Genomic DNA, 224763 nt, shown 5'->3' on the forward strand with positions numbered 1-224763 from the left:
ATCCGGAGGACCTGCGGGCGTCGATCACGGAGATCATCGCCCGCTACCGCAACCACCGTTCGGTGCTCTACGCCGTGATCGAGATGGCGGCCTACGACTCCGAGGTCGACGAGCTCTACCGCGGCATCATGGATGGCCTCGTCGACGCCATCGCGGCGATCATCGAACGCGGTCAGGCCGCCGGCACGATCGCCCCGATGCCCGTGCGCGCCACGGCTTCCGCGCTCACGTGGATGGTCGAGCGCACGTGCCACCAGACGCTGCGCTTCACCCCGGAGTCCGAGGACGACACGCTTGCCGATTCCATGACCGAGGTCATCTGGCGCACCCTGTACCTGGAGCCGGCGCCGCGTCCGTGACGCGCCTCAGCGTTTGCGCTTCACCGGCCGCGCACCGACCGTGCGCAGCGCGAGGTCCACGTACCGCTCGGCGAGCTCTTCGGGCTTCAGCGGGCCACCGGGCTGGTACCAGCGCGCGATCGACTGGCACATGCCCAGCACGGCCCGCACCGTCTCCTCGGCGTGGGCCACCGTGAACACACCCTCGCGCGCGCCGTCCTCGATGATGCCGGTCAGGACGGTCTCGATCTCCTTGCGGCGCGCGGCGTACCGCTTGCGCGAGTCCGGCGAGAGGTGCCGCAGCTCGAGGTCAAGCGCCGCCAGGCGCGTGCGGTGCGTCATGTGCAGCACCACGGCTTCGACGACGTTGACCAGCTGCTCGCGCGGGCCGGCCGCGTCGGCCGCCGCGGCGTTGACCCGGCTGACGGCTTCGCCGGTGCCCAGGTCGAGCAACGCGGCGAACGCGCCTTCCTTGCTGTCGTGGTGGTAGTACAGCGAAGGCACGGTCTGCCCGACCCGGCGGACGATGTCGCGCACCGAGGTGCCGTGAAAACCGTGCTCGTAGAACGCGTCGAGCGCGGCGGCGAGCAGGGGCGTCAGCTCCAGCTCGTCGTAGTGCCGCCAGCCGGCCCCCGGCTCGACCTCGATCGAGACCGAAGCCGACGCCACCGCCTCCCGCGCACGCACCATGTTCCACCCATCGAGTCCGGAAGCTTCCCCGCCGAGTCTAGGCTCAGCGCGGGGCCATGCGGATGGCGCCGTCGAGCCGGATGGTCTCGCCGTTGAGCATCGGGTTCTCCACGATATGGCAGGCCAGCGCCGCGTACTCCGCCGGATCACCCAGCCGGGACGGGTGCGGCACCTGCGCGCCGAGCGACTCGACGGCCTCGTCGGGCAGCGTCGCGAACAGCGGCGTGCGGAACAGCCCCGGCGCGATGGTCATCACGCGGATCTTGAGGCTCGCCAGGTCGCGCGCGACCGGCAGCGTCATGCCGACGATCCCGCCCTTCGACGCCGAGTACGCCGCCTGCCCGACCTGACCGTCGAACGCCGCCACGGACGCGGTGTTCACGATGACCCCGCGTTCGTCGGCCACCGGCTCCACGCCCGCGATGCGCTCGGCCGCCAGCCGGAGCACGTTGAACGTGCCGATCAGGTTGACCGACACGACCTTCGTGAACGCGTCCAGTGGGAACGCGCCCTTCTTCCCGACGGTCTTCACCGCGTTGCCGATGCCCGCGCAGTTCACGACCACCCGCAGGTCGCCCAGCGACGCGGCGGTGTCGACGGCAGCCTGCACGTCGGCCTCGCTCGTCACGTCGGCCGGGGCGAACACGCCGTCCAGCTCCGCGGCGACCGTGGCACCGTCCGAAGTGGGCAAATCGACCACCACCACCTTCGCGCCGCGCTTGTGCAGCTCCTTCGCGGTGGCCAGGCCCAGCCCCGACGCCCCGCCGGTCACGAGCGCGACCGTGTTCGCGATGTCCATCCGTGTCCTCCTCAGGCCAGCACGCCGGCCAGGCGGCCGGCGATGATCTCGTGTGCCTCGGCGACGACGCGGGAAACCAGCTCCGCCACCGTCGGCACGTCGTGGACGAGTCCCTGCACCACTCCCGCGGACCAGATGCCGAGGTCGACGTCGCCGGTCTCGTACACCTTGCGGCCGCGGCTGCCCGCCACCAGGTCGCGCACGTCGTCGAAGCCACCGCCGCCGGCGAGGATGCCGACCACCTCTCGGCTCGTGGCGTTGGACGCCACCCGGGCGGTGTTGCGCAGCGACCGGAAGATCAGCTCCGTGTCGCGCTCGGTCGCCTCGACGAGGCGCTGCTTCACGTTGTCGTGCACCGGCGCCTCGGCCGTGGCGAGGAACCGGGTGCCCATGTTGACGCCGTCGGCGCCGAGCGCGAGCGCGGCGACGAGGCCGCGGCCGTCGGCGAACCCGCCGGAGGCGATCATCGGGATGATGACCTGCTCGGCCGCGGCGGGGATCAGCACCAGGCCCGGGACATCGTCCTCGCCGGGGTGCCCGGCGCACTCGAACCCGTCGATGGAAACGCCGTCCACACCGAGGGCCTGCGCCTTCACCGCGTGGCGGACGCTGGTGCACTTGTGCAGCACCTTCACCCCGGCCGCGCGGAACGCGGGCAGGTGCTCGGCGGGGTTGAACCCGGCGGTCTCGACGACAGGCACGCCGGAACTGGTGATCACGTCGCGGTACTCGGCGTACGGCGGCGGGTTGATCGACGGCAGGATCGTGAGGTTCACCCCGAAGGGTTTGTCCGTGAGCTCCCGGCAGCGGACGATCTCCTTCGCCAGATCCTCCGGCGTCGGCTGCGTGAGCGCGGTGAGGAAACCGAGCGCGCCCGCGTTGGCCACAGCGGCCACGAGCTCCGCGCGGCCCACCCACTGCATGCCGCCTTGGACGATGGGGTGCGCCACCCCGAAAACCTCACAGAAGCGCGTGCGCAGCATCCGGACTCCTTCGTTCGGCCTACGTTCGGTTCGGGACTCTGTTTCGCCACCGAAGGTAACTTAGCGATCGTTAGATATACAGTGACCCGTGTCTCTTGACAGCGGCGGGCGCGTTTAACGATCGTTAGATAACTTTCGACGACGCAGGGGGCACCGTGCAGCGCCAGCTCTTCACCGCCGACCACGAGGCCTACCGCGAACTGGTCCGGGAGTTCACCGCACGCGAAGTCGTGCCGAACCTCGACCGGTGGGACGCCGACCGGCTGATCGACCGCGAGGTCTGGCGCGCTGCCGGCAAGCAGGGCGTGATCGGGCTGGCCGTACCCGAGGAGCACGGCGGCGCCGGGCAGCCGGACTACCGCTACCGCGTGGTCGTGGCCGAGGAACTGGCGCGGGTCGGGGCGGCCTCGCTGCACTCGAGTTTCGGGCTGCAGGACGACATTGTCATTCCGTACGTGCAGGACCTCGGCACCGACGAGCAGCGGCGGAAGTGGCTGCCGGGCATGGCTTCGGGCGAGCTGATCGGCGCCATCGCGATGACCGAGCCCGGCGCGGGCAGCGATCTGCAGGGTGTGCGCACCACGGCCGTGCGCGACGGTGGCGAATGGGTCCTCAATGGACAGAAGACGTTCATCACCAGCGGCATCAACGCCGATTTCGTGATCGTGGTGGCGCGCACGGACCCGGCGGCGGGTTCGCGCGGGTTCAGCCTGATCGTGGTCGAGGACGGCACCCCCGGCTTCACGCGCGGACGCAAGCTCGACAAGGTCGGCCTGCACGCCCAGGACACCGCGGAGCTGTTCTTCGAACAGGTACGCGTGCCGGTGGCGAACCTGCTCGGCACCGAGGGCCGCGGGTTCGCGCACCTGATGGAACGGCTGCCGCGCGAGCGCATGTCGATCGCCGTCGGCAGCCTCGCGAGCGTCGACGCGGTGTTCGCCGAGACGCGCGAGTACTGCTTCAGCCGCAAGGCGTTCGGCAAGGCGATCGGCGACTTCCAGAACACCCGCTTCGTGCTCGCGGAGATCGCCACCGAACGCGATGTGACGGCCGCGTACCTCGACGCGTGCGTGCACGAGCTCAACGCCGGCACCCTCACCGCGGTCGACGCGGCGAAGGCGAAGTGGTGGGCCAGCGAGCTGCAGAAGCGCGTGGTCGACCGCTGCTTGCAGCTGCACGGCGGCTACGGCTACATGCTGGAGTACCCCGTCGCGAGGGCCTTTGTGGACTCCCGCATCCAGACGATCTACGGCGGCACCACCGAGATCATGAAAGAGATCATCGGCCGGGACTTGGCCGTCCGGGACTAGCCGCCGCCAACTGACCACCCTCTCTCACGAAAAGGCAGGCGTTACATGGGTTTGCGCACGGCGAAGGAGTACCGGGACGGGCTGCGCGACGGCCGTCGCGTGTTCTACCGCGGGCAGCGGGTGACGAGCGTGGGCGACCACCCGGAGCTGACGCTCGCGGTGGACCACTCCGCGCACTGCTTCGACATCGCGCAGTCGCACCCCGAGCTGGCCGTGGCCGAGGGGTACTCGGCGTTCTACCGGGTGCCGCGTTCGGCCGAACAGCTGCGGGCACGCGGTGAGCTGATCGAGACCGTCTCCCGGCTGGGCGGCGGGATCATCGTGCTCAAGGAGGTGGGCAGCGACGCGATGTTCGCGCTGCTGCGCACGCTCGAAGGTGAGGAGCTGGAGCGCGCGAAGGCGTTCCACGAGCGCGTGTGCCGCGACGACCTGGCGCTGGCCGTGGCGCAGACGGACGTGAAGGGCGACCGTTCGCTCGCGCCGCACCAGCAGGCCGACCCGGACCTGTACGTGCGGATCGTCGACGAGGACGCCGACTCGATCACCGTGCGCGGCGCGAAGTGCCACACGTCGTACTCGGCCAACGCCGACGAGCTGATCGTGCTGCCGACGCGCGCGATGGGACCCGAGGACGCGGACTACGCGGTGTCGTTCGCGATCCCGGTCGACACGCCGGGCCTGGACATCTACGTGTCGCCCTACCTCGCCGGTGAGCGCAACGAGTTCGAGTTCCCGTTGTCGTCGAAGCACAAGATGCTCGAGAGCCTCACGGTGTTCAACGATGTGCGGGTACCGAAGGAGCGCGTGTTCCTGAACCGGCGCCCGGAGCTCGCGGGGCCGCTGGCGATCGCGTTCGTGGACTATCACCGGTTCACCGCGATCAACTACAAGCTGCCGCTGCTCGACCTGCTCGTGGGCTCGGCGTCGCTGATCGCGGAGTACAACGGCATCGCGCGCGCCGGGCATGTGAAGGACAAGATCACGCAGCTCATCGCGTACGCCGAGACGGTGCGCGGGCTCGCGGAGCTGGCCGCGCTGCGGTCGCGGCCCGGGCAGGACGGCATCCAGCAGCCCGACCCCGTCGCGGTGAACACGGCGAAGTACACCTTCGCGCACGGCTTCCACGACGCGGCGGCGAAGCTCATGGACCTCGCCGGTGGCCTGCTCGCCACCGGCCCGGGCGGTGAGGACTGGGCGAACCCGGAGATCCGCGCGGTGCTGGAGAAGTACTACGCGGCCGCCGTGCCGGCCGAGCCCCGGCTGCGGTTGCTGAACCTCATCGCCGACCTCACCGCCCGCGACTACGGTGGCTACCAGGCCGTGCTCGCCACGCACGCGGAAGGTTCGCTGGAGGCGGAGAAACTGCAGATCGCCCGCACCTACGACCCGACGCGCGCCCGGGCGTACGTCAGCCGCCACGCCGGACTCGCCTGAAAGGGGCCTTCCTTGACCGCGCCAGTTGATGTGCCAGTGAAGATCGAGCAGGACGGTGCCGCGCTGCGCATCGAGTTCGACCGGCCCGACCGGCTCAACGCCGTGACGACCGCGATGCTCGTACGCGCCGGCGACGCCGTGGAGGAAGCGCTGGCCGACGCGAGCGTGCGGGTGGTCGTGCTGACCGGAGCCGGGCGCGCCTTCTGCGCCGGCGCCGATCTCGCCGGCAGCGACATCGAAGCCGACCCGGACACGGGCACGATCGACGCCGCCAACCGGCTCACGCGCCTGTTCCGCGACATCCCGAAGCCGGTGGTGGCCGCGGTGAACGGCCCGGCCGTGGGCGTGGGCTGCTCGTTCGCGCTGGCCGCGGACCTGTGCGTGGCGCGGGAGTCGGCGTACTTCCTGCTGGCGTTCGCCAACGTCGGTCTCATGCCCGACGGCGGCTCCACCGCTTTGGTGCCCGCCGCCATCGGCCGCGCCCGGGCGGCGCGGATGGCGATGCTGGCCGAGCGTGTGCCGGCTCCGCAGGCCCTGGAGTGGGGCATGATCTCCCACGTCGTGCCGGACGCCGACTTCGACGCGGAGGTCGCCCGCCTCACCCAGCAGCTCGCCGAAGGCCCCACAGCTTCGTTCGCGCAGACGAAGCGGGCGTTGGCCGCTTCGTCGCTGGCCCAGCTCGACGGCGCGTTCGAGCTGGAGCGGACCGGTCAGTCGTCGTTGTTCGCCACCAAGGACTTCGCCGAAGGCCTGGCCGCCTTTCGCGCCAAGCGTCGCCCCGAGTTCCGCGGCGAGTGAGGTCTACTGCCGCTCGTAGGGCAGCTTCTCCCCCGCCTCCACGGCGAACGGGAGCCGGTTGCCCTCGGGCGGCAGCGGGCACGTCGCGAAGTCGGTGAACGCGCAGGGCAGGTTGCGGGCCCTCGTGAAGTCCACCGTGACGCGGCCGTGCTCGTCCGGCTTGTCCACCGACAGCGACCGGTTGGCCGCGTAGGTGGTGACGCCGCTGGTGGCGTCGGTGAAAAGGATCGTGAACCCGCCTTCGCGCCCGTTGAAGGCGGTGAGCGTGTACTCGGCACCATCGTGGGTGAACCGGACCTTGCCGGGCGCGGTGTACACGTGCGACAGCCCCTCGACCACGGCCCCCACCGTGACCGGCCGCGGCTCCTCGAACGCCTCGAACCGCGCTTCGACGGCCCAGCTCTCATCCGGTTCATACGCCGGCACACCCCGGAACCCGGCGAGCACCGGCGCCTCGGGATCGTGCACCCGAATCAGGTACCCCGACCGCCTCGCGATCTCCACCTCGACGGCCCCGGCCCTCACCCGCGTCCCGGCGCCGCTGTTCACCAGCTCGATCCGCTTGACACCGGTGACCTTCTCGCCCTCGTGCTCGAGGTCGGCACCGTCCGGATCGACGTACGCGGCTTCCTCGTCCTGCCACCACTTCCCTGGCAGGTTCCCGTAGCTGCGCGGCTCGTCCTCCAGCCAGTCGAGGGACACGAGCGCCAGCCAGCCGTAGGGGTCGGCCAGCTCCTTCTCGCGCTGGAGCTTCCAGTCCTGCCAGGCTTGGGTGAAGTCCCTGGTGCTCGCCGTCATGCTTGCCCCTTCCGTCGACCCGTGCCGGGGACAACGCCTCGCTGCGGGCGTTGTTCCGCGTCCCATCATGCGGGCGCCGATATCTTCGGGTGGGGTGCCGACGGCGACAGGAGCACAGGGCATGGCGGACGACACCGGAAGCGGGGCCGAGCCCCCGCTGGGGACGCGTTACGAGGTCCCGGGCGGAGCGATGCTGCTGCACCGGTCCGGCACCGGTGGGCCACCCGTGGTCTTCCTGGCCGGCGGCGGGATGTTCGGCCTCTACTACTGGAACGTGCACGACCTCGTCGCGGAGTTCACCACCAGCGTGCTCTACGACCGGCTCGGCACGGGCTGGAGCGACGTGGTGGATCTCCCCCGCAGCGGCACGCAGGTGACCGACGACCTCCACGAGCTGTTGCGCACCGCGGCTGTGTCCGGCCCGTATGTACTGGTCGGGCATTCACTCGGCGGCCTGTACGCCCGGCTCTACGCGAAGCGGTTCCCCGGCGAGGTCGCGGGCTTGGTCCTGCTCGACCCGACGCACGAGGACATCGTCGGTTACCTGCCGGAGGAAAAGGCTCAGCTGCTGCGGAACTCGAGCACCGAGGACCTGTTCCCGCCCGAGCAGCTGGACGCGATGCGGACCGCGTACCGGGCCATCTTCGGCCGGGCGCTCGCCGGCTGGCCCGCCGAGATCCGCGAACCTCTGCTGGGCCAGGGTTTCAGCCGCGAGCGCTACCGGCAGTCCCTGCGGGAGCCGATGAACCTGCCGCAGCTGTTCGGCGAGGTCCGCGACGCTGGGCCTGATCCCGACGTGCCGCTGATCTTCGTGTCCGCCATGGGAATCGACCGGTTCGCCGAGGAGCTGGTGCCGCCCGAGGCGCGCGCCTCGCTGGTCGAGTCCAATCGAGCCAAGCACCGGCTGTACACCGATCTGGCCGCCGCACTCCCCCGAGCCGAAGTCCGCCGCCTGGACGATGCCGGGCACTCGGGCCTCGCCTGGCTCCGGCCGGACGCCGTGGTCCAGGCAATCCGTGACGTGTCGCCGCGCTGACCCGGCCCCGCCGAGTCTCGGGTCGGAAACGTGGGCCCTGTCGATCTCGGAACGGCGTTACGATCCGCCTTCCGGGTGAGGGGGAGCCATGGGGGAAACCGCTTCGGAGACAGCCACGAAGACCAGGGTGCCGTTCGCGGCGGGCGGGGTCGGGGTCGTGGTGCTGGTGCAGGCCGCGGTGCTCACGGTGTTGTCCGGCGGGTACGGCTTCCACCGCGACGAGTTCTACTACGTCGCCGCCGGGAACAGGCTGGCGTGGGGGTACGTGGACCAGCCGCCGTTGACGCCGGCGTTGGCGAGGCTCGCGACGAGCCTGTTCGGGGACACGCCGCCCGGGCTGAGGGTGGTCGCGACGCTCGCCGGGGTGGCGACCGTGATCGTCCTGGCGTTGGTCGCGCGGGAGTTCGGGGCCGGATACGCGGGTCAGGTGATCACCGCCGTGGTCACGGCCCTGTCCGGCTACGTCCTCGTCGTCTCGCACATGCTGTCCACCACCACGATCGACATGCTCGTCTGGTCGGCGCTGGGGCTGTTCACCGTCAAGCTGCTCAAGACCGGCGACGGCCGCTGGTGGCTCGCGATCGGCGCGGCGACGGGCGTCGGGCTGCTCAACAAGTGGCTCGTGCCCCTGCTGCTCGTCGCGCTGGCGGTCAGCGTGTTCGTCACGGGGCCCCGCAAGGTGTTCCGGACGTGGTGGCTGGCGGCCGGCGCGGCCATCGCGCTCGCGGCGGTCGCGCCCGTGCTCGTCTGGGAGGCGCGCAACGGCTGGCCCATGGTCACGTTCGCCGGCGGCATCAGCGAGAACGACGGCGCCGAGAACCGCCTGATGTTCGTCCCGCTGCAGATCGCGTACCTGTCGCCCGCGCTGGTGCCCGTGTGGATCGCCGGGATCGTGCGGCTGTGGAAGATGCCTCGGCTGCGCTCGCTCTCGCTGGCCTATCCGATTCTCTGCGTCATCCTGCTCGCGCTCGGCGGCAAGCCGTACTACTCGCTGCCGCTGCTGATGCTGCTCACCGCCGCCGGCGTGCAACCCGCACTGGAGTGGTTCGCGCGCCGCCGGGCGAGGCGGTGGTGGCTGGTCGCCGCGGCGCTCGGGGCGGCCGTCTCCCTCGCCATCGGGCTGCCGATCGTGCCGGCGCAAGCCCTCGGTCCGGTGCTCGCGCTGAACAAGGAGCAGGGCGAGCAGATCGGCTGGCCGGGGTTCGTCACGACTGTCGCCGACGTCTGGCGGCAGATTCCTGAGAAGGCCGACGCCGTCGTCTTCACCAGCAACTACGGCGAAGCCGGCGCGATCGAGCGCTACGGCCCGGCGCACGACTTGCCCACGCCGTACTCGGGCCACATGTCCTACGCCGACTGGGGCCCGCCGCCCGACCGGATGGACGGGGCCGTGGTGCTCGTCGGCACGTTCGACCGCCCGGCCCGCGCGTTCACCGGCTGCCGCCAGGTCGCCGTGCAGGACGCCGGGATCGACAACGACGAGCAGGGCACCCCGGTCGCCCTGTGCACCGGAACCACGGCCGCGTGGTCGGCACTCTGGCCGAGCCTCCGCCACTTCGCCTGACGCGCTCGGTAGGGTCGCTGCGTGAGCGAAGAGGCCGTGGAGATCTACACCGACGGAGCGTGCAGCGGCAACCCCGGCCCGGGCGGCTGGGGCGCCTTCCTGCGCTACGGCCGCCACGAGCGCGAGCTCTACGGCGGCGAGGACACCGTGACCACCAACAACCGCATGGAGCTGATGGCGCCGATCCGCGCCCTGGAAAGCCTCACGCGACCCTCGGTCGTGCGGATCTACACCGACAGCACCTACGTCCGCAACGGCGTGATGCAGTGGATGCCGCGCTGGAAGAAGAACGGCTGGCAGACCGCGGCGAAGCAGCCCGTGAAAAACGCCGACCTGTGGCAGCGCCTCGACGCCGCGGGCGAGCGCCACGAGGTCGAGTGGCTGTGGGTCAAGGGCCACGCCGGCCTGCCCGAGAACGAGCGCGCCGACCGGCTGGCCGTGAAGGGCGCGCAGGAATCCGCCCAGGCCGGGGTCAAGCGTGCCCGCGGCTGACCCACGCTGTCCCTGCGGCCTGCTTCAGCCCTACGCCGAGTGCTGCGGCCGCTTCCACGACGGCCGCCAGACCGCGCCGACCGCCGAGCTGCTCATGCGCTCGCGCTACAGCGCGTTCGCCGTCGCCGATGCCGCGTACCTGCTGGCGACCTGGCACCCGGACACCCGTCCGAAGCGGCTGCGCCTCGACGACGGCCAGGAGTGGACCGGCCTCGACATCCTCGGCGGCACAGGCGGCGGGCTGCTGCAGAACGAGGGCACCGTCGAGTTCCGCGCGCACTACCGCTTCCGCGGCAACGAAGACGCACTGCACGAGAACAGCCGCTTCGTCCGCGAAGCCGGCCAATGGTTCTACGTCAGTGCCCTCTGAAACTGCCCTCTGAAACTGCGCTCTGACCCGGTCTCAGAGGGAATCCCACAGCCGGCGCTGCTCGGCGTCCGGATCGGACACGGTCGTGCTCACGTCGTCGAACAGCCGCGTGATCCGTGCGCCAGGCTCGTACGGCCCCCAGCCCGGGTCGCCCGTCGCAACGAAGCGGACCCACACGTCGAACATCTGCGTCGCCATCGCCTGCAGCCGAGCCGGATCCGGTTTCGCCAGCGCGAACAGGAAGCGCCAGTTCTTGTTGCCGATGTCGTCGAACATCAGCGGCAGGTCGAGCCCGTGCACGGCGCCGAGCCCCTTGCCGCGCGGCGCGATCCGCCAGTCGAGCCGGTACATCCACGCGGTGCCGCCGGCGGCGTGCTGCGCCTCCGCCAGCCGGATGGCGGGCAGCCACCAGTCGCCGGCCGTCCGCACGCGGTTGCGCAGCTGATCCTCGGGCCAGTCCGGCAGCAGCTCGCGGTAGGCGGCGACGCCCTTGGCGATCGTCTCGTCGTCGAGCATCGTCGAGCCGGTGCCGAGCAGCTTCGCGCGGCCGGTCTGCAGCCAGGAGAACAGGTCCTGCTCGTCGGCCGTCGTGCCGGTGAGAACCCGAACGTCGCGCGCGGCCCCGTCGGCCACGGCCTCACCCGGAAACCGGGGCAGCAGATCTCCGTCCACGATCACGCGGTAGGTCACGAGCTTCCCCGAAGCGGCCGCGACCCGTTGCTGCGCCTCGAGGATCCGCGTCACCGGCAGCGTGGCGAGCTCGCCCGCGGGCACGCCGAGGTCGGCCAGCAGCGCCGCCGCCACGGCCTCGCCCTCGGCCGGCGTGTGCACGACCGAGCCGACGCCCGTGCCGCTCTGCACGATCGCCTGGTGGAAAAGCCCCCGCGTCCGCGGCACCGCCAGCAACGTGCCGACCGTGCGCCCGCCGTTCGACTGTCCGGCGAGCGTGATCCGGTCCGGGTCGCCGCCGAACGCGGCCACGTTGTCGCGCGCCCATTCCAGCGCGAGCACCTGGTCGTGCAGTGAAAGATTGCCCTCGGACACGCCGGGCAGCCGCAGCATGCCCAGCACCCCGAGGCGATAGCCGACGGTCACCACGACCACGCCGCGGCGCGCGTAGGCCGACGCGTCGAACTGGTGCGGCGAGCCCATCACCCCGCCACCGCCGTGGATCCACACCAGCACCGGGTACGGCCCGGGTGAGGCCGGCGCGTAGACGTTGACGTGGAGGCAGTCCTCCTCGCCGGTGAACCCGCGCCCGGTCACCTCCGGCTGCGGAGCCCGCGCGGCGAACCGCCTCGCGTCGCGGACGCCGGTCCAGCTGCCGACCGGCCGCGGCGGCCGGAACCGTAGCGGACCCACGGGCGGCTCGGCATAGGGCACACCCAGGAAATACCCCACCCCGTCGCGCACTTCGCCACGCACCGCACCGGCTCGCGTCTCCACCGTCGTCACGTGGACCAGCCTAGTGACCACGGTGGGCACCCGGGCCGGTGGCGAGTTCCGTGTCCCGCGAGCACCCGCGACCGTGCGCGGGTCATGATTACCCCCGTGCACATCGCGGCGGAATTGGTGGCGCTGGTCGTGACGGTCCTCGTCGTCACGGTCATCGCGAGGCGTCTGGACTGGTCGGCGCCCCTGTGTCTGGTCGCGGTGGGGGTCGCGGCGTCGTTCATCCCGAGCTTGCCCGACTACCAGCTCGACCCCGAGGTCGTGCTGATCGGGCTCCTGCCCCCACTGCTGTACTCGGCGTCGATCCAGACGTCGCTGGTCGCGTTCAACAAGCTGCGCGGGCCGATCCTCGTGCTGTCGGTGGGCCTCGTCGTGTTCACCGCGTTCGGCGTCGGTGTGGTCGCCTGGGCCGTGGTGCCGGGCCTGCCGCTCGCCGCGGGGATCGCGCTCGGCGCGGTGGTCGCGCCGCCCGACGCGGTGGCGGCGAGTGTGGTCGCGCGCCGGGTCGGCATGCCGCGCAAGCTCGTGCGGCTGCTGGAGGGCGAGAGCCTGTTCAACGACGCGGCCGCGCTGGTCACCCTGCGCACCGCGATCGCGGCCATCGCCGGGTCGATCAGCCTGTGGCAGGTCGGGCTCGACTTCCTGCTCGCCGCGTTCGGCGGGATCGTGGTCGGCCTCCTGGTCGGCCTGGTCGCGACCCAGCTGCGCAAGCGCCTGGAGGAACCGGTCACGGACACGGCGCTTTCCTTCGCCGTGCCGTTCGTCGCCTACCTGCTGGCCGAGGTCGCGCACGGCTCCGGGGTGCTCGCGGTGGTCGTCTGCGGCCTGATGCTCGGCCACGAGTCGCCGCGCATCCTCTCCGGCTCCACGCGGCTCGCGTCGCGGCTCAACTGGCAGACGGTGCAGTTCCTGCTGGAGAACATGGTCTTCCTGCTGATCGGCCTGCAGCTGCGCGGGATCCTCATCGAGGTCTCCAAAACGGGCCTGTCGGTGTGGGAGCTCGTCGGCATCTGCACCGCGGTGCTCGGCACGGTGATCCTCACGCGCGTGCTGTGGCTGGTCGGCATCGGCGTGCAGAAGCGCCTCACCGTCCGCTTCGTCAAGAAGCCGAAGATCTGGCCCTGGCGCTACTCCGCGGTGATCGCGTGGGCCGGCATGCGCGGTGTCGTCACGCTCGCCGCGGCGTTCGTGCTCCCGGCCGACACCCCGCAGCGCGCCGTGCTGGTGCTGGCCGCGTTCGTGGTCGTGGCGGGCACGCTCGTGGTACAGGGCATGACGTTGCCGACGCTGATCCGGCGCCTGCGCCTGCCGCGGCCCGACCCGGCCGAGGACGCACTGCAGGAAGCCGCCGTGGTCAACGACATGACCCGCGCCTCGCTCGCGAAGCTCGAGGAGATCAGCACCCCGGACGACCCGCCGGACATCATCGAACGGCTGCGCGACCGCCTCCAGTACCGCGCAGACTCGGCGTGGGAGCAGCTCGGCCGCCAGAGCGCGCTCGCCGAGACCCCGAGCGACGCCTACCGGCGGCTGCGCCTGCAGCTTTTGGAGGTCGACCGCGAGCAATTCCTGCTGGCGCGCGACAACGGCACGGCAGACGACACCGTGCTGCGCCGCGTGCTCGCCCGGCTCGACATCGAGGAGTCGCTGCTCGACCGCGTCGAAGAAGAAGCGCCGGTCGTCGCACGCGAGCTGAGCACTCCGGCCGTCACGGCGCGCTCCTGCAAACACTTGGCCCACCCGTGGCGCGACATGGACCCGAGCTCCCCCGACGTCTGCGCCGCGTGCATCGCGGAAGGCACGACCTGGGTGCACCTGCGCATGTGCCTCAAGTGCGGCAACGTCGCGTGCTGCGACTCCTCGCCGCGCAAGCACGCGACGCTGCACTTCCACGACAGCCGCCACCCGGTGATGCGCAGCTTCGAACCGGGCGAGACGTGGCGGTGGTGTTTCGTGGACAAACAGCTGGGCTGAGGACCCCGGCTCGCAACCCGGCCCGGCTAGGGTCGGGGCCATGAGCACGCCCGAGCAGGAAGTCGAATACCGCCAGCACCGGTTCAGCCCCCAGCCGGGAGCGACCGAGATCTTCTTGGTGCGCCACGGAGAATCCGCGCCCGCGCGGATCAACGCGCCGTTCGACCTCGTCGACGGCCAGGCCGACCCCGACCTCGCACCCGAAGGCCGCGACCACGCCCTCCGCATCGGCGAACGGCTCGTCGGCGAGCGCATCGAAGCGCTCTACGTCACCACGCTGCGGCGCACGGTGCAGACCGCTGCGCCGCTCGCCGAGAAGCTGGGCCTCACGCTCGAGGTCGTGCCAGAGCTGCGCGAAATCCACCTGGGCGACTGGGAAAACGGGCTCTTCCGCCAGTACACGACCGAAGGCCACCCGATCGTCGACCGGCTCTGGACCGAGCAGCGCTGGGCGGTGATCCCGGGCGCGGAATCCGACGAGGCGTTCGGACGGCGCATCCGCCGGGCGCTCATGCGGATCGCCGCGGCCAACCCCGACCGCCGCGTCGCGGTGTTCACCCACGGCGGCGTGATCGGCGAAGTCTTCGCGCAGGCGAGCCGCGCAGTCGACCGCTTCGCGTTCCTGGGCGCGGACAACGGGTCCATCTCCCACCTCGTGGTGCAGGGCGACCGCTGGCTCGTGCGGCGCTTCAACGACACCGCTCACCTGGCGGCCCCGCTCGGCTGACGCCGCGGCACCCACGCGAAGGTCCACCGGCGGCGCACCGGCTCGTCGCGGCGGATGAACCCCGCCGCGACGAGCTGCACCGTCGTCAGCACGGCCACGGCCTCCGCGGCCAGCAGCCCGATCAGCACGAGCGCCTGCGCGATACCCGCCTGGATCGGGCCCGCACCCCCGAGCAGCAGACCGACGTACGCACCCGGCAGCGTCACCAGCCCGACCGTGCGCGTCTGGTCGAGCGCCGGGATCAGCGCCTGCCCGGCCGAGGGACGGCAGATCTCCAGCGCGGCCAGCCGGGGCAGGAAACCCAGTGCCAGCGCGGCTTCGTACTCGCCGTGGCGCTGGGCGAGCTCGTCGAGCGCGCGGCGTGCCGACTGCGACGTCGCGGTCATCGTCCCGCCGATCACGATGCCGGCGATCGGCACGACCGTGATCGGTTCCGGCGGCACGACTCCCGAAGCGAGTACCAGGGCCAGCACGGGCGCGACGCCCGAGGCCAGTGCCAGCGCCACCCAGCCGATCCGGCGTGGCACGCCGATGCGGGAAGCCGACGTGACCGCCGCGATCGAGAACATCAGCAGCACGAACAGGCCGGTGAGCCAGCCCGACCGCAGGATCAGTGTGATCACCAGGGACACGAGCGCGAGCTGCGCGACCGCGCGGACCGCCGCCAGCAGCACCGCCCGGCCCTGACCCAGCCCGCCGAAGCGCACCACCCCGGCCCCCGCCAGCGTGAGCAACGCCAGGACGATCACCAAGGCGGGCCCGAACCCGATCGCACCGTTCACGCCTGTGATCCTGCCCCAGGAACGGCCTACCTGAGGCGCACGCCGTGGTTCACGCGGTGCAGCTGAGCTGCGCGCCCTCCTCCGACACGGACTTCTCGGCGACGACGGCGCCGTCCACGGTGATGCGGCAGGTCAGCCCGCCCGGCCCGGCGCTCTGCGCGGCGAGGCTCGCGAACTCGGCTTCGCCGGCCGGCGCGGTGCGCGTGACGGTGACCGACCACGGCGTGGTGACCTCGGTCTGCTGCTCGAGGCCCGCGTCGGCCGCGACGTAGGTGAGGTTGCGGGCGCCGCCTTCGCCCTCGATCGAGTAGACGATGGTGCGGGTGACGTTCCGGACGGCCACGGGCTCGGCCTGCGCGACCTCGGTCGGGGACACCTGGCCGGGTTCACCGGCCGTCGGCGCCGCTTTGGGCGTGACGTACGAGGCCACAGCGATCGCGACGGCGATGACGCCGACCACGACGACCACGCTGCCGAGCGGCTTGAGCCGGCCCGGACCACCCGCACCCGGCGGCGATGCCGGAGGGGTCGCGGCAGGAACACTCATGGAGAGGTCTTCTCTCGTTCGAGCGCACTTCTGACGAGTACGACGTCTGGTTCTCGTCCGAGCGTCACTCGGCGTTAGCCAACCGCGCAAAGTTGGTGAAACTTCACCCTTACGGGTGCCCCCGTGGACCAGTCACCGGTGTGGTCACCACGGACGATGCCGATAACACCGTCGTAATAACCGGTCACGGAGAGTCAGTCCACGACCCCCTGCTCGGCCAGCATCCGCAGGACGCGCTGCCCAGCGGGCGGACACGCTGCGGCGTCGGCGAAGCCCAGCCACGCCGCCTCGGCAATCTCGGCCGACGGCGCCGGCTCGCCCGTGTTCGGCCGTGTAGCAGGTCATGCGCACGCGGCGGCCGTCGGCGAACCCGTCGGCCTGCTCGTCGAGCAGCGCGAAGAAGCGGAAGGTCAGCGGGTCGAGCTCCACCCCCAGCTCTTCGCGGATCTCGCGGCACAGCCCCGCGACGTCGCCCTCGCCCGGCTCGCGTTTGCCGCCCGGCAGGTAGAACTTCGCCTTGCCCCGCGTACGCACCGACAGCAGCCGCCGGTCGCGGACATGGACCCAGGCCAGCGCGTCGATCGGGGTCATGGGTCGCATTCTGTCGTACCCGGAGGGGATGATCGGGGGGTGTACTCGGAGACGCTCGCGCCCGAGCCGCTGCGCGCCGTGGTCCGCTGCCTGTGGCGGTCGGTCCCGGCGGGCCCGGAGCGGATCGTGCCCGACGGCTGCGTCGACCTCGTCGCCGGCGACGGCGAGGTCTTCATCGCGGGCCCGGACACCGAGGCGTGGTCGTCGGTCACCTCGCCCGGCGCCCGGCTACACGGCCTGCGCTTCCACCCCGGCGCTGCGCCCGCCGTGCTCGGCGTCGCGGCCGACGAGCTGCGCGACCGCCGGCTCCCGCTGGCCGAGGTGTGGGGCCGCCGCGGGGAACTGCTGACCGACGCGGTGCTCAGCGGCGCGCGTTGCCTCACCGACGTCGTGGCCGGCCGGGAAGCCGACCCCGACCCGGCCGTGGCCGCGGTGCTGTCGCACCTGCACACCGCACCGGCCCGCGTGGGCACCCCGGCGACGGCCGTGGGTGAACGGCAGCTGCGGCGCCGCTTCACCGTCGCCGTCGGCTACGGACCCGCGACCTACCTGCGCGTGCTGCGGTTGCAACGCGCCATCGCCCTCGCGCCGCGCGCGCCCGGGCTGGCCGACCTCGCCGCCGGCGCCGGGTACGCCGACCAGGCCCACCTGTCGCGGGAGTGCCGGGCGCTGACCGGCCTCACGCCGAGCGCCTACTTCTCCGCAGCCTGAGCCGCGCGTTCCTGTTGCGCGGCAATGAAGTGCGCGATGTCGACCGTCGCGGGGTACAGGGCGCGGTAGCGGGCGTAGAACTCGTCGTAGACGTCGGCGCGCGCGGGATCAGGCCGCACGACGGTGGCGACCGGGTTCCACGCGTCGATGTCGGGCTCGAGCCCCACGGCGAACGCGGCCAGCAACGCGTCCCCGAAAGCCGCGCCGATCGTTTCGGTGGGCACGTGTTGCTCGGCGCGCGTCACGTCGCTCACGATCTGCGTCCACACGCGACCCTGCGTGCCGCCGCCGACCGCGACGAGGCGGCGGCCTTCGGCGGAGCCCATCGTCTCGAGGTTGTGCCGCACGCCGTACGCGGTGCCTTCCAGTGCGGCGCGGTAGAGGTCGGCCTTGGTGTGCGACAGCGTCAGCCCGGCGAGCACCCCGCGCGCGGCCGGGTCCGGCACCGGGGTGCGTTCGCCGGCGAAGTACGGCAGCATCAGCAGTCCGCGGCTCCCGGCGGGCACGTCGCCCGCCTCGGCGACCAGGTCGGCGAACTCACCGCCGACGAGGTCGCGCAGCCAGTCGGTGATCGCACCGGACGTGGCCATGCCGGCGGCCAGCGAGTACGTGTCTTCGAACGCGCCGCGCGTGGCCCACAGGCCCGGCACCGGTCGCGGCTCGGCGGCGGTCTGCACGAGGAACATCGTGGTGCCGTACATGAGCATCGTGTCGCCGGGCGCCCGCACGCCGGCGCTCGCCGCCTCGGCCCACGCGTCAACCGTGCCGCACGTGACGGGCAGGCCCGCGGGCAGCCCGGTCGCCGCGGCCGCCGAGGCGGAAACCGTGCCGGCCACTTCCGTCGGCCACGCCAACCGCGGCAGCCGCACGCCGGGCGCGACCAGCCGGGCCCAGTCCTCGGCCCACGCACCGGCGCGCAGGTCGTACATCGGGTCGCACTGGCTAGCCGAGTGGTGGTCGAGCACGTACTCGCCGGTCAGCCGCAGCACGAGGTAGGAGCTCGCCATGAGGAACAGTTCGGCGCGCTCCGTGACCTCGGGCTCGTGCCGGAACAGCCAGCGCCACTTGGGTCCCACGGCCTGACTGGACAGTGCGCTGCCACCACGCTCCACAATGGACTCTTCACCCAGCTCCGCCGTGAGCTCGGCGATCTCCGTGCCCGCGCGCGTGTCGACGCCGTAGAGGATCGCCGGGCGCAGGGGCCGGCCGTCGGCGTCGGCGGGCAGCAGCACCGGCCCGATGCCGCTCACGGCCAGCCCGGCGAGCGGCCGGTCGCCCGCCGCCGCGGTGAGCTCGTGCGCCAGCGCGATGAAGTCGGCCCACCACACCGTTTCCGCGTCGTGCTCGAACCACCCTGGCCGTGGGCGGGAGGTGGTGTGCGCGCGGCCGGCGCGCGCCAGTATTGTCCCGTCGGCACCGACGAGGACGCCCTTCGAGCTGGACGTGCCGATGTCGATGCCGAGCAGCAGGCCCGGATCCACCGCGACTCCCCGTATGCGGACGGTAAACGATTACCCGGGACGCTATTCTTCGGGGGACGAGGGTGTCAAGGACGGCCGGAGGAGGTCACGGTGGCCACGATCAGCGACGTCGCCGCGCGCGCCGGCGTCTCCACCGCCACGGTGTCCCGGGCCCTCAACGGCAAGTCCACAGTGGACCCGGAGCTCGCCGCGCGGGTGCTCGTGGCGGCCGAGGAGCTCGGCTACCACCCCAACGGCCTGGCCCGGAACCTGCGCCGCCAGGAGACGGCCGTGCTGGCGCTGATCATCTCCGACGTCGAGAACCCGTTCTTCACGGCGATCGCGCGCGGCGTCGAGGACCTCGCACAGATGTCGGGCTACTCCGTGGTGCTGTGCAACTCCGACGAGAACGAGGACAAGGAGCGCCGCTACATCGACGTCGCGCTCCAGGAACGCGTCGCCGGCGTCGTGCTCTCCCCCACAGGCCGCTCCACCAACGTCGACCGCCTGCGCCGCCAGGGCACGCCCGTGGTCGCGGTCGACCGGCCGCTCACCGGCCCGGACGGCGACCAGGTTCTCGTGGACACCCGCCGCGCCGCGCGCGACGCGACCCGCCACCTCGTGGCCGGCGGCTACCGCCGCATCGCGTGCCTGACCGGTCCCGCCGGCGTCCGCACGGCCGACGACCGCCTCGCCGGCTACCTCGACGCCGTCGGCGAGGAGAACGCGCTCTTCCGCCGCGCCGAGTACCGCGCCGAGGGCGCGCGCGTGGCCGCCACTGAGCTGCTCGAACTGCCCGAACCCCCGGACGCGCTACTGGTGGCCAACAGCACCATGACGATCGGCGTCCTGGAAACCCTCGCGAGCCGCGGCGTGCGCCCCGGCCGCGACGTCGGCATCGTCTCCTTCGACGACGCCCCCTGGACGACCCTGATCGACCCGCCGCTGACGGTCGTCGCGCAGCCCGCCTACGAAGTCGGCCGGGTCGCCGCGCAGCTCCTGCTCGCCCGCATCACCGACAGCACCCGCCGCCCCACCACGACGACACTGGAAGCGCGGCTCATCGAACGGCAGAGCTCCCGTCGCTGACGCGCGGAATTCACGTCGCGCGATTCGCTCCCACGGCCCCGAATTGCGTCCACGCCGGCGCGAAACTGCGCGGAAAACCCCCAAAAGACGACGTGCCTGGTGGACCGGCCAGTACCGGTCCACCAGGCACGTCCCACCCCCTGTCCCCCCAGCACCGGCGGCCGAAACCACCGGAGCCCGCAACAGCACGAGGCGGGAAATCGATTACCAACCGAACGTAAAGGGGCCGCGGCGGAGTGTCAAGGGCACGAAAGCCTGGACAGCACCGGCACCGGCAGGGCAGACTGACGCGAAATCGCCTACACCCCGTGTTGGGTTCTGTGCACTGCGTGTCGATCTCTGGTGAATTCACCCACAAATCCGGTGACGAACCGCACGAACCCGCACATGCGAGCTAGTCTGAGCGCATGTCAGTCGCGCTCGAGAACGTCCTCGCCAAGGCGGGGCTCAAGGCCGACGCCACGGAGTTCCTCACGCTCGTCGAGGACGCGGCACGCAGGCTGTCGCCGCCGAACCCGGACCCGTCGCACTACTTCTCGCCCGACCAGCAGGCCGCGCTGGCGGACGTGGGGCTCGACCTCACGCCCCACGGCGACGACGAGCCCGACTTCCGCGCGCGCACCGTGGCCGCCCACGCCGTGCTCGCCGACTCGGCGCTCACCGTCACCCAGGCCGCGAAGGCGCTGAAGATCGACGACAGCCGCATCCGCCACCGCCTCAAGGAAGGCCGGCTCACGGGGTGGAAGGACCAGGGCTGGCGGCTGCCGTCGTGGCAGTTCAACGGCCCAGGCGTGCTGCCCGGCCTCGAGGTGGTGCTGCACGCGATCCCCGAGGACCAGCCCGCGCTCGTCGTCGCCGCGTTCATGAACACCCCGCAGGACGACCTGGTGATCAGCGACCGGCCCGCGACCCCGCGCCAATGGCTCCTCTCGGGTGGAGATCCCGAGCAGGTCGCGCGCCTCGTCGCCACGCTCGGCTCGCCGTTCTAGGCTGACCCGACGCCCGAGATCACCGACACAGGACGGACGACCCCCGACGCATGGCCCGGCTCCCCTTGCCGCCCGCGCGATCCGTGCTGGTCAAGGAGCTGGACCGCGCCCACGACGTGGTGGCTGTGCAGCCCGAGACCAGGCTGGTCCGCATCTTCACCGCGCACGGCAACCACCCGCAGCAGTGGAACTCGTTCCGCTACACCGGCCCGCTCCCGCACGGCCGGTTCGACCAGCAGCCGCCCGGCCGCGGCGGCCAGCCTGTGACCGACCCGGGCAACGGCGTGCTGTACTTCGGCCTGACCGTGCGCACGAGCGTCGCCGAGGTGTTCCAGACGAGCTCGACGGTCGACCGCAAGACGCGCGGGCCGCGGCTCGTGGTCGTGCGCCCGATGCGCCCGTTGCGGCTGCTCGACCTCACCGGGCTGTGGCCCACGCGCGTGGGCGCGTCGCAGGAGATCTCCAGCGGACCGAAGAAGATCACCCAGGCCTGGGCGCGCGCGATCCGCAGCGCGCTGCCCGACCTCGACGGTCTCTGGTACCGCTCGTCGATGGACTCCGGCGACCCGGCCGTGTGCCTGTGGGACCCGCCGGCGGGCGCCGCGCTGCCGATCGCCCCGGATGTCCTGCTGCCGCTGGACCACCCGGGGCTCGACGTCCCGCTCGGCCGGGTCTGCGAAGAGCTGAACTACACGCTCCTCAACTGAGCACTCAGCCCAGGTGGCGCGACCACCACTCGAGCACCGCGTCGAAGCGCTGCACGCGGTGGCGAGGGCGCCCCGCGCGCGACAGCTCGTGGCCTTCGCCCGGGAACAGCAGGAACTCCGCGTCGGCGCCCGCGCGGCGCAGCGCCACGAACATGCGCTGCGCCTGCTCCAGCGGGCAGCGCCAGTCCTGCTCGGAGTGCACGACCGCGAACGGGATGGTGATGTCGGCCGCGTAGGTCAGCGGGCTGCGGTCGCGCAGCACCTCCGGGTCGGTGCCGATGTAGGAGTCGACGAAGAAGTAGCCGATGTCGGAGCTGCCGACCATCGAGTCCCACGCGTTCACCGCGCGCTCGCTCCACGCCGCCTTGAACCGCTCCGGGTGGTGCGAGGCGACCCAGCTGGTCATGAACCCGCCGTACGAACCGCCCATGATGCCGACGCGTGAGGAGTCGAGGTCGGGTCGTTCGAGCGCCTTGTCCAGCAGCGCGAGCACGTCGTCGACGTCGACCGTGCCGAACCCGAAAGTGATCGCGCGGCCGTGGCTCTGCCCGTAGCCCGCCGAACCGCGCGGGTTGCCGAGCACCACGGCGTAGCCGGCCGCGGCGTAGACCTGGGCCTCGTCGAACACGGCCCAGTCCTGCTGCGCGAACGGCCCGCCGTGCACGACCCGCAGCACCGGGTGCGGGCCCTCGCCCTCGGGCAGCACGAGCCAGCCGTGCACGGGGTGGCCGTCGGGCGAGGTCGTGGTGAGCTCCTCGACGGGGCGCAACCCCTTGTCCCGCAACGGCTTCGAGTAGTCGGTGAGCACGCGCGGGCCGCCGGCGTCGAGCACGACCACGTCGCCCGAGGACTCCGGCGTGGCGACCACGGCGACGATCGTGTCGCCATCGGCCGCGAACCCGCGGACCACCACGTGGCCGTCGTGCAGCACGCGCAGGTCGGCCAGCACGGCCGCGTCGGCGGAAGCCGGGACCGCGCGCAGCTCCACGGCGCCGCGGTTGCGCACGGCCACGAGCACCTCGCCGTTCACGGGAATGGCGGGGCCGGAGCCGCTCTCCACGTCGACGGTTTCGATGTCGGTCAGCCGCCGCGCCTTCGCGGGACCGCCGGTGTCGATCGTGGCGGCGTACAGGCCGGCGTTGCAGGCCTCGCGGTGGCCGTCCTCGTAGGACGAACCGTAGAAGAACAGGGTGCCGTCGGGACCGAACACGGGCTGCTCCGCGTAGCCGTGGCACGCCACGAGCAGCTCGGGCTCCCCGCCGCCGGCCGGGAACGCGACCAGGTCGCGGTAGTCGGTCTCCACGCGGTCCCAGTCCTGCGGCACCGCGACGACCACGCGCTCGCCGTCGGGCGTCCACACGGGATCGTCGACGTCGTAGGTCACCGGCGAGATCGGCTCGAGCGCGGCGAGTTCGGCTGCGTCCAGCGCAGCGACGGCGTCGAGCACGAACAGCCGCTTCATCCGGTCGCGCAGGAAACCGACGTCGTCGATGCGGTAGTCGAAGCGCGTGATCCGGCGCGGCGCTTCGGCGGGCGGCTCCGGCTTCTCGCCGTCGGCGTCCTCGGTGCCGTAGCGGCCCGCGTCCGGCACGCGCGCCGTGAACGCGACCCGCCGCGAGTCCGGCGCCCACACCGGCGCGTCGGCGCCCAGGTGCAGCGCCGTCAGCCGCTTGGCCTCGCCGCCCGCCGCCGGCATCACGTGCACCTGCGCACTGCCTTCGGCACCTTCACCGTCGCCGGCCCGCAGGAACGCGACCCAGCGCCCGTCGGGCGAGATCGCCGGGGCCGCGTCGTGCGGACCCTGCGTCCACGAGGTGTCCCCTCCCCCGAGTCCCACCCGCCGCAGCGCACTGTGGTTGGCGTTGGACTCGAGGTCGGGGTGCTTGACCGCGGTCAGGAGCAGGTCACCCCGGAGTGCGGGGCGGCCGGGAACGACGAGGGCTTCGATGTCGGCTGGTCGCATGCCGACGACCGTACCGGATCATTAGCTAAGCGAAAGACTTATTCCGCCGGTACGCGCGCCCGCTCGTCCTTTTTCGCCTTGGCGAGGCTCGCCACGGTGGTGATCGCCAGCACGACCACGATCACGCCGAGGGACACCCAGTTGTTGATGTCCAGCCAGTCGGGCGCCACGTGGTACTCGTGCAGCGCGTGCACCACCAGCTTCGCGCCGATGAACGCGAGGATCACCGCGAGGCCGTAGGACAGGTACACCAGCTTCTCGACGAGCCCGCCGAGCAGGAAGTACAGCTGGCGCAGGCCCATCAGCGCGAACGCGTTGGCGGTGAACACCAGGAAGGCCTCCTGGGTGATCCCGAAGATGGCCGGGATCGAGTCCACCGCGAACAGCAGGTCGGCCGAGCCGATGGCGACGATCACCACGAGCATCGGCGTGATCATCCGCTTGCCGTCGACCTTGACCGTGTACTTGTGGCCGTGGAAGTCGTCGGTCACCGGGGCGATCTTGCGGACCCAGCGGGTCACGGCGTTCTCGTGGTACTCCTCTTCCTCGTCCTTCTTGCGCAGCATGCTGATCGCGGTCCAGATCAGCACCGCGCCGAAGAGGAAGAACACCCACACGAACTGCGCGATCAGCGCCGCGCCCACCGCGATGAACACACTGCGCATCGCGAGCGCGAGCAGGATGCCCACGAGCAGCACGCGGTGCTGGTGGATGGCCGGCACCTTGAACGACGCCATGATGATCATGAAGATGAACAGGTTGTCGACGCTCAGCGAGTACTCGGTGATGTACCCGGTGAAGAATTCGACGCCCGGGTCGTGCCCGGCGAAGACCCAGATCCCGATGCCGAACACGACGGCGCAGGCGATGTAGAAGATCACCCACCGCGCGGCCTCGGCCGGTTTGATCGCGTGGGGCTTGTGGTCGACGATCACCAGATCGAGTGCGATCAGGGCCAGCAGGCCACCGACCGTCGCGATCCATAACCACAAGGGAACAGTCATCACAGCACATACCTCCGGATAGCGCGTAGCAGCTACTAACCGGAGGTCTCTTCCGCCGGTTCCTTTCTACCGGCCGACGGTGCCGGGGGCCACGCCACCGTGCTGACGACACCGCCGCGAAGGAATACTCCCCTCACAGCGCGTCCAGTTTGCCGGTTACGGCGCGCGAACGCCAGCGGAGGTTGCCCTCGTCACCGAACCGGCGGTGTTACCTCCGTCACCGGGACCGAAGATCACCGGTGCTCGCGTGAAAAAGATGTCTGATCCGTGTGAGCCCCGCGCGCGGCTCTCAGCGAAGCTCAAATAACGTCAGCACGTGCCCCGAATCCCGTTGCCGCGCACGCGCGGTGCCCGGCTGACCGCGCTGGCCGCGGTCGTGGTGGTCGTCGCCGCCGTCGTGGCCGTCTGGACCACGAGCGGCTCGCAGCCCTCGCCCGTCCGGACCCAGGACGCCTTCCTGCAGATGCCGGCAGCGCCCGGCTCGGCCGAGCAGGTCCGCATCGACACCACCACCTACTACCCCGAGAAGACCCCCGCCCCCGCCGTGCTGCTGGCCCACGGTTTCGGCGGCGACAAGTCCAGCGTGGACCCCCAGGCCCGTGAGCTGGCCGAGCGCGGGTTCGTCGTGCTGACCTGGTCGGCGCGCGGTTTCGGCCGCAGTACCGGCAAGATCGGCCTCAACGACCCCGACGCGGAGGTCGCCGACGCGAGCCGGCTCATCGACCACCTCGTCGCGAGCCACGACGTCGCCACCCGCGCGGGCGGCGCGCCGGAGATCGCCGTCACCGGCGCGTCTTACGGCGGCGCGCTGTCGCTGCTGCTCGCCGGCACCGACAAGCGCGTGGCCGCCGTCGCCCCGGTGATCACCTACAACGACCTGGCCCAGGGCCTGATCCCCAACGCCGGCGCCACCGCGCCGCCCGCGGCGAAGACCCCGGCGGCGGGCGAGTTCGCGCCCGACGGCGTGTTCAAGAAGAGCTGGGCGGGCATCTTCTTCTCCTCCGGTTCGGGCGCGCCGAGTGCGGGTGCGTCCTCTTCGGCCGAGGCTCCCGAGGCCGGGCAGGAGACCGACGGCAACGGCGGCTCGGTCGGCGGCACCGGAGGCACCGGCAGCGGCATCGATCCGCAGGCGGCCACCACCCCGGTCGCCGGACAGGCCCAGCCGCGTCAGGCGCCGGCCGCGGACCCGTGCGGCCGCTTCACCGCCCAGGTCTGCCAGGCGTACACGGAGCTGGCGACCACCGGGAAGGTGAGCGCGCAGACCGTCGCGCTGCTGCACCGCGTCTCGCCCGTGTCCGTGACGGACAAGATCACCGTGCCGACGCTGCTCGTGCAGGGTGAGAGCGACACGCTGTTCGGTCTGGACCAGTCCGACGCCACCGCGCGGCAGATCGCCGCGGCGGGCGGCAAGGTCCGCACCATCTGGTACACCGGCGGCCACGACGGCGGCGTCCCCGGCCCGCAGCTGCGGGCGAAGATCGGCGACTTCCTGTGGTCGGCGCTGACCGGCGACGGCGACGCGGGCACCGGCTTCAGCTACGACGTGCAGGGCACGCTGCGGGCCAACGGCGCGCCGTCCGTGCGGACGGTCAGCACCGACGCGTACCCGGGCCTCGCGGGCGCGGGCACCGAACGCCGCCAGGTCGCGCTCGCCGGTCCGCCGCAGCCCGCCGTGCGGCCCGCGGGCGCCAACCCCGCGGCCGTGAGCGGCATCCCCGGCCTCAACGGGCTGGCTGCGGGTTCGTCGCGGCTCGCGCCGTTGTTCAGCACCGACCCGCCGGGCCAGGCCGCGCAGTTCCGCAGCGCGCCGTTCGACAGCCAGGTCCTGATCGCGGGTTCCAGCACCGTGCGGCTGCAGGTCGCGACCGACCCGGCGCACCCGCTGCCGGAGGCGGTGCTGTTCGCCAAGCTCTACGACGTCGGCCCCGACGGCACCCGCGTGCTGCCGGCCAACGCCGTCGCGCCGTTCCGCGTGGCGAACCTGCCCACGAACGGCACCCCGGTGGACGTGACGGTGACCCTGCCGGGCATCGTGCGCCCGATCGAGGCCGGGCACTCGCTGCGGCTCGTGGTCGGCACCACGGACCAGTCGTTCTCGACGCCGACCGCGCCGGGCGTGTTCCGCATCGCGCTGGCGTCGGGTTCGTCGCTCGCCGTGCCGGTCGTGCCCGGGACGTCGGTGGGCACGCCGGCGCCGAAGGGCCAGCTGATCGGCATCGGCGTGACACTGCTCGTCGGCATCGTCGCGCTGCTGTTCGCCGCGATCCGCCGCCGGCGCGCGCACGACGTCGACCCGGACCTGGCGGGCACGCCGCTCGTGATCAAGGGGCTGCGCAAGCAGTACGCGGGCGGGTTCGTGGCTGTGAAGGACCTGTCCTTCCGCGTCGAGCCGGGCCAGGTGCTCGGCCTGCTCGGCCCGAACGGCGCCGGCAAGACGACGACGCTGCGCATGCTGATGGGTCTGATCACGCCGACCGAGGGAGAGATCCGCGTGTTCGGCCACAAGATCTCCCCCGGCGCGCCCGTGCTGTCGCGAATCGGGTCCTTCGTGGAGGGATCCGGGTTCCTGCCGCACCTGTCGGGCAAGGCGAACCTCGAGTTGTACTGGGCGGCGACCGGGCGACCCGCCGAGAAGGCCCACTTCTCGGAAGCGCTCGAGATCGCGGGCCTGGGCGACGCGGTGAACCGCCGCGTGAAGAACTACAGCCAGGGCATGCGCCAGCGCCTCGCCATCGCGCAGGCGATGCTCGGCCTGCCGGAGCTCATGGTGCTCGACGAACCCACCAACGGGCTCGACCCGCCCCAGATCCACCAGATGCGCGAGGTCCTGCAGCGCTACGCCGCGACCGGGCGCACGGTCGTCGTCTCGAGCCACCTGCTGGCCGAGGTCGAACAGACGTGTTCGCACGTGGTCGTGATGCACCGCGGGACGCTCGTGGCCTCGGGCGAGGTCGGCGAACTGGCGGCCGCGAGCGGCGAGGCGACGTTCCGCGTCGGCGACCCGGCGGCGGCCTCGGCGGCGCTCAAGGGCATCGGCGGCGTCACGGACATCGACGTCGAGGGTGACCTCGTGCACGCGAACCTCGACGGGCTCGCGCGCGCCGACGCGGTGGCGGCACTCGTGCGCGCGGGTGTCGCGGTGGAGCAGGCCGGGCCTCGGCGCCGGCTGGAAGACGCGTTCCTGCAGCTGGTCGGAGACAACTCATGAGCAACACCAACGGTTCGGGCGGGGTCCACACCGACCCCGCCGCCCTGCGGGAGCTGAGCGAGCTGGCGACGGCCGAGCAGGCGGAGGTCGGCCCGGACGGCGCCGTCGCCGGCTACCGCGCCGAGCGCACGCTGCGCCTCGGCGTGGAGCTGAAGCGGCAGTTCAAGCGGCGGCGCACCCAGCTGGTGCTGGGGTTCGTGGCGATCCTGCCGTTCATCCTCGTGATCGCGTTCGAGGTCGGGCAGTCGAACCCGAACCGCCGCTCGGGCGGGTTCGTGGACCTCGCGACGGCGAGCGCGCCGAACTTCGTGGTGCTCGCGCTGTTCGTGTCCGGCACGTTCCTGCTGCCGATGATCGTGGCGCTGTTCTTCGGCGACACGATCGCGAGCGAGTCGTCGTGGTCGAGCCTGAAGTACCTGCTGGCGATCCCGGTGCCGCGGCACCGTCTGCTGCGACAGAAGGCGATCGTGTCGGGCCTGCTGTCCGCCGCGGCGCTGGTGCTGCTGCCGCTGGTGTCGCTGCTGGTGGGCGTGATCTGGTACGGCGCGGGTGACGCGATCAGCCCCACGGGCGACGCGGTCACCTTCGGCGACAGCATGATCGCGCTCGTGCTGTCCACTGTGTACATCATCGTGCAGCTGGCGTGGGTGGCCGGGCTGGCGCTCCTGCTGAGCGTCTCCACCGACGCCCCGCTGGGCGCGGTGGGCGGCACGGTGCTGGTGGCGATCCTGTCGCAGATCCTCGACCAGATCACCGCGCTCGAGGGGCTGCGCAATTACCTGCCCACGCACTTCTCGTTCGCCTGGATCGACCTGATCTCGACCGACATCGACTGGTCGGACATGGCGAGCGGCGTGCTGTCGTCGCTCATCTACACCACGATCTTCCTGCTGCTGGCCGGTCGCCGGTTCGCGACGAGGGACATCACGAGCTGACGGGCGAGTCCGGCCGCCCCGCGCGGGCGGCCGGACGCCGGTAACGTCTCCTCGCGTGACCATCCACCTCGCAGTCGAAGACGGCGTCGCCGTGCTCACGCTCGAGCACGGCCGCGGCAACACCCTCGACACCGCCACCTGCCGGGAGCTCGTGCTCAAGCTCGAGGAAGCGGCCGACGGCGCGAAGGCCACGGTGCTGACCGGATCGGGCGACATGTTCTCCGCGGGCGTCGACCTGCTCAGCATCGACGCCGGCGGCGCGAGCTACGTCGGCGAGTTCCTGCCCGCGCTCTCCGACGCGCTGCTGGCGGTCTTCGGCTTCCCCCACCCGCTCGTGGCCGCGGTCAACGGCCACGCGATCGCGGGCGGGATGGTGCTGGCCGCGGGGTGCGACCACCGTGTCGCCGCCACCGGCCCCGGGCGCATCGGCGTGACCGAACTGCTCGTGGGCGTGCCCTTCCCGCTGGCCGCGACGGAGATCCTGCGCTGCGCGTACGGCACGAACCCGCTCGCCGCGCTCATGTACAGCGGCGCCACGCTGACCATCGACGACGCCCTCGCCCGCGGCCTGGTCGACGAGGTCGCGGCGCCGGAAGAGGTGCTCGGCCGCGCGCGTGAGCTCGCCGCCCGCCTCGGCGAGCTGCCGGCCGACGCGTTCGCCCACACCAAGGCGCAGCTGCGCCAGCCCTACCACGAGCGGATCGCGGAGAACCGGGCCGCCGACGACGCGCACGTGGACCGGATGTGGCGGTCGGAGCGGTCACTGGCGAACGTCAAGTCCTATGTGGACCGTGTGCTGAAGCGCTAGTTCCGACCCTACGGAAGTCGGCGCCCGACCGGATGGTGCGCCTTGCCGGGCACGGCCGGGTCTGTGAGGATCCGGAAGTTGATCTCGGGGCCGTCGAGGGGGAACCACGTGCGCAGGCTGCTCACCGTCTTGTCCACCGCTGTGCTGGCTGCCGTGGGGCTCACGCCGGTCGCGAGCGCGGCCGGCGAGGAGGACATCACGGCCGCCCTCGCCACGATCCCGGGCCTCACGGTGGTCAAGGAGGATCCGGCGCCGGCGGGCTACCGATTCTTCGAGCTGACGTTCACGCAGCCGGCCGACCACCGCCACCCGGACGGGCCGAAGTTCGAGCAGCGGTACACGCTGCTGCACCGCGACTTCTCCGCGCCGACAGTCGCATTCACCAGCGGGTACAACGTGTCCCTTGCCCCGAACCGCTCCGAGCCGACGCGGATCGTCGACGGCAACCAGCTTTCGATGGAGTACCGCTACTTCACGCCTTCGCGGCCGCAGCCGGCGAACTGGTCGCATGACCTCACGATCTGGCAGGCCGCGGCCGACGAGCACGCCGCTGTGCAGGCGTTCAAGAAGATCTACCCGGGCAAGTGGCTCGCGACGGGCGGGAGCAAGGGCGGGATGACCGCCACGTACTTCCGGCGGTTCTTCCCGGACGACGTGAACGGCACGATCCCCTACGTCGCGCCCAACGACGTGATCGACCCGATCGACAAGTACAACCGCTTCCTCGCGAACGTCGGCGACCCCGCGTGCCGCGCTTCGCTCAAGGCGATCCAGCGAGACGCGCTGAAGCGGCGCGACGAGCTCGGCGAGCTGGCGAAGGCCGACGCCGCGAGCAAGGGCTACACGTTCACCACGGTGGGCTCGATCGACGAGTCGCTGGAGATCTCGGTGATCGACTCGTACTTCGCGTTCTGGCAGTACCAGCCGGCGTCGGCGTGCGCGTCGATCCCGAAGCCGGGCGCGCCGGCGGCCGACGTGTGGGCGTGGTTCGAGCAGGTCGAGAGTCTCAACACGTACTCCGACCAGGAGCTCGAGCCGTTCGTGCCGTACTACTACCAGGCCGCGGTGCAGCTCGGCTCACCCGAGGCGTACGACAGCTACCTGCGCGACCTGCTGCGCTACCCGGGCACCGACGTGCCGTCGACGTTCGTGCCCGCGTCGGTGAAGCTGCCGCGCTTCGACTACCTGGCGATGCCGGATGTCGACTTCTGGGTGAAGGCGCACGGGCGGCAGCTGCTGTTCGTGTACGGCTCGAACGACCCGTGGGGCGCCGAGCCGTTCGAGCTCGGGTACGGCTCGCGCGATTCCTACCGCTACTTCGTGCCGGGCGGCAACCACGGCTCGACGATCGCGCAGCTGCCGGCCGCACAGTCCGCGGAGGCGACCGCGACGATCCGCCGCTGGGCTGGTCTGCCGGCTGCTTCTTCGCGGTCACTGGCGTCGGTTGCGGCTCCGGCAGGGTTCCCGGACTTCGACGCGAACCAGGTCATGGCGGACCGCCCGCGCTTGTGAGGCTGGTGCGGTGAGTCCTTTGTGGATCTTGGCGGGATCGCTGCTCAGGTGACGGCGGGCGGGGGCGCGAGGGCGTAGTCTCGGGCGCGCCCTGTCGGCCCGGTCTGAGGAGGCAGCCATGCCCCGGCCCGTCCACTTCGAAATCCACGCCGGCGACCCGCAGCGCGCGGTCGCCTTCTACACCGCCGTGTTCGGCTGGAAGATCGAACAGTGGGGCGAGGTCCCGTACTGGGTCGTCTCGACCGGCGACGGCGAAGGCATCGACGGCGGCCTCCTCCCCCGCCGCGGCCCCGCCCCCGCCGAGGACGCCCCGGTCTCCGGCTTCATCAACACGATCGAGGTCACCGACGTCGACGCCACCATCGACGCCGTGGCAAAAGCCGGCGGCACGATGGCGCTGGCGAAGGACCCCGTCCCGGGCGTCGGCTGGCTCGCGTACTGCAAGGACACCGAGGGCAACATCTTCGGCGTGCTCCAGCCGGACGAGAACGCCCCCGCCCCGTCCCGCCCCTGACCGCCCCCGTGACCGCCCGTCGTGACCGCTCAGTCCTGACCACTCAGGGCCGGCGCGCTTTGGGCAGCTTCGCCCGCACAGCCGCGTAGGAAGCGTCGAGCAGCTCGTTCAGCTCCTCGCCGGGCACCGCGGCGGTTCGGCTCGCGCCCAGATCCACGCGGTTCCACCCGTAGCGACCGAGGTAGTCCAGCACGGCCACCGACTCCGGGTAACGCTCCCGCAGCTCGGCCGCCTCCTCACGCGTGCCACCACACTTGAGCCCCACCGAGCCCGGCCGCTCCAGCCCGATGAACGCGAAGGCCTTGCCCGCGACCTTCACCACGAGCACGTGCTCCCCGAACGGGTAAGTCTCCACGGCCCCAGGCTTGCCCAGGCAATGCTCGATCACCTCGTCGAGCCACACCGCCGCTCACCTCCGTCGAGCAACCGGCAGCCCCGGCTCGAGCAGCCGCGCCCACCGCTCCTGGGGCCGGATCCGCCAGGCCGAACCGCCCGCGGCCCCGGCGCACCCGGAGGGCAGCGGGCCGCGGGAGGGCGTCAGCGGATGCCGGCCGCGTCCATGCCGCGCAGTTCCTTCTTCAGGTCGGACACCTCGTCGCGCAGGCGGGCGGCGAGCTCGAACTGCAGGTCGCGGGCGGCTTGCATCATCTGGTCGGTCATCTGCTGGATGAGGTCGGCCAGCTCGGCGCGCGGCATGCCCGACACGTCCTTGTCCACGAGCATGCCGGAGCTGCGCACGCGGTCGCCCTGTTCGGGTTTCTTGCCGCGCGAGGTGTTGCGGCCCGAGCCGCCGACGGCGACCGTCTGGTCGGAGTCGTCGGCTTCGCTGTAGACGCGGTCGAGGATGTCGGCGATCTTCTTGCGCAGCGGCTGCGGGTCGACGCCGCGTTCCTCGTTGTAGGCGACCTGCTTCGCGCGGCGGCGGTCCGTCTCGTCGATGGCGTGCTGCATCGAGTCGGTGATCTTGTCCGCGTACATGTGGACCTCACCGGACACGTTTCGCGCCGCGCGGCCGATCGTCTGGATCAGCGACGTGCCGCTGCGCAGGAAGCCTTCCTTGTCCGCGTCGAGGATCGCCACCAGCGACACCTCGGGCAGGTCGAGGCCCTCGCGCAGCAGGTTGATGCCGACCAGCACGTCGAAGTCGCCCGAGCGCAGCTGGCGCAGCAGCTCGACTCGGCGCAGCGTGTCGACCTCCGAGTGCAGGTAGCGCACGCGGATGCCGAGCTCCAGCAGGTAGTCGGTGAGGTCCTCGGCCATCTTCTTGGTGAGCGTGGTGACCAGCACCCGCTCGTCCTTCTCGGCGCGCTCACGGATCTCGTGCACCAGGTCGTCGATCTGGCCCTCGGTGGGCTTCACGACCACCTTCGGGTCGACCAAGCCGGTCGGCCGGATGACCTGCTCGACGAACTCGCCGCTCGTCTGCCCCATCTCGTACGGACCCGGCGTGGCCGACAGGTACACCGTCTGCCCGATCCGGTCGGAGAACTCCTCCCACGTCAGCGGCCGGTTGTCGACCGCGCTCGGCAGCCGGAACCCGAAGTCGACGAGGTTGCGCTTGCGCGACATGTCGCCCTCGAACATGCCGCCGATCTGCGGCACGGTCTGGTGCGACTCGTCGATCACGAGCAGGAAGTCGTCCGGGAAGTAGTCGATCAGCGTCGCGGGCGCGGACCCGGCCTCGCGGCCGTCGATGTGGCGCGAGTAGTTCTCGATGCCGGAGCAGAACCCGACCTGCCGCATCATCTCGATGTCGTAGGCCGTGCGCATGCGCAGCCGCTGCGCCTCCAGCAGCTTGCCCTGCTTCTCCAGCTCCGCCAGGCGCTGCTCGAGCTCCTCCTCGATGGTCTTGATCGCCTTCTCCATGCGCTCCGGCCCCGCGACGTAGTGCGTGGCCGGGAAGATCCGCACCTCGTCGACCTCACGCACGATGTCGCCGGTCAGCGGGTGCAGGTAGTACAGCTTTTCGATCTCGTCGCCGAAGAACTCGACGCGGATCGCCAGCTCCTCGTACGCCGGGATGATCTCCACCGTGTCGCCCCGCGCGCGGAACGTGCCGCGGGCGAACGCGATGTCGTTGCGCGTGTACTGGACGTCGACCAGCGCGCGCAGGAACACGTCACGGTCGAGCCGCTCGCCGACCTTCAGCATCGAAGACCGGTCGAGGTAGGACTGCGGGGTGCCGAGGCCGTAGATGCAGGACACACTGGCCACCACGATCACGTCGCGGCGCGAGAGCAGGTTCATCGTGGCCGAGTGGCGCAGCCGCTCGACGTCGTCGTTGATCGACGAGTCCTTCTCGATGTAGGTGTCCGTCTGCGCGATGTACGCCTCGGGCTGGTAGTAGTCGTAGTAGCTGACGAAGTACTCGACCGCGTTGTTCGGGAAGAGTTCCCGCAGCTCGTTGGCCAGCTGCGCCGCCAGCGTCTTGTTCGGCGCCATGACCAGCGTGGGCCGCTGCACGCGCTCGATCAGCCACGCGGTGGTGGCCGACTTGCCCGTGCCCGTGGCGCCCAGCAGCACGACGTCCTTCTCGCCCGCCCTGACCCGGCGTTCGAGCTCGTCGATGGCCGCCGGCTGGTCGCCGGCGGGCGTGTACTCGCTGATCACTTCGAACCGGCCGCCGGAACGGGGGACGTCGGAAACCGGCCGGAAGTCGGACTGCGCGAGGACGGGGTGTTCGGTTGCGAAAGCCACGTCCACCAGAGTAGGCCGACCCCCCGACAGTTTTCAGCCGAGGCGCCACCACAGGCCTGCTGACCTGGGCCGGAACCCTGTTCAGCAGCCGTCACAGCAGGCGCAGAGCAGCACGCACGGGTCGCAATCGCAGTGGTTCTGCCGCACCTTCCCGGTCCAGGGGCCCGGAAACGGATCGCGGCAGCAGAACTGGCAGCTGCAGCACATGTACGTCGCCACCGCGCAACCCGCGAAGAACCCACGCGGTCGTGACGGCACGGCGAACTTCGGCACCCAGCACCCACCGCCGTCACCGTCCTCGGGCCCGTCCCCGGGCTTGCGCTTCTTCTTCGGCGGCTTCGGCGGAGGCGGGGGCTGAGGCGGCGAAGCGGGCGGCCCTCACCCGGGCTGACCACCGGCCCAGGCACCTCCCGGCGCGGGCGGCACCCCGGGCGGCAGCGGTCCCGGTCCGAGCCACCCGGGCGGCGGCTCCTGCCGGTGCCCGAACGCCCGGGTCACGGCCTGGCGCAGCTCGTGCACCAGGAGCATGTGGACCAACGCCGGCTGCGCGAACGCCGCCTCCCGCACCGCGAGCCCGACCCCGAGCACCGCGTCCTCGGCGAGCCGCCGCGCCTCGGCGAGCCCGGTGCCGGTGACCGTCAGCGGGTTCCAGCTGCCCGCCGCGTCGTCCGCGGGCTGGTCCTCCACCGCGTCGAGCAGGTGCGCGACCCGCCCGAAGAGCCGCCCGGCCTCGGCGAGCGGCGCGACGTTGCCGGGCCGTCCCGCCAGCACGGCCGTCTGCGCGAACGCCGCCGACGCGGCCACCTCGGCCGGCTCGGTGACCAGCAGCAGCGAGTCCCCCGCGGTCACCTCGTGCTCCAGCGTGCCTTGCCGCGTCACCGCATCCACCAGCACCGCCGTGTCGAAGCCGATGCGCGCGCCCTGTGCGGCCCACCGGGCCGCGAGCTTCTTCGCCGGTGTTCGCAGCGCCGCCCGGCCGAGCGCACCATCGCCGTCGGCGACGTGGTCACCGACCTTGGCCGGCGCGAGCACCAGCGACACAGCCGCGGTGAGCTGCGCCCCGTCCCCTCGCGCGACGGACGCCGAACGCATCCCGCGCAACGCGCACGGCCCCGGGTTCCGGCGCCGGCCCGCGGCCTGTGCCTCCACGAGAGCGGAGATCACCAGCGAGTCGTAGTTCGTCACGACCCGCGCGAGGTGTCCGTGCTCGTCGCGCAACGCGAGGCACAGCCCGCACAGGTGCGCGAGCCAGTCGGCGTGCAGCCGCGCGGACAGCCGGTGCCGGCACGGCCGGATGATCCCGAACATGATCCCTCCCCAGGTCCGGGCCAACCTAACCGGCGAACAGGACATCCGGTGCGGAAGTGGCCGAGCCGTGACCACCCCGGCAACCGGGTGGATTTCGCGGACACCCGGCCGCACGGACCGCTCCGGACGCCCCGCGCCCGGCAGGATGGGCGGATGACCGACGTGCACCCGCCGAAGGTGGAGAGCTTCGACCCGGCCGCCGGCGTCAACGTGGACCCCAAGGGCATCGAACGCGAGGTCGAGGAGTTCCGGACCGAGCCGTTCGGGCTGTACCTCGCGCGCCCGACGCCGGGGCGTGAGCAGTTCCGCTACCTCGAATCGTGGCTGCTGCCGGGCCTCGGCCTGCGCATCACCGACTTCTGGTTCAACCCCGGCCACGAACGAGACCAGACCTTCTATCTCGATGTGGTGCGCGTGCGCCGCGAAGGCACCCGGTGGTTCTCCACGGACCTCTACCTCGACCTCGTGCTCAAGGACAAGGTCTCCGTGCGGGTGATCGACTCCGACGAGCTGCTCGCCGCCGTCTCGGCGGGCCTGCTGCCTCAGGCCGAAGGCGAGTACGCGCTCGAAACCGCCTACGCCACCGTGGAAGGGCTGGCCGCGCACGGCTACGACCTCGCGGCCTGGCTGTCCACAAAGGACATCACCGCCGCCTGGCGCCGGCACCCCTAGGGGACCCGGGTCCACCGATCGGTGGATGCCCGCCGCCTGGCGGTGGATGCCGGTTGTGGCCGTTCCGGCGATCCGCCGCACCCCTTCCCCACGGGACTCTTCTTCAGCACAGACGAAGAGTTCGAGAGGGGACGGCGGACATGCCGGTGATCGAGGTCCAGCACCTCCACAAGACCTACGGGGACAAGGTGGCGGTGGACGACGTGTCGTTCACCGTCGAGCGGGGCGAGATCTTCGGGATCCTCGGCCCGAACGGCGCGGGCAAGACCACCACGGTCGAATGCCTGGAAGGCCTGCGCACGCCCGCCGGCGGCACGCTGTCGGTGCTCGGGCTCGACCCGCGGCGCGACCGGCACGAGCTGCGCCAGCGCCTGGGCGTGCAGCTTCAGGAGAGCCGGCTGCCCGACCGGTTGCGGGTGGACGAGGCGCTGGAGCTTTACTCGTCCTTCTACCGCAAGCCGGCGGACACCGAGCGGCTGCTCGGCCTGCTCGGGCTCACGCACCAGCGCGACACCGCCTACAAGAAGCTTTCGGGCGGGCAGCAGCAGCGCCTGTCGATCGCGCTCGCGCTCGTCGGCAGCCCCGAGATCGCGGTGCTCGACGAGCTCACCACGGGCCTCGACCCGCAGGCCCGCCGCGACACGTGGGACCTGGTCGAGGCGGTGCGCGACGAGGGCGTGACCGTCGTGCTCGTCACCCACTTCATGGAGGAGGCCGAGCGCCTCTGCGACCGCATCGCCGTGATCGACTCGGGCCGCGTCGTCGCCATCGACACGCCCGCCGGGCTGGTCCGCCAGGTCGGCGACGAGCAGCGCATCCGGTTCCGCCCGTCGGCGCCGGTCGACCTCGCACAGCTCGAAGCGCTGCCCGACGTGCTCGAGGTCGAACGCCACGGCTCGCAGCTCGTGGTCACGGGGCGCGCCACCGCGCTGCAGACCGTGACGTCGTTCCTCGCCCGCAACCAGGTGCTCGCGGGCGACCTGCGCGTGGACCAGGCGAACCTCGACGACGCCTTCGTCGCGCTGACCGGCCGGAAACTGGACTGAGGGGAAGAGGAGAAATGCTCACGAAGATGACCGCCGTCGAGGCGAAGCTGTTCCTGCGCGACCCGGGGGCACCCGTCACCGTGGTCGGCATCCCGCTGGCGCTGCTGCTCGTGTTCGGCCTGATGCCGGGTTCGAGCAAGCCCAGCGCCGAGTTCGGCGGCCACGCGCCTCTGCCGACCCTGATCGCGCCGATGGCCGTGGCGATCCTCATCGCGATGCTCGCGGTGATGATGTTCCCGGCCGCCGTGGCCACCTACCGCGAGAAGGGCGTGCTCAAGCGCCTTTCGGCCAGCCCCGTGCCACCCGGACGGCTGCTCGCCGCACAGCTGCTCGTGAACCTCGCCGCCGCCGCGGTCGCGATCCTGCTCGTCCTGGGGGTGGGCAGGATCGCGCTCGGCATGGCGCTGCCGGAGAACCTCGGCGGGTTCCTGCTCGTGATGGTGCTCGGCGCACTGGCGCTGTTCTCCGTCGGCACGCTGATCGCGGCGCTCGCGCCCACCAACCGCGCGGCCAGCGGCATCGGCGCCGCGGCGTTCTTCCCGATGCTCGCGCTCGGCGGCGTCTGGGTGCCGAAGGAGCAGCTCCCGCCGGTGCTGCAGCACGTGGCCGACGTCCTGCCGCTGGGCGCGACCATCAACGGCCTGCGCGAAGCGGCCGCCGGGAACTCGCCCGAGCTGCTGCAGCTCGGTTCGCTCGTCGCCTTCGCCGTGGTCTGCTCGGCGATCGCGGCCCGCACCTTCCGGTGGGAGTGAGCATGTCCGTGACGACGCTGCCGGCCGCCCGGCGCGTGGCCGCCCCGTTCGCCCGTGTCCCGGTGTTCGTGCTTGCCGGCCTGCTCGGCGCGGCGCTGCTGCTCACCGCCGGCCGCTACGGCTACATGGGCGACGAGCTCTACTCCCTCGCCGCCGGCAGGCACCTGGCCTGGGGCTACGTGGACCAGCCGCCGATGCTGCCCCTGCTGGCGCGGGCCATGGACACGATCGCGTCCGGCTCGGTCTTCGTGCTGCGGCTCCCGGCGATGCTCGCGATGGTCGCGTCGGTGGTGTTCGCCGCCCTGATCGCCCGCGAGCTCGGCGGTCGCGCGAAGGCCCAGACCCTGACCGCGGCCACGTGTGCGGTCAGCACGCAGTTCATCGCGTCGGGCCACTACCTGGCCACCTCGACGCTGGACCCGTTCCTGTGGACCGTGGTGATCTGGCTGCTGGTCCGCTGGATCCGCACCCGCAGCGACAACCTGCTGCTCTGGGCCGGGGTGGTCACGGCCGTGGCGCTGTACGTGAAGTTCCTGATCGGCGGCTTCTGGGCCGTCGCGATCATCGCGCTGCTGGTCTTCGGGCCTCGGGAGCTGCTGCGCCGCCCGAAGCTGTGGATCGGCGCGGCCATCGCGGTGGCCGCGCTCGTCCCGACGTTGATCTGGCAGGCGACGCACGGCTGGCCGCAGCTCGGCATGGGCGAGGCGATCTCGGCCGAGGTGGACCAGACGTGGGGCGGGCGCCTGCTGTGGCTGCCTTCGGCGCTGCTCACCGCCGGGTTCCCGATCGGGATCGTGCTCCTCTGCTACGGCCTGTGGCGCCTGCTGCGCTCGCAGCAGCTGATGCCGTACCGCTTCCTGGCGTGGACCACGCTCGGCCTGGCCCTGGTGTTCGTGGTGGTCAACGGCCGGTCGTACTACATCGCCGGCATGTTCGCGCCGTGCTGGGCGGCGGCCGCCGTCGAGCTGGAGACGGGCCGGGCCTCGCGCTGGTGGCGCTGGCTCGCGACCTGGCCGGTGTACGTCGTCGCGGTGCTACTGGCCCTGCCGATCTCGCTGCCGGTGTGGCCGAAGCCGTGGCTCGCCGCGAACCCCGCGCTGCCGTCGCCGACGTTCGCGTTCGCCGAGATCGGCTGGCCGCAGGCCGCGCGCTCAGTGGCGGACCAGTTCGCGAAGCTGCCCGACCCGGCGCACACGGCCCTGGTCGGCGAGTCCTACTGGTCAGCGAGCGCGCTCGAGGAGTACGGCCGCCCGCTGGGCCTGCCCGAGCCCGCGAGCCCGAACCGCGGCTACGCGACGCTGGTCGTGCCGCCGGACTTCGACACCAGCGTGCTCTACGTCGGCGCCGACCCGCGGCCGCTGCTCGGCCACTTCACCGACCTGCGCCAGATCGGAAAGGTCGACACCGGCACGGCCCTGCCGAGCGTCGCCGACGACACGCCGCTGTGGCTCGCCACCGGGCGCCGGCAGCCGTGGCAGCAGATCTGGCCGCACTTGGTGAACACGCACAGCTGACCCCGGTGTGCCCGGCGCCACACACCAGCCGGTGGCGCCGGGCCACGGCCCGTAGGGTGCCGCGCAGCGGGCCCGGACAGCAGCAGGGAGCACGATGGACGCCGTGACCACGGCAGGCACACCGACCAGGCACGACACGGCCGTCACCGAGTTCGCCCGGCGTCCGGTCGCGCTGCTCGCGGCCGGGACCGCGGCGATCCTGCTGGCCACGGCCGGCCGGTACGGCTACTTCGGCGACGAGCTGTACTTCCTCGCCGCCGGCAAGCACCTGTCATTCGGGTACGCCGATCAGCCCCCGGTGCTGCCGCTGCTCGCCGCGCTGATGGACGCGATCGCGCCGGGCTCGCTGGTGGTGTTCCGGCTGCCGGCGATCCTCGCTACCGCCGCCGGGGTCGTGGTGACCGCGCTGATCGCGCGTGAGCTCGGCGGCGGCCGGAAGGCTCAGACGCGAGCAGCCGCCGCGTACGCGATGTGCGGCCAGTTCGTGGGCAGCGGCCACTACCTCGCCACGTCGACGGTCGACCCGCTGCTGTGGACGCTGGTTCTCTGGCTTCTCGTCCGCTGGCTGCGCACCCGCGACGACAATCTCCTGCTGTGGCTGGGCCTGGTCACCGCCGTGGCACTCAACGTGAAGTTCCTGATCGGCGCGTTCTGGGCCATCACCGCCGTGACGGCGCTCGTCTTCGGCCCGCGCGAGCTGCTGCGCCGCCCGAAGCTCTGGGCCGGCGCGGGGATCGCCGCGCTCGCGTGCGTGCCGACTCTGCTGTGGCAGTCGCTCAACGGCTGGCCCCAGCTGGGCATGGGCGACGCGGTTTCGCACGAGGTCGCCGAAGCAGGCGGGCGCGCGGAGTTCCTGCCGGGTCTGCTCGCCGGCGCCGGACTCGTGATCGGCGCGCTCGGCGTCTGCTACGGCCTCGGTGTGCTGCTCGCCGCGCGAAGCCTGCGGCCGTACCGGTTCCTCGGCTGGACGGCGATCGGCGTGGTCGCGGTGTTCCTCGTCGCAGGCGGCCGCTTCTACTACGCCGCCGGCATGTTCCCGATCCTGTGGGCCGCCGCGGCCGTGCACCTGCAGGACCGCCGGCCCGCCCTGTGGTGGCGGTGGGTGCCGACGTGGCCGGTCTTTGTGCTGTCAGCGCTCTACAGCCTCCCGTACGCGTTGCCGGTGTGGCCGGCGCAGTGGCTCGTGGAGCACCCCGACGCGCCGCATCCCGCGTACGCGACCGAAGAGGTCGGCTGGCCGGACCTCGCGACCTCCGTCGCGGACGTGTACCGGCTGCTGCCACCCGAGCAGCGCTCGCACACCGCGCTCGTGACCGCGGGCTACTGGCAGGCGGGCGCGCTCGACCGTTACGGCCCGGAGGCCGGTCTCCCGGAGGCCTACAGCGGCAGCCGCGGCTTCTGGTACTTCGGAAGACCGGCCGACGACGCCGACACTGTGCTGTTCGTGGGCGCCGACCCCGCGAAGCTCGCGCCGCACTTCCGCGACGCCCGCGTCGTCGGCTCGGTGCGGAACCGCCTGGGCGTGCCCAACGCCAGCGAGCACCTCCCGATCTGGCTGCTCACCGGTCGCACGGAAAGCTGGCCGGTGGTCTGGCCCCAGGTGAAAGATCTGAAGGCATGAGTTCGGAAGACGCGCGGGACGTGAAGCTCGATTGGCGGGGCTCACTCCTGGCGCCCCTGTCACCGCGTGAAGGGGATCCTCCGCTGCGGTGGCACTCGTGGTTCAACCGCGCCGAGACGACCGCCCCGTTCGTGCTGCTGGCGATCCCCACCGTGCTGAGCCTGCTGCGGCTCGACCAGACGGGCGCCCACCGGCTCACCACGCTCGCGATCGCCGCCGGCGCCGCGGTGTGGCTCCTGCTGACCCACAAGCTGCCCAGCGACCGGGTGCGCGAGAACGCCGCCTTCGCGGCGCTGAGCTTCGTCGGCGTCGTCAGTTTCGGCTCGGTACTCGAAGCGCGCGAGACGTACTTCTTGATCTTCATGGTGCACGGCTTCTTCGCGGCCATGCGGTTGCGGCCGCTGGTGATGTCGATCCTCGGCGTGGCCGTCACGTCGCTGCTCATCAACACCGTCGCCAACGGCGGCCCGATCGAGGCGCTGGCCACGGCCCCGGCGATCTGGGTGACGCTGGTGATCGTGCAGACGGCCGCGATCGGCGGAGGCGGCGCAGTGTTCGCGGCCGTCGGCAGGCAGAGCGCCGAACGCAAACGGGCGCTCGACAAGCTCGCCGCCGCCGAGGCCGAAAACCGGGGCCTGCAACGGCAACTGCTCACCCAGGCGCGCGAAGCCGGCGTGCTCGACGAGCGGCAGCGGCTGAGCCAGGAGATCCACGACACGCTTGCCCAGGGCTTCACCGGGATCATCACGCAGCTCGAAGCCGCCGCCCAGGCCCGGGAAAACCCCGCCGAGTGGCAGCGGCACCTCGACACCGCGAAGGCGCTCGCGCGCGAGAACCTGACGGCGGCGCGGCGGTCCGTGCACGCGTTGCGGCCGGAGCCGCTGGAGTCGGCGACGCTGCCCGACGCGCTCGCCGAGGTGGCGCGGCTGTGGAGCGAGCGCACCACCGTGCCCGCCGCGTTCTCGACCACGGGCACGGCCGAGGCGCTGCACCCCGAGATCGAGGCGACGCTGCTGCGGATCACGCAGGAAGCACTGTCCAATGTGGCCAGACACGCCCGGGCCGGCCGCGTGGGGCTCACGTTGTCGTACATGGGCGACGAGGTCACGCTCGACGTTGTCGACGACGGCGTCGGCTTCGATCCCGAAAACCCGCCCCCGAGCGAAGGCGGCTTCGGGCTGCCCGGCATGCGAAGCCGCGTGCAACGGCTCGCGGGCACGCTGCACGTGGAGTCGGAACCCGCTGGCGGCACGGCGATCTCGGTGAACCTGCCCGCCGTGCCGGCTGCCACACTGGGCGGGCTGAAGGACGGCGGGATCGACCACGAGGGGGCGTCAGCATGACCGTCACGCTGCTCATCGCCGACGACCACCCGATCGTCCGCGACGGCCTGCGCGGCATCTTCACCGGCGAGCACGGGTTCGAGGTACTCGGCGAAGCCGCGAACGGCGCCGAGGCCGTGACCCTCGCGGTGTCGCTCAAGCCCGACGTGGTGCTGATGGACCTGCGCATGCCGGGCACCGACGGCGTCTCCGCCATCACCGAACTCGCCCGCCTCGGCAACCCGGCGCGCGTGCTGGTGCTGACCACGTACGACACCGACTCCGACGTCCTGCCCGCCATCGAGGCCGGCGCCACGGGCTACCTGCTCAAGGACGCACCGCGCGAGGAGCTGTTCCGCGCCGTGCGCGCGGCGGCCCGCGGCGAGGCCGTGCTCTCCCCCGCCGTCGCGAGCCGGCTCATGGGCCAGATGCGCGCGCCGGCGAAGGAGCCGTTGTCGCAGCGCGAGATCGAGGTGCTCACGCTCGTCGCGCGCGGCTCCACGAACAAGGACGCGGCGAAGAAGCTCTTCATCAGCGAGGCGACGGTGAAGACGCACCTGATCCACGCGTACGCGAAGCTCGGCGTGAAAGACCGGGCCGCCGCGGTGGCGGTGGCGTTCGAACGAGGCCTGCTCGGCGGCTGATTCCTGTGGTTGGCTGAGCGCATGTTCCCCGAGACGCCCGCCACCGCGGCCGCGCTGACCGTGGCCACGCGGTTCTGCTCGGCCGCGCTGCTCAACCACTCCGTCCGCTCGTACCTCTGGGGCGCGCACTACGCGGCCGCCCAGGGGATCGCCTTCGACGACGAGCTGTACTACGTGTCGGCCCTGCTGCACGACCTCGCGCTCACGGCCGAATTCGACAACCACGGTCTCCCGTTCGAGACCGCCGGCGGCCACCTGGCCTGGGTGTTCGGGGCCGCGGCGGGGTGGCCGGCCGAGCGCGCCGCGCACGTCGAGGAGATCATCCTTCTGCACATGCGCGACGACGTCGCCGCGACCGCCGATCCCGAATCCCATCTGCTGCAGGTCGCGACGAGCTGGGACGTCTCCGGCCGGCGCCCGGAGGAGTTCCCGCCCGACGTGCGGACGCCGATCCTCACGCACTACCCGCGGCTCGGCTTCGGCGCGGAGTTCCTGGCGTGCTTCGAGGACCAGGCGGCGCGCAAGCCCGACAGCGCGGCGGGCGGGGCCGTCGCGAGCGGGATCGCGGCCCGGATCGCCGCGAACCCGCTCGGCTGACGAGTCAGAGCCACAGCACCGCGCCGCGGGCGGCGACTCGTTCGGCGACCGCGGCCACGAAGTCCGCCGCCGGTAACGGATCCAGGCGCCGGGCGTCGCGCAGCCGGGGTGCGACGAGGTCCGCCTCGGCCTCCCGGTTGCCAATCACCGCCTGGTACGGCACGAGCCGGTGGTCCCGGATCCGCGCGCCCAAGCTCCCCTGGTCGGGCGAGGAGAGCTCCACCCGCAGACCGGCTTCCTGACCGCGGCGCACGAGCGCGCAAGCCCCCGGCAGCTCAGCCTCCGAGACCGGCAGCACCACCACCTGCACCGGGGCGAGCCACGGCGGCAAGGCCCCGCCGTGCTCTTCGAGCAGCTGCGCCATCGCGCGTTCCAGGCTGCCCAGAAGGCTGTGGTGCACCAGCACCGGCCGGTGGACGGCGCCGTCAGGGCCGACGTACCCGAGGTCGAACCGCTCGGGCTGGTGGAAGTCCACCTGGACGGTGGAGAGGGTGGCCGAACGCCCGGCGCTGTCGGTGACCTGGACGTCGACCTTCGGGCCGTAGAACGCCGCTTCGCCCGGCGCCACGTCGTAGTCGAAGCCCTGCAGCGCCTCGACGAGCAGGGCTTCGGCGCGCGCCCAGTGCTCGGCGGAGCCCACGTAGTCCCCCGAGCCGCCGGCGAGCGAGAGCCGGTAGCGCGCCGGGCGCAGCCCGAGGTCCGCGTGGACGCGGCGGATGCGCTCCAGCGCACCGCGGGCCTCGTCGGCGACCTGGTCGAGGCGGCAGAACAGGTGGGCGTCGTTGAGCTGGATCGCGCGCACCCGGCCGAGCCCGCCGAGTACCCCGGACAGCTCCGCGCGGTACATCCCGCCCAGCTCGGCGATCCGCAGCGGCAGCTCGCGGTAGCTGCGCGCTCGGGAGCGGTAGATCAGCGCGTGGTGCGGGCACAGGCTGGGCCGCAGCACGAGCTGCTCGCCGCCGACGTCCAGCGGCGGGAACATGTCGTCGCGGTAGTGCGCCCAGTGCCCCGAAATCTCGTACAGCTCGCGTTTGCCGAGCACCGGTGAGTACACGTGGCGGTAGCCCGCGCGGCGCTCGACATCGCGGACGTACTCCTCCAGCTCGTGCCGGATCACGGCCCCGTCGGGCAGCAGGTAAGGCAGGCCTGCGCCGAGCAGCGGGTCAGTGCCGAACAGGCCGAGCTCACGGCCGATCCTGCGGTGGTCGGGCATCGGGGTCTCCTCGTGGACGGCCGAGGCGGAAACCCGTGGGACACGACGAAGCCCCGGGGTGACCACCCCGGGGCTTGGTTCGCTCAGGTTTCAGCGCGCCGGGACGGTGTCCGGCGTCGTCGTGCTGGCCGAGCGCTGCATGCCGGCGACGCTAGCAGCGCCACCGCCGGCCGCGCACCCGGATTTCACGGCTGCCACGACGTCTGCTCGGCCCAGATCCCGGCGCGGGTGAACGCGTCGTTGACCCAGCCCTGCTTGGCGTCGGCGTAGTCCGCGACGGTGCCGTCGGCCGAGTGCTCGCGCGCGAGCTGCTCCTTCACCGCCGCGTACGCGTCGCGCTCGGCCGGGTTCGCGCGGATCCAGTCGCGGAACAGCAGCGCGAGGCGCCACGCCGGGGTCTCGGGCGTACGGACGTGCAGATTCACCGGGCGCTTCGGGTCGGCACCCACGTGGAGGCGCTTCGGCCACGGCGCGGCGGAGCCGTCCTGCGGGTCGTCCCACCAGTCGCCCTCCAGCCGGGGGAAGCCGGCGTCGGCCAGCGGTTCGGCGAGCGCGTCGGCGTCGGCCGGCGTGGGAACGGTCAGCTGCAGGTCGAGGACGTCCTTGGCGGGCAGGCCGGGCACGGCGGTGGACCCGATGTGGTCGGCGCGCAGCAGCCGCTCCCCCGCGATCTGCCGCAGGCGCGCGAGCCGGCGTTCGGCCTGCAACGGCCACGTCGGGTCGGAGGGCACGATCACGGGCGACATCGGCGGGCGCGGCTTGCGCAGCCGCAGGTTGGCCTCGAACGGCACCAGCCGGTCGGCCCACAGCGCGTCGACCTCGGCGAGCACGCCGTCCTGCGGGCCGCCGTTGTCGAGCCAGACGTCGGCGATCGCGCGGCGCTGCTCGTCGCTGGCCTGCGCGCGGATCCGCGCCCGCGCGTCGGCCTCCGCCATGCCACGCGCCTCCACGAGCCGGCGCACGCGGACCTCCACGGGCGCGTCGACGATCACCACGAGGTGGTACGCCGGCGCCAGGTTGCCCTCCACGAGCAGCGGGATGTCGTGGACGATCACCGCGTCGTCGGCTGCCTCGGCCATCAGCTCGGCCGTGCGCGCCCCGACGAGCGGGTGCACGATCCCGTTGAGGCGCTTGCGCGACGCGTCGTCGGCGAACGCCTTCGCGGCCAGCGCCGGACGGTCGAGCGACCCGTCAGCGGACAGGATGTCCTCGCCGAACGCCTCGACCAAGGCCGCCAGCCCAGGCGTGCCCGGCTCCACGACCTCACGCGCGATCCGGTCGGAGTCCACCAGCACGGCACCGTGCTCCGCGAACCGGTTCGCCACCGTCGATTTCCCCGCGCCGATCCCGCCCGTCAGACCCACTCGCAGCATGACCTCACCCTAGCCAGACCCGTGCGCCACCCGATCAGGGGACGTCAGAGCCCTGCACGTGCACTCGCACGGGTAGAGGCACACCCCAAGTCGAAAATCAAGGACATTGTCCGGAACTGGCTGACTGATCCGGGTGACACGCCGGGCGGCTCCCCGGATTTACCGGCGCGATTGCGTACCGTGCGCGGCGGAAGGGTCGCCCACACGGAGGAACGATGGCGGAAAAGCACGTCGGCAAGCACCGGCTCGGAACGCCGGGACTGGTGCACTGCGTCGGCTACCGCCCCGTGGCGGAAGCCCTCGCCGAATACCGGCGCACGTGGCTCAGTGCCCTCCTCGTACCCGCCCAGCACAGCTTCGCCGGCCTCCGCCGCCGCGCCCGTGCCGCGGCGCTGGAACGCATCTGGGTTCCGGTCGTCTCGACCTCCTAGCTTCGCCGCGCGCACGCCGTCACGTGACCCGGTCACCGCGGCGAGAACTTGGACCCGCACGTCGCGTGACTTCAGCTGTCCCAGGACCTTGCGCTGTGCTAGCGGCCCGCACCGGCCAACGCCGGTGTGCCCGTGGTCCGGAAGCGGGCCCGGTAGGCGCTCGGCGGCACCCCCAGCTCCCGCGTGAACACCCGGCGCAGCGTCTCCGCCGAGCCGAACCCCGTGCGGCGCGCGACCACGTCGAGCGGGTCCGTGCCCGTCTCCAGCAGCTGCCGCGCGGCCTCCAGGCGCGTGCTCTCCACGAACCGGGCGACCGAGGTGCCCATCTGATCGCGGAACAGCCGCGTGAGGTGGCGGACGCTGACGCCCGCGTCGTCGGCGAGCAAAGACAGGCTGTGGTCGGCCGACGGGTCGGCCGTGATGCGGTCCATGATCCCGCGCAGCAGATCGTTGCGCGCGGGCTGGGCCGCCAGGCGCACGCTGAACTGCGACTGCCCGCCGGGCCGCTGCAGGAACACCACGAGGTGCTTCGCGACGAGCCGCGCGGCCTCGGAGCCGAGGTCCTCCTCCACGAGGGCCAGCGACAGGTCGATGCCGGAGGTGACGCCGGCCGAGGAGATCACCGAACCGTCGCGCACGAAGATCGCTTCGCAGTCCACCTCGACGCCGGGGTAACGGCGCGCGAGCTGGTCGGCGAGCTCCCAGTGCGTGGCCGCGCGGCGGCCCTCCAGCAGCCCGGCGGCGGCGAGCGTGAAGGCGCCCGCGCACACCGACGCCGTGCGCCGCGCCTGGCGGGAAAGGCGGCGGACCTCGTCGAGCAGGTGCTCGTCGGTCACGGTGATCTGCCAGTTCGGGCTGCCCGGCACCACGAGCGTGCCGCCCTCGACGTCGACGTCCTCTAGCGCCACGTCGGCACCCAGGCGCGTACCGGTGGTGGTGCGCACGTCGGTGCCGCCCGGCGACGCGGTGAGCAGCTCGTAGTGCGCGCCGTGCTCGTTGGCCATCCCGAACACCTCGAGCGGCCCGGTCACGTCCAGGAGCCGCACCGCGTCGTAGACGACCACGACAACCCGCTCGCTTCGCTCCATGGCGCGCACCCCGTTTCCTCAGACCAGCTTGGTCTGGACGTCGATCTCGTGCTCCAGCGTGCGGTGCACGGGGCACTTGTCCGCGATCTCCAGCAACCGCGTGCGCTGCTCTTCGTCGAGGTCACCCTCGAGTTCGATCTCGCGGCTGATGCGGCTGACCATGCCCACCTCGGTCTCGCAGCGCTCGCAGTCGCGCGCGTGGATGCGGTCGTGGCGCAGCCGGACGGTCACGTTCGCCAGCGGGATGTTCTTGCGGTCCGCGTACATCCGCAGCGTGATCGCCGTGCAGGAACCCAGCGCGCCGAGCAACAGGTCGTACGGAGTCGGGCCGCTGCCGTCGCCGCCGACCGACTTGGGCTCGTCCACGACGAGCTCGAAACCGCCCGCGGTCACGTGCTGAGTGAAGCGGCCTTCGCCTGCTTCACTGACGACAACAGTGCCCGGTTCCGGCTCAGTCATCCGGTTCGCCTCCTGGTCGGGGTTCTCGACGGTGCCGCTGCACCACTGCAGCTAACCGAACGTCGCTTGTGGACGAAGTGGTGCCACGCCGTGGCGAGGTCCACAGGACGAAGATCCCACAGATCCGGCCGCATGGCGAAGTTCCCAAGCGAGCGCGAATATCGTATCTTCGGCAGGCGAGACGCGGACCTGTCCTGCGCGCACGGGCGAAGGGGGTAACGGTCGTGGCCACCCGCCATCTGTCGACGCAACCTGCCGACCAGCACAACCGGAGCCGCTTCCTCGACGCCGCCCTCAACGTGCTCACCGACCGCGGCGTCGCCGGCCTCACCGTGCGCGGCGTGGCCGAGGCGGCCGGGGCGTCCACCATCACCGTCTACACGCGCTTCGGCGGCCGCACCGGCCTGCTCGACGCGCTGTACGAGCGCGCGTTCGACCTCCTGCGCGACGAGCTGCTCGACGTGCCACCGGAGACCGACGACGGCGTCGCGGACCTGCTCGAGGTCGCGCTGGCCTACCGCCGCTTCGCGCTGGAAAGCCCGGCCCGCTACGCGATGATGTTCGAACGCTCGGTCCACGGCTACGACCCGGACCCGGAGCTGCGCACGGCGGTGCTGCGCACGACGTTCGCGATGTTCGTCGGCAAGATCCGCCGCATCGGCGATCCCGGCAGGGACTCGCGCGACTACGGCTATCTGCTGTGGACGTCGATGCACGGTCTGGTCAGTGTCGAGCTCACGATTCGCTCGCAGACGCCGCTGAGCGACTGGTTCATCGAGCCGACCGACGAAGCCAACGAGGTCATGTACCGCACCGGAGTGCTGTCGATGATCACCGGGCTCGGCCTCCACAACTGACACCGCCCCACGCCACCGCGCCGGCCGGGTTCTGTCGACCTTCCTCCACCCCGACCTCGGGATCGTCCACTTCGAACACCTTGAGCGCAGACGAAAAACACCGCGGCCCCGGTCCGAACTGGACCGGGGCCGCGGTGTCAGAGCTCAGTGGTGCTCAGCGTCAGGCGTGACTCAGCCCTGGCCGCCCGACAGCTTCTCGCGCAGAGCCGCGAGCTGCTCGTCGCTGGCCAGCGTGCCGCCGCTCTTGGCCTCGGCCGGAGCGGAGGTGTACGTCTGGTCGCCGCCCCCGCTGCCACCCTCGATGCCGGTGGCGGCGTCGGCAGCGGCTTCGGCGTCGGCCTCGGCAGCCTTCTTGACCTGCGCCATGTGGGCCTCGTAGCGCGTGAGGGCCTCGGCGTACTGCCGCTCCCACTCCTCGCGCTGCTTGTCGAAGCCGTCCTGCCACTCCTGGGTGTCCGGGTCGAAGCCTTCGGGGTAGATGTAGTTGCCCTCGGGGTCGTACTCGGCGGCCATCCCGTACTGGGTCGGGTCGAACTCGGTCTCGGCCGTGACGCCCTCGTTGGCCTGCTTCAGCGACAGCGAGATGCGACGGCGCTCAAGGTCGATGTCGATGACCTTGACCATGACGTCGCCGTTGACCTGGACGACCTGCTCCGGGATCTCCACGTGGCGCTCGGCCAGCTCGGAGATGTGCACCAGGCCCTCGATGCCCTCCTCGACGCGCACGAACGCACCGAACGGGACGAGCTTGGTGACCTTGCCCGGCACGATCTGGCCGATCGCGTGGGTGCGGGCGAACTGGCGCCACGGGTCTTCCTGGGTCGCCTTCAGCGACAGCGAGACGCGCTCGCGGTCCATGTCGACGTCCAGAACCTCGACCGTGACCTCCTGGCCGACCTCGACGACCTCGGACGGGTGGTCGATGTGCTTCCAGGACAGCTCGGAGACGTGCACCAGGCCGTCGACGCCACCCAGGTCCACGAAGGCACCGAAGTTGACGATGGAGGACACGACGCCCTTGCGGACCTGGCCCTTGGCGAGGTTGTTGAGGAACTCGCTGCGGACCTCGGACTGCGTCTGCTCGAGGTAGGCGCGGCGGGACAGGACCACGTTGTTGCGGTTCTTGTCCAGCTCGATGATCTTCGCCTCGAGCTCGCGGCCGACGTACGGCTGCAAGTCGCGCACACGGCGCATCTCGACCAGCGAGGCGGGAAGGAAGCCGCGGAGGCCGATGTCCAGGATGAGACCACCCTTGACGACCTCGATGACGGTGCCCTTGACGGGCTCGTCCTTCTCCTTGAGCTCTTCGATCGTGCCCCAGGCGCGCTCGTACTGAGCGCGCTTCTTGGACAGGATCAGGCGGCCTTCCTTGTCCTCCTTCTGGAGAACGAGAGCTTCGACCTCATCGCCGACGGAGACAACCTCAGCCGGGTCGACATCGTGCTTGATGGAAAGCTCGCGCGAGGGGATGACACCCTCGGTCTTGTAGCCGATGTCGAGCAGGACCTCGTCGCGGTCGACCTTGACGATCGTGCCTTCAACGATGTCGCCATCGTTGAAGTACTTGATGGTCTTGTCGATAGCCGCGAGGAAGTCTTCCTCCGACCCGATGTCGTTGATGGCGACCTGCGGGGCCCTGGTGGGGGCGGTCGGGGCGGTGGCGGTGTCGGTGGTCATTAGGCGGGTTGCTCCGGTGGATGGGATCGTAGGGTGTTTGGTTGGCAGCGCGTCCGGGCGCGAATACGGGACATGCGACGACCTCACGAGCAACGTCCACCAGTGAACGACCGCGGCATGACCCGCAAACAGTGCGCTCCCCCGGCAAGTGAAGACCCAGGCAGCGCGAACCCACTGCGCTAACACGTATCGTACGCGGGCCCCGGTAGGGCACACAATCAGGGTCCCCACAGCTCCCGGTACCCTTCCGGCAACGATTCGGCCGGCGCCGGCATTCCCCGTCATTCCCGGAAGGACCCAGCATGTCCGACCACTCGGCAGCCCCCGCATCGGACACAGCCGACACAGCCGACCGCCACGCCCACGCCGAGCTGCAGCTCGGCACGGCCGGCGTCGCGTACCGCACGGTCGCCGGCGGCGAGGCGGCCGCGGCGAACCTCGCCTGGTGGGACGCCGACGCCGACGACTACCAGGCCACCCACGGCGAGTTCCTGGGCGACGCCGACTTCGTCTGGTGCCCGGAGGGCGTGCGCGAGGAGGACGTGCGGCTGCTCGGCGACGTCCGCGGCCGGCGGGTGCTGGAGGTCGGCTGCGGCCAGGCAGCGTGCTCGCGCTGGCTCTCCTCGGCGGGAGCCGACGCCGTGGCGACCGACCTGTCCGGCGGGATGCTGCGCCACGCGCACGAGGGCAACGAGCGCACCGGCGTCACGGTGCCCCTGGTCCAGGCCAACGCCGAGTACCTGCCGTTCGCCTCGGGCAGCTTCGACGCCGCGTGCTCCGCGTTCGGCGCGCTGCCGTTCGTGCCCTCGCTCGCGACGGTGTTCGCCGAGGTGCACCGCGTGCTGCGCCCGGGTTCGCCGTGGGTGTTCTCGGTGACCCACCCGATGCGGTGGATCTTCCCCGACGACCCGGGCCCGCTGGGGCTCACCGTCACGCAGCCGTACTTCGACCGCACGCCGTACGTGGAGGTCGACGACGACGGCGAGGCCACCTACGTCGAGTACCACCGCACGCTCGGCGACTACGTGCGCGCGCTGGCCGCCGGCGGCTTCGCGCTCGAGGACCTGCTGGAGCCCGAGTGGCCCGAGGGCCACACGCGCACGTGGGGCCAGTGGAGCCCGCTGCGCGGCAAGCTCTTCCCCGGCACGGCGATCTTCCGCACGCGCCGCTCCTGAGCGGCTACGCTGCGCTTTCGTGGCCACCACCGAACCCGCGGCGCGGTTCGCCGCGCTCGACCCGCTGCTGCCGCCGCCCGCGCCGTCGATCAGCGACGCCGCCGGCGAGCGGGTCGGCGCGGTGACGGGGGCGGGCGCGCGCGTGTCCGGGGTCGTGCAGCGCCACCGCCACGGCCCCGGCGACACTCCCCTGCTGTGGTCGGCCGCGCAGGTGTGGCAGCTGTTCCCCGACCCGGACACCGCCGGCACCGAGGGGTTCGACCTCCTGCTGGGCGAGCTGCGGTCCCTCGTGGACACCGAGCCGGCCGAAGCCGACTCCGCGTGCGTCGTGAACTGGCCGAGCCGCGACGCGGAGGCGATCCGGGCGTTCCTCGACCACGGGCTCGCCCCGATGTCCGCGCTCGCCGTGCGGACGGACCCGCCGCCGGCCGCGCCGGATGCCGCCGGCACCGACGGGATCGCCGTGCGCCCGGCCGGGCCGGCCGACTTCGACACCGTGCTCCGGCTGTGCGCGGCCACGTTCGACTACACCGGGCTGGTGGCGCACCGCCGTCGCGACCAGACGGCGGAATTGCTGGCGCCCGCGCTGCGCCGCGCGCTCGACGAACCGGCCACCTGGCTCGCGGAAGCCGGCGGCCGTCCGGTGGCGCTCGCCCAGTGCGCGTGGGTGGACTCGGCTCCCGGCACCGAGGCTGCCGAGCTCCTGCCGCCGGGGCTGTGGGCGTACGTGAACAACGTCGTGACCGCGCCCGGCCACCGCGGCGGCGGGATCGGGCGCGTCCTCATGGACCGAGTGCACCGCGAGCTGCTGCGTTCCGGCACGGTCGGCGCGTACCTCTACTACAACCCGATGAACCCCCTGTCCTCGGTGTTCTGGCACCGGCAGGGCTATCGTCCACTGTGGACGTCGTGGGAAGCCCACCCGGCGACCGCGCTGCGCTGACCAGGACCGCTCACCGGGACACCGCCACCCCGGTCGTGTGACGTGCGGCCACCCGCCTTGCCGCCCGTTGATCATGTGCGCTAGGTTTTTGCACTGACCGGTCAGTTCAAAAGTCCGGTCAGTGGAGAAATTGGAGTGTCCCCGTGCAGGTACGAGCCGACCGGGTGTCCCTGGAGGGCCCCCACGGCACACTGTTGCCACCCACCTCGCTGACCGTCGAGGACGGCTACGTGACGCTGGTCCACGGCGAGCCCGGCGTCGGGATCACCGCGCTCGGCCTCGCGCTGGCCGGCCGCGTCAAGCCGAGCACCGGCACGGTCACCGCCGACGTCCCCGGCCTGCTGCGCGACCTCGTCGCCGTGGTCGACGCCCCGGGCGTGAGCGAGCCCGACGAGGCGCTGCCGCTGCGCGTGGTCGCCGGCGAGGAGCTCGCCCTGGCGCACCGGCCCGCAGGCAAGGAGGACGTGGCGCGCTGGCTCACCGAGCACGACGCCGCCCCCTTCGCCGGCACCCGCTTCGAGAACCTCGAGCCCGCGCTGCGCACCCGGCTGCTCGCCGAGCTGGCCGCGGAGCGCACCGGCGTGCGCGTGCTCGTGCTCGACACCCCCGACCGGCACACGAGCCTCGTCGAGACGTGGACCGCGGTCGCCGAGGAGCACGCGAAGCGCGGCCTCGCCGTCGCCGTGCTCACCGCGACGACACCCGCGTCCGCCCTCCCGTACCCCCCGGCGCGCATCGGGTCGACCGACCAGCCCGGGCCGGTGCGCCTGCTCCCCCGCATCGAGGAGCCCACCGGCGAAAAGCCCGCTGCCGAAGAGCCCGTCGTCGAAAAGCCCGCCGCTGCAAACGTCAGCGCTGAAGGAGAACCGGCATGACCGCCCCCGACAAGCGCGCCGGCGGCCTGAACGCCTTCCGCATCGCCCTCAACGAACTGCGCCGGCTCTCGGCCGGCACGCTGCCGAAGCTGGCGATGGCCGCGCTCGTGCTGGTTCCGCTGCTCTACGCGTCCTTCTACCTGTACGCGAACTACGACCCGTACGGCCGCCTCGACAAGCTGCCCGCCGCCGTGTTCACCAGCGACGCCGGTGCGAAGGACTCGACGGGTGCCACGCGCAACGTCGGGCGTGAGGTGACCGACGAACTCGCGAAGTCCGGCACCTTCCAGTGGCACGAAGTGTCCGAAAAGGACGCCCGCGACGGCGTGCGCGACGACAAGTACTCCTTCGCCATCGGCATCCCGCGCGACTTCTCCACCGCGCTGCTGTCGTCGGGCAACTTCACGCCCCAGCAGGCCACGATCACGCTGACCACCAACGACGCCAACAACTACCTCGCGGGCACCATCGCGAAGCAGGTGGCCGACCAGGTGCGCAAGACCATCGCCGAGAAGGTGGGCGGCGAGGCGGCCGACCGGTTCCTCGTGGGCTTCTCCACGATCTACGGCAAGATCTCCGACGCCGCCAACGGCGCGAAGCAGCTCGCCGACGGCGCCGCGCAGCTGCAGACCGGCCAGCACCAGCTCGCCGACGGGGCGAGCCAGCTCGCCACCGGCTCCGGCACGCTCGCGACCGGGCTGAACACGCTGAAGACGAGTACCGCGCAGCTGCCGAGCCAGACCCAGCAGCTCGCGACCGGTGCCGGCCAGGTCGCCGACGGCAACCAGCAGGTGGCCGACGCCGCCTCGCTCGCCGCGTCCGCGTCGGCCGACATCCAGGGCAAGCTCGACGGCTACCGGACCCGGCTCGACACCGACCTGCACAACGCGGGCCTGTCCGACACCCAGGTCAACGGCATCCTGGCTCAGCTCGACCAGCTGCGCTCGCCCGTCGACCAGGCGAACACCAAGATCCAGTCGGCCAACGGCGACCTCGCCAAGCTGGCGAGCGGTGCCCGTCAAGTGTCGGACGGCGCGCACCAGCTCGCCTCGGCCACGCCGCAGCTGACCAGCGGGATCGCGCAGGCGTCCGACGGCGCCAACCAGCTACGGGACGGCGCGGCGAAGCTCGACGACGGGGAGAAGACCGCCGTCACGGGCACCGACCAGCTCGCGAGCGGCGCGAACCAGCTGCGCGACGGGCTGTCCTCGGGCCTGTCGCAGATCCCGAACCCGGACGACCCGACGCGCACCGCCACGGCGAACACCATCGCCGACCCGGTCGCGGTCACGGCCAACGGCGTCGCCTCCGCGGGCACGTACGGCGCGGGCTTGGCCCCGTTCTTCATCTCGCTGGCCACGTGGATCGGCGCGTTCGTGCTGTTCCTGCTCATCCGCCCGCTGTCCACGCGGGCGCTCACCGCGGGCGCCGCGCCGCTGCGGGTGGCGCTCGGCGGCTGGCTGTCGTCGGCCGTGCTCGGCATCGCGCAGGTGATCGTGCTGTTCGCCGCGGTGACGTGGCTGGTCGGCATCCACATCGCGCACCCGTTGGGCGCGATCGGGTTCGCGATCCTCGTCTCGCTGGCGTTCACGTCGGTGGTGCACGCGCTCAACGCGTTCTTCGGCGCCGTCGGCAAGTTCCTCGGGCTGGTGCTGCTGGTGCTGCAACTGGTGAGCGCGGGCGGCACGTTCCCGTGGCAGACGATCCCCGACGCGCTCTACCCGCTGCACGTCGTGCTGCCGATGGGCTACGCCATCGACGGCTTCAGGCACCTGCTCTACTCCGGCGCGTCGCTGCAGATCCTCGGTGACGTCGGGGTGCTGCTGGCCTACCTCGTCGGCGGGATCGTGCTGTCGACGCTGGCGGCCCGCAAGCACCGGGTCTGGACGGTGTCGGCGCTCAAACCCGAGCTCAGCCTGTGAGGGAGACGACCAAGCGGAAGCTCTTCGAGGCGACCCTGCGGCTTTCGGCCAGCAGGGGCCTCGTGGGGCTGACGGTGGACGAGATCGCGACCGAGGCCGGCGTCGCCAAGGGCACGGTGTACTACAACTTCGGGTCCAAGGACGGGCTGGTCGACAGCCTGCTCCGTTTCGGCGTCGACCTGCTGGCCGGGCGCCTGCGCGCGGCTGTGACCGACGGCGAGCCGCTCGACGTCATCGAAGCGCAGGTCGACACGACGCTGCAGTTCATCGCCGAGTACCCGGGGTTCTCGCAGATCGTGGTGAGCGAGCTGTGGCGCACGCCGGGCCAGTGGCACGACACGCTGGCGCTGCTGCGCGAAGAGATCATCTCGATCGTGAAGGGGCAGCTGCACCGCCTCGACGAGGCCGGCCGGCTGCCCGCGGGCGTCGCCATCGAGACCGCGGCGGCTGGCCTGTTCGGGACGATGCTGGTCGTCGCGCTCGACTGGCAGGTCTTCCAGCCCGCCCGCACCCGGGCCGACGTGCGCGACTCGGTGATGGTGCTGATCCGGGGCCTCGGCCGCGGCTGAGACCCCGGACTGTTCTTTCGCGCGCCGGGTCAGCCGCAGTTGGCGCAGCAGCCGCAGCCCTTGCCGGTGCACGCGGCGCAGCAGCCGTGGCGCATGACGAACTTGAAGAGCCGCTTGATCATCTCTCGGTCCTCCGCTATCGATCGACACCTGCGCATGTCACGCTAAGTGAGGCGGCCGTGACGCGGGTACCGCTGACCGGGCGGGTGACCCGGGTGAATCACCTCACGGAGGCGGCCGGCGCGCCCGCTAAGCTCGCCCGCGTGAAACTCCACGTCGGCTGCGCGATGTGGACGCACGCGCCCTGGCAGCGCCGGCTCCTGCCGCACCCCCTGGCACCCCGCGAGCGCCTCCGCGCGTACGCGACGTGGTGCAACGCGGTCGAGGGCAACACGACGTTCTACGCCACGCCGTCCCGCACCACGGTCGAGACCTGGGCCGAGCAGACGTCCGCCGATTTCCGCTTCGTGCTCAAGCTGCCGAAGCCGATCACGCACGAACGCGGTCTCGGCGACGTCGACGCGGTACTGGCCACGTTCCTCGCGGCGATCGAGCCACTGGGCGAGCGCGCCCACACGCTGTGGATCCAGCTCCCGCCGTCGTTCTCGCCGGAGGCCCTCGGCGCCCTCGCGGGTTTCCTGCGGCGCTTGCCCCGCGAGTACCGCTACGCCGTCGAGGTCCGCGACCGCGCCTTCTTCGAAGACGCGCGCGCCGCCCAGGCCCTGGAACGCGTCCTCGCCGGCGCCGGCGCCGAGTGGATCACCTTCGACACCACTGTGTTGTTCTCCCAGCCGCCGACATCCGAAGCCGAGCAGGAGGCGTGGCTCAAGAAGCCCCGCATGCCCCGGCGGATCCGCGCCCTGACCGCCGACCCCGTCGTCCGCTACATCGGCCGCGACGACCCCGATGAGACGGCCGCCGGCTGGCGCCCCTGGGCCGACGCCGTGGTGCACTGGCTGCGCGAAGGCCGCTCACCCACGGTCTTCCTCCACACCCCGGACAACGCCGACGCGCTGCTTCTGGCCCGCCGCTTCCACGACGAGGTGCGGGCGCGCGTTCCCGAACTGGCGCCCCTCGCCGAGCCGATGCCGGTGGGACCACCGACGCTGTTCTGAGCCGGACTGTCCACACAGGATCTGCGGCCTCACGCACGCCGGCGCCATTTGAGCTTGATCTCGAGCTGCATTTCCACGCCGGTCTTAGCGAGCCCGTCGTCCAAGCCCGGCGAACCCGATGCGGCCCGCTGCGGGAAAGCGGACCACCCCGGACCAGCGCACTCACCCGTTCGGCGCCGTCGGCAACACTTCCTCCGCCGTCAGTGGTCCGGACCTTCCCCGGCCTTCGGCGACGGACCGGAGCTCGCGGGCGAGGCGTTCCGCGGCGGGGCCGAAGAAAGCGCTGTCGAACGCGGTTGCGATGGCCGCGGCGTCGGCTGCCAGGTCGCGGCCCGAGCGGGTGAGGGAGACGCGGACGGCGCGGGCGTCGCGTTCGTGGGCGGTGCGGGTGAGCAGGCCGCGGACTTCCAGCGCCCGCAGGACTTTCGACGTCATCATGCGGTCGGCACCGGCGTGTTCGGCGACCTCCTGCTGGGTGGCCGGGCCGGCGGTGCGCTCGAGGCGGGCGGCCACGGACAGCAGGAGGAACTGCGTGGGCGTGAGGCCCAGCGGGCGCAGGCGGACGTCGAGCGCGGCGCGCCAGGCCAGGGCCGCCTGGTGGAGCCAGAAGCCGGCACCGGAAGCGGCGCCGTTCTCCGTGAGATCGGAGATCTCGTACATCACGTCTCCCCGTCCGCGTGCCGCGGCCGCCGGATGTGCGGCCGCGGCGCGCGGGTCGTCAGCGGACGCCCACGGGCAGGTCGAACCGGCCGAACACCCAGGTGCCCGGGGCGTCGGCGTTGTCGCCGGCCCAGAACTCCAGCCAGTGCTCGGTGAACTCGTCGGCCGTGAGGTAGCCGTCGCCGTTGAGGTCCAGCACCGGGAAGACCGTGTCGGTGTCGGTGGCCGTGCCGTTCCAGGTCTCGATGAGCCGGCGGTACTCCTCGCGCGAGATGCGCTCGTCGCCGTTCTCGTCGATGGCCTCGAACATCGCGGCCGCCGTGCCGCTCACCGAGTCGGGCATGTCCCCCAACTGGTCCACCACGAGCAGGACCTCGTCGAGCGTCACCTTCTCGTCGCGGTCGATGTCGGACGCGGCAAGCAGCGTGGTCCACCAGCCCATCATGATCTCGCTCAGGCGCGCCGCCTGGGGCGAGCCGGGAGCGAGGCCGCGCGCCTTCGTCCAACGGTCGGTGAGCGCCTGGAAGTCGGCCTCGGTGAGGAATCCGTCGCCGTCGACGTCCATCGCCCCGAACACCGTGGAGATCTTGCGTCTCTGCAGTTCACTCGCCATCGTTCGCCGTCCTTTCTCCGATCCCCCTTGGCCGGGGACCCCGTGGGCGAAGCTCAGCGTTGTCGCGACTCAAGATCACCTGCACCGGCACCCGGGTTCTCCCCCTGCCCGACCCGGTGATTTCGTTAGTGACGCGAAGTAACCGAAAAGGCTCCTTCCCCGCGGGGAAGGAGCCTTTCTGGTCCGTTCGGAGTTCTAGTGCGCCGCTTCGTTCCACGAACGGCCGTAGCCCACCGAAACCTCCAGCGGCACGGCCAGGTGGGAGGCCGACCCCATGCCCTCGCGCACGAGCTTTTCGACTTCGGCGCGCTCGCCCTCGGCGACCTCCAGCACGAGCTCGTCGTGCACCTGCAACAGCACGCGGCTGCGCAGCTTCGCCTTGACCAGCTCGCGGTGCACGTTGAGCATCGCGACCTTGATGATGTCGGCCGCGCTGCCCTGGATCGGCGCGTTGAGCGCCATGCGCTCAGCCATCTCGCGGCGCTGGCGGTTGTCGCTCGTGAGGTCGGGCAGGTAGCGGCGGCGCCCGAAGATCGTCTCGGTGTAGCCGGTCTTCCCGGCTTCGCCGACCACGGACTGCAGGTAGTCGCGCACGCCGCCGAAGCGGTTGAAGTACGCCTCCATCTGCGACTTCGCGTCCTCGGTCGAAATGCGCAGCTGCTGCGAAAGCCCGTAAGCCGACAACCCGTAGGCCAGACCGTAGGACATCGCCTTGACGCGGTAGCGCTGCTCCGCCGTGATCTCCTCGGCGGGCACGGAGAACGCGCGCGACGCGACGAACGTGTGCAGGTCCTCGCCGCTGTTGAAGGCCTCGATCAGGCCCTCGTCCTTCGACAGGTGCGCCATGATCCGCATCTCGATCTGGCTGTAGTCGGCGGTCATCAGCTCGACGTAACCCTCGCCGACCACGAACGCGTCGCGGATGCGCCGGCCTTCTTCCGTGCGCACCGGGATGTTCTGCAGGTTCGGGTCGACCGACGACAGCCGCCCGGTCGCGGCGATGGTCTGCTGCAGCGTGGTGTGGATGCGCCCGTCGTCGGCGACCGACTTGATCAGACCCTCGACGGTGGTGCGCAGCCGCGTGGCGTCGCGGTGTTCCAGCATGTGCTGCAGGAACGGGTGCTCGGTCTTCTCGAACAGGCTCTGCAGCGCCTCGGCGTCGGTGGTGTAGCCGGTCTTGGTGCGCTTGGTCTTCGGCATGCCGAGCTCTTCGAACAGCACGACCTGCAGCTGCTTCGGCGAACCGAGGTTGATCTGCTTGCCGATCACCTTGTACGCCTCTTCGGCGGCCTGCGTGACACGGCTGAGGTAGTGGGCCTCCAGCTCGGTGAGCTGTTCCACGTCCACGGCGATGCCCGCGGCCTCCAGCTCGGTGATGACCTCGAGCAGCGGCAGCTCCAGCTCGGCGAGCAGCTTCGCCCCGCCGAGGTCTTCCAGCTCCTTGCCGAGCGCGCCGGCGAGCTCGAAGATCGCGCGGGCCTTCACCAGCTCGTCGGAGATCTCCTTCTGCTCCAAGCCTTCGGCGCCGCCGTCGAGCAACGACAGCTGGCCGTCGCCCTCGGCGGCCTCCGAGCGCAGCTCGCGGTGCAGGTAGCGCAGCGCCAGGTCGTCGAGCTCGAAAGTCCGCTGGCCGGGCCGCACGAGGTAGGCCGCGAGCGCGGTGTCGAGCACCAGCCCCGCGAGCGTCCAGCCGCGAGCGCGCACCGCGTGCAGCGCCACCTTGAGGTCGTGGCCGATCTTGCGGATCTTCTCGTCGGCCAGCCACGCGGCAAGCGCGATGTCGTCAGCCTCGTCCATCGCCGTGACGTCGACGTACGCGCCTTCGCCGTCGGCGCACGCGAACGCCAGCGCTCGCAGGTCGGAGCGGATCGACGTGCCCGTGGCACGGAACGCGAGCGCCACCGGCTCGCCCTCGCCGGCGTGCGCGGCGAGCCAGGCGCCGAGCGCGCCGGGCGCGAGCGCATCGCCCGAGACGTCGAAGCCCTCCTCGGCCTCCGGCTCGGTGCTGCTGAGCGTGGCGAAGAGCCGGTCGCGCAGCACGCGGAACTCCAGCTCGTCGAACAGGCGGTGCACCGCGTCGCGGTCCCACGGCCGCAGCTCCAGCTGGTCGGGCACCAGGTCGAGCTGCACGTCGCGCACCAGCTCGGTGAGCTGGCGGTTGAGGGTGACCGACGTCAGGTTCTCGCGCAGCGAGTCGCCGACCTTGCCCTTGACCTCGTCGACACGGTCGATCAGGTCGGCCAGCGTGCCGAACTGCCGGATCCACTTCGCCGCCGTCTTCTCCCCCACCCCGGGAATGCCCGGCAGGTTGTCCGACGGGTCGCCCCGCAGCGCCGCGAAGTCGGGGTACTGGGTCGGCGTGAGGCCGTACTTCTCCTCCACCGCGTCGGGCGTGAAGCGGACCAGGTCCGACACGCCGCGCTTCGGGTAGAGCACGGTGACGTGCTCGTTGACCAGCTGCAGCGCGTCGCGGTCGCCGGTACAGATCAGCACGTCGAAATTCTCCGCGCCGGCCTGCGTGGTGAGCGTCGCGATGATGTCGTCGGCCTCGAAGTTCTCCTTGACCAGCGACGGGATGCCCAGCACGTCGAGCACCTCCTTGACCAGGTCGACCTGGCCGCGGAACTCGTCGGGCGTGGTGCTGCGGTTGGCCTTGTAGTCGGCGAACGTCTCGGACCGGAAGGTCTTGCGCGAGAGGTCGAACGCCACCGCGAGGTGCGTGGGCTCCTCGTCGCGCAGCAGGTTGATGAGCATCGAGGTGAACCCGAACACCGCGTTGGTGACCTGGCCGGTCTTCGTCTTGAAGTTCTCAGCGGGCAACGCGAAGAAGGCGCGGTAGGCCATCGAATGACCGTCGATGAGCAGCAGGCGGGGCCGCTCGGCCGTGGTCGTGGCTGCTGTGGCGTTCGCTACGGTTCGGTTCTCACTCGGGCTCACGGGAGCGAGTCTAAGGTGAGGGTCCGACACTCTTACGTGTCGCATAGGTTGAGGAGCATTGCGTGACCGAGCAGGCCGGCGACTTGGCGCTGGAAACTCGCGCGGGGATCGACCCCGCCGCCGCCGACCAGCAGCTGAACGACAAGATCGGGCTGAAGATCCTCGAGGCCACGCCCGAGCGCGTGGTCGGCACGATCCCCGTCGAGGGCAACCTGCAGCCCTACGGCCTGCTGCACGGCGGAGCCAACGCCACCGTCGCCGAGGCGCTCGGCTCGTACGTCGCCGCGCTCAACGCGGGCACCGACCGCGCCGCGATGGGCCTCGAGCTGTCCTGCACTCACCACCGCGCCGTCCGCTCCGGCACGGTCACCGGCGTCGCCACCCCGCTGCACGTCGGGCGCGGCACGATCACCGCGGAGATCGTGCTCACCGACGACCAGGGCCGGCGCACCTGCACCGCCCGCCTCACCTGCGTCGTGCGCGACCGCCCGCCGGGCGCTTGACCCGCCCGCTGCCATGACAACGGCCCCTCACCCACCAGGGCGAGGGGCCGTCGCACAGGGCCTCCTACCTCACCCGACGCCGAGGTAGGCCTCCTTGATGCTGGTGTCGGCCAGCAGTTCCTTCCCGGTGCCGGACTTGGTGATGCGCCCGGTCTCCAGCACGTACGCGCGGTGCGCTCGCGAAAGGGCCTGCTGCGCGTTCTGCTCCACCAGCAGCACCGTGGTGCCCTGGCGGTTGATCTCCGTGATGATCCGGAAGATCTGCTGGATGAACTGCGGCGCGAGCCCCATCGACGGCTCGTCCAGCAGCAGCAGCCGCGGCTTCGCCATCAGGGCTCGCCCGATGGCCAGCATCTGCTGCTCGCCGCCGGACATCGTGCCGCCGACCTGGGTCTTGCGTTCCGCGAGCCGCGGGAACAGCTCGAAGACGCGGTCGAAGTCCGGCTGCAGGTTCTTCCGGTCCTTGCGCGCATACGCGCCCATGTCGAGGTTCTCGAGCACCGTCATGCCGGGGAAGATCCCCCGGCCTTCGGGCGACTGCGAGATCCCGCGGACCACGCGCAGGTCACCGCGCAGCCGCGAAATGTCCTCGCCGTCGAAGCGGATCGTGCCGCCCGAGATCGCCCGGATCCCGGAGATGGCCCGCATCGTGGTGGACTTGCCCGCGCCGTTGGCCCCGATCAGCGTGACGATCTCGCCCTCGTCGACCCTGATGGACAGGTCCGACACGGCCTGGATCCGGCCGTAGTGGACGGACACCTCGGACAGCTCAAGCAACGTCATCGTCGGGCACCCCCAGGTAGGCGGCGATCACGGCGGGGTTCGCCCGGATCTCGGCGGGCACCCCTTCCGCGATCTTCTTGCCGAACTCCAGCACCACGATCCGGTCGGTCACGCCCATGACCAGCTTCATGTCGTGTTCGATCAGCAGGACGGTGTAGCCGTCGTCGCGGATCGTCCGGATCAGCCCCATGAGCTCTTCCTTCTCCGTCGGGTTGAACCCGGCGGCCGGCTCGTCGAGGCACAGCAGTTTCGGCTCGGTCGCGAGCGCCCGCGCGATCTCCAGGCGCCGCTGGTAGCCGTACGGCAGGTTCTTCGCGCGGTCGGCCGCCCGGTCGGCGATGCCGACGAACTCCAGCAGCGCCATGCCCTTCTCGATCGCCTGCTTCTCCTCGCGGTGGTGGCGAGGCGTGCGGAGCAGGGCGCCGATGAGGCTGGTCTTGTGGCGGGCGTCGGTGCCGACCACCACGTTCTCCAGCGCCGTCATCTCGGAGAAGAGCCGGATGTTCTGGAACGTGCGCGCGATGCCGAGCTGCGTGATGGCGTGGCGCGAGGCCTTGCCGAGCGGCTTGTCCTCCAGCAGCACCTGGCCTGAGGTCGGCCGGTACACACCGGTCATCGCGTTGAAGCACGTGGTCTTGCCCGCGCCGTTGGGCCCGATCAGGCCCAGGATCTCGCCGCGGCGGATGTCGAACGACACCGCGTCGAGCGCCACGAGACCGCCGAACCGCACGGTGACGTCGTCGACCTTCAGCAGCGTCTGCCCGACCGCGACGTCGATCTCACGGTCCGCTGCGACGACCTCGGCGACCTCCGCCTCGTGCTCGGCGAGCTGCTCCGCGTTCATCTGGGCGACCTCCGCCACGAGGCCGCCCTCGGCCGGGACTTCCGGGCCGTTGCCAGGGCCGGTCATGCCTTCTCTCCCGGGGTCTCGGGGGCCAGTGAGCCGTCACTCGAGATCTGCTCGCCGCGACCGAGCAGCCGCTGGTACGCCTGCCTGCCGTACGTGAGCAGCCGCTGCCGCGCACCGAGCAGGCCCTGCGGGCGAAAGATCATCAGGATGATCAGCGCGAGGCCGAAGATCAGGTACTTGTACTCGGCGATCGCCTGGAACCGCAGCGGCACGTACGCCACCACGATGGCACCCAGCAGCACGCCGACCTTGTTGCCCGCCCCACCGAGGATCACCGCGGCGAGGAACAACATCGACGTGACGACGTCGAACTTCTGGTTGTTCACGAAGCCCAGCTGCCCGGCGTAGAGCGCGCCGGACAGGCCACCGACGGCCGCGCCGGAGACGAACGCGAAGATCTTGAACTTGTACGTCGGCAGGCCCATGATCTCGGCCGCGTCCTCGTCGTCCCGGATCGCGACCCACGCGCGGCCGACCCGGCTGCGCTCGAGGTTCCCGACCAGGAACAGCACGATGATGATGACCGTGACGCACAGCCAGTACCACGGCGTGCCGTCGGAGTTGTTGAACAACGCGCTGCCGTCGGCGTTGGTGCCCGGTGGGTGCCCCACCGCCTGGAACCCGCTGTTGCCGCGCAACGGGTCGACGTTGTCCGCCAGCAGGCGCACGATTTCGCCGAACCCGAGCGTCACGATGGCGAGATAGTCCCCGCGTAATCGCAGCGTCGGTGTCCCGAGGATCACGCCGAAGATCATCGTGACCACCATGGCGATCGGGAGCACGATGAGGAACGGCAGCTTGTGCAACGTCGAGTCGGGGCTCGTGAACAGCGCCATCACGTACGCGCCGACCGCGAAGAAGCCCACGTACCCGAGGTCGAGCAGGCCGGCCTGGCCCACCACGATGTTGAGCCCGATGGCGACCAGCGCGTAGCGGGACACCTCGAACATCGCGATCGGGAAGTTGTACCCCGGCTGCGTGGAGAGGATCGGCGGGTTCAGCACGGGCAGCAGGTAGATCAGCACCACCAGCGGCACGAGCACGAGCCACTGCTGCACGCGCGGCAGGTTGTTCCACCACTCCGAGATGGGCCGCCTGCGCTTGGCCGCGGCAGGCGCGGTAGGCGTCGAGGTCACTGTCATACCCGTGCCTTTCCGAGCGACTCGCCGAGGATACCGGTCGGGCGAACCATCAGGACCAGCACGAGGAGCACGAAGGCGACGACGTCACGCCAGCCTCCGCCGAAGAGCGACTGGCCGTAGTTCTCGGCGACCCCGAGCAGCAGACCGCCGAGCAGCGCGCCACGCAGGTTGCCGATACCGCCCAGCACCGCGGCGGTGAACGCCTTGATGCCGAGGATGAACCCGCCCTGGTAGGACGCGCCCTGCGGCACCTTCATCATGTAGAACAGGGCCGCCGCACCGGCCAGCAGGCCACCGATGAGGAACGTGAGCGTGATGACGCGCTCCTTGTTCACACCCATCAGCGTCGCGGTGTCCGGGTCCTGCGCCACGGCGCGGATGCCGCGGCCGAACTTGGTGCGGTTCACGAACATGTTGGTGGCGAGCATCAGCACGACCGACGCGATGATCGTGATGATCGTGACGTTGGTGACGTCGGCGCCGAAGAGCTTGAACACCGGTTCGTTGCGCATCAGGCGGATGCCCTGCTCGGCGTTGCCGCCGCGCCAGATGAAGAGGATCTGCTGCAGGACGAAGGAAGCGCCGATCGCGGTGATCAGGAAGACCAGCTTCGGCGCGCCGCGTTTCCTCAGTGGACGGTAGGCCACGCGTTCGAGGAGCACCGCCGTACCGCCGGACACGGCCATCGCCGCGAGCAAGGCGAGGAGCAAGAACCCGATCAGCTCGAAGACCGGCAGCTCAGGCGTGTCGCCGGGCCGGAAACCGAGGCCGAACAAGGTGAACCACACCGCGTAGGCGCCGTAGATGAACACCTCGGAGTGGGCGAAGTTGATCAGCTTCAGGACGCCGTAGACGAGGGTGTAGCCCAGCGCCACGAGCGCGTAGATGCTGCCGTAGGCAAGACCGTCGATCGTGTTGGCCCAGAACTGGTCAAGGAAGCCTTTCACGTCGAAGGTGATCCAGCTGTCGCCCTGCGCGAGGACGAGCGAGCTCAGGTCATGGGTCATCGACACACTAGTTCTCCATGTGGGTCCGGGGTGCGGGTCCGGCGGGATCGAGCCGCCGGACACGCACCCCGGTAACTGGAACGGAAGCCGGAACTACTTGATCTCGGTGTTGCGGACGATCTTCCCGTTCTCGACCTTGTAGGTCCACACGGTGGTCGACGACAGCTCACCCTTGTCGTTCCACTTGAAGTGCTTCGTGATGCCCTGGCCGTCGTAGGTCTTGACGAAGTCGAGCAGCGCAGGACGCGTGGTCTTGCCCGAGTCGATGCCCTTCAGCAGGATCGTCGCGAGGTCGTAGGCCTCGGGCGAGTACGTGCCCGGGTCCTTGCCTGTGGCGGCCTTGTACGCGTCGGTGAACTTGGTGAACTGGTCCGCCGGCACACACGGGCAGGTGAAGTACGCGTTGGCAGCGGCTTCGCCGGCGCCCTTCACGAACTCGTCGTCCTTCACGCCGTCCGGGCCCACGAACTTCGCGGTGACGCCGGCGTCATTCAGCTGCTGCGCGAACGGAGCGGCTTCCTGGTAGTAGCCGGAGTAGAAGACCGCGTCGGGCGCGTTGGCCTTGATCTTGTTGACCACGGCCGAGAAGTCGGTCTGCTTCGTCTTGACCTTGTCCTGGCACGACAGTGCCGGGCCGAGGGCCTTGATCGTCGAGGCGGCGAGGCCGGTGCCGTAGTCGGAGTCGTCCTCGATGACGCAGACCTTCTTGGCTGCGAGGTCACCGGTCATGAACTTCGCGGCGGCGGGGCCCTGCGTGTTGTCGTTGCCGAGACCGCGGAAGAAGGTCTTCCAGCCGTTCTCGCTCAGCGTCGGGTTCGTGGCCGACGGGGTGACCGTGACGAGACCGGCGGTGTTGAAGATGTTGCCGGCCGCCTTGGACTCACCCGAGAAGGGGAGGCCCACCACGCCGATGATCCCCGGCGTGTTCACGATCTGGGTCACGATGCCGGGCGCCTTGTCGGGCGTGCCCTCCGTGTCGTACTGCTCCAGCTTGACCTGGCAGCCCGGGTTCGCCTTGTTGTGCTGGTCGACCGCGAGCTTGGCACCGTTCAGGATGTTGATGCCGAGGGCCGCGTTGGCGCCGTTGATGGTGCCGGCGTAGGCGATGGAGGTCGGCGAACACTGCGCCTTGCCGTCGCCCGCGGGGTCGGCGGCGTCCGCGGCGGCCGAAGGCGCTGCCGCCTGCGGGGCTCCGCTGTCGTTTCCGCCAGAACCGCTGTCGGTACGCGCCGCGCACGCGCTCAGGGAGATGGCCCCCGCAGCCGCCAGCACGATGATCTTCGTGAGTCGTGCTCTCTGCACTCTTCCTCCAAATGCCAACCAACCGTTCGAAGCGAACGGCTCGTCCCTATGTGGGAACTGACTGGCCGCTGAAAGTAGCCGCCCCGTGAGGTGTTGCACAGAGTTACCCACGGTCTTGTATCCACATCGTGACGGTCGTCACCGGCAGTAATGGACGTTATCCACCCGATTGTCGCAATATGACAACCGGGTGATGACACTGAGTACTCGGATGGCACCTCGATCGGAGCACTTGACGTGCGGCCAGATCGATGTTGGCAGTCTAGGGACTCCACTCGGCTGATGAAGGGGCGGCAAGCCATGATCAGACTCGAAGGTAGCAAACTTGCCCTCTTGCACCGCGCAGAGCGACGGAAGACCACACCAAAACGGGCGCGACCCCCTGGTCACGCCCGTTTTGCCACTCGGATGGGTGAGGCCTAGCCGATGCTCTCCACCACGGCCTCGGCGACCGCCTTCATCGTCGTGCGGCGGTCCATCGCGGTGCGCTGTATCCACCGGAACGCGTCCGGCTCCGTGAGGCCTTGACGGCTCATCAGCAGGCCCTTCGCGCGGTCGATGACCTTGCGGGTCTCGAGCCGGTCGGTGAGGCCCGCGACTTCCGCCTCCAGCGCCTGCAGCTCGGAGAAGCGGCTCACGGCCAGCTCGATGGCCGGCACGAGGTCACGCTTCGCGAACGGCTTGACCAGGTACGCCATCGTGCCCGCGTCGCGGGCCCGCTCGACGAGGTCGCGCTGGCTGAACGCGGTGAGGATGACGACCGGCGCGATGCGGTCGCTCGTGATCTTGGCGGCCGCCTCGATGCCGTCGAGTTTCGGCATCTTGACGTCGAGGATGACGAGGTCGGGCTTGAGGTCGGTGGCCAGGTTGATGGCTTCTTCACCATCGCCTGCCTCGCCGACCACCTCGTAGCCCTCCTCACGCAGCATCTCGACCAGGTCGAGCCTGATGAGCGCCTCGTCCTCGGCGACGAGCACCCGACGCTGCGGCACGGTGGCGGCACCGTTGGCCTCGGTAGCCTGTTCGGTCACCGGGGTCCTCCTGAAGGCTCGGCGGGACGGTTGACTCGCGGTGACCCGCGAAAGGTCAGCCTACCGGGAACGATCCAGTTCCCAAGATGGCGTTCACCACGAAGTGGCGGGCGCGACACCCCGCCCCGCCACACGCGCGTCACCGGTGATCGCGTAAAGTTCGTCGCGCTCGCCCCCGTAGCCCAACTGGCAGAGGCAACGGATTCAAAACCCGTCCAGTGAGAGTTCGAATCTCTCCGGGGGCACCCCTTTCCACCAGCACAAACCGGCCCCTGACCAGGCGCAACTCGGTCGGGGGCCGATCTTGTGTCAACCAGTGGCGCGCGACGGCGACCGGCCGGCCCCTCGACGGCGTCACGGCCACGCTGGTCATCACCATCGGCTCGGCCGTGCTCGGCGCCGGCGTGAAGACCAACGACCCCGACCTACGTTCACCCCTCTCGCATGGGGACTGGCGGATGGCAAGACTGGCGGACCCCGGACCGCGATAATGGCCAGGTGACCGCACACGTCGAACTGCGTGAAATCACCGACGACAACCGCGACGAGGTATGCGCCGTGCGTGTCCGGCCGGACCAGAAGAAGTTCGTCGCATCGGTGAAGAAGTCACTGAAGGAGGCACGCAAGAAACCACAGCTGTCGCCCTGGTATCGCGCTGTGTACGCGGACGACGTGCCCGTCGGTTTCGTCATGCTGAACTGGGCGGTGTCCCCAGGCACGCGCGGCGTGGCCGGCTCGTACGTCTTGTGGCGACTGCTCGTCGGAGCGCAGTTCCAACGCCGCGGCTACGGGCGCGCCGCGCTGGCCAAAGTCATCGAACTGGTCAGGGCGGACGGTGGCACCGAACTATTCACCAGTTACCAACCAGGAAAGGGCGAACCATGGCCGTTCTACCGGGGCTTCGGCTTCCAGCCGACCGGTGAGATCGACGACGGCGAGATCGTCCTGCGGTGCGCGCTGACCTGATCGGCCAACCGCGACGACCGAAGGGGCGGTCCGTGGTCCGTTACTGGCGGTGGAAGACGGCCCTACAATCCGCCACCGCGGCCTAAGGACCGTCTCGTCGAGCAGATCGAACGCCAAAGTGAACGGGTTCGCGGAATCTGGTGTGCGCTGACACGGGAACCCGTCGCTCGGTCGGCGTCCAAGACCGGTTACTCGGGACGATCGTCGACGACGCGTTCCGTGAGCCAGGCAGTGACTAGCTCTGCGGTGACGGCGTCGAGGTACACGGTGTGCACGTACTCGCCGCGGCGGACCCGGATGACCTGCCGGGTGAGCTCGAGGTCGTCCAGCCACCGGCGCAAACCGGCCCCGCGACCAGCGAAAACTGGCGTGGGGCCCTTCTCGTTCTGTCCGGCTGTGTCCGAGCAGAACCGGCGACCTCGACCGCTACCCAGTGCCCAGCCCACTCGGCGCATTGCGCGGCGGGCGCCGTGCTTGAAGGATCGATGTCAGCGAGGGCGGCGAAGGCACGACGCGGACCTCTCCCCTGCCAGGCTGCTTGAGCTGTCAAGGACGGGATGCGGCGGAACAGCCGCCGGAACACTTCTGTCGGCTCTACTCGGGCCAGGTTCTGGCCGAGGCACTGGTGCACGCCGAAGCCGAACGCCGGGTGACCCGGGCCGCCGGTCCGCCGGTCCGCCTCCGGGTCAAGTCGGCCCCACAGGTCTTCACCGTTTACGGCCAGCCGCCCGGGTGACCATGTGAACGGCCAATTCGGGTTTGGTCTTACCGATTTCCCTTGCCCCGCATGGAATACACTAGCAGTTGATCATTTTTCAATACAGTCAAAAAATACAACCATACGCAGCGATCTTCCCGGCGCGCCACTGGTCGTGCGTCAACCTTCGGACGTCATGCGAACCTATGGTGAAGCGGATAGCGTGGGCCAGAACCGTTTGCGTACTGTTTCAGCACGGCCTTGGCCAAGGCGACGAGCGCGGTGCGAAGCTCAGGTGGTGACACCACCTCGATATCGCTGCCATACCCGATCAGCTGTACCGCGCCTTTCGCTGCCGATTCGATCGGCAGTTCCGCCAGTACCCAGCCCTGCTCGTCGCGAGAGCCGTGGCGGAGGGCGTCGGCGAGGCTGCTGTCGCTGAGGTCCGGCAGTTGTGCGACGAGTTCGGGAGCGACCCGGATGTGCGCTGTCGCGGTGAGGCGCCGGCGATCGAAGTCGGTCAGGTGGTGCTGCCAGAACTCGGCGAGGTCGAATGGGGTGACCCGCTCGAATGTCACGTCCTCGGTGCGGAGTTCCAGGATGTTGCTCACCCGGTAGGTCCGCAGTGGTGACGTGGTGCCGCGGGTGCGGTCGGCGGCGACGAGGTACCAGACGCCGTTCTTGACGACGAGGCCGTGCGGATCGAGGGTCCGGCGCACTTCGCGTGGTTCGGCCCAGCGCCAGTAGCTCACGTGCACCCGCCGGTTCGTCAGCAGCGCGTCGGCGAGCGCGGGCAGAGCCGCGGGGGTGGTCGCGTAGCTGTACCAGGCGGGCAGGTCGAGCAGAAAGCGATCGCGTAGCCGGTTCGCTCGCTCTTCGTGACGGGGTCCGAGGGCGGCGAGCAGCTTCGCCTCGGCCGAGCGGGCCTGTTCGGTCAGTCCGAGTGAGGCCGCCGGCGCCGGGAGTCCGATGAGGAACAGTGCCAGAGATTCCTGCGAGGTCAGGCCGGTGAGCGTGGTGCGGTACCCATCCACCAGCCGGTAGCCGCCGCCGCGACCGTTCTCGGCGTAGAGGGGGACGCCCATCTGGGACAGCACCTCAACGTCGCGGTACACGGTGCGCATCGAGACGCCGAGGTGGGCGGCGAGTTCGCGGGCGGTGGCGGTGCGGCGCGCCTGCAACAGCAGCAGGATCGAGAGCAGGCGCCCGGAACGGACGCCGGACTGGTTCATCGAACTAAAGCTGCCATACGGTGTCAGCGTTGGCCAGCAGACTTGCTCGCATGACGCAGACAGAGCGGCGCCCCGCCTACGACTTCGACTTCTTCACCGGAACCTGGCAGGTGCGGCACCGGCGGCTGAGCTCACCGCTCGACAGCACTTCGGACTGGATCGAATTCGAGGGCATCACGAACGCGCACACCCATCACGGTGGAGCGATCCACGTCGACGAGGTGTCCCTCGCCGAGCCAGGCCACTACGGCTTCACCATCCGCACGTACGACCAGGAGCGGAAGGACTGGACGATCCACTGGGTGAACAACCGGGTCGGACGGCTCGAGCCACCGGTGCGAGGGCGGTTCACCGACGGCGTCGGGACGTTCTACGGCACCGACGAGGTGGACGGCCGGCCGGTGCGAGTGCGGTTCGTGTGGTCCGAGATCTCGGACACGACCGCGCGTTGGCGGCAGGCTTTCAGCGTCGACGGCGGCACGACGTGGGTGGACAACTGGGAGATGCGCTTCACCCGGGAAGCCAAGTGACGGGCATCCCGCGCTCCGAAGTGGTCGACCTGCGGCAGTACACGCTCCGGCCCGGTCGCCGCGACACCTTGATCGATCTGTTCGACAGCTATTTCGTCGACGGCCAGGAAGACGTCGGCATCCACGTCGTCGGACAGTTCCGCGATCTCGACGACCCGGACCGGTTCGTGTGGTTGCGCGGCTTCGACTCGATGGCCGCCCGCGGTGCGAGCCTGCCGGCCTTCTACGGCGGGCCGGTGTGGCAGGCGCATCGGGACCGGGCGAACGCCACCATGGTCGACTCGGACAACGCGTTGCTGCTGAACCCGCTTCGGCTGGCCGACGGGTATCCGCGGTTCGGTACAGCTCGCGATTCCGCCACACAGCCACGCTCGGTGGTCGGCGTTACCGTCGTCCATCGCGGCCGGCCGATCGATGAACCGTTCCGCGCGTTCGTCCTCGACTCTGTCCTCCCCGAACTCGTGGCGGCCGGCGGCGTGCCCATCGCGGTGTTCGTCACCGATCCGTCCGTCAACAACTTCCCGGCGCTGCCCCTGCGAGAGGAGAACGTCGTCGTGTGGATCAACTGCTTCGACGATGATGCGGCCTACCGCGCCCACCACACCCGCCTCGCCGCGTCGGCCGGATGGTGTGAGCACGTGCTGCCAGTTCTCGAGCACAGCGCCGGGTTGCCCATGCAACAGCTGCGGTTACGTCCCACGGCAGGGTCACATCTGCGCTGACCCTTGGCGAAGCCCCGGCGCAAGACGCCGGAGAACGTCGTCGCTGCTTCAAAGGGTCCCCGAGCTCGCGGGTCGCAAAATCCTGAGTCAGCGGATACGTTCGCCGGTCTGAGCGCAGGAGTAGCCGCCGAGCCCCTCGACGCGTGTTCGGAAGCCCGGGTCCGCGAGCAGTGTCCACAGGGGAGCCAGCAGGTCGTGCGACACGTCCGCGGCGCGCATCACGAGATCGTAGGGTTCCTGCGCGACAGGCACGAAGTCGAGGCCGAAGGCTCGGGCCGCGGCGAGGATGCCCAGCCCCGTGTCGGCGCGGCCGGCGGAGACCGCGGCGGCGACCGCGAGGTGCGTGTGTTCCTCCCGGGCATAACCGGGGATGGCGGCGGGATCGATGCCGCGGCGGCCCAGTTCGTGGTCGAGCAGGGCGCGGGTGCCGGCGCCGCGCTGGCGGTTGACGTAGCGCACGCCGGGACGCGTGAGGTCGTCGACGTCCTTGAGGCCCAGCGGGTTTCCGGGCGCCACGAGAAGGCCTTGGTCGCGGTGGACGAGCCGGATCACCGCGGCGTCGTCGCCGAGCAACCGCTCCACATAGGGCAGGGTGTACTCGCCGGTGGCCGGGTCGAGCAGGTGCGAGCCGGCGAGGTGGCAGAGCCCGTCGCGCAGGGCGACCAGGCCGCCGAGCGAGCCGACGTTCGAGGACGCGAGCGTCACCAGCGGGTCGGTGGCGCGCAACGCCGAGGCCGCGAGGTCGAGGACGAGGTCGTGCGAGCCGATCGCGACGATGGTGCGGTCGATCTCGGCGAGCCCGCGCAGCAGTTCCACCCGGACCTCGGTGCCGGCGTGGTGTCCTTCGACGCCGGCCGGGACGACGAGCAGCCCGTCCGCGCGGACGAGGGAGGTGAGCACACCGGCACCGCGCGGGAGCGGGGTCGCGACGACGTGGTCCCGTACGCGGCCGAGGCGCACGCGCACCCAGTCGTCCATCCCGACCACCGACGGCAGTTTCCGGGCGAGCCGCGCGGTCGTCGAGGGCCGCTCGCGCGGTGCGGCACCTTCGAGCTCGGCCAGCAGGGGCGCGGCGAAGATGTCGAAGGTGAGAGCCGCGGAGACGGGATAGCCGGGGACACCGAGAATCGGCGTGCCCTTCTCGCCCGTCACCGTCCCGAGCACCACGGGATGCCCGGGCCGCACCGCGACTCCGTGCACGGCAACGGTTCCGGCTTCGGCGACGACGCGGGCGGTGTAGTCGTCGCGGCCCGCGCTGGATCCCGCGATGAGCATGACCAGGTCGGCTGCGCACGCGGCTGTGCGCACGGCGGCGGTGATGGCGGCCGGGTCGTCGGCGACGATGGCGGTGACCCGCGCGTCGCAGCCGGCCTCGCGGGCCTGCGCGGCCAACATGACCGAGTTGGTGTCGGCGATCTCGCCCGGCCGCAGCTCGGTCCCGATCGGCCGGATCTCGTCGCCGGTCGGGATGATCACCACGATCGGCGCCCGCCGCACGGACAGCTCGATGACGCCTGCGGCGGCACTGGCGGCGACGTCTACCGGGCGCAGCCGGTGGCCCTCCGGCAACAACAACTCGGCGGCGCTGATGTCCTCGCCGATGGAGCGCACGTGCTGGTACGGCGGCACCGCCGTGCGCAGTTCGGCACCGTCGAGTGTGTGGTGGACGTGTTCGCGCATGACCACCGCGTCGTACCCGGGCGGCAGCGGGTCGCCGGTGTCGACGACCTCGAAGTCCGTCACCACCACCGGCGTCGTCTCCGACGCCCCGACCGTGTCGGCCGCTCGCACGGCGATGCCGTCCATCCCGGACGAGTCGAACGCCGGCGAAGACCGTTGCGCCCACACCGGTTCCGCCGTGACCCGGCCCACCGCGGCACCGACGGGGACCCGGATCGCCTCGACCCGGGCCGGGCACCCGGCGGCGGCCCGCGCTTCCCGCCAGGCGTCGTGGGCCTGGGCGGCGGGGACGTCGGAGATGAACGGGCTGTTCATGCGTACAGCGTGACATCGACGTCCAGGCCGCCGTCCAGCCCGGTCGCCGGCTCCGGAATGACCACGTACCCGTCCGCCCGGGTCAGCACCGACAGCAGCGCCGACGGCCCGAACAGCGGCTCGGCGACGCCGTCACGTACGCGCACCTGCACCACGTCCAGCCGCCCGGCGGCCGAGGCCAGGTCTCGCGACAGCCGCGCCCGCGTCGACGGCCGGGCCGGCGGGATCTCGCAGCCGCTGAGCCGCCACAGCAGGGGAATCCCGATCTGCCCGAACACCACCAGCGCGGACAGCGGGTTGCCCGGCAGGCCGATCACCGGAACCCCGGCGCACTCGGCCAGCAGCGTGGGCTTCCCGGGCTTGATCGCCAGCCCGTGACACCACACCTCGCCGACCGCGGCGACGGCGCCCGCGGTCTCGTCCCGGGCCCCGACCGACGACCCGGCCGACACGACCACGAGATCCGCCCCGGGCAGGACCGAGGTCAGCTTGTCCTTCAACGCTCCGGGTTCGTCCGACACGATGCCGCCGGGCACGGGTTCACCACCGGCGTCGAGCACCAAGCCGGCCAACGCGGACGCCGTGGCATCACGCACCTGGCCCGCGCTCAGCGACGAGGTCTGCGGCGGAACCACTTCGTCGCCGGTGGAGATGATCACGACCCGCGGCCGTGCGTGCACCGACACGGTCACCACGCCGGCGGCGGCCAGCAGGCCCAGGTCCGGGGCACGCAGCGGCCGGCCACCCGGAACGAGCGACCCGCCGGCGGCCACGTCGTCGTCGGCGCGCACGAGCCCGCCGCCCGGCGCGACCGGCCGGGTGACCTCGATCGTGCCCGGCATGGTTTCGGCGGTGAACTCGACCATCACCACCGCGTCCGCCCCCTCGGGAAGCACGCCGCCGGTCGGAATCGCCACGCAGCCGCCCGGGTGCACGGGCACCGTGGGCGCCGCACCCATCCGCACCGCGCCGAGCAGGTCGAGGTAGGACGGCAGGCCGTCGGAGGCGCCGTAGGTGTCCGCCGCCCGGACCGCAAATCCGTCCACTGTGGACTTGACGAAGCCGGGCAGGGCGTGCGGCGACGGGATGTCCCCGGCCGGCACCCGGTGCAGTGCCGCCGCCAACGCAACCGTCTCGACCGCGGTGCGGTGCGAAGGGCGGAACCCCGCGAGGGCCTCGGCGACGGTGCGGGTGGTGAAGAACTCGCGTCCGCTCACCGATCCGGCTGGTCCTTCGCGCCTTCGGGCTTCGGGTGCGGACGGGCCGCGGCGCCGCCCTTGGCCAAGCCCAGCACGGACACCACGGGCCCGAGCGCGACCTGGCCGAGCCCGCAGATCGAGGTCTTGCGCATGGCCTCTTCGAGCTGCAGGACCTTCCCCCGTCCGGCGTCGTCCAGCTCGGAGCCCGAATCGAGCACACCACTCAGCAGCGTGTGCGCCTTGGTGGACCCGACCCGGCAGGGCACACACTTGCCGCACGACTCGTTGCGGAAGAACCGCAGCACGTTCGTCGACGCGGCCAGCAGGTCGGTGCCCTCCGCCAGCACCACCAGCGCGCCAGAACCGAGCATCGTGCCGGCCTCGGCCAGCGACGCGAAGTCCAGCCGCAGGTCGAGCCGGTCGGGACCGATGAAGTTGGACGACGCCCCGCCCGGCTGGACCGCGCCCACGGCCGCGCCGTCGAGCACGCCACCGGCGGTGTCGATCAGCTCCCGCACGGTGGTGCCCATCGGCACGCAATAGACACCCGGGCTGGTCACGTGCCCCGAAACGGCGAAGAACTTCCAGCCCGTCGAGTCGCCGACGCCCTGCGACTGCCACCAGTCCGCGCCCCGCTGCAGAATCACCGGCACGTCGGCGAAGGTTTCCACGGAGTTGATCAGCGTCGGGCGGCCGTGCAGGCCGTAGTTGCCCGGGAACGGCGGCTTGTTGCGGGGCTCGCCGCGGTGGCCCTCCATGCACTCGAGCAGCGCTGTCTCCTCGCCGAGGATGTAGCCGCCGGGCGAGACGAAGATGTCCAGCTCCAACCGGCGCCCGCTGCCGCACGCGTCCGGGCCGATCACCCCGGCCTCGCGCAGCGCATCGATCTCCTCGCGCAGCACGTGTTCCTCGGGGCCGTACTCGTGCCGGATGAACACCCAGCCCTGCTCGGCGCCGACCACCGCCATGCCCAGGAGCAGCCCTTCCAGCACCAGGTGCGGCTGCTCGGCGAGGATCTGCCGGTCCTTGAAGGTGCCCGGCTCGGACTCGTCGGCGTTACAGATCGCATACTTCACCGTGCCCGGCTGGGCACCCGCGACCAGGCTCCACTTCTGCCCGGTCGGGAACCCGGCGCCGCCCATGCCGCGCAGCCCGGAGTCTTTCAGCGTCGCCACCACGGCCTCGGGACTGATCTCACCGGCCAGCAACGCACGCAACGAGCGATAGCGATCGCCCACACCGGAGCCGCCCGGGTACGGGTCGTTCGGCCACGGTTCCTCGCGCCGCGCCGCCGACGCGTGCCCGACGCCCCCGCCGCGCGCGGCGGTGACCAAAGTGTCCACTTCGGACACCGGCGCCGGGTGCTCGTTCACCGCGGCCGCGGGCGCGGCGTCGCAGCGGCCCAGGCACGAGACCTCGACCAGCTCGACGTCGGTGTCTTCGCCGTACTGGCGCTTGATCGCCGCGATCCTGTCCTCGCCCGAGCGCAGCCAGCACGACAGGTCGTGACAGACGCTGATCTGCACCTTTTTCGGCGGCGTGGTGCGGAAGTGCGGGTAGAACGAGATCAGGCCCTCGATCTCGTAAAGGGGCCGGCGTACATCGCGCGCCAGCTCCTCCAGCTCCTCGCGCGGCAGCCAGCCCAGCCGCGCCTGGATCGCGTTCAGCGCGGGGATCAGCGACGGGCCGGGGAACTTGCCCGCCCGCGCCTCGACACCGGGTACCCGCTCGGGAATCAAGGTCATTCCGCGACTCCCACTGCCGTGACGGATTCCGTGTGCGCCGCGCCCAGGGCCTCGACCTGGATCGCGCAGAACTTGAACTCGGGGATCTTGCCGTACGGGTCGATCTCGTCGATGGTCAGCAGGTTCGCCGCCGCTTCCCGGAAGTGGAACGGGATGAAGCAGTTCCCGAGCTGTTCGCGGTGCGAGATCCGCACCTGCAGCTCGATCACCCCGCGCCGCGACCGCACGCGGGCCCGTTCACCGTGGGCCAAGCCGCGGTCGGCGGCGTCCTTCGGGTGCATGTACACCTCCGCAATCGGAGCGATCGAGTCCAGCGCGAACGAGCGCCGGGTCATCGACCCGGTGTGCCAGTGCTCCAGCAGCCGGCCGGTGTTGAGCACCAACGGGTACTCCGCGTCCGGGAGTTCCTTGGCGGGCAGCCAGTGCGCGGCGACGAGGTGGGCCAGGCCGTCGTCGGTGTTGAACCGCTCGTCGAACAGCACCACGGTGCCGTCGGAGTGCTCCGGATCGGCGTTGGGGTAGAGCTTGCCGGACAGGCCGAGGTTGTCGTGGCGCAGGTTCTTGTACGAGGGCATCAGCGCGACCATCTCGTCGAAGATCTCGCCGGGCGCCGAGTAGGTCCAGTCCAGGCCGATCCGCCGGGCGATGTCCTGCACGATCTCCCAGTCGACCCTCGCCTGCCCGGGTGGGTCCATGACCTTGCGGCCCAGTTGCACCCGCCGGTCGGTGTTGGTGTAGCTGCCGTCCTTTTCCAGGTACGACGACGCGGGCAGGATCACGTCGGCGAACTCGGCGGTCTCGGTGAGGAAGATGTCCTGCACGACCAGGAAGTCCAGCGCTGCCAACGCTTTGCGGACCTTGTTGATGTTCGGGTCGGACAGGAACGGGTTCTCCCCGAGCATGTACATCCCGCGCACGCCACCGGGTTTGAGCACGGAACCGATGATCTCGGTGACGGTCAGCCCGCGCTTCGGATCCAGCTCCGTGCCCCACGCCTGCTCGAACCGCTTCCGGGTGCCGTCGAGGTCCACACCCTGGTAGTCCGGGTAGAACATCGGGATCAGGCCCGCATCGGAGGCGCCCTGCACGTTGTTCTGGCCGCGCAACGGGTGCAGGCCGGCGCCGGGCCGCCCGACGTTGCCGGTGATCGAGCACAAGGCGATCAGGCAACGAGCGTTGTCGGTGCCGGTGGTGTGCTGGGAAATGCCCATGCCCCAGTAGATGACGCCCGCGCCCGCCTCGCCCCACTCGCGGGCGACCTCGCGGATCAGGTCCGCGTCCACGCCGGTGATCTGCGCGGCGCGCTCCGGCGGGTACTCGGCGACCGTGCGCGCGAGCTCTTCGTAGCCGGACACTCGCTCGGCGATGAACTCGCGGTCGATCAGGCCGAGGCGGATCACCTCGTACATGATCGAGTTGTAGAACGCAACGTCGGTGCCGGGCTTGACCTGGCAGTAGTAGTCGGCGTGCTCGGCCACCGTGCTGGCGCGCGGGTCCACGTACACGATCTTGGTGCCGCGGCGGCGGGCCTGCTTGAAGAACGAGCTGGCGACCGGGTGGTTCGCCGTCGGGTTGGACCCGGTGATGATCACGATGTCCGCGTTGGCCACGTCGCCGTAGGTCGTGGACACCGCGCCCGAGCCGACGCCCTCGAACAGCGCCGCGACCGACGACGCGTGACACAGCCGCGTGCAGTGGTCGACGTTGTTCGTGCCGAAACCGGCCCGGATCAGCTTCTGGAAGAGATAAGCCTCCTCGTTGGAGCACTTCGCTGAGCCGAACCCGGCGATCGCGCCCGGCCCGCCGGTCGCGTGGATCTCCTTGAGCCGCCGCGCGACCAGGTCGAGTGCCTCGTCCCAGGTCGCCTCGCGGAAGTGCGGCATGACCTCGTCGTAGTCGACGAGCCCGCCCGGCTTGCGCCGGCCGTCGCGCCCGCGTTTCTGGCTCCGGCCGCCACCGCTGCGGTTTCCACCGCCTCCACCGCGCCCGCGGTCGTTCTCGGCGTCACCCCGCACGTCCGCGGACAGCGGGCCCTTCGGGTACGACGAGTCGATGCGGATGAGCGGCGTGGTGAGCCGCTGTGGTGAGGCGGCGTAGTCCCAGCCGTAGCGGCCCTTCACGCACAGCCGGCTCTTCGACCCGGGCTGGTCCCGGCCTTCGGCGAAGGAGATCGCCCCACGGTCGCGGTCGACGTAGTAGGTCAGCGCGCAGCCGACCCCGCAGTAGGGGCAGACGCTGTCGACGGCGTCGAGCTGCTCGCGGGGCTGGATCGGGATGAGGTTGATCGCCTTGTTGGTCAGCGCACCGGTCGGGCAGGCCTGCACGCATTCACCGCACGTGACGCACGAGCTGGCGCCCATGGGGTCGTCGAGGTCGAAGGCGATCTTCGTCGAGTAGCCCTTGCCGGAGCGGCCGATCACGTCGTTGCCCTGGATGTCGTCGCAGGCCCGCACGCACCGGTCGCACAGGATGCAAGCGTCGTGATCGACGCTGATGACCGGGTTGGACAGGTCCGTGCCGCGCCCGGATCCGCACGGCAGGTCGGTGGTTTCCTTGGCGACGTCGAACCGGTCGGCCAGCTCGAGCAACAGGTTGTCGCCGGTCGTGGTCTGCTTGGGGTCCTCGGCGCGATCCGGCTGGTCCGACAGCAGCAGCTCGGTCAAGGTCGCGCGGTTGCGTTCGAGCTCGGGCGTACTGGTCTTGACTTCCATGCCGTCCTCGCACGGGCGCACGCACGCGGCGGCGAAGACCCGGCCGCCGGTGTCGACCACGCACATCCGACAGACGCCGACGGGGTCGTAGCGTTCGTTGTGGCACAGCACGGGAATGTCCACGCCGGCCTGCTGCGCCGCGTTGTAGATGCTGGTTCCCTCGGGCACCGTCACGGAGTGGCCGTCGATCGTCGTGGTCACCGTGCGCACCGCCGTGGCGGGCTCGTCGACTGTCGTCATCACTGACCTCCGTCGCAGGCGAGCGGATGCTGCATACAACATACCCTCGTAAGTCAGGCGTCGAGGAGAAGATCGGGAAGGTCGCTCGCGCGCACCCGGCCTTCCTCATCGAGCCCACGGGCAACGTAATAACTGTCGACCATGGCCTGCAACCGCTGAGCGGTCAACGTCGCGGAGCGGCCGGAAGGCAGTTCCAGCGGCGTTTCCAGCAGGCGGGGCGGCAGGGTGTCGTCCTTCGCGGTTGCCCCTTCGCGCTGGTTGAACGCCCGCTTCGCGCGCACGATCCGCGCGGCCGTGGTACGCAGCTCGGCTGAGTCCACCGGCCACCCGGTGACCAGGGACAACAGCGTGGCCCACTCGGTGAACGGATCCTCGAACACCCCGCGCAGGAACTTGCACAGGATCATCGAGTCCATCACCGCGGCCCGGTCCTCCGTGCCGATCGCCGCGCCGACGTGGGCCTCGCCGCCGCGGAACCGGTTCACCTCGCCCGAAAGGTCGGCTTCGTAGGCGCCGGACCGGTTGTGGTCGGCGCCGCGCGAGTTCACCGCCAGGCCCAGAGCCATCGACTGCAGGCTGCGCGGCTCGTAACCCGGCAGCTCCAGGCCCTTCACCTGCGGGGCGAAGCCGATCGAGCCGTGCCCGACGATCCCCGCGGCGCGCCGCGACCCCTGGGCCAGCAGCTCGCCCAGCCCTTCCTCACGGGTACCGATCGCCTCGAGTGCCCGCAGCAGGGCCGCGCCGTCGCCGAACTTCAGCCACGGCTCGTCGATCAGGCCGCGCTCGACGCACTCCATGGCCCACGCGATGGTGCCGCCGGCCGAGATCGTGTCCAGGCCCAGCTCGTCGCACTTCGCGCTGGCGGCGAACACGTCGTCAGGGTCGGAGACCCCGCACAGCGGGCCGAGGGCGAACACGTTCTCGTACTCCATCCGCTGGCTGCCGCCGCCCTTGCGGGAGTAGATGTGCTCGCACCCGATCGAGCAGGACGCGCAGCTGTTGCGGGCCACCCCGCGCAGCTCGTGCAGCTCCTCGGCGGCCAGCCTCGGCGCACCGTCGAAGGTCGCCGCGGTGAAGTTGCGGGTCGGCAGCGTGCTGACCGCGTTGAACGCCAGCAGGTTCGCCAGCGTGCCCAGTTCCCGGTACTTCGCCGTCGCCGGGCCGAAACTGCGCCGCCGCAGATCCTTCGCCGCGGCCAGCACCCCGGCCTGGTCCGCCACCGCCACCTTGGTCGCCGACCGCACGAGGACCGCCTTGATGTTCTTGGCTCCCAGCACCGCGCCGAGCCCACCTCGTCCGGCATGGCGGCCGTCGTGGCTGATCGTCGCGTAGCGGACCTGACGCTCCCCGGCCGGCCCGATCGCCGCCGTGCGCCAGCCGCGCCCGAACCGCTGCCGGGCCTGCGTTTCGGCGTCCGCCGCGGACAACCCGGCCAGCTCCGGCGCCGGTTCGAGCCGCACCCCGGCACCGTCGACGAGCAGCACCGACAATCGCGCCGCGCGGCCCCGGATGACGATCGCATCGTGCCCGGTCAGCTTCCCGGCGATCGCGAACTGGCTCGACGCCAGCGCGTCGGTCAGCAAGCCGGTCAACGGGGACTTGGCGACCACGGCGAACTTCGCGCTGGTGGTGAGCGGGGTGCCCACGAGAGACGAGAACACGAACGCCAACGGCGCTTCCGGCGCGAGCGGATCCACGCGTGGCGGCGCGAGCCGGTGCATCAGCCACGTACCCAGCCCGACACCGCCGAGGTACGCGCGCAGCACCCGCTCGTCCAGCTCGCACGTCTCACCGGTCGCCGTGTCGTCGCCGACGTTGACGACCAGTGCCCGTCCGAAAAAGCCTCCCGGCGTCATGCCCTGACTGTAGGCCCGTTCGGGCGGTTGTGGCGCGGTCAGCCGCCGGCGTCCGCCGACAGAAACGCCACCGAATCCCCTGTCACGAGTGGCATCAACGGATCCCGTGTGACCTGCTCACCGTTCACCGCGGCGACCACGTGCCGGTCCAGCGCCAGCCCGGCCAGCGCGGCCGCCGCACCCAACGTCGCCGCCCGGCCCGTACGCGGCCGATGCCCGTCCTTGCCCGCCAGCGCCCCGAACCGCTCGACCGTCACCTCCGGCGCCGGGCGACTCCGCACCTCGGCGTAGTCCTCCGGCGTGTTCACGTTGACCGCCGACTCCAGCCGCGGATCGAGCCGCGCCAAGTTACGGTCGTCGAGCAGCTGCGCGTCGTCGAGCTGGATGACGTCGCAGTGCTTGAACAACATCCCCGGCCTCAGGTTCCCCTCTCCGATCAGCCCGGTGATCAGCCCGGCCAGCGACGTCCGGTACCCGGCCGCCAGCGGCTGCCGGAATCCCCGAGCGAACGGCATGACCATGTCCGCGCCCGTCTCCGCCAGCCCGCGCAGCACCCGCCGCACCCACGCGGGATGCAGCAACGGCATGTCGGTAGAGCACACGAACGCGACCTCGGCCCGCTCCGCCACCGCTGCCAGCCCCGCCGCCACGCCCTGCATCGGCCCGAGGCCCTCGACCGGATCCTCGACTACCGCGACCCCCGCCGGCAGGTCGGGCAGCTCCTGCCCGGCAGCCGCGACGACCACGACCGGGCCGTCGATCGTCCGGCCCAGCACCGCGCACGTCCGGTACAGCAACGTCGAGCCGTGCCATTCCAAGCCCGCCTTGGGCCGGCCCATCCGCGATGAACGCCCTCCCGCCAGGACCACCCCCGCCTCGCTCTGCATCTGACGGAGGATAGCCGCGAGTCACGGACAGTGGCGAGAAACAACGGCCCGGCTGCGAGTGCCAGTCGGGTAGCCGCTCGCGCCGGCGGGCGATTCAAGAGTTACCCAGGCGGCCGACCTCGGCCGCCGTACACCGTGAGCATCACGGCGGTCCCGCGCTCCCGCCGTCACCGGCCGTCGCGAGCGGGTGCCGGTTGCCGGGGATCGCGGCGAGGAGTTCGCGGGTGTATTCGTGGCCCGGGTTGGTGAACAGGTCCTCGGTGGTGCCGGTTTCCACGATCCGCCCCTGACGCATCACAGCGACGTCATGGGCGATCTGGCGGACGACGGCGAGGTCGTGGGAGATGAACAGGTACGCGACACCGGTGTCGGCTTGGAGTTCGGCCAGCAGGTCGAGCACCTGGGCCTGCACGGAGACGTCGAGCGCCGACACGGGTTCGTCGCACACCACCAGGTCCGGGGACAGCGCGAGCGCCCGCGCGATGGCGACGCGCCGGCGTTGCCCGCCGGACAGTTCGGCCGGGCGGCGGGCGAGCATGGCCGCGGGGAGAGCGACGCGGTCGAGGAGATCGCGGGCGCGGGCGAGGCGGGAGCCACGATCACCGACGCCGAAGGCGCGCAACGGTTCGGTGATCACTTCGCCGATCGAGAACCGCGGATCCAGCGAGGCGTAGGGATTCTGGTAGATCAGCTGCGCCCGGCGGCGCAGCTGCCGCACCTCGGCTCCGCGCGCGGTGGTGACGTCGGCTCCGGCGAAACGGATCTCGCCGGCGGTCGCGTCGGTCAGGCGCAGCACCAGCCGGGCGGTGGTCGACTTGCCGGAGCCGGACTCGCCGACGAGAGCGAGCGTCCGGCCGCGGTGGAGGGTGAAGCTGACGTCGTCGACGGCCCGCAGTGTCCGCGCCCGACCCGAGACGCGCGGCAGCCGGAACTCCTTGACGGCGTTACGGACCTCGACCAGCGGAGCGGCATCGGCCGGCGCCGGTGCCGAGACGCGGGGATGGGCCGTGGTCAGGCTGGGCGCGCTGGCCAGCAACTGGCGCGTGTACTCGTGCCGTGGGTCGGCCAGCAGGCCGGCCGCGGGGCCGGTCTCGACCACCCGGCCCTCGGACATCACCACGATCCGGTCCGCGGCGACCCCGAGGTCGTGGGTGACCAGCAGCACCGCGGTCCCCGACTCCTCGGTCAGCCGCTGCAGGTGGTCGAGGATGACCCGTTGCACGGTCACGTCGAGCTCCCTGCTGGACACCGGCACCGCCGACTTCCACGGCGTTCCGGCTCACGGTCGCGCCGATCCTGCCCGTCACCGTGCCCGGCGCGCAACCGCGCGTACCGGTCCTCGTCGCCGCGATGGGGCCGGAAGCGCTGCGGGTCACCGGCGAACTGGCCGACGGCACGCTCCCCTACCTGGCCGCGCCACGCGTGCTCGGCGAGCACATCGTCCCCGCCATCACCAAGGCGGCCGATGAAGCCGGCCGCCCCGCACCGCGGATCGTCGCCTTCGTGGCCGGCACGGTGACCGGCGAACGCCGAGGAAGTCCGGGCGAAAGCGTTGCGGGACATGGCTTTCTACGATCAGGTCCCCTCCTACCAGCGGGTGGTGTCGCTGGCCGGCGCGCGGCACGCGGGTGAGCTCGCCGTCATCGGGGACGAATCCGCCGCCGCTGCGGTGCGCCGGTACTTCGACGCCGGGGCAACCGCAGTGGTGTTCACGCAGACCGATCTCGGCGGTCCCGAAGACCAGTCCCGGACCTTCGAAGTCCTCGGCGGCCTGGCCTGACCGCGGATGCCACTGCGGACAGTCACTCCGGCGCGGAGTAGTCCTGCACGATCCGCCGGAACGTCTCGCGCTCACGGCGTGACAGCGGCACGCTCGGCACATCGGCCGCCGCCGGGCGGGGCGCGGGCACGACGAATCCGAAGTCGAGCGGCGCGGACGGGGGTGCGAGCACCCAGCCGCAGCCGGTGACCGCTCGTGCCACTGCCCGGATCGCTCGCTTCATCGTCATCAGCCTCCCGCACCAGACCGGCCCTTCATTCTCGTCGCGGACGCGGCCGTGTCCAGCCCCGTCCACCCGGCGGGAGAACAAAACCGCCCACGGACGCGCCGCGTGGCTGGTCGGCGCGACCGCCCTGCCCGAGGCGCTGGCGACCGTCGGCCGGCCGCCGCTCGGGTCCGACGCGCTGAGGCGGGAAGTGACCGATGTCGTCGAGGTCGTCCGGCGGCTGTGGGACTCGTGGGAGGACGACGCGGTCATCAAGGACGTCGCGACCGGCCGCTACCTCGATCCCGGCAAAGTGCACCAAGTCGACTTCGACGGCGAGACCTTCTCGGTCAAAGGACCGCTGATCACCCCGCGCCCGCCCCAGGGCAGTCTCGTCGTGCTCGCACCCGACACCCTCGCCGACGCGGCCCGCCCCGATGCCGAGCGGTTACGGCGGCCGCCTTCATGAGCGGGGTTCGCCCGCCCGCCTGGTTGCTGGGGTGTGGGGTGCGGGCGTGTTCCGGACGGCGGGCGGTCCGGTTCGAGACGAAAGCCACCAGGCAGTTCGCGCGAGGAGATCGCGGGTGGCGAGAAGACCCTTCGCGTCCCGTCAGCCGGGGAGTGTGGCGGCGGTGACGACCGTGATCCGCGCGGATCCTCGGCGCAGCACCAGCCATCCGTCGGCCGCGCGCTCGATGTCGTAGCCCTCGGCGAGGTAGGAGTCCAGCTCGCGGGCCAGCTCGTTCCCGTCGGCGACGCGGTGGACCGGCTGGTACGCGTGCGCAGCCATGTGTTCTCCTCCACTGTGGACTTCCTGCTCCCGGGTACGAAGTGGACAGCAGCTCACCCGAGGTCGAACCGGAGCACCCCCGGAGTGGTGGGCCGGGGTGATCCCGTCGCGGGTTCGGTGGTGACGGCGATGTGGTCGACGTCGGCGGGCAGTGCGCTGACCAGCGCGCCGGCGTCCGGGCGGAGCAGGCCGGCCGACTGCGGGCCGCGCGGGCCGATCAGCCAGACCTGGTAGGCGTGCGCGGGGTCGAGCGCCGCGACGCCGTCGAGCGAGACCGCGACCTGTGCAACGCCGCGGGAGGCCTCGGCGGTACCGGTCCCACCGGTGGCCGCGTGCGCAGTGACGGTGACCGCGTCGGGTGCGGCGAGGATCCGCCCGTCGGCGGTCACGACCGTCGAGCCGCGGTCGCCGCCCGGGCCGCCGCCCAGCGTGATGCCCCCGACGACACCGGCGGCCACTGCCGCGACGGCGGCGACCGTGATCGCCGCCCGCGTTCGCCACCGACGAGGGACGCCGGTCGCGGGATGTGGTTCGTGGACGAGCGGTGGAGCCTGGCGCGTCGCCGCGATCCGCGCGAGCACGGCCGCGCGCACCCGGGCCGGCGGCTCGAGGTCGGCGGCTCGAGGTCGGCGGCTCGAGGTCGGCGGCTCGAGGTCGGCGGCGACGCCGAGCAGAGCCGCCACGGCCCGCAGCTCGCACACCTCCGGGGCGCAGACCTCGCAGTCGCGCAGGTGCCGTTCGAACTGCGCCCGCTCGAAGTCGCCGATGGCGTCGAGCACGTAGGCGCCGGTGAGGGCGTGGGTTTCGGCGACGGTCATGCTCGCGCTCCCAGGGCGTGCCGGAGGCGGAGGAGTCCGTCGCGCAGGCGTGACTTGACGGTGCTGACGGGGACGTCGAGGAGGTCGCCGACCTCGCGACAGGTGTACCCGTCGTAGTACGCGAGCTCGATCGAACGGCGCTGCAGGTCGGTGAGCGTGGCGAGCGCGGCCCGGACGTCGTCGCGTTCCAGGCGCAGCATCGTCTGCTCGGCGACCTCGTCGAAGTCCCGGCGCGGGTCCAGGCGGCCGGAGCGGGCCTCCCGGTCGGAGCCGGACTGCTCGGAACGCACGCGGTCGATCGCCCGCCGGTGCGCGATCGTCAGCGCCCACGACCGCACGTTCCCCCGTCCGGCCGTGAAAGTCGCGGCCTTGCGCCAGATCTCGAGCAACGTCACCTGCGCGACCTCCTCGGACTGCGCCCGGTCCCGCAGCACCCGCACCGCCATGCCCAGCACGGGGCCCGCGAGCTCGTCGTACAGCGCGGCGAACGCCGCCTCGTCCCCGAGCGCCACCCTCGCGAGCAGGGATTCGGGCGTCACCGGTTCCTCCACTGTGGATAGTGGCGGCGGTGTCCTCGTCAACGTCCCGGCGTGACCGGCCATGTCAGATCCCTCCCGGCCGAAGCGCCGAGAAAGCCGCCGGCACTCGGCCGGCGGGTCACCGGGTATTCGCCACCGGTTGCGCGGTGTATGACTGCCGATCGGAAACTCACCCGAGCAGATGCCCATCCGGAAGCCGCGCGGGGCCGAATGACCGGTATGGCCACCACCGAAGCCCCCGCCGTGCCGAGCGCCGCGCCCCCACGGCTACGCATCCCCTCCGCGGCGCTCTGCGGCGTGCTGGCTCTGTTCGCGGCGCTGGCGGCCGGGCACCTCGTCGCCGGGTTCATCAGCGTCAACGCCTCGCCCTACCTGGCCGTCGGCAACGGCGCGATCGACCTGACGCCGGTGGAGCTGAAGGACTTCGCGGTGCAGATGTTCGGCACCTACGACAAAGTCGTGCTGCTCGGCGGCATGGCCGCGGTGATGGTGGCCGCGGCCGCGGTCGCCGGGGTGCTGTCGCTGCGCTCGCCCCGGCCGGGTGTGGTCATCGTCGCCTTGTTCGGGCTGCTCGGCGGGTTCGCGGTGCACCAGCGGCCGGACCTGACCGCCGTGGCGCTGCTGGCGCCGGCGACGAGCCTGGTGGTGGGCGTGGCCGTTTTCCTGCTGCTGCACCGGATCGCGCCCCGCAAGAACCCGCCGGCCGAGCGGTCCGGGGGTACGTCGCGGCGGTCCTTTCTCCTCGGCGGGGCGGGTGCTCTCGTCGGGGCCGGGGTACTCGGCGGGGCCGGCCAGCTGGTCAGCGGCACCCGGGACGCGACGGCGTCGCGGGCGGCGATCGGTGCCCTCGTGCCCGCGAAATCCGCGCCCGCGATCCCGGCCGACGCCGACTTCGCCAAGCTGGGGACACCGACGTTCCTGACGCCCAACCCCAAGTTCTACAGGGTGGACACGGCGCTGTCAGTACCGCAGCTGCGCGCGGAGGACTGGAGCCTGCGCATCCACGGCATGGTGGAGCGCGAACTGCGTTACGGCTACTCCGACATCCGCAACCGCCCGCTGGTCGAACGCACGATCACCATGACCTGTGTGTCCAACGAGGTCGGTGGCGACTACGTGTCGACGTCCGACTTCATCGGGGTCGACCTGGCCGACCTGCTGGCCGAAGCCGGGGTGCGGCCGGGAGCGGAACAGCTGTTCTGCACGAGTGTCGACGGCTGGACCTCCGGCACCCCCGTGGCGGCGGCCCTGGATCGCGGCCGCGGCGCGATGCTCGCGATCGGGATGAACCGGGAACCGCTTCCGCTGGAACACGGATTTCCCGCACGGCTGGTCACGCCGGGGCTCTACGGCTACGTGTCGGCGACCAAGTGGGTCGTGGACATCGAGGTGACCACCTGGAAGGCCCGGCAGGCGTACTGGCTCAAACGCGGCTGGGGCGAGCAGGCACCGATCAAGACCGAATCACGCATCGACACCCCGAAGGGCTTCGACACCGTGCCGGCGGGCGCGGTGCGGCTGGCCGGTGTCGCGTGGTCGCAGCACAACGGCATCGCCGACGTCGAGATCAAAGTGGACAACAACCCGTGGCAACGGACCACCCTCTCGACCGAGGTCAACGTGAACACCTGGCGCATGTGGTGGACCCAGATCGCCGTGAAACCCGGCACCCACCAGGTGTTCGTCCGCGCCACCGACAAAACCGGCTACACCCAGACCGACGCGCGCGCCGGCACCGTCCCCGACGGCGCCACCGGCTGGCACTCCACCACGTTCATCGCGACCTGACCGGCTCACTCGAAAGAGTTGCCATCCGCACCAATCCTTTCCCCGACCGGCACCGAATCCCTCATGAGAAACACCCGCCGACCCCACTGCGGCCGGTCCTGGCACATCTGTCCACTGTGAACGGAGTTATCCCGTGAAATCCCTTCGTATCGCCGCAATCGGCGTCACCGCTGTCGCCGCCCTCGCCCTCGCCGCCTGTGGCAGCAGCACCGGCAGCGGCTCGTCCGGTGGCAGCGCCCCGGCACCCTCGTCGTCGGCTCCGATGTCGTCGAGCAACGACTCCGGCGCCTCCAACGGCATGACCACCAACGCCGACGTCTTCGGCCCGGCGTGTTCCCAGCTGCCGCAGGGCAACTCCCCCGGCTCGCTCGACTCCATGGGCCCACAGCCGGTCGCGTCGGCCGCGTCGACCAACCCGCTGCTGACCAAGCTGGTCGCCGCGGTCAAGGCCACCAACCTCGTCGACACGCTCAACAGCCAGCAGGCCATCACCGTCTTCGCCCCGGCCGACCCGGCGTTCAACGCCCTCGGCGACGCGAAGTTCACCGAACTGGCCCAGAACCCCGACCAGCTCGCGCCGATCCTGCAGTACCACGTCGTCGGCAAGCGCTACGACGCCAAGGGCCTCGCTGCCGCGGGCTCCGTCACCTCGCTCAACACCGCGGGCGGCCCGCTCAAGATCGAAGGCACCGGCGACGACATGACCGTCAACGGCGCCAAGATCCTCTGCGGCAACATCCCGACGAAGAACGCCACCGTCTTCGTCATCGACAAGGTCCTCACCCCGGGCACCAACAAGAACTGACCCCGAGGTCCCACGAGGACCCCTCCGGACGACGAGCCCGGCGTGCTTGCCCACAGGCCACGCCGGGCTCGTTGCGGTCTCCAAGTCCCCTGCCTCGCCTGGCCGGCCACAGTGGACGGCGTCAGCGGCGCACCTTGAATCCGAGGTGCAGCACCCCGTCGCCCTGGATGACGACGTGGGGATCCTCCAGCAGGTACTGGCCGTCGATGCCGCCGAAGTAGCGTTTGCCCGACCCGAAGACCACCGGCACCACGTCCATCGCCACTTCGTCCACGAGGCCGGCCGCGAGGATCTGGCCGCCCACGTCGCCGGCGTTCACCGCGACGGTCCGCTCGCCGGCGAGCTCCTGGGCCTTGTCGATCGCGGCCGCCACACCGCCGACGAAGTGGTACGACGCCTCGGGGTGCCAGCCCTCGGGCTTGGGCCGGTGCGACACGACGACCACGTGGTCGCCCGCGGGCGGCTTGCCCTCCCAGCCGTTCACGAGGTCGAACAGGTGGCGGCCCATCACGATCACGCCGATCTTCTCCCACATCGACCGGACGTAGTCCGCTGAAGCGCTGGAGACCTTGAAGGCGTTTCCGGCTCCGGAATGGTCGAAGTCCTGCTCACCCTGCCGGCCGGGGCGTTCGATGATCGGGTTGTCCCCGTTGAAGTACCATTCGTGGAGTGGGCCGACGTCGTCCTTGTCGTCGGCGATGAAGCCGTCCACCGACGCCACGTTGTGCATGATCACCGTGCCCACCAGTACTCCTCGGATCTCCTCGCGCGGATGCCCCGATCCTGCCGTCCCCGGTGGGCGACGGGCTTGTAAAAATTCACTCGGCGGGCATCGGGCCGCTGTCCGGCGGGAACCCTTCCTCGGCCGGCAATCGGCGCCGCAGGGTCAGGTATCCGGTCGGCGTGTGCCCGGTGAAGTCCTTGAACTCCTTGCTGAAGTGGGCCTGGTCGAAGTAGCCCGCCCGGTGCGCGAGGTCCGGCCAGTCGACCGGCCCCCGCGCGTCGACAGACAGGATCAGCCGCGCGAAGCGGTAGATCCGCGCCACCCGCTTCGGGGTGAGCCCGACATGGGACTTGAACTGCGCGGCCAGGTGATTGCCGCTGACGCCGGCGGCATCGCTGAGCGCACCGACCGGGATCGTGCCGTGGGCGGTCTCCAGCCACCTGCCGGTGTGCTGGACCAGGTCGAGACCGCGCGGGGCGGTCTCGGCCAGCCGCGCACGCAGCTCCGCCTCCACGACCCGCAGCGCCTCCGCGGCCGAAGTGAGGTCGCCGAGCCGGTTGCGCAGCCGACCCGCGGACCGCGGCCACACGGCGTCGGCCGGCACCCAGCGGTCCCGCAGCTCGGTCGCCGCCACGTCGACGAACGGCGAAATCCCCCACGGCTTGAAGTGCACCCCGACCAGCCGCACCCAGCCGGGGTACTCGACGACGAACCGCCTCGTCCGCACTCCCGTGAACAGCCCACCGGCCACCAGCACAGGCGGCGCGTCGGAATCGCGCACCACGAACGGTCCGCCCAAGTTGACGAACAAATGCGCCGACGGCATCGGGGGCACGGTCATCCGGCGATGGCGCGGCACCCCGGTCAGGCAGTAGATGTCGTCGATGAACCGGTCCAGCGGCGGCGCGGGCACCCGGCCGACGTAGTCCATCGGCTCAGTGTGGCCGAGGAGGGTTCAGATGGCGAGGAGTGTCGACGCCGACGCTGACCGGCCGGTCGTCAGCGGTCCTGGCCGGCCTGGAGTACGCCGAGAAGCGCGAGGCGGTCGGCCGTGTCCGTGCCGGGTACGGGCACGAAGAGCGCCAGGATCTGCGACCGGTTCTCCTCCAGGAGCGCTTGGCAGTCGAGCTCCAGGACGCCGGTTTCGGGGTGCAGGATGCGTTTGCGGCGGCTGCGCAGCACCGCGACGTCGTGCGCGGACCACAGCTCGGCGAACTCCGTGCTGTCCCGCAGCAGCTGGTCGACCAGTGCCCGTGCTCGTGCGTCGCCTCGGCGCACGAGTGCGGCGCGCAGGTCCGCGGCCAGCAGCCGGGACTCCTGGGCCCGGTCTTCGAGCGGGTACGCGGCCCGGGCGTCCTCCGACGTGAACCACCGGTACACGAGGCTGCGGTCCGGCCCGTCGCGCCGGGTGTGGTCGCCGAAGACGGCGGTGGCGAGCGCGTTCTGCGCCAGGACCTCGCCGAGGTCGGTCATCACCTGTGCCGGCATGTCGTGCAGGCGATCCAGCAGGCCGAGGAGCACGGGGGAAACGTGGTCGTCGGTCGAAAGCCGGTCGGGCGCGGTGTGCCCGGCGAGCCGGAACAGGTGGTCCCGCTCGTCCAGCGTCAGGCGCAGCGCGCGGGTCAGGCCGCGCAGTACCGACGACGTCGGTTTCGGGGCGCGGGCCTGTTCCAAGCGGGTGTAGTAGTCGGTGGAGATGCCCGCGCGCGAGGCCACCTCCTCCCGGCGCAGGCCGGGCGTGCGGCGCCGCGTCGAGGACGTGACCCCCACCTCGCCCGGGGTGAGCGCCTCGCGTCGCACCCGCAGGAAGTGGGAGAGCTGTGCGGAGTCCATCGGCCCAGTGTCGCTGCGGAAGCCCCGGTCAGCCAGGGACTGCCTGTCCCTGGGAAGAGCTCGCTCTGCCTACGTGGCCGCCCGCGCCGGAATGTGGTGGGTGAGGGGCCGGAACCACCGGCTTCCCACGACAGAGGAGCACGTGATGACCGAACAAGGCCCGAAGACCTGGTTTCTGACCGGGGCGTCGCGGGGGCTTGGCGCTTCGTGGGCGCGGGCCGCGCTGGGGCGCGGCGACCGGCTCGCGGCGACGGCCCGGGATGCCGCGTCGCTGAAGCCGCTCGTCGACGCCTACGGCGACCAGGTGCTTCCGCTGGGGTTCGATGTCGCGGACGCGACGGCCGTCCGTGAAGCCGTGGCCGCGGCCGAGGCGCACTTCGGTGGCATCGACGTGCTGGTGAACAACGCCGGGCACATGCTCGTCGGCGCCGTGGAGGAAGCGACGGACGAGCAGGTCCGCGAGCAGATGGAGACGAACTACTTCGGTGCGATGTGGACCACCCGCGCCGTCCTGCCGGGCATGCGTGCCCGCGGCGGAGGCCGGATCCTCCAGGTTTCCTCGCTCGGCGGAGTTGTCGCCTACCCGGCGCTCGGTCTCTACCACGCGTCGAAGTGGGCGCTGGAGGCGGTGAGCCAGTCGCTCGCGGCGGAGGTCGCCCCCTACAACATCAAGGTGACGCTCATCGAGCCGATCGTCTTCCAGACCGGCTTGGCCGCCAACTCCCCGCAGACCCAGCCCGACGACGCCTACGCCCACATTCGCGAAGCGCACGACGACAGGGCCACGCATTTCGTCCCCGGCGACATCGAAGCCACCGGCCAGGCCGTGCTCGAACTCGCCGACGCCGAGGAACCGCCCTTGCGGGTGCTGTTCGGCACGGGCGGCCTGGACCTGGTCCGCGCGGAGTACGCGCGCCGCCTCGAGGGCTGGGAGAAGTGGGACGGTCTCTCGCGTGCCGCTCACGGCTCAGCAGCCGGCTCTTGACCGGTACTGCGGCGCCAGGCTTTCCCACCGGGACCTGGGATCGGCACCGCTCTGGTACCGCCGGATTCCCGCGGCCTCGTTCGACGTCGCTGATGTCCTTGCAGAACAACGACCCGTGTTCGGTGGCGAGCGTCTGAACGGCGAGTCCTCGGTCCGGGTGTGTCGCTTGTGGACCTGCTCTGCCGAACACCGGCCGGCCGGCTACGACAGGGCCATGCCGGGCACCCGCGCGCGGATGGCGTCGAGCTCGGCCTCGTCGGAGATGCCCTGCCAGTCGTGGCGGGGGGTGTAGGGGGTGATGAGCGAGCGAACCTCGTCGTCGGTGAGGACGACGTCCAGGGAGGCCACTGCGTCGTCGATCTGCTGCACCGACCCGGCACCGACGAGCGGGGCGGTCACCACCGGCTGGCGGTGCAGCCAGGCCAGGGCGATCTGCGCGCGGCTCACGCCGTGTGCGGCGGCCACCTTGCCGACGGCGTCCGCGATCGCGCGGTTCGACGCCTCTTCGGCGGGCGAGTAGAGCAGGTCGGCGAAGTCGCCGTCGGTCGCGGCCCGGGCGGTTGCCTTCGCGTCGTCCCAGGCGCGGGCGAGGCGGCCTCGCGCCAGTGGGCTCCAGATGATCGTGCCGACACCTTCGTCCAGGCACAGCGGGATCATCTCGCGCTCCTCCTCGCGCTGCAGCAGGTTGTAGTGGTCCTGCATCGACACGAACCGCGCCCACCCGTGCTCGCGCTGCAGGTGCAGGGCCTTCGCGAATTCCCAGGCGTGCATGGAGGACGCGCCGAGGTAGCGCACCTTGCCCAGCTTCACGAGGTCGCCGAGGGCCTCGAGGGTCTCCTCCAGCGGCGTCGCGTGGTCGTTGCGGTGCACTTGGTACAGGTCGATGTAGTCGGTGCCGAGCCGCCGCAGCGAGTGGTCGACCTCGGACATGATCGCCTTGCGCGAGAGCCCCCTGCCGTTGGGACCGGGACGCATCGGGTGGCGCAGCTTGGTGGCGATGACGACGTCGTCACGATCCGCGAAGTCCTTCAGCGCGCGTCCGAGGATCTCTTCGCTGGACCCGTTCGAGTACATGTTGGCGGTGTCGAAGAAGTTGATGCCCGCCTCGAGCGCGTGCTTGATCAGCGGGCGGGCGTCCTGCTCGCCCAGGGACCAGACGGGATGGCCGCGGTCCGGCTCGCCGTAGGTCATCGCGCCGATCGCGATGGGCGAGACGTCGAGGCCGGTGGTGCCGAGCTTCACATAACGCATGGGGAGTGTCTCCTGTCGAGGAAAACTCGCGGAGGATCCTCCGCAAGTACCTCCGAAACTAGCGGAGGATTCTCCGCGAGTCAAAGGTGGGGCATGATCGCAGACATGACCGACGGGACGCCGAGCACCTACGGCACACAGCGCAAAGCGGCCGCGCGCAACCGGGTCGCGATCATCGAAGCCGCGCACGAGCTGTTCGCGCAGAACCCCCTCGTGCCGCTGAGCGAGGTCGCCAAGCGCGCCGGCGTCGGCGCCGGGACGCTCTACCGCCACTTCCCCACCCGCGAGGACCTGATCCTGGCGGCCTACCAGCACGACATCGACCGCCTCACCACCACCGCCGACGAGGTGCTGGCCCGCCAGCCGTCGGCGAAGGCCGCCTTCATCGAGTGGTTCGAGACGCTCGCCGCGTACATCCGCATCAAGCACGGCCTCGGCGACGCGCTGCACAGCGCCGCCGCCCAGGACCTGATCACCGCCTCCTGGGCCCCGGCCACCGCGGCGGTGACCAAGCTCGTCGACGCGTGCGTCGCGGAGGGCACCATCGCCCCGGGTCACGACCCGGCGGACATCATCCTGCTGATGAGCTTCCTCTGGCGGGTCCCGAACAACGACGCCGGTGCGGCCCAGGGGCGGCGGCTTGTGGCGGCGGTTTTCTCGGGGTTGCAGGCGCCGCCGCAGGCGGTTTGAGGCGGCGATTTCCGGGCGCGCAGCCGCGCTGGTCGGACGGCAGCGTCGAAGAGCGATTCGCCAAGGTATTTCGCCACGGGACCGGTCGACGCCGGGAAGTACGAAGGAGTAGCCGCCGCCGAAGGGCCGTTCCAGGTCTGCGCCGCCGACGCTCAACAAGCCCGGGGTCACGATGCAGGAAATGGTCAAGACTGCGCCGCCAGAAAACGCTTTCTCCAAGGGTTCGAGCACGAGCACGCCGCTCGCCTCCGAGGTGAGGGAAAACCTTGCGGTCGCCCAGCCGGGCCAGGAGCGTTTTTCCCGCGGGCAAACGAAGGTGATCACCAAAAACCCGCCGAAGTCGTTTCAGGGCAACGGCGTGACGGTCACCTCAAGGCCGGGATGATCTCCTTCGCGATCACGTCCGCGTGCCGGGCCTGGTCGTACAGCGGGGTGAACAGGATGAGCTCGGCGCCGGCGTCGATCACCTCGCGGAGGGCGCGGACGCAGTCGTCCGGGGTGCCGGCGATCGCGGCCGCTTCGATGGCGGGCGGGAGGGCGCCGTAGAGCGCGGTGAGCTCGGCGTTGACGCGTTCCCGGGCGCGTGCGGCGTCGGCTTCGACCGCGAGGTAGACGCGTTTGGCGATCTCGAAGTCCGGGCGATCGCCTTGCGCCCGGACGAATCGCACCTGCTCGGCGAAGTCGGCCGTCGGGGTCGAGCCCGCGCCGAAGAATCCCGTGCCCAGGTCGAGGGCGCGCCTCAGCGCCTTCGGCCCGCTGCCGCCGAACCACAGCGGCGGGTGCGGCTTCTGAACCGGGCGGGGTGTGATCGTCGCGCCGGACAGCTGCCAGAACTCGCCGTCGTGGTCGACGCTGTCCTGTGTCCACAGCTGTTTGAGGAGCTCGACGCCTTCGGTGAACCGGGCCAGGTAGCGCTCGGGCCGCATGCCGAACGCCGGGAACGGCCGGTTCTTGCCGCCGGAGCCGACGCCGACCTCGAGCCGGCCCCGCGACAGCTGGTCGAGGCTGCTGGTGCTCTTCGCCAGCTGCGCGGGGATGTGCAGCGTGGACACGAACACCGTGCAGCCCAGGCGCAGGGTGTCGGTGCACGCGGCGGCGAACGTCATCGCCTCCATCGGGCTCAGCTGCGGGCGCCTGCCGAACACGGCCTCCTGCGTCCACGCGCTGTGGAAGCCCGCCTCCTGCGCGCGCACCAGGTAGTCCCGGAACGCACCAGGATCGAACGAGCCGTCGGAGTAGTACTGCGGAATCGCGATCGCGTACCTCATGATCACCGATCCTACGGCCACCGAGCGCCCCAGGTGCCCGAACGCAGCGTCTCGACCGGTTCCATGCGCGCCGCCCGCATCGCCGGGTACAGGCCGGCGAGCAGCCCGACCAGCGCACCCGTCACCGGTGCGCCCGCGGCGAGGGACAGGTCCAGCACCGGGGTCCAGCCGTTCACCGCGGAGACGACCACCACGGCGATGATCCCCGCGCTGCTGCCGAGCAGCCCCACGGTCACCGATACCACGAGGAACTGGGCCGCGATGTGCCGGCGGCGCGCGCCGAGCGAGCGGCGGAGGCCGATCTCGCCGACGCGTTCCAGCACGGTCACCAGGGTGACGTCGGCGATGCCGATCGCGCCGACCACCAGGGAGACCAGCCCGAGCACCACGAACAGGCCGTTGATGTCGTGCTCGACGCCGCCCCGCAGACTCGCCGGGTCCGGCGGCGCCAGGACCTGCAGCGAGTCGTGTCCGTTGGGGCTCAACGCGATCGGCGCCTGGCGGGCGATCAGGCTCGCCGCGCCGAGGTCCGTGCGGATGAGGACCTTCGTCGGCGCGCCGGCCGCCAGCCGGTCGGCCGCCGTGGTGTACGGGAGCACGACGGAGGTGTCCAGCGCGCGATCCAGGTCCAGTCGCCCGTTGCCCGTTGCACGCTTCAGCCGGCTCGACGTCGTCGGCAACAACACCGGATACGGGCTCTTCGGCGCCATCGAGGAGGTCGGCGAGGAACGGGCCCGCGCGCAGATCAAGACCAACCTGTTCGGCGCTGTGAATCACCCAGGCCGTGGTACCGATCCTGCGATGACCAAGCCCGGCGACACCAGGCGTGCCGAGCTGACGGAGTACGCGTCGGCGCTGCCCGCGCGGTGACCGTTTCTCGCTCGGCACCGGCCCCACGGTCGCCCCGAGACGCACCTCGGGTCAGGGCTCCAGCGGCAACAGCAGGGTGAAGAGGGCCGGCCGCGGGCGCGTCAGGCGCAGCCGCCCGCCTTCGGCCTCGGCCAGGCGGCGCGCGAGGGCGAGGCCGATCCCGGTGCCGCGGGCGCCGGGTGAGCGGCGGTGGAACACGTCCGTGCCCGGGGTGATCCCGTCGCCTTCGTCGGCGACGTCGACCGCGAGCACTCCGCCGGCGTCGCGGGCGGTGATCGTGACGGTGCCGGCGCCGTGGCGCAGCGCGTTGTCCAAGAGCACGGTCATGATCTGCCGCAGCACCGGACCGGACAGCCGCGCGCCCGCGACGACGGGTTCCACGGCCAGCACGAGCTCGCGTCCGGGCCCGGCCAGCGCGGGCGCCCACTCCAGCTCGAGGGCGGCGAGCTCGTCGGCCGCAGCGGTGGCGTCGCGCACCGGCGGAGTGTCGCGGGCGAGGGCGAGCAGGTCGGTGACGGTCCGGTCGAGCCGCCCGGTCGTCGCGACGCCGGCCTCGACCACGTCGCGCAGGTTCGCGCGAGGGTTCTCCAGCGCGGCCTCCAGCTGCAGGCGAAGGCCGGCGAGCGGGGTGCGCAGCTGGTGCGACGCGTCGGCGGAGAAGGCACGTTCACGGGCGAGCAGGTCGTCGAGCCGCACGGCGGTGGAGTCGAGGGACTCGCCCACCGAGTCGATCTCGGGAATCCCGGCCCGGCCCGCGCGGATGCTGAAGTCGCCGTCGCCGAGGTCGCGCGCGGTCGCCGACAGCTGTTCGAGCGGGCGGGCCAGCCGACGCGCCTGGCTGCGGGCCACCAGGTACGCCGACAGCAACGCGACGACGGCCAGGCCGGCCATGCCGAGCCAGGTCAGGCCGGTGTGCCAGTAGACCTCGGTGCGCGAGGTGGCCGCGCGGACCTGCGCGACGACCGTTCCGTCGTCGTCGAGCGGGACGATCACCACGAGGTCGTCGTCGGTGTCCGCGGTGACGACGCCGTCCGTTTCCCCGGCCGGGGCGAGCGCGGGCGGGCCGACGCCGGCGAGCAACGCGCCTTGGGGGCTGTAGACCGCGACGGAGGTGGGATCTTCGGTCTCAGGAGTGCGATCCGGCGTGCGGTGGCGCAGGAGGTCGCCCGAGACGTCGAGCGCGTAGGCGTCGGCGGCGCGTTCGAGCTCGGCACGCTCGGCCGTGACGAAGTAGCGCGCCACGGCGACGGCGAGCGGGACGCCGAACAGCCCGATCGCGACCAACGCGGCGAGCACCGTCGTCAGGACGATGCGGCGGCGCACGGGCTCACCCTTCCGGTTCCTCGAGCCGGTAGCCGTGCCGGCGCAGCGTGGCGATCTCCGGCATCGGGCCCACACCGCCGGCCTCGGCGAGTTTGCGCCGCAGCGTGGCGATGTGGACGTCGAGCGTTTTGGTCGAGCCGAACCAGTGCGCGTCCCAGACGTCGGCCATCAGCGTTTCCCGGCTCACGGCGTTGCCCGGTTCCTGTGCCAGCCGCAGCAGAAGCTCGAACTCCTTGGCCCGCAAAGGAAACTCGGTGCCGTCCACAGTGACCCGCCGCGCCGCCGGGTCGATCCGCAGCCGGCCGAGGGTGATCTCGCCCTGGCTCCGGTCGGTCGAATGGCGGCGCAGGTGCGCCCGAAGGCGGGCGTGCAGCTCGCCGAGCGGCACGGGCTTGACCAGGTAGTCGTCGGCGCCCGCTTCGAGGCCGACGACCACGTCCATCTCGTCGGCGCGCGCGGTGAGCATCACGATCACGCAGGCGGGCAGCGCGCCGCGCAGCTCGCGGCAGACCTCGGTGCCGTCGAGGTCGGGCAGGCCGAGGTCGAGCAGCACCAGGTCGCACGGCTGATTCGCGGCGTCGTGCAGGGCGGTGCGCCCGTGGGTGTGCCACGCGACTTCGTGCCCGTGCTGGGCCAGGCTCGCGTGCAGGACCTCACCGATGGTGCGGTCGTCTTCGACGAGGAGAACTCGGGCCATGCGCCGAGAATATCCGCGTTTACGGGTTTCGGTGCGGGCGGCGATCATTTTGCCTTCCGCTAACCTGACTGGAACCATTTCTTACCTCCGGCCCGGGTGAAATGCGTTCCCGTTCACCGTCGAATGCGTTTTTCCCGGTCGCTAACCCGCGGCTTTCCGGGCGTGCACCAGGCCCGGAATAGCTTGCGGACATGTCCGCTGATCAGCCCTTCCCGCGCCCGGTTCCGTCCCCGCAGGCACCCCTGGGCCCACGGCCGAAGCGCCGTCGGCGCCGGCTCGCGCTCCTGGTGATCGCGGCCCTGCTGGCCTACCCCGCCGGCACCTACGGCTACGCGCTCACCTATCCCGGCGACGCGAGCGTCGCCGTCCGGACCGTGGATTGGCTGCGTGACCTCGGTCTCGGCGGTGTGGTCAACGCCGTCGAGAACTGGTGGTTCACGCGGCACCCGCCCTCGAGCGCACCGCCGCCGCCCCGCGACCTGCCCTCCACGGGAGGTATCGCGGCCGGCGGGGCGGGTCCACGCCCGCGAAACCTGCCCGTCGGTCCGGGCGCGGCCGCCGGCGCGGGCGAATGGCTCCCGGGCGCGCGCAGCGGCGGCCAGGTAGCCGAATACACGACGTTCCTCCAGCCCGATCCCGCCCACGCGAGTGTCGTCGCCGGAGTCGCTTGGCTGAACCAGTCACTGGTGCGCACACAATTGTTCTCCGGCACGAAAGACCCCGGCGGTCCCGGCCCGGCCGCGATTCCCGCCGAACTGCGCGGCACCCTCGTCGCCGCGTTCAACTCCGGTTTCAAGCTGAAGGACTGCAACGGCGGCTACTACCTCGACGGCACCACCGTCGCGCCCCTGCACGACGGCATGGCATCGGTCGTGATCGACGACACCGGACGCGTCTCCGTCGCCCAATGGGGCCGTGACGCCACCATGAACCCGCACCTCACCGCTGTGCGCCAGAACCTCGACGTCGTGATCGACCACGGCGCCCCCGTGCCCGGCCTCGACCTCAACCCGGCCGGCCATTGGGGCAGCGCGTCGAACCAGTTCCAGTACACGTGGCGCTCGGGCCTCGGCACCGACCGCGCCGGCAACCTCCTCTACGTCGGCGGCACCGGGCTCACCCTGCACACCCTCGCCGACGCCATGGTCCAAGCCGGCATCCAGCAGGGCATGGAGCTCGACATCCACTCCCCGATGGTCACCTTCACCAGCTACCGCCCCGACGCGCCGGGCCTTGCGCCGGACAAGCTCCTGCCGACGATGCCCGGCAACCTCACCCGTTACCTGCAGGCCGACCAGCGTGACTTCTTCGCCACGTCGCTCCGGTTCCGGCCGCCGACGGCACCGTGAACTACGACACCAGTGTAGATTCAGGCCATGCGCAGGGGACCTGGTGAGCTCGAGGCCGAAGTGCTGGCCGTGCTCTGGCAGCACGGCGCGGCCTCCGCGGCGGACGTGCGGCAACGGCTCGGCGACGACACGCTCGCCTACACCACCGTGGTGACGATCCTGTCCCGCCTCTACGAGAAAGACGTCGTCACGCGGGAGAAGCGGGGCCGCATGTTCGTCTACAGCCCGGCGGAAGACGCCCCGGGCCTGGCGGCGCGGCGGATGCGCGCGGTACTCGACGGAGAGGCCAACCGCGAGAGCGTGCTGGCCCGGTTCGTGTCGAACCTGTCGGCCGACGACGAGCAGGCGCTGCTCAACCTCCTTCAGCACGACCGAAAAGGCGAGTGAGACCGTGGGCGCCGGCCTGCTCGTTCCGCTCGTCCTGCCGGCAGCGTCGTGGCCGGTGGCCCGCTGGCTCGCGCCGCGGCTGTCACCGCGGGCCGCGACGCGGCTGCTGACGTTCCTGGCACTGGTGTTCGCGGCGGGCAGCGGCGGGGCTTTGGCCGTGGGTGCTCTCGCCGGGCTGTCGCTGGTGCCCGTGGTCGCCGAGCTCGGGCACTTCACTCCCGCGACGTTCACCGCCGGCATGCCGATCCCGGTGGCGATCGTCTGCTGCGCGCTTCTGATCGCCGCGGCGCTCTCGGCTGTGCACGCGTGCCACCGCCACTGGCGTTGGTACCGGCGGGTGCACGCGGAGCTGGACGAGCATTCCCGCGAAGGCGGCGTGGTGGTCCTGCCGGGAGCGGAGCCCGTGGCGTTCGCCATCGCCGGGCGCGGCGGCCGCATCGCCGTGTCCACGGGGATGCTCGCCGCGCTCGAACCCGGTGAGCGGGCCGCCCTCCTGCAGCACGAGCGGGCGCACCTGCGGTTGCGTCATCCGAGCTATGCCGCGGTCGGCGTTCTCGCCACGGCGCTGAACCCGCTCGTTCGCCCGCTGACGGCGGCGGCCCGGTTCGCGATGGAACGCTGGGCCGACGAAGCCGCCGCGTCCGGCGTCGGCGACCGGCGCGTGGTCGCGACGGCGGTGGCCAAGGCCGCGCTGGCGGACCGCGGGCACGGCTCGTACGCGCTCGCCGCCGGCGGCGGCCCGGTGCCGCAGCGGGTACGCGCACTGCTCGACGCCCCCGTGTCACCGCCGCGCCGTCGCGGCGTGCTGACCGCCTTCGCGGTTGCCGTGGTGCTCGGCTGCTGCGGCTGGTCCGCCGGCGCCGGCGCGCAGGCCGCGATCGCGTTGCACGCCGACATCGAGGCCGCCCAGCTGGCCTCGTGCGTTTCCGGCTCCGTGGTCGCACAGCGGCCCCACCGCGAGGCCGCGGTCCGCGCAGCCGGCCAGGATCGCCGGGAGTGCGCCGAGCGCTGAGCGCCACGAACCGACGGTCGAGGAAGCGACGTCGGAGTCGTGCAACAGGATCGTGCCACCGGGGCGAAGTCCCTTGTGGACTGTCGCGGCCACCGACGCCGGGGTCGCGCGGGCGGACCAGTCGAACCCCCAGGTCGTCCACAGCACGGGCCGCAGGCCCAGCTTTCGCGCGGTGATCAGGGAGCTCGTCGAAAACACCCCGTAGGGCGCCCGCAGCCACCGCGGCCGGACGCCGGCGACGTCGGTGATCAGCTCGGCCGTGCGCGCGAGGTCGTCGTGCAGGCCCGAGGGCGAACGGCGCAGGAAACAGCGGTGGTTCCAGCCGTGCACCGCGACCTCGTGCCCGGCAGCGACGATCTCGCGCCCGAGCTCCGGGCAACGGGCGAGCTCACGGCCGAGCACGAAAAACGTCGCTCGCGTCCCGGTTTTCGCCAGCAGCGCAAGGAAACGCGGCGTCGAGCGGGGATGCGGCCCGTCGTCGAACGTAAGCGCGACATGGCCGGGGTTGCCCACTCCCGCCAGCGCGGCGGAGCGCAGGGCCGGCAAGAACAACGCGGCCGGAGCGGCGTGGCCGGCGAGCGCGGCCAGAGCCGCCGCGCGGATCACCCGGCCACCTCGACCGGCATGGCCGGCACGGTTTCCCCGGCCAGCGCGGCACGCACGGCCGGGCCGAGCGCGTCCGGCGTCCGCACCCACGGCACCGTGCCCTCCTGGTCCAGCACAGCGGCGTTGGCGCGGCCGTGGCCAGGCAGGCAGCGGTAGGTCAGCACCGGCAGCCCCGTCGCAAGGGCTTCGGAAGTCGTGAGCCCGCCCGCGTTCTGGACCACGACGTCGCACGCGCGCATCAGGTCGGCCATCGTGTCCACCCAGCCGAACACGTGCCGGAGGCCGGCGCTGCGCAGGCGTTCGCGCAACGCGTCGTTGCGGCCGCAGACGACCACGGGCTCGGCCGAGCCGTCGGCGCGCAGATCGGCCACCGTCCGCTCGACCTCGCCGACGCCCCAGGACCCGGAGACGACCAGGGCCAGCGCGCGATCCGCGGGCAGGCCGTACGCGAACCGCAGCCGCGTCCGCTCGGCCGTGCCGGCGACCGGCCGGAACGCGGGCGCGACCAGTGGCGGCGCGACCAGCACGCGGCCCGCGCCCCAGGCTCGCGCCTGCCGTGCCGCGGTCTCATTGGGTGCCACCGTCAGGTCGGCCTGCGCGCTCACGCACAGCCGGTGCACCGAGGGATCCGTCAGGTACGCCACCAGCCCCGGCGCGAGCCGTCCGCGCGCCCGCAGGTGCGCCGCCGCGTGCGTCGCGAGCGGGTAGGTCGACACTACCAGCCGGGCGTCGTCGCCCACCACCTCGGCCAGTCCGGCGGACGCAAGTGCCGCGAGCCGCCGGGCAGTCGCCGCGAGCGCCGGTGAACCGAGCGCCCCCAGCAGCCAGTCCCAGCTGCGCGGGGCGACCTGCAGCTGCCGGTGGTAGGCACCGCACAGCGTCTGCCCGAGCCGGCCCGGCAGCAGGTCGAGGAAGTCGACGCGGTCGGCGCGCACTCCCCGCTCGGCCAGCCATCGGGCGAGCTCCCGCGCCGCACCGTCGTGCCCGGCGCCGACCCGCGCGGACACGATCACCACTCGATCGCCTTCGTAAATTTCTACAGGCATGTAGTAAATCTACATTCATGTAGTCATTCGAGGCTTCCGGGTGCGCCCGAGCCTGTTTCGTCCAGTCTCCGGCGCCCGCACGAGCGGTGCGGGCGCCGGCCCCACTACCGGCCGAGTTCCGGCAGCACGCGGGTGCCTTCCGCGCGCACCGCCGCGAGCGACCGCGGGTCGAGGCGCAGCAGCCGCAGGATCGTCGGCGCGATCTGCGTGGTCTCCACCGCGGCGCCGACGCTCAGCCCGCGGCCGGTGCCGCCGACGACCAGGGGAACGGACCGATCGTCGGCGGCGGCGCCGCCGTGTTCGGCGATCTTCGACTGCCCGCCGGTGAACACCACACCGGGCACGGTGAGGCCGACGAGGTCGGGCACCCGGTCGTCGCCGGGGCGCACGCCGAAGTAGCGGGCGGCGTCGGCTCCCGCGTGGGCGGTCGTCAGTCCGGAGTGGACGAACGGCTTCGGCGCGCCGGTGACCCCGTTGCCGGTGCCGGACCGCGCGAGGAGGTAGTTCTTCGCGAACGTCGTGGCCGCGGCCGAGCGGTCGGTGAGCCACAACAGCAGCGCGTCGTCGTCGGTCGACTGGGCCACGAGGTCGGCCGCGCCCGGGTGGGCCGCGCGCCACGCCGCGTTGAGACCGTCGAGCAGGGCGCCGTCGTCGATGCGGGTCAGCGCGTTCGGGTCGATCGGCGACTGACCGTGCTTGGCGGACAACACGATGGTCGTGCTGCGGTCGAGGTGGCGACGCTCGAGTTCCGCCGTGAAAGCACCGAGCTGTCGGTCCACGAAGTCCAGCGCCGAGCGCACGACCGGGCCGGGCGCGCCGCCCGCCAGGTACCCACCGGCCTGACCGCCGGAGACGGGGAGCTTCTGCGCGGTCGACACCGACTGGAAGTTCAGCCCGAACACCGCCGGCGTGCCGACCTTCGCGGTGCCGCTGTGGTCGTAGCCGTCGATCTCGTTGAGCACCGCACGGGCCTTGTACGAGTCGTAGCGCTGGGTCGCGGCGTTGTCCGTGGTCCAGTCCGCTCCGGACCCGCCGCCGGGCACCTGGCTGTTGATCTCCGGCGTGAACAGGTCCTGCACGCCGGTGCCGGACGGTCCGTTCAGCAGTTCGTAAGCGGGGTGCTTGTCCGACCACGCGGTGCGCAACCCGGCCTGGCGAGCCACCTCGAAGACCGTGTTCACCTGAAGGTACTGGTGCGGGTAAACGGGTTCGCACGTGCGCGGGTCGACCGGCAGCTTCGCCGGGTCGATGAGCGTGCGCGGGTTCCCGGTCATCTTCAGCACGCTGTCGGGCAGACCGGCGAGACCCTGTCCGGCGTCGACGGAACTCTTGTCGCGGTCGAGATCCTCGGTGTAGTCCACGACCGCGCCCGGCTTCACGCCGGCGCAGTTCGTGGTGCCCGCGGGCAGCAGCGCCCGGTTGTAGGTGGCGTCGTAGTACACGCCGGTCGTCGCGGGGTTGCCGCCGGTGACCTGGGCGACGAGGCCGGGGAACGAGTCCGAGGGCACGGGCGTGTTCGCGTGCGTGTACTGCGTGCCGTGCGCCACCAGGCTCGCGAGCGCCGAGTGCGGGTGGGCCGCGGTGTACCAGGCGAGGTCCGACTGGTGCATGCCGTCGACCGAGACGAGCAGCACGTGCCGCTGCTCGGGCTGCGCCGCGGCGGCCGGCAATGCCGTGGCGAACAATCCCGCTGCGGCGAGAAGAGCGAACAAAGGGGTACGCGACACGGATCTTCCTCCTGTCATCCGGCGCCCGCCGGCTGCGGCGCCCGGGGTATTCCAAGCCCCGGAAGAGGACTCCAGGAAACGCCGGAGAGAACAAAGCGTGAAATGACTTTCCGGATACAGCAGCGAAAACCGGCGACAAGATACCGTCCTGAAGGTTAGCGGAAGGTTTTCCGGAAGCAATTTTTCCGCAAGCGGTAAACCGGCAAAACAATCATCAAGAACATCGAAGGAACAATCATTCCGGTGTCGGGAAGAAACTCGGCACCTGGGAGGATTTCCCCATGACGACAGCGGAACTGAGCGGCGGCGGTCCTCGTGCCGGGCACCGCACCGCGAGCAAGGTCCCGGAAGTCACCGCCCTGTTCTGGGTGATCAAAGTGCTCACGACCGGCGTCGGCGAGACGACAAGTGATTTCTTCGCCCACACCGTGGATCCCGTGATCGCGGTGGCCGGGGCGGGCCTCGTGCTCGCCGGCGCGCTCACCGCGCAGTTCCGGTCCCGCGCGTACCGCCCGTGGCTGTACTGGATGACCGTGGTGCTGGTGAGCGTGTTCGGCACGATGGCCGCCGACGCCGCCCACGTCGGCTTCGGCGTGCCCTACGCGGTGTCGGCGGGCGTGTTCGCGGTCGCGCTTGCCATCGTTTTCCTGCTGTGGCACCGCTTCGAACACACTCTGTCCATTCACGACATCACCACGCCGCGGCGCGAGGCGTGCTACTGGCTCGCCGTCGGCACGACCTTCGCGCTCGGCACCGCGCTCGGCGACCTCACCGCCACGACCCTGCACCTCGGCTACCTCGGCTCGGGACTGGTGTTCGCGGTCGTCATCACCGTCCCGCCACTGGCCCGGCGGTTCGCGGGCCTCGGGTCCGTCGCGACGTTCTGGGCCGCCTACGTCCTGACCCGGCCGCTGGGCGCCTCGTTCGCCGACTGGCTCGGCGTCGGGCCTGAGCGAGGCGGCGTCGGAGCGGGCACCGGCCCCGTGAGTCTCGCTCTGCTGCTGGTGATCGCGGCGCTCGTGGGCGCGTCGCGGGCTGCCGGGCGACGGACCCGGTGACGCGGTGCGCATCGCGTTCGTGACCGAGACGTGGCTGCCGTCCACCGACGGGATCGTGACCAGGCTCGTCGCCACCGTGCGCGAACTGCACGCGCGGGGCCACGACGTGCTGATGATCGCCCCGGAAGCCGGCGGCCCGAGCGGCCTCGCCGGCGCGCGGGTTCGCACCGTCCCGACCGTCGGTGCGAAGTTCCTCTACGGCGGCAAACGATGGGGCCTGCCGCTCCCCCGCGTCGCCGACCACCTGCGCGAGTTCGACCCCGACGTGGTGCACCTGGTCAACCCGGTGCTGCTCGGCGTCGCGGGGCTACTCGCCGCGCGGAAACAGGACCGGCGGATCGTCGCTTCGTACCACACGGACGTCGCCAGCTACGCGCGTCACTACCGGCTCGGCGCAGCCGTGCCGCTGATCTGGACACTGCTTCGAGCCCTACACCGGCGCGCGCACCTCAACCTCGCGACGTCGAGCGCGTCGGTCGAAGACCTGGCGCGCCACGGCATCGAGCGGGTCCACCTGTGGCCGCGCGGCGTCGACCTCGAGCGCTTCCGCCCCGCGTCGAGCCGGCACACCGACGGGCGCCCGGTCGCGCTCTACGTCGGCAGGCTGGCCTCGGAGAAGGGCCTGCACCGGCTCGCGCCACTGGCCGAGGGCTTCCGCCTGGTGCTCGTCGGCGACGGCCCGGCCCGCGCCCACCTCGAACGCACGCTGCCGGCGGGCACGGTCTTCACCGGCATGCTCCACGGAGACGCGCTCGCCGAGGCCTACCGCACGGCGGACCTGTTCGTCTTCCCGTCCACAACGGACACTCTCGGCCTCGTGCTGCTGGAGGCCCTCGCCAGCGGCCTGCCTGTGCTCGCCGCCGAAAGCCCCGCAGCGCGCTCGACGCTCTCCGGCACCACGGCCGCCGAGTTCTTCCCCGTCGACCGGCCGGCCGACCTGCCCGCCCACGCCCGCGCGCTGCTGAGCGCCGACCACCGCGCCGAGGCACGCCGCCACGCCGCCGGGTCCGGGTGGGACACGGCCACGGAACAACTGCTGGCGCTGTACGCCGAGACGTTCGGCTTGGGCCGCCGCCGACACACTCCGGCCCGCCGGATCCGCGCTTCCTGACCCCCACGCCGGCCCGGCGCGGCTCAGGCCGACAGCACGCCCGAGGTCAGCGCGGCCAGCAGCGCGACCCCCACCACGAGCCGGTAGATCACGAACGCCGTGAACGTGTGCGCCGCGACGAACTTCAGCAGCCACGCGATCGTGGCGTAGGCCACGACGAACGACACGACCGTCCCGACCACGAGCGGCAGCACGTCCAGGCCGCCGCCGAGCGCGTCCTTCAGCTCGTAGAGCCCGGCGCCGGTCAGCGCCGGGATCGACAGGAAAAACGACAACCGCGTGGCCGCGACCCGGTCCAGGCCCCGCAGCAGACCGGTCGAGATCGTCGCGCCGGAACGGGAAAACCCGGGGAACAGCAGCGCGAGGATCTGCGACGAGCCGACCAGCATCGCGTCGGCGAACGTGGACTCGGCCTCACCGCGTTTGCCCGTCCCGAACCGGTCCGCCGCCCACATGATCCCGCTGCCCGCGATGAGCGAGATCGCGACGACCCACAACGACGCGAGCGGCCCCTTCACCAGCGACTGGAACAGCAGGCCGGCGACGACGATCGGGATCGTGGCGAGGATGACCCACCAGGCGAACTTGTAGTCGTGCTCCTGGCGCGCCCGCGAGTTGACCAGCCCGCGACCCCACGCGGCGGCGAACCGCACGATGTCGCGGAAGAAATACACCAGCACCGCGGCGATGGCACCGACCTGGATCACTGCGGTGAACCCGACCACGGACTGCTCGTCGACGGGGATGCCGAGCAGTCCTTCGGCGATCTTGAGGTGGCCCGTGGAGGACACGGGCAGGAATTCGGTCAGGCCTTCCACGATCCCGAGGATCACGGACTGGCCGAGGTCGATCGCGCTCACTTCGTTTTTCCTTTGTCGTGCGACGAGAACATCAGGACCCGGCGTCGCGGCGCTGCTTGCGGCTCCGGAGAACCTCGAGCGCCAGCGGGATCAGCGAAACGATCACCACGAGCGCGATGATCGGCAGCAGGTACTGGTCGATCCCTGGGACGCTCGCCCCGAGAAGATACCCGGCGACCGTGACCCCGACCGACCACAACAGCCCGCCCAGGACCTGCCACAGCGTGAACGTCCGCGCGGGCACGTCGAGAACGCCCGCGAGCGGGTTCAGCACAGTCCGCACGACCGGGATGAACCGGGCCAGGACGATCGCCTTCGCATGGCCGTAACGCGTGAACAACTCCTCGGCCCGGCTCATCCCCCGATGCAGATGCGCGTTGCCCGTCCGCGCCAGCAACGCCCGGCCCCCGCGCCGGCCCAGCACGAACCCGGTCTGCGCCCCCAGCAGCGCACCGGCGACCGCGGCCACCAGCACCAGCGGCAAAGACAGGTGGACGGTCGCCGTGGCGCTGGTGGTGCAGAACAGCCCCGCGGTGAACAGCAACGAGTCACCGGGCAGGAAGAACCCGACCAGCAAACCGGTTTCGGCGAACAGCGCGAGGAACACCCCCGCTGCGCCGAGGCTCGAGAGCCACGACGTCGCGCTCAACGGATTCATGCAGCAGACCGCCTTCCCCGGAAGCCCAGATCTTCGACAACGATGTAGTATTTCTACACCACTGTCGTTTTAACGGCGATCAGCCCCACCCCGGAGAGAGGCTCGTGCGTCACCCGGCCTGCGCGCCCAGCTGCGGCCGCTGAGGCGCTCAGTCGAGATGGCTGAGTCCCGGCCACAGCTGCGCCCAGGTGCCATGGGGTTGGCGGCACAGGTAGATCGCCGCGTGGTTCGTGGTTTCTTCGTTCGCGACGCCGCCGGGGGTGGTGATGGGCGCGATCTCGCGGACGTCGGACCAGAAGCGGCGCAGGTAGTCCGGGCCCCACTCCCCCACGCACAGCACGGTGTCCGGGGTGCCTGCGGGCGAGCCCCACAGGAGGTAACCGTTGTGGGCGCTGGAAACCGGCAGCTGCAGGCCCGCGTCGGGGCCGAGGAGGGTCAGGGCGCCGGCTTCGCCGTAGTTGCTGGTGAAAACGCTGGAGCCGGGCGGCAGGGTGTCGGCCACGGCCGTGACCTGGCGAACGACATCGGGCCAGCCGTAAGTCTCCACCAGCTGCGGGTTGACCGAGGCGAACACGCGTTCCGCACTCACCGGCAACACGGGCAGTCCGATCAGCACCGCGAACACCCCCGAGAGCACGATCGCGATCCGCCATCGCCGTGGGGTGACCGCGTACCGGGTTTCGGCCCACACCCCACCCGCGGCGAACAGGCCGATCAAGGCCGGCGCCGCGTAGTAGCTCTTGCCGCCGCCCGCGGTGAAGACGACCACGGCGGTCACCGCGACGACGAGCACCCACCGGTGATCACGGTTCCCGGCCAGCCACCGCACCCCGAAGATCCACAGGGCGATCAGCGGCGGGCCGGCGAGCACCAGCAGCAGCAGCGGCACGTTCGGCAGCGCCCCGAGCGGCCCGCCCTGCTCGGCCGAGAGCACGCCGGCCATGCGGAACTGCGCCCAGCTGTGCTGCGCGTTCCACACCACGTTGGGCGCGACCAGCACCGCGGCCAGCGCACCGGCCAGCCACGGCCCGGGTGTCCGCAGCACAGTGCGCCGGAACAGGGCCAACCCCACGACAACACCGAGCAGCAGCACTCCGACGGTGTACTTGTTCTCCAGCCCGATCCCGGTCACCGCGCCGGCCAGGAGCCACGCGCGGACGGTGCCCGACCGCAGCGCCCTCGCCACCGCGACGAACACCGCGGCCCAGGCCAGCTGGTCCGTGACCGTCGTGCCGAACAACATCGAGCCGGCGACGAACACGGGACACGCCGCGATCGCCGCGGCCGTGATGGTCTGAGCACGAGAGCGGCCGCCGAACTCCGCCGCGAGCTTGGCGGCCAGCAGGACACAGCCCAGCTGCGCGGCGATCGCGAGCAGCCGCAGGGGCAGGACACCACCCGGCAGGTCGGCGGCCAGCCGCGCCAGCAACGGCGTCAGCGGCGGTTGGTCGGGGTAGCCCCAAGCGAGGTGCCGGCCGGAGACCACGTAGTAGAACTCGTCGCGGTGCCAGCCGAAGCGCGCCGCCACCGCCAGGTGCACGACTCCGGCCACGGCGACCACCGCCAGTACCGGGCGCCACGCCAGCCGCTCGGCTCGGGCGACCGGCCTGTCGGTTTCGATCTTTCCCGTGTCATGCATGGCTTCTCGCCTTCCGGTCAGGACGGGGACGGGGCACGAACACTGCAGGCATGGACGGCCGGTCTGTCCCTCGCGGACTTTCGCTTGTCGCGAAGGACATCTCGACCTTCACGTCAGGACGAGGGACGGGGTACGAACGCGGCCAGCACCAGATGGCGGACCGTGGCCCGGCAGGCGTCGTCGTCGAGGCGGGCGGAGTCGGGGTCGCCGAGGCGGTGCCAGGCGAACCACGCGATGGTCTCGACGATGAAGCGCGCCGCGGCCGGCACGTCGGGGACGGCGCCCAGCGCGCCGGAGCGGATCCGCCGGGTGAGGTAGTCGGCGAGGGTGTCGAGCATGCCGCGGCGCCGCTGCACGAAGTAGTACTGCGCGAGCTCGGGCAGGTCGGCCGCGCATCGTTCGACGAGGGCGAGCAGGTGGCGGTTGCGTTCGATGAAGCCGTAGAGCTCGTCGACGATCGCGCCGAGCTCGTCGGCAACGGGTCGCTGCCTCCGGCCGGCGGACGCGGCCAGCGCGGGGAGGCCGCTGTCGTCGGCGGCCCAGCCGTCGATCAGCGCCACGATCTCCTCCGGCGTCGGCGTGGGCACCGGAGTGGCCAGCGTGTCCACCGCGTCCGGCCGGATCAGGCGCAGCAAAGCCAGGTACAGCAACGCTTCCTTGCTCTTGGCATAGGTGTAGACCGCGCCGTGGCTCAGCCCGAGGGCCGCGGATACGTCGGACACGCCGGCCGCCTGGTAGCCCTTGGCCATGAACACCCGGGCCGCAGCCTCGGCGATCTCCCCCACCGGCCGCGCCGGCACTCTCCCTCGCACGGGCCCAGTATTGATTGACTGACCGAGTCAGTCAACAGTCGGCGCATTACAAGGGGGCGAGAACGAAGGGAGCCGTCACGTGACGACGAAGAGCCCGGTGGCGCTGGTGACCGGCGCGGCCGGGGGCATCGGCGCCGCCGTGTGCCGCGCGCTGGCCAGGCAGGGGCACCGCGTCGTGGTGCACGATTTCGGCAAACCCGAGGCGGGCGACGCGCTCGTCGCGGAGCTTCCGGACGCCGTGTACGTGGACGGCGACATCTCTGACCCCGGGGTGGCGCCGAAGCTGGTGGCCGCTGCCGTCGAGCGGTGGGGCCGGCTCGACGTGGTCGTGAACAACGCCGGCATCGCGCGGCAGATCCCGCACCGGGACCTCGACGCCGTGCCGGACGAATGGTGGGACCAGGTCCTCGGCGTCAACCTGCTCGGTCCCTGGCACCTTTCGCGCGCCGCGGCGCCCGCGTTGCGAGCGACGCGCGGCGCGATCGTCAACGTGGCGTCGGTGGCCGGGCTCACCGTGAGCGGCAGTTCGATCCCGTACGCGGTCAGCAAAGCCGGGCTGATCCACCTGACCAAGCTGCTCGCGGTCGCGCTGGCGCCCGAGATCCGCGTCAACGCGATCGCCCCCGGCTACATCGACACCCCGCTCACCCACGACTGGACGGACCTGCGCGACACCGTCGGCGAGCGGGCGCCACTGAGCCGACTGGGCGCGCCCGAAGACGCGGCGGCCGCCGTGCTGAGCCTGCTGAACAGCCCGTACACGACCGGCGCCGTGCTGACCGTCGACGGTGGCCTGAACTTGATCTGACGGCTCAGCTCTGCCAGGTGATCAGCTGGTCCAGCGACAGCTTCTGACGCTTTCCCGCACTGCCGCTCGGCGGCGCGCCCGGGTCTTCGGCCGAGTAGCCGAGCGTCAGGACGCCCGTCAGCGACACGTCTTCGGGGAAGCCGGTGAGGGCGTGGACCGCCTCGAACTGGGCCCGCTCGCCGGGGCCGAAGAAGCCCGTGGCGAGGCCCTCGTCGGTGGCGGCGAGCTGCAGCAGCGACAGCAGCGCGCCGCTGTCGAACCACCAGTACGGGACGGTCCACTCCCCTTCCGCGCCGTCGTCGTCGGTTTTGTCGGCTTCCTGGTAGCGCTCGTGGTAGGACGCCTCCCGGATCCCGACCGCGATGTGCACGGGCGCCTCGGAGATCCACGCCGGGAGGCCGAGGTCGAGGTACGGCTTCTCGGCGATCTCGGCGATGCGGGCGCGGACGTCGGGCGCCGTGATCACCGCGAGCCGGTGCCCCTGGCTGAAACCCGCACTCGGCGCGCGGCGGACCACCCGCACCACGCGGCGCAGGACGTCTTCGGGCACGGGTTCGGGCCGGTAGGCCCGGACCATCCGGCGGTGGCGCAGAACCTCGGAGAACTCCATGTGATCAGCATGGCGCAAGATCCACCACGCCCGCCTGCGTTCCGCCGAACCGAGACACCCGAGCGCATCGGAGTCGAAAACTAGTGCCGATTGGCGAACTGTGTGCGAAGTGGGAAAGTTTTCTCCGAGACCGGTTCCGCGTCGAACAGGCAACTCGTCGAGCAGATTTCGTTGGGGCAAAGCCAAGATCTACTCACCAACTGGCCACCATCTGACATGACACATTGTTGCCCCGCCACTACGCGCGTTGATGATCTGTGTCGCTTCCCACGGAGTCTGTACACATGTCGTTGCTTGTTCTTAACCTTCTCGTGCTTTCGCGGTGACCTGCGATCCACCCCCGAGGATCAGCGGCCGGAAGCCACCGCGAGACTCCGGCAGACGTGGCCCTCCCCTGGCCGCGGAGCCGGGTGCGCGGTGTGAAAACGAAGGAGCCCACCCCCGTGGGGCGACACAGCAAACCCAGCCACACCAAAACCGTCCTGAAACGCACCGGCGCGACCGCGGCTCTCGCGAGCGCCGCGCTCGGCGGCATCGGCCTCGTCAGCGCCGGCACGGCCAACGCCTTCCCCGGGCAGGCCGGACTGGTCAAGTGCGAGAGCTCCGGCAACCCGACCGCGGTCAACAACACCGCGGCCGGCCAGCGCGCCGGACGCCCGGCCGGTCTGTTCCAGATCGTGACCGGAACCTGGCTCGCCAACGGTGGCGGCCAGTTCGCCCCGACCGCGGACAAGGCCTCCCCCGCCCAGCAGCAGGTCGTCGCGGACCGGATCTACGCCAGGTCGGGTTCGGCGCCGTGGGAGTGCAGCACCGGCTCCGGCCCGGCCGGCTTCGGCTCGTTCTCGGGCCAGCTGAGCACCGGGTCCGCCGACAGTGGCGCCGCCACCGGCCGCAGCAAGGCCAAGGCGGCCAAGCCCCAGGCGAAGACCCAGCTCAAGGCCAAGGCGAAGCCGCAGGTCAAGCAGCAGGCGAAACCGCAGGTCAAGAGCACGCCCGCGGCCGGCGCGACGCGGTCGAACCCCAACGGCGACTACACCGTCGTCGCGGGCGACACCCTGTCGGGCATCGCCGCGCGCACCGGCATCGCCGGTGGCTGGCAGCACCTGCAGCAGCTGAACTCGGCGTACGTCCCCGATGCCGACCTGATCCTGGTCGGGCAGAAGATCGCCACGAAGTGACCCCCGTCCGCGTCCGCGCCGCTTTCCCCCGGGCGCCGCGGACGCGGACGGCGAGCCACCGCGGGTCCCCCGCCGCGGGTGCGCTCGGGCACCTTCGGCGAGTTCGCGGCGGAAGGCGCGCGGGGTAAGCGGGCTCTCGTTGTGGGAACACCGGCCCGCCTACCCCGCTCGTCCCCGCCGGCACGCACCAGTCGTCGCCTTTACTCACCAAACAGACGTCAGGTAGTTTCGCCCCAGCCGACAGAAGCGGGGTGGGGCGGTGCAGCGCGCGGTGTACGACGCCGAACACGAGGCGTACCGGGACAGCGTCCGGCGGTTCGTGGCGACCGAGGTGGTTCCGCACCGTGAACGCTGGGAAGCCGCCGGCCGCGTCGACCGCGAGCTGTTCCGCGCCGCCGGGAAAGTCGGGCTGCTCGGCATCTCCGCACCCGAGGAGCACGGCGGAGGCGGCAGTGCGGACTTCCGCTTCAACGCCATCCTCAACGAGGAACTGGCCGCCGCGGACGTGTTGGGCGCGGGGCTCGGGTTGTCGCTGCAGGCGGACATCGCGTTGCCCTACCTCGTGGACCACTGCGCGGCGGACCAGGCCGCCCGCTGGCTGCCCGGCGTGGTCGCCGGCGAGACCATCCTCGCGCTGGCGATGACCGAACCCGGCGCGGGTTCCGACGTCGCGGCGATCACCACGCGAGCCGTGCGCGACGGCGAGCACTACGTCGTCAACGGCACCAAGACCTTCATCACCAACGCCCTCAACGCCGACCTCGTCATCACCGCGGTGAAAACCGACCCCGCGGCGGGCCGCAAGGGCATCTCGCTGCTGGTCGTCGAGGCCGACCGCGCGGGGTTCCGCCGCGGCGCGAAGCTGGCCAAGGTCGGGCAGCACGCCGCCGACACCGCCGAGCTGTTCTTCGACGACGTCCGCGTGCCGGCGGCCAACCTCCTCGGAGACGAGGGCCGCGGCTTTTACCTGATGATGAACCACCTCAGCCAGGAGCGCCTCGCCGTCGCCGTGCAGGCCACCGCGCAGGCGCGCCGGGCCTACGAGCTGTGCGTGGAGTACGCGAAGAGCCGCGAGGCGTTCGGCAGCCCCATCGGTTCGTTCCAGCACAACCGGTTCGTGCTGGCCGAGATGAAAACCGAGACCGAGATCGCGCAGTCCTACGTCGACCGGCTGCTGCTCGCCCACAGCCGCGGCGAGCTGGACGCCGTCGAGGCGGCGCAGGCGAAGTGGTGGACCACCGAGCTGTGCCAGCGGGTCGTCGACCGCGGGGTGCAGCTACACGGCGGCTACGGCTACATGGCCGAGTACCCCATCGCCCGGGCCTGGACCGACAGCCGGATCCAGACCATCTACGCGGGCACCACCGAAGTCATGAAAGAGATCATCGGCCGCTCGCTGGGCTTTTGACCCGAGCGGGCGCCGCGTCCGTCTTGGATGTGGCCCGGGCCACTGCTAAGCTCGGCCACCAAACGACCGGTAGATTCGAGTGAGGCAACGATGCCCGACCTGACGATGCGCGACGGCACCCGGCTGCACGTCCGGGACGAAGGAGCCGGCCCCATCCTGCTGCTCCTGCCCGGCTGGGGCGTCTCCACGTGGTGGTTCCGCAAGCAGTTCGAGACGCTCACCGCCTCGTTCCGGGTCGTGTCCTACGACCCGCGCGGGCAGGGCGAGTCGGACAAGACCACCCGCGGTCAGCGGACCGCACGGCTCGCGGCGGATCTCGCCGAGGTCGTGGCGTGGACGGGCGACGAGCCGGTGCACCTGGTGGCCTGGTCCGGCGGCGGGTCCACGGCTCTGCAGTACGTCGAGCTGTTCGGGACGGATCGCCTGCGCACGCTGACGCTGGTCGGCGCGAGCCCGAAGCTGCTGAAGTCCGAGGGCTGGGACCTGGGCTTCGCGGACCTCGAAGGCCTGCTGGGCTGGGTCGGGCTGGTCGGCAGCGACTTCGGCGCCGCGGCGGAAAGCCTGCTGCCGGCGTTCTTCGCCGCCCCGCTTTCGCCTGAGGACCGTGAAGCCACGCTGGCCGAGATGCGCCGCTGCGATCAGGCGGCGATGGCGCTGGCGTCGTGGGACTTCATCATCCAGGACTACCGCGACGTGCTGGAGCTCATCAAGGTCCCGACGCTGGTCATCACGGGCGCGGACGACGTCGCGGTGCCGGCGGGCAACGCGCCTTACCTGCACGAGCACATCGCCGGATCCCGGCTGGAGATCATCGAGAAGGCCGCGCACTGCCCGTTCCTGGAGCAGCCCGAGCGGTTCGACGCCGCGCTGCGGAAATTCCTCGACGCCTGACACTCACCGCTGCGGGCCGGGACCACCCGGCTCGCGGCGAGTCAGCTTTCCGACGCCGTGGTTTCCTTGCCCCGCTTGGGTTTGGCGGGCTTTTCGGACGGCAGCACGCCGTCAGCCGCGAGACTGTGGACGATCAGGTCGGCGAAGTGCTCGCCGATCTGCTTCGGCGTGAACTCTCCCCCGGGCCGGAACCAGCGGTACACCCAGTTCACCGACCCGAGGATCGACAGGCTCGCCAGCTTGGGGTCGATGTCCGCGCGCACCAGGCCTTCGGCCTTGCCCTTCTGGACCAGGCCGAGGAACACCGAGCGGTACGCGTGCTCGCCGCCGAGGATCTCGGCCTGCCGTTCCTCCGGCAGCGCCGCCATCTCGTGCAGGAACACGGTGGTCCCCGTGAGGTTGCTGCACATGTGGTCGACGTGCCCGATCACCACGTTGCGCAGGCGCTGCAACGGGTCACCCGGCCGGCTCGCCAGTTCGACGATGTTGGCGAGGCCCTGGCGGTGGACCTCGCTCATGACCTCGAAGAGCAGGTCTTCCTTCGAGTGGATGTAGTAGTAGAGACTCCCCTTGAGCAGCCCGAGCCGGTCGGCGATGTGCTGCAGCGAAGCGCCTTCGTAGCCCTTTTCGTAGAAGACCTCGGTGGCGACGGCGAACAGCTCCGCCCACCGTTCCTCACGGGGTTTGCGCGAACCACCGCCGCGTCGCTCCGCCCTGCCCGCCGGCTGCCGCACCCGGACCACCCTCATTCGTGAGCTTCGCCGCCGGGCGCACTGGGCACGAGCGGACCTTTCGAAACCATCAATCTACCAAACGACCGATTAGTCAACCACCGGCCGTGGTCCCGGCGGGTGGCGATCACGCTACCGTCGGCGAGCGACCGGCACTCAGACGGCGAGCCCCGTGTCCGCGCCGGCGTTGATCGCGCGCACGAAATCCGCCGGGGTTTCGGCGTCACCGAGGATGCGGACGTCGACGCCGTCGGCCGCGAGCTCCGCGGCGACCTGCGGGCCGGTCGCGCGCCAGCCGATGGCCAGCGCGACGAGATCGGCCTCGACGATCTCGTCGGCCGCGGTGTCGACTGTGTCCTCGGCGGCCGGGCGCCAGCGCACGGAGCCCGGCTCGATCCCGACGACCACGGCCTTGGTGAGGACACGGACACCGTCGTGGCGCAGCTGTTTCACCAGCTGCCGCCGCGTGATCGCCTCGATGCCGCGGCCGATGCTCCCGCGCATCTCGACGATCGTCACCTCGGCGCCCCGGGCCCGCATCAGCTCCGCGGTCTCGCACCCGGTGGCGCTGCCGCCGACGACCACCAGCCGGGTCCCTGGCACCACCTCGATCTCCCCGCGTAGCAGCCGTTGCGCGTCGTACACGTCCGGCCCGTCGATGCCGGGCACGGGCGGCACCAACGGAACCGCGCCTGTCGCGACGACCACGACGTCCGGCCGCTCCTCGGCCACCGTCCCCGCGGAGACTCGTGCCGACGTGCGGATCTCGACCCCCAGCTCGACCAGCCGGCGAGCCTGGAAATCCCGGAACCGCAACACTTCCCGCTTGCTCGGCGCCGCCCCCGCCACGGACAGCTTGCCGCCGAGCGCGTCGTCGGCCTCCCACACGGACACGCGGTGCCCGCGCAGCCGGGCGATCCGCGCGGCCTCCAGCCCCGACGGCCCGGAGCCGACCACCATCACGTTTCGCGGTGCCGCGGCGGGCTCGACGGACCACGTGAGCTCGCGGCCCACCTCCGGGTTCACCGAGCATCGCGCCCGCTCGCCGCGGCCGACCAGGTCCACGCACGCGTTGCACGCGATGCACGGACGCACCTCGCCCAGCCGGCCTGCGCGCACGAGGTCCGGCCAGTCCGGTTCGGCGATCAATCCGCGGCCGAGCAGCACCAGGTCCGCGTCGCCGGAAGCCACGATCTCGGCGGCCAGCGCCGGGTCGTCCAGCCGGCCGACGGCCATCACCGGTACCGACACGGCCTGGCGCACGGCCTGGACGAGCGGGCGCATGTGGCCGCGCCGCACCGCCATCGGCGCCAGCGTCTCGTGCAGGGTCAGCCAGGTGCCCGAGGACACGGAGATCGACGCGACGCCCGCGGCCTCCAGCATTTTCGCCACCGCGACGGCCGAGTCCAGGTCGAACCCGCCAGGCTCGGCGTCGGTCCCGTTGAGCCGCCAGACGAGCGGGAGGTCCACGGCCGCGACGATCGCGCGCGCCACTTCGAGCGAGAACCGGGCACGGTTTTCGAGGCTCCCGCCGTAGCCGTCGGTGCGCAGGTTGTGCCGGGGCGACAGGAAGTTCGAGGGCAGGTACCCGTGCGCACCGTGCACCTCCAGGTAGTCGAACCCCGCCTCGGCCGCGAACCGGGCCGCCTGCGCGTAGTCGGCGACGATCCGCTCGATCTCGGGCGCGGTCAGCTCGTGCGGGGTGGGCGCGGCCGAGTTCAGCGCGACCGGCGACGGCGCCACGGACGGGCCGGCGACCACCTGGCGGCCCGGGTGCATGAGCTGCACGCCCACCACGGATCCGTGCGGGCGCACCGCCTCGACGATCCGCCGCAACCCCGGCACGAACTGCGGCGCGCACAGGCGCGGCTCTGGCCCGACCGTGTCCGCGGAAACCAGGCAGCCCTCGACGGTGATCGCGCCGACGCCACCCTCGGCGCGGCGCCGGTAGTAGGCCACGGTGTCGTCGGTGATGTAGCCGCCCTGGTCCAGGCACGTGCCCATGGGTGCCATCACGAGCCGGTTGCCGAACGTCAGCCGGCCTACCCGCACCGGCGTGAACAGGACGTCCAGCGCGCTCACGGCAGGATCCGCAGCGCCGCGACCGGGCACGCCTCGACGCCCATCTCGGCGGTGTCCTCCTCCCCCGGCGGCACCTCCTGTTCCGCGGCGACACCGGAGAAGCCGTCGTCGTTGAGGGGGAACAGCTCCGGGTCGATGATGTAGCACTGCGCGTGGCCCTGGCAGACGTCGGGCACCTGGCCGATCTTCACGAGATCCTCCCGGCGCCGTGCGTGACGGGGAGCGTCTCCATGGCCCGCGACGCCAGGCTCGCCTTCCACTGTGGATCGCGGGCGAGCGCGAGTTCGGGCATGCGGGCGAGGATCCGGCCCACCGCGATCCGCGTCTCCATCCGCGCGAGCTGCGCGCCGATGCAGGCGTGGATGCCTTTGCCGAACGCCAGGTGCGGGTTGGGGGCGCGGCCGAGGTCCAGCGCGTCGGGGTCGGTGAACTTCGCCGGGTCGCGGTTGGCGGCGGCCAGCACGAGGTGCACGCGTTCGCCGGGCGCGATCGTCCGTCCCCCGACCTCGGTCTCCGCGACGACCCAGCGGATCAGGACCTTGATCGGCCCGTCGAACCGCAGCAGCTCCTCGACCGCGGGACCGATCAGCGCCGGATCCTGGCGCAGCCGGTCGAGCTGGTCCGGCCGTCGCAGCAGGGCCAGCAAGGAGTTGGCGATGGAGTTGGTCGTGGTTTCGTGGCCGGCGAACAGCAGCAGGGCGCACATGGCCACGAGCTCGTCGTCGGAGAGGTGGTCGGCGTCGCCGTCGTGCGCCATGAGCGCGGACAGCATGTCCTCGCCCGGGTCGGTGCGGCGCTTCGCGATGAGCTCGCGGACGTAGGAGTCCATCTCCCGCAGGCCGCGCAACGCCCGTTCGTGCCGTTCGGCCCGCGCGGTGCCGCCGGCGCCGAACGCGACCAGCGCGAGCTCGTCGGACCACTCGCGGAAGCGATCGCGGTCCTCGGGCGCCGCGCCGAGCATCGTGGCGATCACGGTGGTGGGCAAGGGATACGCGATGTGCTCGATCAGGTCCTGCGGGCCGGAGCCGCGGAGGAAGCCGTCGATGTGCTCGTCGACGATCCGGGTGATCATGCCGTCCATCCGCGCGATCCCCTGGCCCTTGAACGCTCCCGCGGCGAGCTTGCGCAGCCGGGTGTGCGCCGGCGGGTCGGACACGACCATCCAGCTCGCCATCAGCGCGAGCACCGCGGTCGTCGCCTCCGGCTGGTCGGGCCGCTCGGCGCGCGCGGCGAGCAGCGGCCGGACGCGGTCGCTCGAGAACGCCTTGTTCTGGAACGCCGCCGAGACGTCTTCGTAGCGCGTGAGCAGCCACGCGCGGTGCTTCTCGCTCCAGTGCACCGGGTCCGCGGCGCGCAGCTCGCGGAGGACGGGGTAGGGGTCGGCGCTCGCCGACGGCTCGAGCAGGTCGTCGGGGACGGCGGGGTTTTCGGTGGCAGACATGGGTGTCCTCTCAGGAGCCGGCGGTGGCCGGCTGCGCGAGACCGCGGGCCAGCCCGAGCCGGTCGCGGACGATCCAGCCGCCGATCCGGCCGCCCTCGACGGAGACCAGACCGACGAGGTGCAGGGTCGCGGGCGTGCCGACGGCCGCTTCACCGCCGTCGGGGCCGAGCCCGCCGGCGTAGGCGCCCGTGGCGGTGATCCGGAAAGCGACGTGCTCGCCCGCGGAGAACAGCTCGTCGATCCTCGATGTGACGTCGGTGAGCAACGCGGGCCCGGCGTCGCCGTCGTCGAAGCGGACCGCGGCCGGGGGGTCCTGCGGCTGCACGGCCCCACCGGACGCGATCCAGTGCCGGACGAGGGATTCCGCGGCGGGGTTCGCCGGTTCGGCTTCGGTGTCCCACGGCGCCGGTGCGGGCGGGTCGACCGGAGACGGGTTCCCGGAGCTCAGCTGACGGCGGCGGGACAGGTAGTCCTGCTCCACGAAGTTCGTCTCCAGCCGGCGGCCGTTCCAGCGGTACAGCCCGATGCCCGTCCACACGGCGACCTGTCCGTCGCGGGCGCGCCGGCCGTGTTCGGAGAACCGCAGAGCCAGTTTCCGGCCGTCGGTGACGATCGAGTGGACCGTCAGGCACAGCCCGGGATACTGCTCGAACTGCCGCTGCGCCGCCGGGATGTACGCGTCGTCGCGCCCGGCGACCTCGTGCGGGCCCATGCGCAGGACGTAGCCGGGCTCCATGATCTCCGCGCACACGGAGACATCGTGGCGGTTGGTGTAGTCGTTGACGTAGCGGCGCATCAGCGCCACGAACGGGTCGGGGCGGGCGGTCATCAGCGGCCCTCGAACTTGGGCGGCCGTTTGCCGAGGAAGGCGGCGATGCCCTCCGCGGCGTCCGCGGTGGCGTGCAGGGTGGTGAGCGCGGCGGTCGAGTGGTCGAACTCGCCGCGGTCGACGCCGCGGTTGACCAGGTTCTTGCCGCTGGCCACGGCGAGCGGGGCCATCGACGCGAACCGCCCGGCGAGCTCGCGTGCGGTGCTCATCAGCTCGGCGGCGGGAACCACCTTCTGCGCAAGGCCGATCCGCAGCGCCGTGGGCGCGTCGACCCGCTCGCCGCCGAACATCATGAGCTTCGTCCAGTGCCGCCCGATCACCGAGGGCGCGCGCAGCACCCCGAACCCCGGGACCAACCCGACACCGCACTCCGGCATCCCGAACGTCGCCGTCTCGGCGGCCACCACCACGTCACACGCCAGGGCCAGCTCGCACCCGCCGCCGAGGGCGAACCCGTTCACGGCCGCGACGATCGGCAGTGGCGACTCCTCCACCGCGGCGAAGGTGCGCATGCAGTCCTGCTGGAACTCCCGCTTGGCGACGACGTCGGTGAGGTCGGCGAAACTCGCGATGTCGCCGCCGGCCGAGAACGCCTTGTCACCCGCGCCGGTGATGATCACGGCTCGCGTGCGGCCGTCGGAGGCCAAGTGGGCCAACGCTTCCCGCAACTCCGGCCAGAATTCGCGGCCCATCGCGTTGAGCTTGCCCGGGGTGTCCATGGTGAGCACCGCGACCGCGCCCTCGCCGTCGCCGGTGTCGTCGACCTCGACCCGCAAGGTGCGGGCCGCAGCGGGATTCCAGGTGCTCACGCAAGTCCTCCCGAGGCGATCTCGATGCTCGTCGCGATGACGTCCCGCGTGCGGGCGGGCTCGATGACGTCGTCCAGCGACAGGTGCGCGGCGGCCTCCCACGGCTCGGCCTCGCTGATCCACTCCTCGGTCAGCTCGGCGACGAGCGCCGCGTGCGCCTCGGGGCCTTCCTCGGCCAGCACGCGTTCCAGCCGGCGCCGGTGGATCGTGCGGATGCCGGTCTCGGGCGCCATGAACCCCAGCTCGGCACTCGGCCACGCGTAGAGGAAGTCCGGTTTGGTCGGGCGCCCGCCCATCGCGAAGTGCCCGCCACCGTAGGCCTTGCGCAGCACCACCCCGACCTTCGGCACGGTCGCCTCGGCGATCGCGGACACGAGCCCTTCGTAGCCGTGCAGGATGCCGCCGCGCTCGGCCTGGGTGCCGATCATGAGACCGGGCACGTCGTGCAGGAACACCAGTGGCAGGCCGAACGTGTCGCACAGCTTCACGAACGTCCGCTCCTTCGCCAGCGTCGGCGGCTCCAGCGCCCCGGCGCGCACGATCGGCTGGTTGCCGATGAGCCCGACCGGCCGCCCTTCGATCCGGGCGAGGGCGCACAGGAGGCTCGGCCCCCAGCCGTCGGCCCAGGGCAGCACGCTCTCCTCGTCGGCGATGCACGCGAACACGTCGCGCATGTCGTAACCGGAGCGCGGGCCGAGCGGGACGATCGACTCGAGCTCACGCGGGTCCCGGGCCGGCGGGCGCGGCGGAGCGAGCGGCGGCTTCAGCGTCGAGTTCTGCGGCAGGTAGGACAGGAACGCGGCGATGGCGTCCATCGCGTCGGCCTCGGTCTCCACGACGAGGTGCGCGTTGCCCGCTTCGGTCGCCGCGGCCGGGCCGCCGAGCTCGGTGTCGGTGACCTTCTCGCCGATCGCCGGCTCCACGACCGACGGACCCGAGAGCGCGATCGACCCGCTGCGCACCATCACCACGAAGTGGGCGGTCGAGGCGTGCAGGGCGGAGTCGCCGTAGCTCGGACCGAGCACGGCCGCGGCTCTCGGCACCACCGGCTGACCGGGCGGCGGCTTGAGGAACGTGGTGAAGTCCAAGGGAAGACCGGAAAAGCGCCAGCCGGAGACGTCCGGCATCCGGCCGCCGTCGGCGTCGCACAGCAGGACGAGGGGGAAACCGTGGCGTTGCGCGTGCTCGATGAGCCGGCCCTGCTTGCGCATGCTGATGGGGGCGGTCGTGCCGGCCACCACGGAGGAGTCGATGCCGATCACGCCGATGCGCCGGCCGTCGAGCAGGCCGAACCCGGTCACCACGGCGTCGCCGGGGATCGGCTTTTCCCGGCGCAGCTCCGGCAGCGCGAGCGCGCCGATCTCGAACCACGAGCCGGAGTCGACGAGCAGCTCGATCCGCTCCCGCACGGGCAGCCGGCCGGATTCCCGGTGCCGGCGCAGGCCTTCCGGCCCACCGCTGGCGTGGGCGGCCGCCTGCTTCTCGCGGAGGACGGCGAGCCGGTCGGCCATCGTGACCTCGGCCGGTTCGGCGGTGTCGCCACCCGAGTCGTCGCGCACGGTGCTCCTCGTCGTCACGGGACCTCCCCTGGCCGGGATCGGGTGGTCCGTCCCCGGAGCCGACCCTAGACTATCAGACGACTGGTTGGTAGACAGTTCTCCACGGGGTGCTCGTCGTCCGCGACGGAACCCCCAAGACGGGTGTGCAGCGACACCACGGACGTGAGGGAAACCGACATGCCAGAGGCGACCGTCCTGGTGGCGAACCGCGGCGAGATCGCCGTTCGCATCATCCGCGCGTGCCACGAACTCGGTCTGCGAGCCGCCGCCGTCCACAGCGACGCGGACGCCGGCGCGCTGCACGTCCGGCTGGCCGACGAAGCTCACCGGATCGGACCGCCGCCCGCGCGAGCGTCCTACCTGGACGTCGACGCGGTGCTGGGTGCGGCGAAGGCGGCCGGTGCGAGCCTCGTGCACCCGGGTTACGGCCTGCTGAGCGAGGACGCCGGGTTCGCCGAGGCAGTCACCGCGGCCGGGCTGACGTTCGTCGGGCCGTCCGCCGAGGTCATCGCGCGGATGGGCGACAAAGTCGCGGCGCGCGCGGTGGCCCGGAAGTGCGGCGTGCCGGTGCCGCCCGGCACCGCGGATCTCACGGCCGAGCAGGCGGCGGCCGAGGCGGACCGGATCGGCTTTCCCTTGGTGGTCAAGGCTTCGTTCGGCGGGGGCGGGCGGGGCATGCGCGTCGTGACGTCCGCCGGCGGGCTCGCCGAGGCGATGGCCGCGGCCGGGCGGGAAGCGGGCGCCGCGTTCGGACGGCCGGAGGTGCACCTCGAGCGCTACCTCCAGCCGGTGCGGCACGTCGAAGTGCAGGTGTTCGGCGACGCGCACGGCACGGTCGTCCACCTCGCCGACCGGGACTGCTCGGTGCAGCGCCGGCACCAGAAGCTCATCGAGGAGGCGCCGGCGTTCGGCCTGCCGGATCGGGTGCGCGCCGCGCTGCGGGAGGCGGCCGTGACCCTGGCGCGCGAGGTCGGTTACGTCGGCGCGGGCACGGTCGAGTTCCTCGTGCTGCCGGAGACCGGCGAGTTCTTCTTCCTGGAGATGAACACCCGGCTGCAGGTCGAGCACGGCGTGACCGAGCTGGTCACCGGCCTCGACCTCGTCGCGGCGCAGCTGCGGGTCGCGCTCGGTGAGCCGCTGCCGTTCACGCAGGACGACGTGGTGGTGCGCGGACACGCGATCCAGGCCCGCATCGCGGCCGAGGATCCGTCGGCGGGTTTCCGGCCGGCGCCGGGCACCGTGACCGGCCTGACGCTGCCGCTGGGTCCGGGGATCCGCAACGACTTCGGTGTCGAGACCGGCGACGCGGTGCCGGCGATGTACGACTCGCTCTTCGGCAAGGTCCTCGCCCACGGCGCCGACCGCGACACCGCGCGACGCCGGCTCGTGGGCGCGTTGGGCGAACTGCGGGTCGCGGGTCCGCCGACGACCGCGCCGTACCTGCGCACGATCCTCGAATCGGCGTCGTTCACGGAAGGCAGGCACGACACGGGATCCGTCGAACGGGAGTGGGTGCCGGAACCGGCCACGGCTCCTGCCGCTCCCCCCGCCCCGCACACCTCGGGCACGAACGCCGTGCCCGCCCGGCTGGTCCGGATCGCCACGGACCGCGGGCCCGTCGAGATCGCGGTTTACGGACGCGCTCAGCGGCCCGGGGTGGTTGCCGCGCCGTCGGAACGCCCCTCACGCGACAGCGGATCAGGAAGCACCGCAGGCGCGGCAGCCGGCGGACCGCCCACCGCGCCGATGGACGCCACCGTGGTCGCGGTCCGGGTCGAGCCCGGGCAGGAGGTCGCCGCGGGTGACGTCGTCGCGGTGCTGGAGGCGATGAAGATGGAGATGCAGGTGCGCACGGAGGTCGGCGGTGTCGTCGGGACCGTCCTCGTCTCCCCCGGCACCTCCGTCGCCGCCGGGGCTCCGCTGATCACGCTCGGCTGAGCCCGGCGGTCCCGGCTGTCACGCCTTCGGGACGGCGACGATCGGGACGTCCGGCCCGCCACCGTCGACGAGGATGCGTTGCGCCGTCAGGTAATCGGCGTCGGCAGAGGCGAGGAACGCCACGACACCGGCCACGTCCTCGGGCCGCGCCACGCGGCCGAAGGGGTAGCGCGCGTCGAGGTCGGCGATCATCGGCGCGCCGGACGCCGCGACGAGGCGCTCGCCCATGTCGGTCGCCACCAGGCCGGGCGCGACGATGTTGACCCGCACGCCGTGCGGCCGTTCCTCGTGCGCCAGGGTCCGCGCGGCGGTCTCCATCGCGGCCTTCGCCATCGTGTACGCGGCGCCACCCGCCGGCGTGGTCTCCACGATCGCGCTCGACACCACGATCACGTCGCCCCGGGCCGCGGCGCGCATCCCCGGCAGCAGCGCGCGGATCAACGCGAGCGGCCCCAGCGTGTGGACGCGCAGCAGCCGCAGGTATTCCTGCTCGTCGGTGTCCGCGATCGGCGTGCCGCGGCTCGCCGTTCCGGCGTTGCTCACGAGCAGGTCGACGGGGCCGAGGTCGGCCCGGATCCGCTGCACCATGGCGGCGACGGCGGCCTCGTCGTCCACGGACGCGCGGTAGGCGACCGCGGTCCCGCCCTCGGCCGCGATCCCCGCCACGACCTCCTCGGCCGCGCCGGCGTCACGCCGGTAGTTGACCGCGACGGCGGCACCGTCGGCCGCGAGCCGCGTCGCGATCGCACGGCCCACACCGCGCGAGCCGCCGGTCACCAGCGCGATGCGGCCCGCCAGCGGCGTGGGGTCGGGGGACATCGGAAACTCCTCGTCGTCGGTGGTCGCGTCAGAGGCGGGTCGCGGCGTCGAGCCGGACCACCTCGCCGTTGAGCAGCTCGTTTTCCATGAAGCTCGCCACGAGCCGGGCGAAGTCTTCCGGGCGGCCCAGGCGTTTCGGGAACACGTGCAGGTCCATCAGCGCGGCGCGGCGCTTCTCGTCGGCCCCGGCCAGCATGCCCGTGTCCATGATCCCCGGGCACACCGTCATCACGCGAATCCCCCAGATCGCGAGATCCCGCGCGAGCGGCAGCGTCAGTGCGACCAGCCCGCCCTTCGACGCCGAATACGCCGCCTGCCCGGCCTGCCCTTCCAGCGCGGCGGCCGACGAGACGTTGACGATCAGCCCGCGCTCGCCGTCCGGGCCCGGCTCGTTGCGCGCCATCACGGCGACGGCGTGGCGCAGCACATCGAACGCGCCCACGAGGTTGATCTCCACAGTGCGCCGGAAGAGATCGAGCGGGTGCAGCTCGCCCTTGCGCGACAGCACCCGCGCGGCCGGGCTGATCCCGGCCGCGTTGACGCACACGTCGAGCCGCCCGAACCGCTCGGCGACCGCGCCGACGGCCTTCTCGACCGCCGCCTCGTCCGACACATCGGTGGGCACGAACAGCGCGCCTTCGCCCAGCTCGGCCGCGAGCTCGGCGCCGGCCGAGCTCGCCAGGTCGAGGATGCCCACCCGGCCACCGCCCGCGACCAGCCGCCGCGCGGTGCCGGCGCCGAGCCCCGACGCACCGCCGGTGACCAGGCCGACGGAACCCTCGATCCTCATTTGATCGTGGCCCCCGCGTCGACGGGCAGCGCGACCCCGGTCACGTACCGCGCCTCGTCGCTGGAGAGGAACAGCACGGCGTTGGCGATGTCGATCGGGTCGACCCACGGCACCTGGAGCGCGTTGAGCGACAGGAAGCCCGGCATAGCCGCCTCCCTCGTCGGCGCCGGGTCGTCCGGGGCGAACATCCCCCACGTGCCGGGGTTCTGGATCATGTGGGTGTCCACATTGGTCGGATGCACGGTGTTGACACGGATGCGGTGCCCGGCGAGCTCGTTGGCCATCGTGCGCATCAGCCCGACCATCCCGTGCTTGGCGGCCACGTAGTGCCCGACCTGCATGATGCCCTTCAGCCCGCCGATCGAGCTGGTGAACACCATCGACCCGCCGCCGCGGCGCATCAGGTGCGGCACCGCGGCCTTCGCGGTGTGCCAGACCCCGGTGAGGTTGACGTCGAGCATGTCCTGCCACATGTCCTCGGTGAGCTCCCAGGACATGCCGTAGGTGGCGATGCCGGCGTTCGCCACGACGATATCCAGCCCGCCGAACCGCTCGACTCCCTCGTCGAGAGCGGCCTGCAGGCCTTTGGCGTCCCGGACGTCGGCCTTGCTCGCCACGATCTGCCCACCGGCCTTCTCGACCAGCGCGGTGGTCTCGGCCAGGTCCTCCTCGGTGGCCGGCGGGTACTTGTCCACCGTCTCGACCGCCGCGCACGCGTCGATCGCGATGATGTCGGCGCCCTCCTCCGCGAGCCGCACCGCGTGTGCGCGGCCTTGCCCACGTGCCGCGCCCGTGATGAACGCGACCTTTCCCGCGACCCGTCCCGTCATGTCCGCCTCCTCTGCTGGAAGAAACTTGTTGCCGTTCAAAGACTTCCGGTCAGTAGCGCAGCGTCCCGGCGAACGCGTCGAGCCGCTTGCCCAGCACGGCCTCGGCCGCCGTGATGCCCGAGCGCGCGGCCTTGTCGATCCCGATGCCGCGGGCGCGCGTCGTGTCGCCGGTCAGCCACAAGCCCTCGATCCCGCGGACCTTCGTGTCAGGCCGGACCGGGCCGACCAGGCCCGGTTTGGTGATCACGCCGTAGCTGGTGACGACGTGCGGCTTCGTCCACAGTGCCCCGCGCGCCGCCGGCAGCATCTCCTCGATGTCCTCCCACAGCTCGGCGAACTTCCGGTCGAGCCAAGCCCGGTCGCCGTAGTGGGTGGTCGCGTCGAACGAGGCCCCGACGCACGTCAGGTACTCCCCTGCGGGCGAGACCCCGCCGTCGTAGCCGGTGAAGTTGAGGGTGAAGCCGGGCAGGCCGCAGCGGGGTGTGGACAGGAACGACGCCATCTCCCGCTCGGTCATCGCGATCACCGGCTCCTTCGCGGCGATCCAGTAACCGATCCAGCAGGCCCGGTTGCGGTTGGCCGCCAGCATGCGGATGCGCGCCGCGAGGTCCCACGGCAGCACGTCGTCGTCGAACAGCCGCAGCAGGTCCCACACCGGCGCCGACACGACCACCTGTGGGGCCGCGATCTCCTCGCCGTCGCGCAGCGTCACGCCGCGCACGGCGCTATCGCGCACGTCGACCCGGCGGACCGGCGCCGACAGCCGGAGCTCACCACCGTGGGCCTCGAACGCCGCCATCATGTTGTGCCACAACGCATCCCAGCCGCCCATGGGCCAGAACGAGTATCCGGCGGTGCGCCGCGTCGAGTAGTGCAGCTTGCGCGTGTACAGGTTCTCCGAGGCCGAGTGTTCCCACGGCCGCAAGGTGATCTGCTCCAGCACCGAGATGGCTTCCCACACCGTGTACACGCCCTCGTCGGAGGTGTACTGCGCCATCCACTCCCGCAGCGAAGCGTGGTTCCAGTTCTCCAGCTCCTCGTACGACGTCGCGTTCAACGCCTGGATGCACCGCTTGAGGCCCTGCTTCGCGCTGCCCGCGTACTGCTCCTGGATCGGCGCCCAGCCCCGGCCGTTGGTCCAGAACGGCATGGAGTCGCTGCGTTCGGAGTGCACGAGGTCGAGCCCCATGAGCGCGCACACCCTCGTCAGCGAGTCGCCGGGATCCTCGACGAGGTGGCTGCCGAGGCCGAGCTGGTGCCCCTTGTACCGGTACTCGCGCGCCCGCCCGCCGAGGTACGCGTGCTTTTCCAGCAGCAGCACGCGTTGGCCCTGTTCGGCCAGCACTGACGCCGTGACCAGGCCGGACACGCCGGCACCGAGCACGATCACGTCGTAGGACAAGAAACCTCCTCCTGCCGGGTACTCACGGGGCGACCACGTCGGCGACCGCCCGCAACGGCGCGTCGAGCAGTTCGAGCACGGTCCCGTCCGGGTCGCGCAGGTACACCACCCGTACCGGCCCCCACTGTTTCGGCCGGTTCCACAGCCGCTGCCCGCCGGCGGCCTCGGCCCGGGCCAACGCGGAGTCGACGTCGGCGACCCGGATGCCGAGGTGCGGCAGCCGGGCGGCCGGCTCCTGCGCGGCACACCACTCCGGCGCCGGCTCGCCGAACTCGAACAGCTCGATCCCGCTGCCGTCCGGGAACCCGAGCAGGGCGACGCGCACCTCGCGCTCGGTGTTCATCGCCAGCGCGGCCGCACCGGGATCGAGCGTGAATGGCGGCGCGAGCGGTTCGGCGCCGAGCTCGCGGTAGAAGGCCACGGCCCGGTCCAGCTCCGCCACGCGCACGCCGAGGTGGTGCAGTCCCGCCGTCACACGGACCGGCCGCGGTCCGCCCAGTACGCGCGGCGCAGGTCGCGCTTGAGGATCTTCCCGGTGGGCGCCTTGGGCAGGGCGTCGACGAACTCGACGGACCGGGGCTTCTGGTAGGAGGCGAGGTGCTGCTTGGCCGTGGCGATGATGTCGGCCTCCGTCGCCGTCGTCTCGGGCTTGAGCACCACGAACGCCTTCACCGCTTCGCCCCACTCGTCGTCGGGCACGCCGATCACCGCGCACTCCAGCACCGACGGGTGTTTGTTCACCGCCTCCTCGACCTGGATCGAGTAGATGTTCTCGCCACCGGAGATGATCATGTCCTTGGCGCGGTCGACGATGAACACGTACGACTCGGCGTCCCAGGTGGCGATGTCGCCGGTCCACATCCAGCCGTCGCGGATCGTGTTCTCGGTGAGGTCGGGGCGGTTGAGGTAACCGAGCATGTTGGCCTCGGACCGCACGATGATCTCGCCCGCGGTCCGGCCGTCCTTGGGCACCTCGCGCCCGTCCGGGTCGACGACGCGGACCTGCGTGACGAAACCCTCGCGCCCGCAGGACATCAGCCGTTCCGGGTGGATGCCGCGCACGGCGTCGAGGTGGTCTTCCTGCGACAGGAAGCACATCGTGGTGCCCTCGGTCTGCCCGTAACCCTGGATCAGCGTGCAGGGGAACTGGTCCAGCGCCGCCTTGACCACCGACGAGGGCATGGGCCCGCCGCCGTACTGGATGTTGCGCAGGGCCGAGATGTCGTAGGAGGAGAAGCCCGGCACGGCCATCATCCAGTTCAGCATCGTGGTGATGCCGAGGAACGCCGAGACGCGCTCCTCCTGGATGAGCTCCAGCGCCGTGCGCGCCTCGAAGTTCATCAGCACCAGCGGGCAGCCGTGGCGGTGGTAGTTCATCGAGAGCACCACCGGGATGTGGTACATCTGCCCGGTCAGCATGTAGACGTCGGTCGCGACGATGCGCTCGGCGACGGTCTGGTTGAGCATCCCGAACGACACGCTCGTGTGGCTGTGCAGCGCGCCCTTCGACTCTCCGGTGGTGCCGCCGGTGTAGAGGATGAAAAACGGATCGGCGTCACCGACCGACGACGACTGCACCGGCTCGTCGGTGCTGCTGCGCGCCAGCAGGTCCTCGTAGCTTCCGTCGCCCGATTCGCCGTACTGCAGCCAGTTGGGCACGTCCACCGCGGCCTGCAGCTGCTTCGCGGTATCGAGCCACTCGTCGGACGCGATCACCGCTTTCGGCGCCGCGTCGGCGACGATCCGGGTCAGCTCGCCCGCTCCGAGCCGCCAGTTCAGCGGCTGCGTAACGAGCCCGGCGCGCCCGGCGGCGTAGTACAGCTCCTGGTACTCGATGGAGTTCTTCGCCAGGATCGCGACCCGGTCCCCTTGGGACAGACCGAGGCCGCCCTCGCCCGCCAGCCCGTTGGCGAGCCTGCGGACGCGTTCGTCGAGGGTTCTCCAGTCCATCCGCCGGCCGCTCGGGGCGTCGACGATCGCGTCCCGGGTGGGCGTGAGCGCCGCCCACTTCTCCGGGATCCGTCCGATGTTGACCATGGGTGTCCTCTGGTAGGTGCCGGTGCGGGGATCAGTAGGGCAGGTCGAGGTAGATGTGCCGGGTCGCGATCAGCCAGCGGTCCCCCTGCTTCACCAGCTCGTCGCGGTACCAGCCGCTGGAGAGCACCCGCACCGCGCCGTTCTCGATCGAGAGCAGCGTGAGGTTCGCGGTCGTCGCCGCGCTGTCCGGGGTTTCCTTGGTGAGCACCAGGTTCGAGAGGTTGTGCCGGCGCTGGTCGGTCTGCGCGACGAGCGAATCTGCGTGCAGCTTGCGGATCGCCTCGCGACCCTCGAACGGCCCGATCGTGTCACCTTCGCGGCCGATCTGCATGGTCATCGTGGCCGTCTCGGTGAACTGATCGGCGATCAGGCCGACGTCGTTCTCGTCGTAGCCCCAAGAAGCCTTGCCCAGGACGTTTTCGATCTCGGCGCGTGCGGTCATGCGGGTGCCTCCTCAGGCGGGCGTGAAGGTCAGGGGCAGCGAAGTGGGGGCGCGGGTGAACACGCCGTGCTCCGGCGGCGCATCGCCGTCGAAGCGGATGTCCCGCATGGCGTCGAGCAGGTGCGCGATGCCGGTGTCGAGCTCGGTCTTGGCCAGCATCGCGCCGACGCAGAAATGGCGTCCCAGGCAGAACGCCGTGTGGTTGGCGCCGGCGGTGTAGGCCCGGCCGAGGTCGAGGTCGGCGCGCAGGAGGTTGAACGAGTCGGGATCGGCGTACTTGGCCGGGTCGCGGTTCGCCGCGCCGATCAGGCAGGTCACGGTCTTGCCCGCTTCGACGACCCCGCCCGAGAGCTCCACGTCCTCGGCGGGCTGGCGCATGATCATGTGCACCGGCGGCGAGAACCGCAGGGTCTCCGCGAACGCGGCCGCGATCAGCGAGTGGTCGGCGCGCACCGCTTCGAGCTGGTCGAGGTTCGCGACGAGGTTGCGCATCAGGCTGGCGATGGCCTTGTCGGTGGTCTCCCCGCCCGCGGTCAGCAGCAGGCTGCAGAAGGCCTTGATCTCCTCGTCGCTCATCCGCACGCCGTCGATCTCGGCGGAGCACAGCGTGGAAAGCAGGTCCTCGCCCGGGTTTTCGCGGCGCTCGCGAATGATCGGCAGCAGGTAGGCCTCGAACTCCTCCTTGGTACGGATCCCTTCGGCCATGACCTGCTCGTCACCGGAGAGGTTCGACAGGAAGGCCATGATCGAGCTGTACCAGCGGTGGAAGTGCTCGTGGTCGGACTTGGGCAGGCCGAGCATGTCCACGATCACGTTGATCGGGAACCGCGTCGCGTACTGGTCGACGAGGTCGACGCGCCCGTCGCGGCGAAACGCGTCGACGAGGTCGCGCGAGTTCTGTTCGATGACGGGCAGAAACTTGGTCATCAGGTCCCGGCCGCGGAAGGCCGGCGCGACCAGGTTCCGGTGCGTGGAGTGCTCGCGCCCGTCCATCTGCAGGATGGTCCGGCCGTGCACGGGCTCGAGCTGCCAGTCGTAGTTGTGGCTGGTGAACACCGGGTCCTTGAAGGCACGCTCGACGTCCGCGTACCGGCTGATCACATAGCTCTGCGTGGCTTCGTGCCAGATGAGCGGGTGCTGCTCGCGCATCACCCGGTACGCGCGGTAGGGATCCGCAGCGAACTCCTCGGACAGGATGTCGGGTCCAGCGGTGGCGGCTACGGACATCGGCGTCCTCCATGACGTCATCGTCACTGACTAACGGCCGTTTGGTAGCGGTGAGATTAGCACCACACCGGTGCCCCAACAAGGGTCTGTCAACCAACCGTTTGACAGTGAAGATCGGGCTTGTCATGCTGCGGACAGGACTCGCGCAGGGAGGCTCCAGTGCACGACGACGGCAGGCCGCGAAGCTTCCCCCGAACGGCCCGGGCCTGATGGGCCGCGCGCTGGTCGTCGGTGGCACGGGCCCGACCGGTCCCCCGATCGTGGCGGGGCTGCTCGCCCGCGGGCACGAGGTGACGGTGTTCCACACCGGCCGCCACGAGGTCGCCCAGCTGCCGGACGTCCCGCACGTGCACGGCAGCCCGTTCGAGGCGGACGACATCGCGCGCGCCGTGGGCGAGGGCGGGTGGGACGTGGTCGTCGCGACCTACGGCCGGGTCCGGCTCATCGCCGACGGAGTGGCGAACCGCTGCGCGCACCTGGTCGTGGTCGGCGGTGTGCCGGTTTACCAGGGTTACGTCAACCCCGGTTCGCGGTTCCCGTACGGCGTGCAGCTGCCCGTGCGCGAGGACTCGCACCCGCTCGTCGCGCCGGACGAACCCCGCTTCGCCGGCTACAGCACCGGCCCGATCCGGCGCACCGAAGACCACGTGTTCTCGTTGGGCGCCAAGGGTTCCTTCGCCGCCACCTACCTGCGCTACCCCACCGTCTACGGGCCGCGCAACCCGTACGCCTGGGAGTGGAACGTGGTGCGCCGCGTGCTGGACGGGCGCCCGTGGCTGGTCCTCGCCGACGGCGGGCACGGCGTCCACTCCCGCGCCGCCGCGCGCAACGCGGCGGAGGCCGTGCTGCTGGCCGTCGACCGGCCCGCGATCGCGGCGGGCAAGGCCTACAACGTCGCCGACGACGAGCTCCTCACCGTGCGGCAGTGGGCGCAGCTCGTCGCCCGCGCCGCGGGCAGCGACCTGGAAATCCGGTCGCTGCCCCGGGAACTGCCCAATCCCGGCCTCGCGGTGTCGGCGTTCGGCGGCCAGGAGTCTCCCACGTGCATTGTGGACACGACCCGGCTGCGCGAGGACCTCGGCTACCGCGACGTGGTCTCGGTAACCGACGGGATCGCCGAGACCGTCGAGTGGATGCTCGCGAACGAACCGGTCCTGCGCGCGTCAGGCACCACGGATCCCTTCGACTACCCGGCCGAAGACGCGTTGGTGGCGGCCTACGAGCGGGCATTGGCGAGCCTTGCCCCGCAGGCCGCGCCGTTCGGCGCGGGCATCGAGCGGATGGACATGGTGCAGACCGCGAAAGGCCGCGCCCTATGACGCGAGCACCTGGCGGCGCACGTCGCGGGTGTCGTACCAGGTGGCGACTTTCGCGATCCGGCCCTCGCGCAGGTCGAACACGTCGAGGGCGCTGAACCCGATCGGACGGCCGTCGCGCAGACGGCCCGTGAAGCCGATCTCCGTCACCACGGCCTCGGCGGCTTCGATCCAGCGCGTCACGCGGTCTTCGTGCTCGGCGTAGCCCGCGAGGAGCTTCGCGAAGTGCGCGATCGCCGCATCCCGGCCGACGACCGGGGCCGCGCCGACGGTGTGGATCTCCACCTCCTCGGTGAAAACCCCGGCCAGGTCGGCGAACCGCTCGGCGTTGATCGCGGAGAAATACGCCTCCACCGCCGCCCGGCTCACGACCCGACCAGCTTCTTCAGCTCCGTCATCGCCTGGAACGACCACCTCGCCAGCGACGGGTCGCCGAACGCGGTGATGTTCCACATGACGAGGTGGCGCAGCCCGGCCTCGCGGTACTCCGCCAGCTGCTCGGCCACCTGGGCCGGGGTGCCGCAGAACGCGTAGTGCCGCACGACTTTCGGCGGGATCGCGTCGATGATCCTCAGCGACTCGGCACGCGACACGGCCGTGGGGATGAAGTCGTGGAAGCCGGATCCGCCCGGCCCGCCGTCCAGCGGCGGTTCGACGCCGAGGTCGCGGAAGACCTGTGCGGGCAGCAAAACACACAGCGCGCGCACGAGCGGTGCCTCGGTGAGCCGCCGGACCGTCTCCTCGTCGGGACCCATGAGCAGGTACCCGAGCATGCCGGGGGTGATCGCCTCGGGATCGCGGCGCGCGTCCTGCGCCGACTGCCGGATCGTGGTGAGCGACTTGGCGTACTCGGCCGGCGACATCTTGGTGGGCAGCCACCCGTCGGCCTTGGCCCCGGTGAGCTCCAGCATCCGCGGGCCGTGCGCGGCCGTCCAGATCTCGGGCGCTTTCCCTTGGTAGGGTTGCAATCCCAGGACGGCGTTCTCCAGCGTGTGGAACTTCCCGGCGTAGTCGACGGGTCCGTCGGCCTCCCACAGCAGCCGCATCACGTCGATGCCTTCGCCCAGCTTCGCGACGGGCTTGTCGAACGACATCCCGTACGGCGTGATGTTGAGCCGTTCCCCCGAGCCGAGCCCGATGATCGCGCGGCCCTTCGTGACGTGGTCCAGTGTCAGCGCGCTCGCCGCGGCCATCGCCGGGTTGCGCCGGATCAGGTCGGTGACGACGACGCCGACCTTGATCCGCTCGGTCTGCGCGCCGACGACACCCATCATGATCAGCGGGTCGAAGTAGGCGTGCGGGTTGGGCTGCACCGCGGCGAGCGGCGTCAGGTCCTCGGTCCACATGGTGTCGGCGTGCCAGCCCATGAGGTGGTCAGGCCACCACACGGCGTCGAAGCCCTCGGCTTCGCTGCGGCGCGCGAACTTCACCGCGGCGTCCGCGGGCGGCATGATCTGACCGGGCACACCGAGCTGCAGACGCTCCACTCAGTACCTCCATCCATCGCCGAACGTCGGGATCCGCGCACCGAGGTAGTCCTCGACGCACGTGAGGGCGGCGCGGGCCGCGCGGTCGGTGCCGACGCCACGGCTGCGGAAGGTCTCGCTGGCGAACCAGAGCCCCTCGACGTTGGGCGCGCGCCAGTGCGGCCGGTACTTCCCGACCAGCCCGGGCATCTGGATCACGCCGAAGCTCGGCTCGAACACCAGGTGCCGGCGCCGCCAGACCGGGTTCGCCAGGCCGGGCCACATCGTCTCGACGTCGCGTTCGAAGGCCTGCATCGTGGCGCGGCACCACTCGCGGTCGCGGCCCTTCGCGCCCGGGATGATCGCGCCCAGCACGTGCAGGTGCGTGCCTTCGGGCGAGCACGACGGGTCCATCGCCGACTGGTCGAACATGAACCCGGAGCAGTCCGTCGACGGCGTCGCGGTCCACGTCGAGAGCTCACGCGGGTCGAACTGCGTGACCGGCTCCTCGGTGGCGAGGTAGAGCCCGAGCCAGGCGATGCGGAACTTGTCCTGCGCCAGGAACTCGATCTGCGAGGCGTACCACTCCGGGAGCACGCTGCGCGGCACCACGTTCAGCACGTGCCACACCGGCAGCGTGGAGATCACCGCGGGGGCCTCGAGGATCTCCTCCTCGAAGAACTCGTTGGGCAGTACCCGGGGTTCGCGGGCGACCGCGACGCCTTGCACCGCACCGTTTTCGACGATCACGCGCTCGACCGTGGTCCCCAGGCGCAGCTCGCCGCCGTGCCCGGTGATCGCGTCGGCGAGGTCGCGCCACAGCCCGTCCCAGCCCTGGCCGGGCCAGCACGAGTAGGCGGCGGTGTTGCGCTCCTCGTAGTGCATCTTGCGCACGTAGAGGTTGTCGCTGGCGGAGTGGTCGTACCAGTTGTCGGTCATGCACTCCAGCACGGAGATGAACTCGAACAGGTCCACCACGCCCTGGTCGGACGTGTGCTGGTGGATCCATTCACGCAGCGACCGATCGTCCCAGTCGTCGAGCTCGGAGTACGGGGTGTCGGCGAGTGCCTTGATGACCTTCTTCAGTTCCGCGCGGTCGGTGTAGCGGTCGCGGATCGAGCCCCAGCCCGACCCGTTTTCCCAGATCGGCATCTCCTTGCTGACCTCGCCGTGGATCAGCTCCTTGCCGACGTGCTCGAACACCTTGGTGAGGCCTGATCCGCCGTCTTCGATCAGGTGCCCGCCGAGGTTGACGGTGAAGCCCTCGTCCGGCACGGCCATGGCGCGCCCGCCCAGGTACGGGCTGCGGTCGAGCACGACGACCCGCTTGCCTTCGCGCGCGAGCAGCGCTCCCGCGCACAGGCCGGCCGCGCCCGCCCCGATCACCACCACGTCGTAACTCGACACGGCATCACCTTTCTTCGCCGCAGTCGCGGTCAACGCATTGTCGCGGCTGGGTTTTCCGGCTTGTCCACCATCAAGTACCCACGCTAGTTTGTCAAACGGTCGGTAGATAGAGCGGGGAGTGGCCGATGACGAGCAGATCCGCCGGTTCCGTCCGGCCCGTGGCCGCCACCACGCTCGGCGATCTGGTGCGCCGTCGAGGGCTGGCGCATCCCGATCGCGAAGCCCTCGTCTTCCCTGCCGAACGGGCCACTTACGGCGCGCTCGCCGACCGCGTCCGGGAGCTCACTCTCGCGCTGGTGGGGCTGGGAGTTCAGCCGGGCGACCGGGTCGGGATCCTGCTGCCCGCGTCGGTCGATCTCCTCGCGATGCTGGTGGCCGCCACCGAGGCCGGCGCGATCGCGGTGCCGGTCAACGCGCGGTTCAAGTCGGTGGAGCTCGAAGGCATCGTCACGCACTCGGGGATGCGGGTGCTCGTGACCGCTCCCCCGCGGGCCGGCGAGCCGGACTTCGCCGAGCTGCTGCACCGGACGTTTCCGGGGCTCGCCGAGGGCGCTGCTGCCGAGCTGGAGCACGTCGTGCACCTGGGCGGTCCTGGTGGCGGCGGGCTGATGTCCTCCGCGGAGTTCTTCGCGAGTGCGTGTCCTGCCGCCGAGGCCGACCGGGCGGCGGCGAGCGTGCGGGTCCGCGACACCGCGTTGCTGGTCTACACGTCGGGGACCACGGCCGCGCCCAAAGGCGCGATGCTCAGCCACGAAGCCCTCACCCGGCTGGCCGACGGGATCGCCCGCGAGCGGATGCCGCTGACCGCGGACGACCGGGTGTGGACGGCGATCCCGCTGTTCCACGGTGGCGGGATCACCTTCGCCCTCACCTGCCTCACGGCGGGCGCCACCTTTGTGCACCCGCGGTTCTTCGACCCCGCCACGACGTTGGAAATCCTGGTCCGCGAGCGCGTGACGGTCGCGCTCGCGGCCTTCGAGACGATCTGGCTGCCCGTGCTCGACCGGCCGGACTTCGCCTCGTACGACCTGTCGCGGATCCGGGTCGTGATGGTGGTCGGCGTACCCGAACGGCTCCGCACCATGGCGGCGCGGCTCCCCGACGCGGTGCACGTGTCGTGCGTGGCGATGACGGAGTCCGCCGCGTTCCTCACGCTCAACCGGCTCGACGACCCACCGGACAAACGCGTGGAAACCGGCGGGCATCCGATGCCCGGGATGCAATGCCGGGTCGTTGATCCGTCAGGTGACGACGTGTCCCCCGGTGTGCCCGGTGAGCTGCTTTTCCGTGGCCCCAACACGTTCGACGGTTACTTCCGCGACCCGGACCTCACCGCGCGCGTGTTCGACTCCGCCGGCTGGTTCCACACCGGCGACGTGGTCGTCGCGGACTCCGACGGTCGGCTGACGTTCGTGTCCCGGCTCAAGGACATGCTCAAGGTGGGCGGCGAGAACGTCGCGGCGGCCGAGGTCGAGGGGCACCTGCTCACGCACCCGGCCGTCGCGATCGTGGCCGTGGTGGCAGCCCCGGACGCGCGGTATGTCGAGGTGCCGGCGGCGTTCGTCCAGCTCAAGCCGGGGTGTTCGGTGACCGAGCGGGAGCTGATCGACCACTGCGTCGGGCGGATCGCGTCATACCGGGTGCCGCGCTACGTCCGCTGGGTGACCGAGTGGCCGATGTCGGGGACGAAGATCAAGAAAGTGGAGCTGCGCAAGAGGATCGCCGACGAGCTGGTGGCCGCCGGCATCACGGAAGCGCCGCGGGTGCGCCAATAGCCGCTCTGGAGGGGCCATGTCCACCATCCCGGATCTGCTCGACCGGTGCGCCACCGAGCGCGAAGTCGTGTTCCCCGACGGACGGCTGAGTTATGGCGAGATCGCCGCCGAAGCCCGGCGACTGGCCGGATCGTTGTGGGCGCGGGGAATCCGCCCCGGCGATCACGTCGGCGTGCTGGTGCCCGGCGGGATCGCGAGCGTGACGACCTGGTTGGGGATCGCCTACCTCGGCGCGGTCACCGTCCCGGTGAACCCCCGGCTCAAGGCCGCGGAACTCGCCTACGTCGTCGAGCACGCCGACCTGCGGCTGCTGTTCGCCGACACCACGCTCGGGCCGGTGCTCGCCTCGGCGCTTCCCGGGCTCGCTCCTTCTTCCGGTCTTTCCCTGCGGGTGGCGCCGGTGTTGCGTGCGATCGTCGCCGTGGACGACGGCCCCGCGCCCGCCGGCTGGCTCTCGCGCGCCGCGTTCTCGGCGAGTTCTGCCGACGCGGCGACGGTGACCGCGGCCCGGGCCGGTGTGCGCGCCGGCGATCCCGCGTTGATCCTCTACACCTCCGGCACGACCGCCCGGCCGCACGGGTGCGTGCACGACAACGCTTCCCTGGTCGCTGAAGGCGAAGCCGTCGCCGAACGGCTCGGCCTCACTTCAGAGGACCGCTTCTGGACCGCCCTGCCGATGTTCCACTGTGGCGGCTACGACGTCGTCCTCGCGGCGCTGGCGGCCGGCTGCGCGATGGTCCACACCGGACCGTTCGAGCCGGGTCTGGCGTTGCGTCAGCTCTCCGAAGAACGGTGCACGGTCGCGTTTCCCGCGTTCGAGACGATCTGGCTGCGCGTGCTCGACCACCCTGAGTTTCCTGGTACCGACTTGTCCGCGCTGCGCCTCGTGCTCAACGTCGGCGCCCCCGAACGGCTGCGCGCCATGCAGGCCCGGATCGCCCCGGCCGTCCAGATGTCGTCCCTCGGCTCGACGGAGTCCCTCGGCTTCTGCTGCGTCGGCTCCCCCGACGACCCGGCCGACGTCCGCGCCACCACGAGCGGCAAAGTGTTGCGGCACATGGAAGTCCGCGTCGTCGACCCTGCGACTCGCGCACCGGTCCCCGCGGGCACCCGCGGCGAACTCCAGTTCCGCGGCACCTCCCGCTTCTCCCACTACCACCGCGACCCCGAGCTGACCGCCGAACGCCTCGACCCCGCCGGCTGGTTCTCCACGGGCGACCTCGTCGTCGCCGACCCCGCCGGCCGCCTCTCCTACGTCTCGAGGCTCAAAGACATGCTCAAGGTCGGCGGCGAAAACGTCTCCGCCGCCGAGGTCGAAGGCTGCCTCGCCGACCACCCCGCCTGCGGCGTCGTCCAGGTCGTCGCCGCCCCGGACGCCCGCCTCGGCGAAGTGGCCGCCGCCTTCATCCAGCTCCGCCCCGGCGCCACCACCACCGAACGCACCCTGATCGACCACTGCCTCGGCCGCATCGCGACGTTCAAGGTCCCGCGCTACATCCGCTTCGTCACGGACTGGCCGATGTCGGGCACGAAGGTGCAGAAGTTCCGCTTGCGGGAGGTTATTACCGAGGAACTCCGTGCCGCGGGCATCACGGAAGCGCCTCGGCTTTCGTCCCGTCAGACCGAGACCGGGTAGACCTCATTTACCCGGCCGCTTCACCGCCTGCCCCACCAAAAACGTCTCGACCCGCTCCACCCCGAGCTGCGCCAGATCCTCCGTGACGAACCGGTACAGGTGATCCAGATCGCGCAGCCAGACGGCGGCGTGGAGGTTGGAGCTGCCGGTCGTGGCGAGGGCGCCGTGGACCGCCGGGTGGTGGGCGAGGGTGCGGCCGGCGTGGTCGAGCTTCGCGGGTGGGACGTGCATCGTGATGTTCGCGTCGATGCGGAGGCCGAGGTGGTGCGGGTCGACGAAGGTCTGGGTGAGGAGGCGGCCGTCGGTGCGGAGGGTGGCGAGGCGGCGGCGCACGGTGGACTCGGGGTGGCGCACCTCGGCGGCGACGGCGGCCGCGGGCAGGCGGGCGTCGCGCGCCAGGGTGGTGAGGATCGAGGAGTCGACGGAGTCGAGGTCGCCGGTGGTGGCCTGGGCGGACATCACCGTCAGGTCGGCTCGTTCGGTCTCGGTGAGCACGTCGAGGCGCCAGTCGCTCGCGTCGGAGAAGACGTGCATCACGGTTTCGGCGTGGATCTCGGTGACGGCGGTCGTCGCGGGGAGCTGGCGGAAGACGAGGGCGTTGCGGCGGCTCGGGTCGGAGACGACGGCGGCCGAGATCTCGTCGCCGGCGTGCGAGAGGTCGAGGTAGAGGACGTCGTCGCGCGCCGCGAGGGCGGCCGTGACGGCGTCGATCTTGCCGCGCAGCACCCGGATCCGCAGCAGGGTCACGCCCGGGAACGCGGCGCGCGGCCGGGTCGCGACCACGCGCACGACGCCGTCCAGCAACACCCGCAGCCGCCGGCGGACCGCGCGCTGGTTCAGGCCGAGCACAGCCGCCGCGCGCTCGATCGTCACGCGACCGTCGCACTGCAGGGCCGCGATCAGCCGAATGTCGTCGTCTTCGAGGACGGCATTGCTCACCACCAGCCCATGATGGCACTGAGTTCGATCAAAAGAGCCACCGAAACACCTCATAATCGCCCACCCGGGAGCACGCTTGGCCCATGACAACCACCCTGATCGACGGCATGATCGCCGCGGCCCGGGAAGCCGGCCGCCTCCTCGCCGCCCGGCCCAGGCCCGCGGCCCCCACCACTTTCACCGAGTTCCGCGAGACCTTCGACGCCCTCGAACGCTCAGCCGAAGGCGCACTCCGGGCGAGTCTCACCGCACTGCGACCCGGTGTGGAATGGGCCGGCGAGATCGACACCACCGTCCCGCCCGGCGAGCAACGCTGGGTCGTCGACCTCGCCGACGGCGCCGTCCAGTACCTGCGCGGGCTGCCGTACTGGTGCGTCAGCATCACCCTGGTCGAGGACGCCACCCCGGTCGCCGCCGTGATCCACAGCGAAGTCCGCGGCGAGACCTACCACGCGGCGACCGGCCTCGGCGCGTTCCTCGACGGCGACCGCCTCACCCCGCCGGCCACGGCCGAGCTCCCGGTCACGCTCGTCGGCACCAGCCAGCCGCCCTTCATCACCACCCAGCCGAACGCCGCCGAGCAGGCCGGCCGCTCGCTCTCGGCGGTCCTCCCCCACGTCGGCGCCGTCCGCAACCTGGGCCCGACCTCCCTGCAGATCGCCGACGTCGCCGCCGGGCGCATGGACGGCTTCTGGCTCTACGGCCGCGACGCCGGCAACCTCCTCGGCGCGAGCCTGATCGCCCGCGAGGCCGGCGCGGTCGTCACCGATGCCGACGGCACCCCCTGGCACCCGCAGGCCACCTCGTTCCTCGCCGCGCCGGCCCAGCTCCACGCCGCCCTGCTGGACCTGCTGAAGAACGCCTGATCACGACCGCCGCCCTCAGCCGACGGGCGCACCGATCAGCTGGCCGATGCCGTAGGTGACTGCGACGGCCAGCGCCCCGAGGACGAGCTGCCGCAGCCCGGAGTGGACCAGCGGCCTTCCGGTCAGCTTGCCGACCGTCATCCCCCCGGCCAGCAGCGCGACCGCCGTCAGAATCAGCGACACGACCAGCGTGCTCGCGCCGAGCAAGTACGGCAGCAACGGAAGCAGCGCACCGATCGAGAACGCGACGAACGACGCACCACCCGCCAGCAGGGCGGACGGCAGGTCCTGCGGATCGACGCCGAGCTCCTCGCGCGTGTGCAGCCGCAGCGCCTGGTCCGGGTTGCGCGCGACGGCTTCGGCCATGCGGCGGGCGGTGTCGTCGTCGGCACCGTAGGAGACGAAGCGGCTGACCAGCTCGTCGTGCTCCTGTTGCGGGAAGCGCGCGTGCATGTCGGCTTCGAGCGCGACCTCGGCGTGCACGAGCTCGTTCTGGTTGGTCACCGACACGTACTCGCCCGCGCCCATCGAGAACGCTCCCGCGACCAGTCCCGCCAACCCGGTGAGCACGATCGTGTGCGGCGCGACGCCGCTGCCGCCGACGCCTGCGATGAGGGCCGCGTTGGTGACCAGGCCGTCCACCGCACCGAACACGGTCGGGCGGAGCCAGCCGCCGGAGACGTCGCGGTGGCGGTGGGCCCAGCCGGTGGTCGCGGCCCGGCGACGGTCGGGGTCGGAGCGTTCACTCATCCCCCGATTCTCACCGGGCCGGTCGAGGCCCGCCTGCCGGAACCCGGCCCGGTCTCCCTGTCGGGACGCGTCGGGGCAGCCCCAGGCTGATCGAGCGCTCGCCCCGCGCGGGAGCGAGCGCTCGCACGGCTCAGCCGGCCAGCGACGCCTGCACGGTGATCTCCGGGACGCCCGCGAGCGCGCGGCTGACCGGGCAGCCGGCCTTGGCCTGCGCCGCGTACTCCGTGAACTGCTCCTCGTTGACACCGGGCACGCGGCCCTCCGTCACGAGCTCGATCTTGATGATCGTCGGCGCGCCGTCCACCGGGCGCAGGGTGACCGAAGCGTCCGTTTCGATCGACTCGGCCGGGAATCCCGCACTCGCCAGCGTGTTGGCCAGCGCCATCGAGAAGCACGACGCGTGCGCCGCGGCGATAAGCTGCTCCGGGTTCGACCCGGGGCCGTCCTCGAAGCGCGACTTGAAGGTCACGCTCCCGCTGATGCTTCCTCCCCCGGCGGTGAACTGCCCCGACCCGGTGGGAAGGTCGCCGTTCCAGTTCGCGTGCGCCTTCGAGACGGGCATGCGTCCTCCAGAATCGTCTTGGGTGTCTGACGCCCGGCAGAGCCGGGCAGCCACAGTCAATCAGGCGGGGGCCGCGTTCGCCAAAGTTCGGCCGCTGCCCGTCCCACGAGTTCCCTAGGCTGGGCGGGGTGGAACCCGCCTGAGGAGGAGCCCGGCCCATGCGCGCGATCGTCGTCCTGTTCGACACCCTGAACCGCCGGTACCTGCCGCCGTACGGGGCGACGGGCGTGCAGGCGCCGCAGTTCGAGCGGCTGGCCGAGGCGGCCGTGACGTTCGACAACTGCTACGCGGGCAGCATGCCGTGCATGCCGGCGCGCCGCGAGCTGCACACGGGCCGGTACAACTTCCTGCACCGGTCGTGGGGGCCGCTGGAGCCGTTCGACGACTCGGTGCCCGAACTGCTCTCGCGGAACGGCGTCCACACCCACCTCGTCACGGATCACCAGCACTACTGGGAAGACGGCGGCGCGACCTACCACAACCGCTTCGACACCTACGAGTTCTTCCGCGGCCAGGAAGGCGACCGCTGGAAGGGCCAGGTGGCCGATCCCGAAATGCCGGAACCGGCGGTCGGGGGACGGCGGGCGTCGGCGATGATCCGCCAGCACTGGGTGAACCGGCAGCACTTCCTCAAACCCGGGCAGCACCCGCAGACACTCACCGTCGATGCCGGGCTGGAGTTCCTCGGCACCAACGCAGGCGAGCAGGACTGGTTCCTCCAGATCGAGTGCTTCGACCCGCACGAACCGTTCGTCGCCACCGAAGACCACCGCGCGCGATACTCCCTCACGCACGAAGGCCCGGAGTACGACTGGCCCGGCTACCGCAGGGTCACCGAACAACCCGGCGACACGCTGAAGGTCCGCGACGAGTACCGCGCCCTGCTGTCCATGTGCGACAGTTCGCTCGGCCGCGTGCTCGACGCGATGGACACCCACGCGCTGTGGGACGACACCCTCCTCATCATCTGCACCGACCACGGCCTCCTGCTCGGCGAGCACGGCTGGTGGGGCAAGAACGTCCAGCCCTGGTACGACGAGAACATCCACACTCCCCTGTTCGTCTGGGACCCGCGCAGCCGCGCCCGCGGCGAGCGCCGGGCCGAGCTCGTGCAGACCGTCGACTTCGGACCGACCTTGCTCGACTTCTTCGACGTACCAAGGCCTGCCGACATGCAAGGCCTCCCCCTGGCGGGCCCCACCACGAGGGAAGCCTGCCTGTTCGGCAGCTTCGGCGCCCACGTCAACGTCACCGACGGCCGCTACGTCTACCTGCGCGCCTCCGCCACCCCCGCCAACACACCACTGTTCGAGCACACCCTCATGCCCACCCACATGAACAACCGCTTCTCCCCCGCCGAACTCCGCGACGCCGAACTGATCCCGCCCCTGCCCTTCACCAAGGGCGCCCCCGTACTGCGCATGCCCGGCTACGCCTGGGGCGACCCGCACGCGTTCGGCACCCTGCTGTTCGACCTCGAAACCGACCCCGGCCAGACCGCCCCCCTCGTCGCCGACGACCTCGAACTCACCATGGCCACCCACCTCGTCGACCTCATGCGAGCCGCCGACGCACCCGCGTCCCAGTTCGAGCGCCTCGGCCTGCCCGCCGACGGCCCCGTCACACGCGACCACCTCCTCGTCCGCGCCCAACGCGAGAACGCCCTCGCCGTACTCGAGGACCTCCCACCGGCGGCCGAGTTCGGCTCCGCCGTCCTGACCCCGATCGGCGAACTGGCCCCGGCCGCCCGCGAGATCCTCGTGCGCCACCTGCCGATGCTCGCCAACGCCGACTGCGCCGCCTCCGTCGCGACGCTGTCCGTGTGGGAACTGGCCGCCACGACCCCCAGCCTCACGGTCCGAACCCTGCGCTCACTCGACGCGCAGCTGTCGCAGCCGAAGATCCACACAACTTCCTGACAGGATCCGAAAGATCGTCACCCAGGATGGGCCCGCGCGGCGGCGGTGGCGCCGCCGGCAGTCCTGGGAGGCGAAATGTCCTTGTACAAGGGAAAAGTCACAACGAGGCGGGCCCTGGCCGCGGCCGCGGCGCTGCCGGTGCTCGCGGCGATGACCGTGGCGGGCGCCCCGGCGCAGGCCGCGCCCGGCACTTCGGACATCGCGGGCCTTCAGGCCCAGATCCAGGACGGCACCTTGCTGAGCGACCACGGCGTGCGGACCGCGTGTGCCGCCGGGTGCCAGGCCGCCGTGGTCACCGAGAGCCCCGGCTCGGCAAAGGCGTTGTCGACGACGACGCCGGTCGGGCTCGGGGCCACGGACCTCGCGCGCGCCTACTCGCTGCCGGCCGCGGGCATCGGGCGCAACGGCACGATCGCGGTGATCAGCGCGGGCGCGAACACGCACCTGGAGTCGGATCTGGCCGTCTACCGCGAGCAGTACGGGCTGCCCGCGTGCACGACGGCGAGCGGGTGCCTCACGATCACCGACTTCCACGGCGGGCCGCCGGTGCGGCCCGAGACCACCGACGAGTTCAAGGAGTCCGAGGAGGACTGGGCCATCGAGACGTCACTCGACGTCGACATGGCCTCCGCGGCGTGCCCGGCCTGTCGCATCACGGTGGTGCAGCCGCCGGACCTCGACGCGACCGGTGAGCCCGACCCCGACGAGAAGGCCGCCGACTACGCCACCGCCTACCAGACGGCGGTCCGACTCGGCGCGAACGCCGTGAGCCTCAGCGACATCGAGGTCCTCGACTCGGCCACGATCGACGCGCCCTACAGCAAGGCTCTGAACCACCCGGGGGTGCCGCTGTTCGCGTCGATCGGTGACGTCGGCAGCGCCGACGCGACGGCGGTTTCGGCTTCGGCTTCGGCTTCGGCCAAGAGCAAGGCCGACACGAGCTTCTACACCTGGCCCGCCAACTTGCCGTGGGCGGTCGGCGTCGGGGGCACGGCGCTGAAGCCCTCCGACGCGTCGCGTACGAAATTCACCGAACAGGCGTGGCACAACCTCGGCGGCGAGTGCGCCCTGACGTTCCCGCCCGCCGCCGGCCAGCCCGCTTCGACCGCCGAGAACTGCGGTGGACACCGCGCGTCCTCCGATGTCGCCGCCATCGCCGACCCGGCGAACGGCCCGGCGGTGTACGACACCTACGCGCCCTTCACGGGCAAGCCGCAGAACTGGATCGTCAGCGGCGGCACCAGCGCTTCGTCGCCGTTCGTGGCCGCGTGGTACGTGCGCAGCAGCGGCCACACCACCGGCGCGACGGGCCCGAGCGCGCTGTACGGCGCGCCGGCCTCGGCGTTCCACGACGTCACGACCGACGGTGCGGCACCGTCGGTCTGCCAGGGCCTGGGCTGGGGCCCGAAGGTCTGCCAGGCCGGCCCCGGCTGGGACGGCCCGACCGGTCTCGGCTCGCCGCACGGCCTCGGCCGGTCCTGAGCCGACGCTGAACCCAGGGTGGCCACGGTGGCGTCCCACCGCGGCCACCCGGCTCAGCCGGCCGTGCGGGGCACGACCGGGAGCAGGAGGTAGGACGGGTGCTCGCCGCCGCTGATCAAGGTGGTCGTGCCGGCGTAGACGTCCGATCCGCGGTCGTGGGGATCGTTGTGGACGTAGATCCCGTTGCCGCGCATGGAGATCCCGTACGCCGAGGGCCACGGGCCGTCGCCGGGGAACTCGAAGTCGCGCCCCAGCAAGGAAACCCCGAGCCGGTGGCCGGCCGGGATGATCACCGACGTGGGCCAGATCTCGACGTCGACGTCCACCGGCTCGCCCGGGATGAGCGGCTGCCGCTCGTCGTAGGTGTGCCAAGGCCGGTACGGCAGGCTCTTTGCCGGGTCGGTCTTGCGCAACGACGAACGCAGCCAGCCGAACCCGACGCCGCCGTGGGGATCCATGGCAGCGGGGAACGTCACGTCGCGGCCGGCAGGATCCTGCACACGCAAGGCGAGGAACAGGTCGGCGTCGGCCGTGGACGAGGCGACGCGCAGGTGCGCCGACGCCGGGCCCGTGAGCTCCAGCTCCTCGGTCAACGGCTCGGTCCAGAACGTGAGCCCCTCGCCCTGCGCCGCGAACGCCGTCTCGCGCCGCGTCACATCCCCGGCCGCGGCCAGCGTCCCGCCGTCGAGGTCGAGGTGAAACTGTGCCCACTGTGTCCGGTCGAGCGGCCACGCGGTCTCGCCGCGCTTCTCGAACGTCCCGTCGACGCGGCGGGCGTGCACGACCACCGGCGGCTGCTCGGCCCACCCGGTGTCCTCGCCCTTGAGGAAATGCCCGAAGAACCGCTTCTGCAGCGCGACCCCGTAGTCGGTGTAGAACTCGACCCAGTGCTGCAGGCCGTGGACCTCGAGCCACTTCTGCTCGCTCGACACGCCGGCGTAACCCTCGAACCCGCCGCGGGTGTGCAGGTGGTGGGCCCAGTTCGTGGCCGAGAGCACGGGCACGGTGATCTTCGCCAGGTCCGCCGTGCGCTCGCGGTAGTACTCGTCCAGCAGCGGGTGGTCGCGCAGCTCGGCGACGGTGTCGGCGACGTTCTTCGCCAGTTCCTCGGGAGTGAGCACCTCGGGCCCGGCCACCGGCTCGCCGGTGACGCGGCTGCGCGGGCTGTCCGCGACCCCGTGCTGCACCGAGGAAACCTGGACCGGGTACCACTGTTTCACGAAGACGTCGAGGATCCCGCCGTGGTGGGTGAACTCGCGGTAGTAGTCGCTCGCGCCCTCCCACGGGCAGATCGCCGCGAGGTGCGGCGGCTGCAGCGCGGCGACCTGCCACTGGTTGATGCCGTAGTAGGAGATGCCGAGCAACCCGACCTTGCCGGTGCTCCAGGGCTGGACCGCGGCCCACTCGATGCAGGTGTAGTAGTCCCGTGTCTCGCGCGGCGAGAGGATGTCGAGGTACCCGGGCGAACGGCCGGCGCCGCGCGAGTCGACGCGGATCACGACGTACCCGTCCGGCACCCACTTCTCCGGGTCCACGGTTTCCCAGTTCTGGTATCGGTTCGACGAACCCGCCAGGGCGTCCGGGTGCTCGGCCTCCAGGTTGCTCCACATGGCCTGGTAGCCGTCCTGGAACGCGAGCCCCTTCGCGTACGGGCCGTGGGTCATGAGCACCGGGTGCGACCCCGCGTCCTCGGGCCGGAACACGTCCGCCCGCAGGACCAGCCCGTCGTCCATCGTGATCGGGACATCCCAGTCGATGTGCATGGTTCTCGTCCGCTCCTAGCCGGCCAGGAAGGCCGCGATCTTCTCGCTCGTCTCACCCGGGTTCTCCAGCGGCGGGAAGTGCCCCGCGCCGACGAACGCGAGCCGGGAGTTCGGGATGTGCTTCTCGATGTCTTCGAAGTACTCGTACGGCTGGAACGGGTCCTCGTAACCCTGCAGCACCAGGATCGGGCACTGCCAGGTGCGGATCAGGTCGAGGCGCCGGTCGATCCACTCCTTCTTGATGGTGGTCGACTGGAAGTACCGCGGCACCGCCCACTTGATGCCCGGGTGGCTCGCCTCCCGGATCGTGCGCCGCACGTCCTCCTCGGCGACCGGGCGGGTCGAGAGGATCGCGTGCAGGTTCGACACCAGCTCCGCGGGGTCGCCGAACGGGTTGTGGTCGAGGTCGGTGAACCACTTCTCCTGCGGCGACACGTCCGGGTGCCAGTGCCACAGCTGCTGCTCACCGCGCACGTACTTGTGGATCCGCTCCGGGTGGCGCGAGGCGAGGTAGTCGACGATCGGGCCACCGCGGTCGTGGGTGACGAAGCTCGGCCGCTCGATGCCGAGCACGTCCAGCAGACCCACGAGCTGGTCGGCCACCCCGACGTGCCGGTAGTCGCCCGGGGACTTCTCCGACTGGCCGTATCCCTTGAGATCGATCGACAGCACGCGAAAGTCGGCGGCGAGATCGGTGATCTGGTGGTGGAACAGGTACCACGAATCGGGAATCCCGTGCAGGAACACCACCACCGGCTTGTCCGACGTGCCCGCCTCGACGAAGTGCCAGCGGACGGTCTCCATGTCGCCCGGGCCGTCGACGAAGCGGTGGGTCACGGTCGTGCCGCCGGGGAGGCGTTCGGTTTCTCCGTCCTCGTTCGCGATCGGCTTTTCGGAGGCGAAGACGTGCTTGCCCGGCGCGTCCCGCCGCGCGATCGCCGCCGCGATCGCGTCCTGCGCGCGTTGCGTCGGCGGGGTGAACTCGAGCCCGGCCGCGACCGCCGGTGCCGTGTAGTGCTCCATGGGTTGGTCCCTTTCAGCGGCAGACGGCCAGGTTCGTGCGCCTGCAACCAACGTCGGACAGCTGTCCGTCAGACGACGACGATTCAACCCGAAGCGGCCGTTGTCAAGACTCAACAGCCGTTGAGTTCCCCTTTCTACTGGCGTCTTGGGAGCACTTGACACACTTTGTGGCTCCGGTCCACTGTTGCCGGACAGATGTCCGTAGGCCGGCGGGTAGCCGTTCCGGCAGGTTTCACGAAGGGAAGCTCGTGTCTCGAATCCTGGTCATCGGGGGCAGCGGCGGACTGGGGCGGGCCGTCGCCGGGGCGTTGGCCGACCGCGGGGACGCGGTGATCGTCACCAGCCGCGATCCGGGCCGCGCCGAAGCCGCCGCGCGGGAAATCGGCGGACGGGCGACCGGGCTCGGTGTCGACTTGGCGATGCCAGAGACGATCGCCGGCGCCCTCACTGGCGTCGACGAGATCGACGGGCTCGTCATCACCGCCATCCACCAGGACGGCGGCAGCATCCACGCGTTCAGCGTCGCCGACGCGGTGCGCGCCGCCACGGTCAAGCTCGTCGGGTACGCCGAAGCCGTCCGCGCCCTTCGCGACCGGTTCGCCCCGCACGGCTCGGTGGTGCTGTTCGGCGGCAGCGCGAAAGACCGGCCGTATCCCGGGTCGACGATGGTGTCCGCGACCAACGGCGGCGTCAGCTCACTCGTGCGCACGCTGGCTTGGGAGCTCGCGCCGATCCGGGTCAACGCACTGCACCCGGGTGTCGTCCTCGACAGCCCGGTCTGGCGCAAGGTCCCCGGCAACCCGCCCGCGCGCACGCTCACCGGCACGCCGATCACGATGGCCGACATCGTCGACGCCACGCAGTTCCTCCTGCGCAACCCCGCCGTCAACGCGCTGGACCTCCACGTCGACGGCGGCGTGCGGCTGATGGACGGCCCGGTGCCGCTGCAGACGCCCGGGGCTTAGGTCTCCGCGAAGAAGTCCCGCAATGCTTCGGCGACAACGTGCGGTTGTTCCTCCGGCAGGTAATGGTCGCTCTCGACGGCGAGCGTGCGCAGGTCCGTCGCGTACTCGCGCCACGCGGCGGGCACGTCGTAGGAGCGGCCGACGAAGCTGCCGTTCCCCCACAGCGCGAGCAGCGGGCTGGTGACGAGCCGGCCCGCTGCCGCGTCCGCGTCGTCGTGTTCGAGGTCGATGCCCGCCGCGGCACGGTAGTCCGCGCACGAAGCGGCGATCGCCTCCGGCGCGGAGAAGCACCGCACGTACTCGGCGACGGCGGCGGGATCGAAGGGCGTGCCGCCGTCGTGGCGGGAGTTCATGCGCGAGGTGACCCAGAACTCGGGGTCGCCGGCGAGCAGCCGTTCGGGGATTCCGTTGCCGGCGGCGAGGAAGAACCAGTGGTAGTAGCCCATTCCGAAGTCCTTGTCGGCGTGCTGGAACGCATACCGCGTGGGGACGATGTCCAGCACCGCCAGCGCCTTTACCGCTTCGGGCGCGTCGAGCGCGAGCCGGTGCCCCACCCGCCCGCCGCGGTCGTGCCCAGCGACGGCGAAGCGGTCGAAGCCCAGCTTCGCCATGACCTGGAGCTGGTCGTCCGCCATGGCCCGCTTGGCATATTTTTGGTCGCCGCCGGCCGGCTTGTCGCTGTCACCGTACCCGCGCAAATCGGTCAGCACCACGGTGAACTCCTCCGCCAGCCGCGGCGCGACGTGGTGCCAGATCAAGTGCGTCTGCGGATAACCGTGCAGCAGCAACACCGGCGGCCCCTCCCCGGCGACCGCGCAGTTGATCCGCACGCCCCCCGCGTCGACCCGCTGGTACCCGAACTTCTCCGGCAAGGGAACACTCATCGAGACCTCCGGTGGGGCGGCTTCATGATCGACTGTATCTGCCAGAATCGCCGGCCTGCCCAAGGGACCGGACGATGACCGCCTCGATTCGTCGTTCGCGCCACGACAGGAAGACCCCCAACCGCGAAGAACCGCCACACTTCAAGCTCTTCAGACATGCACCTCGCAACCAGGGCTCGCCGCGGTTGTATACCCCAGAGCAGGTTGCGGCCCAAGCCAGAACGAAGCCCAGCGTCGCCAAATACTGCAGCACCGTCTGTGCTGCGCCGCTGACCAGGATCGCCACACTCGTGAGCACGATCGCCACGACAAACGCAACCATGCGAATCGGGTCGCGGCCACCACGCGCTCAAGCCACCGGTGAAATTGCCCGCCAATGTCCGATACCTGCCCTACGCTGGACGCATGCCCTCACTGTTCGAGCACGCCGGCGGGGAAGCCGCCCTGCACCGGCTGGAGCAGCTGTTCTACGACAGCGTGCTGGCGGATCCGCTGCTGCAGCCGTTGTTCGGCGCGGGACAGCCGCGGCACGTCGAGCACCTGACGTCGTTCACGGCCGAGTCGTTCGGCGGGCCGGACCGCTTCTCGCGCGAGCTGGGGTTCGCGCACCTGATCTCCGTCCACCGGGGACTGAAGATCACCGAAGCCCAGCGGCAGCGGTTCGTCCAGCTCTACCTCGCGGCCCTGGACACCGCGGGGATGCCCCGCGACGCGCCGTTCCGCGACGCTGTCCGCGAACACGTCGAGTTCGGCTCCCGGGTCGCCCTGCAGAACTCCCACGCCGAGACGGACGTCGACCTCCACCCCCTGCGCGAAGTCCCCCACTGGACCTGGGCAGGCGACGACCCGCAGTAGTCGTGACATCATCGGAGCCGCCGTGATCACGTGTGGAAAGGCGGCCGGTGGACTACGAGCGCGCTGTCGGTGAGGTCTGGGCGGCCACGAAGCCCCACATCGGGGCCGGCAAGGTGGCGGACTACATCCCCGACCTGATCTGCGTGGACCCGGGCCAGTTCGGGTTCGCGGTGGCGACCGTCGACGGCGAGGTGCACCAGGTGGGTGACGCGGAGGTGCCGTTCTCGATCCAGAGCATCTCGAAGGCGTTCGCGCTCGCGCACGTGCTCGGGCACGACGACGCGTCGATCTGGCGGCGCGTGAACCGCGAGCCGTCGGGGACGCGGTTCAACTCGCTGATCCAGCTGGAGATCGAGCGCGGCGTGCCGCGCAACCCGTTCATCAACGCGGGCGCGCTGCTGGTGACCGACCAGCTCCTCGCGGACACCGGCGACGCCTGTGGCGCCCTGTGCGCGTTCCTGGCCGCGGAGACCGGGAACCCCGACCTCACCTACGACCCGGCGATGGCCGAGTCCGAGACGCGTACCGGGAACCGCAACCGTTCGCTGGCCTACCTGATGGCCGATTTCGGCAACGTCCTCAACCCCGTCGACGAGATGCTCGACCACTACTTCCGCCAATGCTCGATCATGGCCTCGTGCGTCGAGCTCGCCCGCGCGGGGCTGGTCCTGGCGCGCCACGGCGTCCGCCGCGACGGCACGCGCCTGCTGTCGAAGCAGGACGCCCGGCGCATCAACGCGATCATGCTCACCTGCGGCACCTACGACGCCGCCGGCGAGTTCGCGTATCGCGTGGGGCTGCCGTGCAAGAGCGGTGTCGGCGGCGGGATCCTCGCGATCGTGCCGGACCGCTGCGCGATCGCGGCGTGGGGGCCGGGGCTCGACGAGAAGGGCAACTCCGTGTCCGCGGCGATGGCGCTCGAGACGTTCGGCAACGTCACGGGGCTCAGCATCTTCTGATGCGTCCACTCAGGACTGCAACGCGGCCGCCACCAGCATCCGCAGCTCCGGCACGACCTCCTGCTCGAACCACGGGTTCCGCAGGTGCCACCCGACGTTCAGCGGCGACGGGTGCACGAGCGGGATCGTCGACGGCAGGTAGTCGCGGAACGACCGGACGGTCTCCGTGAGGCTCCACCCGCGCCCGGCGTGCAGGTAGTGCTTCTGCGCGTAGCTGCCGACGAGCACCGTCAGCCGGATCTCGGGCAGCTCGGCGAAAATCCGCGGATGCCACTTGTCCGCAACCCCGCGGCGCGGCGGCGCGTCACCGGAGGCCGCCTTGCCGGGGTAGAAGAAATCCATCGGCACGATCGCGAACAGCCCGGGATCGTAGAACTCCTCGTCGGTCACCCCGAGCCAGCCGCGCAGCTTCACGCCGCTGGCGTCGTTCCAGGGGACGCCGCTCTCCTGCGCCTTCCGCCCGGGCGCCTGCCCGATGAGCGCCACCTTCGCCGACGGCTCCGCGGTGTAGAGGGGCTCGTAACCGGCTTCCTTCGCCCACGCGTTGTCGGGGTCGGCGATGAGGTCGGCGCGGATCCGGTCGAGGTTCGTCATGGTCCGGCGAGAATATCCGGGCCCCTCACGCGGGCCAGAGCTGGATCAGCCAGCCTTCGACGCCCTCGGCGAAGGTACCTTCGGCCAGCTCCGCCGTCGCGGCGCGGCCGCCCTCGTGCACCCGGGCGTGATGCGGGCCGGGCCGCCCCAGGGTGAGCACGTCGGGCGACATGGCGGCAGTGACCGACTGCAGGCGCACCTGATCGGCCAGGTCGCACCCAACCGTGACCACCTGGTCCCACTCGCCGTGCGCCGCCGGCGGCTCGGCGTCCCACAGCTCCACCCGCACCGCCGGGTCGTGGTCGTTCCCGGCGCTGTGCAGCAGCAGTCCCCCGGCCCCGCCCAGGACAAGCCAGTCACCGCTCGGCTCCCCCACGGCCAGCGCGTTGCGGCTCATCGGGATTTCCTGCAGCACGAACTGGCCAAACTCGACCGTGATGCTGCTGTCGATCGCGCCCAGCAGTTGCGGCATCGGCCGGTCCCCCTCGGTGTGGCGATCCAGCGATCGTAGCGAGGATCCGTCACGGCAAGACGATCGCCAGCACCACCAGCGGCCCCAGTTGCGCCACGACCCCACCCCAGGCCGAGTTGCGCGGGCTGCCGAGGGCAAGCGCGGCGGGACCACGTGAAGTCGGTGTTCGCGAAGGTGGCCGTGCGCAGCCGGGGCGAGCTGGCCGCGAAACTGCGCCCGGTCCACGACGTCACCGTGAGCCTGAGGTCCGGCTGTGCGGTGTCGGCGCGGCGGGAAACCCGGCCCGCGGCGAAGGTTCCGGACGCGACGACGACGCGCTGCGAGCCACGGGCGAGGTCGCGCAGGTTGCGGGACAGCAGCTCGGCCAGACGCGGTCCGGCGTGGTGGTGCGTGCGGTGCAGCCGCCGCAGGGCTTTGCTGTCGAGCAGCACGCCGCGACAGTCCTGAGTGGACTGTCACCGGGCCGCCGCCCGGACTCGGCGTCGAGGGGCTGGGAGGTAGACGGTGGACGGAGACAGGAACGGTCCGAACTCCAAGAGCCGATTTTCCTAGCTGCACAATGGAAAGGTCCGTACCGCGAAGTTCGGCCCTGCCAACGAGAGCAGCCCTCGTTCGCAGGGCCGAGTCCGGCCCCGGCCCGCGAAGGAGCCGGCGACTACCAGCGGAGCAGAGTTCGGTCGCGCGTCCTGGTGTCGATCCAGACGATCCGGGGATATGAGCCCCGGCCGGCCACTGGGCCCCGCGCGTCGCGGTGTGCCGCGGTGCCCCCGGCAGGAGTCGAACCTGCGTTCCCGGCTTCGGACGCCGGAGTCGTGTCCGTTGGACCACGAGGGCTTCGCCGGGTTCGCGCGGGCGAGGTGCGGAGGATGCAGGAGTCGAACCCACGCGGGCGCTCAGCACACCCGACCACCGTTTTCGAAACGGCTGCCTTACCACTCGGCCAATCCTCCCTGGCCCGGCAACACCCGAGTGCCGCCGTCGTGCGCGGAGGGCGCGCGGGTCGAACGCGCGCCGGGACGTGCCGTCCCGGACCACGGATTAGCAATCCGGTGCCTTGCCACTCGGCCAGCCCTCCTCGTTGTGCCGCGCCCCGCTGCCCGTCGAGGGTTCGAACCTCGGTTGCCGGATCCAGAGTCCGGAGTCCCGCCGGTTGGACGAACGGGCATCGCGTGGTGCTCCCGGGCCAGGACTCGAACCTGGCTCTGCGGAACCAAAATCCGCCGTGTTGCCGGATACACCACCCGGGAAAGCGTGCCCTCGCCAGGAGTCGAACCTGGACTGTCCGGAGCCTGGGTCCGGTGCCTCTGCCGGTTGGGCTACGAGGGCTTGGGGTCCGCGCGCGGGGGGACCCGTCTTCGATGGAGCTGCGTGCGGTTGCGGGGATTCGAACCCCGACTGGCCTGACCCTCAGCCAGGTGCCTCTTCCAGTTGGGCTACAACCGCGTAGCGCGTGCGGGAGTCGAACCCGCGTCTTCGGCGTGAGGGCCGGTGTCCGTTCCGCTGGACCAACGCGCCGTGCTGGTGACAGTCTTTTGATCAACCTCAGTCGAGTGCCCGCGAGTCGAACGCGGTGTCTTCCGCTCCCGAAGCGGATGGGTTCCCGTCTCCCTCGCACTCGTCGGCCGGGCACCCCCCTCGGGTGCCGGACCTGCGCTCACGACGGGACTCGAACCCGCGATCGTCTCCTCGACAAGGAGCTGCCCTGGCCGCTGGGCCACGTGAGCCTGAAACCTGCGTACCCCTACCAGGAGTCGAACCTGGGACCTCCGGATTCGTAATCCGGCGCTCTGTCCAGCTGAGCTACAGGGGTGTGGCAGCCGATCCGGGTATCGATCCCGGTCCCCCGCCTTGAAGGGGCGGTGACCTAGCCAGCAGTCGCATCGGCCTTGTCTTGGTGTGTCGGTGGTGGGGGACGGAGTCGAACCGTCAAAGCCGCCGAAGGGCGTCCGGGTTACAGCCGGGTGGGCTCACCTGTGCCCAGCCCCACCGTGCTCGCCGCGGCCGGCGAGCGTGTTTCTGCTCCGCTGTGTAGTTGACAAAGACCAGGTAGCCGAGAAAGAACAGGCGCCGACAAAATGGGCGCAGCACATCAACGAAATGGATATACCACCATTTATGGGTGCACGAAATAGAGAAAGCCGCCCGAATCGGTTTCCCGATGGGCGGCTCCCGGTCATGACGTCGACGACGTCACGGTGGGGAGCCCCCGACGCTCAGCAGCCGCTCTTCAGGCAGCATCGAGCCACTGAGCCGCTCTTGCGGCAGGCGCGGCATTGATGACAGCGCATCCGACGAGCGCAGCGCATCGCGCAGATCGCCCAGATAGCGGCGCTGCGACCCTCGCTTCTCCATGCTCGCCACGATGACTCCTTCTCAGTTTCTGTGCTGGTTCCGATGAGCTCTTGCGTTCAGCTCCATTACATAATCGCGAACCCGCACCCGGGTGTCAATCTTTATTACCGGACCAATTTCACCGCCCGAGCGCCGCTTCCACGAACTGCCGCAGCACCGGCCCGTTCGCGCTCGGCAGGAAAGCCAGCGCGACCGGGATCGCCGGCGCACCGGCGATCGGGAGGAACCGCACCGTCGGGTGGATGTTGCGCCGCACCGCGACCTCCGGCACCACCCCCAGCCCGCGCCCCGCGGCGACGCTCTCGATCCACTCGTCGAAGTTGGCCGTCTCGACGACGGTCGCCGGCCGCTGCCCCTCGGGCCAGGACCACGGGCCGGTGGTGCCGTTGACGACGTTGACCACCAGCGGCCAGTTCGGCACGTCGGCCCATGCCAGCTCCGGCTCGCCGGCGAGCGGGAACGTCTCCGCGAACACGGCGACCCGGTCCTCGTCGAACAGGTGCACGACCTGCAGCCGCGACGAACGCACCTCCCCGCGCACGAGCGCGACATCCACCTTCTCCTGCTGCACCGCCGCGAGCGGGTCGTCGATGCGTACAAGGTCGACCGAACTGCCGGTGGCGTGTTCGAACCGCGCCACGGTCTCCTGCGCCCACGGTGTGGGCAGCAGCCAGCTGAACCCCAGCTTCACGGTGCCGCGGCGCCGCGCAGCGCTGACGCCGCGGTCGAGCTCCGCCAGCACGCGCTGCGTGTGCTCCAGGAACGCGCGGCCCGCTTCCGTCAGCTCCACGTGCCGCGGCGAGCGGTCCAGCAGGGTGACGCGCAGCAACTCCTCGAGCTGCCGCACCGTCCGGCTGAGCGCGGGCTGCGTGATGGCGAGCGCCTGGGCGGCGTGCGTGAACGACGCCAGCCGGGCCACCGACGCGAACGCGCGCAGGTGCCGGATTTCGATGCCCGCCGGTGTGCCCTCAACCATGTCCGCAGAGCATAGCCGCGGCCGGACGGGCATTTCCCAACGCGGCCGCGGGTGCCTAGCGTGGAGCCGAAGGGGTTCATGGAAGAGAGAAGGCGTTCGAGATGCACAGCTCGCTGTCCGGTCTCGGGGTCACCTCGCCGGTCCTGGCGGCGCCGATGGCGGGCGGGGGTACCACGCCCGCCCTGGTGGCCGCGGCGGCAAGCGCCGGGGGCCTCGGCTTCGTCGCCGGCGGGTACAAGACGGCCGAAGCGCTCAGCGAGCAGATCGCACAGGTCCGCGCGCTGGGCATCCCGTTCGGGGTCAACCTGTTCGCCCCCAACCCGGTGCCCGTCGACCCGGACGCCTACCGCCGCTACGCCGGCGCGCTGCGGGCCGACGCCGACCGCTACGGCCTCGACCTCCCGCGGGCGATCACCGAGGACGACGACCACTGGGAGGCCAAGCTCGACCTCCTGCTGGCCGGCCCCGTCCCGCTGGTCAGCTTCACCTTCGGCCTGCCGGCCGCGTCGGTCTTCGCCCGGCTTCGCCGCGCGGGCACGCTGGTCGCGCAGACCGTGACTTCGGCCGACGAGGCCCGGCTGGCCGCCGACGCCGGCGCGGATCTCCTGCTCGTGCAGGCCGCGGCCGCGGGCGGGCACTCGGGCACGCTCACGCCCGACCGCGTCCCGCCGGCGGTCGCGCTGCCGCGGCTCCTCGGCGAGGTCGGGGCCGCCGTGTCGCTGCCCCTGGTCGGCGCCGGCGGGCTCGCCACTCCCGAGGCCGTGGCCGAGGCGCTGAACGCCGGAGCCATCGCCGTGGCCGTCGGCACCGTGCTGCTGCGGTCCGACGAGAGCGGCGCGTCGAAGCCCCACCGCGAAGCGCTGGCCGACCCGGCCCGCCGGGAGACCGTCGTCACGCGCGCGTTCACCGGCCGCCCGGCGCGGGGCCTGCGCAACGCGTTCACCGACGACCATTCGGCCGAAGCTCCCGCCGGGTACCCGGCCCTGCACCACCTGACCAGCGCGCTGCGCAAGGCGGCCGTGCAGGCCGGTGATCCCGAGCGCGTCAACCTGTGGGCAGGCACCGGCTACCGGCACGCCACCGCCGAACCCGCGGCCGACATCCTCACACGGCTCTCCCCCCGGCTCTAGCCCACCCGTCAACCGGACGGGTGAGCTCGGCGACAGGTCGCCGGCGGCCAGAACGGGTACCCCACCAAGGCAACCCATGATCGACCAGAGGAGAACGAGAACCATGGCACGAGTCCTGTTCGTCATGACGGGCGCCGACCACTGGACGCTCAACGACGGAACTCGGCATCCGACCGGGTACTGGGCCGAGGAGTTCGCCGCCCCGTACACCGCGCTCAAGGACGCGGGCCACACGATCGTGGTGGCGACCCCGGGCGGTGTGGTGCCTACCGTCGACCAGGGCAGCCTGAACCCGGACATGGCCGGCGGCGAGGAAGAGGCCGCGAAGCTCGCGCAGGTCCTCGAGTCCGCCGGCGAACTGCGCGAGCCGATCGTGCTCACGGACGTGAACCTGTCGGACTACGACGCCGTCTACTACCCCGGCGGCCACGGTCCGATGGAGGACCTCTCCCACGACGCCGACTCCGGTGCCCTGCTCAACGCCGCCCTCGCGTCGGGCAAGCCGCTCGCCGTGGTGTGCCACGCACCCGCCGCGCTGCTGGCGACGCGCGACGAGCGGGGCGAGTCGCCGTTCGCCGGCTACCGCGTCACCGGGTTCACCAACGACGAGGAGAACGCGGTCGGCCTCGGCCAGAAGGCGAAGTGGCTGCTGGAGGACGAGCTGGGCAAGCTCGGCGTCGCGTTCGAGCGCGGACCGGACTGGCAGCCGTACACGGTCGTCGACCGCACCCTCTACACGGGACAGAACCCCGCCTCGGCCGCGCCGCTGGCCCAGGAACTCCTCAAAGCCCTGAAATAGGCCCGATCGCCGGCGGGGTGCGCGGCTACGCGGGCTCCGCCGGCGACTGCGCGAGCGAGAGGCTGTTCCCGTCCGGGTCGAGGACCACGACGTGGCGCACGCCGTTGGCGTAGGTCTCGACGGGTTCGTGCGTGATGCCGTGCGCGGCGAGGCGGGCGAGGATCTCGTCGAGATCGGTGACGCCGAGGGTGACCATCGCCCGGCCCACGCCCTCGGCGCGCACCTCCCGCGCGTCGACCACGAGCCACGCGGCTTCGCCCAGCTGCCACAGGTGCTCCTCGCCGATGACCTCGTCGGCGGGCCGGCCCAGGAACGCGGTGAACCACTCCAGGGCCCGGGGCAGGTCGCTCACGCTCATGATCGTGTACAGGTCCACGGAACCACTCCTCTCGACGGCTGACGGAGGGGTAGACCACCGCCGCCGCGAAAACTCATCGGTCCCGCGGATCGCCCTCGGTCATCGCCCCGGCCACCTGGTCGTGCACGGTCAGCACGCGGGCGTCGAGCTCCTCGACCGGCACACCGACGTCACGCGCGAGCGCCTCGCGGAAGATGAGGTAGCCCTTGTACGCCGCGACCATGAACACGTGCATCGCGATCGCGTCGCCGTCGGCGGGCAGGGCACCGGTGGCCTGGTCGCGTTGGAGAGCGGCTCTCGTCTTCTCGATCTCGGGCAGAGCGTGGTAGTCCGGGTCGCCGTCGATCGCGAGCAGGGCCTCGACCAGCGTGGGCGCAGGGTTCGCGAGCGCGCTGCGGAACATCGCCTTGCGCCGGCCGAGGAACGACGCCTCCCAGTGCCGTTTCGCGCCGGCCGCCCATTCCCGGGCGCGATGGGCCACGGCCGCCCTCAGCAGGGATCGCCGGTCTCCGAAGTACTGGTAGATCTGGCCGCGGTTCACCCCGGAGCGGTCGGCGACCTCCTGCAGGTTCAGCCCGGCGAAGATCCCGTCGCGCTGGAGCAGGTCGAAAGTCGCCTGGAGGAGGTCGGCCTCGGTGCGGGCCCGGTCGCGCCCGCGCCGGCTCGACGCCTGCCCGGCGGTGTCGTTCACATCATCTCCCGTGTGCACTCTTCTCACCTGCTCCGACCTCGCAGTCTAGTGATCGCTCACACCACACCCCGGCCCCGCAACGCGTCGAGCTCCGCGGTGGACAGGCCCAGCAGGCCGCCGAGCACCTCTTCGGTGTGCGCGCCCAACGTCGTGCCGGCCCAGCGGACACTGCCGGGCGTCGCGCTCAGGTGCGGCAGCGGCGCGACCATCGGGACCTCGCCGAACTCCGCGTCGTCCACAGTGATCACGGAGCCGCGGGCCCGGCAGTGCGGGTCGTTCATCAGGTCGGCGACGCTCATGATCGGCGACGCCGGAATGTCGGCGTCGCTCAGCAGTTTCACCACCTCGTCGGCGGTCAGCCGCGAGACCCACTCGCTGATGAGCGGGTACAGCTCGTCCTGGTGGCGGATCCGGGCGGGGCGGTCGGCGAAGCGCGGGTCGTCGGCCAGCTCGGGCTGGTTCATCACCGCGGACAGGCGCCGGAACAGCGAGTCGGTGCCCGCGTGCAGCGACACCCGGCGATCGTCGGACGTCACGAAGTCCGACGCCGGGACGATGGCCGGGTTCTTGTTGCCCAGCCGTTCCCGGACCTGGCGGTCGAGGCCGTAGGCGGTCACCGAGTCCTCACTGGACCGCAACGCCGCCTCGTACAGCGCCAGGTCGATGACCTGGCCCGAGCCCGAACCGTGATCGCGGTGGTACAGCGCGGACACGACGGAGAACGCCGCGAGGTAGGCGCTCATGTAGTCGATCACCGAGTATCCGCTGCGCACCGGCGGCCGCTCCGGCTCGCCTGTGGCGTAGGTCAGTCCACTGTAGGCACTCGCGATCCGGTCGAACGCGCCGCGGTCGCGGTAGGGCCCGGTGAGGCCGAACCCCGTGAGGTACAACAGGATCGCCCGCGGGTTGAGGGGCTGCAGGTGCTCGGGCAGCATGCGGTAGCGCTCGAGCGTCGGCGGGCGGAAGTTCGTGACCACCACGTCGAAGTGCGGCACCAGCCGGTGGAACACGGCCTGCCCTTCGGACGTCCGGAGATCGAGCGCCACGGACTTCTTGTTGCGTCCCTCCTGGAGCCAGCCCGGCGACCGCCCGCCGCCGCGGGTGAAATCGCCGACCTTCGGGTCTTCGATCTTGACCACCTCGGCGCCGAAGTCGCCCAGGATCGTCGCCGAGACCGGTCCGGCGAGGACGGTCGCGGCGTCGAGGACCCGGACACCGGCCAGCGCGTCGCTCATCGTGTGGTTGTCCTCCGTGCTCGCGTCGGGATGCGGGGGTTCACTTGCCTTGCGCCGCGTCGATCACGAGCGACAGGTCGATCAGCTCTTCGGGCTTCACCGGGGAGCCGATCTGCAGCGTGTTCGGCACGGCCTGGTACATCTTCTGCAGGCTCGCCACCGATTCGGCGGGCACGTTGAAGTCGAACGGCACCGACGGCGCGATCCGCAGCGTGTCGACGGTCGTGCCGAGCTGCTGGGCCATCTTGGTCATCACGTCGGTGTCCTGGTGGTAGTCACCGGACAGGTGCGTGTTCACGGTCCGCTCCACCGCGCGGAAGAACGCGACACCCGCGTCGCGGTGTTCACCGAGCAGGTCGGTGGTTGCGAAGTAGCCGGCGATCTGCATGCTGTCCGGGTACCCGCCCTCGGCGTTGAACGCGGTGCCCGGCTTGATGCTCGCGGTGAACGGCGGGCCGAGGGTGGCGCCGTCGATCGAGCCGTTGTTGAGCGCCTGGACCATCGCGGCGATGTCGCTGAACGGAGTCATCCGCACGTCGGCGGGCTTGAGGCCACCCTTGGTGATCAGGTCGTACAGCCCGTACTCCGACGGAGCCGCCAGGCCACCGGGGTTGACGCCGATGTTCTTGCCCTTCAGCGAAGCCGGGTTGAAGTCGCTCGCCTTGCTGCCGTACTTGGTGCTCATGTAGACGCCGCTGTCCGGAGAGGACGAAGCGACGCCGGAGACCCAGCGGATCGGGACGCCGTGGCGCAGCGCGTTGAAGACCAGTGCCTGCGCGCCGGCGTAGACGAGGTCGATCTTGTCCTGTCCCAGCAACGTGAGCAGGTTCGGCACTGTGTCGGTGACGAACGTGACGTCGAGGTTCTCCTTGCCGAACTCGCCGTAGACCTGGGCGAGCAGCGCCGGCGCTTCGAGCTCCAGTTTGGACGGGATGCCGACCTTGAGCGAAGCACGCTGCGCCAGCGGTTTGGGCGCGGGCGTGCCGGGCTTGCCCGACAGGCTCATGCCGGCCGGCAGCACGGACACCTGCTTGGCGTCGGTGGCCTGGTTCTGCTGCGACGACGGGGCACACGCGCTCGCGAACACCAGGCCCGCCGTGACGGCGGTGGCGCAGAGCGCCCGGGTGGTTCTGGACATGGCTCTCCTGAGGAAAACACGGGAAGGGGTGGGGGACGGGGAGGGACTCAGGACCGGCGCAGGCGCGGCCGCTGCTGGGGGACGGCGAACTTCAGCGCGAGGCTGACGAGGCCGGTGAAGGCCACGCCGATCACCCCGGCGATGATCACGCCGGCGTACATCGTCGCGGGGTCGAACACCTGGGAGCGCTGGAAGATCAGGTAGCCGAGGCCACTGTCGCCCGACACCATCTCGATGCCGACGATCACGAGGATGCCGATGCCCGCGGTCAGCCGGATCGAGGTCGCGATGGCGGGCAGCGCTGCGGGGAGGATGACGTGGCGCAGCAGCTGGGTGCGTTTGGCGCCGAGCACTTCCGCGGCGTCGCGGTAGCCCTGCTCGACCGACAGCACCGCGGTGGTGGAAGCGAGTACGACGATGAAGAATACGGACACGCCGACCAGGACGATCTGCGGCAGCCCACCGAGGCCGAAGATGAGCAGGAACACGGGGAACAGCGCCAGCTTCGGCAGCGTGTACAGCGCGACCAGCGTGTGTTCCAGCGCAGCCCGGGCGATCCACGACAGTCCGAGGAGGACACCGAGCGCCACGCCGGCCACGACGCCGATCCCGTAGCCGATCACGAGTTTGCGCACGGTGTCGACGATGGCGTCGGTCATCACACCGTCCTGAATGGACTGCACGCCCGCCTGCCAGATCACGCTGGGGGCAGGGAAGAACCGGGTGTCGAGGATGCCGAACTGCGCGGTGAGCTCCCAGACCACGACGATCAGCACCGGGGTCGCCCAGGCCAGCGTGAGGGTCACGCCGCGGCGGCGCCGGGCGTGTCGCTGCGGCGCCAGCTCGGCGGGACCGGGTGTGCGCCGGACGAGCTCACGACCTCCGAGCTCCTCATGCGACGTCATGAGCGTGCTCACGTTCTTCCACCTCACCTTTCAGGAGCCGCCAGATGTGGTCTTCGAGGGCGCCGAACTCGGCCGCCGAACGCGCGGCGCGGGTGCGCGGCCGGGCGAACGGGACCTCGATGTCGTCGAGGATGCGCCCGGGCCGCGAGGACATGACGACGACGCGGTCGGCCAGCAGCAGTGCCTCGTCGATGGCATGGGTGACGAACAGGATGGTGCGCCGGTGCGCCTCCCACACCCGCAGCAGCTCCTGTTGCAGGACCAGGCGCAGCTGCGCGTCGAGGGCGGCGAACGGCTCGTCCATCAGGAGGATCTCGGGGTTGGCCACGAACGCCCGGGCCAGGGCCACGCGCTGGCGCATGCCGCCGGAAAGCGTGGCCGGGTAGGCGGATTCGAAGCCGGAGACGCCGGCGCGCTCGATCCAGTCGCGGGCCACCTCGTTGGCCCTCGGCCGTGAGACGCCGGCGATGTCGAGCGGGAGCCGCACGTTGGCGAGCACGGTCTTCCAGGGGAAGATGCCGTAGTCCTGGAAGACCATGGAGCACAGCGGCGAATCCGCGTCCGCACGATCGATCACGATCTCGCCGGCCGAGGGCGCGGCCAGCCCCGCGACGATCCGCAGCAACGTCGACTTTCCGCAGCCGGACGGGCCGACGATGGCGACGAACTGTCCTCTTTCGACGGTCAGGTCGACCGGGCCCAGCGCGTGGACCGCGTGGCCGCGGGAAACGAACGTCCGCTCGACGCCCGTCGCGCTGATCACGACGTCGGACATGCGGCCTCCTCCTGGTGGGTGTGGTCGAGGATCGTCGGGAAGGGTGCGTTCGCGAGCCACTCCCCCGCGGCCCGGTCGCCGTGCACGCGGTCGGCGAACGCCGTGGCGACCGCGGAGATCGCGGCCGCCGTCGGGCTGTTTTCGGTGTCGTGGCGTGGGATTCCGCCGAGCTGGTGGTCGCCGTCGTGGACTACGGCGAGGTGCTTGAACCGTGAGCGCGCCCGGTCGTACGGCTCGCGGCGCCACTCGACGCCCTCGCCGCGGGCACCGAAGTCACGCGTGCCCGTGACGACCAGCAGGGGCAGCTCGACGTCGTGCCAGGAGTCCGGCGTGAGCCCGCGGTCGCCGCTTCCCTGCGGTGACAACAGGATTCCGCCCGCGACGGCCGGGTGGGTGAAGGTCTCGTGGCCGGACAGGCGCGCGCCCAGGAGGAGCTGGGCGGTGTAGGCGCCGAACGAGTGCCCGGCGAGCAGTACGTGGTCGGGCCTCAGGTTCGGCTTGGCGGCGAGCGCGTCGAGCACCGCGTGCACCCGGCCGACCCGCGACAGCCAGTGTTCCGGGTCGAAAAGCAGTGCGTGCATCCGTTGCTTGGCCACGGGATCCGCGGGCCAGGTTCGTTCGTCCACACCGGACAGGCCGAGCTCCGGACCTGCGAGCTCGAAGGCATCGCGGAACTGCGGGTGCAGCACCGCGTAGCCGTGGGACGCGAGGTGGTGGCCGAAGCCCGCGTACCCGCGGTGGCTCCCGCCCAGCCCGTGACACAGGACGACAACCGGCTTTTCCCCGGTACTGTCCGGTTCTTGCGCGAAAACGGCGACCCGCTGCCCGTCCGCGGTCGCCCATTCGTCGACTTCACCCGTGACGACCCGATGGCGTCCCGGCCGGGCCCACCGGGGGTCCGGGTGCTCGTTGCAGCCCACGCTGGCTCCTAACTAGCGACTTGTTAGTAACGTAATGCTAGTTAGCCGGCGTTGACAAGACTCGTCGCGGAAGTGGCGGGGCGCGAGCACTCTCCGTGGCTGCGCAGTGACCACCGACCGGTCATGGACAACGCCTACCCGGAGCTCGTCGAGGCGCTCGACCGGCGGGGCGGCCCGCGGTTCGTGGCGGACAGGGAGATCGTGGCGTTCGACGGCGACAACACCAGCTTCGCCGCGCTGCAGCCGCGCATCCGCCTCACCACGGCGCAGCGCAAGCAACGGCTGGCGCGCAAGGCCGACCCGTGGCGGGACCTGGCGAAGCGCGCGGGTTCCGCGGAGGCGGCACTGGCTTCGCTGCGCTGACGCGCGCCGGGCGGACAAAACACCTGAGCCACACTGGCACCAGGTGGACAGATCTCGCCGATCGCGCCGACACTGGTGTCATGGTCAGCCCACGGCCAGGCCCGATCCGGTGGCTGCGCTACGTCTACGGCGCGCGGCTCCCCGATGAGTACCGCCCGTGGGTGCTGCACGACGCGACCGCCCGGACCTGGGTGCTGCGGTTCGCGCTCCGCGTGTTCTTCGAGGCACTGCCCTGGCTCACCGCCGGGTTCCTCCTGCTGGTGTTCCTCACGCCGCTGCCGGCGGGTCTGGTGCTGCTCGGGTTGCTGATGGCGCTGGTGCTGGGACTCTTCCTCACCCTCGGCAGCGCCGACGAGCTCGCCGAAGTGCGTCTCGCCAAGCACGGCTTCCCACCGAACACCGGCAAAGAAGTCCGGAAACGTCGCGGCGGTGCCGGAACATGGCCGTGACGCCGTGGCAGGACCCTGTCGCGCCACCGCACCGGCGCTGTGGAGAGCCACTCGGCCGATAAGGCCCAGGTGCCCTGCCGGCGTGGGCCTCGGTCGTCCGCGGGGTGGGCATGGTCTTCATCGCGCTCGTCGCCATCCTCGGCTTCGTCGCCACCGGCTGAGGCGCTACCCGCCGACGGTGACGGTGCGCCGCGCCGGGCCGTTGGCGCTGCGCGGCACGATCGGGACGACGCCGAGAGCACTCAGCACGGCGACGAAACCGTTTTCGATCTGCGTTTCGGTGCTGGGCCAGTAGCCGACGGTTTCGCACATGAACTCGTCGCACTGCTCGGGCGGCGGCCCGGCGCAACCGGTGGCGAGCAAGACGACGGCGGCGGCCGAGGCGGCCAGACGCAAACGTGACACGGCGGAACCCCTTCCCGGGCTCAGACGACGGCAGGCTGCCGGCGGCGGACGATCAGCGTGATCACGGCGATGGCCAGCACGATCGCCACCACGGCCTGGTAGTACCCGGTGATCACGCTGATCAGGGCGCTCACCACGCCGATCACCTCCATGGCCACCCCCAGCGTCGCCGCCCACGCGTGCCGCGCCAGGAACGCCGCGGCCACGGCGACGAGCACCGCGATCACGGGGTTCAGCACGAGCACGAGCCACACCGACCCCGGCACGTCCTGGCCGTGGTCGAGGCGTTCGAGCACCGTGAGCAGCTGCACCACCCAGATCCCGATCGACGCCACCGCCTGCACGGCCATCACCCACCGCGCGGTCCTGACCTGCCACCCGCCCACGACGCACCCCTCCTCCGGTTGATCACCGGGGACGGTAACCGCGGACGGCGGGAGCCCTCCCGAGCGTGTCCGCTACCTGCCGCCCGACTCCAGCACGTCGGCGAGGTACCGCACCGCCAGCTCCTCGGCCCGGTCACGCCGCTCGACGTCGCCGCGCCAGCGCCGGTACAGCTCGATGCTCGCCAGCACCGCAGCCCCGGCCTCCTTCGTGTCGTACCCGCAGACGGTGGCCCGCAGCTCACGCGCCTCTTCCGGAGCGGCGAACTCCAGCCGGCGGACGCCTCGAGGAGAAATGCCGGCGCGCGCGGCGATCAGCGGCCCCAGGACGGTTTCCCTCAGGAAAGCCAGGAATCCTAGGACGTCGAACAGCTCGCCGCGCCCGAGTTTCGTGGCCGCGTAGTGGACCCACACCCAGAACCGGTCTTCGAGCCACTGTTCGTCCAGCGGCTCCTTGGCGAGGGGCGCGGCGGCGAGGGCCCGGGTCAGCGCACCGTCGCGCTCCCAAAGTATCTTCGGGTCGCTCGTCCGCTCGCCGAAATCGGCCACTCGCACGAACTTGAAGTCCACGTGCAGCAAGCGCGGCCCGGTCAGGGTGATGACCAGCCGCGGCTCGCCGACGTGCTCGCCGGTGAAGCCCGCGACGAGGTCGACCCACGAGCCGATCAACGCGAACCTCTCGGCCATCACCGCGTTGAACGCTTCATCGGAAACGACCACGAGGACGTCGACGTCGGAGTAGACGTCGGGCTCGCCGTGGGCGATCGAGCCGCTGACGGCCACCCCGGCCACGCGTGGGTCGCGGCTGATCTTCGGGAGCACGTCGTCGAGGAACTCGCGGTGCTGCGCGGGAACGGTCATGACCTTCCTTTCGGCAGGAGCAAAGTCGGGCAAAGTAGCACGACACCGCTCCGGCCGGCACGCGAATAAGCGCTCAGCCCTCGTGCAGCGCCTCGACGATGCGGCCGGCCAGCGCCGCCATCTCGGGCGACCCGATGGTCACCACGACGTCGCCCCGCTGCACGCGCCGCACCACCTCCGCACACGCGACGGAGCCCGACCCGGCGTACACCTTGTCCTTCTCCGGCAACGGAATCGCGGCGGTGAGCGCCTCGCCGTCATAACCCGCCGCGACGGTCTCGCCGGGGCCGAACACCGGAAGCACCACCGCCTGGTCCGCCAGGCTCAGCGACTCGGCCATCTCGCCGAGGAACTGCCGCACGCGGTACGCGCGATTGGGCTGGCACACCACGACCAGCCGATGTTCCTGCGCGACCGACCGCAACGCCGTCAGCGAAGCGGCCATCGACGTGTGGTGGCAGGCGTAGTCGTCGTACACCCGAACGCCGCGCGCGACACCACGGAGCTCGAACCGCCTGCGGACGCCCGGAAAACGGCGCAAGCCGCGGGCTGCCCCCGGGATGCCCAGCCGCTGCGCGGTGAGCAGCGCGGCCGCGGAGTTGAGGCCGAGGTGCTTGCCCATCACCGGCACGTGCACCGCGCCGACGAGGGCGCCGTCGAGCACGGCGTCGTAGCGGATCCCCGTGGTCACCGACGAAAGCCCCACCACGACGAGGTCGGCGTCGTTGGCCTCGCCGTAGGTGTACACGGTCCGGCCTTCCGCCCGCAGCGCCGAGGCGAGCCGGCGGCACCGCTCGTCGTCTGCGTTGGTCACCACGAAACCGCCGGGGCGCACACGGCGGCAGAAGTCGAGGAACGCCTGCTGCAGCCCCTCGACGTCGCCGTAGGTGTTGAGGTGGTCGGAGTCGATGTTCGTGACCACCGCGACCTCGGGCGTGTAGGCGAAGAACGAGCGGTCACTCTCGTCGGCCTCCACCACGAAGTACTCCCCCGAGCCGACGCCGCCGGAGCCGAGCGTGCGGACGTCGCCGCCGATCACGTACGACGGGTCGGCCCCGCCGGCGCGCAGCGCGACCGTGATCATCGCGGTGGTGGTGGTCTTGCCGTGCGTGCCCGCGACCGCGATCGCCCGGCGCCTCGCCAGCACCGCCGCGAGCGCCTCGGACCGGTGCAGCAGCGGCAGTCCCCGATCGCGAGCCTCGACGAGCTCCACGTGGTCGTCGGGGATCGCGGTGGAGTACACCACGGTGTCGGCGGTCCAGAGGTGCCCGGCCGAGTGCCGGCGGTGCACGGTGGCGCCCAGCTCCTCCAGCAACGCCAGGGCCGGCCGGTCGCCCACCTCGCTGCCGCTCACCGGCACCCCGTGGCGCAGCAGGATCTCCGCGAGGCCCGACATCCCCACCCCGCCGATGCCGATCAGGTACACGTGGCCCAGGTCCCGCACGGTCAGCTCGTTCATCACGCACTCTCTTGTGTCCGGTGAGGACTCCCTGTCCCCGGATTCGAGGGTGCTGCCGGCATGTCCTCGGACCGCGCGCTCTCTGTCGCGGCAAGGCAACAGCCGTGTGCCGATCCGTCAGCGCGGCACTGAGAACGGCTGCCGGTCCGGGTGCCCGGGCGCCGGCTGAGGCGCGGCGAGGACGACGGTCGTGGCGTCGGCGGGCAGCCGCGGACGGTGGCGCTCGACCACGCACGCCGAGGCCAGCGCGTAGCCGGCCGCCGCGAGGAAGAAGCCGCCGAGGCAGTCGCTGGGGCGGTGCCAGCCGACGGTGAGCGTCGAGACGCCGACCGCGACGATCCACGCCACGCCCAGTGGCGCCGCCACGAACCGCCCCACACGCGGCAGCACGAGCAGCAGCGCGAACACGCTCATCGCCGCCACCGTCACGTGGCCGCTGGGGAAGCTGTTGCTGGTGGAGTGGATGCGCTCGGCCAGGTTCGGCCGGTCGAGGGCGACCTTGAGCAGCTGCGCGAAGCCCGCGACCACCACCATGAGCCCGACGGCCGCCGCCGTGCGCCGGTACGCGCGCCGCAGCAGGCCGATCACCACGACCAGCACGAGCGCGAGGGTGAACAGCACCGGCACCGGGACCTCCAGCGGCAGCGGCACCTCCCCCGACGCGCGGGTGAACGACGGGTCGAACGTCTCCAGGACCCGCTGGTCGGCCTCCTGGCCGGACTCCGTGCGGACCAGCAGCAAGTACGTCACCCCCGTCGCCACGACGAGGAGGACGGCGGCCAGCAGCCGCCAGGCGATGCCGAGCACTCGGTTGTTCACCCCGTCCAGCCTGCCAACGCTTCGTCCGCGGTGGGCCCGGGAAATGTCATGGGTCTGCAACAACTGCGCATTGGTTCCGCACGGACCAGTCCCCTGTGGACGGACGGGCCTCTCCTCACCCCACCCGCAGCGTGGTCCCCCGCGGGATCAACGTCGGCGCGAATCGGCGCGTGGTGGCCGGCACCCCGGCGCCCGCGTCGATCAGCAGATCCACGGCCGCGCCGGCGATCTCCGTGAACGGGACGCGGATCGTGGTGAGCGGCACCGGCAGGCGCGCGGCGAGCGGAATGTCGTTGTACCCCACCACGGACAGCTCCTCGGGCACGCGCACACCGGCGCGCTGCACGGCCGAGAGCAGCCCGACGGCGGTGTTGTCGTTCACGGCGAACACGGCGGTGGGGCGCGGGTCGAGGGCGAGCAGGGCGCGCCCGGCGTCCTCGCCGCTCTCCATGCTGAACGTCGAGGGCAGGACCACTGCCGGGAGGCCGGCCTCCCGCAACGCGTCCTCGTAACCGGCCCGGCGGCCGAGCGCGCTGGACGCATACGCCGGACCCGCGACCAGGGCGACGCGGCGGTGTCCGAGGTCCAGGAGGTGCCGGGTGGCGAGGTAGCCGCCGAGGCGGTCGTCGCCCACGGCCGCGGCGCTGTCGCCGAACGTGCGCATCGCCAGCACGTGCGGCACCCCGCGCTCCAGCAACTCCTGACAGAAGCCGCCTTCGGTGCGTGCGGTGGTGAGGATCAGGCCGTCGACGCGGCGCCCGAGCAGCATCCGGCCGTTCTCGCGCTCCAGCTCCGGCTCGTCGTGCGAGGTCGCGACCAGCGCGTGGTACCCGCGGCGCGTGCACGCCGTGGCGACCTCCTCGTAGAACATCGCCATCACCGTGTCGGTCAGCCGCGGCACGAGCACGCCGAACGTGTTGGTCTGCTGGCGTCGCAGGTTGGCCGCGACCGGGTTCGGCTCGTAGCCCACGCCCTCGGCGATCTCGCGGATCCGCGCCGCCGACGGGCTGCGGAAGAACCGGTGCTCGGGGTTGAGCGCGCGCGAGACCGTCGACTTGCTGACGCCGGCTGCCAGCGCGACGTCGCTGATCGTCGGGCGGGCCCCCGGCTCCCGGGTGATCTCCGGTGTTCGCTCGCTCATGCGGCTCCTTGACTCTCGGGCAACCCGCAGCCTACCTTTGTGCAACCGATTCCCTCATCGTTTGCACAGCCTGAAACAAGGGAGTGTCATGAAGTCTCTGGATCTGCGCGGCCTCGTCCCGGCGTGCGTCACCCCGTTCACCGAGAGCGGCGACGTCGACCACGAAGCCCTCGCGGTGCACGGGCGCTGGCTCGCCGGCCTGCCGGGCGTCAAGGGCATCGTGCGAACAGGAACCCGCCCGCGATCGAGGCGAAGCCCTGGAACGTCGCCACGCTCACCAGTGCCACCGTGGACACGTGCAGTGAGCCGGACAGGTAGGTGAGCGGGTAGCCGACGAGGTTGATCTCGGCGCCGGCTGGCTCGGCGACACCCTCGGTCGCCGCCGCACGTACGCGATCTCCGTGCTCGCCTTCGGCGTCGCCGCCGTGCTCGGCGGGCTGGCGCCGAGCTTCGGGACGTTCCTGGCCACCCGGCTGCTGGCCGGTCTCGGCATGGGCGGCCTGTTCGGCCTGTCGTTCTCGATGTTCACCGAGTGCTGGAAAACCACCCGCCGCGGCACGATGGGTGGCCTGATCCAGTCGATGTACTTCCTCGGCGAGATCGTGACGGTCGGCGTGCTCTACGCGTGCCTGTCCTGGTTCGGCAACGACCTTGGCTGGCGCACCGGCTACGTCGTGATCGGCGTGGTGAGCGTGGTGATCGGGCTCGCGGCCTTCCGGCTGCTGCCGGAGTCGCGCCACTGGCTCGAGTACCAACGGCGGCTGCGCGAGGGCACCGTGCCGCCCGAGCTGCGGCGCACGCGCGTGCCGATCCTGGACGTGTTCCGCTCGAAAGTGGTCTACGGCAGCGTGATCTTCATGGTGCTGTCCACGGCCATGTTCCTCACGACCAACTCCGTCGGCGTGTACCTGTCCACGTACCTGCTGAAGGTGCAGCACCTGCCGCTGGGCACGGCGAGCGGCGTGGTGCTGATCGGCTACGTGTTCACGATCCTCGCCTACACGGCGACGGGCACGTTGTCGGACCTTGTGCGGCGCAAGTACGCGTTCCTGGCCGCCTGCGTGTTCGGCGTGGCCGGCTTCGCCTGGTTCCTCGGACAGGTCTTGAGCGGCACGGACCACGTGAGCTCGTCCTTCTGGGGCGACGCCACGTTCTGGGCACTGATGTGGTCGGCCGCGGCCTGCGGCGGCTTCGGCGTGCTGGGCGTGTGGATGTCGGAGTACTACCCGACGCGCATCCGGTCCACGGGCGCGAACAGCAGCTACTACGTCGGCCGCGGCCTCGGTGCCGGCGTGTACCCGCTTTTCGCGCTGACCCTGGCGGGCGGCGGCATTCCGCTCGCGTTGGCACTGGGCATTCTGGGCCCGTTGGCGGGGATTGTTTTCTCCGCGATAGCGCCGGACCGAACCGGACGCGACATCGTGGCCATCGAATAGGGCAGTGCCGTTCGAGAGAATTGCTGTTTCCGGATAAAGATGGTTCCGGTGCCCGCCGGGGAATGGCCGGCGGGCACCGGGATCAGCTCACTGGCGCCAGTCGACGATCACCGCGATGCTGCCGCCCATGCTCTTGACCCGGACCTGCGGGTTGGCGGCCATGTTGCCCCACGGCACCGTCATCTTGCCGCTCTTGCCGCAGCCGAGGCTGAACCAGCCGCCCTTCGGGTGCTTGGCGTCGAAACCCCAGCCCTGGACGCACGCGGACTGGTTGGTGCCTTCCTGCACGTTCCAGCCGTATCCCGCGCGGAAACCCGCGTGGCCGAGGATCGCGCAGTTCGACTTGCTGACCGGGCCCCACTTCCCGATGATGCCCGACGCCTGGTGCGGGTCGGTGCACGCATTGGCCGGCGCCGCGTTCGCAACGCCAGCGCCGGCCACCAGCGTGCCGGCCGCCGCGACCGCGGCGACGAGCGCACCGATCCGCGAAATCCGCTTCCCCATGTGTTCTGTTCCCTCCAGTAGGAGCGGCAAGATCATCTCGCCGCGAACCGAACGTACAACGGAACAGCCGAGCGGCGCACCTCGAAAGTGGCCATTTAGGAATGACTTAGGGTTGCCGCGAATTCCCTCGCAGAAAATGAATCGCATTCACGCCGGGGTCAGGGCCGCGCGCCCGCGGCTGATCCGCAGCACGTCGGCGAGGACCAGGTCGGCGAGCAGCCGCTCCTCCTCGTCCGGCAGGTCCGGCCGGGAGGGCGGCGGTGCACCGGTGGTCAGCGCCGCGGCGGCGTCGGCGGTGAAGCCGGCCAGCTCGGCCGAACCGGTGCGGCGCTGGAGCATCGCGCCGGCCGACGCCGCGAGGCCGCGCAGGCCTTCCACCGACTCGTCGAGAGCGTCGCGTTGAGTGGAGTCCGGGCCGCGGGTGCCGGGTTCGGGCGCGAGCAGGTCCTGGTGCGTGCGCACGGCCGTGCGGAAGCGCGGGCCGACCTCGCGCGCGTCGCCGCCCGGTTCTCCGCGCAGGCGCGCGGCGACGGATCCGAGCAGCTCGCCCATCGCGGCCGTCGCGTCCGAAAAGCGTTGCGCCACTGGGGGTTTCGGCACGCCCGGCACGGCGGCGAACCCGAACAGCAGCGCGATCGCGACGGCGAGCGCCACCAGCAGCACGTACTCCGCGAGCGTCGCGCCGGGGTCGAGATGCTTGGTCACCGCGTTGACGCTCACGCTCATCAGCACGATGCATCCGTTGAACACCAGGGGCTGCGCCTGCATGAACGGGAACCCGACGAGCAGCGCGACGAGCCCCAGCGGCAGCAGCGCCGAGTGCGGCAGCAGCCACAGCGCGAGCGCGAGCACCACGGCCCCGGCCACCGAGCCGGCCACGCGCTGCCAGACCTTCGCGAGCGTGTCGCGCCATTCGGGCTGCATGATCGCGAACGTCGTCATCAGGAACGACACCGTGAGCGGGTCACCCGGGCGCAACGACGCGATCACGACGGCCAGCAGCATGCCCAGCGCGCACCGGACGGCGTGGCGCAGCTGGGCCGAGCGCCACGACAACGCGCCGGCGGCCTCGCGGCGCAACGCCGTGCGCACGATGTGGCGCGGGAAGTCCACGAGGGACTCGTCGCGCGTCGAGACGGCCTCGCGCACCGCGGCGACCGCCGTCCACAGGTCATCGACGAGCACGCGGGTGTCGCCGGGCAGGCCGATCTCCGGGTCGACGCGCTCGACCTCGGGTACGCCGGCCGGGTCGAGGGTCTTGACGCGGACCGCGTCCGCGAGCTGCGTCAGCGCCGCCTCGACGGCCGCCAGCACCGCGGTGACGGCCGCCGCCTGGTCCGCGTCCAGTACGCGCAGCCGGTCGCGTAGCACCGCAGCTGTGCCGTGGCAGCGCAGACCCGCCGCGACCACACGCGCCTGCCAGCGCAGCGGCCGGTCGGCCAGCCACAGCCGAACGGCGCGTTCGGCGCTCTCGCGGTCCGGTCCGCCCAGCGCGTCGGCGAGCGCGGCGCGCGTCGGCTTGCCCGGGTCGCCCAGGCCCGTCAGCAGCCGCAGCACGAACACCACGCCGATGGCCAGCGCGGGCGCGCCGAGGATCTGTCCGACGCTCGCCGCGCCCGTGAGCTGGAAGCCGTAGCCGAACACCGACGACGTCCCGAGCCCGAGGCCCACGGTCACGTACCGCGCGCCCAGGGCCGGCAGCAGCGCCGCGCAGAACACCACGAGCACAAGCAGCGCGATCGCCGCGGTGTGCGAGACCTGCCCGAGCAGCCGCGGCCCGGCCGCGCCGATCACCACCGCCGGCGCGAACGCCGCCAGCAGCTTGAGGTCCGGCAGCAGCGGTCCGCCGTTGGCCGCGATGAAGCAGAACAACGCGGTCAGCCCGGCGAGGATCATCGTGCCACCGAGGCCGAGCACCGCCCCGAGCCCGGCCGTGCCGCCGACCACCGCCAGGATCACGACGAGCAAACCGCCGCCGCGCGCCAGAACGTTCACCCGCACCTCACCGTCTTCGCGCTTCTTCCCGCGGAAGCCTCGCACCCCGGCAGCGGCGGCGCCACTCCCGGTCCGAGTCCTTTGTGGCTGAGTCCTTTGTGGACCCGGACCGGGAGCGCTCAGGCGGTGATCGTGGCCAGCAGCTCCGCCGCGCGGGTGCGGAAGGTCTCGACGTTGGCGAGCTTGATGTCCTCGTAGCCCCGCACGACGTCGGGCAGCGCGGCGAGCTCCTCGAACGCGTCGGCGGTCTTCGGGGTGAGGTGGGCGAGCCCGCGCTCCACGAGGTGCTGGTACTCCCCCGGCAGAGCCCGCTCGACGCGGCGGACCTTCGCGTAACCGAACACATCGGCCCGGGTGCCGCGCAGGCGGCGGGCACGCTTCAGCGTGCGGAAGGCCACCGTGGCGGTGCGGCCGCGCAGGCGAATCTTGCGCTTCATGCCCATCGCGCGCAGCACCGGCGGGTGCAGCAGCACGGCGACGTCGGCGTCCGCGCCGAACTCCGCCGCCCGCCGCGCCTGCTCGACCGGGTCCAGGTGCAGGCGCGCGACCTCGTACTCGTCCTTGTACGCCAGCAGTTTGTGCAGCCCGCGCGCGTACGCGGCGGCGATGCGGGCCCCCGTGTCGGCGTCCGTGCGCTCGGCCGCCTCCGCGGCCAGCTCCCGGACCTGGGTGGCGTAGCGGCGCGCGAGCGTCTCGTCCTGGAAACCGATCAGGTCGGCGACGCGCGGCGCCAGCACCTGCTCGAAGTCGCCGGCGGCGATCGTCGCGGCCACGGCGTCCACCGCCACTTCCGCGACGGCCGGGGAGATCGCGGCGGCCCGCACGGCGGCCGGGTCGACGACCGCGGCGCGGCCCCAGCGGAACGCCGCCAGCGCCTTCTCCACGGCGGTGCCGTTGAGCCGGATCGCCGCCTCGATCGCGTCGGCCGAGATCGGCACCACGCCGTGCTGGTAGGCCGCGCCGACGAGCAGCATGTTGGCCGGCATGTGGTCGCCGAAGAGCTCCTCGGCCAGCTCGTTCGCGTCGAGCGCCACGAGGTCGCGGGTCACGGCGCTGATCTTCTCCAGCGCGTCGTCGTTCGAACCGGGCAGCACCACGCGGTGGGTGACCATCGCGGCCGTGGGCACCAGCGCCGTGTTGACCACGGCGACGGTGTGGCCCGCCCGCGCGGTGGCGAGGTTGCCCGCGTCGGCCGCGCCGAGCAGGTCGAATCCCACGAGCACGTCGGCGGTCGCGCGCGAGGCCCGCAGCGAACCGGTCACGGGCGACTTGGAGATCCGGATGTCGGAGACGACCGGGCCGCCCTTCTGCGCCAGGCCGGTCTGCTCCAGGCCGGCGGCGAACCGGCCGTCGAGGTGCGCGGCCATTTGCAGCACCGCCGAGATCGTGACCACGCCCGTGCCACCGATGCCGGGCATCCGCATCAACACGGTGTCCACTTCGGACAGCCGGGCCGCCGGTTCCGCCAGCGCCACGGGGAGCTCGGGTACCTCGCGGCGCGGTTTCTTCGTGCCGGGCGTCACGAGCAGGAACGACGGGCAGTCGCCCTTGAGGCAGGTGAAGTCGCTGTTGCACGAGGACTGGTGGATGCGCGTCTTGGCGCCGAACTCCGTCTCGACCGGCCGCACCGACAGGCAGGTGGACACGTCGCCGCAGTCGCCGCAGCCCTCGCACACTCGCTCGTTGACGACCACGCGCTCGGCCGGCGTCGGCAGCTGGCCGCGCTTGCGCAGCCGGCGTTCCTCGGCCGCGCACCGGTCGTCGTGGATCAGCACGGTGACGCCGTCGGTCGCGGCCAGCTCCGCCTCGACCTCGGCGAAGTCGTCGCGGTGGCGCACCGACGCGATCGGGTCGAGCGACACGCCGCGGTAGTCGGCCGGGCTTTCGGTCGTGATCACGATCCGCCGCACGCCCTCCACAGCCAGCAGGCGCGTGATGGAGGGGACGTCGAGCCGGCCCTCGGCGCGCTGGCCGCCGGTCATGGCGACCGCGTCGTTGTAGAGCAGCTTGTACGTCATGGTCGCGCCGCCGGCCACGGCCGCGCGGATGGCGAGCGAGCCGGAGTGGTGGAACGTGCCGTCGCCGAGGTTCTGCACGAAGTGGCGGTCGTCGGTGAACGGCGCGAGGCCGAGCCACTGCGCGCCCTCGCCGCCCATCTGCGTGAGGCCGATCTGGTGGCCGCGGCCCGCGCCGTCGATGGCCACCATCGCGTGGCAGCCGATGCCGACGCCCACGAGCGTGTCGTCGCCCGTACGCGTGGAGACGTTGTGCGGGCAGCCGGAGCAGAAGAACGGCGTACGCGGCGCGGTGGCGGTGGGCAGCGCGATGCGCGGCGGGCGCGGCGGCGTGATCGCGTCCAGGTGCACGGCGGCGGTGCGCGGCAGCCGGTCCGAGCCGACGACGGCTTCGATGCGCTTGACCAGCGCCTTCGCCACGTCTTCCGCGACGAGCTGACCCCGGCCGGTGAGCAGCGGCCGGCCGGTCTCGTCGCGGCGGCCGACCACGTTGGGCGCCCCCGGGCGGTGGTAGAGCGCCTCCTTGAGGTGGCCTTCGAGGAACGGCACCTTGTCCTCGACCACGAGCACCTCGTCGAGGCCCTCGGTGAGCTCGGCCAGCACGTCGGCGTCGAGGGGGTAGGGCATGGCGAGGCGGATCAGTCGCAGGCCGAGCGCCTCCATGGCGGCCTCGTCGAGCCCCAGGTCCTGCAGCGCGCGCTGCACCACGGCGTAGCCGGTGCCCGACGCGAGCACCCCGAGCTTGGCCGCGCGGGCGGTGAAGGTGACGCGGTTCAGGCCGGTCGCGCGGGCGTACGCGCGGGCCAGGTCGAGGCGGCGGGTGAACATGTCGTGCTCGGCGTCGAGCGCGGGCGCGCCGACCAGCGCGCGCCCGGTCGGGCGCAGGGTCTCGGGCGGCATCGGGATGCCGTGGGCCAGCGTGTGCATGTCGACCGTGGCCGACGCGTCGGCGATGTCCGCGACGATCTTCAGACCGGTCCACAGCCCGCTCGCCCGCGAGAGCGCCACCGCGTGCAGGCCGAACTCGATGATCTCGGCGACGCTGCCGGGCGCGAGCAGCGGCATGGCCAGGCTCTGCGCCATCGGCTCGCACGAGCTGGGCACCGTCGAGGACTTGCACGCCGGGTCGTCGCCGATCCACGCCACCGCGCCGCCGAGCGAGGCGGTGCCGGCGAGCGTGCCGTGGCGGATCGCGTCGGCCGCGCGGTCCAGGCCCGGGTTCTTGCCGTACCAGAAGCCAGTGACGCCGGCGTGGCGGCGGCCGGGGACGTTGCCGAGCAGCTGCGTGCCGGCGACGGCGGTCGCGGCCAGCTCCTCGTTCACCCCGGGCCGGAACACGACACCGGCCGGGTCGAGGAACTTCTTGGCGCGCCCGAGCTCTTGATCCAGCCCGCCGAGCGGGGAACCCTGGTAGCCGGAGACGAACACGCGCGTGTCGAGGCCGCGGGCCTCGTCGAGCCGGCGCTGCTCGAGCGTGAGCCGCACGAGCGCCTGGACGCCGGAGATCAACGCTCGCCCATGGTCGGCGACGTACTTGTCGTCCAGCGAAACCGGTTCGGTGAGCACGTGGGCGCTCCTCTCGCAGGGGCGTGGCAGGGCCCGGGTGGGGCACGGTGGATGGGGCACGGCGGGATGGAACACGGTGGCGTGGGACACAGGAGAAACCTCAGCCTCTCACGGCGCAAGATCGGTGCGCGGCCTGGCCACGATGACGCAACTATGTAACGTGGACCTGGTATCCACTTTAATTTCTTGCCAGGAGGCGACATGGCCGGCGTCGACGACATCGACCTGCGCCTCGTGGAGTTCCTCCGCCTCGACGGCCGGCGCTCGTATGCGGACATGGCCGCCGAAGTCGGACTTTCCCTGCCCGCGGTGAAGCGCCGCGTCGACCGCCTGCAGGCCGCCGGCGTGATCACCGGCTTCACCGCGCAGATCGACTACACCAAGCTGGGCTGGAACATCGAGGCCTTCACCGAGCTGCGCTACACGGGCCGCACCCGGCCCCCGGACATCGAGCGCCTCGCGCGCGACCTGCCGGAGGTCCGGGCGGTGTACCTCATCGCCGGCGACCCGGACGCCCTGTGCCACATCCGCGCCCGCGACGTGACCCACCTGCGCCAGGTGATCGACGCGATCCGGGTGTCGGGCGGGGTGGTGGGCACGAAGACGTTCATCACGCTGGGCAGCTCGACGGAGGCCGCGGAAGCCGGCTGATCTCCGGGCGGCGGTATAGGTCGTTATACGGAAAACACCTTGCGAGCCACGGCCGGTCGCCGCGATCGTGGACGGCGTGGTGGAGATCCGGGAACTGACGGCGGACGACTGGCGCGCGTGGCGGGCCCTGCGGCTCAGCGCGCTCGCCGAGGCGCCGCACGCGTTCGGCGCGCGGCTCGCCGACTGGCAGGGAGAGGGCGACACCGAGGCTCGCTGGCGCGGACGGCTCACGGACCTGCCGTTCAACGTGCTCGCGGCCGTAGGCGGGCGCGACGCGGGCATGGCGAGCGGCACGACCCCCGACTACGACGGTGTGGTGGACCTGCACTCGATGTACGTGGCACCGTCCGCACGCGGCCACGGCGTCGGCGAGGCGCTCGTCGAGGCCGTCGCGCAGTGGGCCGAGAGCCAGAGCGCGCACTCCGTGCGGCTGCAGGTCTTCGAGGACAACGCGGTGGCGATCGCGCTCTACCGCCGGTGCGGGTTCCTCGAAGAAAGCACGGTGCACTACCGGCGGTTGGCGCTGAAGATGGTGCGCGGCCTCAGGCACCCGTCACGTTCAGCATGATCGAGTAGATCGACGTCGTCGCACAGACGTACAGGATGTTGCGCTTCGGGCCGCCGAAGACCAGGTTCGCCACGGGTTCGGGGACCTTGAGGCCGCCGAGCAGCGTGCCGTCGGGGGCGAAGCAGTCGACGCCGCCGCCGGTGGCCGCCCAGAGGCGGCCCTGGTCGTCGAGGCGCAGCCCGTCGAAGTTGCCTTGGCGGCAGTGCGCGATCTCGGCTCCACCGGTCAAGACTCCGCGCGAGGTCACGTCGAAGCGGCGCAGGTGGCCGCGTTTCGTGTCGACGACGTAGAGCTGTGAGCCGTCGCGGGAGAACGCCAGGCCGTTGGGCCGCTCGAAGTCGTCGGCCACGACGGTGACCGAGCCCGACGGGTCGATGCGGTAGACGTGGTCGCCGCCGATCTCGCTCTCGGCGCGGAAACCCTCGTAGTCACTGGAGATCCCGTAGCGGGGATCGGTGAACCAGATCGCGCCGTCGGCCGCCTCGACGAGGTCGTTGGGACTGTTGAACCGCTTGCCCTCGAAGCGGTCTGCGAGCACGGTGATCGAGCCGTCGTGCTCGGTGCGGGTGACCCGGCGCGGGCCCTGCTCGCACGTGAGCAGCCGGCCCTGGCGGTCGCGCGAGTTGCCGTTCGAGTAGCCCGCGGGGTGGCGGAACACGCCCACCGCGCCGGTCGTCTCGTCCCAGCGCAGCATCCGGTCGTTGGGGATGTCGCTCCACACCAGTGAGCGCGCCGCCGGGAAGTACACCGCGCCTTCGGCCCAGCGGCAGCCGTCGTAGAGCCGCTCCAGCCGCGAATCACCGTCGACGCGCGCGAACCGCTCGTCGAACCTCTCGAACTCCGCTTCGACGTACATCTGCCCCCAGCCGCCGGTTTCCGGCCTGGAGCCTACTCAGCCGACGGGCAGAACGCCCTCCAGCGAACCCAGGTCCGACACCTCCCGCGGCCCGCCCAGCAACCCCGTCACCGCGACGCACCGCGCGGCCACCAGGGCCGCGTCGGTGTCGGCGTGCTCGTCCAGCGCCAGCACGTCCTGCGCCGTCGGGAAGCGTTCCAGGCGCAGGCCGTCGGCGGCCGGTTTGATCATCAGGCCGGACGAGCCCACGCGGCCGAGCCGGGCCCAGCGCACGCCGCGCAGGTCGGCGAGGTCGACGTCGGGCACGTTGACGTTCAGCACGGTCCGCTTGGGCGCGTGGGCCACCAGCCAGTCGAGCACGGCGACGCCCACCGCTGCCGCCGTGTCGAAGCGCGCGCCGGGGCGGTCGCCGCAGCTCACGGCGAGGGCGGAGCGGCCGGCGGTCGACGCGGTGAGCGCCGCGCCGACGGTGCTGGAGTGCAGCACGGAGCGGCCGGTGTTGTGGCCGTCGTTGATGCCCGCGACCACCACGTCGGGCGGCGGGCCGAGCGCGCCGAAACAGGCCGCGAGCACGGCGAACGCCGGCGGCGCGGACACGCGGTGCGCCGGCACGCCGTCGAGGCCGGGCAGCGCGTGCGGCTCGCACGCGACGATCGTGCCGTGGTCGATGGCACCCAGCGACGTGCCGCTGCCGCTGCTGTCCCCCGCGGGCGCGGCCACGACGAGGTCGTGCCCCGCGTCCCGCAGAGCGTGGGCCAGCGCGAGCAGGCCCGGGGCTTCGATGCCGTCGTCGTTCGTGAGCAGTACCCGCACAGTCGCCCGCTCCCGGTTCGTCGGAGTGTTCGGATCGCTAGATTGTGACCACACGTTCGCTGTTGTGTCCACGCCCAAGTCGGACAAGGCGACCCTGTCCAGCCAAGATACCCACGTATCCCCCTTGACCAGAAGCCCCCGGGTCCGCATTATGTGATCTGCACGTCACAAACTGGCCGCGAGGAGTGACCCGTGAACGTCGAAGTCGACCCGGTGCTGTGCGAGAGCCACGGGCAGTGCGAGTTCGCCGCGCCCGAGGTGTTCAGCCTCGACGATGAAGCGGTGCTGCACATCGACCACGGGCCGGTCGCGAACCTGCGCGAAGCGGTGCACCGCGCGGCCCGCGCCTGCCCGACCCGCGCGATCCGGATCGCGGAGTAGCCCGTGCGGATCGTGGTCGCGGGAGCGGGGCTCGCCGGCTGGCGGGCCGCCGAAGCGCTGCGCGCCGAGGGGTTCCGCGGCGAGATCGTGGTGGCCGGCGCCGAAGCGCACCGGCCCTACGACCGGCCGCCGCTGTCCAAGGGATTGCTCACCGGCGCCACCGGAGAAACCGCGCTCGCGCTGTCCGACAGCGACACAGCCGACACCGAAGTCACCTGGCGCCTCGGCAACCCCGTCGCCGCCTTGCGCGGCCGCACCGTCGTCCTCGAAGACGGCGAAGAGCTCGACTTCACGGGTCTCGTGATCGCCACCGGCTCGAACCCCGTGATCCCCGCCGGCCTCAACCGCCCGCCCGGCGTGCACGTCCTGCGCACGCTCGACGACGCCCGCGCCCTCCGAGCCGACCTCACCGGCCGCGTCCTCGTGCTCGGCGCGGGCTTCATCGGCTGCGAGCTCGCCTCGACGTGCCGCGACCTCGGCCTCCCCGTGGCCGTCGCCGACCCGCTCCCCCACCCGCTGATCCGCGTGCTCGGCGAAGACGTCGCCCGGCGCGTCGAGCGCCTGCACCGCGAGCGCGGCGTGCGCTGGCTGCTCGGCACCCAGGTCGTGAAGTTCCTCGGCCGGGACCGCGTGACCGGCGCGGTGCTGTCCGACGGCCGCGTGGTGCGCGCCGACGTGGTCGTCATCGCCACCGGCGTCCGCCCGGCCACCGGCTGGCTCGCCGGCAGCGGCATCGACGTGTCCGGTGGCGTCCGCTGCGACGAGTACCTGCGCGTACTCGACGAATCCGGCGCCGTCGTGCCGGACGTCGTGGCCGCGGGCGACGTCGCCTGCTGGACGCACCCGCTGCTCGGTGCGCCGGTGCGCGTGGAGCACTGGACCACCGCGGCGCTCGGCGGCGCCGCGGCCGCGCGCACGCTGCTGCACGGGCCGCAGGCGCCGTTCGACGCCGTGCCCTCGTTCTGGTCCGACCAGTGCGGCCTGCGCATCCAGGGCGTCGGCCTGCCCGGCCGCGGCGAGCACGTGGAGCTCGTGCACGGCAACCTCGCCGGGGACAAGTTCGTCGCGCGCTACTCGACGGACGGCCGGCACGTCGGCTCCGTCGCTTTCGGACTGCCCAAGCAACTCGCCCTCGAACGGCGGCGGCTCACGTCCGCCTGAGCCACCGCACAGCAAGAAACCCACCACTACCACTCAACTGCCCAACTCAAAGACGAGGAGAGGTCTCCATGACCCAGTGGCCCATCTACGACGACGCGTCGGCGGTCTTCCCGATCTACTCGCGCGCCAACATCGGCGAGATCTTCCCCGATCCGATCAGCCCGCTCAACGCGTCGGCGGGCTTCCAGGCGAACCTCTCGCCCGGCTGGGACGACGCGTTCGTCGCGTGCGGGGTGTGGGACCACGCCACCTATGACTCCGCCGTGCAGCACAACGTGCTCCCCGCGTTCGGCAGCTACCTCTACATCAACATGTCCCTGATGCGCCTGTTCGGCGTGCGCGTGCCCGGCATGACGCCGGAAGCGGTGGACCTGCAGTACTTCGGCGACATGCCGGGGATCCCCTCCTACGAAAGCGAAAAGCGCGATTTCGACGAGAACCCCGAGTTCGAGGCCACGGCCGGGCAGTGGCTGGCCGAGCAGGTCCTCGGCGCCAAGGACCTCGCGGCCTACGACGCCGACCGCCGCACCGTCGAGGACATCCGCAAGAACCGCCCCGCCATCGCCGACCTGGGCAACCAGGAGCTGCGCGAACGGATCACCTCGTTCGGCGACGTGCTGCGGCCGCTGCTGAGCCGCCACATCGAGGCGAGCCTCAAGGCCGGCGTCGGCCTGGGTGCCGTCGCGCAGTTCACGGAGGCGATCGGTCAGCCGGAGCTCGCGCTGACGCTCGTGGCCGGCATCGGCGACATCGACTCGACCGGCCCGTCCACCGGGATGTGGGCGCTCTCGCGCCTGGCCCGCACCGGCGCGGTGGCCGCGTTGTTCGACGAGGGCCAGGACGGCCTGGTCGAGCGCCTGCGCGCGAGCGGCGACCCCGAGGTCGTGGCGTTCACGCGCCAGCTCGACGAGTTCCTGACGGCGTGGGACTTCCGCGGCCCGTCGGAGTGGGAGATCCGCGCGAAGACCTGGGGCGTCAAGCCTTCGCTCGCCCTGTCCACTGTGGACCGCATGCGTCAGGCCGACGACTCCGCGGCGCCCGCGGTGAAGAACGCCGAACGCGTCGAGCAGCGTGAAGCGGCGTCGGCCGGCGTGCGCGCCGCGCTGGCGGGCAACGACGAGGCATTGGGCCAGTTCGAGGCCGTGCTGCACGCGGCCGCGCTGTGGCTGCGGGGCCGGGAACGCGGCCGCACGTCGTGCGCCATGGTCATGCACGAGCTGCGCCTGCCCGCGCTCGAGCTGGGCCGCCGCTTCACCGCCGAAGGGCACCTGGAGCGCCCCGAGCAGATCTTCATGCTGTTCGCCGGCGAGCTCGACGGGTTCCTGGACGACCCGGCGAGCTTCAGCACGACGCTGCGCGACCGCGAAGCGGCGTACCTGGACCTGTTCGACCGCGAGCCGCCGTTCGTGGTCGTGGGCCAGCCGGAGCCGGTGGAGAACTGGCCGCGCCGCTCGGGCCGTGAGGTGCAGCCTGCCGTCGCCGGCGAGGTCATCCAGGGCGTGCCCGGCTGCAACGGCTCGACCCGCGGGCGCGCCCGCGTGGTCACGAACGCCGACGACCCGTCGGCCCTGGAGCCCGGCGAGATCCTGGTGGCCCCGCTGACCGACCCGTCGTGGACGCCGCTGTTCGTGCCGGCCGCCGCGGTGGTCGTGGACGTCGGCGCGCCGTTCTCCCACGCCGCGATCGTGAGCCGCGAGCTCGGCATCCCGTGCGTGGTTTCGGCGACGGCCGCGTCGGCCCGGATCCCGGACGGCGCCCTCATCGAGGTCGACGGCACCACCGGCACCGTCACGGTGCTGGAAGTCTAGTCCCAGTAAGGGAAAGGGCCTGCACTCCGCGTGGGGTGCAGGCCCTTTTCCGTGGGGGGCGAAGCGGTTCAGAAGGTCAGCCTTCGTCGGCGGCCGAGCGTTCCCGGCCCGCGCTGAGCAGGAGGTCCTGGTGCAGTTCCATCCAGATGTCGTGGTACGAGTCGGCCATCGGCCGGGCGAACGCCGCGGTCTCCCCCGCGCGCACGCGCCGCAGCGCCCCGGCGAGGCGCACCGGGTAGGTGCCGAACCGGCCGGCGGACGCGGTGAGCTCGTCGAGCAGGCCGGTCACGTTCGCGTTCACCTCCGCCAGCGACTCGGCCACTCCGGCGTCGTACGCGGCGTCGGAGTGGTCGTTCGGCTCGCCGGACGGGCGCAGCTGCCAGGCCGAGCACACGCGCTTGAACTCGCCGTTCACGGGCAGAAAAGCTTCGTAGGCCGCGGAAAGCGCCTCGGTGGAGTCCGCGACGTCGGCCACGAGCAGCTCCGGGTGCGCGGCCCGTCCGGCCGGGGTCGGCATGGTCCCGGCGAGCCGGCCTTCCCGGCGCACGGCGAGCCCGTCCGCGACCAGCGCGGCGACCTCGGCGGCCACCTCGTCCGCGGGCAGGCCCGTGAGCGCCTGCAGCACGGGGTCGGGGGCCAGGCCCTTCACGCGCAACGCGTGGAGCACGAGGAACCGCGCTCGGGTGGACGTCGTCATGGGTCACGCTCCTTCGCCGGTTTCACCGGAGTCGCCGGACAGGATTCGGTCACGCAGCAGGGTTTTGTTCAGCTTGCCCGTCGGCAGCCGGGGCAGGCTCACCACGAACTCCACGCGGCGGGGCGCCTTGAACCCGGCCAGCCGCTCGCGGCAGTACTCGATCAACTCGGCCCCGCTCACGGCGCCGGCCGGCTCGACCACGGCCGTGACGCCCTCGCCGAACTCGGGGTCCGGCAGGCCGATCACGGCGGCGTCGGCCACCGCGGGGTGCGTGAGCAGGGTGTCCTCGACCTCGGTCGGGTAGACGTTCACGCCGCCGGAGATGATCGTGTGCCCCTCGCGGCCGACGAGGTAGAGGAACCCGTCCTCGTCGAGGCTGCCGAGGTCACCGACGCTGCACAGGTCGGCGCCCGCGTCGCCGGCGTTGCGGTAGGCCGAGCCGCCCGGCGCGAACCACACCTTCCCGACGGTGCCCGCCGGGACCTCACGCCCGCCGTCGTCGGTCACGTGCACGCTGCCGGACAACGGTTTCCCCACCGTGCCCGGATGCGCCAGCGCATCGTGCGGGCCGACGTAGGTGTGGCCGTAGCCCTCGGACGCGCCGTAGTACTCGTGCAGGATCGGCCCCCACCAGTCCATCACCGCCGTCTTCACCTCGGGCGGGCACGGCGCGCCGGAGGTGAACGCGACGCGGTGGCTGCTCAGGTCGTGGCGCGAGCGAGCTTCCGGCGAAAGACGCAGCAGCCGCAGCAGCATCGTGGGCACCCACTGCGAGTGCGTCACGCCGTGGGCCGCGATCGCCGCGAGCGAGCCCTCCGCGTCGAAGCGGTCGAGGCACACCACGGTGCCGCCGAGCGAGAGCGTGATGAGCTGGAAGGTGAACGGGGCGGCGTGGTAGTTCGGCGCCGGCGAGAGGAACACGGTGTCGGCGGCCAGCTCCAGCTTCGCCGCGAGTCCCGCGTGGCGGGCGGGCGCGTCGGCCGGGTGCACACCGAGCAGCTGCTGGCGGAACGCCTTGGGCCGCCCGGTGCTGCCACCGCTGTAGAGCACCCGCGCGCCGAGCAGCTCGCCGTCGATCGGCGCCTCGGGCAGACCGGCCACGGCGTCGCCGAGGAACTCCGGCTCGCCGCCGGGGTCCACGGACAGCAGCAGCGCCGGCTTGCCGACCTCGCGCAGGGCTTCGGCGACGACGTCGGCGCAGCGGGCGCTGGTGACGATCGCGCACGAGGCGCCGTCGCCCACCGCCTCCGCGAGCAGCGGGCCGAGCTCGCCGCTGCGCAGGTGCCAGTTCACCGGGGTCACGTAGAGTCCGGAGCGCATGCCCGCGGCGACGAGCACCGGCCACTCCAGCCGGTTCTCGAGCACGAGCAGCAGCGTGCCGCCGGGGCCGATCCCCCGCTCGCGCAGCACGTGCGCGACCTGGTTGGAGCGGGCCTCGAGCTCGGCGTAGGTGAGGCTCTCGCCGCTCGGCGCCATCACGTACGCCCGGGCACCGGGCCGCTCGCGCGCAATCGGGGCGGGGTACACGCCATCGACCTCCTTCTCGATTGTTTGTGAATGCTATGTCACGAACGAGCGCCACCGCAACGCTCTTGCTTAGCTCTTCCGTTCTCCGACGCGATGTGATGTAGTGATTGAGCGTTCGCAATCCAGCAAGGCGCGACAGAAGGGACAGCGGTGTCCGAACAGACGTCCGGCGCGACAGCCGTCGACCTCATGGATCTGGACCTGTTCGCATCGGGCTCCGACCACGAGGCGTTCCGCGAGCTGCGTGAGCACGATCCGCTGCACTGGAACGACGAACCCGGCGGCCGTGGATTCTGGTCGGTGACGCGGTACGCGGACATCAAGCGCATCGCCGCCGACCACGAGAGCTTCTCCTCCGCCGAAGGGACGCAGATCCCGGACCGCCGCGCCGAGGGGCACGGCGAACCCAGCATCCACAACATGGACCCGCCGCGCCACGGGGCGCTGCGCAAGCTCGTGGTGCCGCACGTGCGGCCCGCGAAGGTCCGCCCGCTCGAGGGCGACATCGTCACGGTCATCGACGAACTGCTCGACACCGCGCTGGCCCAGGGCGGCACGTTCGACTTCGTGCATACGGTGGCCGCCCAGCTGCCGCTGTTGGTGATCGGCCGCCTGCTCGGCGCGCCGCCCGAGGCGTGCCCGCACATGCAGCGCTGGACCAACCAGATGGCGTCCGACGACCCGGAGTACAGCACGGGCCCGGAGACCGCCGCCCGGGCGCGCGACGAGATCTTCTCGTACTTCCACGAGCTGGAGGCGCAACGGCGGGCGACCCCGGCCGAGGACCTGGTGAGCGTGCTCGCCCACGCCGCGCCGGGCGGCGAGCCGCTCAACCGCGGCCAGCTCGACGCGTACTACCTGCTGCTCATGGTCGCCGGCAACGAGACCACGCGGAACCTGCTCACAGGCGGGATGATCGCGTTCGGCGCGTTCCCGGATCAGTGGGCCGCGCTACGCGCCGACGCGGACCGGATCCCGGGTGCGGTCGAAGAAATGGTGCGCTGGGTGTCGCCGGTGCTGTGCATGCGCCGGACCGCGACGCGCGACGTCGAGCTGCACGGCCGCACGATCCAGGCCGGGCAGAAAGTGGTGCTGTGGTTCGCCTCGGGCAACCGCGACGAGACGGTGTTCGCCGCGCCCGACGAGTTCCGCGCCGAGCGCACGCCCAACGAGCACCTCGGCTTCGGCTGGGGCGTGCACGCCTGCCTCGGCGCGCACCTCGCGCGGCTGGAGGCGCAGCTGTTCCTGCGGCGCCTGCGCGAGCGCAGCCTGCGCGTGGACGTGCAGGCCCCGCCGGAACGCTTGCGCAGCAACTTCTTCCGCGGCGTGAAGCGGCTGCAGGTGCGGCTGGTGAGCGACCGTGGCTGAGCAGTGGCTGGGGCGCGCGGCCTGCCTCGTCGGCGGTGAGTGGCGGACGCCCGACGGCCCCGCGATCCCCGTCGTCGACCCGTACACCGAGCAGCCCATCGGCGAGACGGCCGAAGCCGGCCCTGGTCTCACCGCCGAGGCCGTCGCTGCGGCGGAGGCGGCGCTCCCGGCGTGGGAACGGACCGGCCCGGCCGATCGTGCGGACCTGCTCGACCGGCTGGCCGACCTGCTGGAAGCTCGCTCGGGCGAGCTGGCGGCGCTGATCACGCGCGAGATGGGCATGCCCGCCACGCTCGCGACGGCGAGCCAGGGCGATCTGCCGCCGCGGGTGCTGCGCGCGTTCGCCACGGCCACGCGGGCATTCGGCTGGACCGAGAAGATCGACGGCGCCCAGCTGCACCGCGTGCCGCTCGGCGTGGTCGGCGCGATCACGCCGTGGAACATGCCCGCGCACCAGATCATCGCGAAGGTCGGCGCCGCGCTCGCCGCGGGCAACACCGTAGTGCTCAAGCCGAGTGAGGCCACGCCGTTCGACGCGAACCTCATCGCGGCCGCCGCGCTGGAAGCGGGCTTCCCGCCGGGGGTGTTCTCGGTCGTGCAAGGCACCGGGCCGGTCACCGGTGAGGCGCTCGTGGCCGATCCGCGCGTGGCCCACGTGACCTTCACCGGCAGCGTCCCGGCCGGGCAGGCGGTCGCCGCGCTCGCCGCCGGGCACACCGCGTCGACCACGCTGGAGCTGGGCGGGAAGTCGGCCGCGGTGCTGCTGCCGGACGCGGATCTGGCGCGCGCCGTTCCGGCGGCGGTGAAGAGCGGGCTCGTGAACTCGGGCCAGGCGTGCAACGCGACCACGCGGATCGTGGTGCCGCGCAGCACGCTCGCCGACGTCGAAGCCCTCGTCATCGACGCGCTCGACGCCGTGGTCGCCGGCGACCCGCGTGACCCGGCCACCACGTTCGGGCCGCTGGCCTCGGCTCGCCAGCGCGACCGGGTGCGCCACCTGCTCGACACCGCCGGCGACGACCGCGCGGTGACGCCACCACTGCAACTGCTGCCCTCGCGTGGGTTCTTCGTCGGCCCGCGCGTCTACTTCGGACTCGACGCCCGGCATCCGCTGGTGCGCCAGGAGGTGTTCGGTCCCGTGCTCGTCGTGCAGTCCTACACCGACGAGGCGGAAGCCACCGCGGTCGCGAACGACAGCGACTTCGGCCTGTCCGCCGAGGTCTGGTCGGCCGACCCCGACCGGGCCGAGAGCTTCGCGCGGACGCTGCGCGTGGGCCAGGTCAAGATCAACGGCGTGCGCACCCGCGAGCGCCCCGGCGTGCCGTTCGGCGGCCGGAAGTCCTCCGGCTACGGCCGGGAGCTCGGCGCCGAGGGCATCACCGACCTCACCGCGGTGCAGGCGGTGCTGCGATGACGCGCCGGATCCTCGTGACGGGCGCCGCGTCCGGCGTCGGCCTCGCGCTGGCCCGGCAGCTGACCGACGACGGCGTGGCCGTGATCGGCGTCGACCGCGCCGAGATCCCCGTGCCCGTCGACCGGGCCCTGCGGGTGGACCTCACCGACTTCGCCGCCGTGCGCGAGGTCGCGGCGAGCGTCACCGAGCTGGACGGCATCGCGAACGTCGCCGGAGTGCCCGGCACCGCGCCCGCCGCCACGGTGCTCGCGGTGAACGTGGTCGGCACCCGTGTGCTCACCGACGCACTGCTGCCGCGGCTGGCCGAGGGCGGCGCCGTGGTGACGGTGGCGTCCATCGCCGCCCACCGCAACACTCTCCCGGCCGAAGCCCTCGACCGGCTGTGCACTGTCGACAGTGACGTCGAGCTGGCGGACTGGCTCGCGGAGTACCCGTTGTCGGGCGCTGCCGCCTACGACACGTCGAAAGCCGCGCTCGTCGCGTGGAGCGCGCGGCTGGCCGCCCGGCTGCTGCCGCGCGCCCGCGCGGTGAGCGTGAGCCCCGGCCCCGTGGACACGCCGATCCTGGCCGACTTCCGCGAGTCGATGGGCGCCGAGTCGATCGACCGCGCGGGCGCGGTGGTCGGGCGGCACGGGTTACCCGGCGAAATTGCCGCAGCGGCCGCGTTCCTGCTCAGCCCCGCGGCCTCCTGGGTCAACGGCATCGACCTGCCCGTCGAAGGCGGCCTGGCCGCCGCGCGCACGCACCTGGCCGCGGCGCCCCTAGCCAGCACCGCCGAGCCCAGCACCGAAAGGACCACCCGGTGACCACCACGGCGCCTCCCGAGTCGACCGAGACCGTGCTCCCCCTCGACGGCACGCGCCCGCTGGGCCGCGACCTCGTGGGCGGCAAGGCCCACAGCCTCAACCGGATGCGTTCGCTCGGCCTGCCGGTGCCGCCGGCGTTCGCGATCACCGTGGACGTCTGCACCGCCTACCACGCGGGCGGCACGCTGCCCGACGACGTCTGGGCGCGGGTCCTCGACCACCTGGCGCACCTGGAGGCGCGGACCGGCCGCCGCTTCGGCGGACCGGGCTGGCCGCTGCTGGTCTCCGTGCGCTCCGGCGCCGCCCGCAGCATGCCCGGGATGATGGACACCGTCCTCAACCTCGGCCTGACGCGGGAGCTGCGCGACGCTCTGGCCGAGCAGTCGGGCGACCCCGCGTGGGCAGCCGACACCTGGGAGCGGTTCGAGCGCTCGTACTCCGGCATCGTCGGCGGCCCGCCGCCCGAGGACCCACGCGAGCAGCTGCGCGCGGCGATCGGCGCCGTGTTCCGCTCGTGGTTCTCGCCGCGCGCGGTGAGCTACCGCGAGCACCACGGCATCACCGATCTCGGCGGCACGGCCGTGACCGTGCAGGCCATGGCGTTCGGCAACCGCGACGCCGAGTCCGGCACCGGCGTGCTGTTCAGCCGCGACCCCGGCACCGGTGAGCCCGGCGTCTACGGTGAGTGGCTGGCCCGCGCGCAGGGCGAGGACGTCGTGTCCGGCGAACGCACCCCGGCGCGGCTCGACGAGCTGGCGCGCACGCAGCCGGGCAACCACCGTGAGCTGCTTCGCCTGGCCGGGGTGCTGGAGCGCGAGTACCGCGACATGGTCGACGTGGAGTTCACGATCGAGTCCGGCACGCTCTACGTGCTGCAGGCCCGGGCCGGCAAACGCACGCCCGGCGCGGCGGCGCGCATCGCCGTGGACCTCGTCGGCGAAGGCCTGATCGACACCGACACGGCGCTCACGCGCGTGACCCCGGCCCAGGCCACGCAGCTGCTGGAGACGGCCGGCGCGGCCGAGGGCGTCGAGCTGGCCCGCGGCACCGGCGCGGGACCCGGCCTCGGCGTGGGCCAGGTCGTGACCGACCCTGACGAAGCGCTGGACGCCGCCGACGAGGGGACCGCGGTGGTGCTCGTGCGGCCGTTCACTTCCCCGGAGGACGTGCCGGCGATGTTCGCCGCGGTCGCCGTCGTGACTGAGCACGGCGGGTCGACTTCCCACGCGGCGCTCGTGTGCCGCGAGGCGGGCATCCCGTGCGTGGTCGGCTGCGGCGACGGCACCCTCGACGCGCTGCGCGGGCGGGTCGTGACCGTCGACGGCACGACCGGCGCGGTGCTCGACGGCGACCGGGCGAGCGGAGCGGGGAAGACCTCCGACGGACCCGCGGCGACGCTCACGGAGTGGGCCGCCGCGCGGACCGGCGGCGACGGCGCGCTGCCCGAGCTGCTCGCGCTGGTGCACAGTACTGATCCGGCCAAAAAGTAGGCCGACCCCCCGCGCGGCACGTAACCGTTGCCGCGAAGCCATTCGGCCGTGACTGTGGTCGGATTAGTAACGATCGGCACAGTAAGGTCGGCGGACGCGAATGACCGGTTGGGTGAGCAGAAGATGAGCAGTAGCACGCAGGAAACGACCAGCGAGGACCGGGCGGAGGCCGCGCGCGTGCGCGTCCGCGAGCTGATCGCCGCGCTGCAGCCCGACACCGTGGACAAGCGCCCCAACAAACGCGGTGCGCAGACCCGGGACAAGCTCGTCCAGGCCGCCACGGCGTGTTTCTCCGAGTACGGCTACACGCGCACCCGCGTCTCGGACATCACCAACCGGGCCGACACCGCGCAGGGCAACTTCTACCGCCACTTCACCAGCCTCGACGACATCTTCCTCGCGGCCCTGCAGCCGGCACTGGAAGAGCTCGCCGCCGCGTCGGCCACCGCGCCGCGCTCCGGCGACGAACAGCACCACCTGGTGGAGCAGACCATCGCGTACCTGCACTCGTATGCGCGCAACCGCCACCTCCTGCGCGTGATGCGTGAAGCCGCGGCGGCGAGCGAGAACGAGGGGTTCCTGAAGCTGTGGCTGCAGGTGCGCTCCGGGTTCGTGCACCGCACCGAACGCTGGCTGCGACGGCTGCACGAGAGCGGCGTGATCGAGGAAACCGACTACGAACTGCACGCCGAGGCGCTCGGGTCGATGATCGAGCAGATGGCCTACGTCCACATCGGACTCCTGCTCGTCACCCCGCGCCCCGAGCGCATCCAGGACCTCGGCGAGGTGATCGGCCAGATCTGGTACCGATCTCTGGCTGTATCTTCTGCCCCGGCTTCGCCGGGGCGTGCGAGATCGCTTTAAGCCGGCTTCTTCCCTCCCGATTTTCGCGCGGCCCAGGGGCCGCGCGAAAATCGCTCAGTCCAGAAGCCGGCGCGATCTCGCGGGTGGATTGCGCCACTGCGGGTGAACTCGCCATGCCATGCCATGCCCGGCACTTGCCCGACCCGGCCCGGCCCTGCGCTGCCCGGCCGGCCCACCGCGGTCGGTGAGGTCGCCCGCGCGCGGTGCGCTCCCGGCGGTGGCCGGGAGCGGCCCGGCCTTTCGGCTGCCGGCGAGCGCCGCGAGCGGTGAAGCTCCGCGGCTCGCCTGTCCACCGGCTGGACGGATTCGGAGCCCGGCCCGAGGATGGGGCGATGACCGGAGTCCTCACCCGTCGCGTGGGCGAGCTGCTGCGCGCGGACGGTCCGTTCGCGCTGCGGATCGTGGTGACGGCGGCCGTGGCGTGGCAGATCTGCGTGTGGCTGGGTGCGCGGCAGCCGCCGGTGTACGCGGTGATCGTGCCACTGGTGTCCATGCGGGACGCCCCGTATTCGACGTTCAACGTGTCCCTGGCGCGCCTGGCCGGCGTGGTGTGCGGGCTGTCGATCGGGATCCTCGTGCTGCGCGTGGTCCAGCCCTCCGCCGGGGCGCTCGCGCTCGTGCTGGCCCTGGCGCTCGCCGTGGGCATCGTGCTGCGGATCGGCGGCACGCTCAACATCCAGGTCGCCGTGTCGGCGCTGCTGGTGTTCGCCAGCACCGACCCGGACTCCTACGCGGTGTCGCGCCTGTGGGAAACGGCCGTCGGCGCCGGGGTCACCGTGGTGCTCGCGCCCCTGCTGCTGCCCGCGAACCCGGCCCGCACGTTCGTGAAAGAACTCCACGAGACCGCGGCCGAGCTGGCGCAGAACATCCGGGCGCCGGCCAGTGAAGAAGCGGTGCGAGCGATCGAGACCCGCGCCCGCGCGTTGCCCGGAAAGCTCGCCCTGGCGCGGACAGCCGTGCGTTCCCACCCGTGGTGGCGCCGCACCGAGACCGACCATCTCGCCGCCCTCGTGCCCCTCGCCCGCACCGCCGCCGACATCGGCACCCTCGTGCGCATCCACTTCGAGGACACCACTGAACTCACCGCCCGCGGCGAACCGACCGACACGTCCGAAGTCGCGGGCCCCCTCTCCGACGCCGTGACCGCCGTCCTCAACGGCACGCCCGACCCGTCGGCCCTGGCCACCGCCGAAGCCGCCATCCTGCACAACGTCGAAACCGACGGCACCCGCCTCGGCGCGGTCGCTCGCCGACCGCTGCGGCGCATCGCCGCCCTCCTGCGCGAGCTGTAATTTGGCCCCGGCTCCGCCGGGGCGTGCGAGATCTCCTTTGAGCCGGCGATCTCGCGGTGGGGGTCGGTGGGGTGTCGAACACCTACTGTGCCGGCGGTTGAGCAGGCTGCGAGAACCCCAGGAACTCCTGCTGTTCGCGGTCGTAACGCTGTGTGAGGCCGTTGCCGTAGCGCTCCCACCAGTTCTGGGTGTGCCCGCCCTGCGTGGTGGTCGTGGCGCCGTAGACCTGGCGGTCGTACTCGATGCGGGCGTCGTGGAAGTCCTGTTGGAACTGCTCGGGGGTGAGGCCCTGGATGTGCTGGACGGCAGCCGGGTCGAGGGTGCCCGCGCTGCGGACGATGTCGGCGCCGCCCATGTGGTTGAGGATGGCGCGCACGCCGCCGCCGCCGCGCATGTGCGCGCCGGACATCACGGCGGCCTGGGTGCCGGGGTCGGTGAAGTCGAGGGCGCCGGACGTGCGGGCGTTGGCCGACATGAGGCGCGCGACGACGGCGTGTTCCTCGGCGCTGCCGATGCCGTACTGGTTGCGCGCGGCCATGATCTCGTCGTAGCCGTTGTGCATGTTCTGGCGGAAGCCGTAGACCTCGGGCACGCCGCCCTGCTCGCCGGTCGCGCCTTCCGACCGCATGATCGAGTCGACGACGCGGTCGTCCAGCTGCGTCGGAGCGGCGGCCGGTGCGGCAGCCGGTGCGGCCGCGCCACCACCAGCAGCAGCCTGGGTACCGCCACCAAGCCCCTGCGCCACGGCCGTGTCGGCGTCGGTGTACCCCTGCACCGCCGACTGCACCTTGCCGCTGACTTCGCCGATGAGGTTCACAAACTTGCCGAGCGAGGAGACCAGCTGCGACTGCAGCGTCGAGTTCGCCGCGGCCACCCCGCTGCCGATCCCGGCGAACGAGAGCGCGTCGATCACGAGTGACTCGAGGTCGCGCGTCGAGGACAACGCCGAGGAGCCCAGGCTCTCCACGTTTTTCACGATCGACGACACTTCGGGCGAGCTCACCCGGTAGCTTCCCGCTGTCATGCCTGCTCCGTCCGACTCGGTTGCTTTCCCGTCGAGAATTCCCCACCGACCGCGCCGGGCACACGGTCGAATTACCCACTCGCGGACCCCGCCCGTATCGAATCGGACCCGGGTGGGTATTTGTGGCATATGGAGGCGGACGAAACCCGGCACGAGCGGGTCGACGAGGAGATCGAGCGGCTGGACGAGAGGCTGTGGTCGGTCGCCCGCGCGCTGCACGCCGACCCCGAGCCGGCGAACGCCGAGCACGAGGCCGTCCACGCGCTGACCGGCGAGCTGGCCGAGGCGGGCTTCGCCGTCGAGCGCGGCGTGGCGGACCTGCCCACGGCGTTCACCGCGCGCCACGGCGAAACCCGGCCGTGCGTGGCGCTGCTGCTGGAGTACGACGCGGTGCCCGGCCTCGGGCACGCGAGCGGGCGCAACCTCGTCGCGGCCGCCGGACTCGGGGCCGCGCTTGCCGCGCGGGCCGTCATCGGCGACGAACGCGGCTCGATCCTCGTCGTCGGCTGCCCCGCCGCGGAACCGGCCACGGGCAAGGCCGCCCTCGCCGCCGCCGGGGTGTTCGACGACGTCGACGCGGCACTGGTTTTTCACCCCGGCACGCACTCCTGGACGTGGGCGCCGCTGACCGCCCGTACCGATGTGCGAGTGACCGTGCACGGCCGCGCCGCGCACCCGACCGCCGTACCGCGCCGCGGTGTCGACGCGGTGGCCACGCTCGTGCAGACCTTCACCGCCGTCGCGGCACTGCAGTCGCGGCTGCCCGCCGGCTTCCACGTGCAGGGCATCATCACGCGCGGCGGCGAGTCCACCGCCGTCGTGCCCGACCTGGCCGAGGCGTGGTTCGGGCTGTCCGCGCCGACCACCGCCGCGCTCGAAAAACTGGTGTCCGACGTGACGGCGTGCGCCGAGGGCTCGGCCCTGGCCACGGGCGCGAAATCCGAAACCGACCGGCTCGGCGCCGGCTGCGCGAACTTCCGCGACAACCCCGTGCTGTCGGCCCACTTCGCCCGCCACCTCGCCGCGCGCGGCATCCACGCGACGCCGCCGGACCCGGGTGTGTTCCCCGGCTCCTCCGACGTCGGCGACGTCAGCCTGAAGGTGCCCACGATCCACCCCTTCGTCGCGATCCTCGACCCCGGCCACGCCGAGCGCACGCCGGAGTTCGCCGCGGCGGCCGCGTCCCCGCGGGCCCGTTCGGTGCTCCTCGCGGCGGCCGCGGCGCTCGGCAGGACCACTGTGGACCTGCTGGCGCACCCGGCGCTGGTGAGCCAGGCGTGGGATTGCTTCGCCGACCAGGCCCGCGCCGAGCGCACGGGCTGACCCCGACACGGACTCGGAAAGGACCACCATGGCCGACGTGCTCACCTTCGGGATCGAAGAAGAGTTCCTCGTCGTCGACGCCCGGGGACGCCCGGTGCACGCGGCCGAAGCCGTGCTGGACTCGGCCGGCGACAGCGGCGTGGGAGATCTCCAGCAGGAGCTCACCAAGTCGCAGGCCGAGACCGCGACCGGCATCTGCGTGACCGGCGACGAAGCCGTCGAGCAGCTGCGGGCGATGCGCACCTCGCTCGCCCGCGCGGCCGACCGGCGCGGGCTGCGGATCCTCCCCTGCGCGAGCCCGCCCGTCTCCGCCGGTGAGCTCCCGGCCATCACCGCGACCCCGCGCTACCGGCGGATGGCCGCGCACTTCGGCGCCACCGCGCGCACCACGCTCACCTGCGGCTGCCACGTCCACGTCGCCGTGCCCGACCCGGAGGCGGGCACGCGAGTGCTCGGGCACGTGCGGCCGTGGCTGCCCGCGCTGCTCACCGTCACGGCCAACTCGGCGATCGCGGACGGCATCGACACCGAGTACTGCAGCTGGCGCAACCAGGAATGGGCGCGCTGGCCCTCGGCCGGGCCCCCGCCGCGTTTCGCCTCGCACGCCGACTACGAGGGCGTCGTGGACGCGTGGCTGCGCGCGGGCGCGATCCTCGACCGCGGGATGGTCTACTGGGACGTGCGCCTCTCGGAGGAGCAGCCGACGATCGAGTTCCGCGTCGCCGATGTCGCCGCCACCGCCGAAGAGGCCACGCTGCTCGCCGTGCTGTGCCGCGCGCTCGTGGCCACGGTGCTCGACGCCGGCGATCCCCCGCACCTGTCCAACGAGGTGCTGCGCGGCCAGCTCTGGCGCGCCGCCCGCGAAGGCGTCATGGGCCATTGCCCCAACCCGGCCACCGGCGACCTGCTGCCTGCGGTGGAGGTGCTCAAACGGCTGGCCGAGTTCTGCGCGCCCGCGCTCCGTTCTGCCGGGGACACCGAGTTCGTCCGCGAAGGCCTCGCGCGGCTCGCTCGCGACGGCGGCGGAGCCGACCGCCAGCGCCGGCTCTTCGCCGAGCGGGAGAACGCCGCCGACGTCGTCGACCAGTTCGCCGTGGGCGCCGCAGAACCGAGACCGGCAACGGCCTGACCCGCCCGGACGGTGGCCGCGCCCACACACGGTTACGATGAGTGTTCAGCTTTCAAGTCCCGCCCCAGTCCCCGGCCCCAGAGGAAAGGCAGGAACATGCCTGTCGAGCCCCGGCCCGCCGGCCCGGTTCGGGTGCTGCTCGTGGAAGACCACGACATGGTGGCCCAGGCTCTCGAGCTCGCCCTGCAACGCTCCCCCGCGATTTCCGTGGTCGGGCGCGCCAGCTCGCGCGAGGCCGCGACAGCCGACACGGCCCGGCTGCGGCCGGACGTCGTGGTGCTCGACCGGCGTCTGCCCGACGGCGACGCCGTGGCCGCGATCGGCGACCTCGCCGCGCTGGGCTCGCGCGTCCTCGTCCTCACCGGCGACGCCACCGCGGCCGTCGCCGCGCGCGTGGCCGAGGCCGGCGGCCAGGGGCTGCTGCTCAAGTCCGCGCCGCTGGACCAGCTGGAGTCGGCCGTGCAGCGCGTCGCCGAGGGCGAGGTCGTGTTCGACGCCGCCCTCCTGCCCGGCGTGCTCGACCGGCTCACCGGCCGGGCCCGCGGCAACGGCTCGGCGCTGACCGCGCGCGAGCGCGAGACGCTGCAGCTGCTCGCGGAAGGCGCCAGCACGGAGGAGATCGGCGACCGCCTCGGCGTCACCCGCAACACCACGCGCAACCACGTGCAGCGCGTGCTGGAGAAGCTCGGCGCGCGCTCGAAGCTCGAAGCGGTCGCCCTCGCACGGCGTGAGGGCCTGCTCGATTGATGCACCTGCGTCAGTGACGCGGTGTTGATCTGCGTCTGCCACACGATGGGCGTTTCGCGCAGAGTGGCGACGTGGAGGTCCCTGCGCCCGTCGATGCCGAGTGCGCGCTGCCCGAGTCGGTGGCCGGTCTCGCGCTCGCGCGCGACTTCACCCGAGCGACTCTGACCGGCTGGGGTTTCGGCGCCGTCGCCGAGGACGCCCTGCTGATCGTGACCGAGCTGGCCACCAACGCCGTGCAGCACGGCGAGGGGAAACCCGTGCTGCGGCTCAAGTACGGCGACGCCGTGGTGCGGCTCGAAGTCGCCGACGAAAGCCCGGCGCTGCCCGCGACCCGCCCGCCCGGCCCGGACGGCGGGTGGGGCCTGCGACTGGTGCAGGAGCTCTCACTCGAGTGGGGCGTCGCGCCCTGTGCACGAGGGAAGGTCGTCTGGTGTGAGCTGGGCCGGACTCCTCGCGCGTGAGCCAAAAGCTGCTCCGCTGACGTGGATGGGGCAGAGTTGGGGCATGGACGAACCCGCCGGCGACGACCTCGGCATGCTGGTGCGCGGCGTTCTCGACTACGCGATCTTCATGCTCGACCCGACCGGCCGCGTCGTCAGCTGGAACGCGGGCGCCGAACGCATCAAGGGCTACCGGGCCGAGGAGATCATCGGGCAGCACTTCTCCGTGTTCTACCCGCCGGAGGAGATCGCCGCGCGCAAGCCCGAACGCGAGCTCGAAACCGCGCTCGCCGAAGGGCGGCTCGAAGACGAAGGCTGGCGCCTGCGCAAGGACGGCACCCGGTTCTGGGCCAACGTCGTCATCACCGCACTGTTCGACGACGAGGGAAAACACCGCGGCTTCGGCAAGGTCACCCGCGACATGACCGAACGCCGTGCCGCCGAACAAGCCCTGCGCGAGAGCGAGGAGCGCTTCCGCCTGCTGGTGCAGGACGTGGTCGACTACGGCATCTTCATGCTCGACACCGGCGGCCACATCATCAGCTGGAACGCCGGCGCCCAGCGCATCAAGGGCTACCGCGCCCACGAGATCATCGGCCGGCACTTCTCCGTGTTCTACCCCGCCGAGGACATCGCCGCCCGCAAACCCGAACGCGAACTCGAAACCGCGCTCGCCGAAGGCCGGCTCGAAGACGAAGGCTGGCGCCTGCGCAAGGACGGCACCCGGTTCTGGGCCAACGTCGTCATCACCGCCCTGTTCGACGACACCGGAACCCATCGCGGCTTCGGCAAAGTCACCCGCGACATGACCGAACACCGCACCGCCGAGCAAGCCCTGGTTCAGCGGCGCCGGCTGGTCGGGCACCTCGTGGACGCCCAGGAGGTGGAACGGCGGCGCATCGCGTGGGACGTGCACGACGATTCGATCCAGTCGATGGTCGCCGTCGGCATGCGGTTGCAGCTGCTGGCCGACCGGCTGCCCGAGGAGCACCGCGAGGGCGTGCACGCGCTCGACGAGTCGGTGCGCGCGGCGGTGGGCCGGCTGCGCACGCTCGTCTCCCGGCTGCGTCCGCCGGATCTGGACCGCCACGGGCTCGTGGTCGCGCTCACCGGTCACCTCGAAGAGGTCCTGCCCGGCTGGGGGCTGGAGTACACGCTGCACCAAGGCCTCACGGCCGAGCCCACCTCGGAAGCCGCCGTGACGGGGTACCGGATCTGCCAGGAAGCGCTCACCAACGTGCACAAGCACGCCCGCGCGTCGCGAGTGGAGGTTTCGTTGTCCACAGTAGACAGGGGCACGCTGTTCCGCGTGACCGACGACGGGGTCGGCACCGCCGTCACCGGTACCGACCCCGGCCGCGACCACTTCGGGCTGATCGAGATGCGTGAACGCGCCGAGTCGGCCCACGGCTGGTGGTCGATGTCCAGCGAACCCGGTGAAGGGACGACCGTGGAGTTCTGGCTGCCGAGTGCCCCGGACGAGCAGCGGTGACCGGCCCCCTGCGCGTCGTGATCAGCGACGACGACGACATGATCCGCGACGCCCTGCGCGAGGTGCTCGACGACCAGCCCGACATCGAGGTCGTCGGAGTCGGGCGCGACGCCGAAGACGCGATCACGCTCGCCGAGCGCCACCGGCCCGCCGTCGCGGTGCTCGACGTGCGCATGCCCGGCGGAGGCGGGGCCCACGCCGCGCGTGAGATCGCGGCCCGCTGCCCGGGGACGGCGGTGCTCGCGTTCTCCGCCTACTCCGACCACGCGTCCATGGCCTCCATGGAGAGCGCGGGCGCCGTCGAGTACCTCGCGAAGGGTGTGCCGAACCGCGAGATCGTCGCGGCGGTGCGGCGGCTGGCCGGACGGTAGCCGCGCGCTCACGAGGGGTTCCGGTCGCCGGGACCGGCGTGCGTCCGATCGGAGCCACTTTGCGCCGGATCGCCCGTGTGGCAGGAAATTCACCCGAAAGTGGGGTGTGACGCGACCCGGAACCGGGTAGCCGATGCTCGCCCCTGGGCGATCCCCTTCCCCGGCGACAGAGAGGGTGTCCGTCGTGAGCAGCTTCGTGGATGCGGACCTCGGCGTGGACCACGGCTTCGACCGCGCGTTGCGCGGCTACCTCGCCCGGGTCGCCGCCGCGGTCGGCGTGGGACTGGAGTCCTGCACGGTCGACCTCGACGTGCCCGTCTCGGCCTACGTCGCCCTCGACCGGCGGCTCGAGCGGTTCCCCGACCGGGACCTGGCGCTGCTGTGGGACGAGGTGCACGGCTGGTCGGCGGCGATCGAGGCCTCGTGCGGGGAGGACCTGATCGTGCTGGCCTACCTCGACGGTGACGACGTGCTCGCCGAGCCCGCCGCCGTCGAGCGCTTCCTGGGGGCGCTGCGCGCGGCCGACCACTCCCTCGGCCGCCCCGACCCGCGCAAGCTGCGCCGCGCGGGCGGGCACGACGAGCTGCTGGAACGCCTGGCCTGACGCGGGGCGATGCGTCGGTGCGGGCGAAAGCGGGTAGTCCCCGGTCGGGAAAGGAGTGCGTCATGGCACCGAAACGGCCCGTCTGGAGCGGCTCGCTGACCCTCGGCCTGGTGACGGTGCCGGTGCGGCTCTACAGCGCGATCGAGGACCACACCGTGCACTTCCGCCAGTTCGAGCGCGGCACGAGCGACCGCATCCGCTACCGGCGGGTGAACGAGCGCACCGGCGACGAGGTGGAGCTGGCCGAGATCGTGAAGGGCTACGAGCTCGACGACGGCGACTACGTGCTGGTCGAGCCCGAGGAGCTCGACGACATCGCCCCCGGGCGCAGCAAGTCGCTGGACGTGGAGGCGTTCGCCGACCTCGCCGACATCGACCCGATGTTCTTCGACCGCACCTACTGGCTCGCCCCCGCGGGCTCCGACTACGACAAGCCGTACTCGCTCCTGCTGGCGGCGATGGCGAAGACCGACAAGGCGGGCGTGGCCAAGTTCGTGCTGCGCGGGCGCGAGTACCTGGCGCTCGTGCGGGCCGGCGACGGGGTGATGCTGCTCGACACGCTGCACTTCGCCGCGGACCTGCGGGACCGGGAGAAGTCGCTGCCGGACCTGCCGGAGAAGGCGCCGGCGCGCGGCAAGGAGTTCGACATGGCCGTGGACCTCATCGAGGCCCTGACGGAGAACTGGCGGCCCGAGGACTACCGCGACACGTTCACCGACCGCGTCCACGAGCTGATCGAGGCCAAGCGCAAGGGCGACAAGGTCACGCCGGCCACCGAAGCCGCGGAGCCGACGAAGGTGGTCGACCTGTTCGAGGCCCTGCAGCGCAGCGTGAAGAACGGGAAGCGGCGCGGCAAGAAGGAGAAGGGGCCGCAGCTCGCGGACCTCACGAAGGCCGAGCTCGACGAGCTGGCCAAGGAACGCGAGATCAAGGGCCGCTCGAAGATGAAGCGCGCGGATCTGGAACGGGCGCTGGAAGAAGCGTCCTGACCGTCCTCGGAGGACACCGGGAGTTACCGGGGTTACGCGAGCAGCCAGTCGAGCGCGGTGGGCAGCGCGTTGAGCACCGAGATGTGCCCGTCGCGGGGCCGCAGCCACAGCTGGGCGTCGGGCAGGTGGGCCAGCAGGTGCTGTGCGTGCGACGCGGGGACCACGCGGTCGGCACCGCCTTGCACCAGCAGGACCGGCGTGCGCACGTCGGCGAGCTCGAAGCCCCAGCCGGACGCGTAGGCGACGTCGTCGTCGACCTCTCCGTCGTGGCCCGCGCCGCCGGCTTCCCCGGCGTCTGCGCCGAGCGGTCCCCACGCGCCTTCCAGCGCCGCCCAGTCGGTCGCGACGAAGCTCTCCGGGTCGAACTCGTGCGTGAGCGCGTGGGCCATCCGTGCTTCGCGGCCTTCGCGGGCCGCGCGCAGCGAAGTCGGGTCGGCCATGCCGGCGAACCAGTCGAAGTCCTCGGTGTACGGCGCGACCCCGGCCAGTGCCACGGCCGCGGTGACGCGGTCCGGCAGCTGCGCGGCGGCCGCCAGCGCGTGCGACCCGCCGCCCGAAGCGCCGACCACCGCGAAGCGGCCGAGACCCAGCGCGTCGGCTGCCAGGCGCACGTCCTCGGCCGCGGACCCGATGGTGCGGCCCGGCACCGTGCTCGACCCGCCGTAGCCCGGGCGGCCGTAGGAGACGACCCGGATCCCGCGGGCGTCCGCGGCCTGCAGGACCGGTGCCAGCAGCGCTCCGGTCTGCGGCGTGCCGTGGAGCCAGACCACCGTGAGGGCGTCGCCGCGGCCGCTGTCGTGCACGCGCAGCACGCGGTCGCCGGCGAGGGTCAGATCGTGTGAGGTCCCCATGCGCCGCGACTCTAGCGGCCCGCGCGCGTGAGGGAACGGCGTTCACGGGGTACCTCGCGAGGTATGGACTCAGACGCGCACCCCGACCTCCGGCTCGACGACACCGCGGCCGAGCACCTCGAACCCGACCGCGCGACGCTGGACGCGGTCGGCAAGATCACCGAGGCGCTGGAGACCGTCGAGATCGCTCGCGGTCACCTCTACGAGTTCCACCAGCTCACCGGCGCCGCGGACCGCAAGCTCGCCGACGGCATCACCATGCTGCGCGACGCGGGCCACGCCACGCACGCCGACCGGCTCACCGAGCACCTGCTGGGCCGCAATGTGCTGCACGGGCGCTGGACGTTCCAGATCGTGGAGGAGTACGACACCACGTACTACCGGGCGTTCCACGACCACGAGACGCGCGTGCGCGAGCTCACCCGCGGAGTCCGCCACCTCGCCGAGGCCCGTGTGAAGCGCGAGAGCCGCACGCCCGGGCTGCCGGGCCACGAAGCCACCCCGAACTCCTCGGACTGAGCCACCGTCTCGAACCCCCACCGCGCGAACCCACCGCTTGAACCTGCAGCGCCTCGGAAACGACGCGGCACAAGCCTTCCCGCTAAGGTTTCGGTGAACCGACCGCGCGAGTGGAGGCACCAGGATGAGCAACGTCGAGACCGAGCCACCCGTCCTGGACTGCGGGGACGACGCGGCCGGCCACGGCGGGGTCGAAGTGCTCGGCGCGCGGGACGTGCCGCTGGGCGGGCCGCGCGCGATGAAGGTGCGCCGCACGCTGCCGCAGCGCAAGCGTTCGCTCGTCGGCGCCTGGTGTTTCGCCGACCACTACGGGCCCGACGACCCGCGCGCGACCGGCGGCATGTCCGTCGGCTCGCACCCGCACACCGGCCTGCAGACGGTGAGCTGGCTGTTCGCCGGCGAGATCGAGCACCGCGACAGCCTCGGGTCCCACGCGATGATCCGCCCGGGCGAGCTGAACCTCATGACCGGCGGCCACGGCATCTGCCACTCCGAGGTGTCGACGCCGGAGACCACCACGCTGCACGGCGTGCAGCTGTGGGTCGCGCTGCCCGACGCCCACCGCCACGCCGAGCGCGACTTCCAGCACTACGCCCCGCCCGCCACCGACCTCGGCGGCGCCACCGCGCGCGTTTTCCTCGGCACACTCGCCGGTGAGACGTCACCGGTCAAGACGTTCACGCCATTGCTCGGCGCGGAGCTGGTCCTGGAGCCCGGCGCTCGTGTGACGCTCGACGTCGACCGCGAGTACGAACACGGCGTGCTCGTCGACACCGGCGAGGTCACCTTCGCCGGTTCGGCCCTGCACAGCACCGACCTCGGTTACCTGGGTACCGGCCGCGCCACCCTCGAGCTCGCGAACACCGGCGCAGGCCGGGCGCGCGTGATGCTGCTCGGCGGGCCGCCGTTCGGCGAGGAGATCGTGATGTGGTGGAACTTCGTGGCCCGCACGCACGAGGAGATCGTGGAGTACCGCGAAGCTTGGCAGGCCCAGTCACCGCAGTTCGGCGCGATCCCCGAGGTGCCGGGCGACCCCGCGCGGTTACCCGCGCCGGTCCTGCCCAACGTGCGGATCAAGCCGCGCCGCAACCCCTGACGAGCGCCGCGAAGATCCGGTCCACGTCCTCGCGCCCGGTCCGCCAGTTGCTGAACGCGGCCCGCAGCGCGGGCACGCCCGCGTAGACCGTCGGCGTCACGAACGTCTCGCCCTCGGCGGCGACGGCGCGCACCACGGCGTCGATGCGCTCCTGCGTCGGATTCTCGGCCAGCGTGAAGCACACGACGTTGAGCCGCACCGGCGCGAGCAGCCGCCACTGCGGCGTCTCCGCCAGGCGGTCGCCGAGGTCCCGGGCGTGCGCGACGCAGCGTTCCACGATCTCCCGGTGCCCGGCCCGGCCGTACGCGGCGAGCGTGCACCACGCGGCCAGCGCCCGCAGCCGCCGTGACGATTCGGGCGTGCGGTGCACGAAGTCCGGGTTGTCGCCCGGGTGGCCGAGGTAGGCCGCCGAGTTCTGGAACACGCGCACCTGCAGGTCGAGCCGGCGGCTGAACTGGATCGCCGAGTCGTAGGGCACGTTGAGCCACTTGTGCAGGTCGACGCACACCGAGTCGGCCAGCTCCAGCCCTTCGACCAGCCCCGCGTGCTCGGGCGAGAGCGCGGCGAACCCGCCGAACGCGGCGTCGACGTGCAGCCAGAACGGGTACTTCGCCTTGAGCGCCGCGATCGCCCGCAGGTCGTCGAAGTCGACGGTGTTCACCGTGCCCGCGTTGGCGATCACAATTGCGGGCCGCCCGCCCAGCTCGGCGAGCTCCCGGTCCAGCGCCTCGACGTCCACGGCCTCCCGCTCGGGCTGCACGGTCACCGGCCGCAGGGCCGAGCGGCCCAGGCCCAGCACGGACATCGCCTTGAGCGCACTGGAGTGCGGTGACCCGCTGAGCACCTCGACCGGGCCGAGTGCGGCAACCCCGGCGTCGGCGACCGTGACGCCGAGCCGCTCCCCCAGCCACTCGCGCCCGATCGCCAGACCGACCACATTGGACATCGTCGCGCCGGACACGAACGCGCCGCTGAACTCGGACCCCAGCCCGAACAGCTTCGCGAGCCAGCCGACCGTCTCGCGTTCGAGGTCCGAAGCCGAGGAATCCAGCGACGACACGGGGTTCTGGTCCGCCGCGGCCGTGAGCCAGTCGCCGGCCACCGCCGCGGGGGTCGCGCCACCCGTGACGAAGCCCAGGTACCGCGGCCCGGCGCTCGCGGCAAACCCTGGCGCCCAGCGGCGCCCGAACTCCGCGAGCGCGGCCCGCGCGCCCACCCCGTCCTCCGGCAGCTCGGCGGGCTCGAACGTCCCCGGCGGCACAGCCACCGGACGGTCCGCCACCCCCGCGAGCAGCTCGCCGGCCTGCTCACGCGCGGCATCGAGCAGCGCGGGCAGGCCGTCGAGGTCTTCGGCCAGCTTCGAGTACACAGCCACCTCCTGCGGCGACCCTAGCCGCGCGCGGCCACGCCCGTCGCAGGCCAATCCTCCGGAACTGGTCCGCTCAGCGGCTCAGGCGCGTCCGTGCCCGCCCCGGGTCGAAGTTCACCTTCCGCAGCGGACCGGCGACCAGCAGCACCAGCGCCACGGCCGATACGCCCGCCAGCACCAGAGCGGCCACGAACTGCGCCGACTCCGACGTGGCCGAGGCCAGCACCGCGAAACCGGCGAGCACCACGACCGTCGGGCCCGCCAGCGCCGCCACCGTGGCCGGCACCGGGACCCGCCGCCCGTCGGGCCGCCGGGCCGAGACGACCGCCGCGCCGGCACACACCACGGCGGCCACGAGCAGGCAGCCGCCCACGGTGTCGGAAAGCCGGTGCCAGCCGAGCGCGACGGTCGCCGCGGCGACCCAGGCGACGCCGAGTGAACCCACGGCGAGCACCCAGGTGCGCATCCGTGCGGGCAGCACCACCGCCAGCGCGAACAGCACCGCCGTCGCCGCGCTGACGTGCCCGCTCGGGAAGCTGTTGTGGCTCGCGACCGCGTAACCATCGAGGGTGGCGGGCCGGTCGAGCACGTAGATCTTGAGCAGCTGCGCGGCGACCAGCGGGGTCGCGAGCAGCACCAGCGCCGTCACGCCCAGGGCGAACCGGCGCCGCACCAACGCCAGCGCGAGGACCAGCACGGCGACCGCGCCGAGCAGCACCACGAGGTCCACGTCGCGCAACGGCACCGCCCAGTCCACAGTGGACGGGTCGGTGGCCTGTGCGCTGTGCACCACGCCGTTCTCCGCCTCCTGGCCCGCCGCCGTGCGCACGAAGAGCAGGTACGCCACGAGGAACGCGACCGCGCAGCCCACCGCGCTCGCGACGAGCAGCACGGTGCGCGACGGTGTCCGCGCCTCGATCGCGTGGCGCGGGGAGCCGGACGGGGTGATCGGGGGTGCCTCGGGGAACGTCACTGCCATGGACCCGAGTCTCGGCGCGAGATTTAGCGGTCGGGTCAGTGCCGTGTCATGGTTTTGCTACAAGATCGCCCCGGTTCGCCCCACGCTGCGGTTTTCCGAATAATGGCCGGGGTGGCAGAGGTGTTGGTGGTCGAGGACGACGCGGCCGTACGGGAAGGACTCCAGCTGGCCCTGCGCAGGCAGGGCCACGTGGTGCACACCGCCGGTTCGGGCGAGGCGGGGCTGGACCTGGTCCGCAAGAACCTGCCCGACATCGTGGTGCTCGACCTGATGCTGCCCGGGATGGACGGGTTCGAGACGTGCCGCCGGATGCGCGCGCTGGGCGAGGTGCCCATCATCATGCTGACCGCGCGCAGCGACGACTTCGACGTGGTCGCGGGCCTGGAGGCCGGCGCCGACGACTACGTGGTGAAGCCGGTGCAACCGCGCGTGCTCGACGCGCGGATCCGCGCCGTGCTGCGTCGCGCGGTCGGCGATCACGACGCGCGCGCGGGCGAGGTCGAACGCCACGGCGAGCTGGTGATCGACCGCGCCGGCATGCTCGTGAAGAAGCGCGGTGAGCAGGTGGCACTCACGCCGACCGAGCTCAAGCTGCTGCTCGAGATCTCCCGCACGCCGGGCCAGGTGTACAGCCGCCGGCAGCTGCTCACCGCGGTGTGGGACCACGACTACCTCGGCGACTCCCGCCTGGTCGACGCCTGTGTGCAGCGGCTGCGGTCCAAGATCGAGGACGTGCCGGCGCGGCCCGACCACGTCCAGACCGTGCGGGGCTTCGGCTACCGGTTCGGCCGCTCGTGAGGCGTCCGCGGCTGCGGCCGTGGCTCTCGGGGCTGCGGCCCCGGCTGGTGCTGTCCTTCGCGGCGATGACCCTGGTCGGCGCGGCCGCCGCGGCCGGCGCCAGCTACGTGACGGCCCGTACGACGATCCTGCAGGGCGTGCAGGACCCGGCCATGGTCCAGCTGCGCGACCAGGTGACCGCGTACCTGCCGCAGATGACGCTGCCGCCGGTCCAGCGCCAGCTCGACAACCTCGCCGACAACCTCAAGGGCACCACCGTCGCGGTCTACCGGGACCTCCGTTCGCGGTCGGGGCTCGACCCCTCGGAGCTGCCCGCCGACCTGCGCGAGGAGGTCGCCGCCGGCGGCACGATCCAGTTCAAGCGGGTGATCAAGGGCGACACCCCGCTTCTGATGGTCGGGATGCCGGTGCTGCAGCGCGGCGACAACGGGGTGGCGCACACGGGCGTCGAGGTCTACTCGATGGTGTCGCTGGCCGCCCAGCAGACCGCGATCGACCAGCTGGCCACCCGCGCGTGGCAGACGGCCGCGCTGGCGCTGCCGATCGCCGTCGCGCTGGCGCTGCTGGCCGCCCGGCAGGTGCTGCGCCCGGTGCGCGCGCTGAACACCGCGGCGCGCAAGCTCGGCCACGGGCAGCTCGACGTCCGCCTGCGCGCCAAGGGTTCCGACGAGCTGGCCCAGCTCGTGACCACTTTCAACAGCACCGCGGCAGAGCTCGAACGCACCGTCGGCACGCTGCGGGAGATGGAAGCCGACGCGCGCCGCTTCGTCGCCGACGTCTCCCACGAGCTGCGCACCCCGCTGGCCGCGATGAACGCGGTGACCGACGTGCTCGACGAGGACGCCGAGCAGCTGCCCGCAGACACCGCCGTCGCCGCACGCCTGGTGTCGACCGAAACGCGCCGGTTGACCCGGCTCGTGCAGGACCTGGTGGAGATCTCGCGGTTCGACGCCGGGCGCGCCGAGCTGCGGCTGGAGGCGTGGGACGTGGCGCAGGGCGTGACCGACAGCCTCGCCGCGCGCGGCTGGACCGCCGACGACGGGATCGTCACCGACCTGCCGGCCGGCGTCGTCGCGACCGTCGACCCGCGCCGGCTCGACATCCTGGTCGCGAACCTCGTCGGCAACGCCCTGCGCCATGGCGAACCGCCGGTCGAGGTGCACCTGGCCGCCGACGCGCACACCGTGACGCTGGAGGTCACCGACCACGGTCCCGGCATCCCCGCGGCCGTGCTGCCCCACGTGTTCGACCGCTTCACCAAGGCCGACTCGGCGCGGGCGCGCTCGGAGGGCAGCGGGCTCGGCCTGTCCATCGCGCGGGAGAACGCCCGGCTGCACGGCGGCGACGTCGAGGCCGCCAACACCGGTTCCGGCGCGCGGTTCACCCTGTGGCTGCCCCGCCACCCCCGGCCCGGAGAGGCGCGATGAAGAAGCTCGTGACCGCGCTCGCCGTGCTCCTGCTCGTGAGCGCGTGCGGCATCCAGCCCACCGTCGTCGTGCCCGCCGGCCCCGCCCCGACCGCGGTCGGCCCCGGCGCCCGTGCGAACCAGCTGACGCTCTACTTCCTGGTCGACGGCCAGCTCGCCCCCGTCGTGCGCAGCTGGGGCAGCCCGGTGTCGCCGGAGCTGGCGGTGAACGAGCTGTTCCAGGGCCCCAGCCCGGTCGAGCAGAAGAGCGGGTATTACTCGCTCCTGTTCCCCGGCGACGGCCAGGTCACGATCGACACCAGCAGCGTGCCGCCGACGGTGTCCATCCCGTTCTCGATCAAGCCGCTCTACCTCGGCGTGGACCAAGTGGTCTGCACCACCGTCGCCGCGATGTCGGCGGCGGGGCTGCCCGTGGACCTGCGCGGCGTTTCGGTGGTCACGCCCGATTCACGCATCGGTCCGACGCTCTGCACCTTCTGAGCCGCTGACAGAAGCCGGTCAGGCGGGGTAGGCGCGCAGGGCCCGCGCGCCGGCCAGCGAACGCGCCCACCACTCCAGCTGATCGAGCAGCTTCTTCACCGCCGCACCGGTGGTTTCGGCGTCGGTGGGGCTGCCGGACTCGTCGAACCGGCCGTGGGCGCCGTGGAAGCTCACGGTGTCGCGGATGGTCACCGCGTGCAGCTCGGCGAAGACCGGACGCAGGTGCTCCACCGCGCGCAGGCCGCCGGAAAGTCCGCCGTACGCCACGAAAGCGACCGGTTTGGCCTGCCACTCCGAGCGGAACCAGTCGATTGCGTTCTTGAGCGGCGCCGGGTAGCTGTGGTTGTACTCCGGCGTGATCACGACGAACGCGTCGGCCGCGGCGAGCCGGGCCGCGAGGCGCCCGACCTCCGGCGCGGGCTCGGACCCGAACGCGGGAAACGCCAGTGGCAGAGCCAGATCGGCGCAGTCGACCACGTCCACCTCGAACCCGCCGTGCGCGGCGGCCTCGCGGGTGAACCAGTTCGCGACCGTCGGCGCGAACCGTCCTTCCCGGACACTGCCGACGATCACGGCAACCCGGACGGGAACTTCCGACACGATTGTTCTCCTCGAATCACCGTGCGGGACCGGGTGTCCCGCACGGAACCGAGTCTGGAACTTCAAGCTCACTTGAAGTCAAGCTATCCTCGCCTGCATGACCAAGACGGAGCTGCCCGAGCTGACCGTGGGCGAGCTGGCGCACCGCACCGGGGTGCCCGCCTCGGCCCTGCGCTTCTACGAGGACGAGAAGCTGATCCGCAGCAGGCGCACGGCGGGCAACCAGCGCCGTTACCGCCGCGACACGCTGCGACGTGTCACGTTCATCCGGATGTCGCAGCGGGTGGGCATGCCGTTGTCGCAGATCCGCGAGGTCCTCGCGCTGCTGCCGGACGACCGCACCCCCACCCGCGCCGACTGGGCCCGCATCTCCCACTGCTGGCGCGAGGACCTCGACGAGCGCATCCGGCAGCTGGAGCAGCTGCGCGACCAGCTCACCGACTGCATCGGCTGCGGCTGCATGTCGCTCACCAAGTGCCGGCTCGCGAACCCCGGAGACCGCCTCGGGCGCGAAGGCCCGGGGCCGAGGCGGCTCCCGGACCACCGCGGGGACGGCTACCCGTGACGCTCAGCCCAGCACGAGGCCGCGCACGTAGGCGGCCTGCCCGGCGTGCTGCAGGTCGTCCGAAAGCACGCTGATCAGCCGCACGCCCAGCGTCACGGGCGGGTCCCAGCGCTCGTCGACGACGGCGTCGAGCGCCGTGCCCTCGAGGCCGCCGACCCACGCCACGGTGTGCTCGTGCACGGCGTCGTAGTAGCCGGTCAGCAGCTTGGGGTCGTCGATCTGCACGGCGGCGACGTCGTCGCTGCTGTGCGCGTACCCCGTGTCCGCCGGCGGGAAGGGCAGGCCGAAGCGGCGGTGCCAGTCCTGCGCGGTCCAGATCTGCCCGGTGCCCGCGACGTCGGCCACGTGGTCGTCCTGCACGCGCGTGAGGTGCCAGACGAGCCAGGCGATCGAGTTGGCGCCCGGCCCGGGCCGGGCGACGAGCTGGTCGCCGGTCAGGCCGTCGACCGACTGGTGCACGACCTCCTGGATCCGGCCGAAGCCGTCCACGAGCAGATCGGCCACGTTCATCCGCAGTCCTCCTCGGTTCGTTCCTGCCTGCTACCCCGATCATGCCGCACGCAAACCGCCGCGCCGCCACCGAATTCCGGCGGTCTGGCGCGGCGGCGGGCCGGCCCGGCGGTCCGGCTACGCTCCGAGCAGCTGGTCGAAGAACGAGCGGTAGCGGCGCAGCGCGATCCGCAGGTCCTCCGTGGCGGGCTCGCCGTCGCGCCACTGCGCTTCCAGCTCACCCTTGTGCTCGGCGAAGGTCTCGGCCAGCGAGCTGATCACGGAGGCGACGAGCTCGTCGGCGTCACGCACGGCGCGGCGGGGGTCGTCGACGAAGTCGGTCTGCACCTCCTGCCAGCGGCTGCGGAAGCGGTCGACATCGCCGCCTTCGAACAGCGGCGGAGCGCCGTCGATGCGAGCGCCCTGGTCCGCGGGACCTCTGTCCGCGGCACGGTCGTCCACGTCACCGATGTCCCTCGCACCGGTGTCCACATCGGACACTTCGCGCGAGCGTTCTCCGGGAAGGTCCCGACGTTCCTCGGCGCGGGGCTTTTCGGCGGCACCCGCCAGATCGGCGGTGCTCAGTCCCCGGGTCTCCTGGTCGGTCATGTCAGCGGTCTCCGTTCCGTTCGTGGGCGCCGCGGTGGTTGCCGCCGCGCGCGGCGGTGTGCTCGCGGCGGCGCTCGACGGTGTCCTCGTCGGTGCGGCTGTCGGCACGGGTGTCCGTGCGGCTTCCGGCGCCGGTGTCATCGGTCAGCAGGTCCTCGAACACGGTGCGGTAGTGCACCATCGCCGAGCGCAGTTCCTCTGTGGACAGTGCTGTCTCCGAGTGGCGGCGGTGCGTCTCGTGCGCCGCGCGGTAGTGTTCCAGCGTGCGCGAGTGGCGCACGGACAAGTCGGAAAGCTGCTGGTCGTAGCCCTCGGTCGGGTAGCCGCGCTCGGACATCACGGCCACGAGCAGGTCGTCGGCCTCGTCGAGCGCGCCGGCGGGCTGGTCCACGAACTTCTCCTGGATCAGCGCCCAGTGCTGGGCGTAGCGCTCGCGCGCCGAGGCCGAGAGCGGCCGGATGTCGAGGTCGCGGTGGCGGCGTTCGCGTTCGGCCAGCTCCCGTTGCGCCGCACGCGGGCTGTCGCTCTCCTCGACCGCGCGCGAGTACTCGGAACCGAACTGCTGCTGCAGTCGTTTTCGCTGCCGTTCCTGGACGACGAGCCACGCGACGGCGCCGATCACCACGACGGCGACCACCACGATCACGACAATGAGCCAAGTGGGCATCGCACGAACTCCTTCACGGATTTTGTCGAGCCCCCCGTACCGGTCGGATGCCCGCCGCTGCCCGGGCGAAACGCGAATGCCGCCGGATGAACGGCGTTTTCGGCCGAGTGGCGGAGCGCGAGCCGCCGGATGAGGTACGGTTCGGACATCAGGGCGAAACCCGGCGGACGGGAGGACGGCGCGTGGACACCACCGTGCGGCTCGCTTCCGGCGCGCTCCGCGTCGTGTCCGGCTTCGACACCGTCGCCGGCGTCCCCATCCCCGGCTGGGCCGGCACGCTGCTGGCCGTGGTGTGCATCATCGCGGCGCTCGCGGTCCTGCTGCTGATCGTGCGCAACCGGCGGCGCTGAGCCGTTTCGCGGCTGCTCAGCGGAGGTAGTTGCTGACCTCGATGAGGTTCTCGTCCGGGTCACGGAAGTAGACGCTGCGGATGTCGCCCGTGGCACCGGTGCGCTCCACCGGTCCCTCCTCGATCGGCACGCACGCCCGGCGCAGTTCTTCGATCACGTCGTCGAGCGCGTTTTCGGTGATGAGGCACAGGTCCGCGCTGCCCGGCGTCGGGCGAAGTGCCTTGGGTTCGAACTCGTGGCCCGCCTGGTGCAGGTTGATCTTGCTGGTGCCGAAGGCCAGTGCCTTGCGCCCGCCCTTGAACGTCACCTCCGCCATGCCGAGCACCCGCGTGTAGAAGGCCACCGTGGCCTCGACGTCGGCGACAGTGAGCACGAGGTGGTCCAGGCGGTCGATGCGCATCGGGTGTCCCCTTTTCGACGGGCGGGTCAGGCGCGGGTGAAGCGGGTCGTGATCACGTGGTCCTTCGCCGGGCCGGCGACCACCCACTCCTGGCGCCAGTGATCGGCGTCGAACACGCGGTACTCGCCGCGGTAGAGGTCGTCGCGGCACGGGTGGTCGGTGCTCCACCGACCGGTGGCCAGGTCGAGGTCGTGGAAGAACCCGCCGTGGTCGAAGTGCACGGCGGCGCGGGCGCCGTCGGGGTGGTAGAGCAGGGTGCGGCTCACCGGGCCGGTGTAGCCGGCCAGCCGCAGCTCGCCGGTCTCGTAGTAGACGAGGACGCCGTCGCGGGCACTGTCTCGGGTGAACGTCGCGGTGCCGGTGACCTCGCCCATCGGCTCGCCGTCGGCGGCCACGATGTCGCGCGAGAGCCGCCAGGTGCCGGCGAAGTGCGCGGCGAGGTCGGTGATCGCGAAGTCCACCCCGCCATTCTGCGCCCGCGCGTGCGGCGTGACGCGGTGGCGGGGCGGGGATCACACACAGCGTGACCGGTGCGGTGCGAGCGGGACACTCGTGCCGCAAACGCGCCGAGGCGCCCGGGGTGGCACCGCGGTGTCGGTCCCGGCGCCTAGAATCGGCCGGGTGGCTCACCCCGACCAGGCCCAGCGCTCCCCCGCCGCCGAGACCCTGCATCGCGTGTTCGGTTACGACGCGTTCCGCGGTGATCAGGCGGACATCGTCGAAACCGTGATCTCCGGCGGAGACGCGCTGGTGCTGATGCCCACCGGCGGCGGGAAATCGCTGTGCTACCAGATCCCCTCGCTCGTGCGGCCCGGCGTCGGAGTGGTGATCTCGCCACTGATCGCGTTGATGCAGGACCAGGTCGACGCGCTGCGCAACCTCGGCGTGCGCGCGGGATTCCTCAACTCCACGCAGGATTTCGGCGAGCGCCAGCGCGTCGAAGAGGCGTTCGTCGCGGGTGAGCTCGATCTGCTCTACCTGGCGCCGGAACGGCTCTCGGTCGAGTCGACCGTGCGGCTGCTCGACCGCGGGAAGATCGCGCTGTTCGCGATCGACGAGGCGCACTGCGTGTCGCAGTGGGGCCACGACTTCCGGCCCGACTACCTGATGCTGTCGTCGCTGCACGAGCGCTGGCCGGACGTGCCGCGCATCGCGCTCACCGCCACGGCCACCGAGACCACGCACAAGGAGATCTCCGCGCGGCTCAACCTCGACGGCGCGCGCCACTTCGTCGCGAGCTTCGACCGGCCGAACATCCAGTACCGCATCGTCGGCAAGAACTCGCCGCAGAAGCAGCTGCTGGAGCTGCTGCGCACCGAGCACAAGGGCGACGCGGGGATCGTCTACTGCCTCTCGCGCGCGTCGGTGGAGAAGACGGCGGAGTTCCTGGTGCAGAACGGAATCCGCGCGGTGCCCTACCACGCGGGGCTCGACAAGCGCACCCGCGCGGAGAACCAGTCGCGGTTCCTGCGCGAGGACGGGCTCGTGGTGGTGGCCACCATCGCGTTCGGCATGGGCATCGACAAGCCGGACGTGCGGTTCGTCGCGCACCTCGACCTGCCGAAGTCCGTGGAGGGCTACTACCAGGAGACGGGCCGCGCGGGCCGAGACGGGCTGCCGTCCACGGCGTGGCTCGCCTACGGGCTGCAGGACGTGATGCAGCAGCGCAAGATGATCGAGAACGGCGAGGGCGACGAGGCCCACCGCCGCCGGCAGGCCGCGCACCTCAACGCCATGCTGGCGCTGTGCGAGACCGTCGAATGCCGCCGCACGCAGATCCTCGCCTACTTCGGCCAGACCGGCCAACCCTGCGGCAACTGCGACACCTGCCTCGCCCCACCCGAACGCTTCGACGGCACCATCCCGGCGCAGAAGCTGCTCTCCACCGTCGTGCGGCTGCGCAACGAACGGCGCCAGAAGTTCGGCGCCGGCCAGATCATCGACATCCTGCTCGGCAAGACGACCCCGAAGGTCACCCAGTTCCAGCACGACACACTCAAGGTTTTCGGCATCGGCACCGAACTGCGCGAGCAGGAGTGGCGCGCGGTCGTCCGGCAGCTCCTGGCCCAGAACCTCCTTGCCGTGGAAGGGGACTACGGCTCTCTGGTCCTGACCGACGGCAGCGCCTCGGTGCTCAACGGCTCACGCACCGTGTCCCTGCGGCGCGAACCGGAGCGCCCGGCCCGCGCCGCGCGTACTTCCCGCCGCGGCACCGCCCCGGCCGTGGAAATGCCCGCGGAGGCCGCACCACTGTTCGAACGCCTCCGCGCCTGGCGCGCCGCCACGGCCAAGGACCAGGGCGTCCCCGCCTACGTGATCTTCCACGACGCCACGCTGCGCCAGATCGCCGCCGAACGCCCCGGCTCGCTCTCCGACCTGGGCACCGTCAGCGGCGTCGGCGAGGCCAAGCTGGCGAAGTACGGCGAGAGCGTGCTGGCCGCGTTGGCGGAGGAATAGGGGCGGCGGGCTGGGAAGCCGGCGATGAAGGCGCACTCTGGCGGGCATCGCCGCCGGTCTCGCGCAGCGGCAGCGAGCGATCGGGTTCGCCGTCCTCAGCTGGACGAAGCCGAAGCGGCGCCCGGCCGCGGCGGTGGCCCGCAGGTGGTTCGAGAACGCACCCCCGAACGTCAGCAGGCGGTCGTGACCCTGGTCTGCCGCCGCGGCCGGTTCCGGTGACCGGCGTTCACCAGGTGAGCATCCGGTCGCTTCGGCACCCGCCGGCTCACCTCGCGTCGGTCAATGGCCCGGCTTCGGCTTGGTCACGTCGGAGACCTTCTGGGTCACGCCGTTGATCTTCGCGTGGTACTTGCCCTTGGTCTTCTGGTCGACGAATTGGGCGGCCTTGCCCACGGCCTGGTTGACCTTCTCGGGGTTCTTCTTCGCGTACGACGTGACGGCACCGGCCGCGCCGGCCAGTACGGCGAGTCGTTTGAGCATTGCCATGGAGTCCTCCCGCGGGTTTCTCGTCATCCCCTCAACGCTGCGATGAGTACCCGGAGTTCCCCGATTCGAACATTCCGGGCGCGGGCGCGCCGAAATCCCCGCGACCCACGACGTCTGACCAGGCATGATCGGCCCCATGCGAGATCTCGCGGCGCTCCCGAAGGCGCACCTGCACGTCCACCTCGAGAGCACCGTGCGGCCGGCGACGCTGCGCGAGCTGGCCGACGCCAACGACGTGCCGCTGCCGGGTGCGGCACGGGCGTTCACCGGGTTCCGCGACTTCGCCGACTACAACTCCCTCATCCGTGCCTGCCTGCGCACGCCGGAGGACTTCGAGCGCGTCGCCCGGGAGTTCTGCGTGGACGAAGCCGCGCAGGGCACGCGGTACGCCGAGGTGACGTTCACGGCCGCGTCGCACGGCGAACGGCTGGGGGATCTGGAGATGCCGCTCGACTCAGTCCTCAAAGGACTGTCCGAAGGAGACCTCGAGACCCGCGTCCTCCTCGATCACTCGCGCCGCCGGTCCGTCGAACGCGCCGAGCGCACGCTGCGGCTCGCCCTGGCCCACGACGAGGTGGTCGGCCTCGGCATGGCGGGCGAGGAACGCCACTCGCTCGCTCCCTTCGCCGGCGTCTTCGCCAAGGCGCGCGAAGCCGGGCTCCACCTCGTGCACCACGCGGGCGAGGACGCCGGGCCCGCGAGCATCCGCGAAGCCCTCGACGTCGGCCGCGCCGAGCGCCTGGGCCACGGCATCCGCGTGCTCGACGACCCCGAGCTGGTGGCCGAGGTCCGTGACCGCGCGATCGCGCTCGAGGTGTGCCCGACGTCCAACGTCGTCCTCGGCCTGGTGCCGGCCCTGGCGAAGCACCCGCTCCCCTGCCTCGTCGCCGCGGGCCTCGCCGTCACGCTGAACACCGACGTCCCCTCGGTCACGCACACCACGCTGACCGACGAGTACACCACCGCGCGCGACACGTTCGGCTACGACGACACCACTCTCGCGGCCCTCGCCGAAACCGCCGTCACGGCGTCGTTCGCGCCGGAGGAGACGAAAACCGCGCTGCGCAAGGAGATCGCCGCGTGGCTCACACCGGCAGCAGGCGCGTGACCAGCGTGCTCAGCTGCTGCACGTTGCGGCACTCGTGCATTTCCACAAGCTCCGCGTACGCCAGCGCCGCCGAGTCGCCGGTGGACCACAGGGCGCGACGCTCGGGGTTGAGCCAGTAGACGTGCCGCGCGCGATCGCGGATGGCGCGGACGGCGTCGAGGTTGGGGTCGCCGCCGTTGGTGCGCGCGTCGCCGAGGATGAGCACCGACGTGCGCGGGCCGACGGCGTCGAGCCACTTGCCGGTGAACCCGCGCAGGGCGCCGCCGTAGTCGCTGTGCCCGTCCCAGCGCACCACGGCCGCTTCTTCGAGGATGCGCGCGCCGAGGTGCTCCGGGTCGGCGACACCCGCGGTGACCAGGTGCGTGACCTCGTCGGTGCTGTCCACGAACGCGAACACGCGCACCTTGCTGAACTGGTCGCGCAGCGCCTGCACCAGCAGCATCGTGAAGTTCGCGAACCCCGCGACCGAACCCGACAGGTCGCACAGCAGCACGATCTCGGGCCGGCCGGGCCGCCGGTGCCGGAACGCCGGACGCACCGGCACGCCACCCGTCGACAACGACCGCCGCAGCGTGCGCCGCAGGTCGATCTGTCCGCGGGTGGTGCGCTTGCGGCGCGCGGCCAGCCGGGTCGCGAGCTTGCGCGACAACGGCTGCACGGCGCGGCGCAGCTCGGCCAGCTGCGCCCGGCTGGCGATCAGGAAGTCCACGCGGTCCGCGGCCGGCGCGATCGCGTGCTTGGCCACGCGGTCGCGGCCCCGCACCTCGGCCGCGCGCCGGCGGGCCTCCGTGCGGACGTTCCCGCGGAAGTCCTCGACACGGCGGCGGACCTCGTCGCGCGTGAGCCGGTCGGTGAACTCGCCGCCCTCGTCGGAGCCGCCGCCCGCGGCCCGGATCGCAGCGAGCACGCGCACGATCAGCGTCTGCGGCTGCAGCCGGTCCAGCGTCTGGTGCGCGGAGAACCCGCCGCCGGCGCCGGAACCCGCGCCGTACCCGCCGAGCATCTCCACGGCGACGCCGGCCAGCTGCGCCAGCGCCTGCTGGTCGCCTTCGGCGAGCGCGGCCGCCACGGCCTCCCGCAGCTGTTCGAGGTCCCGCGGCCGGTCGTCGCGCGCCAGCTCGGGCACGCCCACGCCGGCCGGGAAGTACAGGTCGAACGCGGCGTCGAACACCGCCCGCTGCCCGCCGCGGCGCACGAGCGCGGCGGCGAGGCCCTCGCGCACGAGCTCGCGGTCGTCGAAGCCGAGCACCTCCAGCGCGGCCCCCGCGTCGACGGTCTCGGCCGGGCCCGCCGGGATGCCCTGCGCCCGCAGCGCCTGCACGAACGCCGTGAGCCGCTCGGTGACGCCGGGCGCGCTCAAGACGCGTCCAGCACCTGGTCGAGCTTGAGGCCCGCGCCGGCCTTGGTGATGTCGTCCTGGTGCTTGAGCACCACGCCGAGGCTCTCGCGCACGATCTGCTCGTCGAGCGTGCCGGAGCCGAGCTCCAGCAGCGTGCGCGCCCAGTCGATGGTCTCGGCGACCGACGGCAGCTTGCGCAGGTCCATGGCGCGCAGCGCGGCGATCACGCGGACCACGGAGTCGGCCAGCGCGGCATCGATGCCGGGCACGCGCAGCTTCACGATCCGCAGCTCGAGCTCCGGGTCGGGGAAGTCGATGTGCAGGAACAGGCAGCGCCGCCGCAGCGCCTCGGACAGCTCGCGCGTCGCGTTGGACGTGAGCACCACGAACGGGTCGCGGGTGGCGGTGATCGTGCCCAGCTCGGGCACGGTGACCTGGAAGTCGCCGAGCACCTCCAGCAGCAGGCCCTCCACCTCGACGTCGGCCTTGTCCGTCTCGTCGACCAGCAGCACGGTGGACTCGGTGCCGGAGATGGCCTGCAGCAGCGGGCGGCGCAGCAGGAACTCCTCACCGAAGATGTCGGTGCGCGCGTCCTCCCACGTCTCGTCGCGCCCGGCGGTGATGCGCAGCAGCTGCTTGGCGTGGTTCCACTCGTACAGCGCGCGGGCCTCGTCGATGCCCTCGTAGCACTGCAGGCGCACGAGCCGCGAGCCGCTCACGGCGGCCACGGCCTTGGCCAGCTCCGTCTTCCCCACGCCGGCCGGGCCCTCGACAAGCAAGGGCTTGCCCAGCCGGTCGGCGAGGAACACGGTGGTCGCCACCGCCGTCGAGGCGAGGTAGCCGACCTCGGCCAGCTGCGCCGACACGTCGTCGACGGAGGAGAAGAACCCGGTGCCCACGTGACCTCCTAAGCGGATGCTCACCTCGCACTGTACTGGCCGGGCCTCAGTCCGTCTCCACGATCCGCGCGAGTGTGCGGTTGAGCTCCGCCACCGTGACCCCCCAGCCGGTCAGGCTGGCCGGCCCGCGGCTGGTCGCCGCCCACACCGACTGCCCGGCCGGGGCGGGCACGCTCGTCGCGGGACCCGTCACGGCGCCGCCGATGGTCGCCGCGGGCCGCACCGCGACCGTGGCCCGGCCGGCACGGTGCGGGAGCCGAGCGGCCGGTCGCGAGCTAGCATCTGGCCACGTGACCTACGTTGCGGCGACCAGCCGATACGACTCGATCCCCTACCGGCGCTGCGGGCGCAGCGGACTGAAGCTGCCCGCCATCTCCCTGGGCCTGTGGCACAACTTCGGCCACGACCGGCCGCTGCAGGTCCAGCGCGACATCCTGCGCCGCGCCTTCGACCTCGGCATCACGCACTTCGACCTGGCCAACAACTACGGCCCGCCCTACGGCTCGGCCGAGTCCAACTTCGGCCAGATCCTCGCCACGGACTTCAAGCCCTACCGCGACGAGCTGGTGATCTCGACCAAGGCCGGCTACGACATGTGGCCGGGCCCGTACGGCGACTGGGCCTCGCGCAAGTACCTGCTGGCCTCGCTCGATCAGTCGCTGGGCCGCATGGGCCTGGACTACGTCGACATCTTCTACTCCCACCGCTTCGACCCGGAGACTCCGCTGGAGGAGACCGTCGGTGCGCTCGACCGCGCCGTGCGCTCGGGCAAGGCGCTCTACGTCGGCATCTCCTCCTACAACTCCGAGCGCACCGCCGAGGCCGCGCGCCTGCTGCGTGAGCTGGGCACGCCGCTGCTGATCCACCAGCCCTCGTACTCCATGTTCAACCGGTGGACCGAGGACGACCGCCTGCTCGACACGCTCGAAGAGGCCGGAGCCGGCTGCATCGCGTTCTCTCCGCTCGCCCAGGGTCTGCTCACCGACCGCTACCTCGGCGGCGTGCCGGCCGACTCGCGCGCGGCGCAAGGCAAGTCCCTCGACCCGGACACGATCACCGAGAACCGGCTCGCGAAGATCCGCGGCCTCGGCGAGATCGCCACACGCCGCGGCCAGTCGCTGGCGCAGCTCGCGCTCGCCTGGGCCCTGCGCGACCCGCGCATGACGTCGCTGGTGATCGGCGCGAGCAGTGTCAAGCAGCTTGAGGACAACGTCGCCGCGCTGGACAACCTCGAGTTCACCGCCGAGGAGCTGGCCGAGGTCGACCGGTACGCGACGGAGTCGGACATCAACCTCTGGAAGCAGTCGAGCGACAGCTGACGGTCCGCCGGTGGCCGGTGGCGATGTTCGCGTCACCGGCCACTGTGGACGGTCGTCGACGGCTCACCCGGCGCGGGTCGGCCGCGGTGCCGGCAGGTGCGAGGTCTCCGGGAACAGGTGCAGCGCGCGCAGCGCCGCGCCCAGCTCCGCGATGTCCTGCGGGTCCGTGAGCGAGCGGCCGAGCTCGTCGGTGATGCGGCGCAGGCGGTGGCGGATCGTGTTGGGGTGGCAGAACATCCGTTCCGACGTGAGTTTCGTGGAGCCCTGGCAGTCGAACCACGCGCGCAGGGTCAGCAGCAGCACGTTGCGGTCGTCGCCGGGCAGGTCGAGGATCGGGCGCAGCACGTGGTGCGCGAGCTGCACCGACGCCTCCGGCGCGCTGGCGACCAGGCCCGCGAGCGGCGACTCCGTGAACTGCACCAGGCCCGTCGAGCCGGGCGCCATGCTGGACAGCGCCACGCGGGCGAAGTGCAGCGCCCGGGACGTGTTGCCCAGGCCTGAGAACACCGGGCTCATGCCGACGCGGCCCACCGGGGCTTCGCGCAGCAGGTCGATGGTCACCTTGCACGCCGACGGGTCGCGCAGCGACACCACACCCACCTGCAGGTCCGGCGTGAGCCGCCACGCCGAGGCGTGCTGGGCTTCGCGCAGGCGCTGCTCGATCTTCGGCAGCGGTTCGTGGCCCAGCCGCGGAGTTTCGGCCGCGACGACCACGAAGCTGCCGTCCACGGTCAGCTCCAGCACGCGGGCGATGTCCCACAGCGTGCCCTCGGTCGCGGCGCCGCCGGCGAACAGCGCCTCCACCAGAGCGGAGCGCCGGTTCTGGTGCGCCACCACGACTTCGGCCGCGGTGTCCCGATAGGACGAAGTGAGCGCCTCGGCGTAGTCGTCGACCAGCGCCCACACCGCGGACGTCGCGGCGACGAGCCCGGCGAGGTCCTGGTGGTCGCCGCGCGCGGTCAGCAGCACGAACCGGTGCCACACCTCGGTGAGCCCGATCCGGTACGCGCGCAGGACTTCCGGCAGCGGCGCGCCCTGCAGCGCCCGCGCGCGGCCGGTGGCCCGCGCCTGGGACAGGTCGGGCACGTCTTCGCCGCGCAGCGTGCGCATCACGTAGTCGAGGTTGGCGCGCACGGACTTGCGCAGTTCGGCGTGGGTGACGAACCGCTCGTCGCGGTAGACCGGCATCTGCTCGAGGATCTGGTGCGTGGTCGCTTCGATCAGCTCGGGCATGGCGGTTTCGACCTCGGCGGCCAGCACCGAGACCACGGGGGCGAGCCCGTCGCGCAGAACTGTCTGGTAGTGCATCAACGCCCTCCAGGCCTGGGCGAAGGGCGCTCGCGCGCCCCTCGCCCGTGACCGTACGGGGACTCGTCGTTGAGCCCTCGGGAAGGTCATCTAACACGACACCCGCTCACTCGGCCGGGTGAACTTGTGACACTTGCCGCGAATGCGGAAGAACTGATGTAGAACTTCCGCATTCGCGGGTCACATCTTCGCGGCGGCCGCCTTGATCGCCTCGCGGATGCGGAAGTACGAACCGCAGCGGCACACGTTCTCGATCGCGTCGATGTCGGCGTCGGTGGGGTTCTTGGTCTTCTTCAGCAGCGCGACGGCGGCCATGATCTGGCCCGGCTGGCAGTAACCGCACTGCGCGACGTCCTGCTCCAGCCACGCCTCCTGCACCGGGTGCAGCTTGTCGCCGTCCGCCAGGCCCTCGATCGTGGTGACCTCGCGGCCCTCACACTCGGAGACCGGCGTGACGCACGGGTTCATGGCCTCGCCGTCGAGGTGGCTGGTGCAGGCCTTGCAGACGTTGATGCCGCAGCCGTACTTGAGGCCGCGCACCTTCAGCTTGTCGCGCAGCGCCCACAGCAGCGGCAGGTCGGCCGGCGCGTCCACGGTGACGGTCTTCCCGTTCACCACAAAGCTGTAGTTGGGCATGGGAACTCCTTGCGGTGGTGGGGAAGATCAGCGGGGGAACGGATCGAAGTCGACGGGGAAGTTGATCGGGAAGCTGCGCGGCTTGATGCCGGTCGCGCGGGCGTAGGCGTTGGCGATGGCGCCCACCGGCGCGGGCAGCCCGAGCTCGCCGGCGCCGCCGATCTCGCTGCCGTTGGCCGGCATCACGAACACGTTCACGTCCATCGGCGCGTTCTTCTGCCGCGCGTAGTGGAACTGCGAGTAGCTGCCTTCGAGCGGGAGTCCGTTGTCGATGTGCAGGCCCGCGGTGAGCGTGGTCGAGATGG

At 71.5% G+C, this 224763-nt stretch carries 220 protein-coding genes, 13 tRNA genes and 4 pseudogenes (2 of these 237 only partly in view); 102 read left to right on the forward strand and 135 right to left on the reverse strand.

The window, feature by feature from the left end; genetic code table 11:
• Nucleotides 1-359: the 3' portion of a TetR/AcrR family transcriptional regulator gene (locus tag K1T34_RS51265; protein WP_220241994.1), read on the forward strand. 280 nt of this gene lie to the left of the window's left edge; only the last 359 of its 639 coding nucleotides appear in the window; its start codon lies off the left edge, out of view; it ends in the stop codon at nt 357-359.
• A 6-nt stretch (nt 360-365) separates the two neighbouring features.
• On the opposite strand, the gene K1T34_RS51270 is transcribed toward K1T34_RS51265, so the two are convergent.
• The 3 genes from K1T34_RS51270 to K1T34_RS51280 are packed head-to-tail and all read right to left on the reverse strand — an operon-like array spanning nt 366 to nt 2810.
• On the reverse strand, nt 366-1028 hold the full coding sequence (locus K1T34_RS51270; protein ID WP_220241995.1) for a TetR/AcrR family transcriptional regulator: 663 nt from the start codon (nt 1026-1028) through the stop codon (nt 366-368).
• A 43-nt stretch (nt 1029-1071) separates the two neighbouring features.
• Nucleotides 1072-1827 (reverse strand): 3-hydroxyacyl-CoA dehydrogenase, encoded by a 756-nt coding sequence (locus K1T34_RS51275; protein ID WP_220241996.1) that lies wholly within the window; start codon nt 1825-1827, stop codon nt 1072-1074.
• A gap of 11 nt (nt 1828-1838) precedes the next feature.
• The gene (locus K1T34_RS51280; protein WP_220241997.1) at nt 1839-2810 is read right to left on the reverse strand and encodes a nitronate monooxygenase family protein; all 972 of its coding nucleotides are present in this window, start codon (nt 2808-2810) and stop codon (nt 1839-1841) included.
• 155 nt (nt 2811-2965) lie between these two features.
• Between K1T34_RS51280 and K1T34_RS51285 the strand changes: the two genes are divergently transcribed.
• Genes K1T34_RS51285 through K1T34_RS51295 form a run of 3 tightly spaced genes read left to right on the forward strand, consistent with a single transcriptional unit; the run spans nt 2966 to nt 6352 of the window.
• Nucleotides 2966-4120 (forward strand): acyl-CoA dehydrogenase family protein, encoded by a 1155-nt coding sequence (locus tag K1T34_RS51285; protein WP_220241998.1) that lies wholly within the window; start codon nt 2966-2968, stop codon nt 4118-4120.
• Between the two features lie 45 nt (nt 4121-4165).
• Nucleotides 4166-5554, forward strand: a complete 1389-nt coding sequence (locus tag K1T34_RS51290; RefSeq protein ID WP_220241999.1) for a 4-hydroxyphenylacetate 3-hydroxylase N-terminal domain-containing protein — start codon at nt 4166-4168, stop codon at nt 5552-5554.
• A gap of 36 nt (nt 5555-5590) precedes the next feature.
• Nucleotides 5591-6352 (forward strand): enoyl-CoA hydratase, encoded by a 762-nt coding sequence (locus K1T34_RS51295; RefSeq protein WP_220242000.1) that lies wholly within the window; start codon nt 5591-5593, stop codon nt 6350-6352.
• A 3-nt stretch (nt 6353-6355) separates the two neighbouring features.
• On the opposite strand, the gene K1T34_RS51300 is transcribed toward K1T34_RS51295, so the two are convergent.
• Nucleotides 6356-7150, reverse strand: a complete 795-nt coding sequence (locus tag K1T34_RS51300) for a DUF1684 domain-containing protein (protein ID WP_220242001.1) — start codon at nt 7148-7150, stop codon at nt 6356-6358.
• A gap of 121 nt (nt 7151-7271) precedes the next feature.
• Between K1T34_RS51300 and K1T34_RS51305 the strand changes: the two genes are divergently transcribed.
• From K1T34_RS51305 to K1T34_RS51320, 4 genes are all read left to right on the forward strand, one after another.
• Nucleotides 7272-8186, forward strand: a complete 915-nt coding sequence (locus tag K1T34_RS51305; protein ID WP_220242002.1) for an alpha/beta fold hydrolase — start codon at nt 7272-7274, stop codon at nt 8184-8186.
• Between the two features lie 88 nt (nt 8187-8274).
• Complete coding sequence (locus K1T34_RS51310) at nt 8275-9750, forward strand: glycosyltransferase family 39 protein (protein WP_220242003.1); 1476 nt, start codon at nt 8275-8277, stop codon at nt 9748-9750.
• A 21-nt stretch (nt 9751-9771) separates the two neighbouring features.
• On the forward strand, nt 9772-10242 hold the full coding sequence (gene rnhA / locus K1T34_RS51315; RefSeq protein WP_255638179.1) for a ribonuclease HI: 471 nt from the start codon (nt 9772-9774) through the stop codon (nt 10240-10242).
• Entirely contained in the window at nt 10229-10612 is a 384-nt protein-coding gene (locus tag K1T34_RS51320; protein WP_255638180.1) for a YchJ family protein, read from the forward strand. The genes rnhA and K1T34_RS51320 overlap by 14 nt, the downstream gene beginning before the upstream one ends.
• Before the next feature lie 33 nt (nt 10613-10645).
• Here the strand turns inward: K1T34_RS51320 and K1T34_RS51325 are convergent, their stop codons facing one another.
• Entirely contained in the window at nt 10646-12067 is a 1422-nt protein-coding gene (locus K1T34_RS51325; protein WP_220242004.1) for a carboxylesterase/lipase family protein, read from the reverse strand.
• Nucleotides 12068-12151: 84 nt separating this feature from the next.
• Here K1T34_RS51325 and K1T34_RS51330 point away from each other — a divergent pair, with 84 nt between their 5' ends.
• Nucleotides 12152-14038 (forward strand): Na+/H+ antiporter, encoded by a 1887-nt coding sequence (locus K1T34_RS51330; RefSeq protein WP_220242005.1) that lies wholly within the window; start codon nt 12152-12154, stop codon nt 14036-14038.
• A gap of 40 nt (nt 14039-14078) precedes the next feature.
• Nucleotides 14079-14765 carry a histidine phosphatase family protein gene (locus K1T34_RS51335; protein ID WP_220242006.1) on the forward strand — a complete coding sequence of 229 codons (687 nt, stop codon included), beginning with the start codon at nt 14079-14081 and terminating at the stop codon, nt 14763-14765.
• On the opposite strand, the gene K1T34_RS51340 is transcribed toward K1T34_RS51335, so the two are convergent.
• The 3 genes and pseudogenes from K1T34_RS51340 to K1T34_RS51350 all read right to left on the reverse strand — a co-directional run bounded on the left by K1T34_RS51340 (nt 14741) and on the right by K1T34_RS51350 (nt 16685).
• Nucleotides 14741-15547, reverse strand: coding sequence for an ABC transporter permease (locus K1T34_RS51340; RefSeq protein ID WP_220242007.1), 807 nt, complete (start codon nt 15545-15547; stop codon nt 14741-14743). The genes K1T34_RS51335 and K1T34_RS51340 overlap by 25 nt on opposite strands.
• Before the next feature lie 49 nt (nt 15548-15596).
• Complete coding sequence (locus tag K1T34_RS51345; protein ID WP_220242008.1) at nt 15597-16094, reverse strand: MmpS family transport accessory protein; 498 nt, start codon at nt 16092-16094, stop codon at nt 15597-15599.
• A gap of 194 nt (nt 16095-16288) precedes the next feature.
• Nucleotides 16289-16685: pseudogene (locus K1T34_RS51350) on the reverse strand (NUDIX domain-containing protein).
• Between the two features lie 39 nt (nt 16686-16724).
• Here K1T34_RS51350 and K1T34_RS51355 point away from each other — a divergent pair.
• Nucleotides 16725-17396 (forward strand): helix-turn-helix domain-containing protein, encoded by a 672-nt coding sequence (locus K1T34_RS51355; RefSeq protein ID WP_255638181.1) that lies wholly within the window; start codon nt 16725-16727, stop codon nt 17394-17396.
• Here K1T34_RS51355 and K1T34_RS51360 read toward each other — a convergent pair.
• On the reverse strand, nt 17378-18877 hold the full coding sequence (locus K1T34_RS51360) for an FGGY-family carbohydrate kinase (protein ID WP_220242010.1): 1500 nt from the start codon (nt 18875-18877) through the stop codon (nt 17378-17380). The genes K1T34_RS51355 and K1T34_RS51360 overlap by 19 nt on opposite strands.
• 90 nt (nt 18878-18967) lie before the next feature.
• Here K1T34_RS51360 and K1T34_RS51365 point away from each other — a divergent pair, with 90 nt between their 5' ends.
• The 3 genes from K1T34_RS51365 to K1T34_RS51375 all read left to right on the forward strand — a co-directional run bounded on the left by K1T34_RS51365 (nt 18968) and on the right by K1T34_RS51375 (nt 21641).
• A complete protein-coding gene (locus tag K1T34_RS51365) occupies nt 18968-19945 on the forward strand; it encodes a LacI family DNA-binding transcriptional regulator (RefSeq protein ID WP_220242011.1) in 978 nt (325 codons plus the stop codon).
• A 407-nt stretch (nt 19946-20352) separates the two neighbouring features.
• Entirely contained in the window at nt 20353-20934 is a 582-nt protein-coding gene (locus K1T34_RS51370; RefSeq protein ID WP_220242012.1) for a DNA-binding protein, read from the forward strand.
• Nucleotides 20935-20984: 50 nt separating this feature from the next.
• A complete protein-coding gene (locus K1T34_RS51375) occupies nt 20985-21641 on the forward strand; it encodes an RES family NAD+ phosphorylase (RefSeq protein WP_220242013.1) in 657 nt (218 codons plus the stop codon).
• Between the two features lie 4 nt (nt 21642-21645).
• On the opposite strand, the gene K1T34_RS51380 is transcribed toward K1T34_RS51375, so the two are convergent.
• Entirely contained in the window at nt 21646-23604 is a 1959-nt protein-coding gene (locus tag K1T34_RS51380; RefSeq protein ID WP_220242014.1) for a S9 family peptidase, read from the reverse strand.
• Between the two features lie 38 nt (nt 23605-23642).
• The gene (locus K1T34_RS51385) at nt 23643-24608 is read right to left on the reverse strand and encodes a TerC family protein (RefSeq protein WP_220242015.1); all 966 of its coding nucleotides are present in this window, start codon (nt 24606-24608) and stop codon (nt 23643-23645) included.
• A 316-nt stretch (nt 24609-24924) separates the two neighbouring features.
• On the opposite strand from K1T34_RS51385, the gene K1T34_RS51390 reads away from it, so the two are divergent.
• The 5 genes from K1T34_RS51390 to K1T34_RS51410 all read left to right on the forward strand — a co-directional run bounded on the left by K1T34_RS51390 (nt 24925) and on the right by K1T34_RS51410 (nt 31585).
• Nucleotides 24925-27816, forward strand: a complete 2892-nt coding sequence (locus tag K1T34_RS51390) for an alpha/beta fold hydrolase (protein WP_220242016.1) — start codon at nt 24925-24927, stop codon at nt 27814-27816.
• Nucleotides 27813-28751, forward strand: a complete 939-nt coding sequence (locus K1T34_RS51395; protein ID WP_220242017.1) for an ABC transporter permease — start codon at nt 27813-27815, stop codon at nt 28749-28751. Before K1T34_RS51390 ends, K1T34_RS51395 begins: the two co-directional genes overlap by 4 nt.
• Before the next feature lie 55 nt (nt 28752-28806).
• On the forward strand, nt 28807-29559 hold the full coding sequence (locus K1T34_RS51400) for an enoyl-CoA hydratase/isomerase family protein (protein ID WP_220242018.1): 753 nt from the start codon (nt 28807-28809) through the stop codon (nt 29557-29559).
• Between the two features lie 108 nt (nt 29560-29667).
• Nucleotides 29668-31071, forward strand: coding sequence for a S28 family serine protease (locus tag K1T34_RS51405; RefSeq protein ID WP_220242019.1), 1404 nt, complete (start codon nt 29668-29670; stop codon nt 31069-31071).
• Between the two features lie 118 nt (nt 31072-31189).
• Entirely contained in the window at nt 31190-31585 is a 396-nt protein-coding gene (locus K1T34_RS51410) for a VOC family protein (protein WP_220242020.1), read from the forward strand.
• Nucleotides 31586-31628: 43 nt separating this feature from the next.
• Here the strand turns inward: K1T34_RS51410 and K1T34_RS51415 are convergent, their stop codons facing one another.
• The 3 genes and pseudogenes from K1T34_RS51415 to K1T34_RS51425 form a co-directional block, all read right to left on the reverse strand.
• Complete coding sequence (locus K1T34_RS51415) at nt 31629-31988, reverse strand: MmcQ/YjbR family DNA-binding protein (protein ID WP_220242021.1); 360 nt, start codon at nt 31986-31988, stop codon at nt 31629-31631.
• Nucleotides 31989-32122: 134 nt separating this feature from the next.
• Entirely contained in the window at nt 32123-34282 is a 2160-nt protein-coding gene (gene uvrB, locus K1T34_RS51420) for an excinuclease ABC subunit UvrB (protein WP_220242022.1), read from the reverse strand.
• An 81-nt stretch (nt 34283-34363) separates the two neighbouring features.
• Nucleotides 34364-35590, reverse strand: a pseudogene (locus tag K1T34_RS51425) (DUF5685 family protein).
• Nucleotides 35591-35743: 153 nt separating this feature from the next.
• Here K1T34_RS51425 and K1T34_RS51430 point away from each other — a divergent pair.
• The 8 genes from K1T34_RS51430 (at nt 35744) to K1T34_RS51465 (ending at nt 43758) form a co-directional block, all read left to right on the forward strand.
• A complete protein-coding gene (locus K1T34_RS51430) occupies nt 35744-36262 on the forward strand; it encodes a DUF402 domain-containing protein (RefSeq protein WP_220242023.1) in 519 nt (172 codons plus the stop codon).
• 140 nt (nt 36263-36402) lie between these two features.
• Complete coding sequence (locus K1T34_RS51435; protein WP_220242024.1) at nt 36403-37308, forward strand: ABC transporter ATP-binding protein; 906 nt, start codon at nt 36403-36405, stop codon at nt 37306-37308.
• Nucleotides 37309-37322: 14 nt separating this feature from the next.
• Entirely contained in the window at nt 37323-38060 is a 738-nt protein-coding gene (locus K1T34_RS51440; protein ID WP_220242025.1) for an ABC transporter permease, read from the forward strand.
• Nucleotides 38061-38062: 2 nt separating this feature from the next.
• Complete coding sequence (locus K1T34_RS51445) at nt 38063-39574, forward strand: glycosyltransferase family 39 protein (protein ID WP_220242026.1); 1512 nt, start codon at nt 38063-38065, stop codon at nt 39572-39574.
• A gap of 94 nt (nt 39575-39668) precedes the next feature.
• On the forward strand, nt 39669-41195 hold the full coding sequence (locus tag K1T34_RS51450; protein ID WP_220242027.1) for a glycosyltransferase family 39 protein: 1527 nt from the start codon (nt 39669-39671) through the stop codon (nt 41193-41195).
• Nucleotides 41192-42538: a sensor histidine kinase gene (locus K1T34_RS51455; protein ID WP_220242028.1), complete on the forward strand. Its 1347-nt coding sequence runs from the start codon at nt 41192-41194 to the stop codon at nt 42536-42538. Before K1T34_RS51450 ends, K1T34_RS51455 begins: the two co-directional genes overlap by 4 nt.
• Nucleotides 42535-43161 (forward strand): response regulator transcription factor, encoded by a 627-nt coding sequence (locus K1T34_RS51460; protein ID WP_220242029.1) that lies wholly within the window; start codon nt 42535-42537, stop codon nt 43159-43161. The genes K1T34_RS51455 and K1T34_RS51460 overlap by 4 nt, the downstream gene beginning before the upstream one ends.
• A 21-nt stretch (nt 43162-43182) precedes the next feature.
• Nucleotides 43183-43758, forward strand: coding sequence for an HD domain-containing protein (locus K1T34_RS51465; protein WP_220242030.1), 576 nt, complete (start codon nt 43183-43185; stop codon nt 43756-43758).
• Nucleotides 43759-43762: 4 nt separating this feature from the next.
• Here K1T34_RS51465 and thrS read toward each other — a convergent pair whose 3' ends face one another.
• Complete coding sequence (gene thrS, locus K1T34_RS51470) at nt 43763-45037, reverse strand: threonine--tRNA ligase (RefSeq protein ID WP_255638182.1); 1275 nt, start codon at nt 45035-45037, stop codon at nt 43763-43765.
• A 119-nt stretch (nt 45038-45156) separates the two neighbouring features.
• Entirely contained in the window at nt 45157-46344 is a 1188-nt protein-coding gene (gene coaE / locus K1T34_RS51475; RefSeq protein WP_220242032.1) for a dephospho-CoA kinase, read from the reverse strand.
• Nucleotides 46345-46559: 215 nt separating this feature from the next.
• Here coaE and K1T34_RS51480 point away from each other — a divergent pair, with 215 nt between their 5' ends.
• Entirely contained in the window at nt 46560-46775 is a 216-nt protein-coding gene (locus K1T34_RS51480; RefSeq protein ID WP_220242033.1) for a hypothetical protein, read from the forward strand.
• Nucleotides 46776-46873: 98 nt separating this feature from the next.
• Here the strand turns inward: K1T34_RS51480 and K1T34_RS51485 are convergent, their stop codons facing one another.
• Nucleotides 46874-47863 (reverse strand): GlxA family transcriptional regulator, encoded by a 990-nt coding sequence (locus tag K1T34_RS51485; protein WP_220242034.1) that lies wholly within the window; start codon nt 47861-47863, stop codon nt 46874-46876.
• Nucleotides 47864-47881: 18 nt separating this feature from the next.
• Nucleotides 47882-48322 (reverse strand): OsmC family protein, encoded by a 441-nt coding sequence (locus K1T34_RS51490; RefSeq protein WP_220242035.1) that lies wholly within the window; start codon nt 48320-48322, stop codon nt 47882-47884.
• 224 nt (nt 48323-48546) lie between these two features.
• Between K1T34_RS51490 and K1T34_RS51495 the strand changes: the two genes are divergently transcribed.
• The gene (locus K1T34_RS51495) at nt 48547-49179 is read left to right on the forward strand and encodes a TetR/AcrR family transcriptional regulator (RefSeq protein WP_220242036.1); all 633 of its coding nucleotides are present in this window, start codon (nt 48547-48549) and stop codon (nt 49177-49179) included.
• A gap of 171 nt (nt 49180-49350) precedes the next feature.
• On the opposite strand, the gene rpsA is transcribed toward K1T34_RS51495, so the two are convergent.
• A complete protein-coding gene (gene rpsA / locus K1T34_RS51500) occupies nt 49351-50856 on the reverse strand; it encodes a 30S ribosomal protein S1 (protein WP_220242037.1) in 1506 nt (501 codons plus the stop codon).
• A gap of 302 nt (nt 50857-51158) precedes the next feature.
• Here rpsA and K1T34_RS51505 point away from each other — a divergent pair, with 302 nt between their 5' ends.
• From K1T34_RS51505 to K1T34_RS51530, 6 genes are all read left to right on the forward strand, one after another.
• Nucleotides 51159-52031, forward strand: a complete 873-nt coding sequence (locus K1T34_RS51505) for a class I SAM-dependent methyltransferase (protein ID WP_220242038.1) — start codon at nt 51159-51161, stop codon at nt 52029-52031.
• 19 nt (nt 52032-52050) lie between these two features.
• The gene (locus K1T34_RS51510; RefSeq protein WP_220242039.1) at nt 52051-52974 is read left to right on the forward strand and encodes a GNAT family N-acetyltransferase; all 924 of its coding nucleotides are present in this window, start codon (nt 52051-52053) and stop codon (nt 52972-52974) included.
• Nucleotides 52975-53117: 143 nt separating this feature from the next.
• Nucleotides 53118-53849: an ABC transporter ATP-binding protein gene (locus K1T34_RS51515; protein ID WP_220242040.1), complete on the forward strand. Its 732-nt coding sequence runs from the start codon at nt 53118-53120 to the stop codon at nt 53847-53849.
• Nucleotides 53850-53875: 26 nt separating this feature from the next.
• A complete protein-coding gene (locus K1T34_RS51520; RefSeq protein WP_220247856.1) occupies nt 53876-55771 on the forward strand; it encodes a YhgE/Pip domain-containing protein in 1896 nt (631 codons plus the stop codon).
• On the forward strand, nt 55768-56340 hold the full coding sequence (locus K1T34_RS51525; RefSeq protein ID WP_220242041.1) for a TetR/AcrR family transcriptional regulator: 573 nt from the start codon (nt 55768-55770) through the stop codon (nt 56338-56340). The genes K1T34_RS51520 and K1T34_RS51525 overlap by 4 nt, the downstream gene beginning before the upstream one ends.
• 287 nt (nt 56341-56627) lie before the next feature.
• The gene (locus tag K1T34_RS51530; RefSeq protein ID WP_220247857.1) at nt 56628-57455 is read left to right on the forward strand and encodes a DUF72 domain-containing protein; all 828 of its coding nucleotides are present in this window, start codon (nt 56628-56630) and stop codon (nt 57453-57455) included.
• 162 nt (nt 57456-57617) lie between these two features.
• Here the strand turns inward: K1T34_RS51530 and K1T34_RS51535 are convergent, their stop codons facing one another.
• The 3 genes from K1T34_RS51535 to polA form a co-directional block, all read right to left on the reverse strand.
• On the reverse strand, nt 57618-58115 hold the full coding sequence (locus K1T34_RS51535) for a MarR family winged helix-turn-helix transcriptional regulator (RefSeq protein WP_220242042.1): 498 nt from the start codon (nt 58113-58115) through the stop codon (nt 57618-57620).
• Between the two features lie 58 nt (nt 58116-58173).
• Entirely contained in the window at nt 58174-58728 is a 555-nt protein-coding gene (locus K1T34_RS51540) for an EF-hand domain-containing protein (protein WP_220242043.1), read from the reverse strand.
• A 195-nt stretch (nt 58729-58923) separates the two neighbouring features.
• The gene (gene polA / locus K1T34_RS51545; protein ID WP_220242044.1) at nt 58924-61665 is read right to left on the reverse strand and encodes a DNA polymerase I; all 2742 of its coding nucleotides are present in this window, start codon (nt 61663-61665) and stop codon (nt 58924-58926) included.
• Between the two features lie 62 nt (nt 61666-61727).
• Here polA and K1T34_RS51550 point away from each other — a divergent pair, with 62 nt between their 5' ends.
• Complete coding sequence (locus K1T34_RS51550; RefSeq protein WP_220242045.1) at nt 61728-62168, forward strand: PaaI family thioesterase; 441 nt, start codon at nt 61728-61730, stop codon at nt 62166-62168.
• 69 nt (nt 62169-62237) lie between these two features.
• Here the strand turns inward: K1T34_RS51550 and K1T34_RS51555 are convergent, their stop codons facing one another.
• From K1T34_RS51555 to K1T34_RS51580, 6 genes are all read right to left on the reverse strand, one after another.
• The gene (locus tag K1T34_RS51555) at nt 62238-62951 is read right to left on the reverse strand and encodes an ABC transporter ATP-binding protein (protein WP_220242046.1); all 714 of its coding nucleotides are present in this window, start codon (nt 62949-62951) and stop codon (nt 62238-62240) included.
• On the reverse strand, nt 62938-63861 hold the full coding sequence (locus K1T34_RS51560) for an ABC transporter ATP-binding protein (protein WP_220242047.1): 924 nt from the start codon (nt 63859-63861) through the stop codon (nt 62938-62940). Before K1T34_RS51560 ends, K1T34_RS51555 begins: the two co-directional genes overlap by 14 nt.
• Nucleotides 63858-65003 (reverse strand): branched-chain amino acid ABC transporter permease, encoded by a 1146-nt coding sequence (locus tag K1T34_RS51565; protein WP_220242048.1) that lies wholly within the window; start codon nt 65001-65003, stop codon nt 63858-63860. Before K1T34_RS51565 ends, K1T34_RS51560 begins: the two co-directional genes overlap by 4 nt.
• A complete protein-coding gene (locus K1T34_RS51570; protein ID WP_220247858.1) occupies nt 65000-66010 on the reverse strand; it encodes a branched-chain amino acid ABC transporter permease in 1011 nt (336 codons plus the stop codon). The genes K1T34_RS51565 and K1T34_RS51570 overlap by 4 nt, the downstream gene beginning before the upstream one ends.
• Before the next feature lie 93 nt (nt 66011-66103).
• Nucleotides 66104-67282, reverse strand: coding sequence for a branched-chain amino acid ABC transporter substrate-binding protein (locus K1T34_RS51575; protein ID WP_220247859.1), 1179 nt, complete (start codon nt 67280-67282; stop codon nt 66104-66106).
• Between the two features lie 449 nt (nt 67283-67731).
• Nucleotides 67732-68343 (reverse strand): ANTAR domain-containing response regulator, encoded by a 612-nt coding sequence (locus K1T34_RS51580; protein ID WP_220242049.1) that lies wholly within the window; start codon nt 68341-68343, stop codon nt 67732-67734.
• A 171-nt stretch (nt 68344-68514) separates the two neighbouring features.
• Between K1T34_RS51580 and K1T34_RS51585 the strand changes: the two genes are divergently transcribed.
• A tRNA-Leu gene (locus K1T34_RS51585) sits at nt 68515-68588 on the forward strand.
• 253 nt (nt 68589-68841) lie between these two features.
• Nucleotides 68842-69309 carry a GNAT family N-acetyltransferase gene (locus K1T34_RS51590; protein ID WP_220242050.1) on the forward strand — a complete coding sequence of 156 codons (468 nt, stop codon included), beginning with the start codon at nt 68842-68844 and terminating at the stop codon, nt 69307-69309.
• Nucleotides 69310-69497: 188 nt separating this feature from the next.
• Here K1T34_RS51590 and K1T34_RS51595 read toward each other — a convergent pair whose 3' ends face one another.
• Both K1T34_RS51595 and K1T34_RS51600 read right to left on the reverse strand, forming a co-directional pair.
• Nucleotides 69498-69650, reverse strand: a complete 153-nt coding sequence (locus K1T34_RS51595; protein ID WP_220242051.1) for a hypothetical protein — start codon at nt 69648-69650, stop codon at nt 69498-69500.
• Between the two features lie 550 nt (nt 69651-70200).
• Entirely contained in the window at nt 70201-71238 is a 1038-nt protein-coding gene (locus tag K1T34_RS51600; RefSeq protein WP_220242052.1) for a YafY family protein, read from the reverse strand.
• Between the two features lie 50 nt (nt 71239-71288).
• On the opposite strand from K1T34_RS51600, the gene K1T34_RS51605 reads away from it, so the two are divergent.
• Together K1T34_RS51605 and K1T34_RS51610 are read left to right on the forward strand one after the other, a co-directional pair.
• Nucleotides 71289-71768 (forward strand): hypothetical protein, encoded by a 480-nt coding sequence (locus K1T34_RS51605; protein WP_220242053.1) that lies wholly within the window; start codon nt 71289-71291, stop codon nt 71766-71768.
• A complete protein-coding gene (locus K1T34_RS51610; RefSeq protein WP_220242054.1) occupies nt 71765-72490 on the forward strand; it encodes an NIPSNAP family protein in 726 nt (241 codons plus the stop codon). The genes K1T34_RS51605 and K1T34_RS51610 overlap by 4 nt, the downstream gene beginning before the upstream one ends.
• 87 nt (nt 72491-72577) lie before the next feature.
• Here K1T34_RS51610 and K1T34_RS51615 read toward each other — a convergent pair whose 3' ends face one another.
• The 7 genes from K1T34_RS51615 to K1T34_RS51645 all read right to left on the reverse strand — a co-directional run bounded on the left by K1T34_RS51615 (nt 72578) and on the right by K1T34_RS51645 (nt 84351).
• A complete protein-coding gene (locus K1T34_RS51615) occupies nt 72578-74485 on the reverse strand; it encodes a molybdopterin biosynthesis protein (protein WP_220242055.1) in 1908 nt (635 codons plus the stop codon).
• Nucleotides 74482-75702: a gephyrin-like molybdotransferase Glp gene (gene glp, locus K1T34_RS51620; protein ID WP_220242056.1), complete on the reverse strand. Its 1221-nt coding sequence runs from the start codon at nt 75700-75702 to the stop codon at nt 74482-74484. Before glp ends, K1T34_RS51615 begins: the two co-directional genes overlap by 4 nt.
• A complete protein-coding gene (locus K1T34_RS51625; RefSeq protein ID WP_220242057.1) occupies nt 75699-77429 on the reverse strand; it encodes an NAD(P)H-dependent oxidoreductase subunit E in 1731 nt (576 codons plus the stop codon). The genes glp and K1T34_RS51625 overlap by 4 nt, the downstream gene beginning before the upstream one ends.
• The gene (gene fdhF / locus K1T34_RS51630) at nt 77426-80380 is read right to left on the reverse strand and encodes a formate dehydrogenase subunit alpha (RefSeq protein WP_220242058.1); all 2955 of its coding nucleotides are present in this window, start codon (nt 80378-80380) and stop codon (nt 77426-77428) included. The genes K1T34_RS51625 and fdhF overlap by 4 nt, the downstream gene beginning before the upstream one ends.
• A 53-nt stretch (nt 80381-80433) precedes the next feature.
• On the reverse strand, nt 80434-82236 hold the full coding sequence (locus K1T34_RS51635) for an aldehyde ferredoxin oxidoreductase family protein (protein WP_220242059.1): 1803 nt from the start codon (nt 82234-82236) through the stop codon (nt 80434-80436).
• Nucleotides 82237-82274: 38 nt separating this feature from the next.
• Nucleotides 82275-83123, reverse strand: coding sequence for a molybdenum cofactor guanylyltransferase (locus tag K1T34_RS51640; RefSeq protein WP_220242060.1), 849 nt, complete (start codon nt 83121-83123; stop codon nt 82275-82277).
• 142 nt (nt 83124-83265) lie between these two features.
• Nucleotides 83266-84351: an ATP-binding cassette domain-containing protein gene (locus K1T34_RS51645; protein ID WP_370643590.1), complete on the reverse strand. Its 1086-nt coding sequence runs from the start codon at nt 84349-84351 to the stop codon at nt 83266-83268.
• A 122-nt stretch (nt 84352-84473) separates the two neighbouring features.
• On the opposite strand from K1T34_RS51645, the gene K1T34_RS55055 reads away from it, so the two are divergent.
• Together K1T34_RS55055 and K1T34_RS51655 are read left to right on the forward strand one after the other, a co-directional pair.
• Entirely contained in the window at nt 84474-84755 is a 282-nt protein-coding gene (locus tag K1T34_RS55055) for a hypothetical protein (protein ID WP_360586645.1), read from the forward strand.
• Nucleotides 84685-84903, forward strand: coding sequence for a hypothetical protein (locus tag K1T34_RS51655; RefSeq protein ID WP_220247893.1), 219 nt, complete (start codon nt 84685-84687; stop codon nt 84901-84903). The genes K1T34_RS55055 and K1T34_RS51655 overlap by 71 nt, the downstream gene beginning before the upstream one ends.
• A 22-nt stretch (nt 84904-84925) precedes the next feature.
• On the opposite strand, the gene K1T34_RS54405 is transcribed toward K1T34_RS51655, so the two are convergent.
• Complete coding sequence (locus K1T34_RS54405) at nt 84926-85132, reverse strand: hypothetical protein (protein WP_255638887.1); 207 nt, start codon at nt 85130-85132, stop codon at nt 84926-84928.
• Between K1T34_RS54405 and K1T34_RS54410 the strand changes: the two genes are divergently transcribed.
• Nucleotides 85089-85577: an LLM class flavin-dependent oxidoreductase gene (locus tag K1T34_RS54410; RefSeq protein ID WP_370643591.1), complete on the forward strand. Its 489-nt coding sequence runs from the start codon at nt 85089-85091 to the stop codon at nt 85575-85577. The two genes, K1T34_RS54405 and K1T34_RS54410, sit on opposite strands and share 44 nt — an antisense overlap.
• A 141-nt stretch (nt 85578-85718) precedes the next feature.
• Here the strand turns inward: K1T34_RS54410 and K1T34_RS51665 are convergent, their stop codons facing one another.
• Genes K1T34_RS51665 through sigK form a run of 3 tightly spaced genes read right to left on the reverse strand, consistent with a single transcriptional unit; the run spans nt 85719 to nt 87255 of the window.
• Nucleotides 85719-85898, reverse strand: coding sequence for a hypothetical protein (locus K1T34_RS51665; RefSeq protein ID WP_220242063.1), 180 nt, complete (start codon nt 85896-85898; stop codon nt 85719-85721).
• Between the two features lie 53 nt (nt 85899-85951).
• Entirely contained in the window at nt 85952-86716 is a 765-nt protein-coding gene (locus tag K1T34_RS51670; RefSeq protein ID WP_220242064.1) for an anti-sigma factor, read from the reverse strand.
• Nucleotides 86713-87255: an ECF RNA polymerase sigma factor SigK gene (gene sigK / locus K1T34_RS51675; protein WP_370643592.1), complete on the reverse strand. Its 543-nt coding sequence runs from the start codon at nt 87253-87255 to the stop codon at nt 86713-86715. The genes K1T34_RS51670 and sigK overlap by 4 nt, the downstream gene beginning before the upstream one ends.
• Nucleotides 87256-87474: 219 nt before the next feature.
• On the opposite strand from sigK, the gene K1T34_RS51680 reads away from it, so the two are divergent.
• Nucleotides 87475-89043 carry a molybdopterin-dependent oxidoreductase gene (locus K1T34_RS51680; protein ID WP_220242066.1) on the forward strand — a complete coding sequence of 523 codons (1569 nt, stop codon included), beginning with the start codon at nt 87475-87477 and terminating at the stop codon, nt 89041-89043.
• Nucleotides 89044-89176: 133 nt separating this feature from the next.
• Nucleotides 89177-89848, forward strand: coding sequence for a fasciclin domain-containing protein (locus tag K1T34_RS51685; protein WP_220242067.1), 672 nt, complete (start codon nt 89177-89179; stop codon nt 89846-89848).
• A 121-nt stretch (nt 89849-89969) separates the two neighbouring features.
• Here the strand turns inward: K1T34_RS51685 and K1T34_RS51690 are convergent, their stop codons facing one another.
• The 3 genes from K1T34_RS51690 to K1T34_RS51700 form a co-directional block, all read right to left on the reverse strand.
• Nucleotides 89970-90593 (reverse strand): dihydrofolate reductase family protein, encoded by a 624-nt coding sequence (locus K1T34_RS51690; protein WP_220242068.1) that lies wholly within the window; start codon nt 90591-90593, stop codon nt 89970-89972.
• A 73-nt stretch (nt 90594-90666) separates the two neighbouring features.
• Entirely contained in the window at nt 90667-91503 is an 837-nt protein-coding gene (locus K1T34_RS51695) for an AraC family transcriptional regulator (protein ID WP_220242069.1), read from the reverse strand.
• Between the two features lie 68 nt (nt 91504-91571).
• On the reverse strand, nt 91572-92405 hold the full coding sequence (locus tag K1T34_RS51700) for a helix-turn-helix transcriptional regulator (protein WP_220242070.1): 834 nt from the start codon (nt 92403-92405) through the stop codon (nt 91572-91574).
• A 145-nt stretch (nt 92406-92550) separates the two neighbouring features.
• Here K1T34_RS51700 and K1T34_RS51705 point away from each other — a divergent pair, with 145 nt between their 5' ends.
• Nucleotides 92551-93390, forward strand: a complete 840-nt coding sequence (locus K1T34_RS51705) for an SDR family NAD(P)-dependent oxidoreductase (RefSeq protein WP_220242071.1) — start codon at nt 92551-92553, stop codon at nt 93388-93390.
• A gap of 201 nt (nt 93391-93591) precedes the next feature.
• Here the strand turns inward: K1T34_RS51705 and K1T34_RS51710 are convergent, their stop codons facing one another.
• Nucleotides 93592-94641, reverse strand: a complete 1050-nt coding sequence (locus K1T34_RS51710) for an aldo/keto reductase (protein WP_220242072.1) — start codon at nt 94639-94641, stop codon at nt 93592-93594.
• A 93-nt stretch (nt 94642-94734) separates the two neighbouring features.
• Here K1T34_RS51710 and K1T34_RS51715 point away from each other — a divergent pair, with 93 nt between their 5' ends.
• Both K1T34_RS51715 and K1T34_RS51720 read left to right on the forward strand, forming a co-directional pair.
• Entirely contained in the window at nt 94735-95331 is a 597-nt protein-coding gene (locus K1T34_RS51715) for a TetR/AcrR family transcriptional regulator (protein ID WP_255638183.1), read from the forward strand.
• Between the two features lie 181 nt (nt 95332-95512).
• The gene (locus K1T34_RS51720) at nt 95513-95716 is read left to right on the forward strand and encodes a hypothetical protein (protein ID WP_220242073.1); all 204 of its coding nucleotides are present in this window, start codon (nt 95513-95515) and stop codon (nt 95714-95716) included.
• On the opposite strand, the gene K1T34_RS51725 is transcribed toward K1T34_RS51720, so the two are convergent.
• Entirely contained in the window at nt 95697-96599 is a 903-nt protein-coding gene (locus K1T34_RS51725) for an LLM class flavin-dependent oxidoreductase (RefSeq protein ID WP_220242074.1), read from the reverse strand. The two genes, K1T34_RS51720 and K1T34_RS51725, sit on opposite strands and share 20 nt — an antisense overlap.
• Before the next feature lie 11 nt (nt 96600-96610).
• A complete protein-coding gene (locus tag K1T34_RS51730) occupies nt 96611-97198 on the reverse strand; it encodes an ABC transporter permease (protein WP_220242075.1) in 588 nt (195 codons plus the stop codon).
• A gap of 40 nt (nt 97199-97238) precedes the next feature.
• Here K1T34_RS51730 and K1T34_RS51735 point away from each other — a divergent pair, with 40 nt between their 5' ends.
• Complete coding sequence (locus tag K1T34_RS51735; RefSeq protein WP_220242076.1) at nt 97239-97469, forward strand: hypothetical protein; 231 nt, start codon at nt 97239-97241, stop codon at nt 97467-97469.
• Between the two features lie 51 nt (nt 97470-97520).
• Here the strand turns inward: K1T34_RS51735 and K1T34_RS51740 are convergent, their stop codons facing one another.
• Nucleotides 97521-98792: a HAMP domain-containing sensor histidine kinase gene (locus K1T34_RS51740; protein ID WP_220242077.1), complete on the reverse strand. Its 1272-nt coding sequence runs from the start codon at nt 98790-98792 to the stop codon at nt 97521-97523.
• A gap of 4 nt (nt 98793-98796) precedes the next feature.
• Nucleotides 98797-99489: a response regulator transcription factor gene (locus K1T34_RS51745; protein ID WP_220242078.1), complete on the reverse strand. Its 693-nt coding sequence runs from the start codon at nt 99487-99489 to the stop codon at nt 98797-98799.
• 191 nt (nt 99490-99680) lie between these two features.
• Here K1T34_RS51745 and K1T34_RS51750 point away from each other — a divergent pair, with 191 nt between their 5' ends.
• Genes K1T34_RS51750 through K1T34_RS51760 form a run of 3 tightly spaced genes read left to right on the forward strand, consistent with a single transcriptional unit; the run spans nt 99681 to nt 102237 of the window.
• Nucleotides 99681-100838 carry a phosphodiester glycosidase family protein gene (locus K1T34_RS51750; protein WP_220242079.1) on the forward strand — a complete coding sequence of 386 codons (1158 nt, stop codon included), beginning with the start codon at nt 99681-99683 and terminating at the stop codon, nt 100836-100838.
• Between the two features lie 27 nt (nt 100839-100865).
• Nucleotides 100866-101225, forward strand: coding sequence for a BlaI/MecI/CopY family transcriptional regulator (locus tag K1T34_RS51755; protein WP_220242080.1), 360 nt, complete (start codon nt 100866-100868; stop codon nt 101223-101225).
• A 4-nt stretch (nt 101226-101229) separates the two neighbouring features.
• Nucleotides 101230-102237, forward strand: a complete 1008-nt coding sequence (locus K1T34_RS51760; protein WP_220242081.1) for a M56 family metallopeptidase — start codon at nt 101230-101232, stop codon at nt 102235-102237.
• Nucleotides 102238-102396: 159 nt separating this feature from the next.
• Here K1T34_RS51760 and K1T34_RS54415 read toward each other — a convergent pair.
• From K1T34_RS54415 to K1T34_RS51770, 3 genes and pseudogenes are all read right to left on the reverse strand, one after another.
• Nucleotides 102397-102933: pseudogene (locus K1T34_RS54415) on the reverse strand (polysaccharide deacetylase family protein); the annotation flags it as partial.
• The gene (locus K1T34_RS51765; RefSeq protein WP_220242082.1) at nt 102840-103889 is read right to left on the reverse strand and encodes a glycosyltransferase; all 1050 of its coding nucleotides are present in this window, start codon (nt 103887-103889) and stop codon (nt 102840-102842) included. The pseudogene K1T34_RS54415 and the gene K1T34_RS51765, both read right to left, overlap by 94 nt.
• Before the next feature lie 104 nt (nt 103890-103993).
• Nucleotides 103994-105616, reverse strand: a complete 1623-nt coding sequence (locus K1T34_RS51770) for an alkaline phosphatase family protein (RefSeq protein WP_370643594.1) — start codon at nt 105614-105616, stop codon at nt 103994-103996.
• 281 nt (nt 105617-105897) lie between these two features.
• Here K1T34_RS51770 and K1T34_RS51775 point away from each other — a divergent pair, with 281 nt between their 5' ends.
• Together K1T34_RS51775 and K1T34_RS51780 are read left to right on the forward strand one after the other, a co-directional pair.
• Nucleotides 105898-106674: a hypothetical protein gene (locus K1T34_RS51775; protein WP_220242084.1), complete on the forward strand. Its 777-nt coding sequence runs from the start codon at nt 105898-105900 to the stop codon at nt 106672-106674.
• A gap of 4 nt (nt 106675-106678) precedes the next feature.
• Nucleotides 106679-107785 carry a glycosyltransferase family 1 protein gene (locus K1T34_RS51780; RefSeq protein ID WP_220242085.1) on the forward strand — a complete coding sequence of 369 codons (1107 nt, stop codon included), beginning with the start codon at nt 106679-106681 and terminating at the stop codon, nt 107783-107785.
• Between the two features lie 23 nt (nt 107786-107808).
• Here the strand turns inward: K1T34_RS51780 and K1T34_RS51785 are convergent, their stop codons facing one another.
• From K1T34_RS51785 to K1T34_RS51800, 4 genes are all read right to left on the reverse strand, one after another.
• Entirely contained in the window at nt 107809-108645 is an 837-nt protein-coding gene (locus K1T34_RS51785) for an undecaprenyl-diphosphate phosphatase (RefSeq protein WP_220242086.1), read from the reverse strand.
• A 31-nt stretch (nt 108646-108676) separates the two neighbouring features.
• Nucleotides 108677-109303, reverse strand: coding sequence for a DedA family protein (locus K1T34_RS51790; RefSeq protein WP_220242087.1), 627 nt, complete (start codon nt 109301-109303; stop codon nt 108677-108679).
• A 148-nt stretch (nt 109304-109451) separates the two neighbouring features.
• On the reverse strand, nt 109452-110942 hold the full coding sequence (locus tag K1T34_RS51795) for a glycosyltransferase family 39 protein (RefSeq protein ID WP_220242088.1): 1491 nt from the start codon (nt 110940-110942) through the stop codon (nt 109452-109454).
• Nucleotides 110943-111055: 113 nt separating this feature from the next.
• A complete protein-coding gene (locus tag K1T34_RS51800) occupies nt 111056-111754 on the reverse strand; it encodes a TetR/AcrR family transcriptional regulator (protein WP_220242089.1) in 699 nt (232 codons plus the stop codon).
• Between the two features lie 79 nt (nt 111755-111833).
• Between K1T34_RS51800 and K1T34_RS51805 the strand changes: the two genes are divergently transcribed.
• A complete protein-coding gene (locus K1T34_RS51805) occupies nt 111834-112562 on the forward strand; it encodes an SDR family NAD(P)-dependent oxidoreductase (RefSeq protein ID WP_255638184.1) in 729 nt (242 codons plus the stop codon).
• A gap of 4 nt (nt 112563-112566) precedes the next feature.
• Here K1T34_RS51805 and K1T34_RS51810 read toward each other — a convergent pair whose 3' ends face one another.
• Nucleotides 112567-113172: a nitroreductase family protein gene (locus K1T34_RS51810; protein ID WP_220242090.1), complete on the reverse strand. Its 606-nt coding sequence runs from the start codon at nt 113170-113172 to the stop codon at nt 112567-112569.
• A gap of 443 nt (nt 113173-113615) precedes the next feature.
• Here K1T34_RS51810 and K1T34_RS51815 point away from each other — a divergent pair, with 443 nt between their 5' ends.
• From K1T34_RS51815 to K1T34_RS51825, 3 genes are all read left to right on the forward strand, one after another.
• The gene (locus tag K1T34_RS51815; protein WP_220242091.1) at nt 113616-114350 is read left to right on the forward strand and encodes a transglycosylase family protein; all 735 of its coding nucleotides are present in this window, start codon (nt 113616-113618) and stop codon (nt 114348-114350) included.
• A gap of 259 nt (nt 114351-114609) precedes the next feature.
• Complete coding sequence (locus tag K1T34_RS51820) at nt 114610-115758, forward strand: acyl-CoA dehydrogenase family protein (protein WP_220242092.1); 1149 nt, start codon at nt 114610-114612, stop codon at nt 115756-115758.
• A 90-nt stretch (nt 115759-115848) separates the two neighbouring features.
• On the forward strand, nt 115849-116649 hold the full coding sequence (locus K1T34_RS51825; RefSeq protein ID WP_220242093.1) for an alpha/beta fold hydrolase: 801 nt from the start codon (nt 115849-115851) through the stop codon (nt 116647-116649).
• 41 nt (nt 116650-116690) lie between these two features.
• On the opposite strand, the gene K1T34_RS51830 is transcribed toward K1T34_RS51825, so the two are convergent.
• The 7 genes from K1T34_RS51830 to K1T34_RS51860 all read right to left on the reverse strand — a co-directional run bounded on the left by K1T34_RS51830 (nt 116691) and on the right by K1T34_RS51860 (nt 124118).
• On the reverse strand, nt 116691-117383 hold the full coding sequence (locus K1T34_RS51830) for a TetR/AcrR family transcriptional regulator (protein WP_220242094.1): 693 nt from the start codon (nt 117381-117383) through the stop codon (nt 116691-116693).
• A 153-nt stretch (nt 117384-117536) separates the two neighbouring features.
• Nucleotides 117537-119462 (reverse strand): FAD-dependent oxidoreductase, encoded by a 1926-nt coding sequence (locus K1T34_RS51835; protein ID WP_220242095.1) that lies wholly within the window; start codon nt 119460-119462, stop codon nt 117537-117539.
• Nucleotides 119459-119653 carry a ferredoxin gene (locus K1T34_RS51840; RefSeq protein ID WP_220242096.1) on the reverse strand — a complete coding sequence of 65 codons (195 nt, stop codon included), beginning with the start codon at nt 119651-119653 and terminating at the stop codon, nt 119459-119461. The genes K1T34_RS51835 and K1T34_RS51840 overlap by 4 nt, the downstream gene beginning before the upstream one ends.
• Nucleotides 119650-120903: a cytochrome P450 gene (locus K1T34_RS51845; RefSeq protein WP_220242097.1), complete on the reverse strand. Its 1254-nt coding sequence runs from the start codon at nt 120901-120903 to the stop codon at nt 119650-119652. The genes K1T34_RS51840 and K1T34_RS51845 overlap by 4 nt, the downstream gene beginning before the upstream one ends.
• Before the next feature lie 10 nt (nt 120904-120913).
• The gene (locus K1T34_RS51850) at nt 120914-121732 is read right to left on the reverse strand and encodes a nuclear transport factor 2 family protein (protein ID WP_220242098.1); all 819 of its coding nucleotides are present in this window, start codon (nt 121730-121732) and stop codon (nt 120914-120916) included.
• Nucleotides 121732-122541 carry an enoyl-CoA hydratase/isomerase family protein gene (locus K1T34_RS51855; RefSeq protein ID WP_220242099.1) on the reverse strand — a complete coding sequence of 270 codons (810 nt, stop codon included), beginning with the start codon at nt 122539-122541 and terminating at the stop codon, nt 121732-121734. The genes K1T34_RS51850 and K1T34_RS51855 overlap by 1 nt, the downstream gene beginning before the upstream one ends.
• Entirely contained in the window at nt 122538-124118 is a 1581-nt protein-coding gene (locus K1T34_RS51860; RefSeq protein ID WP_220242100.1) for an acyl-CoA carboxylase subunit beta, read from the reverse strand. The genes K1T34_RS51855 and K1T34_RS51860 overlap by 4 nt, the downstream gene beginning before the upstream one ends.
• 159 nt (nt 124119-124277) lie before the next feature.
• On the opposite strand from K1T34_RS51860, the gene K1T34_RS51865 reads away from it, so the two are divergent.
• Nucleotides 124278-126038: a biotin carboxylase N-terminal domain-containing protein gene (locus K1T34_RS51865; RefSeq protein ID WP_220242101.1), complete on the forward strand. Its 1761-nt coding sequence runs from the start codon at nt 124278-124280 to the stop codon at nt 126036-126038.
• Between the two features lie 18 nt (nt 126039-126056).
• Here the strand turns inward: K1T34_RS51865 and K1T34_RS51870 are convergent, their stop codons facing one another.
• The 8 genes from K1T34_RS51870 to K1T34_RS51905 are packed head-to-tail and all read right to left on the reverse strand — an operon-like array spanning nt 126057 to nt 133585.
• The gene (locus K1T34_RS51870) at nt 126057-126857 is read right to left on the reverse strand and encodes an SDR family NAD(P)-dependent oxidoreductase (protein WP_220242102.1); all 801 of its coding nucleotides are present in this window, start codon (nt 126855-126857) and stop codon (nt 126057-126059) included.
• Nucleotides 126858-126885: 28 nt separating this feature from the next.
• On the reverse strand, nt 126886-127647 hold the full coding sequence (locus K1T34_RS51875) for an SDR family NAD(P)-dependent oxidoreductase (protein ID WP_220242103.1): 762 nt from the start codon (nt 127645-127647) through the stop codon (nt 126886-126888).
• The gene (locus K1T34_RS51880) at nt 127644-128477 is read right to left on the reverse strand and encodes a mycofactocin-coupled SDR family oxidoreductase (protein ID WP_220242104.1); all 834 of its coding nucleotides are present in this window, start codon (nt 128475-128477) and stop codon (nt 127644-127646) included. Before K1T34_RS51880 ends, K1T34_RS51875 begins: the two co-directional genes overlap by 4 nt.
• A gap of 49 nt (nt 128478-128526) precedes the next feature.
• On the reverse strand, nt 128527-129879 hold the full coding sequence (locus K1T34_RS51885; protein WP_220242105.1) for an NAD(P)/FAD-dependent oxidoreductase: 1353 nt from the start codon (nt 129877-129879) through the stop codon (nt 128527-128529).
• Nucleotides 129880-129901: 22 nt separating this feature from the next.
• Nucleotides 129902-130354 (reverse strand): VOC family protein, encoded by a 453-nt coding sequence (locus tag K1T34_RS51890; RefSeq protein ID WP_220242106.1) that lies wholly within the window; start codon nt 130352-130354, stop codon nt 129902-129904.
• Nucleotides 130351-131916 (reverse strand): class I adenylate-forming enzyme family protein, encoded by a 1566-nt coding sequence (locus K1T34_RS51895; protein ID WP_220242107.1) that lies wholly within the window; start codon nt 131914-131916, stop codon nt 130351-130353. Before K1T34_RS51895 ends, K1T34_RS51890 begins: the two co-directional genes overlap by 4 nt.
• 31 nt (nt 131917-131947) lie before the next feature.
• Complete coding sequence (locus K1T34_RS51900; RefSeq protein WP_220242108.1) at nt 131948-132358, reverse strand: nuclear transport factor 2 family protein; 411 nt, start codon at nt 132356-132358, stop codon at nt 131948-131950.
• A gap of 12 nt (nt 132359-132370) precedes the next feature.
• Nucleotides 132371-133585, reverse strand: a complete 1215-nt coding sequence (locus K1T34_RS51905) for a cytochrome P450 (RefSeq protein WP_220242109.1) — start codon at nt 133583-133585, stop codon at nt 132371-132373.
• A 107-nt stretch (nt 133586-133692) separates the two neighbouring features.
• Here K1T34_RS51905 and K1T34_RS51910 point away from each other — a divergent pair, with 107 nt between their 5' ends.
• Complete coding sequence (locus K1T34_RS51910) at nt 133693-134904, forward strand: hypothetical protein (protein WP_220242110.1); 1212 nt, start codon at nt 133693-133695, stop codon at nt 134902-134904.
• On the opposite strand, the gene K1T34_RS51915 is transcribed toward K1T34_RS51910, so the two are convergent.
• Genes K1T34_RS51915 through K1T34_RS51925 form a run of 3 tightly spaced genes read right to left on the reverse strand, consistent with a single transcriptional unit; the run spans nt 134899 to nt 137774 of the window.
• On the reverse strand, nt 134899-135270 hold the full coding sequence (locus K1T34_RS51915; protein WP_220242111.1) for a nuclear transport factor 2 family protein: 372 nt from the start codon (nt 135268-135270) through the stop codon (nt 134899-134901). The two genes, K1T34_RS51910 and K1T34_RS51915, sit on opposite strands and share 6 nt — an antisense overlap.
• Entirely contained in the window at nt 135267-136388 is a 1122-nt protein-coding gene (locus tag K1T34_RS51920; protein WP_220242112.1) for an LLM class flavin-dependent oxidoreductase, read from the reverse strand. The genes K1T34_RS51915 and K1T34_RS51920 overlap by 4 nt, the downstream gene beginning before the upstream one ends.
• Nucleotides 136389-137774 carry an NAD(P)/FAD-dependent oxidoreductase gene (locus K1T34_RS51925; RefSeq protein WP_220242113.1) on the reverse strand — a complete coding sequence of 462 codons (1386 nt, stop codon included), beginning with the start codon at nt 137772-137774 and terminating at the stop codon, nt 136389-136391.
• 125 nt (nt 137775-137899) lie between these two features.
• Between K1T34_RS51925 and K1T34_RS51930 the strand changes: the two genes are divergently transcribed.
• Nucleotides 137900-139549 carry a class I adenylate-forming enzyme family protein gene (locus K1T34_RS51930; RefSeq protein WP_220242114.1) on the forward strand — a complete coding sequence of 550 codons (1650 nt, stop codon included), beginning with the start codon at nt 137900-137902 and terminating at the stop codon, nt 139547-139549.
• Nucleotides 139550-139565: 16 nt separating this feature from the next.
• On the forward strand, nt 139566-141185 hold the full coding sequence (locus K1T34_RS51935) for a class I adenylate-forming enzyme family protein (RefSeq protein WP_220242115.1): 1620 nt from the start codon (nt 139566-139568) through the stop codon (nt 141183-141185).
• Between the two features lie 3 nt (nt 141186-141188).
• On the opposite strand, the gene K1T34_RS51940 is transcribed toward K1T34_RS51935, so the two are convergent.
• Nucleotides 141189-142127 carry an Lrp/AsnC family transcriptional regulator gene (locus K1T34_RS51940; protein ID WP_220242116.1) on the reverse strand — a complete coding sequence of 313 codons (939 nt, stop codon included), beginning with the start codon at nt 142125-142127 and terminating at the stop codon, nt 141189-141191.
• Nucleotides 142128-142207: 80 nt separating this feature from the next.
• Between K1T34_RS51940 and K1T34_RS51945 the strand changes: the two genes are divergently transcribed.
• Nucleotides 142208-142990, forward strand: coding sequence for an inositol monophosphatase (locus K1T34_RS51945; RefSeq protein WP_255638185.1), 783 nt, complete (start codon nt 142208-142210; stop codon nt 142988-142990).
• A 15-nt stretch (nt 142991-143005) separates the two neighbouring features.
• On the opposite strand, the gene K1T34_RS51950 is transcribed toward K1T34_RS51945, so the two are convergent.
• Together K1T34_RS51950 and K1T34_RS51955 are read right to left on the reverse strand one after the other, a co-directional pair.
• A complete protein-coding gene (locus K1T34_RS51950) occupies nt 143006-143740 on the reverse strand; it encodes a VIT1/CCC1 transporter family protein (RefSeq protein WP_220242117.1) in 735 nt (244 codons plus the stop codon).
• A gap of 130 nt (nt 143741-143870) precedes the next feature.
• A complete protein-coding gene (locus tag K1T34_RS51955) occupies nt 143871-144302 on the reverse strand; it encodes an OsmC family protein (protein WP_220242118.1) in 432 nt (143 codons plus the stop codon).
• 158 nt (nt 144303-144460) lie between these two features.
• On the opposite strand from K1T34_RS51955, the gene K1T34_RS51960 reads away from it, so the two are divergent.
• Together K1T34_RS51960 and K1T34_RS51965 are read left to right on the forward strand one after the other, a co-directional pair.
• Nucleotides 144461-146221, forward strand: a complete 1761-nt coding sequence (locus K1T34_RS51960; RefSeq protein ID WP_220242119.1) for a sulfatase — start codon at nt 144461-144463, stop codon at nt 146219-146221.
• Between the two features lie 75 nt (nt 146222-146296).
• The gene (locus tag K1T34_RS51965) at nt 146297-147703 is read left to right on the forward strand and encodes a hypothetical protein (RefSeq protein ID WP_220242120.1); all 1407 of its coding nucleotides are present in this window, start codon (nt 146297-146299) and stop codon (nt 147701-147703) included.
• A 53-nt stretch (nt 147704-147756) separates the two neighbouring features.
• Here the strand turns inward: K1T34_RS51965 and K1T34_RS51970 are convergent, their stop codons facing one another.
• Nucleotides 147757-149466, reverse strand: a complete 1710-nt coding sequence (locus K1T34_RS51970; RefSeq protein WP_220242121.1) for a CocE/NonD family hydrolase — start codon at nt 149464-149466, stop codon at nt 147757-147759.
• A 15-nt stretch (nt 149467-149481) separates the two neighbouring features.
• Nucleotides 149482-150489: an alpha/beta fold hydrolase gene (locus K1T34_RS51975; protein ID WP_220242122.1), complete on the reverse strand. Its 1008-nt coding sequence runs from the start codon at nt 150487-150489 to the stop codon at nt 149482-149484.
• A 248-nt stretch (nt 150490-150737) separates the two neighbouring features.
• Between K1T34_RS51975 and K1T34_RS51980 the strand changes: the two genes are divergently transcribed.
• Nucleotides 150738-151454, forward strand: a complete 717-nt coding sequence (locus K1T34_RS51980) for an SDR family oxidoreductase (protein ID WP_220242123.1) — start codon at nt 150738-150740, stop codon at nt 151452-151454.
• Here K1T34_RS51980 and K1T34_RS51985 read toward each other — a convergent pair.
• On the reverse strand, nt 151451-152338 hold the full coding sequence (locus K1T34_RS51985; RefSeq protein WP_220242124.1) for an alpha/beta fold hydrolase: 888 nt from the start codon (nt 152336-152338) through the stop codon (nt 151451-151453). The two genes, K1T34_RS51980 and K1T34_RS51985, sit on opposite strands and share 4 nt — an antisense overlap.
• Before the next feature lie 22 nt (nt 152339-152360).
• Nucleotides 152361-152645: a hypothetical protein gene (locus K1T34_RS51990; protein ID WP_220242125.1), complete on the reverse strand. Its 285-nt coding sequence runs from the start codon at nt 152643-152645 to the stop codon at nt 152361-152363.
• A gap of 98 nt (nt 152646-152743) precedes the next feature.
• Here K1T34_RS51990 and K1T34_RS51995 point away from each other — a divergent pair, with 98 nt between their 5' ends.
• Both K1T34_RS51995 and K1T34_RS52000 read left to right on the forward strand, forming a co-directional pair.
• The gene (locus K1T34_RS51995; RefSeq protein ID WP_220242126.1) at nt 152744-153193 is read left to right on the forward strand and encodes a group II truncated hemoglobin; all 450 of its coding nucleotides are present in this window, start codon (nt 152744-152746) and stop codon (nt 153191-153193) included.
• Between the two features lie 47 nt (nt 153194-153240).
• The gene (locus tag K1T34_RS52000; RefSeq protein WP_220242127.1) at nt 153241-154152 is read left to right on the forward strand and encodes a glutaminase; all 912 of its coding nucleotides are present in this window, start codon (nt 153241-153243) and stop codon (nt 154150-154152) included.
• A gap of 9 nt (nt 154153-154161) precedes the next feature.
• On the opposite strand, the gene K1T34_RS52005 is transcribed toward K1T34_RS52000, so the two are convergent.
• The 16 genes from K1T34_RS52005 to K1T34_RS52080 form a co-directional block, all read right to left on the reverse strand.
• A complete protein-coding gene (locus K1T34_RS52005) occupies nt 154162-154746 on the reverse strand; it encodes a uracil-DNA glycosylase family protein (RefSeq protein ID WP_220242128.1) in 585 nt (194 codons plus the stop codon).
• A gap of 25 nt (nt 154747-154771) precedes the next feature.
• Nucleotides 154772-155218 (reverse strand): hypothetical protein, encoded by a 447-nt coding sequence (locus tag K1T34_RS52010; RefSeq protein ID WP_220242129.1) that lies wholly within the window; start codon nt 155216-155218, stop codon nt 154772-154774.
• A 762-nt stretch (nt 155219-155980) separates the two neighbouring features.
• Nucleotides 155981-156052: transfer RNA gene (locus K1T34_RS52015), tRNA-Arg, on the reverse strand.
• A 26-nt stretch (nt 156053-156078) separates the two neighbouring features.
• Nucleotides 156079-156168, reverse strand: a tRNA-Ser gene (locus K1T34_RS52020).
• 35 nt (nt 156169-156203) lie between these two features.
• A tRNA-Ser gene (locus K1T34_RS52025) sits at nt 156204-156293 on the reverse strand.
• 18 nt (nt 156294-156311) lie between these two features.
• Nucleotides 156312-156383: transfer RNA gene (locus K1T34_RS52030), tRNA-Gln, on the reverse strand.
• 10 nt (nt 156384-156393) lie between these two features.
• Nucleotides 156394-156465, reverse strand: a tRNA-Gln gene (locus tag K1T34_RS52035).
• Between the two features lie 5 nt (nt 156466-156470).
• Nucleotides 156471-156544: transfer RNA gene (locus K1T34_RS52040), tRNA-Leu, on the reverse strand.
• 43 nt (nt 156545-156587) lie between these two features.
• Nucleotides 156588-156661: transfer RNA gene (locus K1T34_RS52045), tRNA-Leu, on the reverse strand.
• Between the two features lies 1 nt (nt 156662).
• Nucleotides 156663-156733, reverse strand: a tRNA-OTHER gene (locus tag K1T34_RS52050).
• A 136-nt stretch (nt 156734-156869) separates the two neighbouring features.
• A tRNA-Asp gene (locus tag K1T34_RS52055) sits at nt 156870-156942 on the reverse strand.
• A 12-nt stretch (nt 156943-156954) separates the two neighbouring features.
• A tRNA-Arg gene (locus tag K1T34_RS52060) sits at nt 156955-157028 on the reverse strand.
• Nucleotide 157029: 1 nt separating this feature from the next.
• A tRNA-Glu gene (locus K1T34_RS52065) sits at nt 157030-157104 on the reverse strand.
• Between the two features lie 17 nt (nt 157105-157121).
• Nucleotides 157122-157206, reverse strand: a tRNA-Tyr gene (locus K1T34_RS52070).
• Nucleotides 157207-157408: 202 nt separating this feature from the next.
• Complete coding sequence (locus K1T34_RS52075) at nt 157409-157579, reverse strand: hypothetical protein (protein WP_220242130.1); 171 nt, start codon at nt 157577-157579, stop codon at nt 157409-157411.
• Nucleotides 157580-157688: 109 nt separating this feature from the next.
• On the reverse strand, nt 157689-158546 hold the full coding sequence (locus K1T34_RS52080) for a LysR family transcriptional regulator (protein WP_220242131.1): 858 nt from the start codon (nt 158544-158546) through the stop codon (nt 157689-157691).
• A 101-nt stretch (nt 158547-158647) separates the two neighbouring features.
• On the opposite strand from K1T34_RS52080, the gene K1T34_RS52085 reads away from it, so the two are divergent.
• Entirely contained in the window at nt 158648-159676 is a 1029-nt protein-coding gene (locus K1T34_RS52085; protein ID WP_220242132.1) for a nitronate monooxygenase, read from the forward strand.
• Nucleotides 159677-159779: 103 nt separating this feature from the next.
• Nucleotides 159780-160475, forward strand: coding sequence for a type 1 glutamine amidotransferase domain-containing protein (locus K1T34_RS52090; RefSeq protein WP_220242133.1), 696 nt, complete (start codon nt 159780-159782; stop codon nt 160473-160475).
• Nucleotides 160476-160500: 25 nt separating this feature from the next.
• On the opposite strand, the gene K1T34_RS52095 is transcribed toward K1T34_RS52090, so the two are convergent.
• The 7 genes from K1T34_RS52095 to K1T34_RS52125 are packed head-to-tail and all read right to left on the reverse strand — an operon-like array spanning nt 160501 to nt 166497.
• Nucleotides 160501-160851: a VOC family protein gene (locus K1T34_RS52095; RefSeq protein ID WP_255638186.1), complete on the reverse strand. Its 351-nt coding sequence runs from the start codon at nt 160849-160851 to the stop codon at nt 160501-160503.
• A gap of 55 nt (nt 160852-160906) precedes the next feature.
• Complete coding sequence (locus tag K1T34_RS52100) at nt 160907-161524, reverse strand: TetR/AcrR family transcriptional regulator (RefSeq protein ID WP_220242134.1); 618 nt, start codon at nt 161522-161524, stop codon at nt 160907-160909.
• Between the two features lie 56 nt (nt 161525-161580).
• A complete protein-coding gene (locus K1T34_RS52105) occupies nt 161581-162759 on the reverse strand; it encodes a CaiB/BaiF CoA-transferase family protein (RefSeq protein ID WP_220242135.1) in 1179 nt (392 codons plus the stop codon).
• A gap of 40 nt (nt 162760-162799) precedes the next feature.
• Nucleotides 162800-163897 (reverse strand): ABC transporter substrate-binding protein, encoded by a 1098-nt coding sequence (locus tag K1T34_RS52110; protein WP_220242136.1) that lies wholly within the window; start codon nt 163895-163897, stop codon nt 162800-162802.
• A gap of 47 nt (nt 163898-163944) precedes the next feature.
• Nucleotides 163945-164814, reverse strand: coding sequence for an ABC transporter permease (locus K1T34_RS52115; protein WP_220242137.1), 870 nt, complete (start codon nt 164812-164814; stop codon nt 163945-163947).
• Nucleotides 164789-165577 carry an ABC transporter ATP-binding protein gene (locus K1T34_RS52120; protein WP_220242138.1) on the reverse strand — a complete coding sequence of 263 codons (789 nt, stop codon included), beginning with the start codon at nt 165575-165577 and terminating at the stop codon, nt 164789-164791. The genes K1T34_RS52115 and K1T34_RS52120 overlap by 26 nt, the downstream gene beginning before the upstream one ends.
• Nucleotides 165562-166497: a dienelactone hydrolase family protein gene (locus K1T34_RS52125; RefSeq protein WP_220242139.1), complete on the reverse strand. Its 936-nt coding sequence runs from the start codon at nt 166495-166497 to the stop codon at nt 165562-165564. Before K1T34_RS52125 ends, K1T34_RS52120 begins: the two co-directional genes overlap by 16 nt.
• Before the next feature lie 123 nt (nt 166498-166620).
• Between K1T34_RS52125 and K1T34_RS55060 the strand changes: the two genes are divergently transcribed.
• Nucleotides 166621-166860 (forward strand): hypothetical protein, encoded by a 240-nt coding sequence (locus tag K1T34_RS55060; RefSeq protein WP_360586277.1) that lies wholly within the window; start codon nt 166621-166623, stop codon nt 166858-166860.
• A gap of 80 nt (nt 166861-166940) precedes the next feature.
• Complete coding sequence (locus tag K1T34_RS52140; RefSeq protein ID WP_220242140.1) at nt 166941-167309, forward strand: DUF5313 family protein; 369 nt, start codon at nt 166941-166943, stop codon at nt 167307-167309.
• 165 nt (nt 167310-167474) lie between these two features.
• Here the strand turns inward: K1T34_RS52140 and K1T34_RS52145 are convergent, their stop codons facing one another.
• The 6 genes from K1T34_RS52145 to K1T34_RS52170 all read right to left on the reverse strand — a co-directional run bounded on the left by K1T34_RS52145 (nt 167475) and on the right by K1T34_RS52170 (nt 172377).
• Entirely contained in the window at nt 167475-167714 is a 240-nt protein-coding gene (locus K1T34_RS52145) for a hypothetical protein (protein WP_220242141.1), read from the reverse strand.
• Between the two features lie 20 nt (nt 167715-167734).
• Entirely contained in the window at nt 167735-168100 is a 366-nt protein-coding gene (locus K1T34_RS52150) for a hypothetical protein (RefSeq protein WP_220242142.1), read from the reverse strand.
• A 72-nt stretch (nt 168101-168172) separates the two neighbouring features.
• Complete coding sequence (locus tag K1T34_RS52155; protein ID WP_220242143.1) at nt 168173-168958, reverse strand: nucleotidyltransferase domain-containing protein; 786 nt, start codon at nt 168956-168958, stop codon at nt 168173-168175.
• 73 nt (nt 168959-169031) lie between these two features.
• Nucleotides 169032-170417, reverse strand: a complete 1386-nt coding sequence (gene murC, locus K1T34_RS52160) for a UDP-N-acetylmuramate--L-alanine ligase (RefSeq protein WP_220242144.1) — start codon at nt 170415-170417, stop codon at nt 169032-169034.
• A 117-nt stretch (nt 170418-170534) separates the two neighbouring features.
• Nucleotides 170535-171236 (reverse strand): phosphatase PAP2 family protein, encoded by a 702-nt coding sequence (locus tag K1T34_RS52165; RefSeq protein ID WP_220242145.1) that lies wholly within the window; start codon nt 171234-171236, stop codon nt 170535-170537.
• A gap of 115 nt (nt 171237-171351) precedes the next feature.
• Nucleotides 171352-172377, reverse strand: coding sequence for a LacI family DNA-binding transcriptional regulator (locus K1T34_RS52170; RefSeq protein WP_220242146.1), 1026 nt, complete (start codon nt 172375-172377; stop codon nt 171352-171354).
• Nucleotides 172378-172733: 356 nt separating this feature from the next.
• On the opposite strand from K1T34_RS52170, the pseudogene K1T34_RS52175 reads away from it, so the two are divergent.
• Nucleotides 172734-173813, forward strand: a pseudogene (locus K1T34_RS52175) (MFS transporter); the annotation flags it as partial.
• Nucleotides 173814-173900: 87 nt separating this feature from the next.
• Here the strand turns inward: K1T34_RS52175 and K1T34_RS52180 are convergent.
• The 3 genes from K1T34_RS52180 to K1T34_RS52190 form a co-directional block, all read right to left on the reverse strand.
• Nucleotides 173901-174317 carry a hypothetical protein gene (locus K1T34_RS52180; protein ID WP_220242147.1) on the reverse strand — a complete coding sequence of 139 codons (417 nt, stop codon included), beginning with the start codon at nt 174315-174317 and terminating at the stop codon, nt 173901-173903.
• A 147-nt stretch (nt 174318-174464) separates the two neighbouring features.
• Complete coding sequence (locus K1T34_RS52185) at nt 174465-176312, reverse strand: FUSC family protein (protein WP_220242148.1); 1848 nt, start codon at nt 176310-176312, stop codon at nt 174465-174467.
• A gap of 119 nt (nt 176313-176431) precedes the next feature.
• Nucleotides 176432-179923 carry an indolepyruvate ferredoxin oxidoreductase family protein gene (locus K1T34_RS52190; RefSeq protein WP_255638867.1) on the reverse strand — a complete coding sequence of 1164 codons (3492 nt, stop codon included), beginning with the start codon at nt 179921-179923 and terminating at the stop codon, nt 176432-176434.
• 171 nt (nt 179924-180094) lie between these two features.
• On the opposite strand from K1T34_RS52190, the gene K1T34_RS52195 reads away from it, so the two are divergent.
• The gene (locus K1T34_RS52195) at nt 180095-180544 is read left to right on the forward strand and encodes an Lrp/AsnC family transcriptional regulator (protein ID WP_220242150.1); all 450 of its coding nucleotides are present in this window, start codon (nt 180095-180097) and stop codon (nt 180542-180544) included.
• Between the two features lie 76 nt (nt 180545-180620).
• Nucleotides 180621-181112: a GNAT family N-acetyltransferase gene (locus K1T34_RS52200; protein WP_220242151.1), complete on the forward strand. Its 492-nt coding sequence runs from the start codon at nt 180621-180623 to the stop codon at nt 181110-181112.
• Here K1T34_RS52200 and K1T34_RS52205 read toward each other — a convergent pair.
• Nucleotides 181087-181968, reverse strand: a complete 882-nt coding sequence (locus K1T34_RS52205) for an SMP-30/gluconolactonase/LRE family protein (protein ID WP_220242152.1) — start codon at nt 181966-181968, stop codon at nt 181087-181089. The genes K1T34_RS52200 and K1T34_RS52205 overlap by 26 nt on opposite strands.
• Nucleotides 181969-182004: 36 nt before the next feature.
• The gene (gene surE / locus K1T34_RS52210) at nt 182005-182781 is read right to left on the reverse strand and encodes a 5'/3'-nucleotidase SurE (RefSeq protein ID WP_220242153.1); all 777 of its coding nucleotides are present in this window, start codon (nt 182779-182781) and stop codon (nt 182005-182007) included.
• Nucleotides 182782-182973: 192 nt separating this feature from the next.
• Between surE and K1T34_RS52215 the strand changes: the two genes are divergently transcribed.
• The 3 genes from K1T34_RS52215 to K1T34_RS52225 all read left to right on the forward strand — a co-directional run bounded on the left by K1T34_RS52215 (nt 182974) and on the right by K1T34_RS52225 (nt 186131).
• Nucleotides 182974-183162, forward strand: a complete 189-nt coding sequence (locus K1T34_RS52215) for a ferredoxin (protein WP_220242154.1) — start codon at nt 182974-182976, stop codon at nt 183160-183162.
• 3 nt (nt 183163-183165) lie between these two features.
• A complete protein-coding gene (locus tag K1T34_RS52220; protein WP_220242155.1) occupies nt 183166-184323 on the forward strand; it encodes an NAD(P)/FAD-dependent oxidoreductase in 1158 nt (385 codons plus the stop codon).
• Between the two features lie 68 nt (nt 184324-184391).
• A complete protein-coding gene (locus K1T34_RS52225; RefSeq protein ID WP_220242156.1) occupies nt 184392-186131 on the forward strand; it encodes a PEP-utilizing enzyme in 1740 nt (579 codons plus the stop codon).
• A 76-nt stretch (nt 186132-186207) separates the two neighbouring features.
• On the opposite strand, the gene K1T34_RS52230 is transcribed toward K1T34_RS52225, so the two are convergent.
• Nucleotides 186208-186828 (reverse strand): MarR family transcriptional regulator, encoded by a 621-nt coding sequence (locus K1T34_RS52230; protein WP_220242157.1) that lies wholly within the window; start codon nt 186826-186828, stop codon nt 186208-186210.
• A gap of 3 nt (nt 186829-186831) precedes the next feature.
• On the reverse strand, nt 186832-188355 hold the full coding sequence (locus K1T34_RS52235) for an AMP-binding protein (RefSeq protein WP_255638187.1): 1524 nt from the start codon (nt 188353-188355) through the stop codon (nt 186832-186834).
• Between the two features lie 150 nt (nt 188356-188505).
• Here K1T34_RS52235 and K1T34_RS52240 point away from each other — a divergent pair, with 150 nt between their 5' ends.
• The 6 genes from K1T34_RS52240 to K1T34_RS52265 all read left to right on the forward strand — a co-directional run bounded on the left by K1T34_RS52240 (nt 188506) and on the right by K1T34_RS52265 (nt 195589).
• On the forward strand, nt 188506-189723 hold the full coding sequence (locus K1T34_RS52240) for a cytochrome P450 (RefSeq protein ID WP_255638188.1): 1218 nt from the start codon (nt 188506-188508) through the stop codon (nt 189721-189723).
• Nucleotides 189716-191137: an aldehyde dehydrogenase family protein gene (locus K1T34_RS52245; protein WP_220242158.1), complete on the forward strand. Its 1422-nt coding sequence runs from the start codon at nt 189716-189718 to the stop codon at nt 191135-191137. Before K1T34_RS52240 ends, K1T34_RS52245 begins: the two co-directional genes overlap by 8 nt.
• The gene (locus K1T34_RS52250; protein WP_220242159.1) at nt 191134-191943 is read left to right on the forward strand and encodes an SDR family oxidoreductase; all 810 of its coding nucleotides are present in this window, start codon (nt 191134-191136) and stop codon (nt 191941-191943) included. Before K1T34_RS52245 ends, K1T34_RS52250 begins: the two co-directional genes overlap by 4 nt.
• Nucleotides 191940-193433: a pyruvate, phosphate dikinase gene (locus K1T34_RS52255; protein ID WP_220242160.1), complete on the forward strand. Its 1494-nt coding sequence runs from the start codon at nt 191940-191942 to the stop codon at nt 193431-193433. Before K1T34_RS52250 ends, K1T34_RS52255 begins: the two co-directional genes overlap by 4 nt.
• 123 nt (nt 193434-193556) lie before the next feature.
• On the forward strand, nt 193557-194297 hold the full coding sequence (locus K1T34_RS52260; RefSeq protein WP_220242161.1) for a TetR/AcrR family transcriptional regulator: 741 nt from the start codon (nt 193557-193559) through the stop codon (nt 194295-194297).
• Nucleotides 194298-194629: 332 nt separating this feature from the next.
• Nucleotides 194630-195589 carry an aromatic acid exporter family protein gene (locus tag K1T34_RS52265; RefSeq protein WP_220242162.1) on the forward strand — a complete coding sequence of 320 codons (960 nt, stop codon included), beginning with the start codon at nt 194630-194632 and terminating at the stop codon, nt 195587-195589.
• A gap of 82 nt (nt 195590-195671) precedes the next feature.
• Here K1T34_RS52265 and K1T34_RS52270 read toward each other — a convergent pair whose 3' ends face one another.
• Nucleotides 195672-196613, reverse strand: a complete 942-nt coding sequence (locus tag K1T34_RS52270) for a hypothetical protein (RefSeq protein WP_220242163.1) — start codon at nt 196611-196613, stop codon at nt 195672-195674.
• A gap of 129 nt (nt 196614-196742) precedes the next feature.
• On the opposite strand from K1T34_RS52270, the gene K1T34_RS52275 reads away from it, so the two are divergent.
• The 8 genes from K1T34_RS52275 (at nt 196743) to K1T34_RS52310 (ending at nt 203708) form a co-directional block, all read left to right on the forward strand.
• Nucleotides 196743-197936 (forward strand): peptidase dimerization domain-containing protein, encoded by a 1194-nt coding sequence (locus K1T34_RS52275; protein WP_220242164.1) that lies wholly within the window; start codon nt 196743-196745, stop codon nt 197934-197936.
• Nucleotides 197937-197964: 28 nt separating this feature from the next.
• Nucleotides 197965-199065 (forward strand): glutamate--cysteine ligase, encoded by a 1101-nt coding sequence (locus K1T34_RS52280; RefSeq protein WP_220242165.1) that lies wholly within the window; start codon nt 197965-197967, stop codon nt 199063-199065.
• 96 nt (nt 199066-199161) lie between these two features.
• Nucleotides 199162-199812, forward strand: a complete 651-nt coding sequence (locus K1T34_RS52285) for a response regulator transcription factor (protein ID WP_220242166.1) — start codon at nt 199162-199164, stop codon at nt 199810-199812.
• Between the two features lie 71 nt (nt 199813-199883).
• A complete protein-coding gene (locus tag K1T34_RS52290) occupies nt 199884-200273 on the forward strand; it encodes an ATP-binding protein (protein WP_220242167.1) in 390 nt (129 codons plus the stop codon).
• A gap of 43 nt (nt 200274-200316) precedes the next feature.
• Complete coding sequence (locus K1T34_RS52295) at nt 200317-201744, forward strand: PAS domain S-box protein (protein ID WP_220242168.1); 1428 nt, start codon at nt 200317-200319, stop codon at nt 201742-201744.
• Nucleotides 201741-202115 carry a response regulator transcription factor gene (locus K1T34_RS52300; protein ID WP_255638189.1) on the forward strand — a complete coding sequence of 125 codons (375 nt, stop codon included), beginning with the start codon at nt 201741-201743 and terminating at the stop codon, nt 202113-202115. The genes K1T34_RS52295 and K1T34_RS52300 overlap by 4 nt, the downstream gene beginning before the upstream one ends.
• Before the next feature lie 184 nt (nt 202116-202299).
• Nucleotides 202300-202719, forward strand: a complete 420-nt coding sequence (locus tag K1T34_RS52305) for a DUF6292 family protein (RefSeq protein WP_255638190.1) — start codon at nt 202300-202302, stop codon at nt 202717-202719.
• A gap of 62 nt (nt 202720-202781) precedes the next feature.
• A complete protein-coding gene (locus K1T34_RS52310) occupies nt 202782-203708 on the forward strand; it encodes a Ku protein (protein WP_220242170.1) in 927 nt (308 codons plus the stop codon).
• A gap of 32 nt (nt 203709-203740) precedes the next feature.
• On the opposite strand, the gene K1T34_RS52315 is transcribed toward K1T34_RS52310, so the two are convergent.
• Nucleotides 203741-204559 (reverse strand): alpha/beta fold hydrolase, encoded by an 819-nt coding sequence (locus K1T34_RS52315; protein ID WP_220242171.1) that lies wholly within the window; start codon nt 204557-204559, stop codon nt 203741-203743.
• Nucleotides 204560-204622: 63 nt separating this feature from the next.
• On the opposite strand from K1T34_RS52315, the gene K1T34_RS52320 reads away from it, so the two are divergent.
• Both K1T34_RS52320 and K1T34_RS52325 read left to right on the forward strand, forming a co-directional pair.
• Complete coding sequence (locus K1T34_RS52320) at nt 204623-205078, forward strand: hypothetical protein (RefSeq protein ID WP_220242172.1); 456 nt, start codon at nt 204623-204625, stop codon at nt 205076-205078.
• 124 nt (nt 205079-205202) lie between these two features.
• The gene (locus K1T34_RS52325) at nt 205203-206174 is read left to right on the forward strand and encodes a pirin family protein (protein WP_220242173.1); all 972 of its coding nucleotides are present in this window, start codon (nt 205203-205205) and stop codon (nt 206172-206174) included.
• On the opposite strand, the gene K1T34_RS52330 is transcribed toward K1T34_RS52325, so the two are convergent.
• Both K1T34_RS52330 and K1T34_RS52335 read right to left on the reverse strand, forming a co-directional pair.
• Nucleotides 206152-207543, reverse strand: coding sequence for a pyridoxal-dependent decarboxylase (locus K1T34_RS52330; protein WP_220242174.1), 1392 nt, complete (start codon nt 207541-207543; stop codon nt 206152-206154). The genes K1T34_RS52325 and K1T34_RS52330 overlap by 23 nt on opposite strands.
• A gap of 73 nt (nt 207544-207616) precedes the next feature.
• The gene (locus K1T34_RS52335; RefSeq protein ID WP_220242175.1) at nt 207617-208522 is read right to left on the reverse strand and encodes a phosphatase PAP2 family protein; all 906 of its coding nucleotides are present in this window, start codon (nt 208520-208522) and stop codon (nt 207617-207619) included.
• Between the two features lie 111 nt (nt 208523-208633).
• Between K1T34_RS52335 and K1T34_RS52340 the strand changes: the two genes are divergently transcribed.
• From K1T34_RS52340 to K1T34_RS52350, 3 genes are read left to right on the forward strand one after another with little or no spacing between them, the layout of a single operon-like run.
• Nucleotides 208634-209320 (forward strand): response regulator transcription factor, encoded by a 687-nt coding sequence (locus tag K1T34_RS52340; RefSeq protein WP_304504300.1) that lies wholly within the window; start codon nt 208634-208636, stop codon nt 209318-209320.
• Nucleotides 209317-210747, forward strand: coding sequence for a HAMP domain-containing sensor histidine kinase (locus tag K1T34_RS52345; protein WP_255638191.1), 1431 nt, complete (start codon nt 209317-209319; stop codon nt 210745-210747). The genes K1T34_RS52340 and K1T34_RS52345 overlap by 4 nt, the downstream gene beginning before the upstream one ends.
• Complete coding sequence (locus K1T34_RS52350; protein ID WP_220242177.1) at nt 210744-211226, forward strand: hypothetical protein; 483 nt, start codon at nt 210744-210746, stop codon at nt 211224-211226. The genes K1T34_RS52345 and K1T34_RS52350 overlap by 4 nt, the downstream gene beginning before the upstream one ends.
• A gap of 18 nt (nt 211227-211244) precedes the next feature.
• On the opposite strand, the gene K1T34_RS52355 is transcribed toward K1T34_RS52350, so the two are convergent.
• Nucleotides 211245-211826, reverse strand: coding sequence for an NADPH-dependent FMN reductase (locus K1T34_RS52355; RefSeq protein WP_220242178.1), 582 nt, complete (start codon nt 211824-211826; stop codon nt 211245-211247).
• A gap of 97 nt (nt 211827-211923) precedes the next feature.
• Here K1T34_RS52355 and soxR point away from each other — a divergent pair, with 97 nt between their 5' ends.
• Nucleotides 211924-212391, forward strand: coding sequence for a redox-sensitive transcriptional activator SoxR (gene soxR / locus K1T34_RS52360; RefSeq protein ID WP_220242179.1), 468 nt, complete (start codon nt 211924-211926; stop codon nt 212389-212391).
• A gap of 3 nt (nt 212392-212394) precedes the next feature.
• Here the strand turns inward: soxR and K1T34_RS52365 are convergent, their stop codons facing one another.
• The 3 genes from K1T34_RS52365 to K1T34_RS52375 all read right to left on the reverse strand — a co-directional run bounded on the left by K1T34_RS52365 (nt 212395) and on the right by K1T34_RS52375 (nt 214156).
• Nucleotides 212395-212901, reverse strand: a complete 507-nt coding sequence (locus K1T34_RS52365) for a DUF664 domain-containing protein (protein WP_220242180.1) — start codon at nt 212899-212901, stop codon at nt 212395-212397.
• A gap of 117 nt (nt 212902-213018) precedes the next feature.
• Entirely contained in the window at nt 213019-213489 is a 471-nt protein-coding gene (locus tag K1T34_RS52370; protein WP_255638192.1) for a hypothetical protein, read from the reverse strand.
• A gap of 1 nt (nt 213490) precedes the next feature.
• A complete protein-coding gene (locus K1T34_RS52375; protein WP_255638193.1) occupies nt 213491-214156 on the reverse strand; it encodes a hypothetical protein in 666 nt (221 codons plus the stop codon).
• Nucleotides 214157-214338: 182 nt separating this feature from the next.
• On the opposite strand from K1T34_RS52375, the gene K1T34_RS52380 reads away from it, so the two are divergent.
• On the forward strand, nt 214339-214506 hold the full coding sequence (locus K1T34_RS52380; protein WP_220242181.1) for a hypothetical protein: 168 nt from the start codon (nt 214339-214341) through the stop codon (nt 214504-214506).
• 16 nt (nt 214507-214522) lie between these two features.
• On the opposite strand, the gene K1T34_RS52385 is transcribed toward K1T34_RS52380, so the two are convergent.
• Together K1T34_RS52385 and K1T34_RS52390 are read right to left on the reverse strand one after the other, a co-directional pair.
• A complete protein-coding gene (locus K1T34_RS52385) occupies nt 214523-214906 on the reverse strand; it encodes a VOC family protein (protein WP_220242182.1) in 384 nt (127 codons plus the stop codon).
• Nucleotides 214907-214932: 26 nt separating this feature from the next.
• Nucleotides 214933-215367: a DUF6314 family protein gene (locus K1T34_RS52390; RefSeq protein WP_220242183.1), complete on the reverse strand. Its 435-nt coding sequence runs from the start codon at nt 215365-215367 to the stop codon at nt 214933-214935.
• Between the two features lie 160 nt (nt 215368-215527).
• Here K1T34_RS52390 and recQ point away from each other — a divergent pair, with 160 nt between their 5' ends.
• Entirely contained in the window at nt 215528-217363 is a 1836-nt protein-coding gene (recQ, locus tag K1T34_RS52395; RefSeq protein WP_220242184.1) for a DNA helicase RecQ, read from the forward strand.
• Nucleotides 217364-217642: 279 nt separating this feature from the next.
• Here the strand turns inward: recQ and K1T34_RS52400 are convergent, their stop codons facing one another.
• A complete protein-coding gene (locus K1T34_RS52400; protein ID WP_220247869.1) occupies nt 217643-217849 on the reverse strand; it encodes an antitoxin in 207 nt (68 codons plus the stop codon).
• A gap of 136 nt (nt 217850-217985) precedes the next feature.
• Between K1T34_RS52400 and add the strand changes: the two genes are divergently transcribed.
• Nucleotides 217986-218957: an adenosine deaminase gene (add, locus tag K1T34_RS52405; protein ID WP_220242185.1), complete on the forward strand. Its 972-nt coding sequence runs from the start codon at nt 217986-217988 to the stop codon at nt 218955-218957.
• Here add and K1T34_RS52410 read toward each other — a convergent pair.
• Genes K1T34_RS52410 through K1T34_RS52420 form a run of 3 tightly spaced genes read right to left on the reverse strand, consistent with a single transcriptional unit; the run spans nt 218935 to nt 221388 of the window.
• Entirely contained in the window at nt 218935-220317 is a 1383-nt protein-coding gene (locus K1T34_RS52410; protein WP_220242186.1) for a VWA domain-containing protein, read from the reverse strand. The two genes, add and K1T34_RS52410, sit on opposite strands and share 23 nt — an antisense overlap.
• Nucleotides 220314-221195 (reverse strand): MoxR family ATPase, encoded by an 882-nt coding sequence (locus K1T34_RS52415; protein ID WP_220242187.1) that lies wholly within the window; start codon nt 221193-221195, stop codon nt 220314-220316. The genes K1T34_RS52410 and K1T34_RS52415 overlap by 4 nt, the downstream gene beginning before the upstream one ends.
• Nucleotides 221196-221241: 46 nt before the next feature.
• A complete protein-coding gene (locus tag K1T34_RS52420) occupies nt 221242-221388 on the reverse strand; it encodes a hypothetical protein (RefSeq protein ID WP_220242188.1) in 147 nt (48 codons plus the stop codon).
• 97 nt (nt 221389-221485) lie between these two features.
• Between K1T34_RS52420 and mgrA the strand changes: the two genes are divergently transcribed.
• On the forward strand, nt 221486-222514 hold the full coding sequence (gene mgrA / locus K1T34_RS52425; RefSeq protein WP_220242189.1) for an L-glyceraldehyde 3-phosphate reductase: 1029 nt from the start codon (nt 221486-221488) through the stop codon (nt 222512-222514).
• A 63-nt stretch (nt 222515-222577) separates the two neighbouring features.
• On the opposite strand, the gene K1T34_RS52430 is transcribed toward mgrA, so the two are convergent.
• The 3 genes from K1T34_RS52430 to K1T34_RS52440 form a co-directional block, all read right to left on the reverse strand.
• Nucleotides 222578-223822, reverse strand: a complete 1245-nt coding sequence (locus tag K1T34_RS52430; RefSeq protein ID WP_220242190.1) for a helix-turn-helix domain-containing protein — start codon at nt 223820-223822, stop codon at nt 222578-222580.
• A 180-nt stretch (nt 223823-224002) separates the two neighbouring features.
• Nucleotides 224003-224458, reverse strand: coding sequence for a (2Fe-2S)-binding protein (locus tag K1T34_RS52435; RefSeq protein ID WP_220242191.1), 456 nt, complete (start codon nt 224456-224458; stop codon nt 224003-224005).
• 27 nt (nt 224459-224485) lie between these two features.
• Nucleotides 224486-224763 carry the end of a xanthine dehydrogenase family protein molybdopterin-binding subunit gene (locus tag K1T34_RS52440; RefSeq protein WP_220242192.1) on the reverse strand. Its footprint extends 1999 nt past the window's final position, so 278 of the gene's 2277 nt are visible here — the last part of the coding sequence; its start codon lies beyond the right edge, outside the window; the stop codon is at nt 224486-224488.

The sequence above is a fragment of the Amycolatopsis sp. DSM 110486 genome, assembly GCF_019468465.1.
In the GTDB taxonomy this organism is placed as follows: domain Bacteria; phylum Actinomycetota; class Actinomycetes; order Mycobacteriales; family Pseudonocardiaceae; genus Amycolatopsis.

Coding starts and splice junctions, on each gene's coding strand:
- K1T34_RS51710 (WP_220242072.1), bottom strand. CDS start 94,641: ATGCGTTATGTGAAGCTCGGCACCACCGGCCTCGACGTCTCGCCCATC.
- K1T34_RS51275 (WP_220241996.1), bottom strand. CDS start 1,827: ATGGACATCGCGAACACGGTCGCGCTCGTGACCGGCGGGGCGTCGGGG.
- K1T34_RS52120 (WP_220242138.1), bottom strand. CDS start 165,577: ATGTCCGACGTCGTGATCAGCGCGACGGGCGTCGAGCGGACGTTCGTT.
- K1T34_RS51775 (WP_220242084.1), top strand. CDS start 105,898: ATGACGACAGCGGAACTGAGCGGCGGCGGTCCTCGTGCCGGGCACCGC.
- K1T34_RS51810 (WP_220242090.1), bottom strand. CDS start 113,172: ATGGAGTTCTCCGAGGTTCTGCGCCACCGCCGGATGGTCCGGGCCTAC.
- K1T34_RS51600 (WP_220242052.1), bottom strand. CDS start 71,238: ATGAACCAGTCCGGCGTCCGTTCCGGGCGCCTGCTCTCGATCCTGCTG.
- K1T34_RS51410 (WP_220242020.1), top strand. CDS start 31,190: ATGCCCCGGCCCGTCCACTTCGAAATCCACGCCGGCGACCCGCAGCGC.
- K1T34_RS52310 (WP_220242170.1), top strand. CDS start 202,782: ATGGCACCGAAACGGCCCGTCTGGAGCGGCTCGCTGACCCTCGGCCTG.
- K1T34_RS51450 (WP_220242027.1), top strand. CDS start 39,669: ATGGACGCCGTGACCACGGCAGGCACACCGACCAGGCACGACACGGCC.
- K1T34_RS52010 (WP_220242129.1), bottom strand. CDS start 155,218: ATGCCGCAACTGCTGGGCGCGATCGACAGCAGCATCACGGTCGAGTTT.
- K1T34_RS51875 (WP_220242103.1), bottom strand. CDS start 127,647: ATGAGGATCGAGGGTTCCGTCGGCCTGGTCACCGGCGGTGCGTCGGGG.
- K1T34_RS51455 (WP_220242028.1), top strand. CDS start 41,192: ATGAGTTCGGAAGACGCGCGGGACGTGAAGCTCGATTGGCGGGGCTCA.
- K1T34_RS52265 (WP_220242162.1), top strand. CDS start 194,630: ATGACCGGAGTCCTCACCCGTCGCGTGGGCGAGCTGCTGCGCGCGGAC.
- K1T34_RS52365 (WP_220242180.1), bottom strand. CDS start 212,901: ATGAACGTGGCCGATCTGCTCGTGGACGGCTTCGGCCGGATCCAGGAG.
- K1T34_RS52225 (WP_220242156.1), top strand. CDS start 184,392: ATGACCCAGTGGCCCATCTACGACGACGCGTCGGCGGTCTTCCCGATC.
- K1T34_RS51505 (WP_220242038.1), top strand. CDS start 51,159: ATGTCCGACCACTCGGCAGCCCCCGCATCGGACACAGCCGACACAGCC.
- K1T34_RS51560 (WP_220242047.1), bottom strand. CDS start 63,861: ATGACCGGCCCTGGCAACGGCCCGGAAGTCCCGGCCGAGGGCGGCCTC.
- K1T34_RS52320 (WP_220242172.1), top strand. CDS start 204,623: ATGGACTCAGACGCGCACCCCGACCTCCGGCTCGACGACACCGCGGCC.
- K1T34_RS51965 (WP_220242120.1), top strand. CDS start 146,297: ATGTCCTTGTACAAGGGAAAAGTCACAACGAGGCGGGCCCTGGCCGCG.
- K1T34_RS51930 (WP_220242114.1), top strand. CDS start 137,900: ATGACGAGCAGATCCGCCGGTTCCGTCCGGCCCGTGGCCGCCACCACG.
- K1T34_RS51270 (WP_220241995.1), bottom strand. CDS start 1,028: ATGGTGCGTGCGCGGGAGGCGGTGGCGTCGGCTTCGGTCTCGATCGAG.
- K1T34_RS51565 (WP_220242048.1), bottom strand. CDS start 65,003: ATGACAGTGACCTCGACGCCTACCGCGCCTGCCGCGGCCAAGCGCAGG.
- K1T34_RS51865 (WP_220242101.1), top strand. CDS start 124,278: ATGCCAGAGGCGACCGTCCTGGTGGCGAACCGCGGCGAGATCGCCGTT.
- K1T34_RS51985 (WP_220242124.1), bottom strand. CDS start 152,338: ATGAGTGTTCCCTTGCCGGAGAAGTTCGGGTACCAGCGGGTCGACGCG.
- K1T34_RS52335 (WP_220242175.1), bottom strand. CDS start 208,522: ATGGCAGTGACGTTCCCCGAGGCACCCCCGATCACCCCGTCCGGCTCC.
- K1T34_RS51535 (WP_220242042.1), bottom strand. CDS start 58,115: ATGTACGAGATCTCCGATCTCACGGAGAACGGCGCCGCTTCCGGTGCC.
- K1T34_RS52170 (WP_220242146.1), bottom strand. CDS start 172,377: ATGAGCGAGCGAACACCGGAGATCACCCGGGAGCCGGGGGCCCGCCCG.
- K1T34_RS52140 (WP_220242140.1), top strand. CDS start 166,941: ATGGTCAGCCCACGGCCAGGCCCGATCCGGTGGCTGCGCTACGTCTAC.
- K1T34_RS51695 (WP_220242069.1), bottom strand. CDS start 91,503: ATGGACTACGTCGGCCGGGTGCCCGCGCCGCCGCTGGACCGGTTCATC.
- K1T34_RS51395 (WP_220242017.1), top strand. CDS start 27,813: ATGAGCAACACCAACGGTTCGGGCGGGGTCCACACCGACCCCGCCGCC.
- K1T34_RS51845 (WP_220242097.1), bottom strand. CDS start 120,903: ATGTCTGCCACCGAAAACCCCGCCGTCCCCGACGACCTGCTCGAGCCG.
- K1T34_RS51370 (WP_220242012.1), top strand. CDS start 20,353: ATGTCAGTCGCGCTCGAGAACGTCCTCGCCAAGGCGGGGCTCAAGGCC.
- K1T34_RS52375 (WP_255638193.1), bottom strand. CDS start 214,156: ATGCCCACTTGGCTCATTGTCGTGATCGTGGTGGTCGCCGTCGTGGTG.
- K1T34_RS51725 (WP_220242074.1), bottom strand. CDS start 96,599: ATGAGGTACGCGATCGCGATTCCGCAGTACTACTCCGACGGCTCGTTC.
- K1T34_RS51430 (WP_220242023.1), top strand. CDS start 35,744: ATGACCGACGTGCACCCGCCGAAGGTGGAGAGCTTCGACCCGGCCGCC.
- K1T34_RS51530 (WP_220247857.1), top strand. CDS start 56,628: ATGTGGACGCACGCGCCCTGGCAGCGCCGGCTCCTGCCGCACCCCCTG.
- K1T34_RS52325 (WP_220242173.1), top strand. CDS start 205,203: ATGAGCAACGTCGAGACCGAGCCACCCGTCCTGGACTGCGGGGACGAC.
- K1T34_RS51385 (WP_220242015.1), bottom strand. CDS start 24,608: ATGACTGTTCCCTTGTGGTTATGGATCGCGACGGTCGGTGGCCTGCTG.
- K1T34_RS51755 (WP_220242080.1), top strand. CDS start 100,866: ATGCGCAGGGGACCTGGTGAGCTCGAGGCCGAAGTGCTGGCCGTGCTC.
- K1T34_RS52295 (WP_220242168.1), top strand. CDS start 200,317: ATGGACGAACCCGCCGGCGACGACCTCGGCATGCTGGTGCGCGGCGTT.
- K1T34_RS51335 (WP_220242006.1), top strand. CDS start 14,079: ATGAGCACGCCCGAGCAGGAAGTCGAATACCGCCAGCACCGGTTCAGC.
- K1T34_RS55060 (WP_360586277.1), top strand. CDS start 166,621: ATGGACAACGCCTACCCGGAGCTCGTCGAGGCGCTCGACCGGCGGGGC.
- K1T34_RS52250 (WP_220242159.1), top strand. CDS start 191,134: ATGACGCGCCGGATCCTCGTGACGGGCGCCGCGTCCGGCGTCGGCCTC.
- K1T34_RS55055 (WP_360586645.1), top strand. CDS start 84,474: ATGGGGCCGGAAGCGCTGCGGGTCACCGGCGAACTGGCCGACGGCACG.
- K1T34_RS51635 (WP_220242059.1), bottom strand. CDS start 82,236: ATGACGCCGGGAGGCTTTTTCGGACGGGCACTGGTCGTCAACGTCGGC.
- K1T34_RS52270 (WP_220242163.1), bottom strand. CDS start 196,613: ATGACAGCGGGAAGCTACCGGGTGAGCTCGCCCGAAGTGTCGTCGATC.
- K1T34_RS51280 (WP_220241997.1), bottom strand. CDS start 2,810: ATGCTGCGCACGCGCTTCTGTGAGGTTTTCGGGGTGGCGCACCCCATC.
- K1T34_RS51345 (WP_220242008.1), bottom strand. CDS start 16,094: ATGAGTGTTCCTGCCGCGACCCCTCCGGCATCGCCGCCGGGTGCGGGT.
- K1T34_RS51745 (WP_220242078.1), bottom strand. CDS start 99,489: ATGGCCCGAGTTCTCCTCGTCGAAGACGACCGCACCATCGGTGAGGTC.
- K1T34_RS51465 (WP_220242030.1), top strand. CDS start 43,183: ATGTTCCCCGAGACGCCCGCCACCGCGGCCGCGCTGACCGTGGCCACG.
- K1T34_RS54405 (WP_255638887.1), bottom strand. CDS start 85,132: ATGACGATGAAGCGAGCGATCCGGGCAGTGGCACGAGCGGTCACCGGC.
- K1T34_RS51870 (WP_220242102.1), bottom strand. CDS start 126,857: ATGTCCCCCGACCCCACGCCGCTGGCGGGCCGCATCGCGCTGGTGACC.
- K1T34_RS52005 (WP_220242128.1), bottom strand. CDS start 154,746: ATGACGAACCTCGACCGGATCCGCGCCGACCTCATCGCCGACCCCGAC.
- K1T34_RS51975 (WP_220242122.1), bottom strand. CDS start 150,489: ATGGAGCACTACACGGCACCGGCGGTCGCGGCCGGGCTCGAGTTCACC.
- K1T34_RS52080 (WP_220242131.1), bottom strand. CDS start 158,546: ATGGTTGAGGGCACACCGGCGGGCATCGAAATCCGGCACCTGCGCGCG.
- K1T34_RS52275 (WP_220242164.1), top strand. CDS start 196,743: ATGGAGGCGGACGAAACCCGGCACGAGCGGGTCGACGAGGAGATCGAG.
- K1T34_RS52385 (WP_220242182.1), bottom strand. CDS start 214,906: ATGCGCATCGACCGCCTGGACCACCTCGTGCTCACTGTCGCCGACGTC.
- K1T34_RS52085 (WP_220242132.1), top strand. CDS start 158,648: ATGCACAGCTCGCTGTCCGGTCTCGGGGTCACCTCGCCGGTCCTGGCG.
- K1T34_RS52155 (WP_220242143.1), bottom strand. CDS start 168,958: ATGACCGTTCCCGCGCAGCACCGCGAGTTCCTCGACGACGTGCTCCCG.
- K1T34_RS52090 (WP_220242133.1), top strand. CDS start 159,780: ATGGCACGAGTCCTGTTCGTCATGACGGGCGCCGACCACTGGACGCTC.
- K1T34_RS52430 (WP_220242190.1), bottom strand. CDS start 223,822: ATGCACTACCAGACAGTTCTGCGCGACGGGCTCGCCCCCGTGGTCTCG.
- K1T34_RS51305 (WP_220242002.1), top strand. CDS start 7,272: ATGGCGGACGACACCGGAAGCGGGGCCGAGCCCCCGCTGGGGACGCGT.
- K1T34_RS51795 (WP_220242088.1), bottom strand. CDS start 110,942: ATGCATGACACGGGAAAGATCGAAACCGACAGGCCGGTCGCCCGAGCC.
- K1T34_RS51570 (WP_220247858.1), bottom strand. CDS start 66,010: ATGACCCATGACCTGAGCTCGCTCGTCCTCGCGCAGGGCGACAGCTGG.
- K1T34_RS51330 (WP_220242005.1), top strand. CDS start 12,152: ATGATTACCCCCGTGCACATCGCGGCGGAATTGGTGGCGCTGGTCGTG.
- K1T34_RS51825 (WP_220242093.1), top strand. CDS start 115,849: ATGCCCGACCTGACGATGCGCGACGGCACCCGGCTGCACGTCCGGGAC.
- K1T34_RS52400 (WP_220247869.1), bottom strand. CDS start 217,849: ATGGCAATGCTCAAACGACTCGCCGTACTGGCCGGCGCGGCCGGTGCC.
- K1T34_RS51625 (WP_220242057.1), bottom strand. CDS start 77,429: ATGACCTTGATTCCCGAGCGGGTACCCGGTGTCGAGGCGCGGGCGGGC.
- K1T34_RS51540 (WP_220242043.1), bottom strand. CDS start 58,728: ATGGCGAGTGAACTGCAGAGACGCAAGATCTCCACGGTGTTCGGGGCG.
- K1T34_RS51970 (WP_220242121.1), bottom strand. CDS start 149,466: ATGCACATCGACTGGGATGTCCCGATCACGATGGACGACGGGCTGGTC.
- K1T34_RS51300 (WP_220242001.1), bottom strand. CDS start 7,150: ATGACGGCGAGCACCAGGGACTTCACCCAAGCCTGGCAGGACTGGAAG.
- K1T34_RS51960 (WP_220242119.1), top strand. CDS start 144,461: ATGCGCGCGATCGTCGTCCTGTTCGACACCCTGAACCGCCGGTACCTG.
- coaE (WP_220242032.1), bottom strand. CDS start 46,344: ATGCTGCGAGTGGGTCTGACGGGCGGGATCGGCGCGGGGAAATCGACG.
- K1T34_RS51955 (WP_220242118.1), bottom strand. CDS start 144,302: ATGCCCGTCTCGAAGGCGCACGCGAACTGGAACGGCGACCTTCCCACC.
- K1T34_RS51375 (WP_220242013.1), top strand. CDS start 20,985: ATGGCCCGGCTCCCCTTGCCGCCCGCGCGATCCGTGCTGGTCAAGGAG.
- K1T34_RS51665 (WP_220242063.1), bottom strand. CDS start 85,898: ATGGCTGCGCACGCGTACCAGCCGGTCCACCGCGTCGCCGACGGGAAC.
- K1T34_RS52230 (WP_220242157.1), bottom strand. CDS start 186,828: ATGACGACGTCCACCCGAGCGCGGTTCCTCGTGCTCCACGCGTTGCGC.
- K1T34_RS51445 (WP_220242026.1), top strand. CDS start 38,063: ATGTCCGTGACGACGCTGCCGGCCGCCCGGCGCGTGGCCGCCCCGTTC.
- K1T34_RS51905 (WP_220242109.1), bottom strand. CDS start 133,585: ATGTCCGTAGCCGCCACCGCTGGACCCGACATCCTGTCCGAGGAGTTC.
- K1T34_RS51765 (WP_220242082.1), bottom strand. CDS start 103,889: ATGCCTGTAGAAATTTACGAAGGCGATCGAGTGGTGATCGTGTCCGCG.
- K1T34_RS51950 (WP_220242117.1), bottom strand. CDS start 143,740: ATGAGTGAACGCTCCGACCCCGACCGTCGCCGGGCCGCGACCACCGGC.
- K1T34_RS51705 (WP_220242071.1), top strand. CDS start 92,551: ATGACCGAACAAGGCCCGAAGACCTGGTTTCTGACCGGGGCGTCGCGG.
- K1T34_RS51605 (WP_220242053.1), top strand. CDS start 71,289: ATGACGCAGACAGAGCGGCGCCCCGCCTACGACTTCGACTTCTTCACC.
- K1T34_RS52105 (WP_220242135.1), bottom strand. CDS start 162,759: ATGAGCGACGCGCTGGCCGGTGTCCGGGTCCTCGACGCCGCGACCGTC.
- K1T34_RS51935 (WP_220242115.1), top strand. CDS start 139,566: ATGTCCACCATCCCGGATCTGCTCGACCGGTGCGCCACCGAGCGCGAA.
- K1T34_RS51640 (WP_220242060.1), bottom strand. CDS start 83,123: ATGCAGAGCGAGGCGGGGGTGGTCCTGGCGGGAGGGCGTTCATCGCGG.
- K1T34_RS51480 (WP_220242033.1), top strand. CDS start 46,560: ATGGCGGAAAAGCACGTCGGCAAGCACCGGCTCGGAACGCCGGGACTG.
- K1T34_RS51435 (WP_220242024.1), top strand. CDS start 36,403: ATGCCGGTGATCGAGGTCCAGCACCTCCACAAGACCTACGGGGACAAG.
- fdhF (WP_220242058.1), bottom strand. CDS start 80,380: ATGACGACAGTCGACGAGCCCGCCACGGCGGTGCGCACGGTGACCACG.
- K1T34_RS52435 (WP_220242191.1), bottom strand. CDS start 224,458: ATGCCCAACTACAGCTTTGTGGTGAACGGGAAGACCGTCACCGTGGAC.
- K1T34_RS52205 (WP_220242152.1), bottom strand. CDS start 181,968: ATGTACGTCGAAGCGGAGTTCGAGAGGTTCGACGAGCGGTTCGCGCGC.
- K1T34_RS52285 (WP_220242166.1), top strand. CDS start 199,162: ATGCCTGTCGAGCCCCGGCCCGCCGGCCCGGTTCGGGTGCTGCTCGTG.
- K1T34_RS51900 (WP_220242108.1), bottom strand. CDS start 132,358: ATGACCGCACGCGCCGAGATCGAAAACGTCCTGGGCAAGGCTTCTTGG.
- K1T34_RS52195 (WP_220242150.1), top strand. CDS start 180,095: ATGGCCGGCGTCGACGACATCGACCTGCGCCTCGTGGAGTTCCTCCGC.
- K1T34_RS51880 (WP_220242104.1), bottom strand. CDS start 128,477: ATGACGGGACGGGTCGCGGGAAAGGTCGCGTTCATCACGGGCGCGGCA.
- K1T34_RS51680 (WP_220242066.1), top strand. CDS start 87,475: ATGGCCACCACCGAAGCCCCCGCCGTGCCGAGCGCCGCGCCCCCACGG.
- K1T34_RS52110 (WP_220242136.1), bottom strand. CDS start 163,897: ATGTCCAGAACCACCCGGGCGCTCTGCGCCACCGCCGTCACGGCGGGC.
- K1T34_RS51700 (WP_220242070.1), bottom strand. CDS start 92,405: ATGGACTCCGCACAGCTCTCCCACTTCCTGCGGGTGCGACGCGAGGCG.
- K1T34_RS52370 (WP_255638192.1), bottom strand. CDS start 213,489: ATGACCGACCAGGAGACCCGGGGACTGAGCACCGCCGATCTGGCGGGT.
- K1T34_RS51555 (WP_220242046.1), bottom strand. CDS start 62,951: ATGACGTTGCTTGAGCTGTCCGAGGTGTCCGTCCACTACGGCCGGATC.
- murC (WP_220242144.1), bottom strand. CDS start 170,417: ATGAACGAGCTGACCGTGCGGGACCTGGGCCACGTGTACCTGATCGGC.
- K1T34_RS51440 (WP_220242025.1), top strand. CDS start 37,323: ATGCTCACGAAGATGACCGCCGTCGAGGCGAAGCTGTTCCTGCGCGAC.
- K1T34_RS52280 (WP_220242165.1), top strand. CDS start 197,965: ATGGCCGACGTGCTCACCTTCGGGATCGAAGAAGAGTTCCTCGTCGTC.
- K1T34_RS51380 (WP_220242014.1), bottom strand. CDS start 23,604: ATGCGACCAGCCGACATCGAAGCCCTCGTCGTTCCCGGCCGCCCCGCA.
- K1T34_RS51790 (WP_220242087.1), bottom strand. CDS start 109,303: ATGAATCCGTTGAGCGCGACGTCGTGGCTCTCGAGCCTCGGCGCAGCG.
- K1T34_RS52350 (WP_220242177.1), top strand. CDS start 210,744: ATGAAGAAGCTCGTGACCGCGCTCGCCGTGCTCCTGCTCGTGAGCGCG.
- K1T34_RS51670 (WP_220242064.1), bottom strand. CDS start 86,716: ATGACCGTCGCCGAAACCCACGCCCTCACCGGCGCCTACGTGCTCGAC.
- K1T34_RS51995 (WP_220242126.1), top strand. CDS start 152,744: ATGCCCTCACTGTTCGAGCACGCCGGCGGGGAAGCCGCCCTGCACCGG.
- K1T34_RS51310 (WP_220242003.1), top strand. CDS start 8,275: ATGGGGGAAACCGCTTCGGAGACAGCCACGAAGACCAGGGTGCCGTTC.
- K1T34_RS51615 (WP_220242055.1), bottom strand. CDS start 74,485: ATGAACAGCCCGTTCATCTCCGACGTCCCCGCCGCCCAGGCCCACGAC.
- K1T34_RS51945 (WP_255638185.1), top strand. CDS start 142,208: ATGACAACCACCCTGATCGACGGCATGATCGCCGCGGCCCGGGAAGCC.
- K1T34_RS51655 (WP_220247893.1), top strand. CDS start 84,685: ATGGCTTTCTACGATCAGGTCCCCTCCTACCAGCGGGTGGTGTCGCTG.
- K1T34_RS51715 (WP_255638183.1), top strand. CDS start 94,735: ATGATCGCAGACATGACCGACGGGACGCCGAGCACCTACGGCACACAG.
- K1T34_RS51850 (WP_220242098.1), bottom strand. CDS start 121,732: ATGACCGCCCGCCCCGACCCGTTCGTGGCGCTGATGCGCCGCTACGTC.
- K1T34_RS52180 (WP_220242147.1), bottom strand. CDS start 174,317: ATGGGGAAGCGGATTTCGCGGATCGGTGCGCTCGTCGCCGCGGTCGCG.
- K1T34_RS51895 (WP_220242107.1), bottom strand. CDS start 131,916: ATGGTCAACATCGGACGGATCCCGGAGAAGTGGGCGGCGCTCACGCCC.
- K1T34_RS52315 (WP_220242171.1), bottom strand. CDS start 204,559: ATGGGGACCTCACACGATCTGACCCTCGCCGGCGACCGCGTGCTGCGC.
- K1T34_RS51720 (WP_220242073.1), top strand. CDS start 95,513: ATGGTCAAGACTGCGCCGCCAGAAAACGCTTTCTCCAAGGGTTCGAGC.
- K1T34_RS52260 (WP_220242161.1), top strand. CDS start 193,557: ATGAGCAGTAGCACGCAGGAAACGACCAGCGAGGACCGGGCGGAGGCC.
- K1T34_RS51490 (WP_220242035.1), bottom strand. CDS start 48,322: ATGACTGAGCCGGAACCGGGCACTGTTGTCGTCAGTGAAGCAGGCGAA.
- K1T34_RS51750 (WP_220242079.1), top strand. CDS start 99,681: ATGTCCGCTGATCAGCCCTTCCCGCGCCCGGTTCCGTCCCCGCAGGCA.
- rpsA (WP_220242037.1), bottom strand. CDS start 50,856: ATGACCACCGACACCGCCACCGCCCCGACCGCCCCCACCAGGGCCCCG.
- soxR (WP_220242179.1), top strand. CDS start 211,924: ATGACCAAGACGGAGCTGCCCGAGCTGACCGTGGGCGAGCTGGCGCAC.
- K1T34_RS51460 (WP_220242029.1), top strand. CDS start 42,535: ATGACCGTCACGCTGCTCATCGCCGACGACCACCCGATCGTCCGCGAC.
- add (WP_220242185.1), top strand. CDS start 217,986: ATGCGAGATCTCGCGGCGCTCCCGAAGGCGCACCTGCACGTCCACCTC.
- K1T34_RS51290 (WP_220241999.1), top strand. CDS start 4,166: ATGGGTTTGCGCACGGCGAAGGAGTACCGGGACGGGCTGCGCGACGGC.
- K1T34_RS51485 (WP_220242034.1), bottom strand. CDS start 47,863: ATGGAGCGAAGCGAGCGGGTTGTCGTGGTCGTCTACGACGCGGTGCGG.